The organism is Alphaproteobacteria bacterium LSUCC0719, from assembly GCA_040839025.1.
GTDB lineage: Bacteria > Pseudomonadota > Alphaproteobacteria > Puniceispirillales > Puniceispirillaceae > UBA8309.
In genome coordinates this window covers 633,139-863,824 of sequence record JBFPJN010000001.1, presented here as the reverse complement: position 1 = coordinate 863,824, position 230,686 = coordinate 633,139, and the positions used below count along the sequence as shown (strand labels likewise).

Annotated in this window: 215 protein-coding genes, 9 tRNA genes and 1 pseudogene (2 of these 225 running past the window's edge); 149 read left to right on the top strand and 76 right to left on the bottom strand. The window is 59.0% G+C overall.

Annotated elements, in window-relative coordinates:
• From AB3X55_04125 to AB3X55_04095, 7 genes are all read right to left on the bottom strand, one after another.
• Positions 1–1,326 carry the 5' portion of an aldehyde dehydrogenase family protein gene (locus tag AB3X55_04125; GenBank protein MEX0502760.1) on the bottom strand. It extends 78 nt beyond the left edge of the window, so only the first 1,326 of its 1,404 coding nucleotides appear in the window; its start codon is at positions 1,324–1,326; its stop codon lies beyond the left edge, outside the window.
• A gap of 28 nt (positions 1,327–1,354) precedes the next feature.
• Positions 1,355–2,845: a tripartite tricarboxylate transporter permease gene (locus tag AB3X55_04120; protein ID MEX0502759.1), complete on the bottom strand. Its 1,491-nt coding sequence runs from the start codon at positions 2,843–2,845 to the stop codon at positions 1,355–1,357.
• 5 nt (positions 2,846–2,850) lie between these two features.
• Entirely contained in the window at positions 2,851–3,387 is a 537-nt protein-coding gene (locus tag AB3X55_04115) for a tripartite tricarboxylate transporter TctB family protein (protein MEX0502758.1), read from the bottom strand.
• Positions 3,388–3,538: 151 nt separating this feature from the next.
• Positions 3,539–4,555, bottom strand: a complete 1,017-nt coding sequence (locus tag AB3X55_04110; GenBank protein ID MEX0502757.1) for a tripartite tricarboxylate transporter substrate binding protein — start codon at positions 4,553–4,555, stop codon at positions 3,539–3,541.
• Positions 4,556–4,719: 164 nt separating this feature from the next.
• A complete protein-coding gene (locus AB3X55_04105) occupies positions 4,720–5,142 on the bottom strand; it encodes an Lrp/AsnC family transcriptional regulator (GenBank protein ID MEX0502756.1) in 423 nt (140 codons plus the stop codon).
• A 196-nt stretch (positions 5,143–5,338) separates the two neighbouring features.
• Positions 5,339–6,979 (bottom strand): cisplatin damage response ATP-dependent DNA ligase, encoded by a 1,641-nt coding sequence (locus tag AB3X55_04100; GenBank protein MEX0502755.1) that lies wholly within the window; start codon positions 6,977–6,979, stop codon positions 5,339–5,341.
• The gene (locus tag AB3X55_04095) at positions 6,976–7,965 is read right to left on the bottom strand and encodes a ligase-associated DNA damage response exonuclease (protein MEX0502754.1); all 990 of its coding nucleotides are present in this window, start codon (positions 7,963–7,965) and stop codon (positions 6,976–6,978) included. The genes AB3X55_04100 and AB3X55_04095 overlap by 4 nt, the downstream gene beginning before the upstream one ends.
• On the opposite strand from AB3X55_04095, the gene AB3X55_04090 reads away from it, so the two are divergent.
• Positions 7,948–10,398 carry a ligase-associated DNA damage response DEXH box helicase gene (locus AB3X55_04090; protein MEX0502753.1) on the top strand — a complete coding sequence of 817 codons (2,451 nt, stop codon included), beginning with the start codon at positions 7,948–7,950 and terminating at the stop codon, positions 10,396–10,398. The two genes, AB3X55_04095 and AB3X55_04090, sit on opposite strands and share 18 nt — an antisense overlap.
• Positions 10,379–11,086: a ligase-associated DNA damage response endonuclease PdeM gene (gene pdeM / locus AB3X55_04085; protein MEX0502752.1), complete on the top strand. Its 708-nt coding sequence runs from the start codon at positions 10,379–10,381 to the stop codon at positions 11,084–11,086. Before AB3X55_04090 ends, pdeM begins: the two co-directional genes overlap by 20 nt.
• Before the next feature lie 2 nt (positions 11,087–11,088).
• Here pdeM and AB3X55_04080 read toward each other — a convergent pair whose 3' ends face one another.
• From AB3X55_04080 to AB3X55_04070, 3 genes are read right to left on the bottom strand one after another with little or no spacing between them, the layout of a single operon-like run.
• Entirely contained in the window at positions 11,089–12,651 is a 1,563-nt protein-coding gene (locus tag AB3X55_04080; protein MEX0502751.1) for a cytochrome c-type biogenesis protein CcmH, read from the bottom strand.
• A gap of 50 nt (positions 12,652–12,701) precedes the next feature.
• Positions 12,702–13,283, bottom strand: coding sequence for a DsbE family thiol:disulfide interchange protein (locus AB3X55_04075; GenBank protein MEX0502750.1), 582 nt, complete (start codon positions 13,281–13,283; stop codon positions 12,702–12,704).
• Positions 13,280–15,199: a heme lyase CcmF/NrfE family subunit gene (locus AB3X55_04070; GenBank protein MEX0502749.1), complete on the bottom strand. Its 1,920-nt coding sequence runs from the start codon at positions 15,197–15,199 to the stop codon at positions 13,280–13,282. The genes AB3X55_04075 and AB3X55_04070 overlap by 4 nt, the downstream gene beginning before the upstream one ends.
• A gap of 34 nt (positions 15,200–15,233) precedes the next feature.
• Here AB3X55_04070 and AB3X55_04065 point away from each other — a divergent pair, with 34 nt between their 5' ends.
• The 3 genes from AB3X55_04065 (at position 15,234) to AB3X55_04055 (ending at position 19,466) form a co-directional block, all read left to right on the top strand.
• Positions 15,234–15,515 carry a hypothetical protein gene (locus AB3X55_04065; GenBank protein MEX0502748.1) on the top strand — a complete coding sequence of 94 codons (282 nt, stop codon included), beginning with the start codon at positions 15,234–15,236 and terminating at the stop codon, positions 15,513–15,515.
• Between the two features lie 39 nt (positions 15,516–15,554).
• Positions 15,555–17,108, top strand: coding sequence for a choline-sulfatase (gene betC / locus AB3X55_04060; protein ID MEX0502747.1), 1,554 nt, complete (start codon positions 15,555–15,557; stop codon positions 17,106–17,108).
• 66 nt (positions 17,109–17,174) lie between these two features.
• On the top strand, positions 17,175–19,466 hold the full coding sequence (locus AB3X55_04055; protein MEX0502746.1) for a molybdopterin-dependent oxidoreductase: 2,292 nt from the start codon (positions 17,175–17,177) through the stop codon (positions 19,464–19,466).
• Positions 19,467–19,487: 21 nt separating this feature from the next.
• Here AB3X55_04055 and AB3X55_04050 read toward each other — a convergent pair whose 3' ends face one another.
• Positions 19,488–20,057, bottom strand: coding sequence for a nitroreductase (locus AB3X55_04050; GenBank protein ID MEX0502745.1), 570 nt, complete (start codon positions 20,055–20,057; stop codon positions 19,488–19,490).
• 140 nt (positions 20,058–20,197) lie between these two features.
• The gene (locus tag AB3X55_04045) at positions 20,198–20,923 is read right to left on the bottom strand and encodes a hypothetical protein (protein MEX0502744.1); all 726 of its coding nucleotides are present in this window, start codon (positions 20,921–20,923) and stop codon (positions 20,198–20,200) included.
• A 188-nt stretch (positions 20,924–21,111) separates the two neighbouring features.
• Here AB3X55_04045 and AB3X55_04040 point away from each other — a divergent pair, with 188 nt between their 5' ends.
• Together AB3X55_04040 and AB3X55_04035 are read left to right on the top strand one after the other, a co-directional pair.
• Entirely contained in the window at positions 21,112–22,299 is a 1,188-nt protein-coding gene (locus AB3X55_04040) for a mandelate racemase/muconate lactonizing enzyme family protein (GenBank protein MEX0502743.1), read from the top strand.
• 55 nt (positions 22,300–22,354) lie between these two features.
• Complete coding sequence (locus AB3X55_04035) at positions 22,355–23,224, top strand: NAD-dependent deacetylase (protein ID MEX0502742.1); 870 nt, start codon at positions 22,355–22,357, stop codon at positions 23,222–23,224.
• Positions 23,225–23,227: 3 nt separating this feature from the next.
• On the opposite strand, the gene AB3X55_04030 is transcribed toward AB3X55_04035, so the two are convergent.
• The 4 genes from AB3X55_04030 to AB3X55_04015 all read right to left on the bottom strand — a co-directional run bounded on the left by AB3X55_04030 (position 23,228) and on the right by AB3X55_04015 (position 25,384).
• Complete coding sequence (locus AB3X55_04030) at positions 23,228–23,497, bottom strand: hypothetical protein (GenBank protein ID MEX0502741.1); 270 nt, start codon at positions 23,495–23,497, stop codon at positions 23,228–23,230.
• A 4-nt stretch (positions 23,498–23,501) separates the two neighbouring features.
• Positions 23,502–23,648, bottom strand: coding sequence for a hypothetical protein (locus AB3X55_04025; protein ID MEX0502740.1), 147 nt, complete (start codon positions 23,646–23,648; stop codon positions 23,502–23,504).
• 424 nt (positions 23,649–24,072) lie between these two features.
• Positions 24,073–24,780, bottom strand: coding sequence for an SDR family NAD(P)-dependent oxidoreductase (locus tag AB3X55_04020; GenBank protein MEX0502739.1), 708 nt, complete (start codon positions 24,778–24,780; stop codon positions 24,073–24,075).
• A gap of 7 nt (positions 24,781–24,787) precedes the next feature.
• Positions 24,788–25,384 (bottom strand): HD domain-containing protein, encoded by a 597-nt coding sequence (locus AB3X55_04015; GenBank protein ID MEX0502738.1) that lies wholly within the window; start codon positions 25,382–25,384, stop codon positions 24,788–24,790.
• A gap of 455 nt (positions 25,385–25,839) precedes the next feature.
• On the opposite strand from AB3X55_04015, the gene AB3X55_04010 reads away from it, so the two are divergent.
• Positions 25,840–26,418 carry a hypothetical protein gene (locus AB3X55_04010; GenBank protein ID MEX0502737.1) on the top strand — a complete coding sequence of 193 codons (579 nt, stop codon included), beginning with the start codon at positions 25,840–25,842 and terminating at the stop codon, positions 26,416–26,418.
• A 401-nt stretch (positions 26,419–26,819) separates the two neighbouring features.
• A complete protein-coding gene (locus AB3X55_04005) occupies positions 26,820–27,524 on the top strand; it encodes a ParA family protein (protein MEX0502736.1) in 705 nt (234 codons plus the stop codon).
• 64 nt (positions 27,525–27,588) lie between these two features.
• Here AB3X55_04005 and AB3X55_04000 read toward each other — a convergent pair whose 3' ends face one another.
• Positions 27,589–28,722: an aromatic ring-hydroxylating dioxygenase subunit alpha gene (locus tag AB3X55_04000; GenBank protein ID MEX0502735.1), complete on the bottom strand. Its 1,134-nt coding sequence runs from the start codon at positions 28,720–28,722 to the stop codon at positions 27,589–27,591.
• A 114-nt stretch (positions 28,723–28,836) separates the two neighbouring features.
• On the opposite strand from AB3X55_04000, the gene AB3X55_03995 reads away from it, so the two are divergent.
• Positions 28,837–30,252: a protein adenylyltransferase SelO family protein gene (locus tag AB3X55_03995; GenBank protein ID MEX0502734.1), complete on the top strand. Its 1,416-nt coding sequence runs from the start codon at positions 28,837–28,839 to the stop codon at positions 30,250–30,252.
• Here AB3X55_03995 and AB3X55_03990 read toward each other — a convergent pair.
• A complete protein-coding gene (locus tag AB3X55_03990) occupies positions 30,221–30,679 on the bottom strand; it encodes an Lrp/AsnC family transcriptional regulator (protein MEX0502733.1) in 459 nt (152 codons plus the stop codon). The two genes, AB3X55_03995 and AB3X55_03990, sit on opposite strands and share 32 nt — an antisense overlap.
• A 340-nt stretch (positions 30,680–31,019) precedes the next feature.
• On the opposite strand from AB3X55_03990, the gene ald reads away from it, so the two are divergent.
• From ald to AB3X55_03965, 5 genes are all read left to right on the top strand, one after another.
• Positions 31,020–32,111: an alanine dehydrogenase gene (gene ald, locus AB3X55_03985; GenBank protein ID MEX0502732.1), complete on the top strand. Its 1,092-nt coding sequence runs from the start codon at positions 31,020–31,022 to the stop codon at positions 32,109–32,111.
• A gap of 205 nt (positions 32,112–32,316) precedes the next feature.
• A tRNA-Ala gene (locus AB3X55_03980) sits at positions 32,317–32,392 on the top strand.
• 96 nt (positions 32,393–32,488) lie between these two features.
• Positions 32,489–33,730: an alginate lyase family protein gene (locus AB3X55_03975; protein ID MEX0502731.1), complete on the top strand. Its 1,242-nt coding sequence runs from the start codon at positions 32,489–32,491 to the stop codon at positions 33,728–33,730.
• A 533-nt stretch (positions 33,731–34,263) separates the two neighbouring features.
• A complete protein-coding gene (locus AB3X55_03970; GenBank protein MEX0502730.1) occupies positions 34,264–36,231 on the top strand; it encodes a DEAD/DEAH box helicase in 1,968 nt (655 codons plus the stop codon).
• Positions 36,232–36,381: 150 nt separating this feature from the next.
• On the top strand, positions 36,382–37,410 hold the full coding sequence (locus tag AB3X55_03965) for a hypothetical protein (protein MEX0502729.1): 1,029 nt from the start codon (positions 36,382–36,384) through the stop codon (positions 37,408–37,410).
• Positions 37,411–37,442: 32 nt separating this feature from the next.
• Here AB3X55_03965 and AB3X55_03960 read toward each other — a convergent pair whose 3' ends face one another.
• Positions 37,443–38,312 carry a DUF3445 domain-containing protein gene (locus AB3X55_03960; GenBank protein MEX0502728.1) on the bottom strand — a complete coding sequence of 290 codons (870 nt, stop codon included), beginning with the start codon at positions 38,310–38,312 and terminating at the stop codon, positions 37,443–37,445.
• A 139-nt stretch (positions 38,313–38,451) separates the two neighbouring features.
• Positions 38,452–39,189 carry a tetratricopeptide repeat protein gene (locus AB3X55_03955; GenBank protein MEX0502727.1) on the bottom strand — a complete coding sequence of 246 codons (738 nt, stop codon included), beginning with the start codon at positions 39,187–39,189 and terminating at the stop codon, positions 38,452–38,454.
• A gap of 341 nt (positions 39,190–39,530) precedes the next feature.
• On the opposite strand from AB3X55_03955, the gene rpmF reads away from it, so the two are divergent.
• From rpmF to AB3X55_03895, 12 genes are all read left to right on the top strand, one after another.
• Positions 39,531–39,716 carry a 50S ribosomal protein L32 gene (rpmF, locus tag AB3X55_03950; GenBank protein MEX0502726.1) on the top strand — a complete coding sequence of 62 codons (186 nt, stop codon included), beginning with the start codon at positions 39,531–39,533 and terminating at the stop codon, positions 39,714–39,716.
• 54 nt (positions 39,717–39,770) lie between these two features.
• Positions 39,771–40,100 (top strand): heat shock protein HspQ, encoded by a 330-nt coding sequence (gene hspQ / locus AB3X55_03945; GenBank protein ID MEX0502725.1) that lies wholly within the window; start codon positions 39,771–39,773, stop codon positions 40,098–40,100.
• A gap of 290 nt (positions 40,101–40,390) precedes the next feature.
• Positions 40,391–40,882 (top strand): SUF system Fe-S cluster assembly regulator, encoded by a 492-nt coding sequence (locus AB3X55_03940; GenBank protein ID MEX0502724.1) that lies wholly within the window; start codon positions 40,391–40,393, stop codon positions 40,880–40,882.
• A 14-nt stretch (positions 40,883–40,896) separates the two neighbouring features.
• Positions 40,897–42,348 (top strand): Fe-S cluster assembly protein SufB, encoded by a 1,452-nt coding sequence (gene sufB / locus AB3X55_03935; protein ID MEX0502723.1) that lies wholly within the window; start codon positions 40,897–40,899, stop codon positions 42,346–42,348.
• 46 nt (positions 42,349–42,394) lie between these two features.
• Positions 42,395–43,150, top strand: a complete 756-nt coding sequence (gene sufC / locus AB3X55_03930; GenBank protein ID MEX0502722.1) for a Fe-S cluster assembly ATPase SufC — start codon at positions 42,395–42,397, stop codon at positions 43,148–43,150.
• Positions 43,125–44,363 carry a Fe-S cluster assembly protein SufD gene (gene sufD, locus AB3X55_03925; protein MEX0502721.1) on the top strand — a complete coding sequence of 413 codons (1,239 nt, stop codon included), beginning with the start codon at positions 43,125–43,127 and terminating at the stop codon, positions 44,361–44,363. The genes sufC and sufD overlap by 26 nt, the downstream gene beginning before the upstream one ends.
• Positions 44,363–45,598, top strand: coding sequence for a cysteine desulfurase (locus AB3X55_03920; GenBank protein MEX0502720.1), 1,236 nt, complete (start codon positions 44,363–44,365; stop codon positions 45,596–45,598). The genes sufD and AB3X55_03920 overlap by 1 nt, the downstream gene beginning before the upstream one ends.
• A 117-nt stretch (positions 45,599–45,715) precedes the next feature.
• Positions 45,716–46,054, top strand: a complete 339-nt coding sequence (locus AB3X55_03915; protein ID MEX0502719.1) for an iron-sulfur cluster assembly protein — start codon at positions 45,716–45,718, stop codon at positions 46,052–46,054.
• A 57-nt stretch (positions 46,055–46,111) separates the two neighbouring features.
• Positions 46,112–46,468, top strand: coding sequence for a HesB/IscA family protein (locus tag AB3X55_03910; protein ID MEX0502718.1), 357 nt, complete (start codon positions 46,112–46,114; stop codon positions 46,466–46,468).
• A 90-nt stretch (positions 46,469–46,558) separates the two neighbouring features.
• Positions 46,559–48,394: an ABC transporter ATP-binding protein/permease gene (locus AB3X55_03905; GenBank protein MEX0502717.1), complete on the top strand. Its 1,836-nt coding sequence runs from the start codon at positions 46,559–46,561 to the stop codon at positions 48,392–48,394.
• A gap of 11 nt (positions 48,395–48,405) precedes the next feature.
• Positions 48,406–49,371, top strand: coding sequence for an alpha/beta fold hydrolase (locus AB3X55_03900; GenBank protein MEX0502716.1), 966 nt, complete (start codon positions 48,406–48,408; stop codon positions 49,369–49,371).
• Between the two features lie 97 nt (positions 49,372–49,468).
• A complete protein-coding gene (locus tag AB3X55_03895; GenBank protein ID MEX0502715.1) occupies positions 49,469–50,365 on the top strand; it encodes a dihydrodipicolinate synthase family protein in 897 nt (298 codons plus the stop codon).
• 80 nt (positions 50,366–50,445) lie between these two features.
• Here the strand turns inward: AB3X55_03895 and AB3X55_03890 are convergent, their stop codons facing one another.
• Positions 50,446–51,453 (bottom strand): NAD kinase, encoded by a 1,008-nt coding sequence (locus AB3X55_03890; GenBank protein ID MEX0502714.1) that lies wholly within the window; start codon positions 51,451–51,453, stop codon positions 50,446–50,448.
• Between AB3X55_03890 and AB3X55_03885 the strand changes: the two genes are divergently transcribed.
• The 6 genes from AB3X55_03885 (at position 51,452) to queG (ending at position 57,500) form a co-directional block, all read left to right on the top strand.
• The gene (locus AB3X55_03885) at positions 51,452–52,330 is read left to right on the top strand and encodes a formate dehydrogenase accessory sulfurtransferase FdhD (GenBank protein MEX0502713.1); all 879 of its coding nucleotides are present in this window, start codon (positions 51,452–51,454) and stop codon (positions 52,328–52,330) included. The genes AB3X55_03890 and AB3X55_03885 overlap by 2 nt on opposite strands.
• Position 52,331: 1 nt before the next feature.
• Positions 52,332–52,961 carry a molybdenum cofactor guanylyltransferase MobA gene (mobA, locus tag AB3X55_03880; GenBank protein MEX0502712.1) on the top strand — a complete coding sequence of 210 codons (630 nt, stop codon included), beginning with the start codon at positions 52,332–52,334 and terminating at the stop codon, positions 52,959–52,961.
• 133 nt (positions 52,962–53,094) lie between these two features.
• The gene (locus AB3X55_03875) at positions 53,095–54,102 is read left to right on the top strand and encodes an SIS domain-containing protein (protein MEX0502711.1); all 1,008 of its coding nucleotides are present in this window, start codon (positions 53,095–53,097) and stop codon (positions 54,100–54,102) included.
• A gap of 61 nt (positions 54,103–54,163) precedes the next feature.
• On the top strand, positions 54,164–55,222 hold the full coding sequence (queA, locus tag AB3X55_03870; GenBank protein MEX0502710.1) for a tRNA preQ1(34) S-adenosylmethionine ribosyltransferase-isomerase QueA: 1,059 nt from the start codon (positions 54,164–54,166) through the stop codon (positions 55,220–55,222).
• A gap of 14 nt (positions 55,223–55,236) precedes the next feature.
• Positions 55,237–56,373 (top strand): tRNA guanosine(34) transglycosylase Tgt, encoded by a 1,137-nt coding sequence (gene tgt / locus AB3X55_03865; protein MEX0502709.1) that lies wholly within the window; start codon positions 55,237–55,239, stop codon positions 56,371–56,373.
• Positions 56,374–56,375: 2 nt separating this feature from the next.
• Positions 56,376–57,500 carry a tRNA epoxyqueuosine(34) reductase QueG gene (gene queG, locus AB3X55_03860; protein MEX0502708.1) on the top strand — a complete coding sequence of 375 codons (1,125 nt, stop codon included), beginning with the start codon at positions 56,376–56,378 and terminating at the stop codon, positions 57,498–57,500.
• Positions 57,501–57,562: 62 nt separating this feature from the next.
• Here queG and AB3X55_03855 read toward each other — a convergent pair whose 3' ends face one another.
• A complete protein-coding gene (locus tag AB3X55_03855) occupies positions 57,563–58,405 on the bottom strand; it encodes a hypothetical protein (protein ID MEX0502707.1) in 843 nt (280 codons plus the stop codon).
• A 295-nt stretch (positions 58,406–58,700) separates the two neighbouring features.
• Between AB3X55_03855 and AB3X55_03850 the strand changes: the two genes are divergently transcribed.
• Positions 58,701–59,582 (top strand): MBL fold metallo-hydrolase, encoded by an 882-nt coding sequence (locus AB3X55_03850; GenBank protein ID MEX0502706.1) that lies wholly within the window; start codon positions 58,701–58,703, stop codon positions 59,580–59,582.
• A 61-nt stretch (positions 59,583–59,643) separates the two neighbouring features.
• Here AB3X55_03850 and AB3X55_03845 read toward each other — a convergent pair whose 3' ends face one another.
• Together AB3X55_03845 and AB3X55_03840 are read right to left on the bottom strand one after the other, a co-directional pair.
• Positions 59,644–60,939 carry an ammonium transporter gene (locus tag AB3X55_03845; protein MEX0502705.1) on the bottom strand — a complete coding sequence of 432 codons (1,296 nt, stop codon included), beginning with the start codon at positions 60,937–60,939 and terminating at the stop codon, positions 59,644–59,646.
• A gap of 343 nt (positions 60,940–61,282) precedes the next feature.
• Positions 61,283–61,356, bottom strand: a tRNA-Gly gene (locus tag AB3X55_03840).
• Positions 61,357–61,936: 580 nt separating this feature from the next.
• Here AB3X55_03840 and AB3X55_03835 point away from each other — a divergent pair.
• The 3 genes from AB3X55_03835 (at position 61,937) to AB3X55_03825 (ending at position 65,334) form a co-directional block, all read left to right on the top strand.
• Complete coding sequence (locus AB3X55_03835) at positions 61,937–62,371, top strand: universal stress protein (GenBank protein MEX0502704.1); 435 nt, start codon at positions 61,937–61,939, stop codon at positions 62,369–62,371.
• 13 nt (positions 62,372–62,384) lie between these two features.
• The gene (locus AB3X55_03830) at positions 62,385–63,959 is read left to right on the top strand and encodes an alanine/glycine:cation symporter family protein (protein MEX0502703.1); all 1,575 of its coding nucleotides are present in this window, start codon (positions 62,385–62,387) and stop codon (positions 63,957–63,959) included.
• 484 nt (positions 63,960–64,443) lie between these two features.
• Complete coding sequence (locus AB3X55_03825; protein ID MEX0502702.1) at positions 64,444–65,334, top strand: DMT family transporter; 891 nt, start codon at positions 64,444–64,446, stop codon at positions 65,332–65,334.
• On the opposite strand, the gene AB3X55_03820 is transcribed toward AB3X55_03825, so the two are convergent.
• From AB3X55_03820 to AB3X55_03790, 7 genes are all read right to left on the bottom strand, one after another.
• The gene (locus tag AB3X55_03820; protein MEX0502701.1) at positions 65,335–66,495 is read right to left on the bottom strand and encodes an MFS transporter; all 1,161 of its coding nucleotides are present in this window, start codon (positions 66,493–66,495) and stop codon (positions 65,335–65,337) included. It lies immediately after the preceding gene.
• Positions 66,496–66,728: 233 nt separating this feature from the next.
• On the bottom strand, positions 66,729–67,823 hold the full coding sequence (gene hemH / locus AB3X55_03815) for a ferrochelatase (GenBank protein ID MEX0502700.1): 1,095 nt from the start codon (positions 67,821–67,823) through the stop codon (positions 66,729–66,731).
• 170 nt (positions 67,824–67,993) lie between these two features.
• On the bottom strand, positions 67,994–69,232 hold the full coding sequence (gene hemA, locus AB3X55_03810) for a 5-aminolevulinate synthase (protein ID MEX0502699.1): 1,239 nt from the start codon (positions 69,230–69,232) through the stop codon (positions 67,994–67,996).
• 179 nt (positions 69,233–69,411) lie between these two features.
• Positions 69,412–72,204 carry a formate dehydrogenase subunit alpha gene (gene fdhF, locus AB3X55_03805; GenBank protein ID MEX0502698.1) on the bottom strand — a complete coding sequence of 931 codons (2,793 nt, stop codon included), beginning with the start codon at positions 72,202–72,204 and terminating at the stop codon, positions 69,412–69,414.
• Positions 72,197–73,912 carry an NADH-ubiquinone oxidoreductase-F iron-sulfur binding region domain-containing protein gene (locus AB3X55_03800; GenBank protein ID MEX0502697.1) on the bottom strand — a complete coding sequence of 572 codons (1,716 nt, stop codon included), beginning with the start codon at positions 73,910–73,912 and terminating at the stop codon, positions 72,197–72,199. The genes fdhF and AB3X55_03800 overlap by 8 nt, the downstream gene beginning before the upstream one ends.
• A gap of 145 nt (positions 73,913–74,057) precedes the next feature.
• Entirely contained in the window at positions 74,058–74,246 is a 189-nt protein-coding gene (locus AB3X55_03795; protein MEX0502696.1) for a DUF3553 domain-containing protein, read from the bottom strand.
• A gap of 141 nt (positions 74,247–74,387) precedes the next feature.
• Positions 74,388–75,188, bottom strand: coding sequence for a response regulator transcription factor (locus AB3X55_03790; protein ID MEX0502695.1), 801 nt, complete (start codon positions 75,186–75,188; stop codon positions 74,388–74,390).
• A 492-nt stretch (positions 75,189–75,680) separates the two neighbouring features.
• Here AB3X55_03790 and dksA point away from each other — a divergent pair, with 492 nt between their 5' ends.
• The 3 genes from dksA (at position 75,681) to alaS (ending at position 80,628) form a co-directional block, all read left to right on the top strand.
• Entirely contained in the window at positions 75,681–76,046 is a 366-nt protein-coding gene (gene dksA, locus AB3X55_03785) for an RNA polymerase-binding protein DksA (GenBank protein ID MEX0502694.1), read from the top strand.
• 583 nt (positions 76,047–76,629) lie between these two features.
• Entirely contained in the window at positions 76,630–77,760 is a 1,131-nt protein-coding gene (gene recA / locus AB3X55_03780) for a recombinase RecA (protein ID MEX0502693.1), read from the top strand.
• Positions 77,761–77,997: 237 nt separating this feature from the next.
• Complete coding sequence (gene alaS, locus AB3X55_03775; protein ID MEX0502692.1) at positions 77,998–80,628, top strand: alanine--tRNA ligase; 2,631 nt, start codon at positions 77,998–78,000, stop codon at positions 80,626–80,628.
• 105 nt (positions 80,629–80,733) lie between these two features.
• Here the strand turns inward: alaS and AB3X55_03770 are convergent, their stop codons facing one another.
• Both AB3X55_03770 and AB3X55_03765 read right to left on the bottom strand, forming a co-directional pair.
• Positions 80,734–81,951: an NADP-dependent isocitrate dehydrogenase gene (locus tag AB3X55_03770; GenBank protein MEX0502691.1), complete on the bottom strand. Its 1,218-nt coding sequence runs from the start codon at positions 81,949–81,951 to the stop codon at positions 80,734–80,736.
• A gap of 230 nt (positions 81,952–82,181) precedes the next feature.
• Complete coding sequence (locus tag AB3X55_03765) at positions 82,182–82,730, bottom strand: TIGR00730 family Rossman fold protein (protein MEX0502690.1); 549 nt, start codon at positions 82,728–82,730, stop codon at positions 82,182–82,184.
• A gap of 93 nt (positions 82,731–82,823) precedes the next feature.
• Between AB3X55_03765 and AB3X55_03760 the strand changes: the two genes are divergently transcribed.
• Genes AB3X55_03760 through msrB form a run of 5 tightly spaced genes read left to right on the top strand, consistent with a single transcriptional unit; the run spans position 82,824 to position 88,094 of the window.
• Positions 82,824–84,017, top strand: a complete 1,194-nt coding sequence (locus AB3X55_03760) for a LysM peptidoglycan-binding domain-containing protein (GenBank protein MEX0502689.1) — start codon at positions 82,824–82,826, stop codon at positions 84,015–84,017.
• Between the two features lie 23 nt (positions 84,018–84,040).
• A complete protein-coding gene (locus tag AB3X55_03755) occupies positions 84,041–84,733 on the top strand; it encodes a phosphatidylserine decarboxylase (protein MEX0502688.1) in 693 nt (230 codons plus the stop codon).
• Between the two features lie 12 nt (positions 84,734–84,745).
• The gene (locus AB3X55_03750; protein MEX0502687.1) at positions 84,746–85,375 is read left to right on the top strand and encodes a CDP-alcohol phosphatidyltransferase family protein; all 630 of its coding nucleotides are present in this window, start codon (positions 84,746–84,748) and stop codon (positions 85,373–85,375) included.
• 2 nt (positions 85,376–85,377) lie between these two features.
• Complete coding sequence (locus AB3X55_03745) at positions 85,378–87,696, top strand: xanthine dehydrogenase family protein molybdopterin-binding subunit (GenBank protein ID MEX0502686.1); 2,319 nt, start codon at positions 85,378–85,380, stop codon at positions 87,694–87,696.
• Positions 87,693–88,094, top strand: a complete 402-nt coding sequence (gene msrB, locus AB3X55_03740) for a peptide-methionine (R)-S-oxide reductase MsrB (protein MEX0502685.1) — start codon at positions 87,693–87,695, stop codon at positions 88,092–88,094. Before AB3X55_03745 ends, msrB begins: the two co-directional genes overlap by 4 nt.
• Before the next feature lie 51 nt (positions 88,095–88,145).
• Here msrB and AB3X55_03735 read toward each other — a convergent pair whose 3' ends face one another.
• Positions 88,146–88,535, bottom strand: a complete 390-nt coding sequence (locus AB3X55_03735; GenBank protein MEX0502684.1) for an EF-hand domain-containing protein — start codon at positions 88,533–88,535, stop codon at positions 88,146–88,148.
• Between the two features lie 203 nt (positions 88,536–88,738).
• On the opposite strand from AB3X55_03735, the gene AB3X55_03730 reads away from it, so the two are divergent.
• The 3 genes from AB3X55_03730 (at position 88,739) to pepN (ending at position 92,735) form a co-directional block, all read left to right on the top strand.
• Positions 88,739–89,548 carry a shikimate dehydrogenase gene (locus AB3X55_03730; protein ID MEX0502683.1) on the top strand — a complete coding sequence of 270 codons (810 nt, stop codon included), beginning with the start codon at positions 88,739–88,741 and terminating at the stop codon, positions 89,546–89,548.
• Between the two features lie 148 nt (positions 89,549–89,696).
• The gene (locus AB3X55_03725) at positions 89,697–90,098 is read left to right on the top strand and encodes a GcrA family cell cycle regulator (protein MEX0502682.1); all 402 of its coding nucleotides are present in this window, start codon (positions 89,697–89,699) and stop codon (positions 90,096–90,098) included.
• A gap of 54 nt (positions 90,099–90,152) precedes the next feature.
• Entirely contained in the window at positions 90,153–92,735 is a 2,583-nt protein-coding gene (gene pepN / locus AB3X55_03720) for an aminopeptidase N (GenBank protein MEX0502681.1), read from the top strand.
• Positions 92,736–92,772: 37 nt separating this feature from the next.
• On the opposite strand, the gene AB3X55_03715 is transcribed toward pepN, so the two are convergent.
• Positions 92,773–94,146: a DEAD/DEAH box helicase gene (locus tag AB3X55_03715; protein ID MEX0502680.1), complete on the bottom strand. Its 1,374-nt coding sequence runs from the start codon at positions 94,144–94,146 to the stop codon at positions 92,773–92,775.
• Between the two features lie 194 nt (positions 94,147–94,340).
• Between AB3X55_03715 and AB3X55_03710 the strand changes: the two genes are divergently transcribed.
• Complete coding sequence (locus AB3X55_03710) at positions 94,341–95,051, top strand: alpha/beta fold hydrolase (GenBank protein MEX0502679.1); 711 nt, start codon at positions 94,341–94,343, stop codon at positions 95,049–95,051.
• 11 nt (positions 95,052–95,062) lie between these two features.
• Here the strand turns inward: AB3X55_03710 and parE are convergent, their stop codons facing one another.
• The gene (gene parE / locus AB3X55_03705; protein ID MEX0502678.1) at positions 95,063–97,045 is read right to left on the bottom strand and encodes a DNA topoisomerase IV subunit B; all 1,983 of its coding nucleotides are present in this window, start codon (positions 97,043–97,045) and stop codon (positions 95,063–95,065) included.
• A gap of 286 nt (positions 97,046–97,331) precedes the next feature.
• Here parE and AB3X55_03700 point away from each other — a divergent pair, with 286 nt between their 5' ends.
• Positions 97,332–100,097 carry a class I SAM-dependent DNA methyltransferase gene (locus AB3X55_03700; protein ID MEX0502677.1) on the top strand — a complete coding sequence of 922 codons (2,766 nt, stop codon included), beginning with the start codon at positions 97,332–97,334 and terminating at the stop codon, positions 100,095–100,097.
• A 562-nt stretch (positions 100,098–100,659) separates the two neighbouring features.
• On the opposite strand, the gene glnA is transcribed toward AB3X55_03700, so the two are convergent.
• The 3 genes from glnA to AB3X55_03685 all read right to left on the bottom strand — a co-directional run bounded on the left by glnA (position 100,660) and on the right by AB3X55_03685 (position 103,559).
• Entirely contained in the window at positions 100,660–102,069 is a 1,410-nt protein-coding gene (gene glnA / locus AB3X55_03695; GenBank protein MEX0502676.1) for a type I glutamate--ammonia ligase, read from the bottom strand.
• 89 nt (positions 102,070–102,158) lie between these two features.
• A complete protein-coding gene (locus AB3X55_03690; protein ID MEX0502675.1) occupies positions 102,159–102,497 on the bottom strand; it encodes a P-II family nitrogen regulator in 339 nt (112 codons plus the stop codon).
• Between the two features lie 177 nt (positions 102,498–102,674).
• Positions 102,675–103,559, bottom strand: coding sequence for a substrate-binding domain-containing protein (locus AB3X55_03685; protein MEX0502674.1), 885 nt, complete (start codon positions 103,557–103,559; stop codon positions 102,675–102,677).
• Positions 103,560–104,010: 451 nt separating this feature from the next.
• On the opposite strand from AB3X55_03685, the gene AB3X55_03680 reads away from it, so the two are divergent.
• From AB3X55_03680 to AB3X55_03630, 11 genes are all read left to right on the top strand, one after another.
• Positions 104,011–104,087, top strand: a tRNA-His gene (locus AB3X55_03680).
• A 56-nt stretch (positions 104,088–104,143) separates the two neighbouring features.
• Positions 104,144–104,228: transfer RNA gene (locus tag AB3X55_03675), tRNA-Leu, on the top strand.
• Between the two features lie 118 nt (positions 104,229–104,346).
• Complete coding sequence (tig, locus tag AB3X55_03670; protein MEX0502673.1) at positions 104,347–105,852, top strand: trigger factor; 1,506 nt, start codon at positions 104,347–104,349, stop codon at positions 105,850–105,852.
• A gap of 38 nt (positions 105,853–105,890) precedes the next feature.
• Positions 105,891–106,517 carry an ATP-dependent Clp endopeptidase proteolytic subunit ClpP gene (clpP, locus tag AB3X55_03665; protein ID MEX0502672.1) on the top strand — a complete coding sequence of 209 codons (627 nt, stop codon included), beginning with the start codon at positions 105,891–105,893 and terminating at the stop codon, positions 106,515–106,517.
• A gap of 154 nt (positions 106,518–106,671) precedes the next feature.
• Complete coding sequence (gene clpX / locus AB3X55_03660) at positions 106,672–107,934, top strand: ATP-dependent Clp protease ATP-binding subunit ClpX (GenBank protein MEX0502671.1); 1,263 nt, start codon at positions 106,672–106,674, stop codon at positions 107,932–107,934.
• Between the two features lie 300 nt (positions 107,935–108,234).
• Positions 108,235–110,652 carry an endopeptidase La gene (gene lon, locus AB3X55_03655; GenBank protein MEX0502670.1) on the top strand — a complete coding sequence of 806 codons (2,418 nt, stop codon included), beginning with the start codon at positions 108,235–108,237 and terminating at the stop codon, positions 110,650–110,652.
• Between the two features lie 122 nt (positions 110,653–110,774).
• Positions 110,775–111,050, top strand: coding sequence for an HU family DNA-binding protein (locus AB3X55_03650; protein ID MEX0502669.1), 276 nt, complete (start codon positions 110,775–110,777; stop codon positions 111,048–111,050).
• 75 nt (positions 111,051–111,125) lie between these two features.
• A tRNA-Val gene (locus AB3X55_03645) sits at positions 111,126–111,201 on the top strand.
• Positions 111,202–111,447: 246 nt separating this feature from the next.
• Positions 111,448–111,524, top strand: a tRNA-Asp gene (locus AB3X55_03640).
• 657 nt (positions 111,525–112,181) lie between these two features.
• Complete coding sequence (locus tag AB3X55_03635) at positions 112,182–113,690, top strand: hypothetical protein (GenBank protein MEX0502668.1); 1,509 nt, start codon at positions 112,182–112,184, stop codon at positions 113,688–113,690.
• A gap of 68 nt (positions 113,691–113,758) precedes the next feature.
• A complete protein-coding gene (locus AB3X55_03630) occupies positions 113,759–114,055 on the top strand; it encodes a hypothetical protein (GenBank protein ID MEX0502667.1) in 297 nt (98 codons plus the stop codon).
• Between the two features lie 94 nt (positions 114,056–114,149).
• On the opposite strand, the gene AB3X55_03625 is transcribed toward AB3X55_03630, so the two are convergent.
• The 3 genes from AB3X55_03625 to AB3X55_03615 form a co-directional block, all read right to left on the bottom strand.
• Positions 114,150–115,607 carry a mannitol dehydrogenase family protein gene (locus tag AB3X55_03625; protein ID MEX0502666.1) on the bottom strand — a complete coding sequence of 486 codons (1,458 nt, stop codon included), beginning with the start codon at positions 115,605–115,607 and terminating at the stop codon, positions 114,150–114,152.
• 12 nt (positions 115,608–115,619) lie between these two features.
• A complete protein-coding gene (uxaC, locus tag AB3X55_03620) occupies positions 115,620–117,026 on the bottom strand; it encodes a glucuronate isomerase (protein MEX0502665.1) in 1,407 nt (468 codons plus the stop codon).
• A 66-nt stretch (positions 117,027–117,092) separates the two neighbouring features.
• Entirely contained in the window at positions 117,093–118,202 is a 1,110-nt protein-coding gene (locus AB3X55_03615; protein MEX0502664.1) for a LacI family DNA-binding transcriptional regulator, read from the bottom strand.
• Between the two features lie 167 nt (positions 118,203–118,369).
• On the opposite strand from AB3X55_03615, the gene AB3X55_03610 reads away from it, so the two are divergent.
• The 4 genes from AB3X55_03610 (at position 118,370) to AB3X55_03595 (ending at position 122,393) form a co-directional block, all read left to right on the top strand.
• The gene (locus tag AB3X55_03610) at positions 118,370–118,837 is read left to right on the top strand and encodes a TRAP transporter small permease (protein MEX0502663.1); all 468 of its coding nucleotides are present in this window, start codon (positions 118,370–118,372) and stop codon (positions 118,835–118,837) included.
• A 3-nt stretch (positions 118,838–118,840) separates the two neighbouring features.
• Positions 118,841–120,124: a TRAP transporter large permease gene (locus tag AB3X55_03605; GenBank protein MEX0502662.1), complete on the top strand. Its 1,284-nt coding sequence runs from the start codon at positions 118,841–118,843 to the stop codon at positions 120,122–120,124.
• Between the two features lie 27 nt (positions 120,125–120,151).
• Positions 120,152–121,309: a M24 family metallopeptidase gene (locus AB3X55_03600; GenBank protein MEX0502661.1), complete on the top strand. Its 1,158-nt coding sequence runs from the start codon at positions 120,152–120,154 to the stop codon at positions 121,307–121,309.
• A gap of 100 nt (positions 121,310–121,409) precedes the next feature.
• Complete coding sequence (locus tag AB3X55_03595) at positions 121,410–122,393, top strand: TRAP transporter substrate-binding protein (protein MEX0502660.1); 984 nt, start codon at positions 121,410–121,412, stop codon at positions 122,391–122,393.
• A gap of 569 nt (positions 122,394–122,962) precedes the next feature.
• On the opposite strand, the gene AB3X55_03590 is transcribed toward AB3X55_03595, so the two are convergent.
• Positions 122,963–123,364 carry a hypothetical protein gene (locus tag AB3X55_03590; GenBank protein ID MEX0502659.1) on the bottom strand — a complete coding sequence of 134 codons (402 nt, stop codon included), beginning with the start codon at positions 123,362–123,364 and terminating at the stop codon, positions 122,963–122,965.
• Here AB3X55_03590 and AB3X55_03585 point away from each other — a divergent pair.
• Positions 123,356–123,454: pseudogene (locus AB3X55_03585) on the top strand (hypothetical protein). The gene AB3X55_03590 and the pseudogene AB3X55_03585 overlap by 9 nt on opposite strands.
• A 63-nt stretch (positions 123,455–123,517) precedes the next feature.
• On the top strand, positions 123,518–123,709 hold the full coding sequence (locus tag AB3X55_03580; GenBank protein MEX0502658.1) for a hypothetical protein: 192 nt from the start codon (positions 123,518–123,520) through the stop codon (positions 123,707–123,709).
• Between the two features lie 16 nt (positions 123,710–123,725).
• Here the strand turns inward: AB3X55_03580 and AB3X55_03575 are convergent, their stop codons facing one another.
• From AB3X55_03575 to AB3X55_03565, 3 genes are all read right to left on the bottom strand, one after another.
• Complete coding sequence (locus AB3X55_03575; protein MEX0502657.1) at positions 123,726–124,418, bottom strand: calcium-binding protein; 693 nt, start codon at positions 124,416–124,418, stop codon at positions 123,726–123,728.
• A 209-nt stretch (positions 124,419–124,627) separates the two neighbouring features.
• On the bottom strand, positions 124,628–124,861 hold the full coding sequence (locus AB3X55_03570; GenBank protein MEX0502656.1) for a BrnA antitoxin family protein: 234 nt from the start codon (positions 124,859–124,861) through the stop codon (positions 124,628–124,630).
• Positions 124,827–125,030, bottom strand: a complete 204-nt coding sequence (locus AB3X55_03565; GenBank protein MEX0502655.1) for a BrnT family toxin — start codon at positions 125,028–125,030, stop codon at positions 124,827–124,829. The genes AB3X55_03570 and AB3X55_03565 overlap by 35 nt, the downstream gene beginning before the upstream one ends.
• 173 nt (positions 125,031–125,203) lie before the next feature.
• On the opposite strand from AB3X55_03565, the gene AB3X55_03560 reads away from it, so the two are divergent.
• Positions 125,204–125,437, top strand: coding sequence for a hypothetical protein (locus tag AB3X55_03560; GenBank protein ID MEX0502654.1), 234 nt, complete (start codon positions 125,204–125,206; stop codon positions 125,435–125,437).
• A gap of 70 nt (positions 125,438–125,507) precedes the next feature.
• Here the strand turns inward: AB3X55_03560 and AB3X55_03555 are convergent, their stop codons facing one another.
• Positions 125,508–126,503 carry a threonine/serine dehydratase gene (locus AB3X55_03555; GenBank protein MEX0502653.1) on the bottom strand — a complete coding sequence of 332 codons (996 nt, stop codon included), beginning with the start codon at positions 126,501–126,503 and terminating at the stop codon, positions 125,508–125,510.
• 224 nt (positions 126,504–126,727) lie between these two features.
• Here AB3X55_03555 and dapA point away from each other — a divergent pair, with 224 nt between their 5' ends.
• Positions 126,728–127,630: a 4-hydroxy-tetrahydrodipicolinate synthase gene (gene dapA / locus AB3X55_03550; GenBank protein MEX0502652.1), complete on the top strand. Its 903-nt coding sequence runs from the start codon at positions 126,728–126,730 to the stop codon at positions 127,628–127,630.
• Between the two features lie 56 nt (positions 127,631–127,686).
• Entirely contained in the window at positions 127,687–128,154 is a 468-nt protein-coding gene (gene smpB, locus AB3X55_03545) for an SsrA-binding protein SmpB (protein ID MEX0502651.1), read from the top strand.
• Here the strand turns inward: smpB and AB3X55_03540 are convergent.
• Together AB3X55_03540 and AB3X55_03535 are read right to left on the bottom strand one after the other, a co-directional pair.
• The gene (locus AB3X55_03540) at positions 128,151–128,753 is read right to left on the bottom strand and encodes a uracil-DNA glycosylase (protein ID MEX0502650.1); all 603 of its coding nucleotides are present in this window, start codon (positions 128,751–128,753) and stop codon (positions 128,151–128,153) included. The genes smpB and AB3X55_03540 overlap by 4 nt on opposite strands.
• Before the next feature lie 83 nt (positions 128,754–128,836).
• Positions 128,837–129,421 carry an NYN domain-containing protein gene (locus tag AB3X55_03535; protein ID MEX0502649.1) on the bottom strand — a complete coding sequence of 195 codons (585 nt, stop codon included), beginning with the start codon at positions 129,419–129,421 and terminating at the stop codon, positions 128,837–128,839.
• A gap of 239 nt (positions 129,422–129,660) precedes the next feature.
• Between AB3X55_03535 and folK the strand changes: the two genes are divergently transcribed.
• The 11 genes from folK (at position 129,661) to parC (ending at position 140,288) form a co-directional block, all read left to right on the top strand.
• Entirely contained in the window at positions 129,661–130,185 is a 525-nt protein-coding gene (folK, locus tag AB3X55_03530; GenBank protein MEX0502648.1) for a 2-amino-4-hydroxy-6-hydroxymethyldihydropteridine diphosphokinase, read from the top strand.
• Between the two features lie 174 nt (positions 130,186–130,359).
• A complete protein-coding gene (rpoZ, locus tag AB3X55_03525; GenBank protein ID MEX0502647.1) occupies positions 130,360–130,767 on the top strand; it encodes a DNA-directed RNA polymerase subunit omega in 408 nt (135 codons plus the stop codon).
• Between the two features lie 26 nt (positions 130,768–130,793).
• A complete protein-coding gene (locus AB3X55_03520; GenBank protein ID MEX0502646.1) occupies positions 130,794–132,962 on the top strand; it encodes a bifunctional (p)ppGpp synthetase/guanosine-3',5'-bis(diphosphate) 3'-pyrophosphohydrolase in 2,169 nt (722 codons plus the stop codon).
• 74 nt (positions 132,963–133,036) lie between these two features.
• On the top strand, positions 133,037–133,729 hold the full coding sequence (locus tag AB3X55_03515) for a DUF2062 domain-containing protein (protein ID MEX0502645.1): 693 nt from the start codon (positions 133,037–133,039) through the stop codon (positions 133,727–133,729).
• 11 nt (positions 133,730–133,740) lie between these two features.
• A complete protein-coding gene (locus AB3X55_03510) occupies positions 133,741–134,475 on the top strand; it encodes a pyridoxine 5'-phosphate synthase (GenBank protein ID MEX0502644.1) in 735 nt (244 codons plus the stop codon).
• Entirely contained in the window at positions 134,472–134,876 is a 405-nt protein-coding gene (gene acpS, locus AB3X55_03505; GenBank protein ID MEX0502643.1) for a holo-ACP synthase, read from the top strand. Before AB3X55_03510 ends, acpS begins: the two co-directional genes overlap by 4 nt.
• Positions 134,877–134,901: 25 nt before the next feature.
• Complete coding sequence (lepB, locus tag AB3X55_03500) at positions 134,902–135,636, top strand: signal peptidase I (protein MEX0502642.1); 735 nt, start codon at positions 134,902–134,904, stop codon at positions 135,634–135,636.
• Positions 135,637–135,662: 26 nt separating this feature from the next.
• Positions 135,663–136,328 (top strand): ribonuclease III, encoded by a 666-nt coding sequence (gene rnc / locus AB3X55_03495; GenBank protein ID MEX0502641.1) that lies wholly within the window; start codon positions 135,663–135,665, stop codon positions 136,326–136,328.
• Between the two features lie 10 nt (positions 136,329–136,338).
• A complete protein-coding gene (era, locus tag AB3X55_03490; protein MEX0502640.1) occupies positions 136,339–137,235 on the top strand; it encodes a GTPase Era in 897 nt (298 codons plus the stop codon).
• A complete protein-coding gene (gene recO / locus AB3X55_03485) occupies positions 137,228–137,974 on the top strand; it encodes a DNA repair protein RecO (GenBank protein ID MEX0502639.1) in 747 nt (248 codons plus the stop codon). The genes era and recO overlap by 8 nt, the downstream gene beginning before the upstream one ends.
• A gap of 91 nt (positions 137,975–138,065) precedes the next feature.
• Entirely contained in the window at positions 138,066–140,288 is a 2,223-nt protein-coding gene (gene parC / locus AB3X55_03480; GenBank protein ID MEX0502638.1) for a DNA topoisomerase IV subunit A, read from the top strand.
• Between the two features lie 19 nt (positions 140,289–140,307).
• Here the strand turns inward: parC and AB3X55_03475 are convergent, their stop codons facing one another.
• From AB3X55_03475 to hemB, 3 genes are read right to left on the bottom strand one after another with little or no spacing between them, the layout of a single operon-like run.
• Complete coding sequence (locus AB3X55_03475; protein ID MEX0502637.1) at positions 140,308–141,039, bottom strand: arginyltransferase; 732 nt, start codon at positions 141,037–141,039, stop codon at positions 140,308–140,310.
• Positions 141,040–141,099: 60 nt separating this feature from the next.
• The gene (locus AB3X55_03470; GenBank protein ID MEX0502636.1) at positions 141,100–142,320 is read right to left on the bottom strand and encodes a threonine ammonia-lyase; all 1,221 of its coding nucleotides are present in this window, start codon (positions 142,318–142,320) and stop codon (positions 141,100–141,102) included.
• Positions 142,321–142,353: 33 nt separating this feature from the next.
• Positions 142,354–143,358, bottom strand: a complete 1,005-nt coding sequence (gene hemB, locus AB3X55_03465) for a porphobilinogen synthase (protein ID MEX0502635.1) — start codon at positions 143,356–143,358, stop codon at positions 142,354–142,356.
• Positions 143,359–143,489: 131 nt separating this feature from the next.
• Here hemB and AB3X55_03460 point away from each other — a divergent pair, with 131 nt between their 5' ends.
• From AB3X55_03460 to lpxB, 20 genes are all read left to right on the top strand, one after another.
• Positions 143,490–144,545 carry an enoyl-CoA hydratase/isomerase family protein gene (locus AB3X55_03460; protein ID MEX0502634.1) on the top strand — a complete coding sequence of 352 codons (1,056 nt, stop codon included), beginning with the start codon at positions 143,490–143,492 and terminating at the stop codon, positions 144,543–144,545.
• Positions 144,546–144,646: 101 nt separating this feature from the next.
• Positions 144,647–145,975, top strand: coding sequence for a proline--tRNA ligase (gene proS / locus AB3X55_03455; GenBank protein MEX0502633.1), 1,329 nt, complete (start codon positions 144,647–144,649; stop codon positions 145,973–145,975).
• Positions 145,976–146,057: 82 nt separating this feature from the next.
• Positions 146,058–147,311: a lipoprotein-releasing ABC transporter permease subunit gene (locus AB3X55_03450; GenBank protein MEX0502632.1), complete on the top strand. Its 1,254-nt coding sequence runs from the start codon at positions 146,058–146,060 to the stop codon at positions 147,309–147,311.
• Positions 147,304–148,002: an ABC transporter ATP-binding protein gene (locus AB3X55_03445; GenBank protein ID MEX0502631.1), complete on the top strand. Its 699-nt coding sequence runs from the start codon at positions 147,304–147,306 to the stop codon at positions 148,000–148,002. The genes AB3X55_03450 and AB3X55_03445 overlap by 8 nt, the downstream gene beginning before the upstream one ends.
• Before the next feature lie 90 nt (positions 148,003–148,092).
• Entirely contained in the window at positions 148,093–151,536 is a 3,444-nt protein-coding gene (dnaE, locus tag AB3X55_03440) for a DNA polymerase III subunit alpha (GenBank protein ID MEX0502630.1), read from the top strand.
• Positions 151,537–151,728: 192 nt separating this feature from the next.
• Positions 151,729–152,601 (top strand): 30S ribosomal protein S2, encoded by an 873-nt coding sequence (gene rpsB, locus AB3X55_03435; GenBank protein ID MEX0502629.1) that lies wholly within the window; start codon positions 151,729–151,731, stop codon positions 152,599–152,601.
• Between the two features lie 106 nt (positions 152,602–152,707).
• The gene (tsf, locus tag AB3X55_03430; protein MEX0502628.1) at positions 152,708–153,628 is read left to right on the top strand and encodes a translation elongation factor Ts; all 921 of its coding nucleotides are present in this window, start codon (positions 152,708–152,710) and stop codon (positions 153,626–153,628) included.
• Positions 153,629–153,663: 35 nt separating this feature from the next.
• Positions 153,664–154,404: a UMP kinase gene (gene pyrH, locus AB3X55_03425; GenBank protein ID MEX0502627.1), complete on the top strand. Its 741-nt coding sequence runs from the start codon at positions 153,664–153,666 to the stop codon at positions 154,402–154,404.
• 86 nt (positions 154,405–154,490) lie between these two features.
• The gene (gene frr / locus AB3X55_03420) at positions 154,491–155,048 is read left to right on the top strand and encodes a ribosome recycling factor (GenBank protein ID MEX0502626.1); all 558 of its coding nucleotides are present in this window, start codon (positions 154,491–154,493) and stop codon (positions 155,046–155,048) included.
• A gap of 43 nt (positions 155,049–155,091) precedes the next feature.
• Positions 155,092–155,868, top strand: a complete 777-nt coding sequence (uppS, locus tag AB3X55_03415; GenBank protein ID MEX0502625.1) for a polyprenyl diphosphate synthase — start codon at positions 155,092–155,094, stop codon at positions 155,866–155,868.
• Between the two features lie 7 nt (positions 155,869–155,875).
• Complete coding sequence (locus AB3X55_03410) at positions 155,876–156,661, top strand: phosphatidate cytidylyltransferase (GenBank protein ID MEX0502624.1); 786 nt, start codon at positions 155,876–155,878, stop codon at positions 156,659–156,661.
• A 9-nt stretch (positions 156,662–156,670) separates the two neighbouring features.
• The gene (gene dxr / locus AB3X55_03405; protein ID MEX0502623.1) at positions 156,671–157,924 is read left to right on the top strand and encodes a 1-deoxy-D-xylulose-5-phosphate reductoisomerase; all 1,254 of its coding nucleotides are present in this window, start codon (positions 156,671–156,673) and stop codon (positions 157,922–157,924) included.
• A 28-nt stretch (positions 157,925–157,952) separates the two neighbouring features.
• On the top strand, positions 157,953–159,038 hold the full coding sequence (gene rseP / locus AB3X55_03400; GenBank protein ID MEX0502622.1) for an RIP metalloprotease RseP: 1,086 nt from the start codon (positions 157,953–157,955) through the stop codon (positions 159,036–159,038).
• 90 nt (positions 159,039–159,128) lie between these two features.
• A complete protein-coding gene (bamA, locus tag AB3X55_03395) occupies positions 159,129–161,405 on the top strand; it encodes an outer membrane protein assembly factor BamA (protein ID MEX0502621.1) in 2,277 nt (758 codons plus the stop codon).
• A 7-nt stretch (positions 161,406–161,412) separates the two neighbouring features.
• Complete coding sequence (locus tag AB3X55_03390; protein MEX0502620.1) at positions 161,413–162,072, top strand: OmpH family outer membrane protein; 660 nt, start codon at positions 161,413–161,415, stop codon at positions 162,070–162,072.
• A gap of 8 nt (positions 162,073–162,080) precedes the next feature.
• The gene (gene lpxD, locus AB3X55_03385; protein MEX0502619.1) at positions 162,081–163,085 is read left to right on the top strand and encodes a UDP-3-O-(3-hydroxymyristoyl)glucosamine N-acyltransferase; all 1,005 of its coding nucleotides are present in this window, start codon (positions 162,081–162,083) and stop codon (positions 163,083–163,085) included.
• Positions 163,086–163,088: 3 nt separating this feature from the next.
• Entirely contained in the window at positions 163,089–163,547 is a 459-nt protein-coding gene (gene fabZ, locus AB3X55_03380) for a 3-hydroxyacyl-ACP dehydratase FabZ (GenBank protein MEX0502618.1), read from the top strand.
• 27 nt (positions 163,548–163,574) lie between these two features.
• Positions 163,575–164,378, top strand: coding sequence for an acyl-ACP--UDP-N-acetylglucosamine O-acyltransferase (lpxA, locus tag AB3X55_03375; protein MEX0502617.1), 804 nt, complete (start codon positions 163,575–163,577; stop codon positions 164,376–164,378).
• Positions 164,378–165,190 carry an LpxI family protein gene (locus AB3X55_03370; GenBank protein MEX0502616.1) on the top strand — a complete coding sequence of 271 codons (813 nt, stop codon included), beginning with the start codon at positions 164,378–164,380 and terminating at the stop codon, positions 165,188–165,190. Before lpxA ends, AB3X55_03370 begins: the two co-directional genes overlap by 1 nt.
• Complete coding sequence (lpxB, locus tag AB3X55_03365; protein ID MEX0502615.1) at positions 165,187–166,356, top strand: lipid-A-disaccharide synthase; 1,170 nt, start codon at positions 165,187–165,189, stop codon at positions 166,354–166,356. The genes AB3X55_03370 and lpxB overlap by 4 nt, the downstream gene beginning before the upstream one ends.
• 30 nt (positions 166,357–166,386) lie before the next feature.
• Here the strand turns inward: lpxB and AB3X55_03360 are convergent, their stop codons facing one another.
• Both AB3X55_03360 and gltX read right to left on the bottom strand, forming a co-directional pair.
• Positions 166,387–167,694 (bottom strand): citrate synthase, encoded by a 1,308-nt coding sequence (locus tag AB3X55_03360; GenBank protein ID MEX0502614.1) that lies wholly within the window; start codon positions 167,692–167,694, stop codon positions 166,387–166,389.
• A 99-nt stretch (positions 167,695–167,793) separates the two neighbouring features.
• A complete protein-coding gene (gene gltX, locus AB3X55_03355; protein MEX0502613.1) occupies positions 167,794–169,164 on the bottom strand; it encodes a glutamate--tRNA ligase in 1,371 nt (456 codons plus the stop codon).
• A 118-nt stretch (positions 169,165–169,282) separates the two neighbouring features.
• Here gltX and AB3X55_03350 point away from each other — a divergent pair, with 118 nt between their 5' ends.
• A complete protein-coding gene (locus AB3X55_03350; GenBank protein MEX0502612.1) occupies positions 169,283–171,343 on the top strand; it encodes a ComEC/Rec2 family competence protein in 2,061 nt (686 codons plus the stop codon).
• Here AB3X55_03350 and lexA read toward each other — a convergent pair.
• The 5 genes from lexA to trpD form a co-directional block, all read right to left on the bottom strand.
• Positions 171,307–171,945: a transcriptional repressor LexA gene (lexA, locus tag AB3X55_03345; GenBank protein ID MEX0502611.1), complete on the bottom strand. Its 639-nt coding sequence runs from the start codon at positions 171,943–171,945 to the stop codon at positions 171,307–171,309. The two genes, AB3X55_03350 and lexA, sit on opposite strands and share 37 nt — an antisense overlap.
• Positions 171,946–172,031: 86 nt before the next feature.
• Positions 172,032–173,306: a gephyrin-like molybdotransferase Glp gene (glp, locus tag AB3X55_03340; protein MEX0502610.1), complete on the bottom strand. Its 1,275-nt coding sequence runs from the start codon at positions 173,304–173,306 to the stop codon at positions 172,032–172,034.
• Entirely contained in the window at positions 173,293–173,772 is a 480-nt protein-coding gene (gene moaC, locus AB3X55_03335; GenBank protein ID MEX0502609.1) for a cyclic pyranopterin monophosphate synthase MoaC, read from the bottom strand. The genes glp and moaC overlap by 14 nt, the downstream gene beginning before the upstream one ends.
• A 5-nt stretch (positions 173,773–173,777) precedes the next feature.
• Positions 173,778–174,584 carry an indole-3-glycerol phosphate synthase TrpC gene (trpC, locus tag AB3X55_03330; protein MEX0502608.1) on the bottom strand — a complete coding sequence of 269 codons (807 nt, stop codon included), beginning with the start codon at positions 174,582–174,584 and terminating at the stop codon, positions 173,778–173,780.
• Positions 174,585–174,588: 4 nt separating this feature from the next.
• On the bottom strand, positions 174,589–175,623 hold the full coding sequence (trpD, locus tag AB3X55_03325) for an anthranilate phosphoribosyltransferase (GenBank protein ID MEX0502607.1): 1,035 nt from the start codon (positions 175,621–175,623) through the stop codon (positions 174,589–174,591).
• 605 nt (positions 175,624–176,228) lie between these two features.
• On the opposite strand from trpD, the gene AB3X55_03320 reads away from it, so the two are divergent.
• The gene (locus tag AB3X55_03320) at positions 176,229–177,551 is read left to right on the top strand and encodes an O-acetylhomoserine aminocarboxypropyltransferase/cysteine synthase family protein (protein ID MEX0502606.1); all 1,323 of its coding nucleotides are present in this window, start codon (positions 176,229–176,231) and stop codon (positions 177,549–177,551) included.
• A gap of 145 nt (positions 177,552–177,696) precedes the next feature.
• Positions 177,697–178,083, top strand: coding sequence for a VOC family protein (locus AB3X55_03315; protein ID MEX0502605.1), 387 nt, complete (start codon positions 177,697–177,699; stop codon positions 178,081–178,083).
• On the opposite strand, the gene AB3X55_03310 is transcribed toward AB3X55_03315, so the two are convergent.
• Positions 178,080–178,751: an aminodeoxychorismate/anthranilate synthase component II gene (locus AB3X55_03310; GenBank protein ID MEX0502604.1), complete on the bottom strand. Its 672-nt coding sequence runs from the start codon at positions 178,749–178,751 to the stop codon at positions 178,080–178,082. The two genes, AB3X55_03315 and AB3X55_03310, sit on opposite strands and share 4 nt — an antisense overlap.
• 263 nt (positions 178,752–179,014) lie before the next feature.
• Here AB3X55_03310 and rplM point away from each other — a divergent pair, with 263 nt between their 5' ends.
• Together rplM and rpsI are read left to right on the top strand one after the other, a co-directional pair.
• Positions 179,015–179,482 carry a 50S ribosomal protein L13 gene (rplM, locus tag AB3X55_03305; protein ID MEX0502603.1) on the top strand — a complete coding sequence of 156 codons (468 nt, stop codon included), beginning with the start codon at positions 179,015–179,017 and terminating at the stop codon, positions 179,480–179,482.
• A 47-nt stretch (positions 179,483–179,529) separates the two neighbouring features.
• Positions 179,530–179,994 (top strand): 30S ribosomal protein S9, encoded by a 465-nt coding sequence (gene rpsI, locus AB3X55_03300; protein MEX0502602.1) that lies wholly within the window; start codon positions 179,530–179,532, stop codon positions 179,992–179,994.
• Positions 179,995–180,262: 268 nt separating this feature from the next.
• Here rpsI and AB3X55_03295 read toward each other — a convergent pair whose 3' ends face one another.
• Entirely contained in the window at positions 180,263–180,613 is a 351-nt protein-coding gene (locus AB3X55_03295) for a cupin domain-containing protein (protein MEX0502601.1), read from the bottom strand.
• 136 nt (positions 180,614–180,749) lie between these two features.
• On the opposite strand from AB3X55_03295, the gene AB3X55_03290 reads away from it, so the two are divergent.
• The 11 genes from AB3X55_03290 (at position 180,750) to AB3X55_03240 (ending at position 192,175) form a co-directional block, all read left to right on the top strand.
• On the top strand, positions 180,750–184,376 hold the full coding sequence (locus AB3X55_03290) for a hydantoinase B/oxoprolinase family protein (protein MEX0502600.1): 3,627 nt from the start codon (positions 180,750–180,752) through the stop codon (positions 184,374–184,376).
• A gap of 17 nt (positions 184,377–184,393) precedes the next feature.
• Positions 184,394–184,924 carry a winged helix DNA-binding protein gene (locus AB3X55_03285; protein ID MEX0502599.1) on the top strand — a complete coding sequence of 177 codons (531 nt, stop codon included), beginning with the start codon at positions 184,394–184,396 and terminating at the stop codon, positions 184,922–184,924.
• Positions 184,925–184,967: 43 nt separating this feature from the next.
• Complete coding sequence (locus AB3X55_03280; GenBank protein ID MEX0502598.1) at positions 184,968–185,960, top strand: NADPH:quinone reductase; 993 nt, start codon at positions 184,968–184,970, stop codon at positions 185,958–185,960.
• Between the two features lie 80 nt (positions 185,961–186,040).
• Entirely contained in the window at positions 186,041–187,357 is a 1,317-nt protein-coding gene (locus AB3X55_03275; GenBank protein ID MEX0502597.1) for a homoserine dehydrogenase, read from the top strand.
• Positions 187,358–189,187 carry a single-stranded-DNA-specific exonuclease RecJ gene (gene recJ, locus AB3X55_03270; protein ID MEX0502596.1) on the top strand — a complete coding sequence of 610 codons (1,830 nt, stop codon included), beginning with the start codon at positions 187,358–187,360 and terminating at the stop codon, positions 189,185–189,187.
• A gap of 93 nt (positions 189,188–189,280) precedes the next feature.
• Positions 189,281–189,356 (top strand) — tRNA-Glu (locus AB3X55_03265).
• A 154-nt stretch (positions 189,357–189,510) separates the two neighbouring features.
• Positions 189,511–189,894, top strand: a complete 384-nt coding sequence (locus tag AB3X55_03260) for a hypothetical protein (protein ID MEX0502595.1) — start codon at positions 189,511–189,513, stop codon at positions 189,892–189,894.
• 56 nt (positions 189,895–189,950) lie between these two features.
• The gene (locus AB3X55_03255; protein ID MEX0502594.1) at positions 189,951–190,073 is read left to right on the top strand and encodes a hypothetical protein; all 123 of its coding nucleotides are present in this window, start codon (positions 189,951–189,953) and stop codon (positions 190,071–190,073) included.
• The gene (locus AB3X55_03250; GenBank protein MEX0502593.1) at positions 190,070–190,432 is read left to right on the top strand and encodes a hypothetical protein; all 363 of its coding nucleotides are present in this window, start codon (positions 190,070–190,072) and stop codon (positions 190,430–190,432) included. The genes AB3X55_03255 and AB3X55_03250 overlap by 4 nt, the downstream gene beginning before the upstream one ends.
• Positions 190,433–190,916: 484 nt before the next feature.
• Positions 190,917–191,957 carry a sterol desaturase family protein gene (locus AB3X55_03245; protein MEX0502592.1) on the top strand — a complete coding sequence of 347 codons (1,041 nt, stop codon included), beginning with the start codon at positions 190,917–190,919 and terminating at the stop codon, positions 191,955–191,957.
• Positions 191,954–192,175, top strand: coding sequence for a hypothetical protein (locus tag AB3X55_03240; GenBank protein ID MEX0502591.1), 222 nt, complete (start codon positions 191,954–191,956; stop codon positions 192,173–192,175). The genes AB3X55_03245 and AB3X55_03240 overlap by 4 nt, the downstream gene beginning before the upstream one ends.
• Positions 192,176–192,462: 287 nt before the next feature.
• On the opposite strand, the gene AB3X55_03235 is transcribed toward AB3X55_03240, so the two are convergent.
• Positions 192,463–192,879, bottom strand: coding sequence for an iron-sulfur cluster assembly scaffold protein (locus AB3X55_03235; protein ID MEX0502590.1), 417 nt, complete (start codon positions 192,877–192,879; stop codon positions 192,463–192,465).
• A gap of 82 nt (positions 192,880–192,961) precedes the next feature.
• A complete protein-coding gene (locus AB3X55_03230) occupies positions 192,962–193,093 on the bottom strand; it encodes a hypothetical protein (protein ID MEX0502589.1) in 132 nt (43 codons plus the stop codon).
• Between the two features lie 167 nt (positions 193,094–193,260).
• Here AB3X55_03230 and AB3X55_03225 point away from each other — a divergent pair, with 167 nt between their 5' ends.
• The 13 genes from AB3X55_03225 (at position 193,261) to AB3X55_03165 (ending at position 201,848) form a co-directional block, all read left to right on the top strand.
• A complete protein-coding gene (locus tag AB3X55_03225; GenBank protein ID MEX0502588.1) occupies positions 193,261–193,761 on the top strand; it encodes a Na+/H+ antiporter subunit E in 501 nt (166 codons plus the stop codon).
• Complete coding sequence (locus tag AB3X55_03220) at positions 193,758–194,069, top strand: monovalent cation/H+ antiporter complex subunit F (GenBank protein MEX0502587.1); 312 nt, start codon at positions 193,758–193,760, stop codon at positions 194,067–194,069. The genes AB3X55_03225 and AB3X55_03220 overlap by 4 nt, the downstream gene beginning before the upstream one ends.
• Positions 194,066–194,389, top strand: a complete 324-nt coding sequence (gene mnhG / locus AB3X55_03215; protein MEX0502586.1) for a monovalent cation/H(+) antiporter subunit G — start codon at positions 194,066–194,068, stop codon at positions 194,387–194,389. Before AB3X55_03220 ends, mnhG begins: the two co-directional genes overlap by 4 nt.
• Positions 194,389–194,991: a DUF4040 domain-containing protein gene (locus AB3X55_03210; protein ID MEX0502585.1), complete on the top strand. Its 603-nt coding sequence runs from the start codon at positions 194,389–194,391 to the stop codon at positions 194,989–194,991. Before mnhG ends, AB3X55_03210 begins: the two co-directional genes overlap by 1 nt.
• Complete coding sequence (locus AB3X55_03205; protein MEX0502584.1) at positions 194,984–195,427, top strand: Na(+)/H(+) antiporter subunit B; 444 nt, start codon at positions 194,984–194,986, stop codon at positions 195,425–195,427. The genes AB3X55_03210 and AB3X55_03205 overlap by 8 nt, the downstream gene beginning before the upstream one ends.
• Positions 195,424–195,846, top strand: a complete 423-nt coding sequence (locus AB3X55_03200; GenBank protein MEX0502583.1) for a cation:proton antiporter subunit C — start codon at positions 195,424–195,426, stop codon at positions 195,844–195,846. The genes AB3X55_03205 and AB3X55_03200 overlap by 4 nt, the downstream gene beginning before the upstream one ends.
• Complete coding sequence (locus AB3X55_03195; GenBank protein MEX0502582.1) at positions 195,843–197,333, top strand: monovalent cation/H+ antiporter subunit D family protein; 1,491 nt, start codon at positions 195,843–195,845, stop codon at positions 197,331–197,333. The genes AB3X55_03200 and AB3X55_03195 overlap by 4 nt, the downstream gene beginning before the upstream one ends.
• Positions 197,334–197,341: 8 nt before the next feature.
• A complete protein-coding gene (locus tag AB3X55_03190; GenBank protein ID MEX0502581.1) occupies positions 197,342–198,793 on the top strand; it encodes a proton-conducting transporter membrane subunit in 1,452 nt (483 codons plus the stop codon).
• Positions 198,790–199,041, top strand: a complete 252-nt coding sequence (locus tag AB3X55_03185) for a hypothetical protein (GenBank protein MEX0502580.1) — start codon at positions 198,790–198,792, stop codon at positions 199,039–199,041. The genes AB3X55_03190 and AB3X55_03185 overlap by 4 nt, the downstream gene beginning before the upstream one ends.
• Positions 199,034–200,734, top strand: a complete 1,701-nt coding sequence (locus AB3X55_03180; GenBank protein MEX0502579.1) for a Na(+)/H(+) antiporter subunit D — start codon at positions 199,034–199,036, stop codon at positions 200,732–200,734. The genes AB3X55_03185 and AB3X55_03180 overlap by 8 nt, the downstream gene beginning before the upstream one ends.
• A complete protein-coding gene (locus tag AB3X55_03175) occupies positions 200,724–201,218 on the top strand; it encodes a DUF192 domain-containing protein (GenBank protein MEX0502578.1) in 495 nt (164 codons plus the stop codon). The genes AB3X55_03180 and AB3X55_03175 overlap by 11 nt, the downstream gene beginning before the upstream one ends.
• Positions 201,219–201,280: 62 nt before the next feature.
• Positions 201,281–201,357: transfer RNA gene (locus tag AB3X55_03170), tRNA-Pro, on the top strand.
• A 170-nt stretch (positions 201,358–201,527) separates the two neighbouring features.
• A complete protein-coding gene (locus AB3X55_03165) occupies positions 201,528–201,848 on the top strand; it encodes an ETC complex I subunit (protein MEX0502577.1) in 321 nt (106 codons plus the stop codon).
• Between the two features lie 34 nt (positions 201,849–201,882).
• Here the strand turns inward: AB3X55_03165 and AB3X55_03160 are convergent, their stop codons facing one another.
• Positions 201,883–202,410 carry an N-acetyltransferase family protein gene (locus AB3X55_03160; GenBank protein MEX0502576.1) on the bottom strand — a complete coding sequence of 176 codons (528 nt, stop codon included), beginning with the start codon at positions 202,408–202,410 and terminating at the stop codon, positions 201,883–201,885.
• Between the two features lie 120 nt (positions 202,411–202,530).
• Between AB3X55_03160 and AB3X55_03155 the strand changes: the two genes are divergently transcribed.
• A tRNA-Arg gene (locus AB3X55_03155) sits at positions 202,531–202,607 on the top strand.
• A 5-nt stretch (positions 202,608–202,612) separates the two neighbouring features.
• Here the strand turns inward: AB3X55_03155 and AB3X55_03150 are convergent.
• A complete protein-coding gene (locus AB3X55_03150) occupies positions 202,613–203,080 on the bottom strand; it encodes a hypothetical protein (GenBank protein ID MEX0502575.1) in 468 nt (155 codons plus the stop codon).
• A gap of 235 nt (positions 203,081–203,315) precedes the next feature.
• Between AB3X55_03150 and AB3X55_03145 the strand changes: the two genes are divergently transcribed.
• From AB3X55_03145 to AB3X55_03130, 4 genes are all read left to right on the top strand, one after another.
• A complete protein-coding gene (locus tag AB3X55_03145) occupies positions 203,316–204,473 on the top strand; it encodes a fumarylacetoacetate hydrolase family protein (GenBank protein ID MEX0502574.1) in 1,158 nt (385 codons plus the stop codon).
• A 108-nt stretch (positions 204,474–204,581) separates the two neighbouring features.
• Positions 204,582–204,773, top strand: a complete 192-nt coding sequence (locus AB3X55_03140) for a hypothetical protein (GenBank protein MEX0502573.1) — start codon at positions 204,582–204,584, stop codon at positions 204,771–204,773.
• A 54-nt stretch (positions 204,774–204,827) separates the two neighbouring features.
• Positions 204,828–205,817, top strand: coding sequence for a hypothetical protein (locus AB3X55_03135; GenBank protein MEX0502572.1), 990 nt, complete (start codon positions 204,828–204,830; stop codon positions 205,815–205,817).
• A 111-nt stretch (positions 205,818–205,928) separates the two neighbouring features.
• Positions 205,929–206,837 carry a histone deacetylase gene (locus AB3X55_03130; GenBank protein MEX0502571.1) on the top strand — a complete coding sequence of 303 codons (909 nt, stop codon included), beginning with the start codon at positions 205,929–205,931 and terminating at the stop codon, positions 206,835–206,837.
• An 8-nt stretch (positions 206,838–206,845) separates the two neighbouring features.
• On the opposite strand, the gene AB3X55_03125 is transcribed toward AB3X55_03130, so the two are convergent.
• From AB3X55_03125 to AB3X55_03110, 4 genes are all read right to left on the bottom strand, one after another.
• Positions 206,846–207,202: a group 1 truncated hemoglobin gene (locus AB3X55_03125; protein MEX0502570.1), complete on the bottom strand. Its 357-nt coding sequence runs from the start codon at positions 207,200–207,202 to the stop codon at positions 206,846–206,848.
• Positions 207,203–207,420: 218 nt separating this feature from the next.
• Positions 207,421–208,842: a Glu/Leu/Phe/Val dehydrogenase gene (locus AB3X55_03120; protein MEX0502569.1), complete on the bottom strand. Its 1,422-nt coding sequence runs from the start codon at positions 208,840–208,842 to the stop codon at positions 207,421–207,423.
• A 144-nt stretch (positions 208,843–208,986) separates the two neighbouring features.
• Positions 208,987–209,841, bottom strand: a complete 855-nt coding sequence (sseA, locus tag AB3X55_03115) for a 3-mercaptopyruvate sulfurtransferase (protein ID MEX0502568.1) — start codon at positions 209,839–209,841, stop codon at positions 208,987–208,989.
• Positions 209,841–210,857, bottom strand: a complete 1,017-nt coding sequence (locus tag AB3X55_03110) for a cysteine synthase A (GenBank protein ID MEX0502567.1) — start codon at positions 210,855–210,857, stop codon at positions 209,841–209,843. The genes sseA and AB3X55_03110 overlap by 1 nt, the downstream gene beginning before the upstream one ends.
• Before the next feature lie 135 nt (positions 210,858–210,992).
• Here AB3X55_03110 and AB3X55_03105 point away from each other — a divergent pair, with 135 nt between their 5' ends.
• The 8 genes from AB3X55_03105 to hisIE all read left to right on the top strand — a co-directional run bounded on the left by AB3X55_03105 (position 210,993) and on the right by hisIE (position 217,369).
• Entirely contained in the window at positions 210,993–211,505 is a 513-nt protein-coding gene (locus AB3X55_03105) for a histidine phosphatase family protein (GenBank protein ID MEX0502566.1), read from the top strand.
• Positions 211,506–211,663: 158 nt separating this feature from the next.
• Complete coding sequence (locus tag AB3X55_03100; GenBank protein ID MEX0502565.1) at positions 211,664–211,963, top strand: YerC/YecD family TrpR-related protein; 300 nt, start codon at positions 211,664–211,666, stop codon at positions 211,961–211,963.
• Between the two features lie 24 nt (positions 211,964–211,987).
• Entirely contained in the window at positions 211,988–212,893 is a 906-nt protein-coding gene (hisG, locus tag AB3X55_03095; protein ID MEX0502564.1) for an ATP phosphoribosyltransferase, read from the top strand.
• A gap of 9 nt (positions 212,894–212,902) precedes the next feature.
• Positions 212,903–214,594 carry a histidinol-phosphate transaminase gene (hisC, locus tag AB3X55_03090; protein MEX0502563.1) on the top strand — a complete coding sequence of 564 codons (1,692 nt, stop codon included), beginning with the start codon at positions 212,903–212,905 and terminating at the stop codon, positions 214,592–214,594.
• A 9-nt stretch (positions 214,595–214,603) separates the two neighbouring features.
• Positions 214,604–215,218 (top strand): imidazole glycerol phosphate synthase subunit HisH, encoded by a 615-nt coding sequence (gene hisH / locus AB3X55_03085; protein ID MEX0502562.1) that lies wholly within the window; start codon positions 214,604–214,606, stop codon positions 215,216–215,218.
• A 9-nt stretch (positions 215,219–215,227) separates the two neighbouring features.
• Positions 215,228–215,956 (top strand): 1-(5-phosphoribosyl)-5-[(5-phosphoribosylamino)methylideneamino]imidazole-4-carboxamide isomerase, encoded by a 729-nt coding sequence (gene hisA, locus AB3X55_03080; GenBank protein MEX0502561.1) that lies wholly within the window; start codon positions 215,228–215,230, stop codon positions 215,954–215,956.
• Positions 215,950–216,732: an imidazole glycerol phosphate synthase subunit HisF gene (gene hisF, locus AB3X55_03075; protein MEX0502560.1), complete on the top strand. Its 783-nt coding sequence runs from the start codon at positions 215,950–215,952 to the stop codon at positions 216,730–216,732. Before hisA ends, hisF begins: the two co-directional genes overlap by 7 nt.
• Before the next feature lies 1 nt (position 216,733).
• Positions 216,734–217,369: a bifunctional phosphoribosyl-AMP cyclohydrolase/phosphoribosyl-ATP diphosphatase HisIE gene (gene hisIE, locus AB3X55_03070; GenBank protein MEX0502559.1), complete on the top strand. Its 636-nt coding sequence runs from the start codon at positions 216,734–216,736 to the stop codon at positions 217,367–217,369.
• A 192-nt stretch (positions 217,370–217,561) separates the two neighbouring features.
• Here the strand turns inward: hisIE and AB3X55_03065 are convergent, their stop codons facing one another.
• The 4 genes from AB3X55_03065 to AB3X55_03050 form a co-directional block, all read right to left on the bottom strand.
• Complete coding sequence (locus AB3X55_03065; GenBank protein MEX0502558.1) at positions 217,562–217,789, bottom strand: hypothetical protein; 228 nt, start codon at positions 217,787–217,789, stop codon at positions 217,562–217,564.
• Positions 217,790–217,934: 145 nt separating this feature from the next.
• The gene (locus AB3X55_03060) at positions 217,935–218,555 is read right to left on the bottom strand and encodes a hypothetical protein (protein MEX0502557.1); all 621 of its coding nucleotides are present in this window, start codon (positions 218,553–218,555) and stop codon (positions 217,935–217,937) included.
• A 141-nt stretch (positions 218,556–218,696) separates the two neighbouring features.
• A complete protein-coding gene (locus AB3X55_03055) occupies positions 218,697–220,628 on the bottom strand; it encodes an FAD-binding monooxygenase (protein MEX0502556.1) in 1,932 nt (643 codons plus the stop codon).
• Between the two features lie 177 nt (positions 220,629–220,805).
• Positions 220,806–221,267: a DUF3237 domain-containing protein gene (locus AB3X55_03050; protein ID MEX0502555.1), complete on the bottom strand. Its 462-nt coding sequence runs from the start codon at positions 221,265–221,267 to the stop codon at positions 220,806–220,808.
• A gap of 197 nt (positions 221,268–221,464) precedes the next feature.
• On the opposite strand from AB3X55_03050, the gene AB3X55_03045 reads away from it, so the two are divergent.
• The 3 genes from AB3X55_03045 (at position 221,465) to AB3X55_03035 (ending at position 225,166) form a co-directional block, all read left to right on the top strand.
• Positions 221,465–222,538, top strand: a complete 1,074-nt coding sequence (locus tag AB3X55_03045; protein MEX0502554.1) for a tartrate dehydrogenase — start codon at positions 221,465–221,467, stop codon at positions 222,536–222,538.
• 15 nt (positions 222,539–222,553) lie between these two features.
• Positions 222,554–223,864: a flavin-dependent oxidoreductase gene (locus AB3X55_03040; protein MEX0502553.1), complete on the top strand. Its 1,311-nt coding sequence runs from the start codon at positions 222,554–222,556 to the stop codon at positions 223,862–223,864.
• Between the two features lie 132 nt (positions 223,865–223,996).
• On the top strand, positions 223,997–225,166 hold the full coding sequence (locus AB3X55_03035) for a glycine cleavage T C-terminal barrel domain-containing protein (protein MEX0502552.1): 1,170 nt from the start codon (positions 223,997–223,999) through the stop codon (positions 225,164–225,166).
• Between the two features lie 31 nt (positions 225,167–225,197).
• Here the strand turns inward: AB3X55_03035 and AB3X55_03030 are convergent, their stop codons facing one another.
• From AB3X55_03030 to AB3X55_03020, 3 genes are all read right to left on the bottom strand, one after another.
• On the bottom strand, positions 225,198–225,809 hold the full coding sequence (locus AB3X55_03030; protein MEX0502551.1) for a LysE family translocator: 612 nt from the start codon (positions 225,807–225,809) through the stop codon (positions 225,198–225,200).
• Positions 225,810–225,838: 29 nt separating this feature from the next.
• Positions 225,839–226,114 (bottom strand): hypothetical protein, encoded by a 276-nt coding sequence (locus AB3X55_03025; GenBank protein ID MEX0502550.1) that lies wholly within the window; start codon positions 226,112–226,114, stop codon positions 225,839–225,841.
• A 192-nt stretch (positions 226,115–226,306) separates the two neighbouring features.
• Positions 226,307–227,926: a BCCT family transporter gene (locus tag AB3X55_03020; protein ID MEX0502549.1), complete on the bottom strand. Its 1,620-nt coding sequence runs from the start codon at positions 227,924–227,926 to the stop codon at positions 226,307–226,309.
• A 325-nt stretch (positions 227,927–228,251) separates the two neighbouring features.
• Here AB3X55_03020 and yaaA point away from each other — a divergent pair, with 325 nt between their 5' ends.
• From yaaA to AB3X55_03005, 3 genes are all read left to right on the top strand, one after another.
• A complete protein-coding gene (yaaA, locus tag AB3X55_03015; protein MEX0502548.1) occupies positions 228,252–229,016 on the top strand; it encodes a peroxide stress protein YaaA in 765 nt (254 codons plus the stop codon).
• Between the two features lie 226 nt (positions 229,017–229,242).
• Positions 229,243–229,671: a nuclear transport factor 2 family protein gene (locus AB3X55_03010; GenBank protein ID MEX0502547.1), complete on the top strand. Its 429-nt coding sequence runs from the start codon at positions 229,243–229,245 to the stop codon at positions 229,669–229,671.
• 31 nt (positions 229,672–229,702) lie between these two features.
• A protein-coding gene (locus tag AB3X55_03005; protein ID MEX0502546.1) for a cobalamin-independent methionine synthase II family protein crosses the window boundary here: on the top strand, positions 229,703–230,686 show its 5' portion. The gene runs 147 nt beyond the window's last position; 984 of the gene's 1,131 nt are visible here — the first part of the coding sequence; it begins with the start codon at positions 229,703–229,705; its stop codon lies off the right edge, out of view.

Genomic DNA, 230,686 nt, shown 5'->3' with positions numbered 1-230,686 from the left:
CCGGACCTGATTCACGAAATGACGCCAGTTCAGGTTCTCGTCAATGGAATTGCCGCCCCAGCTGCCACACCCCATCGACAGCGAGAACGGCATGCCGTTGTTGAAGAACCCGCCATTGGCAAAGCAATGCGCCTGATTCAGGATCACCCGGCATGTGCGTGCCTCCATTGCCAGTCGGCGGGCGCGCGAATCATCCTGCGAATGCAGGCCCAGCGAATGGCCAGCCCCCATCACATTCTGGATGGAAATGGCCTTTTGCATCGCGTCATCGAAATCGCTGGCCCGGTGAAGCGCAAGGAACAGCGCCATCTTCTCGCCGGTCATCGGGTGATCGGCACCGATTTCCCGTTGCGGTGCGACAAGGAACCTGGTTCCGGCCGGCGCGGTGTCGGCAAGACCGGTTTCAGCCAGCACGATGTCGATATCCTTGGCCAGCAGGCGCGGTGCCAGCTTGCCATGATGCCAGTGCATGGCCTCAAGGGCCGCCGTCTGCGTCTCGTCGAGCAGATATCCGCCTTCGGCGGCAAGCGCCGCCACGAGGTCGTCATAAACCGAATCAACGGCAATCACCGCATTTTCCGACGAACATGACGTGGCATTGTCAAAGGTCTTCGAGGCGGTGATTTTCGCCGCCGCCGCGGCAATGTCGGCGGTTTCGTCAACAATTGTCACAACATTGCCGGCGCCAACACCGATGGCCGGTGTCCCGGATGAATAGCCGGCACGCACATTTGCCTGTGACCCGGTGACAAGCACCATGTCCGCCAGTTGCATCAGCCGCTCGGTCTTCGGCTTTGACGGCGGCACCGGCACCATCTGCACCAGCCCGTCAGGCAGGCCGAGCGCAGCCAGCGCCGGATGGATATGCTCCAGCAGGGCCAGCAGCGGCTTCACACCCTTGGGCGAGGGCGCGAGGATGATCGCATTGCCGGTCTTCAGGGCGTTGATCATATTGTTGACGGGCGTCGCCAGCGGGTTTGTCGACGGCACGATGGCGGCCACCACACCTTTGGGTCGCAGGAATGTCGACAGGCCGGTTTCGTCATTGTCCTCGATATGGCCAAAGGAGGTGACGCCCTTGATGTCACGCATCAGGCCAAGCGTCTTGTTGTGGTTCTTGCGAACCTTGTCATCGGCATTGCCAAGACCGGTCTCGGCAACGGCGAATTCGGCAAGCCGCCTGTTACGCTCAGGTTCCATCAGGCACCAGGCCACAGCCTGGCATGCACGATCGAAAAGGGCCTGTGATCCCATTGCCTCATAGGCTTGCTGGGCGTCGCGGGCACGGGCGACAAGTTGGTCTATCTGGGTTATGTCATCTGACACGGCGCGTCCTTTCCGGGGCCGGGCCTGTTTAGGCTTTATTCGTGGGCGATGCGAAGGCTCTATACACGCCGGTGGCGAGTGTCAATGCACCGGCAGCAATCAGGATCGTGCAGATTGGCCGCGAGAAATATGTGCCAAGATCATAATGAACCATCTGCATGCCCTGGGCGAAATTCTGCTCGCCAATCTTGCCAAGGATCAATCCAAGGACAATGCCGGGAATGGAATATCCCGTCCGGCGCAGCAGGAAGCCGATGATGCCGGCTCCGAACATGACCATGACATCCAGTACCAGTCCGCGGCTGATATAGGCACCGATGGTTGCAAGAAGCAGAATCAATGGCGCCAGGAACTGGAACGGTATTTTCAGCAGATAAAGGATGGTCTTGGTCTCGATAAGACCGATGAACAGGATCGACAGGTTCGCATAGAACATGGCCGCGAAGACAATCCAGATCAATTCGGGCGAATTGTAAAAGACAAGGGGGCCGGGTTCGAGATCATGCATCTGGAACACGGCAACCATCATTGCCGTCAGCGCGCCACCGGGAAGACCCAGCGCGAGCAGGGGGATCATCGCGGCACCGGTGGCGGCATTGTTGGCCGTTTCCGACGAAATGACGCCTTCCAGCTTGCCGGTGCCGAACTCTTCCTTGTTCTTTGACCAGCGTACCGCCTCGCCATAGCCCATGAAAGCCGCCAGCGTGGCGCCGATACCGGGAAGGATGCCGCAGAAGAAACCTACGAGAATCGAGCGCAGAACGGCGAATTTATGCATCCACAGTTCCATCGCACTGGGAAAGGACATGCCGACTTTCGGCGCGTCGAACTTGCCCGTCGCCTTCTTTTCCGCCTGGATGAAAATTTCCGACACGGCGAAGAAGCCGAGGATTGCGGGAACAAAGGCGATGCCGGCAGCCAGATCGGTAAAGCCGAAATTATAGCGGTTGATGCCGCCGACAGGATCCTGGCCGATCGTCGCGATGAGAAGGCCGAGAAGAACCGACATCCAGCCTTTCCAGATGGTGCGCCCGCCAACCGACGAGGCGACAGCAAGCCCGAAGAAGACAAGCGCGAAGATTTCCGGTGGGCCGATATTGCGGATTGCCCAATTGGCCAGCGGTTCGGTGGCCGCCATCATTACCAGCGCGGATGCCACGCCGCCAATGGCCGAACACAGCACCGCCGCGCCAACCGCCTTGCCGGACTGGCCCTTGCGGGTCATCGGATAGCCGTCAAACGCTGTTGGTGCGTTCTCAGGCGCGCCCGGAATGTTGAACAGGATTGCCGTGATGGCACCCCCATAGGTGCCCGTACAATAGATTACGGCAAACAGCATCACCCCCTGCGCCGGTTCCAGATCGGCGGTGAAAGGAAGCAGGATCGCCGCCAGTGTCAGCATGCTTACCCCGGGAATGGCACCGAAAAGCATGCCGCCGATAACCCCGAAGACAAAGATCGCGACGGTGAAGGGGTCGCCAAAGAGTGCGGCTGTTCCGGCAAGAAAATTTTCTACCATGTTCGTTACCAGGCCTTCTGTAGCAGCGTGTTCATTTTCAGAATGAACCCGCTGAAATCATAAAAGGGTGAGACATTGCCCTGTGGCAGGGGGGCGTTCAGTGCGACAACGAAAAGACCGAGAAGAATGGCGTAGATCAGGATGGTAATGCTGACAATCCACTTCCAGCGGCGCTCGCCGAACAGCCAGATGACGGCGGCAATAAAGACCGGTGCGCCCGAATACATGCCGACCGGCTTCAAAAGCCAGGCAAACAGGAATGGCGTGAACAGGATTGCGATGATTTTGGCCAATGTTGCCGGGTTGCTGTAATCGGTTGGCGATTCATCGGTTTCAGCAATGCCGACGCGCCCTTTCTGAATGGCCGAGCCATGCTTGAAATGGTGGTACAGATTGCCGGCCGTCACCAGCAGAAGAAGCACCAGGACAACCCGGGGCCACCCTGTGGCACCGAATTTGTAGATTTCGATCGGCTGGTTGAATTCGAAACTGTACGCAAAAAATATGAGGGCGATCAGCGCCCAGACGCCGGTCTCAATCAAATGTGATTTGCCGAGCTGACCCAAAGATCCCTCCCTTGCTGCAAGGCGTGTTCAAAAGCGTGCTGTTAAAGTCTATGAAAATATTCTAAATGCGACATGACTGCCCCCGATATCCGGGAACACCGGGGGCAGGAAGTTTACAGGGGCAGACCTATTTCACATCCATGCCCATTGCCTTGTACACATCACGGTACTGGGCAACAGACCGGGTGATCAGGTCGCGCGCACCGGCGGTGTCACGATAGCTGTCGATGACATTCATGAACTTTGATTCATTGAACGCCTGATAGCTGTCCTGGCAATAACCGCGCTGGAATGCCCATTGCAGCCATTTTACACGGTCGGCAGGTGCGTCCTTGTGGACATAGAAGCCGCGGAAACGAAGCAGCGGATCAAAGTCCATGCCCATTTCACGGTGGGTCGGCACATCGGCAAAGACCGACGGGCGCTCGTCAAAGATTGTCAGGATAGGCTTGAAATTGCCGGCATCCAGAAACTTGCGGACGTCGCCGGGCTGTTCGAACAGCGCATCGACCTGTCCACCAAGAAGCGCACCATAGCGCGGTGCCCCCTTGTCAAACGAGATCTGCTGGATTTCCATGCCGGTTGCGTCGGTGATGAACTTCATCGTGACGCGCTCCATCGAGCCTTCCTTGGACACGTTGGCGATCGTCGCCTTGCCACCCTGCGCCTTTACCCAGGCAACAAAGGATTCCCAGTCATTATAGCGGGTCTCGTTGGTCCGAATGTAGATCTGCGAGAAGGTAACCTGTGAAATAACAAGCGGAATCAGATCTGTGGCCGGGTTCGGCTTGCTGGAATCCAGCGCATGCGCCGAAGAGGCATCATCAATATGTTCAAGAACATTATAGCCGTCTGCAGGTGACGCCATGTAGGCGGTCATGCCCACGGTGCCTGATCCGCCCGGCTTGTGATCACGGTTGATCGCAACGCCGGTCAGGCCGGTAACACCCTCGGCCATCGCTGCTGCGACCTGTCCGGATCCACCTGCCGGGCCGTAAGGTACGATCATTGTCAGGGCGCGTTCCGGAAAGCCGCCAGGCTTATCCATCGATGCTTCCTTGACCTTGCATTCAAATGCGTTGGCGGCGCCGCTTGCCACCATCATCATGGTGGCTGCCACGCCAATACCGAAAAGTCTGTTCATTGTCTTCCTCCGATTTTGCTGCCGTCATAGTGTTTTCCTGACGACACCGTTAGATTTGACCATCATTTTCCATATAGGAAAACCCCAAAAAGGCCTATCTGCTGACCTGATTGGGGCGGCGATGCGTCGAAATGTCTGGTCTGGGTCTGGTTATGACGCCTGTATCAAAGACGCGAACTCAACAGATGGCTTGATTCGGTCTCTCTGACACCTGGGATCTGGCGGAGCTGGGCAATTGTGAGGCTCATTTCCTGAAGTGTTTCTGTCTGGATTTCCACGGCAAGACTCCAGCGCCCGCTGGTGGTGAACAGACGTGTGACCTCGGGCATGCCGTTCAATCTGCAGATGGTCGATTCTTCCGACTTTGCCACAAGGTCGATCATGACCCAGCTTGTTACATTCTGCCCGAAATCCTCGCAGCCGAGTGTCACCGTATAGCCGGTTATATCGCCTCTGTTCTCCATCTTCTTGATGCGGGAATCGATGGTGACGCGCGATACGCCCAGCTCTTTGGACATCTGTGTGACGGAGGTTCTGGCGTTCTCCTTCAACGACTTGATGATATGAGTGTCAAGGTCTTGCGTCATTGTAATCCACGTCCCGATGAGGATGAATGCCGACTGGTTTCATATGTTCTATATGCGACATGATAGAGAAATCTGGCTAGTCGCGCAAGATGCGGCTTTGGTTCAATAACTCAGATTAAGCGCATTGATACGGCAGGTATTTGGGAGGGTGTGGATCCTGCGGATCCAGGGGTGGCGGACAGCCCCTTTCACATGATCACTCGACAAATGCGCGCACCGTTTCGATGGTATCAGCCTCGTCTGTCGGCTTGTCCCATCGGATCCGGTTGATTCGTGGAAAACGCAGCGCAATGCCCGATTTGTGGCGGGGGCTGTCATGCGCGCTGTCAAAGGCAAGTTCGACGACAAGTCGTTTCTCCACCTCGCGCACTGGCCCGAACCGGCCTGTCGTGTTGGCGCGCACCCATTTGTCGAGATCGCGAAGTTCGTCATCGGTAAAGCCGGAATAGGCCTTGCCGACCGGCACAATTTCGGTGCCGTGCCAGATGCCAAAGGTGAAATCTGAGTAAAAGGAGCTTCGTCGGCCATGCCCGCGCTGCGCATACATCATGATCGTGTCGATCATCCGGGGCTCGCGTTTCCATTTGAACCACGGGCCTCGCGGTCGGCCGGCAGTATAGGCGCTCTGCCTGTGCTTGATCATCAGGCCTTCATAGCCATGGACCTCGGCTCCTTCCCGGCGCAGTCTGGCCAGATCCTGCCAGTCGGCAAAAGGCAGGATTTCGGACAAATCCAGCCTGTCGCCGGCATGGTGCCGCATCCATGCTTCCAGCCGGTGACGCCGTGACGCCAGCGGCAGGTCACGAAGATCATCGTTCCCGTCAAACAGCATGTCATAGACCCGAACAAAGGCAGGCAGATCACGAAGATGGGCCTTGGTCGGGCTCTTGCGGTTCAGCCGTTGCTGCAGCTTGTTGAAGGCAAGCGGTCTGAAGTCATGACCGACCAGCAATTCTCCATCGAGAACGGCGTGTCCCTGCAGCGCCGTGGCCAGATCAGGAAAGGTGCCGGATACATCGTCACCGGTTCGCGAGAAAACGCGACGGCTTTCATGATCAAATACCAGCTGCACGCGGATGCCGTCCCATTTCCATTCCGCCTGATAGTCGCTGGCCACCAGCCTGTCGAAGTCCCTGGTCTCGTCGATGGGGTTCGAGAGCATCATCGGATGGAAGACCCGGCCCGGCTGGATCACCGGCTGCGCGGCGCGACCGTCAAGCCAGGCGAAAAGGCCGGTATAGGGAATCTCCAGCCCATGCCAGATTTTCTCGATCTCTCCGAGATCCTGTCCGCCATAGGCCGCCAGCGCGGTTTTGGCCAGCCGCGCGGATACGCCAACCCGCAGCCCGCCGGTGGCAAGCTTGATCATCGCCCACCGTTCAGAGGCTGTGGCGTTGTCAAGAAGGTCGCAGATATGGGTGGCGATGTCCGCCTTTGGCATGGATTCGATCCCGCCAATGAATTCCGCGACGCCGGGAACCCGGCCCGGATCATTCCTGTCGGCATCGCGGCCATAATCCCTGTCATCATCCCTTTCACTTGGGGTTGTTCCATCTGTCGCAAGGGGCTGGGGCCAGATCAGCGCAATCGTTTCGGCAAGGTCGCCGACATAATCATAGGACATCAGGAACAGCTCGGGGTCGACACGTTCCATCACCAGCTGGCGCAGCATGCCCGGCTTGAGATTGGACAACGCAAGATCGCGCGTGATGGCGGCCAGGGCATAACCCCTGTCAGGGTCCGGGGTTGTCTTGAAATAGCGTACCAATGCCTCGATCTTCGCGTTGCGTGACGAGGTGATGACAAGCGTTTCCAGAAGTGCGGCAAAACCCTTCATTCGCCGGCATCCTCTTCACGGCCCTGCATATACAGAGGCTCCGCCTTCAGGCCCTGCGACCGGCACCAGTGAACAAGGGCATCCTCGCGGCCATGCGTGACCCAGACAGTGTCGGCGCCGGTCGCGGTAATGGTGGCGGTCAGTTCGTTCCAGTCGGCGTGGTCGGAGATCACCAGCGGCAATTCGACACCGCTCTGTTTGGCGCGTTGTCTGATTGTCATCCATCCCGAGGCCTGACAGACCACCGGGTCGGGAAGGCGACGCGACCAGCGGTCACGAAGCGCCGAAGGCGGGGCGATGACGATATGTCCGGGGAATGATCCCCTGTCACGATCGAGGGCCTTTTGCAGATTGCCAAGTTCCACCCCCTGGCCGGCGTAATAGGCGCACAGCTTTTCCTGCGCGCCATGCAGGAAAATCGGGGCGTCGTACCCGGCCTCACGGATCAGTTTGATGACCCGCTGTGCCTTGCCAAGCGCATAGGCACCAATGACATGGCATCTGTCCGGCTGGGCCTCGACCGAGGCCAGAAGACGGGCGATTTCCCGCGTCGGGTCCGGATGCTGGAACACCGGCAGGCCAAAGGTGGCTTCGGTTACGAAAAGATCGCAGGGCACCAGTTCAAAGGGCTGTGCCGTGCTGTCGGCATGCGTCTTGTAGTCACCTGTCACAACCGCGACACGGCCCTGATAGGCCAGTCTGACCTGGGCGCTGCCAAGGATATGCCCGGCTGGAAACAAAGTGATTGTCACCGGCCCGTCGACAAGCGTTTCGCCAAAGTCGAGTTCCTGGAAAGATCCAGCGCAGTTGGCACCATATCGCTGTTTCATGATGGCGATTGTCTGCGGCGTCGCCAGCACATGTTCATGTCCGGGACGGGCATGGTCGGCATGCCCATGAGTGATGATCGCGCGCCTGACCGGACGTGCCGGGTCGATATAGGCGTCGATTGGTTCTATATAGAGTTCATGGTTCAGCCAGTTCATGACACTCAATATAGGGATCTGCAGACGCGCCTCCAGTCCCATCCGCTGACGGCATGGCTCGAGGGCCGCGGATGGCGCTGGTTCGATCATCAGGTCGAGGCGGCTGAACATGCGCTGGCCGGCCGTGATGTGGTGGTCTTTGCGCCGACCGGTGCCGGCAAGACGCTTGCCGGTTTCCTGCCATCCTTTCTGGATATTGACGGGCGTGGGTCGAGTGGCCAGCTCCATACCATCTATATCTCGCCGCTCAAGGCGCTGGCGGTCGATGTTCATCGCAACATCGCCGCGCCGATCGAGGCGCTTGACCTGCCGGTGACCTTTGAAACGCGAACCGGCGATACCCCGCAATCCCGCCGCCAGCGCCAGAAACGCAAACCGCCCGATTTTCTGATGACAACAGCGGAGTCGCTTGCGCTGCTGTTGTCCTACGAGGATGCGGGAACCTATTTCGGTGGCCTTCGCTACATCATCATTGATGAACTTCACGCCTTTTTCGACAACAAGCGCGGCGATCTGCTCAGCCTCAACCTTGCCAGATTGGCCACGCTGGCACCGCGGGCGCGGCGGATCGGGCTCTCGGCAACCATCGACAAACCGAAGCTGGCACGTGACTGGCTATGCCGACGCGGCGGCAGGATTGTCACGGTGCCGCAGGCGGTGGCCCCGGTCATCGACATCCTGCAGACCGAGAACCGCATTCCCTGGTCGGGTCATATGGCCAGGCACGCGCTTGATGAGGTCTATGCGCAGATTGCCAGCGCCAGAATGAGCGTGGTGTTCGTGAATACGCGGGCGCAGGCGGAGTTTGTGTTTCAGCGGCTGTGGCAGTTGAATGACCGCAATCTAAGGATTGCCGTTCATCACGGTTCGCTTGAGCGCGAACTTCGGCGCAAGGTGGAAGCGCGGATGGCGGCCGGCGGTCTGGATTGTGTGGTGGCGACAAGCTCGCTCGATCTTGGTCTCGACTGGGCGGATGTCGATCTTGTCATCCAGGTTGGCGCGCCAAAGGGTGTCAGCCGCCTGCTGCAGCGTGTGGGGCGGGCCAATCACCGGCTGAATGAACCAAGCCGTGCCATTCTGGTGCCGACAAACAGGTTCGAATATCTGGAATGTGTGGCTGCCCAGACCGAGATTGCCGACAACAGGCTGGATGGCGCGGCCTTTCGGCGGGGCGGGTTTGATGTGCTGGCGCAGCATGTCTTCGGCGTGGCCTGCAGCGGGGCCTTCGACCCGGAGGCACTGTATGACGAGGTCATCCGCGCCGCGCCCTATGCCGATATGGGGCGCCGGGAATTTGACGAGGTGGTGGCATTTGTCAGCAACGGTGGATACGCGCTTGCGGCCTATCCACAATATAACAGGCTGGCGGTCCTGAAGGACGGATCGATTGCGCTTCGCGAGCCACGCATGGCGCGGCAATATCGGATGAATATCGGCACCATCGTTGAATCGCCGATGATGAAGGTCAAGCTTCGCAACCGGACGCTTGGCAGCATCGAAGAGAATTTCGTCGTCAATCTGTCACCGGGCGACAGTTTCCTGTTTGGTGGTCAGGTGCTGACCTATGAAGGCATCAGCAACGCCGCCGTCATGGTGTCCAAATCGCGTGGTGGCGAGGCCCAGATTCCAAGCTATGGTGGAGGCAGACTGCCACTGACGACGAACCTGTCGCTTGCCGTGCGCCAGTTGATCGGCAATCGGCGCGCCTGGGCCGGGCTTCCCGACCAGATTCGCGACTGGCTGGTGCTTCACGGCAGCCGCTCGGCGCTTCCCGATGCGAAGACGCTTCTTGTCGAGATTTTCCCGCATCGCAAGCGTTATCATACTGTTGTCTACAGCTTTGCCGGCCGCAACGCGAACCAGACACTGGGCTTTCTGATGCTGCGGCGCATGAAACGTGCCGGTCTGCGCCCGCTCGGATTCTCGATGACCGACTATGCGCTCGCGGTCTGGTCGCTGACCCCGCCCGAGGATGTTGAAAGCCTCCTCGACCCGGACATCATGACCGAGGAATTCGAGGAATGGCTTCAGGACACCCCGTTGCTGAAGCGCCTGTTCCGCGATAGCGCGATCATCTCGGGACTGGTTGAACGGCGTCATCCCGGTCAGGTGAAGACAGGCCGCCAGATTCTGTTCAGCTCCGACCTGATCTATGACGTGCTGCGCCGCCATGAGCCGGATCACATTCTGCTGAAAGCGGTGCGGCGCGATGCCATGCAGGGGCTGATCGATGCCGGAAGGCTTGCCGATACATTGCGGGAAATCGCCGGAAAGATTGTCTGTCGGCGGCTGGATATGATATCGCCCATGGCGGTGCCGGTGATCATGCAGATCGCCCGCGAGAACACGGTCCACAGTGATGACGGGGACGAATTGCTGCTGGACATGGAACAGGACATCATCCGGGCCGCCAATGTCGAATCGATCAATTGATTTTGCCGGACACGGCTTTGATCTGCACCCGTCAGGCGCATTGCTGTGGCGTGATGCGTCTCTGCTGATTGTCGGTGACCTGCATCTTGAAAAGGGAAGTTCCTACCATCGGTCCGGGCAATTCCTGCCGCCCTATGACACCGCCCAGACACTGGCAAGACTTGCCGCCGTCATTTCGGAGCTGACGCCACAGCGTGTGCTGTTCCTGGGCGATGTGTTCCATGATGGTGCGGCCTGGGGGCGCATGGCACCTCCGGACAGGCAAACGCTGTCGCAGATCATCGGGGCCCATGACACGATCTGGGTTGAAGGCAATCATGACCAGAGCTTTGTGCCGCCTGGCCATCATGCCTGCCACAGTCATGAAGAGGCGGGGATCATCTTTCGACATATCATGGATGAATCGGAAACCCGGCCTGAAATCAGCGCCCACTATCATCCTGCCGGTGTGGTCACCCATCGTGGTGCGCGTCTCAGACGCCCGTGTTTCGTGCAGACCCCCTCGCGATTGGTGGTGCCGGCCTTTGGTGTGCTGACGGGTGGACTGGATTGCCGCGATCCGGCACTTGCGGTGCTGCATGGCAAGGCCACGAGACTGTTTCTGCTGGGCACCGACAATGTGGTTGCCGCGCCGCCGGGACTGGCCCCCGATCCGCGGCGACGACAAAGGGGTCGCGCCGCTGGCTAGGCTCAGAGCGCGTCGATGGCCTGCCGGAGCTGTGGTGCGATGGGGGCGTCGGCGGGAAGGCGGGAATATAAAGCTTCCCACAGCGCGCGTGCCTGCTCGGTGTCGCCGTCCTGTCTGGCGAAATGCCCCCTGATATAAAGCCCCTGCGGCAGCTGCGGGTCGAGTGTCTCGACCCGTGCCAGCAGTCGCCGAGATTCCGCGATGAAATCGGCTTCAAGCCGGGCCATGACCATATGTTCGAGAGCCGACAGCTGGGCCTCGACATCCTCCGGCATGGCGTCGGCAAGCCCGATCATGGCCGTCTGCGTGTCATCCACCCGTTCCAGTACCTGATAGGCGCGGATCAGACGTCGCCAGCCTTCGATGTCCGCCGGCTCCTCGGCAAGCCTGGCGGCAAGCCCTTCGACCATGCCCTCGATCATGGCGGCGCGTTCCTCTTCGGACATGCCGGCGGCGTTGGCGACGGCCTCGGCGTCCGGGCCAGCCGGTGCAGCGGCAAAGCTGTCCGGGTCAATGCCGCCGGATCGGGCCGCATCGTCGATGTTCTCGGCCAACAGCGTCATCCAGGGCGCGTCCGGGGGTGACAGGCTTTGAAGTCTGCGCCAGATACCGACAGCGGCGGCGTAGTCCTCATCCTGATAGGCGGCAAGGCCGGACAGATACAGCGCCCGTGGTTCGACCGGATCAACCGCCAGAATGTCGGCAATCAGCCGGCGTGCCGGGATCGTCACCTGACCATCGGCGGCACGCGCCATCGCTTCGGCGCGCAGCGCGCGAATGGCCGGATCACCATCGGTCAGCCTGTCGGCCTGTTCAAGCGCCGCAATCTCGGCCGGGCCATCGCCAGCCGCCGCTGCCGCCATCGCAAGCTGTAGCCAGGCCCCCACATCGTCGGGTGTCCTGGCGGTCCTGTCGCGGGCTTGCTGTAACCTGTCATTACGGTCCCGTGCGGTTTCGCTGGCCTGTTCCAGTGCGGCGGCGATTTCGGTGCCTCGATCCGCCAGCGGACGTGAAGGCAGGTCAGCGCGGCCAAGCACCAGATACAGGCCGAGGCTGGCCGCGATCACAAGACTGCCGAGTGCCACTGCGACGCGCCTGTCAACAGGTCTGGTCTTGCCGATGGTTGTGGCGTCGGGGGTATCGACCTGATCCGGAGTAGGGGGTGTGTCACCATCGCGTCGCCGACGTCCGGCCAGCATGATGGCCAGACCCGCCAGCAGGATGGCGACAGGCGCCCCCCACAGGATATAGGTTCCCGGCGAGACAGGCGGGTTCAACAGGACATAGTCGCCATAGGTTGCCCGCAGCGCTGCGATGATCTCGTCATCGCTGGCACCTGTTGTCAGCTGTTTGCGTACCTCGATCCGCAAGTCGCGGGCCAGTTCGGCGTCGGAATCATCGATTGACTGGTTCTGGCAGACAAGACAGCGAAGCTGCCTGGACAGCGCGCGTGCGCGCGATTCAAGCGCCGGGTCGGCCAGCATTTCTTCCGGGGTGAGCGCGGCGACGGGCAGCGGGCCGGTGAACAAGGCCATCATCGCCAGCATCAGGCCGACTTTTACCATCCGGGACAAACATGACATGGCGTTGCGGCAGGACATGGCGTTGCGACAGGTCATGGCAATCTGGCGATTGCTGGCAACAGCACATCATCAAGGACGCGTCGGTCAATCGGGCCGGCATGACGCAGCAGAATGGTGCCGTCGGCATCGACCAGAAACGTCTCCGGCACGCCATAGACACCCCATTTCATGCCGGCATCCCCGTCACGGTCGATGCCGATGGCGCTAAAGGGGTTTCCGTATTCGGTCAGGAAGTCACGTGTATCCTCGGGCCGGTCCTTGTAGGCGATGCCAAAGATCGGGATGCTGTCCGAAAGCAGGGCCAGGGCAGGCGCTTCGGCGCGGCAGGGCGCGCACCAGCTGGCAAACACATTGACCAGAAACGCCGAGCCGGCAAAATCGACTGCCGACACCGATGCAGATGCGGACCGGCCGTCATTCACCAGGCTTGGCAGCATCATCGTCGGTGCCGGTTTGCCAACCATCGCCGAGGGAAGCTGCGATATGTCGCGATCCCCGCGCAGCGTCGCCAGCAGCGCTATGGTCGCAAACCCGGCCAGAACCAGGAAACCGGCAAACGGGATGATGAATGACAGGCGGGGCCCAGCCCCCTTGCTGTTTCCGGATCGGCTCATGTCGCGGTCCGGACCGAACCGGTCAGCATCGCCGTGCGCCGCTGTCTGCGACCGATGGCAGCCAGGCCGCCACCAACAGCCATCAGCCCCGCGCCGGCCCAGATCCAGCTGACAAACGGCTTTCGGTACAGCCGCAGCGTGTACCCGCTGGTCGCGTCACCATCGCCAAGGACAGCGTAATCATCGCCGCTCAGACGTGGCCTGATGGCAGCTTCTGTCGTGGTCTGGCGTTCCGCGTTGTAAAAGCGCTTTTCCGGCGTCATCACGGCCAGAATGTCGGTGCCGTCACGCAATTCGATAATCGCGGTCTCGGTGACATAATTTGGTCCCTGCCGGGCCTCGACCGCGCGAAGCGTCATCGTCTTGCCAGCGACATTGACCGTGTCGCCCGGAAAGGCGCGGACAATCACTTCGGTCTGGAACAGGCCATTGCCAAGCGCACCAACCAGAAACACCACCATGCCGGCATGTGCGGTCCACATGCCCCATACCGGCATCGGCAGCGCCGCGGCGCGCGTGCCGGCCCCTCGTTGCCACGGCTTCAGCCGATGCAGGATGTCGCCGCCAATGGCCAACGCCAGCCAGCCAAGAAGGCCAAGCCCGGCAAGCCCGGCGGCGCTGATCGCCTCGGCAAACATGGCCCCGGCACCGATGGCGAGGACGGCCCCGGCCGCCGCCAGCCTGAGGCTGGTGCCAAGAGAGGGCAGGGTGCCGCGCCGCCATGCCAACAGGGGGCCAAGCGCCATCGCCACCACGAGGCCGGCCATGATCGGGTTGAATGTGGCGTCAAAATAGGGCGGGCCGACAGTGATGCGTGCGCCTGTCACCATTTCCAGCGCCAGCGGATAGAAAGTGCCGACAAGCACCACCACGGTCGCCGCCGTCAGCAGGAAGTTGTTCAGGATCAGTCCGCTTTCCCGGCTGATCGCAATATGGTCATTCCGACTGGCAAGCTGTGGGCCACGAACCGCAAACAGCAGCAGTGGCACGCCAATGGCGGCAAGCAGAATGCCGAGAATAAAGACGCCGCGCGCCGGGTCGCTGGCAAAGCTGTGAACCGATGTCAGCAGGCCCGAACGCACAATGAAGGTGCCGACCAGCGACAGCGAGAAGGCCAGAATGGCAAGCAGTACCGTCCAGCTTTTCAGGCGGTCGCGCTGTTCGACGACAATCGTCGAATGAAGAAGCGCCGTTGCCGCAAGCCACGGCATCAGCGAGGCATTTTCAACCGGGTCCCAGAACCACCAGCCACCCCAGCCGAGTTCGTAATAGGCCCACCAGCTGCCAAGCGCGATTCCGGCAGTCAGGGCGCACCAGGCAGCCGAGATCCAGGGGCGCACATGACGCGCCCAGGCCCTGTCGATGCGGCCTTCGATCAGGCCGGCCACCGCAAAGGCAAAGGCAAGTGACAGGCCGACATAGCCGACATAGAGGGTCGGCGGGTGAAGGGCCAGCCCCGGATCCTGAAGGATCGGATTCAGCCCGTTCCCGTCAAGGGGCGGTGGATCGAGGCGCGCAAACGGGTTCGACGTGAACAGGCAGAAGGCCAGAAACCCGGCTGTCACCATCGCCTGGACGGCAAGCGTGCGGGTTTTCAGTCCGAAATCCATCTCGCGTCCGCGCATCGCCAGCATCCCGCCAAACAACACCAGAATCAGGATCCAAAGAAGAAGCGAGCCTTCATGGTTTCCCCAGGTGCCGGAGATCTTGTAGATCATCGGCTTGGTCGAGTGGGAATGCGCGGCAACAAGCGCCACCGAGAAATCGGACGAAACGAAGGCTGTCACCAGCGCGGCAAAGGCAAAGCTGACGGCAGCCGCCATAAGCAACGTCGCCGGGGCCGCCAGCGCCGTCAGCGAGGCAAGCCCGAAACGCAGGCCCACCAGTGGCAGAACGGCAACGCAGATTGATGTCATGAAGGCCAAAATCAGGGCAAAATGACCAAGTTCGGTGATCACCGGCGCGGCTCATCTTTGGGTGAAGAACAATGGACAAACAAATATCACGGGTGGCTGCTTTGAACAAACCACCCGTGACATTTCGTTAACTTCGGTGGATGGCACCCACTTCAGTAACGTCAGCATGCGCGTTGCCCGGTATGGTTCACATGTGACAATTCGTCACCGCGTTGCTATTGATGACGCGCCGCCGCGGCTCGTGGCCAGCCGGATGGTTGCCGATTGCCAGAAGCCGCGTTTGGCGTATGGTTGGAATGTGTCCGGTCGCCAATAATCAGGCCGATCCGGCATTCTCGATCCCTGTGAGGTCATCATGACATCAGCCCCCTCGACCCGGTCTCCGGCACCATCTCCATCGCACCCCAATATCGTTCTGATTATGGCTGATCAGCTGGCGCCGCAATTTACCGGTGCCTATGGGAACCCCGTGGTCCAGACCCCGAATCTGGACGCGCTGGCGGCGCGTGGCGCACGCTTTGATTCGGCCTATTGCAATTCGCCCCTGTGCGCCCCGTCGCGGGCCAGTTTCATGACCGGCCAGCTTGTCAGTCGCCTTGGCACCTATGACAATGCCAGTGACTTTGCCGCTTCCGTGCCGACCTTTGCCCATTATCTGCGTCAGGCCGGATACCGGACCTGCCTTGCCGGGCGGATGCATTTTGTCGGTCCGGATCAGCTCCATGGCTTTGAAGAGCGTGTCACAACGGATGTCTATCCGGCGGATTTTGCCTGGGTGCCTGACTGGTTGAATGCCGATGAAAGGATCGACCGCTGGTACCACAATATGGATTCGGTGTTCGAGGCCGGAAGTGCGGTGACAGCCTTTCAGATCGAATATGACGAAGAGGTTGCGTTCGCGGCCAGACGCAGATTGATGCAATATGCCTGTGACGCGGGCGCGCCCTTTGCGCTGGTTGCCAGCTTCATGAATCCGCATGACCCCTATGTGGCGCTGCCGCAGTTCTGGAACCTGTATGAAGATGGCGGGATCGACCTGCCGGTCACGGACATGGCGGCGGTGCCGCAGGATCCGTTTTCGGTTCGTGTTCGTGACGGCATTGGGGCCAGTGCGGTCACCACCTCGGCTGCCGATATCAGACGGGCGCGGCGTGGCTATTACGCGAATGTGTCATATGTCGACAGCAAGATCGGTGAAATCGTGCGTGTGATCGAGGACATGGGACAGCTCGACAATACGATTTTCATCGTCACGTCGGATCATGGCGACATGCTTGGCGAGCGTGGTCTTTGGTACAAGATGAACTTCTTCGAGCATTCCGCGCGGGTGCCGCTGGTGATGGCGGGTCCGGGTATCAAGGCAGGCCGCATTGACAGCCCCTGTTCACTTGTCGACCTGTTGCCAACAATGCTGGATTTTGCCGGCGCATCCGCTCTGCCGATGGGCCAGCCGGTGGATGGCAGGTCACTGGCGCCGATGGCGCGTGGCGGGGCCGAGGATGAGGGGACGGTGATTGGTGAATATTGCGCCGAGATGACGGCAACCCCGGTGTTCATGATCCGCCGCGGACAGTGGAAATACATTCATTGTGATGACGATCCGGCACAGCTTTACAATTTGCGCGACGATCCGCATGAACATGTCAATCTGGCGGCGGATCCGGCCAGCGCCGAAATTGCATCGGCGTTCGCGGCCGAGGTGGCGGCAAGATGGGACAGTGCCGCGCTTCGCGATGATGTCATTGCCAGCCAGGCGGCGCGACGTGTTGTTTTTGATGCCATGCAGACGGGTCGGCGCACCGATTGGGATTATACACCGCCGCGCAACGCCGCCGAGGAATATGTCCGCAACCATATCGACTGGACGGTCGCAGCGGCGCAGACGCGCTTTCCTCCACTGGCGGATTGATCATGGCGGCGTGGGTCTATTGCCTTGCAAGGCCGATCATGGCCTGATGACGACCGGGAGGCTGGTATGTCGTTGACGAGTACGCATTGGGGAACCTACGAGGTTGCCGTCAGGGACGGACGTGTGACCGGTCTGACACCCTTTGCCGAGGATCGTGATCCGTCGCCAATCGGCACATCGCTTGCCGAGCTTCTTGACCATCCAACACGGATCAGACGCCCGGCGGTGCGCCGGGGGTGGCTCGATCACGGGCCGGGTCCGGCACAGGGCTTGCGCGGCACTGACCCGTTTGTCGAGGTCGGCTGGGACGAGGCGGAGCGGCTTGTTGCAGCAGAACTTGACCGGGTGCGGGCGACATATGGCAACAGCGCCATCTATGCAGGGTCCTATGGCTGGGCCAGTGCCGGCAGATTTCACCATGCCCAGAGCCAGATCCATCGGTTCCTGAACCTCATCGGCGGTTATACACGGTCGGTGAACACCTACAGCTATGCCGCTGCCGAGGTAATCGTACCGCATGTTCTGGGCAGTTTCGGCAGGTTGCTGATCCAGCATACAAGCTGGACCAATATCGCCGCGCATTGCGAATTGTTCGTGGCTTTTGGCGGACTGGCACTTGGCAATGGGCAGATGGGCAATGGCGGCACGGGTTGTCATGTCCAGCGCGAGGGATTTGCCGCGGCGGTGGCGGCAGGTGTCGAATTCATCAATGTCTCGCCGCGTGGGCTTGATCTCGAGGCACCGGCCTCGCCACGCACCATCCATATCCGTCCGAACAGCGATACCGCGCTGATCCTGGCACTGTGCCATACATTGCGTGCCGAAGGGCTGGCGGATGACGGGTTTCTCGCACGCTACACGGTCGGCTATGACAAATTTGCGGCCTATCTCGATGGTGCATCCGACGGGATCCGCAAGGATGCACAATGGGCAAGTGGGCTGACAGCCCTTCCGGCGTCCGAAATTGTCGCTTTGGCACGAAACATGGCGTCGAAACGCACCATGGTGTCGATCAGCTGGTCGCTGACCAGGCAGCAATATGGCGAGCAGCCCTACTGGGCCGCTATGTCGCTTGCGGCCATGCTTGGTCATATCGGCACGCCAGGCGGCGGTATCGGGTTCGGCTATGCCATCGCCAACTATGTCGGACACAATGTTGATCCCGTCCCCGTTGCCGCCTTGCCGCAGGGCACCAATGGCGTCAGCGATTTCATTCCTGTGGCGCGGATCAGCGACATGCTGCTGAATCCCGGTGCCGAGTTCGACTATAATGGCGGGCGCTATCGCTATCCGGATACACGTCTGGTCTATTGGGCTGGCGGGAATCCGTTCCACCATCATCAGGATCTGAACAGGCTGCAGCAGGCATGGCAGAAGCCCGATACCGTAATCATCCATGACTGGTGCTGGAACGCCACCGCCAAGCGGGCTGACATTGTGCTGCCCTGCACAACCATGCTGGAGCGCACCGATATAGGGATGACGCCGCGCGACCCCTACATCATCGCCATGGAAAAGGCCCAGGAGCCTGTTGGCGAGGCGCGCGATGATTTCGACATCCTGTCCGGAATCGCGCGGGCGATGGGGTGTGGGGAACAATTCCGTGAAGGCCGTTCGGCCGAGGAATGGGTGCGCTATCTGTGGGACCAGTCACGGCGGCGGGCGGCCGACCGCGATGTGGACCTGCCATCCTATGAGGATCTTGTTGCCGCGACATATCACCGGCGTGCCGCCCCGCCGGTCGAGCCGGTGCTGTTCGGGGCGTTTCGGGCCGATCCCGAAGCGCACCCTCTGGCCACGCCAAGCGGCAGGATCGAACTGTTCTCTGAAAGAGTGGCATCGTTCGGCTATGCCGACTGCCTTGGTCACGCCACCTGGAACGAACCGGATGAATGGCTTGGCAACGCGACGCCGACATATCCGCTGCATCTTCTTGGCAAGCAGCCACGCAACAAGCTTCATTCACAGCTTGATCCGGGCACGCACGCCGCGCGTGCCAAGGTCGCCGGTCATGAAGCTGTCGAGATGAACCCGGATGACGCCGCACAGCGGGGTATCAGGGACGGTGATATTGTCAGGGTCCATAACGGGCGGGGTGCCTGTCTTGGCGGCGCGGTCATCACGCCCGATATCATGCCCGGCGTGGTCATGATGAGTACGGGCGCCTGGTTCGACCCCTGTCCCGATACCGGATTGTGCCGACATGGTAATCCGAACATCCTGACGCCAGATCAGGGAACCTCGCCATTGTCACAGGGCCCCGCCGCGCATAGCTGTCTTGTCGAGGTGGCGCGCCATGACGGGGACAATCCGGCCGAAGCAGCCTTCCAGCCGCCTCGGTTCGTGCCGCGTGATTGACCACAAACGGCCTGTTGCCACCTATAACCTGGTGATGATGGTGGCCGGATCGGGCCGGGTGCGTTCCATCGGCGGCTTCACTTTTTCGCCGATATAGATGAAGCCTGCGATACGGTCATGCCCGGGCGTTCCACCAAGTTCAACCAGCATGCGGTCATTATAGGCATACCATTCGGTCAGCCATTGCGCGGCATAGCCGAAAGACTGTGCCGCATATAGCAGGGTCGTGCAGACAGCGCCGGCTGACAGCTGCATCTCCCACGGGTCGATCTTGGGATGCTCGACAGGCGATGAAATGACGGCGATCACCACATCGGCACGCTGCAGACGGCATGTTTCCACCGACTCGACCTCCGGCTTTGCATCCGGATTGGCGGCGATGAATTCGGCATGGATCACCTCCCGGTCAAGCCGTTCACGCGCCGCACCGGTGATGACGGCAAGCTTCCACGGTTTCAGCGCGCCATGGTCCGGGACGCGGAGTCCGGCGGTCAGGATCTGGTCAAGATGGCCCGGATCGACATTGCCGGGCTGCATGGTCTTGGCGGTCACCGACCGCCGCGTTGACAGAAATTCGATCACACTGTTCATCCTGCATCTCCCTGACCCGGCGGTCGCCATCATCGCGGCGGCCAGCATCATGAATTTCATCCCCGGATGCAAGAGGCGGATGAAAAAGGGGCCGCGCGGGCCCCTTTACTGGATTTTACCTTACGGCTTCATATGCCGAGCTAGATATCATGTTCGTTCATGGCTTCTTCAATGGCATCGCATGTGCTGCCGCCGCCGCCAGCAACACAGCTTTCATAGCTGTCAAAGTTGGTGATGGCATCCATGGCACCTTCGATGTTCCGCAAATCGTCAAGGAACGCATCAACCTGTTCGGCCATGCCGCTGTCAACCAGATCACCGAGATCCTCGATGAACTGATTGACCTGATCCTCCGGCATCGCTTCCAGCACGCTGTTCACCGCTATCAGGTTGTCCATCGAGATACCGGTTTCAGCCGACATCGCCTCGACCTGTTCCAGAATCTTGGGGTCCATGCTGGCAAGATCCCCGTCATTCAGCAGTTCCTCGACGCTGACCCCGGTTTCTTCGGAAAGTTCGGTGACGGCGCTGATCTGCTCATAGGTCACATCGTCGCTTCCTGTCAGGTCCTGGACAACGGCATTGCCGATCACCGAGATCTGCGAATCCTTTGGCAGGCCGCGCAAGTCACTGACCGGGACGAAGGTCACCTCCTCGCCGACAACGACAAAGACATTGTTGCCGGTGACGCCGCCGGCTTCACCACTTTCCTTTGCCTTGTCGATCAGCCTGTCAATCTGGTCCGGCGAGGCACCCTGATAGATCTGGCCATCCGCCCCGAGAACCTCGCCCTTCTTGAATGTCAGCGCCTGTGCCTGGGTAACGACAGCAAGGCTGAGGAGGGCACCCGCAATATAGAATTTCATAAAAAAGCTCCTTAAAAAAATATGAAGGCAAGTAAAACGGTGAAGGTTAATCTTTATATTAGTTTTAGTTAATATTAATGATGCTCGGACTGAGCCGTTGCCGGCGGTAGCCGGTGCGTTATTTCGCCTTGTGCGCGGCACGATCCGTTGCCACTCTCATCGGGACTTGATCAGCTGGGGTAACGGGTATGAGAATTGCGAAGCTGGAAACCTTTGCCACGCCGGATGTGGGGTTTGTCCGGGTAACAACGGATGGCGGCGAGACCGGGTGGGGGCAGGTATCGACCTACCATGCCGACATCACCGCGCAGGTGCTGCACCGGCAGGTGGCGCCCTGGGTTCTGGGCCGCGTCATCGACGGTGACAACCCGGTGGACGATTTTCTGGACCTTGCCGCCTTTGTTCATGAGCGCGAGCATAAATTCCCCGGATCCTATGTCCGGCGGGCGCTTTCAGGTGTCGATACCGCGCTGTGGGATCTTCTGGGGCAGATGGCCGGACAGCCTGTTGCCAGCCTGATCGGCGGCGCGCCGGGGCGGGTGCGGGCCTATGCATCCTCGATGAAGCGCGACATCACGCCCGCCGACGAGGCCGACAGAATGTGCCGGCTTCGCGATACGCACGGCTTTGACGCCTTCAAATTCCGGGTCGGTGCCGAATGCGGGCGCGGCAGCGATGAATGGCCCGGCCGCACCGAGGCGATTGTCGAGACCGTGCCGCGCGCGCTTGGCCCCGGCATTGTCACGATGGTTGACGCCAACAGCGCCTTTGACGTGCCGCGCGCCATCGAGGTTGGCTGGATGCTGGAGGCCAACGGCATCAGCCATTACGAGGAGCCGTGCCCCTATTGGCGGCCCGATCTGACCCGGCAGGTCACCCAGGCGCTGGATATCGATGTCACCGGCGGCGAGCAGGATTGCGACATGCGGCACTGGGTCGATATGGCGGCCAATCATGTTGTCGATGTGATGCAGCCGGATGTGATGTATATGGGCGGGCTGACACCGACGCTGGCGCTGGCGCGGATGCTGGCCACCGCCGGCCCGGACGGGCGCGGCTATCCCTGTACCCCGCACGCGGCGAACCTGTCGCTTGTCACCATCTGCACGATGCATCTGCTGACCGCGATCCCGAATGCCGGCCCGTATCTGGAACTGGCGATCGAGGGGGCGGACTATTATCCCTGGACCGAGGGTCTGTTCCGCGGCGATCCGTTCGCTGTCGATGGCGGGCATGTCACCGTCACCGATACCCCCGGATGGGGGGTCGAAATCGCGCCCGACTGGCTGGCGGCGGCGCAGCATGACGCCAGCGAATGGGACGGTACGAAACCTGCCTGCGAGTCGTTCCCGCGCCGCGCCATCGGTGCTGCGTGATGATGTCTGGCGAGCTTTCCGGGGGCGAACTGGCCGGGGGACGGCCGGCCGGGCCATGACCACGCTTTACGTCACCGGTGCCGGCGTCAGCGCCGACAGCGGCATCCCTACCTTTCGCGGCCAGGATGGGTACTGGACCATCGGATCGGTCAACTACACGCCCCAGGAAATGGCCACCCGCCGCATGTATGAAGACGATCCGGGGCAGTTCCTGTTGTGGTATTACCGGCGCTTTGCCGCCTATCGCAACGTGCCGCCGAACGATGTGCATCGCTGGCTTGCCGACCGGTGCAACAGCGGCGCGGCGCGGCTGATCACCCAGAATATCGACGGTCTGGACGGGCGTGCCGGCAACCGCGACTATGTCTGCATCCACGGGCGGCTGGACCGGATGACGCTCTATGACGACCAGGACCGGTTGCACATCGCCGCCGCGGCGCAGGGCAATCTGCTGGACAGCGACATTCTGGTGCCGGCGCCGTGGGATGATGTGCCGGCGGCGCTGCGCGCAACCGGGGCCGCCGGCGACGATCCGGACAACGCCACGGATGCCGAGATGATGGCGGCGCTGTGTCACCTGTGCCGTATCAGCGGGGTTGGGTCAAATTCCGGAGCCGGGCTTGGCGGGGCGTCATTCCAGCCGCAGATGGGGGTGTCGCTGAAACCGTGGGTGCTGCTGTTCGATGAATATTACACCGACCTGTACCGCATGGGCACCGTCGAGGCGTGGCTGGACGAGGCCAGCCGGATGGTGTTCATCGGCACCAGCTTTTCGGTCAATATCACCGCGATCGCGCTTCGCGTCGCGATCCAGCGCGGGGTGCCGGTGGAGATTGTCGACCCGCAGCCGATCGATCCGGGCATCCCCGACGGCATGGCGGATATCACCTACCACCGCATGACGGCACAGGAATGGGTGGGTTAGGGGCTAGCTGTCTGAGTCTTTTGGCTGTTGCTCAGGGTATTCGGTCCGGCCACTGGCCGATTGATCAGGCAAGTCCAACTCATAATCGGTTTGCCGTTCAATCAACTTTCGGATTTCCTGAACTTCTTCTGCCGAATAGTGCTTGCCGAATGGGGGCGGGATATTGATGTTCTGGTCACGCCATTCAAAGCGTATCTTTCCGGTTTCTGGACTGGTTTCACATTGACGGCACCCCTGTCGTATCAGGGCCGTGATGACAAAGTCCTGATCCATGAAGTCACGCAGATATCTGCGATAGCTTCTTCACCGTTGGGCCGTTATTCAGCAGCTTTGCCATGTCCATATCGGCAATGTCTTCGTCGCTGTGGCTGTCATCGCCGTGAATCCAGGCCCCGCCGTAAATTTCATGTTCCTGTGCCTGCAACTTGCACGCCTCCCAGCTTTTGGAGAAGGACAGAAAAAAGGTGTCCTTGCCCTGCGCATCGGCCGGCGGGGTGGCAGAAGGGTCGGACAGGTTGGACTCAGACAGGTTGTGCGTGAACAGGAAATGGGTTTCACCTAATAGTTAATATCCGAGTTCCACGGTTTTCATTGCGCGCCCCCTGTTTTCGCCCGTCCAGACATCACCAACACCACCACCACAAACGCCGAGCCGGGATTGGGCCATTCATATGTGACCAGTCCTAGCATGCGATACCAGTCTGCGAGGCATCACGATCGGTGCGTGAGCGCTTTCTGCCTCCGTCACTCTTGCCTCCACGTATGGCGGTAATCTTAAAGGCTCAGATTTAAGAAAATGCAAACAAAAACAGATTTTTAGTCATAAATTAACTACCCCCACCCTTGTTTTAGAACGGCAGTGCCTCGCCTTCATAGGTCTCGAACACGCCGCTTGTCGCCATTGTTAGCGCATCGAAGCGTTGCAACAGGCCGGCGGCGCTGACCTGCGCGGTGATGGCGGCGTTGGCCCCGCCCATATCGGTCTGCACCCATCCCGGATGATAGGCCCCGACGGCGATGCCGTCATCCGCCAGTTCCAGCGCCATTGACCGCGCCAGATTGGTGGCTGCTGCCTTGGTCGCGCGATAGATCGGAGCGCTGGTCCCGGCGCGTGCTGATGATCCCATCTGCGATGAAATGATGGCGATCCGGGGGTTGGTCCCAGCCTTCAGGTGGCCTAGGAAATGCCGCACCGTAAAGAACACCCCGGCAATATTGGTCATCAGCGATTCCGCGATATTGTCCTGGGTGTGGCCGGGATCGGTCAGCCCGCCGCGCGCGTTCATCGTGCCCGCATTCACCACAAGCAGGTCGATCGGCCCGGCAATGGCGGCGGCGGCGGCGGCGGCCGATTCATCCTCGCGGGCTTCCAGCCCGATGATGGTCAGCGACCCGGCCCCGGTACCATCATGCGCCTTGGCAAGATCGTCCAGATGGGCGGCGCTGCCCGGGGTGCGGCAGGCGGCAATCACGCCGTCGCCACGGGCCAGCGCTTGTCGAGTCATTTCCAGTCCGATGCCGCGATTGGCACCAGTGATCAGAATGCGTTGGGTCATCACGTATCTATGCCTCTGCCGTTGGTGTGATAGTGGCCGGGGTGATGATGGCCGGGTCGAACGGTGTGCGGGTGAAGATTTCGCGCAGCATAGGTTCGAAATGCTCCAGCGGCCTTGTTGGGTAATCTGGGTCGAACGCCATCTGGTCCCAGTCGCGGCAGAACCGCTCGCAGTTGTCGAACCAATCATGGCCGCGATAGCGCTCGCGCTCGTCCTTGTTAACGCCGGCGGCGTCGCCGTAATAATACATCTGGAAGATGCCGTGATGTTCAATGATCCAGGTGACCTCGGCCCGGACATAGGGGCGGATGATGGCGGCGGCCATCTGGCTGTGGTTTTCCGGAGCCAGATCATCGCCAAGGTCGTGGATCAGCGCGGCCACGACCAGCTCGATATCGGCGCCGTCATCCTTGGCCCGGCTCGCCGATTGCAGCGAATGCTGCAGCCGGTCGATGCGATAGCCGGCCAGTGAATGGCTTAACCCCCGCAGCGCCGCCAGCAGGCGGTCGGGAAGGGCAGCGATATAGTCATGTTCCAGCCTACCAAGAAAGGCGTATTCCGCGGGCGTGCCTTCATCCATGCGGGTAAAGCTAACAGTGTCCATGACGGTGGTCCCGATCTGTGGTTGCGATCTATGGTTGCGTTCCAGTTATCCTAGCCGCCTACGCGGCCCAGCGTAAAGCGCAGTCCGTCGATCCTGCCCCGTTAATAGGCAGCCAGTGATAGCGGGTAGTCCGGCATGGCGGCAAGCCGGTCCTGCATCGCGGATCATGTCCTGCTGGCGGCTGGAATTGCCCGGTTGAAGCTTGCCCGGAAAAACAGCGCTTGCAAGCTGGTCGATTTTTATCACATTGGTTTTAGGTCGAACTTCGGCTACCGTTAGAGCGTTACGTTGCAGGTAAACCGCAAGCAGATCTTCGGCACCACCGCCGATCAGTTTTAGCATGCTGGCTAATCTGGTAAGGGTGTGGGCCATTGGGAACGAAGCTGCTGGCGCTTAATTAATAAAAACAATACATAAATTTTCACTTAATTAACCTCTTGGACGTAGTGAAATCCATGGATAAGGTCATAAACGATATTACAAATCTGGCGCGGAGCATCGTCGAAGCGGTCATTCTGGCGACACCTGCGCCGGGATCCCCGCCTTACTGGGCGTTGATTGGTGCCTTGCTGGCACTGGTTGCTCTGCTTTTCATCTGGCTTCTTCTGAGGCTGGTTGGTGCGGGACGTATTAAATCGGCACCAGTCAATGACGAGCCGAATATCACCTTCATGGATGTAAGTGCCGAAGCCGCTGCCGAAGCCAAAGCCGCAGCACTGGCACACGGGGACAAAGACGATGTTGTGCCGCTGCAGGATATCGCTGCCGCGCCAACCGGTGAGGCCTCCACTGATGCCCCGGTAGCCAGCAATGATGCGCAGCTTGCATCCGGCTTTACGTTTTTCAAGAAGCGCAGCGCAGCCGAGGCAAGCCGGACCGAGACGGCAAATCTCGAGGATGATGTCTTCCTGCTTGGCCTTGAACAGGAAATGCTTGCCACGCGGCAGCTCTATCTCGACGGCTTGATCTCGAAAGAGGTGTATGTCACCGAAACGCGCGCATTGTATGACAAGGCCCAAACACGAATGACCTAGCCCGGCATGCCGAATGTGGCTGTTTGTCGGCGCGTCGGGCTGTCCGCGTGATTGTCCGACATGGCGGTGATGCGCGGTTGTCGCGTCGTCTGCACACCCTGTTGCGCGCCACGGCGCTGACAGGTGATGGCGATCGTTCCGTGATCCTAAAATACGACCAGCTGTCAGCCACAGGACAGGAAAGCGGAGGTTTCGGCGGAGATTATCCCCGTTCATGTCGGCATGACGGTCCGGCGTACACCACATCAATCTGGCTGAGGTTAGCGTCCAAAGTTGATATTTTGCATGAAGAACCTTTGCTTCTTTCCTTTTTTTTGTCATAAAAAGTAAATATCGGTAATGATAACCTGTTGTGTAGATCATGCGCGGTAGATGCGCGTGAGGCATGAGGTGGTCGGAACATGAATGTTGGCAAGGCGATTTTCGTAGGCAACATCAAGGGCGGTGTGGGGAAAAGCACCCTTGCCGTCTATCTGACGGACTATCTCCGGCGACGCTATCAGCGGCGGCCGGTGATGCTTCTCGACACCGATCCGCAGGGGACGGCGTTCGAGATGATGCAGCCGCACAGCCGTGCCGATGATATCAAGTTCCTGCCAATCGGTGATCGCTATGACGGGGTCAGCATGACCACGCTGGACAGTGTTCTGCGTCGGATGTTGAGCTGTGAGGACGCTGTGACCATTGTTGATACTGGGGCAGGCAGGCTTGGCAATGTCTGGCAGATGGCCATGCTGTGCAGCACCGTGCTGGTGCCAACCTCGATGTCCTGGACGGACCTGCGGCCAACCATCGACTTCATCAAGGAACTTGATGATCGCAAGGAGGATTACGGCGTTGTGAACCCGCATGTCGTGGTCGTCCCGAACCGGACCTCGCCGTCACAGAAAAATTTCAGCCAGCTTGCGGGCGCGTTGGAAGAGGTTAACGCCATCATGGCGCCACCCATTTCGGATCTGTCGGCGGCGCGCTGCCATTCACCGGAATTCCAGGGGATCAATGCGGTCGCGGGAACCCGTTTCTGCGAAGAGATCGAGCGTCTTGGCGAATTCATCATTGATTATGTGATCAGCGGTGAGCTTGACCGGATCTATCAGACCGCCTGATCGGTCGGCTTCAGCCAATCAACCCTAATCCAGACTCCACAATCACGCAGACATGATTGCAATCTCAGCGTGTCAGCGCCCCTGCGACCCATGAATGGAAATGGTGTGTCGGTGCGTCCATGACGGCTGAAAACTTGCCACCATCATAGCCGGCGGCGTGTCGACCACGCTGCATGCCTTCGACAACGCCGACATCTTCGGCAAAGACGGTGCGCCACATTTGCGTATTGGTGGCGCGCATTTCGGCAAATTCATCACCCCGCGCCGCCTCGTCGGCATAGTAGATTTCAACCTGTTCGACGGTTCGTCCCGGACCATCCGGCAGCAGCAGGATGGCAAAGGCGTGGTCATTATGGACGCCAAGGAGAACATTCGGGAACAGCGCGACATATTCCGCCCCGGCATCCCATTGTGACGACAGATCGTCAAAATGCGGGAACCGGTGCCCGTCCTGGCTGATCTGGGGTTGATAGACCGTTGTTCCCTGGCCGGCAAACCCGCCACCCTCGAGAATATTGTAATGGTCCTCGAGCCGTGAATAGGTGTTCAGCGCTGGATGCACAAAGGGCAGGTGGTAGGATTCGCAGTAATTTTCTACCGCCAGCTTCCAGTTGCAGTCCAGCGTGAAGCTGATCGAGGAATCTGCCCCCGTATGAACCAGGGGCTGGTCGAATTCTTTCCAGCGGGCGATCAGCGGTGCCGCCGCGTCCTCAAAATCGGGAGCCTCACCCCCGACATTCACGAAAATCACATCGCGCCAGACATATGATCGCACGCGGATGAGTGGCAGATCACACATCTTCACACTGTCATGGCTGTTGATATCGGGGCCCCCGACATGCGGTGTGCGCCGCAGGTTGCCATCCAGATCATAGGCCCAGGCATGATAGGGGCAGGTGATCGGACCACGAAGCTTGACCGGTTCCTCGATCAGGATCATCCCCCGGTGGCGACAGACATTCTGGAACACATTCACCTCGCCCTCGGCATTGCGCACCATCAGCAGGGGCATGCCAAGAAAGGTCACGGGACGCGCCATGCCGGCATCTGCGATATCCTTGCCAAATCCGATGGCTGCCCAGCTGTCGCGGAACAGGGTGTCCTGCTCATGCCGATACATCGCCTCGTCGACATAGCATTCATTCGGCAGGCCGGTTGCGGTCTCAATCGGCGACATCACATTGCGCAGGTTGGTCATCGCGGGTATTCCTTGCTGACTGGTCTTTCAGATGGTTGTGTCTGGCGGATCGTTACACTCATAAACCCACAACGCAACATCGATTTGAACCGGACTTCAGGAAAGCATGGCGGCATGACAGGTTACGAGGCAGCTCCCATTCATCTCGACCTCGATGACCGCTTCTACCGGCAGGTGACGGCGGCAGAATTTCCCCGGCACAAAATCCGCTGGCGCAATGATCGCGCCGCTGCGGCGGTCGGTCTTGACGGGCTGGAGGATGATGCCTGGCTTGAACATTTCGCGCACTTCCGTCCCTTGCCCGACAACATCCAGACACCGCTGGCGCTGTGCTACCACGGTCACCAGTTCGGGCATTACAATGCCGATCTTGGAGATGGCCGCGGGTTTCTGTTTGCCCAGCTGCGGGCGGCGGATGGGCGCATCCTCGACCTTGGCACCAAGGGATCGGGAACAACGCCCTTTTCACGAAGCGCCGACGGACGGCTGACCCTGAAGGGGGCGGTTCGCGAAATCCTCGCCACCGAGATGCTTGAGGCACTTGGCGTCAACACGTCAAAGACATTTTCAGTGATCGAGACGGGAGAGGCGCTGCAGCGGCATGACGAACCGTCGCCAACCCGGTCTGCGGTGATGGTCAGGCTTTCGCACGGCCATATCAGGATCGGCAGTTTCCAGCGGCTGCGCTATCTTGACGATGCTGACGGGATCGAAACGCTGGTGCGTCACACAGCCCGGCACCATTTCGCCGACAGTCTGGATTCGCAAACGCCGATGAACGAGCTTGCGCCGCGCTTTCTTGCCGAGGTGGCATCCCGTATCGCGGATACAGCCGGGGGGTGGATGGCGGCCGGCTTTGTCCACGGGGTGCTGAACACGGACAATTTCAACGTTACCGGCGAAAGTTTCGACTATGGTCCCTGGCGCTTTCTGCCGCGCTTTGACAGCCATTTCACGGCTGCCTATTTCGATCATGCCGGACGATATGCCTATGGACGCCAGCCCGAGGCAAGCCTCTGGGCGGTGTGTCGGCTGGCTGACTGTCTGGTGCCCTTTGGCGGTGCCGACCCGCTGGAAGCGGCGCTGCAGGATTTCTATCCATCTCTGGAAGCCAGCCTGCAACGCCGTCTGTGCTGGCGGCTGGGGATTGAGGTTCCGGTTGAACAGGCGCAGGCCATAGCCAAAACGCTATTTGCCGCCGCGCGCGGGGACCAGACGCCGTTCCCGCAGATCCTGCATGACTGGTATGGCGGTGCCAGACGGCGCGGGGAATATGATGGTGATGCCTGGCGGGCCTTTGCCGACAGCCTGGACGGCGCGGCGCGGCTGCCGCAAGCCGATGATCCGCTGTTTGACAGGCCAAGCGTGCCGGCACTGCCGATCGAACGTGTGGAGGCGTTGTGGGCACCGATCGCCGAGACCGATGACTGGGCACCGCTCTATGCTGCGCTGGACGAGATCCGGCAATGGGGCGTGGCGTGGCGCGGCGCTGATCATCTCACGGGGCGGGCGGCGCCAGCGAGCGTGTGAACACCTCGCGCATCACAAAACTGCTTTCCATCCGCAGAACATGGGGCAGGGCGGACAGATATTCGGCGTGCAGCCGCCCGAAATCCGCCACGTCGCGTGCCGCCACGCGCAGAATATAGTCACTGTCGCCGGCGATCAGGAAACAGGCAAGCACCTGTGGTGTCCTGGCCACGGCCTCCTCGAATTCGGCCAGCATTTCCGCTGATTGACCGATCAGGGTAATCTGCATCAGGACAAGCACCTCATGGCCAAGCTTGGTGGCGTTCAGCTGCGCATGATAGCCGTCAATGACGCCGGATTTTTCAAGCAGGCCAACCCGGCGCAGGCAGGCTGAAGGCGACAGGCCAACCGCATTCGCCAGCTCGACATTCGAAATCCGGGCATTGTCCTGAAGCTGTGAAAGGATGGCGCGGTCTATGCGGTCCATTGTCCATTTCCCAATGACATGTCAATTTTTCGAATAAAATTCTAATCTATTTCATTATTTTCATCAAATAATCAAATTATACAGAAAATCATCCAATAAAAAGACCAGAAATAGCATCGAATTCAACATAATATACCAAGAGTCGAACGGGGGTTGCCAGCACCTGACCGGGTATCGGTAATCGGGGTCGAATTCATGTCCTGAATTCATGTCATGTCATGTCAAGTCATGTACTGAATTCGTGTGCTGAATTCCGTGGCCGACTGTCGACTTTGGATTCTGATCATCGGCGAATTCGCGAGAATTCACCACCATCTCCAGATGCAAGAGGGGAGACATCATGCTTATAGGTGTTCCAAAGGAAATCAAGGTGCGCGAGTCGCGCGTCGGGCTTGTGCCGAATTCGGTCATTGAACTGACATCGCGTGGTCATGAAGTACTCGTCGAGACAGGCGCCGGGGCCGGTATCGGCGCGTCGGACGATGTCTATCGTGCTGCCGGTGCAAAAATTGCCGACAGCGCGGCCGCCGTATTCGAGGCCGCCGAGATGATCGTCAAGGTGAAGGAGCCGCAGCCGAACGAGTGGGTTCAGCTATCGGCCAACCAGATCCTGTTTACCTACCTTCACCTTGCTGCCGATATGGCGCAGACGCATGGCCTGATGGAATCGGGCTGTACCGCCATCGCCTATGAAACCATCACCGACGATGCCGGCGGGTTGCCCTTGCTGGCACCGATGAGCGAGGTTGCCGGCCGTCTGGCGGTGATCGAAGGCGCGTCCAATCTGAAGGCAAGTGCCGGTGGCCGGGGATTGCTGATTTCCGGCGTTCCGGGAACAAGCCCGGCAGATGTTGTTGTCATCGGTGGCGGTGTCGTCGGCACCAATGCCGCGAAGATGGCCGTCGGCCTCGGTGCCAGGGTCACAATTCTTGACCGGTCGGTGCCCCGCCTCCGGCAGCTTGATGACCTGTTTGGCAGCGCTGTGACAACACGCTATTCCAGCAACGCCATCATCGAAGAGGTCTGCCGCAACGCCGATATGGTGATTGGTGCCGTGTTGATCCCCGGGGCCAGCGCACCAAAGCTGATCTCGAAATCCTTCCTGTCCGAGATGAAGCCGGGCTCGGTGCTTGTCGATGTCGCCATCGACCAGGGCGGGTGTTTCGAGACATCGCGCCCGACAACGCATGACGACCCGACCTATGTCGTCGATGGTGTGGTGCATTACTGTGTTGCCAACATGCCGGGTTCGGTCCCGCTGACCTCGTCCGAGGCGTTGAACAACGCGACATTGCCGCATGTCCTGGCGCTTGCCGAACATGGCGTGGCGGCGTTGGATCGCAATCCGCATCTTGCCAACGGGCTGAATGTCCGTGACGGCAAGGTAACCTATGACGCGGTTCTCGAGGCCATGCAGAGCGCTGCTGCCTGAACTCTCGATCTGAACTCGCAATAAGGTTCCTCCAAGGGCGGCCGACGTGTCATCACGTCGGCCGTTATTCGTTAAAGTGATCCGGGACTGCGGTTGATCCGAAAAAAGGGGTTGACCGCCAGCGGCCATTCGCAGATAACTCGCGACGGTCAACGGCCATGCCGATAGACCATGCGCGGTTGCCAGGTGGTGTGGCCGCTTTTATGGGGCCATAGCTCAGCTGGGAGAGCGCCTGCTTTGCAAGCAGGAGGTCGTCGGTTCGATCCCGTCTGGCTCCACCATATTCTCTCTATAGTTGTGAACGGTTTACGGCTATATCCGCTGCTCGCGTAAAGCCCTGTTCATTCGCATTTGTCACTGTTTAGGGCTTTAATTTTATGAGCTTTCGTCTCCTTTTGACTGTTTTGGCACTATCGCTTTGCTTTGACGGAGCTTATGCCAAAGATTGGAGTAAAAAGAGCGAAACAGTTGATTTTACGCGCGATCCAAAGGGTTTTTGGAAGGCTACTGCCAAAGCCTCCGAATGCTACAGCGATCCATTCTTCATTCCTGGAATACAAAAGGGGCTTACATCGCCTCGTAAATTCACGGCCAATACCTCAAATAATCTCAATTACATCCGTCGTTTGTCGCCAACAGGTCAGTGCCGGACATTGATACAGAGGCCAAGGATACCCAAACCACTTGTTGATGCGGAAATCGACTCCGACTACCACGGCAACACAAAAGATAGATTTCAGGTCTATTACGAGTTCCTGGCCCTAAATATCGCGGCAAATCGGGATGGGACACAAATAGCTCCCCAAGAGCGACTGATCGAATTTTTGGCAAACTGGTCAGAGCAAAACGCGCTTAGTAAGAACATCAGATTTAGCGGGATAAAAGCTTACAGGTTGGATTATCACGTTCAGGCGCTTTTACCTCTCATGATCGTTGCATATTCAGACACTGCAAAGCAAATGACGGCTGACCAAAGGCTTTCAGTAGGGTCGTGGCTAAATCGTCTGGTTGGTCAAAGCCAAAAGTCGAGTTTCACCACGCAGGATAACAAAAATTACCTTAGACATTACACAGCAATGTTGTGGGGCATTTTGGTTGGCGATGACCGTCTGATTGATCAAGCGAGAAAGGCCTACCGCTCCGCATTGTACTACATGAGGCCAGATGGCACTTTCCCAACAGACGTGGCGCGGGGAGGAATGGGGCTCCACTACCAGAATTTGTCAGTCAATGTACTTGTCACTATGGCAGCTGCGAGCCAGGCTATTGGTGAGGACTGGATAAATATGGAGGTAAATGGACGCTCGTTGCACGATGCTGTTGGATGGTTGGTGAAGGCCAATCAGGATAAAAGTTTGAACAGGCAATACGCACGGAGTTGCCCAAGTGGTTCATTCGGTACAATCGAAGAGCCAAACCTGCATTACCGTGAAAAGCCAGGTTTTTCTGGCGAGAGTGACTCTTCTTGGGTTGAGCTATATTTAAAGTTGACGACTGGTAGCAACAAGAACCGAGAAATAGCCTCCAGTCTGAATTGGTCTTACGACACACCACTTTCTTTACCTCAATATGCAATTTGGTCAAAAGCACTCGGACCGCAGAACTGCATATGGTTTTAAAACTCAAAAGTGTTACGCAGAAAACTTGGCATCGTTTTGGTGTGTCTTTTTTTGGGTGGGCTGCAGGTTACCACTATTAATGCTGCGCAAAGCGCTACGGCCTGTATCGGGCTTTGTTGTACCGTTCATAGTCAACCTTTGACACATTCGGAGAGGGATGGCCCAGAATTAACGAAGAGATGCGCTGGAGCGCGATCGAACTAGGTTGAGGATGAAACCTCGGCCTTTTTTGGTGATTGCCAAAGGTGCAAAAGGGGCCTACAAGGCACCAACCTTGGCACCATTTAGGGCAAAAATCTTTGCAAAATAGTGACAACTGGTTATTCTAAGAACTGTAGATAGTCCATTGAATACAGGGCGTTACATTAAATCTAGAGAGTCACGGGCTGCTTTGCAAGCAGGAGGTCGTCGGTTCGATCCCGTCTGGCTCCACCATTTTCTGTCAGCATCGCTATGATAATCTCATGTCCCGCGGTTGATGGATGCCGCGGTGCCTGTCCTGTATGTTCCGGGATGGCCCGGGAAGGAGAGTCATGAGCATCGACGAGACGCCCTCAGCGCCCGCACCCGAGTCACGTGAACCAGCCGGCCAGGGTATCCCCACGACCACAGATGGGGCCATAGCTGACGATGAGGCAGGCACACCGTTTCCATCCGATCCGTTTTTCGAACTTGGTCTGGCGCCGACAATCGTCGATGACATTGGCGCGCAGGGTCTGACCACCCCGACGCCGATCCAGCGGGACGCCATTCCCGCGATCCTAGAGGGACGCGACCTGATCGGTCTTGCCCAGACCGGCACAGGCAAGACGGCCGCCTATCTTCTGCCACTGCTTCACATTCTTCTTGAAAAGCGCAAGGCCAAGCTGCCGCGCCATACAAGTATCCTTGTGCTGGTTCCGACGCGTGAACTCGCCTATCAGGTTTCGGACAGCATCAAGGCTTTCTCGACCAGCCTGAAGGTGCGGTATCTCACCATTTGCGGCGGCGAGCGCTATGATTTCCAGATCCGCGCCCTGAACAAGGGTGTGGACATCATCGTCGCCACGCCAGGCCGGTTCGAGGATCTGCAGGCCAAGGGAAAGATTGATCTGGGCCAGATTGAGCATTTCGTTCTCGATGAGGGCGACCAGATGATTGATCTGGGGTTCCTGCCGCCTATCAAGCGTATATTCGAAGCATTGCCGTCATCGTCGCAGACCGTGTTTTTCTCGGCAACCATGCCGGAAGAGATGAAGACGCTGGCCGAAACCTTTCTGACCAATCCGGTAACCATACGGGCGGCACATGCCGGCAAGACGGTCGATGCCATCAGCCAGCGCGCCATACTGGTGACCAATGCCGATAAACGGGACATCCTGTTCGATCAGCTTGGGCTGATGGGCGGTGAACAGGCGCTGGTGTTTGTCCGCACGCGTCTGCGGGCAGATGATCTCGCGCAATGGCTGACCGACAAGGGCATCGATGCTGATGCGCTGCATGGCGACATGCGGCAGTTCATCCGCCAGAAAGTGCTGCGCCGGTTCAAGAAGGGGGAATTGCGCGTGCTTGTCGCCACCGATGTCGCGGCACGTGGCATCGATGTGTCGGGCCTTGGCATGGTGGTCAATTTCGACCTTCCCGAAATGGCCGAATCCTATGTCCACAGGATTGGCCGGACAGGCCGCGCGGGACAGACAGGCACGGCGCTGTCGATCTGCAGTGTCGCGGACCAGGAAAAGCTGGCGGCTGTCCTTGCCCATGTCGGGCAGCGGCTGGAAATTTATGATTCGAACGGAAACGCGGTTACCGAATTCACGCCCGAACGCGCCCCGAAAAAGGGACGGGGGCGTGGCCGCCCGCCACGTCACTCGCGTGATAGTGGCCGACGCCAGGGTGGGTTTCAGGGCAAACCGTCCGGCACCTATAAAGGCAAGCCAGATGCCAAACAGGGTGGCAAGCCGACCGGTAAACCGACCGGAAAGCCTACCGGAAAGCCTACCGGAAAACCGGCGGGCAAGCCCATTGCCAAGTCCGGTGACAGGGGTAAGTCCGGTGACAGGGGTGGTGCAAAACCGGGTGGAAAGCCCGCAGGCAAGCCGTTTGGCAAATCCAATGGCAAATGGCCCGCCAGCAAGCCGGCTTCGGGAAAACCAAAATCGAAACCATTCGGCAAGCCATCCGGCAAATCCGGCGATGGTCAGTCGTCTAAGCATCACCAGTCCAGGCCAGACGCGCCCGCCCATTCCAAGGGCAAGCCTGACACAAGACAGGGTGGCAAGCCCGCATCCGGCAAGCCCGCATCCGGCAAGCCCACATCCGGCAAGCCCACATCCGGCAAGCCCACATCCGGCAAGACAGCACCCACCAAGGATCGGGGAACAGGTGTCCTGACGCTGCCCGGTGGTGGCAAGGCGGTAAAGCCGCATGGTGGCAAAGCAAAGCCCCGTGGCGCGCGGCCCGGTCAACGCCGTGGTGACGGTGGCATGCGTCCGCTCAGTCGCCGCCGCCGCCAATCTTGACCCCAAATCCAATCTTGACCCCGAATATTGACCCCAAATATTGCCGATGCGATTCTGTGACATGTGACGGCAGTGCCTGCCCGCCGACATATGGGTTTCGATTGTTGGGATAACAGGGTCATTCACATCCACTGTCACATGCTGTGTCACATGCTTGCGCGATCCGGGGTGGCGCGATCCGGGCGCACAGGGTCATTCAGCCTGATCCTTCGTCAGGGACTGGTGGTGCTGTTGCCGCTGATCGGCCTCTGGATCATCGCCGGTGCCGCCCATGCCGGTGAAGCCGGGCCGCAGCCTGCCGCCGAGACAGCTCTGTCCGCCGGGAATGGGGCCTCCACCGCCACCATCACAAAACATTTATGGCCGCGTCCGGACAATGCCATCACCACCTATGGGGGCTGGCGGTGCCAGGATGGATTTGCGCTTGGGTTGTCCGGGCGCTGCGAAGCCGTCCGTGCGCCCTCCAACGCCATTGTCGTTGGCAATGTGTGGCGATGCATGCCCGGTTTTGTCAGACAGGCTGGTGCATGCAAGCGCCTTGTGGCGCCGGCCCACGGCTATGTTCAATCCAACATTATCAAATGCCGCGCTGGATACAGGCTCAGCGAAAAGACCACATGCGAGGTCGTGGTGGCACCGCAAAACGCCATCATCGTCGGCAATGGCTGGCGATGTCTGGCAGGCTATGTGCGCAAGGGCGATCAATGCAGCATCATCACGGCACCGGCAAACAGCTATATTCGCGGCAACAGGTGGGTATGCCACACAGGCTATCAGATCACCGAGACCGGCTGCGTAGCTGTAAGGGCACCCGCCCATGCAATCGTGCGTGGTGGCAGCTGGGCCTGCATGCCGGGTTTTGCCGAGGATGGTGAGATATGCCGACAGATCAAGGCACCTGCCAATGCACGCATCGACGGCAACAGCTGGGTCTGCAATCCGGGCTATCTTCGCGCCGATGACCGTTGCACCAAGCTGCTGGTGCCTGCCAACGCCACCATCCGCGGCAACAGCTGGAGCTGCAATGCCGGATTCCAGTCGGACGGCAAGGGGGGATGCCGACGGATCGTCGCGCCGCTGAACAGGACGGTGCGCGGCCATGGGTGGGTCTGCAATCCGGGGTTTGTCCGGTCTGACGACGGGCGTGCCTGCCTGTCTGTCACCCCGCCAGCCAGCTGATCTGCCGGCTGGCAGACACTCCAGGCTTGTGGTCAGGCATGCTTGCCAAGATGGGCCTTCAGCGCGTCTTCAAACAGGCCAACGCCCTTGTAGTCCCGCATCTGGGGTGACATCAGATCCAGCATCTCGGCAAGCGATGCCAACGCGCCCGGCACCCCGGCCCAGCGTGCAACCGGTTCGACATAGGTGCGGATGGTGAACAGGATCTGGCCGCTGTTGGCCAGTTTTCGCAATGTCTGGCTTTCCATACGCACGAAGATCTCGTTGATTCCGGCACCGGACGACAATGGTCTGCGATGTGCCCGGCGTGGTGTGAACAGCTGTTCGCTGGTCACGATGGACCAGTTCCAGCGATGGCTGATCGGCCCGACCTGCATGTGCGTGAAAAAACGGTCCATCGGGGTCTCTAGCTGTTCGGCATAATGCGGTACAGGTTCGTGGATTCCGGCAAGTGGTCGCCCCATCTTGTCAGCCAGAACCCAATGTGCAGGAAAGGCCAGCGCCGCTGCGACAAGGCGCCAGTCCAGCATGCCGGTGCCATCGGCACGCACAGATGGCGCCAGCAGCAGCAGATCCTCGGGAACAAGCCGCGCTGCAGCTTCCAGTGGATGTGTGTCCACGGCGGGATCGCAGGGTGTCACCCCATGATAGGTCACAAGGTGGTTTGTGATCATCGCCAACACCTCATGACCCGCGGCCAGCGAGTCAGGGGTGGCGGCAAACACCTCGTCATGATGCTGGGCGAACAGTCTTGCCCTCTCGGCCATCTGTCGTGATCGTCTGTCCGGATCGCCAAAGGCGTCTTCAGCTGGCAGCCATTCGGCCTCGCTTCGAGACCGCAGACCAAGCGTGAATCGATGGCCCAAGCGTTGCCAAGGTGCCTGCCTGCCGTGGTTGTCCATATTGGTCACCATCTGCTCATTGATCCGTATCGCGCCCTGGCCCGGGTCGAATGTGATCCGGAATGCCTATTCTGAACGCCGAGAGGGGATCATGGCAAGCCGACGGTGTGGGGCAGCCAAGGTGCCCCGCGCCCGGTGGTCAGACAGGTTGACCGGTCAGTCTGGCGGCAGCGGCTGACGCCTGGGTGGCAAGTTGATGCGGAATCCGCGACCGGATGGACTTTGCGATCTCGATGATACGCGAGCCCGGCAGCGCGTCACTATGCCTGCGGACAGCGTTGTTCCGGGCCATGATCGCCCAGAAATAGGCCTGACGCAGGTCAGCCTGCTTTGCCTTGTCATGCGACAGCAGGACGGCCAGATTGAACTGTGCGGTCGTATGATTGGCTCTGGCGGCAAATCTGTACAGCTGGATGGCCTTGGTGACGTCTCTGGTGGTGCCAATCCCCCTTTCGAACTGCGATGCCGCCTCGAAGATGGATGCCACATGACCTGCCGCAGCGGCACGGGCGAAATGCCTGTGCGACAGGGTGGGGCGAGATGCAAGGGCACCCCGGTCCTGACGATAGATCAGCCCAAGAACGTAATTGGCCGTTGGATTGCCCCGGTCGGCATGTGGGTTCAGGATTGTGATGGCATCGCGCAGCCGTCCCGCCCTGGCCGCGATGATTCCGGTTTCAAGGGATGCGGTGGCGATATTCCGAGGTTCCCCGGCAGGTTCGGCATCGGCGAACGTCCTTGTGGTGCCGGCACCAAGCAGGGACGCAGCGACAAAAAGCACTGCCATCCACCCGCGCATGTCGAGGAACGCGGAGAGGGGGGGATGGAAAGATCTGGCACCGTTGGTGACGGTCGTGGTCGCAATGAAACGGGTCATGGGTAATCTCCTGATAAACGTGTCCGTGCGGCGTTGGGCCATGTCGTCAGGCTAGAAAGGCGAGGTAAAAAAAACGTTAATCTCTTTATTAATTCATGCTGCCTCACGGAATCGTGAAAGCAGGAGGCCCAAAGAGCGGTGCTGTGGCCGGTCTGTCATCCCTGTTGTGCGCCTTGGAGACAGTGCATGGTGCCAGCGCCGGGTGACACCGCCGGGTGACACTGCTGGTTGACAGTGGCCGGGCTTTCGCCTAGATAACCCGTTCTGGTCTGCAGCCTGCCCGTCGGGTGGCCGCAGCCTGCTGGTTCCGGAAATTCCAGTCTAGATGAGAGAACAGAACGATGGCCGTTCCAAAGTCCAAAATTACGCGCTCGAAGCGCAACATGCGCCGCGCTCATGACGCCCTGAAGGGTGACGCCTATGTCGAAGACAAGACAACAGGCGAACTTCATCGTCCGCACCATATCGATCTGAAGACCGGCATGTATCGTGGCCGTCAGGTCATGAAGGTCAAGGAACGCTTCTAGCCTCAGGCTGGAGGTCGGCGCGACTGTTTGAACGGTTTGTGCCACCTGATCCGTATGGAGCATAGAAACGCCAAATTCAGCATCGGCGCGATCGTTCGTCACCGGCACTATCCGTTCCGGGGCGTGATCATTGATGTCGACCCTGAATTCGACAATACCGAAGAATGGTATGAGTCGATCCCGCCCGAGGTGCGCCCGCACAAGGATCAGCCCTTCTATCATCTGCTGGCGGAAAATGCCGACAGCTATTACACCGCTTATGTCAGCCAGCAGAATCTGGTGGGTGACAGCGAGAACGGCCCGGTCGGCCATCCGGATATCGACGAGATGTTCGACGGCCTTGACGAGGGGCGCTACACCCTGCGCCGCGAGGCCTGTAACTGAGGCCTCCAAACGGGCCTTCAAACGGGGGCCTTTGATGCGGCTGACCCGGCGGTGCGACAAAGCCGCCCAACGCCCTGTTTCATGCTTTCCTTCCTTGCATTCATTCTAAGTAAGGCCTACATCCTTCTAATCAGGACCAAATTGGTCTTGATTATGATAATCATTCGCAACGCTGGCCCCGCCCCGCAGCAAACAAGCGGTGGCAGGGGGGTAACGGCGGCGCGTTTGAAGATGACACAGGCTTAAGAAGACTCAGGTCAAAAAAGACACGGGCTTAAGGAGATAGTGGCTTGCTTCGGCTGAACCGCATGACCGACTATGCGATCGTTGTGCTTGGTGCGCTGGCGCACCGGCGCGGCGAAGTGCTGGCGACGGCGCAGCTTGCCGCGCTGACGGGACTGGCGCAGCCGACGGTCGCCAAGGTTGCCAAGCATCTTCAGGCCGGAAACCTTTTGACAACCCGTCGCGGTGCCAGCGGTGGCTATGTCCTCCAGGGCCGGCCGGAGGATATTTCTCTGGTCACCATCGTCGAGGTCGTTGAGGGGCCGATTGCCGTCAATGGATGTGTTGACGGCGCGCATGATCCCTGTTCGGTCGCCAATTGCTGTTTCATGAGCAATCAGTGGAACAAGGTCAACAGCGCCATTCGCTCGACGCTTGAAGGCATCAGCCTTGCCGATCTGATCGACCCGTCACAGCTGTTCACAGCGTCGCCTGAGATAGCAGATACAACCCCATCCCCCCACAGGCCCGACGCCGCTGGCGACGGTCCCAGACCATAACGAGGAAACTGGATATGGCCGCAACTACGGAAACCATTGCACAGGTCGAACAGGCGACCGGGAAATACAAATATGGTTTCGTCACCGACATCGAAACGGACAAGGCACCAAAAGGCCTGAATGAAGATATCATCCGTTTCATCTCGGCGAAGAAGGACGAGCCTGAATGGATGCTGGACTGGCGTCTGAAGGCTTATCGGCGTTGGTTGACCATGGACAGTCCCGACTGGGCGAAGCTCGATATTCCGCCAATCGACTATCAGGATATCCATTATTACGCCGCGCCGAAGGCCGCCGAGAAGCTGAAATCGCTTGATGAGGTGGATCCGGAACTGCTGGCCACCTATGAAAAGCTCGGCATTCCGCTGAATGAACAGAAAATGCTGGCCAATGTGGCGGTTGATGCGGTGTTCGACTCGGTATCCGTCGCCACGACATTCCGCGAGGAACTGTCAAAGGCCGGGGTCATCTTCTGCCCCATTTCCGAGGCGATCCGCGATTATCCCGAACTGGTGCAACGCTATCTTGGTTCGGTGGTGCCGGTTGGTGACAATTATTTCGCCGCGCTGAATTCGGCTGTCTTTACCGACGGGTCTTTCGTCTACATTCCAAAGGGCGTCCGCTGCCCGATGGAACTGTCGACCTATTTCCGGATCAATGAGCAGAATACCGGCCAGTTCGAACGCACCCTGATCATCGCCGAGGATGAGTCCTATGTCAGCTATCTCGAGGGCTGTACCGCGCCGCAGCGTGATGAAAACCAGCTGCACGCGGCTGTTGTCGAACTGGTTGCGCTGACCGATGCGGAAATCAAATATTCGACTGTCCAGAACTGGTATCCGGGCGATGAAAACGGCAAGGGCGGGATCTATAATTTCGTCACCAAGCGTGGCATCTGCCGCGGTGACAGGTCGAAGATTTCCTGGACACAGGTTGAAACCGGGTCCGCGATCACCTGGAAATATCCTTCCTGCGTGCTGCGCGGCAAGGACAGTGTCGGTGAATTCTATTCGGTTGCGCTGACCAACAACATGCAGCAGGCCGATACCGGCACGAAAATGATCCATATTGGCGAGGGAAGCCGGTCAACGATCATCTCCAAGGGTATTTCGGCCGGCAGATCGCAGAACTGCTATCGCGGATTGGTTCACATGCAGCCGACCGCCGAGAACGCCCGCAATTTCACACAATGTGACTCGCTGCTGATCGGCGACAAATGCGGTGCCCACACAGTGCCGTACATTGTCTCGCGCAATCCCAGCGCGAAGATCGAGCATGAGGCAACAACATCGCGGATCTCGGAAGATCAGCTTTTCTATTGCCTGCAGCGCGGCATCGGCGAAGAGGACGCGGTGTCGCTGATCGTGAACGGCTTCTGCAAGGAAGTGATGAAGGAATTGCCGATGGAGTTCGCCGTCGAAGCGCAGAAACTCATCGGTATCAGCCTTGAAGGGTCGGTCGGCTGACCGCCGCCCCGCCTCGAGGTTTGGTTTTTGAAAGAACGGAAAGACAATGACAGCTTTGCTAGAAATTCGTGATCTCCATGCCAGTATCGGCGACAAGCCGATTCTGAAAGGGATCAATCTGACCATCAATGCCGGTGAGGTTCATGCCATCATGGGGCCGAACGGTTCCGGCAAGAGTACCATGTCCTACGTCCTTGCCGGGCGTGACGGGTATGAGGTCACAGGTGGCGACATCCTGATGAATGGGGTGTCGATGCTGGAGATGGAACCCGACGAGCGCGCCCGCGCCGGCATTTTCCTGGCGTTTCAGTATCCTGTCGAATTGCCCGGTGTCGGCGGTATGAGTTTCCTGCGGGCGGCAGTCAATGCGCGCCGCGTCGAGGCCGGCGAGGACGAGATCGACCAGCTTGGCTTCGTGAAGATCGTCCGCGAAAAGGCACGCATTCTCGGGGTCAGCGACGACATGCTGAAACGTGCCGTGAATGTCGGGTTCTCCGGCGGCGAGAAGAAACGCTACGAGATCCTGCAGATGGCGCTTCTCGAGCCGACAATGGCGGTTCTTGATGAAACTGATTCCGGCCTTGATGTCGATGCGCTGCGGATTGTGTCCGAAGGTGTCAATCTGCTTCGTGATCCGGGCCGTGCGATGCTGGTCATCACCCATTACCAGCGGCTGTTGAACCATATTGTGCCTGATCATGTGCATATTCTTGCCGATGGCAGGATCCGCAGATCGGGTGGCAAGGAACTGGCTCTAGAGGTGGAGGAATCCGGATATGCCGGGATCGATGATGCAGCCTGAAACAGGGTCTGATTCCCTATTGCAGGGGGTTCGCGCCGATGCGCTTGCCCGCTGGCAGCAGGATGGCTGGCCGGGTCCGCGGGTCGAGGCCTGGCGCTATACCCGCATTGATTCGCTTGCCGAACGCGGGTTTGTGCCGGCGTCCGCCCTTGCCGGTGCCGCCAGCGGTCCGGGTGCCGTCGCCGCCGCTGGTATTTCGGCGCATGTCATCAGGTTCGAGAACGGGGTTCTTGACCCGTCGGGTCTTGCCGGGCTGCCGGATGGTCTGACGGTCAGCGACCTTGCGGGTGATGAACAGGCGCTTGCCCGCCTGCAGCAACTGGCACCGAAAGGCCATCCGGTCAGCACACTGTCCCTTGCGACGATGACCGGTGGCATCGTGATTGATGTTGACGGGGTGGTCACACCGCCGCTGATGCTGTTGTTCGAGGGCCGGGACGAGGCGTCATCGACACATCCCGCCATTCTGCTCAGGCTTGCGCCGGAGGCGCATCTTCAGCTTGCCGAATGGCACCAGTCCGATGTCGGGCTGGCCGCGCCGCTGATTGGCGTCGATATCGCTGCCGGTGCGCGGCTTGAACAGGTCAAGGTTCAGGCCGAGGGTGCATCGACAACGCATCTTGCGGCCACCGGTGTTGCGCTTGGCGAAGGCGCGTCCATTGCCGGCTTCAGCCTCAGCACCGGTGGGGTGCTGGCGCGGCTTGAAACGCATGTCGTATTTGCCGGTTCAGGTGCCGATTGCCAATTGTCGGCGATCTATATGGGCCGTGGCAAACAGCATCAGGACATCACCACATACATGGATCATGCTGTTGCCGAATGTACCTCGAACCAGATCATTCGCGGGGTGCTGGATGACAGCTCGCGCGGGGTCTATCAGGGGCGTGTTCATGTGGCTCCGGACGCGCAGAAGACCGATGGTCAGCAGATGGCGCGGGCGCTGCTGCTGTCGCGCAAGGCCGAGGTCGATGCCAAGCCAGAGCTGGAAATCTATGCCGATGACGTTATCTGTGCGCATGGCGCGACGGTTGGCGAACTTGATGCAACACAGCTGTTCTATCTCACAAGCCGCGGTATTCCTTATGAAACGGCTCGGGCAATGTTGATCGAGGCCTTCCTCATCGACACCATCGAGACGATTGAAAACGATGTTCTGGCCAGCCTTCTGCGGCCGGTCGCCGAAGCGTGGCTTGCCGGGGGGGAGACTGCGTGATGGATGGGGCGCGCCGGGAATTCGATCTTGAGGCGATCCGGTCGGATTTTCCGATTCTGGCGCGGACCGTTCATGGCAAGCCGTTAGTCTATCTCGACAGCGCGGCGTCGGCGCAAAAGCCGCAGCAGGTGCTTGACGCGCTGCTGTCGGCCTATCAGGACACCTATTCCAATGTTCATCGTGGACTGCATTTCCTGTCCGAAGCCTCGACCGATCTGTATGAGTCGGTTCGCGGCAAGGTGGCCGGCTTCATCGGCGCTGCGTCCGGTGACGAGATCGTGCTGACAGCCGGGGCGACTATGTCGCTGAACCTGATCGCGCGGTGCTGGGCCGAGCCACGGTTGCAGCCCGGAGATGAAATCCTGATCAGCATCGCCGAGCATCACGCCAATATCGTGCCCTGGCAGATGGTGGCCGAAAAGACTGGCGCAAAGGTGCGTGCCTTCACGCTTGAGGATGATGGTGCCTTTTCGATGGACCGTCTTCGTGCCGAGATCAGCGACAAAACGCGGATCATTGCCGTGCCGCATGTCTCGAACGTTCTTGGCACAGTGTTTCCGATCGCCGACATATCCGGCGTGGCCCGTGATATCGGGGCGCTGATGGTTGTTGATGGCTGTCAGGGCGTTGTTCACATGCCGGTTGATGTCATGGCGCTTGGGGCTGATTTCTATGTGTTTTCAGCGCATAAGCTTTATGGTCCAAACGGTGTCGGTGTGCTGTGGGGGCGGGCCGAGATCCTGGCCGAAATGCCGCCCTTTCTTGGTGGTGGTGACATGATCGACCGCGTGACCATCGACAAGACGACCTATGCGCCGCCACCGGTTCGTTTCGAGGCAGGCACACCAGCTATCGCCGAAACCATCGCCCTTGGGGCTGCTGTGGATTATGTCCAGTCCATCGGCATGGAGGCGATCAGGGCGCATGAACAGCAGATTCTGAGTTACGCGCACCAGCGTCTTTCAGCTGTCGAGGGGCTGAACCTCATCGGCACCGCAGCCGGCAAGTCGGGGGTTGTGTCATTCACTATGGACTGCGCTCACCCGCATGATATCTCGACCATCATCGATCATGATGGCGTGGCGATCCGGGCTGGACATCATTGTGCCCAGCCATTGATGGATCATCTCGACCTGCCATCGACGGCGCGGGCCTCGGTCGGTGTCTATTCCCGGACCGAGGATTTTGACACGCTTGCCGAGTCGCTCGAGAAGGTCCGGCGGATTTTCGGGTAGGGTGCAATGAAGGATCAGGATTACAACCCCTATCTTCCTGAAGGGCCGGGAAGCCGTCTTGCCGATGGTCCGGGGCTTGCCGATTTCCTTCCCGACACCTCTTCGGGGTTCAGGGCGATGGCGGGGAGTCCCCTGGCGGGCGCGACAGGTCCGGCTGATCAGGACGCGGTCGAGGCAGCGCTGAAAACTGTCCATGATCCAGAAATTCCGGTGAATATCTTCGATCTCGGTCTGATCTATGATGTTGATCGGCGACAGGATGGCGACGTCTATATCACCATGTCGCTGACCGCACCCGGTTGCCCCGTTGCCGGCGAGATGCCGGGCCAGGTGGCCGAGGCCGTTGCGGCGGCGGAGGGTGTTGGGGCCGTGACTGTAGAGCTTGTCTGGGAACCGGCATGGAGCCCCGAAAGGATGAGCGAGGATGCAAAGCTGGCGTTGGATCTTGGTTTTTGATATCTATGAACAATCATGGTTCGTGCCCTGTGGCCGCCAGTCCATGGAATGGAAATGATGTTTGACCCGTCGAAACCGATAATCACCCTGTCAGACGCCGCTGCCGCCCAGGTGCGTCAGTTGATTGAAACGGCTGACACGGACATTCTTGGCCTTCGTATCGGCATCAAGACGGCCGGTTGTTCCGGGTTGCAATATGATGTTCAGTACGCCACCGAGGCAAAGCCGTTCGAGGACCGGATCGAGGAAAAGGGTGTCACCCTGTTTATCGACCCGACAGCGGTGATGTTCCTTGTTGGCGCGGAAATGGACTGGGAAGAAACCAAATTCGCCTCCCGCTTTGTATTCAACAATCCGAACGAGGCCGCGCGCTGTGGCTGCGGTGAAAGCTTTACCGTCGCCGCGCAGGACTGAACAACAGCCGGATGGTTTCAGCGCTGGTAGTTTCAGGGCTGGTGGTTTCAGGGCTGGCGGTTCTGTGGCTGTGACGGGTAGGCGTTTCTGATGGCGACATCCACAATGAAGAAGACGTTTGCGCTGTTTGGTGAGCTGTGGCGCTATACAGCGCCGCGCGGCGACTGGCGTGTGCGTGGCCGTATTTCCGCGGCGTTTGGCGCGCTGGTCATGTCGCGCGGGTCGAACATCATCACGCCGCTGATGTATGGCGCTGCCGTGGATATCGTGAACCGGGAAGCCGGGTTCTCGATGAAGATGCTGCTGCTGGTCATCGCCGGTTACGCATTGTCGCGTCTTGGCCAGCAGGTATTTTCCGAGGCAAAGCAGTATCTGTTCGCGGCGGTGGCACAGCGGGCCGTGCGCGGCGCGGCGATCCGCTGTTTCGAATATCTTCACCAGCTGTCACTGCAGTTTCACCTCGATCGCCAGACAGGGGGGCTGACCCGGGCGATTGACCGCGGGGCCAAGGGAATCGAGTTCCTGCTGACGATTGTTTTCTTCGAAGTACTGCCGCTGTTTGTCGAGGTGGTGCTTGTCAGCATTATCATGTGGGTGATGTTTGGCGGTTTCTATGCCGCTGTGACCTTCACCACCGTGATGGCCTACTGCTATTTTACCGTCAGGGTGACCGAATGGCGGATCAAGTTCCGGCGCGAGATGAACAACGCCGATGAAAAAGCCGCCACACGGGCGGTTGATTCCCTGCTGAATTACGAGACGGTGAAATATTTCAACGCCGAGGCGGTGGAAACCGACCGCTATGACGAGGCGATGAAGCGCTATGAGATCATGGCCGTTCGGTCCCGCACGTCACTTTCGGTGGTCAATATCGGGCAGGGCAGCATTATCGCCATCGGGCTGGTTCTGATGATGGGTATGGCGGGTCTCGATATCCAGAACGGGAACCTGACGGTTGGTGATTTCGTGGCGGTGAACACCTATCTGCTACAGCTTTACATGCCGCTCAATTTCCTTGGCTGGGTGTATCGCGAGCTTCGCCAGGCGCTTGTCGATATGGAAAGGATGTTCGGCCTTCTGGATGAGGATGTCGATGTCCGGGACCGTCCCGGCGCGCCCGACATTGCGATTGATGGCGGGGCCGTCACCTTTGAGGATGTGCATTTTGCCTATGGTGACAGGCCGATCTTGCAGGGTGTCAGCTTTACCGTGCCAAAGGGCAAACGGGTTGCCATTGTCGGGCCAAGCGGGTCCGGCAAGACCACCATTTCTCGGCTTCTGTTCCGTTTCTATGATCCACAGAAGGGGACGGTGCGAATTGATGGCCAGAACCTGACCGAGGTGAAGCAGGGCAGTGTCCGCGCAGCAATCGGCATGGTGCCCCAGGACACGGTGATGTTCAACGCCACCATCGGCTACAATATCGGTTATGGCCGTCACGGGGCCAGCCAGGAAGAGATTGAGGCCGCATCGAAAATGGCGGCGATTGACGGCTTTATCGCCAATCTGCCAGACCATTATGACACCATGGTCGGCGAGCGTGGCCTGAAGCTGTCAGGTGGTGAAAAACAGCGTGTGGCCATCGCCAGGGCGATCCTGAAGCGGCCTTCGATCTTTCTGTTTGACGAGGCGACATCGGCACTCGACAGCCGCACTGAAAAGGAAATTCAGGCCTCATTGAATGAGGTGTCAAAGGCCCGGACAACGCTTGTCATCGCACACCGGCTGTCAACCATCATTGATGCCGACGAAATTATCGTGCTGTCCGAGGGGCGTGTCGTTGAACGTGGCACGCATGGTGAATTGCTGGTGCTGAACGGTCTCTACAAGCAGATGTGGGACCGCCAGTCAAAGGGGTTTGCCGAAGGTGATCCGCACAGCGGAGCAGATGTCGTGCCGCTTCCCGCGACGCGGCCGGCAGAGTAGACATTCCGATCATGGCGGCGCTTTCACAGGATTTTCCAATCGCCGCAAAAGCCGGGCTTGCCATGCTCGGCGGCACCGATGTTTTCATAGAGACCTCCCTTGGCCGTGTTCGAGGTCATCATTGGCCGGCGCCGAATCCCGGATCGCCGGGCCGGCCACCGATTGTCATCTGTCCCGGCTTTACAGAATTCTGTGAAAAATACGCCGATGCCGCAAAACGGCTGACAGCTTCCGGGCATGACCTGCTGATCATCGACTGGCCAGGGCAGGGGCGCTCAGGCCATCTTGGCGTGATGAAGCTGTCCGTCCATATCGATGATTTCGAGGATCATCTTGACGCGGCAGACAGGCTGATGACGGCGGTTGGGTTTGCCGCGCAGCCGGTTGTTTTTCTTGGCCATTCAATGGGTGGGCATCTGGCGCTGCGGCTTGCGGCGCGGCACCGGGGGCATGCCAAAGGTGCTGTGATCCTGTCGCCGATGATCGCGCCGCCGGTTATGCCTGTCTGGGCGGTCAGGCTTCTGGCGGCGGTTATCGTCGGGGCCGGATTTAGCCGCAAACCGGCGCTTGGGCGTGCGCCGCGTCATCTTGCCGAAGAGCGGGTGTTTCGGATGAATAACGGCCTGACGCGCGTGCAGCCTCATTATGAGGATCAGTTTCTGTGGTTTGACGATGCGCCGGAGCTGCGCCGCAGTGGTCCAACAGCTGGATGGGTGCGCGCGGCCTATGCCAGCTGTGTCGCGACAACGCTGAACAAAGGCTGGATGAAGCGGCTCGAGCTGCCGGTGCTGGCGCTGACAGCCGGAGATGAATGGATCGTTCACAAACCCTCGACCGACCGGATGCTGTCCTGTCTTCCATATTGCCAGCATGTCGACTTTGCAGGCGCCCGGCATGAATTGCTGTTTGAAACGGACGAAGTGCAGGCGGCGCTGTGGCGGCAGGTCCAGTCCTTTCTTGCCGAGCTGTCTGGCTGAGCGGTGGTGAGACGAATTGCTTCTGGCCCTTCCCACCGATCGGTGATATTTCGATTTTACCTATATGTGCCAAGGATTTTCCGGAAAGGGACACCTCATGATCAAGGGCCTGATTGCGCCGATTCTGTCGCCATTCAACGATGATCTGTCATTCAACCAGGAGCTGTATAACGCGCTTGCCGCCGAGTTGTTGTCGACCGGATGTTCGGGGCTTGCCCCCTTTGGCACCACGGGCGAGGCACTGTCTGTCAGCAGTGCCGAAAGAATGGCCGCTCTTGAAGGGCTGATTGCATCGGGCGTTGACCCGAAATGCGTCATTCCGGGAACCGGCTTGTGCAATCTGCCGGAAAGCATTGCCCTGTCGCGTCATGCCGTCGAGCTTGGCTGCGCGGGTGTGATGACTCTGCCCCCTTTCTATTTCAAGGGCATGGGTGATGATGGCTATTTCGACTATTTCGAAAAGCTGATCGACGGCGTCGACCATCCTGATCTGAAGATCTATCTCTACCATATCCCCCAGGTATCCGGTGTCGGGCTGTCGATCGATCTGGTGACGCGGCTTCGTGCTGCCTATCCCGATGTGATCGTCGGCATCAAGGACAGTTCGGGCGATTGGGACAATACGCGCCGGCTGCTGGCCATTGACGGGCTGATTGTCTATCCGGGTGCCGAATTGCCGGTGATCGACGCGATCCGCCTTGGTGGGCCGGGCTGCATTTCGGCAACCGCCAATCTGAATGGCGGTGATATCGCGCATGTGATCGATCTGTGCCATGCCGGCAAATGGGACGAGGCCGAGGCGGCGCACAAGGCGGTCAAGGAAGTGCGGTTGCTGTTCCAGGATTATGCCCCGATTCCAGCCCAGAAGGCGCTGCTGGCACGTCGGACCGGCGACGCGCGGTGGAACAATCTGCGTCCTCCCTTCCGGGCGATGAATGATGATCGGCGCGACGCGCTGGCGGCCAACCTTGAAGCCTACGGCATGCGTTTCTAAGTGACGGGACAGCGATGAAGGTGCCAGCAAGGGCACGGCTGGACATCACATTTGCGCCAGCCACCAGATGCCGTGCGATTTCAGGTGCGAAATTGTTCGGCTATGGCGCGCTCGCTCAGTGAATAGCCGGGGTCATAGAGAAGGTGCAGCGCAATGTCGTGTGCCTGCGCGATCTCGACCTCGGCCACCTGGCGGTATTCGGTGCTGTCGGCGCTGGCGCTGACCGGTCGGAAACCATTTTCGAGGACCGTCAGCCGGACAGTCGACTCCGCGCCAAGCAGGGCACCGCGCCATCGGCGGGGCCGGAAGGGCGATATGGGCGTCAGCGCCAGAAGCCCGGCACCAAGCGGGATGACCGGACCATGCGCCGACAGATTATAGGCAGTCGATCCGACAGGCGTTGCCAGCAGAATGCCGTCACAGACAAGTTCCTCCACCTGATGCTTGCCATCAACCTCGACGCGGATATGCGCCGCGTTATGCGTCTGACGAAGCAACGATACCTCATTGATCGCCAGCGCGGTATGCGTGGCACCGTCGCTTTCGGTGACAGTCATCCGCAAGGGGTGGACCGGTGCGGTCTCGGCGGCCTCGATCCGCTCGACCAGCTCGTCCGAGGCGTAATGGTTCATCAGAAAACCAAGCCGCCCGCAATTCAGCCCGAAAACCGGCCTTTCATGTGCCAGTGTTTCGTGCAGGACATGAAGCATGTGTCCGTCACCGCCAAGCGCGACTATGCAGTCGGCGGATTCGAGGTCTGTCTGGCCATAACGCTCGACAAGCCTGGCAAGCCGTTGTTGCGCCACATCATGTGTTGAAGCTGAGAAATGGATCTTCATACCCTGTTCCTGCCCCCGTTTCCGCCCCCGTTCCCACCCCCTGTCCGGCGGGGCGGCGGCGTCGGCGCCGGAAAGGCCCGGCGTGCGCAGAATAACGGCTTCGCCGATGAAAAGCAAAATACCCTGATGACGGGGGCTGTCACCGGGGCGCGGCAATTCTCGCCTTGTTGCCATCCGACATTTCAGCCATTTTAGCGTCATGACCGATTCCGACAGAAACCCGCCGGCAGATAGCATGGTGCCGGCCATGATCATCGCCCCGGACCCCGACGCGCCAGGCCTGTCCCAGCCCGTGACCGGGGTCGATGAAACCGGCGCGCCGGTAACGCTTCCCGTCGTTACCGAAAAGCCGCTGACGCTGTTTCTGAACAGACAGGAGATTGTCACGTCGATGACAATCGGTGACTGGCCCGCCGAACTTGCGGTCGGCTATTTCCTGAACCAGAACATGCTGCGTCATGATGATGTCATCACCGGCATCGACCATGATGATGATCTGGGGGTGGTGATCGTGCGGACCGAGCGCGAAACCGATTTCGAAGCCAAGATGAAGCGCAAGATTCGCACCAGCGGCTGTGCCGAGGGCACGGCCTATGGCGACATGATGGAACGGTTTGACTCGATCAGGCTCAATCCGGACATGCGTCTGCATGCGTCGATGCTGGTGCCGCTGAGCAAGGCCATCAACACCACGCCAAGCCTGTATCTGAGTGCCGGGGCCATTCATGGCTGTGTGCTTTGCAGCGCCGATCATCCGCTGGTCTATATGGAGGATATCGGCCGGCACAATGCTGTCGACAAGATTGCCGGCTGGATGTTCCTGAATGATGTCACGCCGGACGACAAGATTTTCTATACCACCGGCAGACTGACCACCGAAATGGTGATCAAGACGGTGCAGATGCGGATACCTGTACTGGTCTCGCGCTCGGGCTTCACCAACGAGGCGGTGGCACTGGCAAGACAGGCCGGACTGACGCTGATCGGGCGCGCCAAGGGCAAGCGCTTCATCGCGCTGAGCGGCGAGGACCGGATCGTGTTTGACCAGGCCGACGCCGAGACAGAGGACGTCGCCGATATCCCGTCGCCGCAGCGCGCGCAGGGCGGTCAGCATGGCGCACGATGACATGTCCAGATCCAATATGACCGATATCGTTCCGCTGTATCTCCTTCTTGCCGGGGGGAAATCCCGTCGTATGGGGGGCGGTGACAAGAATCTGATCATGCTTGGTGACCAGCCCCTGCTTTCGCACGTCATCGACCGCGCGGTGCCCGACGGCATGAGGACGGCCATCAATGCCAATGGCGACCCGGATCGGTTCGCCGGCTTCGGTCTGCCGGTGATTGCCGATGTTGTCGACGGGTTTGCGGGGCCGCTGGCCGGCGTTCTGACCGGGTTGGAGCATGCCATCACCGGGCATGCCGAGGTTACGCATGTGATCAGCCTGGCGACCGACGCGCCGTTTCTGCCGCGGGATCTCGGTGCGCGCCTGACACAGGCCGTGCTGGATGGTGCCGACATGGCGCAGGCGCGCTCGAACGGGCGCCGGCATCCCGTCTTTGCGATCTGGCCGGTTGGCATCGCGGCGGCGCTGCGTACGGCGCTGGTTGATGAGGGGCTTCGCAAGATTGATGATTTTACGGCGCGCATGGATTGCGCGATTGTGGATTTCGATGATGATGATGCCGGACTCGACCCCTTTACCAATCTGAATACTCCCGAAGACATCGAGATGGCGCGCCAGCGGCTCGGCTGAGGGCATTGTGGGAGTGGCATTCGCGCCCAAAAGGCGCTAGAAAACCGGAATATCGGTCCGGCATGGCGATGCGGCTGTATCCGCGGCGCTGAGCGATCCCCTGAAGGAAGGCTGGAAATGATGCCTGTGAACAATGTCTGACAAGGCTATGGAACCCGACAACCGGTCGGCGGCGGACGAGGCTGCCGGTGTGGTGGCGCAAGGGCTGGCCCCGGTTCCGGCGGCGCGGCGGCTGTTTGCCGCCTATGGCGATGCCATCTCGCGCCTTGACGAGGCGCTTGGTGGTCCCTTTGAGGCTGCTGTCGAGATGATCCTTGGTACGTCCGGGCATGTTGTTGTCTGCGGCATGGGCAAATCCGGGCTGATTGGCCGTAAGATTGCCGCGACTCTGGCGTCCACGGGCACACCTTCGCTGTTTCTGCATCCTGCCGAGGCAATCCATGGGGACCTTGGCATGGTTCGTCCCGGTGATGTGATGATCCTGATTTCCAATTCCGGCGAGACCGAGGAAATCGTCCGGCTGTTGCCGGCGCTGCAACGGCTTGATGCGCGGATCATCGCGCTGACTGCCGGACAGACAAGCAGCATGGCGCGCGCCGCACAGATCGTCCTTGATATTTCGGTTGATCGTGAGGCCTGTCCACTGAATCTGGCACCGACAACCTCGGCCCTGAACACGCTTGTTCTTGGTGATGCCATTGCTGTTGCGCTGATGGAAGCGCGCGGGTTCGAAGCCGCCGATTTCGCGATGACGCATCCCGGCGGGGCGCTCGGGCGTCGTCTGCTGACGCGGGTGCGCGACCAGATGCGGCAGGACGCGCTGCCCTTTGTCGACCCTCAGGCACCGGTGCAGGATGCCATTCTGGTGATGACGGAAGGCCGCCTCGGCATGGCGCTTGTCGGCAGCAGGGACAATCTTCAAGGCGTGCTGACGGATGGCGATCTGCGTCGTCTTCTGGTTTGTGGGGTGGATCTGGCAAACACGCCGGTCGGCGAGGTGGCAAGCGCCAGCCCGCTGACCATCGCCGCCGATCAGCTGATGGCTGATGCCGAGGCGCGGATGCAGGAATCGCGCGTCCAATGTCTTGTCGTGACCGAAGAGTCCGGCAGCGTTGTCGGGGTTGTGCAGATTTTTGAGTGATCCCGGAACCCTGTCATCCATGACCCGTCATCCATGAACCAACATCCATGAACCAACATTCATGAAACTGTCCGATTTCGATTACGAGCTGCCGCCGGAGGCAATTGCGAGCGAGCCGGCGCGCCCGCGTGACGCGGCCCGCCTTCTGGACCTGACAGGTACCGCGATGGTCGACCGTGTCATCAGCGACCTGCCGGAGCTGCTGACGTCAGGAGACCTTCTGGTGGTGAATGACACCAGGGTGATTCCGGCGCGCCTGTCGGGAAAGCGGGGGGATGCCGGTATCGGCATCACGCTTCACAAGCATGAACAGGGCGCGCGCTGGTGTGTGTTCGCAAAACCGGCGCGCAAATGCCGGCCCAATGATGTGATTCATTTCGGACCCGATTTCGCCGCCAGGGTTGTGGGCCGCGGTGATGGCGGCGAGGTGGTGATCGACTTCATCGCCCCGACTACCGGAAGTCTGCTGGATGATGCCGCCATACAGGCGGGGCTTGCCGCGCATGGCAGCATGCCGCTGCCGCCCTATATCCGCCGTCCCGATGGCAGCACCGACGCCGACGCCGAGGATTACCAGACAATGTTCGCCGCCGAGGCGGGGGCCGTCGCCGCGCCGACAGCCGGTCTGCATTTCACACCGCGTCTGATGGCCGCCCTTGAACGCGCAGGTGTCGGGCTTGCCAAGGTTACACTTCATGTCGGTGCCGGCACCTTCCTGCCGGTAACGGTGGAAAATATCGCCGACCACCGGATGCATGCCGAATGGGGGCAGATCACGGCGGATACGGCGGCGCAGATCAACAATGTGCGACAGCAGGGCGGCCGCATCGTGGCCGTCGGCACGACAAGTCTTCGCATCCTCGAGGCCTGTCATGCCGCAACGGGACGGGTTCAGGCCTTTGCCGATGAAACCGATATCTTCATCACTCCGGGGTACAGGTTTGGCGCGGTCGACATGTTGCTGACCAATTTCCATCTCCCGAAATCGACCCTGATGATGCTTGTCAGCGCCTTTGCCGGAATGGATCCGATCCGCCACGCCTATGCACATGCGCTTGAGAACGGTTATCGTTTCTTTTCCTATGGCGATGCCTGCCTGCTTCGCAACACCACGGGGTGACCCGGGAGACACCGATGCCAGCTTTTCAATTCACCTTGAAGACGACCGACGGGATGGCCCGCCGGGGCAGACTTCAGACAGCCTGGGGCGATGTCGAGACGCCGGTCTTCATGCCGGTTGGAACGGCGGCAACGGTCAAGGGCATGATGACCGACTCCGTCCGCGCCACCGGGGCCAGCATCATTCTTGCCAACACCTATCATCTGATGCTGCGGCCGGGAGCCGAGCGCGTGGCCCGTCTTGGCGGCGTCAGGCACATGATGGGATGGGACGGGCCGTTGCTGACGGATTCCGGCGGGTTTCAGGTGATGTCGCTTGGCCCGCTTCGCAAACTGGACGAGGATGGCGTGACCTTCAAATCGCATCTGGACGGCTCGCAGCATCGCCTGACCCCCGAACGGTCGACCGAGATCCAGCATCTTCTGGACGCCACCATCACCATGGCGTTTGACGAATGCACCCCGTTTCCTGCAACCGAGGCGCAGGCCGCGGATTCCATGCGCCTGTCGATGCGCTGGGCGCGGCGTTCGCGTGATGCCTTTGTGGCGCGTGAAGGTTACGGCCAGTTCGGCATCGTCCAGGGGTCGGTCTTTCCCGACTTGCGTGCCGAATCCGTTGCCGCGCTCGAGCAGATCGATTTCGAAGGCTACGCCATCGGCGGGCTGGCCGTTGGCGAGGGGCAGCAGGCGATGTTCGACACGCTGGATGTCACCACACCGCTGATGCGTGCCGACCGGCCGCGCTATCTGATGGGGGTTGGCAAGCCCGCCGATCTGGTGGGCGGGGTGGCGCGGGGCGTCGACATGTTCGACTGCGTGCTGCCGACCCGTTCGGGGCGCACCGGGCAGGGGTTCACCCGCCGTGGCCCGGTGAACATCAAGAACGCCCGCCACGCCGAGGATCAGCGCCCGCTTGACGCGGAATGTGGCTGTCCTGCCTGTTTACGCTATTCACGGGCCTATCTGCACCATCTGTTCAAGGCTGACGAGGTGCTGGGGCTGATGCTGCTCAGCTGGCACAACATCCAGTATTATCAGGATCTTATGGCTGGCATGCGTGCCGCCATCGAAGATGGCGGCTTTGCTGCGTTCGAGGCTGATTTCCACGCCGGACAGGCGCGTGGCGATATCGACCCCGTGGCGGGTGGCTGACGGTGTCGGCGGTACGGCATGACAGGCTGCGCGCCTGGCTTGACCGGGCCGCCATCAAGGCCGGGTTCGCCTCGGTTCATGTCACCACCGCCAGCCTTCCTGCCGAGGTCGGTGCCAGACTGTCGGACTTCGTCGCCAGGGGGCGTGCCGGCGATATGGGCTGGCTTGCCGAGACGGCACCGCGCCGCGCCTCGCCAGATGCCATGTGGCCACAGGCCCGCAGTGCCATCATTCTGACGATGAATTACGGGCCCGATCATGACCCGATGGACAATCTTGCCGCCACCGGACATGGCAATATTTCGGTCTATGCACGCGGGCGTGACTATCATGATGTGATCAAGGGGCGGCTGAAACAGCTTGCCGGACAGTTTGCGGCGCGCAGCGGGGCCGAGGTAAAGGTGTTTGTCGACACCGCGCCACTGATGGAAAAGCCGCTGGCGGCACAGGCCGGGGCCGGCTGGCAGGGCAAGCACACCAATCTTGTCTCGCGCGCCAGCGGGTCGTGGCTGTTTCTGGGTAGCATCCTGACCGATGCCGAGCTGCCGCCCGACGAGGCCGAGACCGACCATTGCGGCAGCTGCACCAAGTGCCTTGATATCTGTCCGACTGACGCCTTTCCCGCGCCCTGGCAGCTGGATGCGCGGCGCTGTATCTCCTATCTGACGATAGAGCATAAGGGCCAGATTCCGCCTGAATTCCGCGCCGCTATCGGCAACCGGATCTTTGGCTGTGACGATTGTCTTGCCGTCTGCCCCTGGAACAAATATGCCGCCCGCGCCGCCGAGGTGAAATTTCACGGACCGGACCAGATGCCGCGTCTGGCCGAGCTGCTGGCGCTGGATGATGCGGCGTTCCGCAAGATGTTCGCCGGTGGGCCGGTGCGCCGGGCCGGGCATGCGCGGTTCCTGCGCAATGTGCTGGTCGCGGCGGGGAACAGCGGCGATCAAGGACTGGCGGCGGCGGTCGAGGCGCATCTTCGGCATGACAGCCCGCTGGTGCGCGGCATGGCCGTCTGGGCGCTGTCACGGCTGCTGGACGAAACGGGGTTTGCGGCCATGCGGGCGACGCACGCAGCCTCCGAGACTGACGTGGAGGTGAGCGCTGAATGGAGGGCTGGCGGCTGAACAGGGTTGTTTTCTCAGTGTCGGTGCGTTGACACAAACTCGTTCCAGGTAGAATTATCAGGTCAAAACCAAATCACCATTTCTCTATCAATCTGTTCCATACACTCCATTAGCGCTTTGATCTCCTTAAAACATTCGATCAAATTTTGCGTGTTATGATGATCGTCATCGTTCTTGCGCTTCTTGTGTTCCACATCGTTTCTCAGGCTGTTCAATTCGAAGAGGGTTCCACTTTTTTTGGTGAAAGCTGAAATACCACGGCCCGGAAAATTCGTTTCCAACTGACGGAGTAGGTGAACATATTTCGCTTCTCCTTCAAGCTTCTCCACATCTTGCCAGTCAGGCTCTTTTAGCTCACGCCATCTGTCGCTAATATCTTTCAGTCCTTCGTTCAAAACCCGCCTGAGGCTGACAAAGGATCGCATCATGATTTCCTGTTCTCTGCCGTCGACTGCGGACTCTGCGAGCCCCATAATTTCATGATGCGCAATGCCCATTTCTCCATCGCTATCAGGGTCAAAGTCCTCGTATGACTCAGCTTCTTCACGAGCTTTGCTTTCGATTTCATCCATTAATCTGTCAAAGGCGGGGTCCACCTGATCGGGTTGGGATTCATCCGCATGCATCATTCCATATCCCTGAAGCCGGGCGTCATACAGGCCGTCCTCCTTTCTGCGAAGCTCATCCTTTAGCGTGTTGATGCTGTCGAGATCATTGGCCGTAAACCAATGCTGAATAATCAATTTGATTGCAAATTCCTCGAATACACTGCTTAGGCCTGAATGTCGCAGTCCTATGCCTGCGTTTTGGGGTAAATAAAGATGCGGGAATTCGTCACGAAATTGATCTACGAAATCTGGATTCAGTAAACCTAAAAACCGGTTCAGGTTAAGGGTCTTCAACATGCTCATCCGCCTCCCGTCTGTCAGCTAAGTAGTCAGTATAGCAAGGCAGGGGTTAGCTTTTGGTTAACACAAAAAAACGGCACCCGGAGGCACCGTTGAAAAGCAAGCTAGCCAGGACCGTTCCCGGCATCGGTTAACGCGTGATATCCTACTCATGCTCGGCATGAGACCCGCGAGGCCGTGGACCGGACGCGTTTTCATGATCTTTCCTGCGGCGGATCTCGGCAGATGATGCCGGGTGTAACATGCGCAAACAGCGAAACCATCGCGCCGCGCATCATGCAGGGAGATCGAAATGACCATTTCGGGAATCATGGCGCGGGCCTTTGCGCTCGCGGCCTTTCTGGTCCTGTCACCGCTGGCGGTGGCGCAGGACGCAGCGCAGGTAACAAAGCTCGGCAATCATGTCTATTCTGTCTATTGGGGTTACTATAACGGCCTGGTGGTGATCGGGCGCGACGGCGTGCTTGTCACCGACCCGTCGAATGACAGCCGCGCCGCCGTGCTGAAGGCTGAAATCGAAAAGCTGACCGACCTTCCGGTCACGCACATCGTGCTGACGCATGAGCATTTCGACCATGTCGGCGGCACCGGTGCCTTTCCCGGTGCCATGCTTGTCGCGCAGGACAATATTCGGGCGGTGCTGGCGCTGGACCCGCTCGACCTTGCGCCGGACGACATCGATGTCACCTTTGATGAACGCCATGTCATCGACATGGGAACGACACGGGTCGAGCTTCGATATTTCGGCGCGGCTGACGGGGTCGCCGCCACCGTTGTGTATCTGCCGGGGGATGGCGTTGCCTTCACCGCCGATCTCTATGAAGAGGCGCAGCTCACGTCAGCGTCATCGCTTGATGACACCAACATGCTCGGGGTCAGACGGATCCTCAATGAAATGGGGGGATGGCCGCTGACGCATGCGGTGACGGCGCATTCGACAGGTGCCGATCCTGCCATCCTGAGAGCAAATATACGTTATTTCAACGATCTGTACGATGCCGTTATCCCGTCGATTGAGGCGGCGAGGAACTCGGACAACCCTTTTGCCATGTTTGATCTTGTGGAGAGCCTTCCAAAGACGGTGACCCTTGATGCCTATTCGGACTGGAACGGGTATGAGCATCTGCCGGGACATGTGCGGCGGATGACACTTGCCATTATCCACGGGGGGTAAGGCTGTAAAAAAACGGCGCCCCGAGGCGCCGTTTGGATGCGTGGTGACGGTGTGACCCGGATCAGCTTCCCGGGTAACCGCGTTCGCCATGTTCGGCCAGATCGAGGCCTTCGACCTCAACCTCTTCGTCGACACGAAGGCCGACCAGGGTGCGGACCAGCATCAGGATGACGGTGCTGACCACGGCCGTCCACAGCACGGTGATCGCCACCGACTTGACCTGCACCATGAACTGGGCACCCGCCGTGACGCCGTCGGCAAGGCCGAGGCCGCCAAAGCCGGGCAGGGCAAGGAAGGCCACCAGCAGGCTGCCGATGATGCCGCCGACACCATGCACGGCAAAAACGTCGAGCGAGTCATCTATCTGCAGCTTGCCGCGGATCAGATCAACCGCGCCATAACAGACAAAGCCGCCGGCAAGACCCAGGATCAGGCCGCCGGGCACACCGATAAAGCCTGAGGCCGGGGTTACTGTCGCCAGGCCCGCCACCATGCCGGTCACGATGCCGACAAGCGATGGCCGCCCGAAGCGGACCCATTCAATGCCCATCCAGACAAGCGAGGCGGTCGCGGCCGCGATATGGGTCACCAGCAGCGCCATGCCGGCACCGCCATTGGCACCAAGTGCCGAGCCGCCATTGAAGCCGAACCAGCCAACCCACAGCATCGCCGCGCCGATCATGGTCAGGCCGGGGCTGTGCGGTGGGTTTACGCTCTGCGGAAAGGTGCGCCGCCGACCGACCATCACCGCGCAGACAAGCGCCGCTGTACCGGCCGTTGCGTGGACAACGATGCCGCCGGCGAAATCCATGACACCCCATCCGGCCATGATGCCGCCACCCCACACCCAGTGCGTGACAGGGGCATAGACGACCAGAAGCCACAGCGCCGAGAAGATCAGCACGGCGGAAAATTTCATCCGTTCAACATAGGCACCGATGACCAGCGCCGGGGTAATGATGGCAAAGGTCATCTGGAACGCGGCAAACAGGGATTCCGGAATGGGTCCCGACATGCTGTCGATGCCGATGCCGCCAAGGAACAGATTGTCCAGATTGCCAAACCAGGCGCCGTCGCCGGAAAAGGCAAGCGAATAGCCGGCAATGACCCACAGCACCGACATCAGACAGGCGATGGCGAAGTGATGCATCAGCACCGAGACGACATTCTTTGCCTGTACAAGGCCGGCATAGAACAGCGCCAGACCGGGCAGGGTCATGAACAGAACCAGCGCGGTGGCGGTCAGGATCCAGGCCGTGTCGCCGGTATCCAGACCATCCGCCGCCAGCGCGGGATACGCGCCCGACACAACAAGAGCTGCCGCGGCAAGAAGGCGCGACGCACTGCGGATAACCATGTTTGTACTCCTCCGTAACCGACGGGCGTAACCGGCGGGGCAGGGCTGTCCCCACAGATACCGCCACCGGACCCGACTGATATTCGGGCGTGAGTGCCACTGGCGCGATGTGCTGGCAAGCCATATGCCTCAATTAAAGGCATCTAATCCATTGAATGCCTTAAATCAGTGCGTAATGCCTAAAAAATAGGCGAAATAGGGGTCGGTCAGCTTACGGGATGGCAGATATTCTGGCGCCTATGCCGCACAGGACGGGCAGGCGCACAGGATGGCCAGACGCAGGTCAGGCGGGCGCAGGACGGGCAGGCGCAGGATGCCGGTATGTCGGGAAATGTCGGGGAATTGGAGCGGCTGACCAGACTCGAACTGGCCCTAAGAGCTTGGAAGGCTCTTGTGCTACCACTACACCACAGCCGCGTTGATGGCCTATCTTTTGCCACTGTCCGCCTGATCGGTCCAGCAATTTCTGGTGTGAGATGTCTGACCCATGATCAATCTTGGCAGATGATGCCCCGCTACTGCCTGCATCCTCGCGTCCTCGCAGGTTTGTGAATTGCTGTTCTGCGTCTGACCTCGTTAGATGCTTGGTAATGGCGGGTTCTGTCCTGGCGCGGTTCGGGACGGCTGTGACGCCATGATGGCGGGTATGTCCCGGTGGCCGAATTCGTGATCTGGCCGAATTCGTGATCTGGCCTGATTTCTGATCTGGCTTGATTTCTGATCTGGCCGGTAACCTGTTTGGTGATCTTTCCGGTGACTGTTCCGCGTTGCCAGACGGCGCTGGCCGGCAGCCCGGTTGATGTCGTCGCGGTGGCCTCCTGCCGCGGTCTGTTTGCGTTTCTCTTTCACAGCTTGTCCTGGTGCGCCACCGAACGTCCGTCGCCGGTCCCCAAGGCCGTGATGCGGTGTGGGGCCGTGTGGCTGGAAACCTGTGTGGCTTCGGGACTGTGTCCTGGATCAGGACTTTGTCTTGGATAAGATTTAGGGAGATAAATGAATGAAGAAATCCATCCTTCTGGCGGTTGATGGCAGTTCGGGCGGCGGCAAGGCTTTGCGGCACGTTCTGGACACCATCGATGCCGAAACGGTCAAGATCGTTCTTGCCTATGTCATTGAATGGTCGCCTTACACCTTCAACACGCCCGAGGAGAACGCCGAGCGGCACAAGCGCCGTGAAAGCGAGATCTCGCGTGCCAAGGCCGGCGTTGTGGCGCCTGCCAAGGCCGAACTCGAGGCCAGGGGGTTCACCGTCAGCGCGGAAGTGCGGCATGGTCCGCCTGCCGAAACGCTGATCAACCTGGCGCATGAACACAAGGTTGCCGAGATCACCATTGGCCGTCGTGGCCAGTCGGGGATCAAGTCGCTTTTGTTCGGCAGCGTCGCCGGATCGCTGATGCAGACATCCGATATCCCGGTCACCGTGGTGCCCTGAGAGGAGGACCCTGATGAAACCAACAAATCATGTGGTAAAAAATCATGTGGTACTGCGCCGCGCGATCCGCGCCCGTCATGCCATCACCGCCGCGCTGGCCGCGGCATTTTCTGCCCTTCTGGTGCTGCCGGTCCAGGCGGCCGGGATCGATGCGACCATCAACAGTAAAACGGCCCCGGTGGCAGAGTGGTTTGGCAAGGTGGTGTTCTTCAAGATCCCGATCTTTGGTGCCAACCTGCCGCTTGTCGTGTTGTGGCTGATCGCCGGTGCGGTGTATTTCACCTGGTATATGAAGTTCGTCAATCTGCGTGGCTTCCGGCATGCCATTGAACTGGCGCGGGGTGATTATGCCGACCCGAAAAGCGCCGGCGAGGTGTCGCACTTCCAGGCGCTGGCAACCGCCGTGTCGGGAACCGTTGGCATCGGCAATATCGGCGGCGTCGCCGTCGCCGTGACGATTGGTGGCCCCGGTGCCACCTTCTGGCTGATTCTGGCCGGATTTCTGGGCATGTCGACAAAGTTTGTCGAATGTACGCTCGGCGTGAAATACCGCAACGAGAACCCGGACGGGTCGGTGTCGGGCGGGCCGATGTATTACCTTCGCAAGGGGTTTGATGATCGCGGCATGACGCAGTTCGGCAAATATATCGGCGGCTTCTACGCCATCGGTATCTTTATCGGCGCGCTGGGGATCGGCAACATGTTCCAGTCGAACCAGGCCTATGTGCAGCTGAACCATGTTGCCGGCGGCGCGCTTGACGGGCTTGGCTGGCTGGTCGGGCTGATCCTTGCCGGGGTTGTGTTCTCGGTGATTGTCGGCGGCATCAAGTCGATTGCCAAGGTCACCGAAAAGGTGGTGCCCTTCATGGCGGTGTTCTACTGCGTCTTCGCCATTATCGTGATCCTGCTGAACTACGCTTCGATCCCGGCTGCGGTCGGCAATATCTTCACCGGTGCCTTCACCGGCGAGGGTGTGGCGGGCGGCGCGCTCGGCGCGATGATCATCGGCTTCCAGCGTGCGGTCTTCTCGAACGAGGCCGGCATTGGTTCGGCCTCGATCGCGCATTCGGCCGTACGGACGGATGAGCCCGTCACCGAGGGCTATGTCTCGCTGCTGGAGCCGTTCATCGACACCATCGTGATCTGTACCATCACCGCGCTGGTGATCGGCACCTCGCAGGTCGCGCAGCCGGGCTTTGCCGGCGATGCGACGGGCGTTGCCATGACCTCGATGGCGTTCGAGCGGCAATTCTCATGGTTCCCGTATCCGTTGGCGCTGGCGGCGGTGCTGTTCGCCTTCTCGACGATGATCGCCTGGTCCTATTACGGGCTGAAGGGGTGGAGCTATCTGTTCGGCGAAAGCCCACGGATGCAGACCACCTACAAGGTGATTTTCTGCGCCTTTGTCGCGCTGGGATGTATGGTCCAGCTTGGACCGCTTCTCGACATCTCGGATGCGTTTGTCTTCCTGATCTGCGTGCCCAACATTCTGGGGCTGTATTTCCTCGCCCCGATCGTCAAGGCCGAGATGGAGGATTATATGCGGCGGCTCGAGAGCGGCGAGATCAGGAAGTTCAAGAACGTCTGAGCCTGATACCCGTAGCGTAAACACGGGCCGTCCGGTAAGCCGGGCGGCCCCTTTGTTTTGCCGGGCCCGACCCCATTCCTGTCCCACCCCGGAAAGGGTGGGTGGAGTTCGCTTGCCGGGACCATTGCGGTTCTGTTGCCTGGCTCTGACGGACAACAGATTTTTCCACCTTATATCACGCAATCTTCACAATCCCGTGAGGCGGGCTTGTCACTAAGATTAGAAAAAATTAATTGAGATAAAAGTTATGAACATGAGCAATCAGCCTGAGCAGCCAATTTGAGAAACCGGCCTCAGCAACCAGAAGGAGCCAGTCCAATGCATGATGTGAAATATGTGTTACCTGTGATGTTACTTGCCCTCTTTGTCTGGATTCCCGTTTAGAGCCAGACTCTGCAGCGCCATCATGCCAGGGCCGTCCGGCACGCCGGGCGGCCCTTTGTCATGGCAGGACGGATTTGGTTAACCGTCCTACTGTCCCGCCATGAATTTCCTTCGTCGAGATGAGGCGCTGTTCCTGCTGCTGTGGAGCTCCGGCTATATCGGGGCGAAGCTTGGCGTGCCGTTTGCCGGTACGTTCACGCTGCTGTTCTGGCGCTATGTGCTGGTGCTGGCCGTTGTCGCACTGATCGTCACCTGGCGCGGCGAATGGCGCCGCCCGGATGCCGGCACCTTCCTGACCGGCTTCTGGGCGCATTTCGTCTGGCTTGTTGTGATTTTCAAGGCTTTCGAATATGGCATCGGTGCCGGCGCGGCGGCGCTGATCGCGGCGTTGCAACCGGCGCTGACGGCGCTTCTGGCACCGATCGTCCTTGGCGAGCGGAACAGCGCCCTGCAATGGGCCGGGATCGGCGTCGGCTTTGTCGGGGTGATGATCTTCATCGGCGCCGACAGCGGCCTTACCGGTACGGCGCCATGGGTCTATGCGCTGCCGATGCTGGCGACGGCAAGCCTGACCTTCATCACCCTGTGGGAACGCTGGCGTACCGCCGGGGCGGGGCGGGGGCCGAAACCGGCACAGGAGATGCCGATTTTCACAGCGCTGTTCTGGCAGGGGGCGTTGACGGCGGTTCTGCTGCTGCCCTTCGCGCAGGGGTTCGAGGGATTTGCCGCCGACTGGCGGGCCGAGCTTGTGTTTGCCGTCATCTGGCTGGCGGTGGTGGTGTCGACCGGTGCCTATGGGCTGATGTTCCGGCTGATCCGCATATGCTTGGCGACGCGGGTCTCGGCGCTGCAATATTTCGTGCCGCCGGTGACGATGGTGATTGCCTGGCTTGTCTTTGGCGAGAGGCTGACGATGAACGGGGTTGCCGGGCTTGTTGTCACCTCGGCCGGATTCTGGTTGATGGCGCGGGGCACGACGCGACGGGGCTGATCACCGTCTGGCCGCCAGCAGGGCAACACCGAGACCGCCCACCACAAGGGTGAAGGCAAGATGCGCCTCGGTGATGTCGCCAACTGTCAATGCCAGTGCGAAAAGCACCGCCGTCAGAAAAGTGAAGCCGTTGAAGATGGTGTTGCCAAGCGCCACCACGCGGGGGCGTTCCGTATCATCGGCAAGCCCGGCGATCCAGAAGGTCAGCAACGGCGGCACGACGCCAAAGCTGGCTCCAAACACCAGGCCGGCGAGGAGGGTGCCGGGCAGACCCTCGGCCAGATTCAGTCCCATTAGTGCCAGCATGATACCGACAAGACAGGCCATCAGGTTGCGGCGCGGCGCGCCTGTGTCGATCCGGCCTGCGATGACGATGCGGCTGGTGATCACCGCCACAGTCATGGCCTGATAGAAGGCTGGCAGGCTGAGGCCGCGCGCCTGCAACGTCATGGTCAGAAAGGACAGCACATAGCCCCAAAACAGGGCCGGCGCGATGTTCGCCAGTAATGCCGGCCGGAATATCTGTCGGCGCAGGATCGCCATATACCCGCCGCCCGCGCGCGCGGGAAGGGGCACACGGCCTTCACTGGCGACAAAGGCAAGCATCAACAGCAGTGCCAGCGCGCCAAGCGACGAGGTGGCAAGGAAGTAGCCTGTTCGACCGAATGTCTGCAGCCAGAAATCGCCGAGTGGCGGGCCGATCATCTGCGCCCCGGGGATGGTGCTGGTGAAGATCGCAAAGCTGGTAAAGCCGCGCAGCCGTGACGCCATATGGTGGCCCAGGATCAGGGCCGCCGGTGTGATCAGGCCAAGCGCGACCCCGTGGATTATCCGCACGCCGAACAGCGTTGCGGGGCCGGGAGGCAGCAGGTCAAGCGACAGATTTGCCGCCAGCGCCAGCGCGTATCCGCAGGACAGCACCAATGCCGCGCCGACGCGCGCGATGATCCGCCCGCACAGCAATCCCACCAGAACAACCGGCACCACCGCGGCTGACAGCGCCGCGCCGGTTGTTGTTTCCGGAATGCCGTCCAGTGCCATGATGATGGGCAACAGCGCCTGACTTGCCGTCATCGAAAAGGCGGCAAGGTTGGCGCAACATAGAATGGCGAAGGCAAGCCACAGCCGCAGGACGGCCCGGCCGCTCGGCAGGTCCCGCATGAAACTGTTTCCCTGTGGATGCGCTCAGCGGGACCGTATGGACCACCAGACACCCCACAAAAAACCTGTTGTCGCCATAAGGGGCGAGGCAGGCAAATGCGGGTGCGGGATGGTTGATGTCACGGATTCAGGCCTGACGGTGATTGATGGCAGCACCGTGACATGGGGTAATAAAGAGAGTCAACCCATTGAAAAAATTTGTATTAATGAAGTCTTACCAAGGCAAGACCCCGTCACCCCGTCTTTTTCAGCTTCACCGCCTTCGGTTTCGGGGCGGCGGCGCGCGGGCGCGGGCCGACATCGACCCACCCTGCCAGATTGGCGGCTGCCAGTTCCTCGATCACCTTCATGCCGCCGGCGCTGTCATTCAGGCACGGGATATAGGTCAGCGTTTCGCCGCCGGCCTCATGGAACTCCTCCTCCAGCTCGTTGCCAAGCTCGTCCAGTGTTTCCAGACAGTCGGCAACAAATCCCGGTGCCATCACCATCACATGGCGGTGGCCCTGTTCGGCCATTTCGACAACGGATTCATCGGTATAGGGCATCAGCCACGGCTCGGACCCGAAACGCGACTGGAAGGTGGCGTGAAAGCTGGCCTTGTCCCAGTCCAGCGCCTCGCGAAGCAGCCGCGCCGTTTTCATGCAGTGACAGTGATAGGGATCGCCCGACATGTGATAGCGCTTTGGAATGCCGTGAAAGGACACCACCAGCGCATCCGGGCGGCCATGTTCGGCCACCGCGTCGCGCACCGTTGTGGCCAGCGCGTCGATATAGGTGGGGTTGTCATGCCAGGGCGGCACGGTACGAATGGCCGGCTGCCAGCGCCGTTCCAGCATCCAGCTGAACAGCTCGTCATTCACCGTTGCCGTCGTCGAGGCGGCATATTGCGGGTATAGCGGCATCAGCACGATCTGCGTGCAGCCGGCATCGGTCAGTTTCTGCAGCTGGTTCGGGATCGACGGCTCGCCATAGCGCATCGCGTAATCGACCACCAGATTGTCATGCCTGAAGGTCTGCGCCAGATGTTCGGCCTGAAGGCGGGTGATTTTCCGCAATGGCGATCCGTCCGGGTCGTCATGAAGCCAGATCCGGTCATACAGCGCGCCGGACCGCTTTGGCCGCACATTCAGGATGATGCCGTTCAGAATCACCCACCACAGGGGGCGCGATACCTCGATTACCCGCGGGTCGGACAGGAATTGTTTCAGATATTTGCGCATCGACTTCTTGTCGGTGCCCTCGGGCGTGCCGAGATTGACCAGCAACAGGCCGGTACGGCCGTGCGGCGGAAAATTCGGATGGTCGGACGGCTTGGCGTTGAGCGGCATGGCAAATCCCGTAGGCGGCTGGCGTATCTGACTATGGGGATATAGGTGGCCCGCCCCGCCACGTCCAGCGGCGGCATGTCGCGGGGCAGGGGGGGGCGGTGGTGCTTCTGGTGACGATGATGGTGCGGCAGTCATCGGCGCAGACGCCGGGCTGACCAGCGGCGGCAAGCCTACTGCGCGGCCTGGGTGCCCGTATTTTCGGCCAATACCCGGTCGATCACCGTCCGCAAGGCGGCGACAAGCCTGTCGATCATCTCGTCGGTGTGATAGGGCCCCGGTGTCAGGCGCAGCCGTTCAGTGCCGCGTGGCACCGTCGGATAGTTGATCGGCTGTACATAGATCCCGTGATCATCCAAGAGCAGCTGGCAGATCCGCGTTGTCGCGGCGGCATCGCCAACCATGACCGGTACGATATGCGTATCACCTTCAAGGATCGGAATTCCGGCGGCGCGGGCGGCCTCTTTCAGCCTGGTGGCCTGGCGCTGCTGCGCGGCGCGTTCGGTTGCGCTGGTGCGAAGATGGCGAATGGCGGCATGCGCCGCGGCGGCGGTGGCCGGCGGCATGGCGGTGGTAAAGATAAAGCCCGACCCGTGGCTGCGAACCGTGTCGCAGATCACATCGCTGGCCGCGATATAGCCGCCGGCCGCGCCATAGGCTTTGCCGAGCGTTCCCTGAATGACGTCGATTTCATCCTGCAGGCCCCGCATCTGGGCAATGCCGCCGCCCTCATTGCCATACATGCCGACAGCATGGACCTCGTCAAGATAGGTCAGCGCGTTGTAATGGCGGGCCAGCGCCGCGATCTCGGCGATCGGGCTGGTGTCTCCATCCATCGAATAGACGGATTCGAACACAATGATCTTCGGCCGCTCGCGCGGCTGTTCGGCTAGAAGCGATTCCAGATGCGCAACGTCGTTATGCCGGAATATGGCCTTTTCAACCCGCGCCATGCGGATGCCGGAAATGATCGAGGCATGGTTCATCGCATCGGACAGGATCAGAACGTCCGGCAGCTGCGCCGCCAGCGCCGCCAGGCTGGCCTCGTTGGCGACATAGCCGCTGGTAAAGGTCAGCGCGCGTTCCTTGCCATGCAGCGCGGCAAGTTCGTCTTCCAGCGAGACAAGAGCATGGCTGGTGCCGGAAATATTGCGGGTGCCGCCGGCACCGGCACCCCAGGTGCCGGCCGCCTCCTGCATCGCCGCAATCACGTCGGCGTGCTGACCCATGCCAAGATAATCGTTGGAACACCAGACGGTAACTTCCTCGGTGTGCCCGTCATGATGACGGCGCGCAACAGGGTGGCGCCCGGCAATGCGCTCCAGCTCGACAAAATGCCGATACCGGTTTTCGCTTTTGAGGCGGTTCAGCTGCGCGGTGAACCGCGCTGTGTAATCCCCGTCAAAGGTCATGTCATCTCTGTGTGTTCGGCACCAGTTCGATTTCGTGAACCTAGGCCAGATGAACGATAAAGAAAACAGCCCGCCGGTCCTGTGTGACGAAATGCGTCATGATCGGGCGGCCTGTCTGCATTCCTGACCATCTGTCCCATCAACGGCTGTCCATTTTTAGGGCCATTTATTCGGCCCTTCTATTCGGCGGCGGTTGGCACCTCGATCCGCGCGGCGGCGAATTTCAGTTCCGGAATCTTGCCATAGGGGTCGAGTGCCGGATTGGTCAGATAGTTTGCCGGTGCTTCATAGAAGCAGAAGGGCACAAAAATCAACCCGCTTGGCAATTTCGGATCCATGCGTGCCGCCAGTTCAATTTCGCCGCGCCGGGTTACAACGCGCACCATCGCACCGGCCTCGATCTTCAGGCTCTGCAGTGTTTCCGGCGCCATATGCACTTCCGGTTCCGGTTCAATGGCGTCGAGAACCGATGATCGGCGTGTCATCGAGCCTGTGTGCCAATGCTCCAGCAGGCGGCCCGTTGTCAGCACAATCGGAAATTCTTCATCCGGTGTTTCGTCGGGTGGCAGCACATCGGCCGGCGTCATGCGCCCGCGGCCGGTCGGCGTCGGGAACCCGTCACCGAAAATCACCTCGCGGCCGGGGCTGGCCTCGTCGGCGCAGGGATAGGTGACCGCACCTTCATCCAGCAGCCGTTGCCAGGTGATTCCCGTCAGCGACGGCATCACAAGGCGCATTTCGCCAAAGATGTCGCGCGGGTGGGTATAGGTCCAGTCCAGCCCCATCCGGTTTGCCAGTTCCTGAATGATCCACCAATCCTGGCGGGCCTCGCCCGGCGGCGCGACAGCGGCGCGTCCCATCTGCACCCGGCGGTCGGTATTGGTCACCGTGCCATCCTTTTCCGGAAAGGCCGAGGCGGGAAGAATGACATCGGCAAAAGCGGCGGTTTCGGTCATGAAAATGTCCTGCACCACCAGGATGTCGAGATTCGCCAGCGCGGCGCGGGCATGGGTCTGGTCGGGGTCGGACATGGCCGGGTTCTCGCCCATGATGTACATCGCCTTGATGTCGCCATCATGGGCGGCATCGGTGATTTCGACCACGGTCAGGCCAGGCGTGGGATCAAGCGTGGCACCCCATAATTCGGCATAGCGCTGGCGGGTTTCGGCATCGGCGACGGATTTATAGTCGGGAAAGAACATCGGGATCAGCCCGGCATCGGACGCCCCCTGAACATTGTTCTGGCCGCGCAGAGGATGCAACCCTGTGCCAGCCCGTCCGACATTGCCTGTCAGCAGTGCCAGCGAGATCAGGCAGCGGGAATTGTCTGTGCCATGCGTGTGCTGCGAGATTCCCATGCCCCAGAAGATCATCGCACTGTTCGCACCGGCATAACCGCGTGCCACGTCGCGAAGCGTCGCCGCGTCAATCCCGCAGATCGGGGCCATTGCCTCGGGCGTGGTATGGGCGGTGCGCGCCTTCAGATCTTCGAACCCTTCGGTATGCGCCTCGACATAGGCGGCATCATAAAGTTCCTCGGTGATGATCACATTGATCATCGCGTTCAGCATCGCCACGTCACTTCCCGGAGAGAAGCGAAGCGAGGCCGTGGCATAGCGGTCGAGATGCTGGCCACGCGGGTCCAGAACATACAGTTTGGCACCGCGCTGCGCCGCGTTCTTGATAAAGGTTGCGGCAACGGGGTGGTTCACTGTCGGATTGGCGCCGATGACGATGATCGCCTCGGCGTTGCGGCATTCGGCAAAGGACGCTGTAACGGCACCGGAACCGATATTTTCAAGCAGGGCGGCAACCGAAGAGGCATGGCACAGCCGTGTGCAGTGATCGACATTGTTGGTCCGGAACCCGGTACGCACCAGCTTCTGGACCAGATACGCCTCTTCGTTGGTGCCTTTTGCCGACCCGAAACCGGCCATCGCCGCCGGGCCGTGCCGGTCGCGAACCGCGGCAAGCCGTGTGGCGGCAAGATCCAGCGCTTCGTCCCAGCTTGCCTCGCGGAAATGCGTCAGCGGATTGGCCGGATCGAACGGCATGGAGGCGGATTTCGGCATATCATCGCGGCGGATCAGTGGCCGGGTCAGCCTTTCGGGGTTGTGGATGTAATCAAAGCCGTAACGCCCCTTGACGCACAGCCGCCCCTGATTGGCCGGTCCCGGACGGCCCGAGACAGCGACAATCCTCTCATCCTTCACCGAAAAGGTCAGCTGACAGCCGACACCGCAATAGGGGCAGACGGAATCGACATGCCGGTCGGGCGTCACCGCCAGCATCTGGTCTGCATCAAGCAATGTCTTCGGCATCAGCGCCCCGGTCGGGCAGGCCTGCACACATTCCCCGCATCCGACACAGGTCGAGGCACCCATGTCGTCGTCAAAATCGAATATGATCCTGGCTTCGGCACCGCGACCGGCAAGGCCGATCACGTCATTGACCTGAACCTCGCGGCAGGCGCGAACGCACAGATTGCACTGGATACAGGCATCCATATTGACAGCGATGGCCGGATGGCTGTCATCGGGGGTGGCGGCGGGTTTCGCCGGAAAACGCGCGGCGTCGACCTGCTGCGACCCGGCATAGCGCCAGAGTTCGGATTCAGGGTCATGTGCCACCTCGCGCGGCGGCTGGTCGGCAACCAGAAGTTCCATTACTATTTTGCGGGCCGTCCTGGCGCGGTGATTGTCGCTATGCACAACCATACCGTCGCTCGGCGTCCGGATGCAGCTTGCCGCGAGGACACGCTCGCCCTCGATCTCGACCATGCAGGCGCGGCAGTTGCCATCGGCGCGATACCCGTCCGTGTCGCGATAGCACAGATGCGGAATGTCGGTGCCGTGGCGGGCCGCCGCCTGCCAGATTGTTTCACCGTGGCGGGCGGTTACCGGCTGCCCGTCCAGGGTGAAGGTCACAGTGGCAGTCTTGTCACCACCATTCCCTTTGTCATGGTCACTCATGATCGCCTGCCTTGATATCGTCCGGGAAATGCGTCATTGCGCTGATCAGTGGGTTCGAGGCTGCCTGGCCAAGGCCGCAGATGCTGGCATCCGCCATCGTCGTGGCAAGCTCGCCAAGCAGTGCCGTGTCAGGCATTGCGGCCCCCATCAGGGCGACGGCCTTTTCGGTGCCGTTGCGACAGGGCGTGCATTGACCACAGCTTTCATGCGCGAAGAATTTCATCAGATTGAGCGCCGCATCCCACATATTGTCATGATCGGACAAGACCACGACGGCATGCGAGCCCACAAAACAGCCTTCCTCGGCAAGTGCGCCGCCAAAATCCAGCGGAATATCGGCCTTGCTTGCCGGCAGAATCCCGCCCGAGGCGCCGCCAGGCAGATATCCCTTGAACGCATGCCCCTTGGCCATGCCGCCGCACAATTCGATCAGTTCATTGACCGTCGATCCAGCCGGCGCAACGACAACACCGGGTCGCGCCACACGCCCTGACACTGAATAGCTTCGCGGGCCGGGATGCCCGTCCTTGCCCATGTCGTTGAACCAGTCGGCGCCATTCTGGACGATATCGCGGACCCAGTGCAGCGTTTCGATATTGTTGACCAGAGTTGGCAAGCCGAAAACACCAACCTCGGCAACATAGGGCGGCCGATGTCTCGGCAGGCCGCGCTTGCCTTCGATGGATTCGATCATCGCCGATTCCTCACCGCAGATATAGGCGCCGGCTCCGCGCCGCAGTTCGATGTCGACATGATCTGCCAGACCGGCAGCCCGCACCAGATCGAGTTCGGCCCGAAGAAGAGCGATGATTTCGGGATATTCATCCCGCATATAGATGAAACAGCGGTCAATGCCGACAACATGCGCAGCGATCAGGATTCCCTCGATCATCCGGTGCGGGTCGGTTGACAGATAATGGCGGTCCTTGAAGGTTCCCGGCTCGCCTTCATCGCCATTGACGGCCATCATCCGCGGGCCCGGCTGCCCGCTGACGATTCGCCATTTCCGTCCGGTCGGAAATCCCGCGCCGCCGAGGCCGCGCAGCGCCGCCTGATCCATGACCGACAACACATCCTCGCGCGATCTGGTGCCGGCAAGGAGATCGCGCACCAGGCCGTAGCCACCGGCAGCCACATATTCATCGAACAGAATGGCATCATGTGGGGCGGCGGGGTGTGGCACGCTGTCGACCGCCGACAGATCGTCAAAAGCCGCCGGGGCGACCAGCTGGTGGCCAATGGCGGCGGCCGGCGCCCTGTCACAGGCACCGATACAGGGGGCGGCGACAAATCTTACCCTGTCACTGGCATAGGGCTGGAGCTTTTCAAGCAGGGTCTCGCCGCCGGCCATCATGCAGGACAGCGAGGTGCAGACACGCACGGTGCAGGAAGGCGGCGCGTCCTCGCCCTCGCGGACAAGGTCGAAATGGTCGTAAAAACTGGCGACTTCCCACACTTCGGCCATTGGCAGGCCCATCCAGGCCGCCAGCGCCGCGAGATGGCGCGCAGACAGATGGCTGAACCGGTCCTGCAGCCGGTGGAGATATTCAATCAACAGGTCGCGGCGCGGTGCCTCATTGCCAAGCAATGCCTCGACGTCGGCGAGGGCGGCGGGGTCGACAAGCCGTCCCTTGGGCTTGTAACTGCCGCGGCCCCGGCTGGATTTGCTTCCCTGCTGTCGGTCTGATGGAACGCCTGCTTCGTCCATTTTATCTGTCCCCCACTGTCAGGCACGCGATCACCTGCGCCATCCGGCCCACTATCTCTGCTTGCCTTGCCGTTCATCTCACCAATTGCGCCATGCGGTGACGCATACAGGATGAAATGCCGGTGGGCGATTGTAGGGCAGGGGGCTATGTGGCGTCCTCTGGGCCCGGCAGATCGACTTTGACAAGTTCGATTATGGCACAGTTGATCATCTGTTTGCCAGCATGGGTGAAATTGACCGTGACGTTATGGCCGGTGATCGACTGCACCTGACCAAGGCCCCAGTCGGGTCGGTCGGGATGTGTCACGAAATCACCAAGGCTGAAATAAAGCATGCGGAAGGATCCTGTTGTCTGGCCCTGAAGCAGTCTGGCCCTTAAGCATTTTGGCCATGGAAAAAGGGGGTGATCCACCCCCTTTTGTCACTATATCGTTAACACGGACAACCGAACCGTTAATAGAGTCATCCGCCGGTGTCAGTTTGCCGCCATCTGTCGGTCGGGTTCCTTGCGGCGGCGTGGCTGCACCTGCGGCCCCGCCGTTTCGGGGTCGATATCGCCGATGCTGTCGGGAAGGTCGGAGGATGACGCAGGGTTCATCGCCTCGGTTTCCCGCAGGATATAGCCCTGGCCCCATACCGTATCGATGCTGACACCGCGGGCGCCGGCAAGTTCCAGCTTGCGCCGGAGCTTGCAGATGAACACATCGATGATCTTTGGCTCCGGCTCGTCCATGCCCCCATAGAGATGGGCCAGAAAAGCGGTCTTGCTGAGAACGGATCCCTTGCGAAGCGCAAGAAATTCGACGATCCGGAATTCCTTGCCAGTCAGCGACAGAGGCTCGCCGTCGATCAGCGCCAGATGGCGGTTCAGGTCAACCTCGAGATTGCCGACGGCAACGGTGGCCGAGCTGTGCCCGTGTGTGCGCCGGATGATGGCGTCAAGGTTCGCCAGCAATTCAAACCTGTCGAACGGCTTGGTCAGATAGCCGTCTGCGCCGGCACCAAGGGCGGCAATCTTGTCATCGGGTGTGGCATTGCCGGAAACGACGAGAATCGGCACCGGAATGTGGTTCTTGCGGATCAGGCGCGCCAATCTGGTGCCGTCACCGTCAGGAAGGTTGATGTCGAGAAGCACAGCATCGATGTTATTGTGCTTGAGTTCCGCCAGCGCGGTTTCGATGTTGTGTGCTGTCGACTGAAAATGGCCTGCTTCTTCCAGTGTCATGCCCAGAACGTCGGCTACAACTGGATCGTCTTCTACAATTAAAATATGCATGGCTTTTTTTCCTAAAAAAATGTGGACGATATTCGTTTTGGTTCTCCTGACCGCGGATCCGGCGGTAATGCCGTCGAAACCCCCGATTTGATCGTTAAGTTAAGCGTAATTAAAGTGGCACAGGGCCTCAATTCACATATGCGTGATTCACTTTTTAGTAACAATAATGATGAGTTAAAAGTCTTTTTTTAAGTTTTTGTATCGTAAAACAGCGCTTGAAGGGCTGTGGTTTTTTGTGTAATCCCATGCCCACGGATCGCTGGCGATGCGTGAAACTGGTGCCCAGTCTCATTTCTAAAGTTTCTTCGCCGGCAGTCGACAACACACAGTAATTGTGGGCCTTCAGTCTTTGAAACGGATGATCAAATGACCGAAAAAACCAAGAATAAGGCGACAAAACCGGCCAAATCGACAGCCAAGACGGCAAGTGGCGTGACCGCAACGCCGATTCTGTTACCGGAAGGATATCGTCCAAGCGAGGACGAGGAATTCATGAATCCGATGCAGCTTGCCTATTTCAGGCAGAAGCTGGAAAGCTGGCGGGCCGAGTTGCTTGCCGAAGCCTCGGAAACGATCACCGGCCTGTCTCAGGAAAACCTGCATCGGCCAGACCAGATGGACCGGGCGCAGATCGAAAGCAACGCAACCATCGACCTTCGAACCCGTGACCGGGAACGCAAATTGCTGCAGAAGATCGAGGCGGCGCTGCGCCGCATCGACGAGGGAAGCTACGGCTATTGTGTCGAGACTGACGAGCCGATCAATTTGCGCCGGCTGGAGGCCCGCCCGATTGCCTCGCTCAGCCTGCACGCGCAGGAACGCCACGAACGGATGGAGCGGATTCACCGCGACGATTGATCTGCACGGGATATGCTTCCAGTCGGTGATGACTGGTCATGGGAATCCCTAACCGGCATGATTCCAGATGCAGACTTGTTTGACGGCCCGACAGGCAAATTGTCGGGCCGTTTGCGATTGAACTGCCAACACACGCTCAATGCCAATATGCGCGCGGTGCCAAAACCAGGTTCCGAAAACCGCTGCCCAGTCTGGGCAGACGGCTTGTGTTGGGCGCATCACCGCCCCCCGACATCCTGAAACAAGAACAAAGCATGAAAATCTTCTTGAAAAAGGAACAAAACAGGTACACACTACAGATAGGTTGGTGGCATGGTGGTGTCAGACATCACGCATTTGTCAGATATGACGGATTTGTCAGACATCACATTGCCACCGAGTGTCGGTGCCACCGGGTGTCGGTGGTTTGTATTAGGGCCAGCGTTGGATCGCGGAGAGGCCGTTTAGTGACCGGCACGCTTATGAAACATCTGGGGCCGTTATGGACGGTGCCCGCTAGGCTGGAGCCTTTCATCAGGGACTATCCGCAGGGACAGTTTCCGCATGGACAGGGTTCGGCGGCTGTGCAAGAAGGAGGACTGACATGGCTGGAGTCGTGGTGGACCTGCAAATGAAGAATGATGACAAAGCCAAGGCGCTTGAAGCTGCCATTGGCCAGATTGAAAAGGCGTTCGGCAAGGGCTCGGTAATGAAGCTCGGCCAGCGCGAGGCGGCGGCTGACGTTCAGGCGATCTCGACCGGGTCGCTCGGTCTCGATATCGGACTTGGCATCGGCGGCTTTCCAAAGGGGCGGATCGTCGAGATCTATGGTCCCGAATCCTCGGGCAAGACAACGCTGGCGCTGCATGCGGTGGCCGAGGCCCAGAAAGAGGGTGGCAATTGCGCCTTTGTCGACGCTGAACATGCGCTTGACCCTGTCTATGCCCGCAAGCTCGGTGTGAATATTGACGATCTGCTGATTTCCCAGCCTGACGCAGGTGAACAGGCGCTCGAGATTGCCGATACGCTGGTGCGCTCGGGTGCGATCGACGTTCTGGTCATCGATTCGGTGGCGGCGCTGGTGCCGCGGGCCGAGCTTGAGGGTGAAATGGGGGATACCCATGTCGGACTCCATGCCCGCCTGATGAGCCAGGCGCTGCGCAAGCTGACCTCATCGATTGCGCGGAGCAACTGTCTGGTGATCTTCATCAACCAGATCCGACTGAAGATCGGCGTGATGTTCGGCAATCCCGAAACCACCACAGGTGGTAACGCGCTGAAATTCTATGCTTCGGTTCGTCTTGATATTCGCCGGATCGGGGCGATCAAGGATCGTGACGAGGTGATCGGCAACCAGACCCGTGTCAAGGTGGTCAAGAACAAGGTCGCCGCGCCATTCCGTACCATCGAATTCGACATCATGTATGGCGAGGGCATCTCCAAGATGGGAGAGCTTCTCGATCTTGGCGTCGCCGCCGGCATTGTGGAAAAATCGGGGGCCTGGATTTCCTATAATGGTCAGCGGATCGGGCAGGGGCGGGAAAATGCCAAGAATTTCCTGCGCGAGAATACCGCTCTTGCCGAAGAGATCGAGGCGGCGATCCGGCAGAATGCAGGCCTTGTCGGCGACCAGATGCTCGACCAGTCGATTGCGGAAACGCCCGAAGCTGTGGTGCCGTCCTCACCGGATGAGCCTCTGGCCCCCGGCGAAGGTTCAGGCGCCGTGCCTGAGTAAGGCCCGGCCGGTCCCGGACCATGGCCGTGCCCCCCGGGGTGGCGGCATCATACCCAAACCCCGCCCGGTCATTGACAGGCGGGGTTTTTCTGTTTCCTGCGGGTGCCATGTTTGGCTGGACATTGGCGCGGGCGGGCGCGTAAAACAGGCACGCCGCGCCGGCGGTGCGACCGATTCGTCTGTCGCGTCGCCACCGGCAGCCACAGCCATGATCCGTCCGCAACGCAGGAACCAGTGATGAGCAGCGTTAATGATATCAGGAAGGCCTTCCTCGATTATTTCGCCGGCAACGGCCACGAGATTGTCGATTCGAGCCCGCTGGTGCCACAGAATGATCCAACCCTGATGTTCACCAATGCCGGTATGGTTCAGTTCAAGAACCTGTTCACCGGTGTCGAGACACGCGGCTACAACCGGGCGGCCACGTCGCAGAAATGTGTGCGGGCCGGCGGCAAGCACAATGATCTGGAAAATGTCGGCTATACGGCACGCCATCACACCTTTTTCGAGATGCTTGGCAATTTTTCCTTTGGCGACTATTTCAAGGATCAGGCGATCGAGCTTGCCTGGAACCTTGTCACCCGGGAATTTGGGCTTGATAGCAGCAAGCTGCTTGTCACCGTCTATCATGAGGATGACGAGGCGGCGGCTCTCTGGAAGAAAATTGCCGGCCTTGGCGATGATCGTATCATTCGTATTGCCACTTCGGACAATTTCTGGGCGATGGGGGATACCGGTCCCTGCGGTCCCTGTTCCGAAATCTTCTATGATCATGGGGACCACATCCCCGGTGGTCCACCAGGTTCGCCGGATGAGGATGGCGACAGATTCATCGAAATCTGGAACCTTGTCTTCATGCAGTTTGAGCAGCTTGCCGACGAGCGTATTTCGCTTCCCAAGCCGTCAATTGATACCGGCATGGGACTGGAACGCATCGCCGCCGTCCTGCAGGGCAAGCACGACAATTACGACATCGATATGATGCGGGCGCTGATCGAGGCGTCTGCCGATGCCTCGAACACCGATCCTGATGGCGAAAAGAATGTGTCGCACCGTGTTGTCGCCGACCATCTGCGGGCCAGTTCGTTCCTGATTGCCGATGGCGTGCTGCCATCGAACGAAGGCCGCGGCTATGTTCTGCGTCGAATCATGCGCCGCGCCATGCGCCATCTGCATCAGCTTGGCTGCGCCGAGCCTGTCATGTACAGGCTGGTGCCGGCGCTTGTCGCCGAAATGGGGGGACAATATCCTGAACTTGGGCGTGCCCAGTCTCTGATCGGCGAGACCTTGAAGCTTGAGGAAACGCGGTTCAAAGAGACGCTGGGGCGCGGTTTGCGGCTGTTGAACGAGGAAATCGAGGGCAAGGCCTCGGGAGGTGTTCTAGATGGCCAGACAGCTTTCAAGCTCTATGACACTTTCGGTTTTCCCCTCGACCTGACGCAGGATTTCATGCGCGGCTATGGCTGGAGTGTGGATACCGACGGTTTTGATGCCGCGATGGCCGAGCAGAAAGCCGCAGCACGGCGCGCCTGGACCGGTTCCGGCGATGCCGCCACCGAGACCATCTGGCTTGACCTTGGCGAGCGTCTGGGGGCCACCGAATTCCTTGGCTATACCTCCGAGAGTGCCGAGGGGCAGGTTGCCGCGCTTGTGGTTGACGGCGCTGAGGCCGACACGGCGACAGGAAGCGTGTCCGTGATCACCAACCAGACCCCGTTCTATGCCGAGTCAGGCGGCCAGCAGGGCGACAGGGGGATGATTTCCTGGGAAGGGGGGCATGGCAGCGTCACCGACACCTTCAAGACACCTGCCGGCATGTTTGTGCATCGGGTGGATATCGGTAAAGGGACGCTTGGCGTCGGTGAGGCGCTGCGGATGGAGATTGACGGTGATCGCCGTCGTCGTCTTCGCGCCAACCATTCGGCAACACATCTTCTTCACGAGGCGCTTCGTCATGTGCTTGGTGACCATGTTGCCCAGAAGGGATCGCTTGTCGCGCCCGACCGGCTGCGTTTCGATTTCTCGCATCCGCAAGCGGTGTCGGCCGAGGAGTTGGCCCGCGTGCAGGCCATCGTGAATGAACGCATCCGGATGAACAGCGAGGTTTCGACCCGCATCATGACGCCGGACGCGGCAATTGAGCTTGGGGCGCTGGCGCTGTTTGGCGAAAAATATGGTGAGGAAGTCCGGGTTGTCCAAATGGGCGGCGAGACGGATATCGAGGGACGAGGTGCCTGGTCTGTCGAACTGTGCGGCGGCACGCATGTCGGGCGCACCGGTGATATCAGCCTGCTTCGCATTGTCTCGGAATCGGCTGTTGCCGGCGGTGTACGCCGGATCGAGGCGGTGACCGAGTCAGGCGCGATGGAATGGCTGGACAGCCGGGAACAGGCCCTGCTGCAGGCCGCCGAGATGCTGAAGGTGGCACCGGAACAGCTTGCCGAGCGGGTGGCTCGCCTTGTCGAGGACAACCGCAAGGCGGAGCGCGACATTGTCACGCTGCGTCGCAAGCTGGCGGCTGGCGGCGGCACCGGCGAGGCGCCCACCGTCGTGAATGGTGTCAATTTTGTCGGACGGCTTCTTGAAGACACGCCGGCACGCGAGCTGAAATCCATGGCGGACGAGATCAAGACCAACCTGTCGAATGCCGTGATCTGTCTTGTCGCAACGGATGGCGGCAAGGCGTCGATTGTCGTTGCGGTGACGGATGACCTGACCGCAAGCCGCAACGCGGTCGATCTTGTGAAGATCGGGTCCGGCGCGCTTGGCGGCGGTGGTGGCGGCGGCAGGCCGGATATGGCACAGGCCGGTGGTCCGAATGCCGACGCGGCGGCGGCCGCCATCAAAGCCGTTTCAGCCGCCCTCTGACGCAACTTTCTGACCGCAAAAAAAAGGCACATCGCATGGCGCGATGTGCCTGTTCATAGAATCTGTCTGATCAGGTTCTGACCAGACATTTCATCGGCTGGCCGACTAGACGTTCATCGCCGCTTTCAGATTGTCGTCCAGCGCGTCGAGGAAGGCGTCGGTTGTCAGGAACGGCTGCTCATTCGAGATCAGCAGCGCCAGATCCTTGGTCATCTGCCCGCGTTCAACAGTCTGGATGCAGACCTTTTCCACTGTCTCGGCGAAATTGGCCACATCCGGGGTATTGTCGAATTTGGCGCGATAGCTGAGACCACGGGTCCAGGCGAAAATCGACGCAATCGGATTGGTCGAGGTGGGTTTGCCCTGCTGATGCTGGCGGAAGTGACGTGTGACCGTGCCGTGTGCGGCTTCGGCCTCGACTGTCTTGCCATCGGGTGTCATCAGGACCGAGGTCATCAGGCCAAGCGATCCGAAACCCTGGGCAACGGTGTCGGACTGTACATCGCCGTCATAGTTTTTACAGGCCCAGACAAACCCGCCATCCCATTTCATCGCGCAAGCCACCATGTCATCGATCAGACGATGTTCATAGGTGATCCCGGCGGCGCGGAACTTGTCAGCGAATTCATCTTCAAACACCTCTTCGAACAGATCCTTGAAGCGCCCGTCATAGGCCTTCATGATCGTGTTCTTGGTCGACAGATAGACTGGCCATCCGAGGTCCAGACCGTAATTCATGCAGGCCCGTGCAAAGCCGCGGATCGACTCGTCGAGATTGTACATCGACATTGCCACACCGCCATCCGGGAAGTCGAAGACTTCGCGCGTCACCGGCGCACTGCCGTCGGCGGGGGTGAAGGTCATGGTCAGCTTGCCGGCGCCCTGGACGACGAAATCGGTAGCCCGGTACTGGTCGCCGAAAGCGTGACGACCGATCACAATCGGGCGGGTCCAACCGGGTACCAGACGGGGTACATTCTGGCAGATGATGGGCTGACGGAACACGGTGCCGCCAAGGATGTTCCTGATGGTGCCGTTTGGCGAACGATACATTTTCTTCAGGCCGAATTCCTCGACGCGCGCCTCATCGGGGGTGATGGTCGCGCATTTTACACCAACGCCGTATTCCTTGATGGCATTGGCGCTGTCGATCGTGATCTGGTCGTTTGTCTCATCCCGCTTCTCGATCCCGAGGTCGTAATATTTGAGGTCGATATCAAGATAGGGGAAGATCAGCTTGTCTTTGATTTTCTGCCAGATGATGCGGGTCATCTCGTCGCCGTCGATTTCAACGACTGGGGTTTTTACTTTGATCTTGGACATGGCTTTCCTTCACCTCTTACATCGTGTCTGTCGGCCCTGGCATGGCCGATCAAACAGCATCAAACACTGGCACAGGTGCGGGTGAACTGACACCGCGCACGGCACCTGCCATTTCCGGCTCGTATGGGAACATCAACTGACTGGCACCGACGCCCCCCAAAGGTCGGTTGCGTGGTTTGTACTGTCCAAGCGGCGTGAGCGCAAGGCCAATGCAACGTTGTTTGGCCGGTTCAGCTGTTTATGAGTTCCTGCAGATGGGGCTTCAGCCCGTCAACCGAAGCCACGGTGTCAAAATGCTGCAGGTGGCCGTTATGCATGAAACCCTCGGCAACCACAGAGTCGAGCATCGCCAGGAGGGAATCCCAATAGCCGTCGATGTTGAGGATGATGACCGGCTTTTTGTGCAGATCGAGCTGCCGCCAGGTGGTGATTTCCATTGTCTCGTCGAGGGTGCCGAGACCGCCGGGAAGAATGATGAAGGCGTCACTTTCCGCATACATCATTTCCTTGCGCTGATGCATCGTATCGATGACATGAAGCTTGGTGACACCGGCATGGCCGATCTCCACGCGATCAAGGAATTTCGGGATGATGCCGATGACCGTGCCGCCACTTTCAATCGCGCCGTCGGCCACCCGTCCCATCAATCCTCTGCGTCCTCCGCCATAGACAAGTCCCAGACCATGGCTTGCGATCAGGGCTCCCAGATCGTAGGCGGCCTCGGCATAGGATGGCTTGTTGCCAGCCGACGCGCCGGCAAAAACGCAGATTTTTTTCATGGCAATGACGTATCCTGTGATTGAAAGAACATCTTGATAGCATTACGCTGATAAACGTTTTCCGCCAGCGAAAAGGTGTTCCGTGTGAGGGTCTTGACCTATATCTTTGTCGGTGTTGGTGCGGCCATCGCCGTCATCGCGCTTGCCGTCACGCTTCTGGATACCGGCGAGCAGGCAAAGATTGAACCGCAATCAGACGCATCGCAAACCGTGACAGCCAAGGCGCAGACGACGGGCAATGGCACGTTGCAGACACAACAGTCTGCCGACGGCGCTGGCGGCGGCGGACAGGCCAGCAATGGTGCTGGAAGCGACGGTGCCGGAAACGACGGTGCCGGGTCGGGCGCGGCAACATCCACGACGTCATCATCACAGCCGGCGACTGATGAACCGGTGCCGCCCACAGTGTCGATCGATCTTGCCCAGGTCAGACCGGATGGCAATGCGGTGTTCGCCGGCAAGGCGACACCGAATGCTGAAGTCACCGTTTTCGAGGGCGATGTGATCCTTGGCCGTACCAGGGCGGACGAGAATGGCGAATGGGTGATCATTCCGGACGCGGCGCTTGGTGCCGGCGAGCATCTTGTATCGGTTGGGGTGGTGTCCGAGGATGGCAGATCGTCGGTCGCCGACATCACGATGGCCATTCAGGTCGGCGAAACAACCGAGGATCGTCCCCTGGTCGCGCTGCTGCCACAGACCGAAACCGACATGCCGAAATTGCTGCAATCACCGGATGACATTGCCGCCCCGGCTGTTGAACGCCCGGCGCCGGTTGCCGGTGCGGCGACATCCACCGCGTCGGCAACGGCAAGCGACACGGCAATGCCCGTGGTGCCGGCCATTGCCCCGCGGTCGCTGTCATGGAAAGCGGATGGTGAACTTGTCGTCGCCGGCGTCTCGCGAGGCGGCGTCCGTGTCGATGCGGTGGCCGACGGCATCTCGTTCGGTGACACCGGTACGGCCAGTGATGGCAGCTGGCAGCTTGCCGGCAAGGTTGATATGGCAAAGTCGCGTCGGACGATGATCTTCACCCTTCGCAATGCCGACAATGCGGTGATAGCAACCTATGAACTGCCGGTTGCGACACGCGATCTGTCTCAGGGTCTTGACGGTAGTCGTATGGTCATTGTCCAGCGCGGTGACGCGCTGTGGCGTATTGCCTACAGCTCCTATGGCGAGGGGATCAGATATGTTGATATCGTGCGGCGCAACGCAGCCGCCATCAATGATCCTGACCTGATTTTCCCGAACCAGATTTTCGCGCTCCCGAAGTCTCCCGAGTGACGCCTGGGCGGGGCCGACACACCATGAATACAGATCAGACCAACACCGATTTTGAAACTGGCTGGATCGCTGCGGACGGGTGGGCGGTTCTCGGCATGGCCGGCATCGTTACCATTGTTCTGAGTTTGATTTCCCTGCCGCTCGGTACATTCGCCCTGGGGTTGATGGTGTGGCTCCGCTACAGTCTGCGCGTGCCGCGCCGGGTATCGCCCGCCGATCCGGCTCTGGTGCTGGCACCGGCTGACGGGGTGGTGGTTGAAGTTGCCGCCCTTGCCGGCGATCCTGCCGTGCCGGACGGCGCTTCTGCCGATGAAGCGGCAGCGCCTGCGGCCTGCCGGGTCACCATCAAGACCAGCCTGGCCGATGCGCAGCTGCAGCGCAGCCCGGTGGCTGGCCGTGTGATCGACAATTTCCTGATTCCAGGCCTGTTCCGTGGTGGTGAAGAGCTGTCGCTGATGCGGCGCGACAATGAACGCCGCGAGATCAGCATTGAAACCGAAGACGGCGTGCGCTTTCTGCTGGTGCAGATCGGCACGGCGACGGCACGCCAGCTTGTCTGCCGCTATGGTCCAGGCAAGTTTCTGGCCGCCGGGGCACCGCTTGGCATGGCACGGGTAGGGGGGCTGGCCGAGCTTGTGATACCGGCTGGTTACAGATGCGAGATCGAAGTCGGCAAGACGGTCGTCGCCGGAGAGACGATCCTTGCCAGACGCTGATCGTCGCGGCTGATGTTCGACGCTGCCCTCAGACCTTTCATGGACCGGATCCTCAATCCCGCCGGGCGTGTCCTTGCCGGTCTGGGTGTCAGCGCCAACCATGTCACCATTTTCGGGTTCGGCTTTGGCCTGGCCGCCGCGATGGCAGTGGCATCCGGTGCCACGGCACTGGCAGCGTTGCTGTTTTTAGCCAACAGGGTCTGTGACGGGCTTGACGGGGCGATTGCCCGTGTACACGGCCCGACCGATCTGGGTGGTTTCCTCGACATCACGCTGGATTTCATCATCTACAGCGCGCTTGTTCTTGGATTTGCCTTTGCCGATCCGGCCAATGCCACGGCGGCGGCCTTTCTGATCTTCAGTTTTGTCGGCACCGGTACAAGTTTTCTGTCCTTTGCCATTATCGCCCAGAAGCGCGATATTTCGACCGATATCAGGGGGAAAAAAAGCTTCTTCTACATGGGCGGCTTGACCGAAGGGCTGGAGACCATCATTTTCCTACTGGCAGTGATCATCATGCCTTCCCTGTTCGATCCTCTGGCATGGATCTTCGGGGGTCTTTGCTGGATCACCACAGCAACACGCATCGGCTATGCGGTGCGCCGGCTTTCCGGGCCGGCGGACACGTCAACAGGAGACTGAAGATGAAATTCGGCGTTGGTCAGGCTATCCCCCGTATCGAGGATTCGCGGCTAATCACCGGCCAGGGGCGTTATACCGATGATATCGACCCGGGTACCGGCCTCGCGGTGGCGTTTCTTCGCGCGCCGCTGGCGCATGCGCGGTTGCTGTCTGTCGATACCAGTGCGGCGGCGGCGCTTGACGGGGTGCATCTCGTGGCAACCCAGGCCGATCTCGACGCTGACAAGGTTGGTGATATCCAGTGCCAGCACCGGCTGACCAATGAGGATGGACAGAAAATGACGATGGTCTCGCATCCACCGATGGTGCGGGATGTGAACCGCACCGCCGGGGATATTGTCGCCGTTGTTGTGGCCGAGGATGCAACCACGGCCCATGATGCGCTGGAATTGATTGAGGCACGCTATGACAGTCTGCTGGCGGTGACCGATGTCTATGCCGCGATGCAGGACACGGCCCCCCAGCTTTATGCCGAATATCCCAAAAATATCGCCTTTAACTGGGTGGCTGGCGACCATGACGGTACCGATGCCGTTCTGGCTTCAGCACAGGCCGATGGGCGCGAGATATTCGAGATCGACGTGATCAACAACAGGGTCATCATCAATTCGATGGAGACCAGACCGATGATCGCGGCACCGGGGCCCGACGAGGGCACGCTGGATGTCTGGTGTGGCACGCAGGGCCCGGTCGGCATTGCAGAACAGCTTGCCGAGGCGCTCGGCATGGAAACGCAGCAGGTGCGTGTCCGCACCGGTGATGTCGGCGGCAGTTTCGGTTTCAAGATTTTTCTTCATCCCGAACAGCTGATCATCGCCTGGGCGGCGCGCCGGCTCGGTCGCAGGCTGCGCTGGCAGCAGGCCCGGTCCGATTCCTTCCTGTCCGACCTTCATGGACGCGACAACCGTACCAAGGCCCGCGCGGTGATCGATCGTGATGGCAAGGTTCACGCACTTGCGGTCACGATCCACGCCAATATGGGATCGTGGCTGTCGAACTTCAGCACCTATATCCCGACATTGTCGGGTTGTCGTGCGCTGACAACCACCTATGCCATCCCCACGGCAAGTCTGCGTGTGCTAGGCATCATGACCAATACGCCGGCCGTTGATGCCTATCGCGGCGCTGGCCGGCCAGAGGCCAACTATGTGATGGAACGGCTGATGGACCATATCGCGGCGCATCTTGGCATCGACCGGCTGGAAATCCGCCGTCGCAACCTGATCCGTGCCGACCAGATGCCGTTTGAAATGGTGCTTGGTGGCAGTATCGATGGCGGCGAGATGCCGGAATTGATGGAAGAGGCGCTTCGTCGTGCCGACCATGCCGGGTTCGCGGCGCGGCGTGCCGATTCCGAAGCGCGCGGGAAACTTCGCGGGTTCGGGCTCGGCATGTATCTGGAACAATGCGGCGGCGGCACCGATGGTGGTGTCGATGTCCGGTTCCGTGATGATGGCACCATTCTGGTGCTGGCGTCGCAGCAGGAAAACGGCCAGGGCCATCGCACGACCCTGACCCAGATCCTGTCCGACCGGCTGGGTTTTGACGCCGACAAGATCGAGGTCATGCAGGGGGATTCGGCCATCAACCCGCCGGGTACCACGGGTGGCGCGCGGATGACCGCCATTCTGGGCTCCGCTGTTGCCGAGGTGGCGGCCCGCACACTGGATACGGCCCGCCCGCATGCTGCCGAAATGCTGGAATGCGATCCTGAGGACCTGATCCTGGCCGATGGCGTGTTTTCAGCCCCACACACCAATCATTCGATCACCATCGAGGACCTGGTGTTGCGGCTGGTGCCTGACGAGGGGCCGCACCCGTTTGATATCAAGCACCAATATACAACCGATGGTGCCACCTATCCCTATGGATGCCATATCGTCGAGCTGGAGCTTGATCCCGGCACCTGCAAGGTCGATATCCTGCGCTACACAGTCGTTGACGATTTCGGCACTGTGATCAATCCACTGATGCTCGAAGGCCAGGTTCACGGCGGTATCGCCCAGGGCATTGGTCAGGCGCTTCATGAACATGCCGCTTTTGACGAACAGGGCCAGCTCGTGGCGGGATCCCTGATGGATTATGCGTTGCCGCGCGCCGACGACCTGCCGCGTTTTGATATCAGCTTCCGCAATATCCCGTGCAAGAACAATGTCCTGGGGGTCAAAGGTTCGGGCGAGGCCGGTGCCATCGGCGCACCGCAGGCGGTGATTTCGGCGCTGACGGATGCGCTGGGCGTTGTCCATATCGACATGCCGGCGACCCCGGCGGCAATCTGGGAGGTGCTTCACGGCACGGCCACATCGGAGGCAGCGGAATGAGTGACAAAATCGTCAAGAGCGAAGCCGAGTGGCGCGATCAGCTGACCGCTGAGCAATATTATGTAACCAGGGAACATGGCACCGAGCGCGCATTCACCGGTGCCCTTGACAAGCATTATGATGACGGCACCTATCACTGCATCTGCTGTGATGCGGCTTTGTTTTCATCCAAAACAAAGTTCAATTCCGGCAGTGGCTGGCCAAGCTTCTATGACAAGCTTGACGGTGACACGGTCGGCGAGAGTGAGGATACCAGCCTGTTCATGCGACGGACCGAGGTCCATTGCGCGCGCTGCGATGCGCATCTTGGCCATGTGTTTCCCGACGGGCCGGCACCAACCGGCCTTCGCTATTGCATCAATTCCGCATCACTCAGCTTCAGGGACGCACAGGACTAGTCCCCGGGCGCGCCCGGGGCCAAGCGGCCTTTAGTGATCAGCTGGCGGTGATCAGCTGGCGTCCCGCAATTTGTGTGCGTCCCTGCTGTCATGACCATGACCATGACGACCCATCCGGCGTGGCAGTTCATCGCCCGCCAGCATGCCATCACCATTGGCGTCCATCCGCGAGAACATGGCGACAAGCCTGGCACCATATTCATCGGGTGAAATGGCACCGTCGCCATTGCTGTCGAGCCTGTCGAACCGGACCCTGTTATGGGTCATGAGTTCGTCCCGGGTCAGCGCGCCGTCGCCATCGGCGTCGAGCGGGGCAGCGCTGAACATCTGTCCACGCTTGTGATAGTGGCCGAAATTTCCCGCGACGGCGAGGCTGGCGACAATCATGCCAGACAGCACAAGGCCGCCGGTGATCACCATTGTTCTGCTGAGAGTTTTCATCTTGATCTTCCTGTTGGTGGAGGTTGCAACGGTTGTGGTGACGCCGGTACACTGGCTGCGGTGGGTGGTCGTTCCCAGCGCACCGGCGCCACGGTCTGTTTTCTGTGCCGAAAAAGGCGTAAAGCTGGCAGGGTGATGATGATTTTGGGATTTCTTGTGGCGGTGTCTGCCACATTTTCAACAGGGCTTGCAGGGAGGATGGAATGACCGGTCAGATGCCGTGGGTGACGGGCACGACCCGTGTCTTTGCCACCATTGCCCATCCAGCCGACCATGTTCGTGCGCCGATGGTGTTCAATCCGTTGTTTGCCGCAAATGGACTTGATCATGTGATGGTTCCCATCAGCGTGCCACCTGAATCGCTGGCGGCAACGATCGCCGCGCTGCGGGGCATCAGCAATTTTGGCGGTATGGCTGTCACCATCCCGCACAAGATGGAAATTGCGAAGCTGTGCGATACGCTTGGCCCGGCAGCGCAACTGACCGGAGCCGTCAATGCCGTGCGCTTTGATGATGACGGAACCATGCATGGTGACAATTTCGATGGGGCGGGCTTTGTCGAGGGGTTGCGCCGGAATGGCCATGATCCTGCCGGCATCACCGTGCTGATGGTTGGGGCGGGCGGGGCTGCGCGCGCCATTGCGCTGGCCTTGTGCGAGGCTGGTGTGGATCGTCTGCTGATCCATAACAGAACAGCCGACAAGGCCATTGCCATCGGGCATGATCTGGAGCGCCTTGGCGGTTACGATCAGGTGCGGGGCGCCCCCGGTCATGACGGCAGCGGCGTCGATATGATTGTCAATACCACCAGCCTGGGGCTGCATGATGGCGAGGCATTGCCGCTTGCCTTTGATGCTGTCGGGCCGAATACGCTGATTGCCGAGATCATCATGGTCCCCGAGCGCACGGCCTGGCTTGCCGCGGCCGAGGCACGGGGGCTGCAAACCCATTACGGGCGTCACATGCTGGATTGTCAGATCGATTTGATTGGCGGTTTCATCGGCGCGCTCTGAGCCCGGCCGAAAGGCGGGGGCGACCAATTGCGGATTGAGTTTATGCGCCCCCGGCACTATATGTTGAGCAATCCAGCAAGTGGCGGTGGCGCGGCGTGATGACAGGGCCGACGAGGCGCTTTGCGGCGTGGTAGCGAATGAGGGTGGCATGACAGAGAACGCGTGGACCGACGAACGGCTGGCACAGCTTCGCAAGCTGTGGGATGACGGGCTGTCCATTTCGCAGATTGGTGACGCGCTTGGCGTGTCGCGCAACGCAATCGCTGGCAAGGCGCACCGGATGGGATTGCCAAAGCGGCCATCACCGATTTCCAAGACCGCAACAGAAGTGAAAAAACCGGCAAAGCCAAAGGCCCCCGTCGAGCCTGTCAACCTGCCGCTGCGTCTTGAATTGCGCAAACTGCAATGGTCGCGAAGCAAATGCTGCTGGCCGACCGGTGATCCAAAGCTGAGCGGCTTTACCTTCTGTGGTGCCAGAGTTGTCCCCGGCAAGCCCTATTGTCTGGAACATTGCGAGGAAGCCTACACCACCTCGCGCGACAGTCGTTAATCCAGAGCGCCCGGTTCACGCAGCTGTCCATGCGCCGGGCCGGAGTTCTCCGTGATGCTGAAATATCGTGCTGACTACCAGCCGGCCGCCTGCAAGGTGATCACGGCCGGTCTCGACATCTCCATTTTCGATGATCGCACCTTCGTGACCACGACGCTGGAACTTGAACGCGTCAGCGAGGCCCCGTTTCTGCTGAATGGGCGTGATCTGACGCTGCATGAACTCAGCATTGACGGGCGCATTCTCGACGAGGCCGACTGGCCTGTCACCGAGGCCGGTCTGAGCCTTGAAGGTCTGCCAGCCAGATGCGTTGTTCGCACCCGTGCAGAGTGCCATCCCGAAAGCAACACCGCGCTTGAGGGGTTCTATCTGTCCGGTGGCATGTATTGCACACAATGCGAGCCGGAGGGATTTCGCCGGATCGGCTTTTTCCCGGACCGGCCAGATGTGATGACGGTTTTTACCGTTCGCATCGAGGCCGACCGGCGGTTCCCGCAGCTATTGTCGAACGGCAATCTTGTCGAGACAGGCGATAGTGATGGAGGCCGCCATTACGCGCTGTGGCATGACCCGCATCCGAAACCAAGCTATCTGTTTGCCTGCGTTGTCGGCGACCTTGATCTTGCCGCCGACAGCTTTACCACAGCGTCGGGACGCGCTGTCGATCTTCATATCTATGTCGAGAAGGGCAATACCCATCTGACCGGTCATGCGATGGAGTCACTGAAACGGTCGATGACATGGGATGAACAGACCTACGGTCTGGAATATGACCTTGATCTGTTCCAGATCGTTGCCGTCAGCCATTTCAATATGGGGGCAATGGAAAACAAGGGTCTGAACATTTTCAACAGCAAGTTCATTCTGGCCGACCCGTCAACCGCAACCGATGAAGACCTCGACAGGGTGGAATCGATTGTTGCGCATGAATATTTCCATAATTGGACAGGCAATCGCGTGACCTGCCGCGACTGGTTCCAACTGACGCTCAAGGAAGGTCTGACCGTCTATCGCGACCAGTGTTTCTCGGCGGATATGCATGATGAGGGCGTGCAGCGGGCCGGTGATGTCAGCCTGTTGCGGGCAGCGCAGTTCCCCGAGGATGCCAGCCCGACCGCGCATCCGATCCGTCCTGAATCCTATCGCGAGATCAATAATTTCTACACGCCGACCGTGTATGAAAAAGGGGCTGAGGTCATTCGCATGATGGCGGGCTATCTGGGACGCGACGGGTTCCGGCGCGGCATGGATCTGTATTTTGAGCGGCATGACGGCGCTGCTGTGACATGTGACGATTTTGTTGCGGCGCTGGCTGATGCCAATGACCGCGACATGTCTGCCTTTCATGGATGGTACAGCCAGGCGGGAACGCCGACTTTGACCGTGACCCGTCAACGCGACAATGAAGGGGTGAGCCTGCAGCTGACACAGGTGACTCCGGAAACCGCGGCCAAGACCCCGCGCGATCCATTGCCGATACCGGTCCGGCTCGGCTTTGTCGGCGCAGACGGGCAACAGGTCAAGATGCGCCGCGAGGGCGAGAGCGAAGCCCGCGATGAACATGTGCTGTTATTTGAAGGTGCCGAGGAAAGGGTTCGCTTCCTTGCCCCGGAACAGGATCAGGCCGGTGTATCGGCGGCATCCGTCACACCAAGCCTGCTTCGCGGCTTTTCGGCACCGGTACGTCTTGTCGATGATCTGAGTGATGCCGAACGTCTGACCCTGATGGCCCATGATCGGGATCTGTTCAACCGCTGGGATGCCGCGCAGAAGCTGACGACTGGCGCCGTGCTGTCCCTTGCCGCCGGCGAGGTGGTGACGATTGATGCGCTTGCCGAGGGCTATCGGCGGATTCTGGCTGATGACGTGCTGCTCGACGATTTCAAGGCCAGCACTCTTCGTCTTCCCGGCATCGCGGTCCTCGAGGCGGCACGGCCCAATGCCGACCCGGTGGCGCTGTTTGCAGCGCGGCGTGGGTTGCTGGCATCATTGGGCCATGCGCTGGCAGGCGAAATTACAGCCGCGATCAATTCACAGGCAAAAATGGCGGACAGTGCCGGCGGGCGGGCGTTGCTTGGCCAGCTTGTCGAACTTGGTGTGGCAGCAGACAGCCAGCATGCCGTGAGCATGGCCGAAACTATGGCAAAGCATCAAAACATGTCGATGTCACAGGCAGGGTTGAAGGCGCTGATCCATACCGATGATCCGGCTCGTGAACGGGCGCTGCAGGTCTTTCATGATCGGTGGGCCGCGGAATCTCTGGTGATGGAGAAATGGTTCCAGATGGAATCCATGTCATCGGTCGGGGGCACGCTGGAACGGCTTGACGCGCTGATGCAGCATCCGGGCTTTGATCCGAAGAACCCGAACAAGATTCGTGCCGTTCTGGGGGCCTTTATGGCTGGCAACACGCCGAATTTCCACGCTGCTGACGGGTCCGGATATATCTATATGGCGAACAGACTTGTCGAGATCGATGCGCGCAATCCTCAGATCGCGGCACGGATGGCGCTACCAATGACGCGGATGGCAAATTATGACGGCCCGCGCCAGGCACAGATGCGTGCCGCCCTCGACATCATCCGCAAGGGCGCGCAATCAAATGATCTGAAAGAGGTCGTCGAGAAGGCGCTGTGATGCGCCCTTTCCGGGCCGACGGTTCGTGCCCGATTGCCTAGCGCAGAAGGAAGGCGGGAACATGCCCCGTGTCGTGGAGCGTGTCACCCTTGCAGTCGGGCGGTGCCGGCAGTTCGCCAGCATGCGTGTCCCTGTCGCGGCGTGACTTGCCACGGCCCTTGCCGGAAATTTCAGCCCTAATTTCAGCCTTGTTGTCGGCCTTTGGCGGCGCAGCCTTGGCGGCTTTCTTCGGCTTGTCAGCCTTGCCTGATGCCTTGCTGGACGCCTTGGCCTCTTTCTTGGCAGGGGCAGCGTCGCCGCCATCTGTCAGCGGAATGGCCTTGCCAATCAGTTTTTCGATCGCGCTGACATATTTGCGGTCATCCTCGCCGGCGGCAATGGTGAAGGCCCGTCCCGATTTTCCGGCGCGACCGGTACGGCCGATCCGGTGGACATAATCCTCGGCATTGCCCGGAACATCGAAATTGAACACATGGCTGAGGCCGGCGATATCGAGGCCACGCGCCGCAACATCAGAGGCGATCATCAACGGCACCTTGCCATCCTTGAATTTCTGCAGCGCGTCGAGACGTGCCGACTGGGTCATGTCACCATGCAGCGCGACAGCGTCGAATTCGTGGCGTTTCAGCGAGGTGACAAGTGTGCTGATATCGCGCTTGCGGTTGCAGAAAATCACTGCATTCTTGACGTCTTCGCTGCGCAGAAGGTCGCGCAGCGCCTCGCGTTTGCCACGCGGGTTGGTCCAGGTCAGATGCTGGGCAACGGTATCGGCGGTCGATGCAGGCGGGGCCACTTCGATCACTTTCGGGTTGGAAACGAATTTGTCGCTCAGCTTCTTGATGTCATCCGACAGGGTGGCTGAGAAAAACAGGGTCTGGCGAAGCGGCGGCAGCAGCCCGACAATGCGTTCGACATCGGGGATAAAGCCCATATCAAGCATGCGGTCGGCTTCGTCAATCACCAGGATCTTGACGTCTGTGAGAAGCACCTTGCCGCGTTCGAAATGATCAAGCAGACGGCCCGGTGTGGCGATCAGGACATCCACCCCCTTGTCGAGGGCCGCATTCTGATCGGCAAAGCTGACGCCGCCGATAAGCAGTGCCATCGACAATTTGTGATAGGTGCTGAATTTTTCGAAGGATTCGGCAACCTGTGCGGCAAGTTCGCGTGTCGGTGCCAGAATCAGCGAGCGTGGCAGCCGCGCCTTGGCGCGTCCGGCGGCCAGAATCTCGATCATCGGCAGAGTAAAGGATGCCGTCTTTCCGGTGCCTGTCTGCGCCGAGCCAAGTATGTCTCGTCCCATCAACACATAGGGAATGGATTTTTCCTGGATCGGAGTGGGGGCCGTATAGCCGAGATCGGCGACAGCCTGGCTGAGTTCTGGGCATAGGCCTAGATCGGAAAAATTCAACGGATGCGTCCTTTGGCAACGTGTTTCTTGTTTTGCACGGGGGAGAAGCCCTTAACGATTTACAGTGAACGGTCTCGTTCTGTTGATCGGCGGTCTTGCGCTGGGCTATTCTTGCCGGAGGTCATACAGACTTTGCGTGTAAAGGTCAATCATATTGCGGTTGTGGCCCGACAGGGTGCGCCGGGGGTTTCCTGATGTCATCATTTCCAACACCTGTTTTCATCCCCGGCCTTGTCTGCACGGCTGATCTGTTTGCCGCGCAATGTGCTGACCTCGCGCATCCCGTGACGCCGCTGATTGCCGACACGCTGGGCCGCGACAGCCTTGCCGAGATGGCATCTGCCGCGCTGGCTCTGACCGAGGGCCCGCTGGTGCCGATTGGATTGTCGATGGGCGGATATGTGGCGCTGGAGATGGCACGCCAGGCTCCGGATCGTCTTGCCGGGCTGGCTTTGCTGAACACCGCCTATGGCACCGACAGCCCCGATCGTCGGGCGCAGCGGCTGACCACCATCGAGATGGCGAAAAGTGACAGGTTCCGCGGGGTAACACGGCATCTTCTGAAAAGCTTTCTGTCACCGGCGGCGATGGCTGACGATGCGCTGGTGGCGCGGGTGATCACCATGGCGGAAACTGTCGGGCGCGAGAATTTCATCCTCCAGCAACAGGCCATCCTGAACCGGCGGGATCAGTCGGATACGCTTCGCCGGCTGGCGGTGCCGACACTGGTGCTGTGCGGCAGCCTCGATACGCTGACGCCGCCGGACATTTCACGCGACATGGCGGCACTGGCCCCGCAGGCAGAGCTTGTGATCCTCGATGATGTCGGGCACCTGTCAACGATGGAGGCGCCGGATGACGTCACCGCGCATCTGAACGGCTTTCTGGCCGGTATCAGCGCATAGTTGGTGCGTGCCTAGACGTCGAGATCGGCAAGTACCTCTTCGGCATGGTCGCGAATATAGCCGAAGCGCAATTCGGGTTTCTTGCCCATCAATGTTGACACAAGCTGATCGACGCCGCGGCGGGTATCGGCCCCCGAACTGTCGCGGCGCGGCAGGTCGACCCGCAACAGCCGCCGGCTGGCCGGGTTCATCGTTGTTTCCTTCAGCTGTCCCGGCGGCATCTCGCCAAGCCCCTTGAAGCGGCTGATCTCGATCTTGCCACGCCCCTCGAAACCGGATTTGGCCAGTTCTTCGCGCTGGGCATCGTCAAGCGCATAGAGGGTGGTGCCGCCCTGCGTCATCCGATAGAGCGGCGGCTGTGCCAGAAACAGGCGCCCGGCCTCGATCAGCGCCGGCATCTCGCGATAGAAATAGGTCATCAGCAGGGCTGCGATATGTGCCCCGTCGACATCGGCATCTGTCATGATGATGACCCGGCCATAGCGCAGATCGTCAATCCGGAAATCCTTGCCGGGCCGCACCCCGAGTGCCAGCGCAAGGTCTGACAGTTCCTGGTTGGCGCCAAGCTTTTCGGTGCTGGCGCTGGCGACGTTCAGGATCTTGCCGCGAAGCGGCAGCACCGCCTGGGTCTTGCGGTTGCGGGCCTGTTTTGCCGACCCGCCAGCCGAATCCCCCTCGACAAGGAACAATTCGGTCACCTCGGTGTCATTGGCCGTGCAGTCGGCAAGCTTGCCGGGAAGACGAAGCCGGCGCGTCGCCGATTTGCGCGCCACCTCGCGTTCCTTCTTGCGTCGCTTGCGATCCTCGGCGCGTTCGATGGCGGCGTCGAGAAGGAACTGTGCCCGTGCCGCGTCCGCCGACAGCCATTGCTCGAACCTGTCGCGCGCCGCCTGTTCGGTCAGTTTGGTGGCATCCGCAGACACCAGCCTGTCCTTGGTCTGGCCCTGGAATTGCGGGTCGCGAAGAAAGACCGACAGCATCACCGCGGTGCCGGCGAACACATCATCGGCGGTGATGTCGGCGGCCTTGCGGTTGCCGGCCAGATCGCCAAAGCTTCGCAGCGCCCGGGTGATGGCCTGACGGAAACCGGCTTCATGGGTGCCGCCCGATGGTGTCGGCACGGTGTTGCAATAGGAATGGAAAAACCCGTCCTCGCCGCCGCCAAGCCAGGTGATCGCCCATTCGAATTTCTGGCCGTCAAGCTCGACCTGTGCCGCAAAGGGGGTGGAGATCAGCAGCGCTGTATCGGTGGTGGCATCGGTCAGGAAATCGGCAAGCCCGCCCGGATAGTGAAGCACCGCCTCGGCCGGCACCGGATCGTCATTCGCCAGCAATGCCGGATCGCAGCGCCAGCGAATCTCGACCCCGGCGAACAGATAGGCCTTGGACCGGGCCATCCGGTACAGGGTGGAGGGTCGGAACCAGGGCCTGTCCCCGAAAATTTCCGGATCTGGCGTAAAGCTGACAGCGGTGCCGCGCCGGTTTGGCGCCGCACCCACCTCGGCCAGCGGCCCGCGTGGCACGCCCCGCGAAAAGCTCTGTTGATACAATGTCTTCTCGCGCGCGATCTCGACATGCAGGTCGGATGACAGCGCATTCACCACCGACGCGCCAACCCCGTGCAGCCCGCCCGAGGTGGCATAGGCCTTGCCCGAGAACTTGCCACCGGCGTGAAGCGTCGTCAGGATCACCTCGACCGCGGATTTGCCGGGAAATTTCGGATGTTCGCCAACCGGCATGCCGCGGCCATTGTCGCGGATCGTCAGCCGGTCGCGGGATTCCAGATGCACATCGATCCAGCTGGCATGGCCGGCCACCGCCTCGTCCATCGAATTGTCCAGGATTTCTGCGGCCAGATGATGCAGCGCCCGATCATCGGTGCCGCCGATATACATGCCGGGGCGGTGGCGGACGGGCTCCAGCCCTTCCAGCACTTCGATATTCGATGCGTCATAACCGTCGGCGGATGCCGCGGCCCCAAAAAGATCGGCCATCTGTCAGATATCTTCCGTCACAGTCTTTTACGATTGCACATAATCACGATTGCGCCCGCGGCGCGGCTGCGGCGCTGGCGGCCCCACCGGTTGATCAGGGCGGTGATCAGGGCGGGATTGGGTATATCTACCGTATCTTGCGGCGGCATCCAAGCCAAACCGCGAGATATAGCCATCATAGAGGTGTCAGGGGGTGGAGGGTGACCCAAATGCCCCGTTAACCGGAAATTTACCCTGGGTGTGCAAGCCTTCACGTCAATAACGCTGGAGGGAGGCTTGGTTAGCCATGCGTTTGACGTGGAACGAGATCAGGCAGCGTGCGGCTGCATTTGCCGATAGCTGGGAGGGGCATGGTTACGAGAAAGGCCAAACGCAGCTTTTCTATCAGGAATTCTTTCAAATTTTCGATATGTCGGTGCGTCGTGTTGCCAGTTTTGAAGAGCCGGTTCGCAGACTGGGTGACAGGCGAGGCTATATCGACCTGTTCTGGAAAGGTGTGTTGCTGGTTGAACAGAAAAGCGCCGGTCGGAATCTGGACCGCGCAAGGGAACAGGCCTTTGACTATTTTCCCGGCATCAGGGAGTCCGATCTTCCCCGATTTCTGTTGCTGAGTGACTTCCAGAGTTTTGTGCTGATTGATCTGGACACCAAGGAAGAAGTTGAAATTCCACTCTGTAATCTGCCGGAGAATATCGACAAGTTCGGTTTTATTCTCGGCATCCAGAAAAAAGTCTTCAAGGACCAAGATCCGGTCAATATTCAGGCCTCGGAATTGGTCGGACAGTTCCATGATCAGCTGGAGACATCGGGCTACACCGGGCATGATCTGGAATTGTTTCTGGTCAGGCTGGTATTTTGCCTGTTTGCAGACGATACGGGAATTTTCGAGCCTCGCGATACCTTCCTGTCCTACCTTGAGGGTAGAACGCAGGAAGACGGCAGTGATCTGGGTGCCAAGCTTTCTGAATTGTTTCAGGTGCTGAACACGCCGGAGGACCGACGTCTCGTCAATCTTGACGAAGACCTGGCACAATTCCCCTACATCAATGGCGACCTTTTCGCGGACCAGTTGACAATTCCCGCCTTCAACGCCGAAATGCGGCGAAAACTCATTGATTGCTGTTCCTTTGACTGGTCCGAAATCTCGCCAGCCATTTTCGGTGCGCTCTTCCAATCGGTGATGGATGAAGACAAGCGCCGCCATCACGGCGCGCATTACACGACCGAACAGAACATCATGAAGGTGATCGAACCGCTGTTTCTCGATGATCTCACCGCAGAGGCGGATCGGCTCCTCAGCCGAAATGACACCCACCGAAGAACAGAGCTTCAGCGCTTTCATCGTAAACTTTCAACGCTGAAATTCTTTGATCCGGCCTGTGGGTGTGGAAACTTCCTGATCATCACCTACCGCGAAGTCCGGCGACTGGAAATGCGTATCATCGAGGCGTCGCGGCGATACAGAACCGTTGATGCACAAAGGGAATTGGATGCCGCCGATCTGTCGCTGGTCAATGTCGGCCAGTTCTTTGGAATCGAGGTTGAGGAGTTCCCGTCACGGGTGGCGGAAGTCGCGATGTGGATGATGGACCACATCATGAACAATATCCTGAGCCTGAGGTTCGGGCAGGGTTACGCGCGCATACCATTGCGGACCTCGCCGACGATTGTTCATGCCGACGCTCTGGAAATCGACTGGGAGCGCGTGCTTGACCCGTCTGCATGCAGTTTCGTGTTTGGAAACCCACCTTTCAGCGGGGCGAAGGAGCAGACGCCGGAACAACGGCTTCAGGTGCGCCGGATCGCGGCGCTTGGTGGGTCGGGGGGAACACTCGATTATGTGGCCGCATGGTTCCTGAAGGCGGCGGCCTATATCCGCAAGGGCAGGGCACCCATCGGGTTTGTCGCCACCAATTCCATCACGCAGGGTGAGCAGGTGGCGCAGCTATGGCCGCAGATGTTCAACCGTTTCAACATTCGCCTCGATTTTGCGCACCAGACCTTTGCCTGGGGGTCCGATGCGCGGGGCAAGGCGCATGTCCATGTCGTGATTATCGGGTTTGACCGGGCCGACAGGCCAGCGCGAGGCACCCGGCTTTATCTATATAACGACATCAAGGGAGAACCGCATCAGGTCAATGCCACCGCCATTTCGCCCTACCTGTTCGACACAGGCGGCGTGGTTGACCCGCATCTTGTTGTGCGCGAGGAGGCGCGCCCCATCAACGGGATGGGGCGGTTGATTTCGGGATCACAACCGATCGACGATGGGAATTATATTCTGACCGAATCTGAATTCGACGCCCTCCAGATACAAAACCCTGAACAGGCGGCGCATTTTAAGCCGTTTGTTGGTGCGCAAGAATTCCTTGGAAGGGTCCGGCGCTACATCGTTTGCCCGGAAGACATACCGCCGGAGGAATTGGCCGGATTCAGCGACATAAGGCAGCGTATGGCAAAGGTCAGGGAATACCGCCACAAGAGTCGAAGACAATCTACACTGGCGATTGCTGAAATGCCGGGCGCATTCAACGTAAAGGTGATACCCGAACATCCCTTTCTGGTAGTGCCGGAGGTGAGTTCCGAGCGGCGGGAATATCTACCCATCGGCTGGATGGCACCGCCGGTCGTTCTCAGCAATCTTGTAAGGGTGCTGACCGACGCCACGCTAACCGACTTCGCGTTGTTGACATCAGCCATGCACATGGCGTGGCTTCGCGCCGTCGGGGGACGGTTGAAAAGTGACTATCGATATTCCATTGGCCTTGTTTACAACACCTTTCCGGTGCCGGATACAACCCCGACGAAAGCACGGAAAATCGAAACGCTGGCGCAGGCTGTTCTGGACGCGCGGGCGGAATTTCCCGGCGCGACGCTGGCGGATTTGTATGACCCGGTGACGATGCCGCCGCCACTGAAACGCGCCCACCGGGCGCTGGACCAGGCGGTCGACAGGCTTTACCGCCGTAAACCCTTCACGTCCGAGTATAACCGCCTGCAGCATCTTTTCGAAAGGTATCAGGCGATGAAGGCGCCCCTTCTGGAAGAATGAGATTTTTCGGAAGAACTGTAAATTTCACGAGGATGTGAACAAGGCTACCGGCGTACCGTGCTAAGTTACCGCCAATTCGGGAGTCCAGCACCCGGATGAGCGAAAGGTAGTTGAGGGCTCGCTGGGGCCCGTGGTCCAAACCGGGCCTCACTTCCGCTACCTTTCGCGCTTCTTCCCACTATTCCTCAATTTATTAAATTATGAAACTAAATTCCTGAGTGTGTAGTCGGTTTGGGACGTCATGAAAGCAATCTGCATTCAATTCGAAAAGGTGAACATCAAAAAAGTGATAGTCAAAGCAGATCTCAAAGATCCATCTACCGACCATTCAACGTGGCATTGAGCCCTTCACACCCTGTGATTTTCTAACACCCGCGAAGACAGATATATAATCACATTGATGTGAATATGGGTAATTGCGTTGCATCAGTCTTTCGGCGCGCCATAAAAATTTCCCCACGCATTTAATCAAGAAACAAAAAAACCCCCGACCGTTGCGGGCCGGGGGTTTTGTGTGTTCGGGGCACGGGCCGGTGAGGGGCCGGTGCGGATGTCGTCGGCCCTAGGCCGAGTAGTACATCTGGAATTCGACCGGGTGCGGGGTATGCTCCAGCGCGATCACTTCTTCCATCTTCAGCGCGATATAGGCATCGATCTGGTCGTCGCTGAACACGCCGCCCTGGGTCAGGAAGCCGCGATCGGCGCTGAGGCTTTCCAGTGCCTCGCGAAGCGAGCCGCAGACGGTCGGGATCTGGGACAGTTCTTCGGGCGGCAGATCGTACAGATCCTTGTCCATGGCATCGCCCGGATGGATCTTGTTCTGGATGCCGTCAAGGCCGGCCATCAGCATTGCCGAGAAGGCCAGATACGGATTCGCTGTCGCATCCGGGAACCGGACCTCGACACGCTTGCCGTTCGGGGATTCCACATGCGGGATCCGGCAGGAGGCCGAGCGGTTGCGCGATGAATAGGCCAGAAGCACAGGTGCCTCATAGCCCGGGATCAGGCGCTTGTAGCTGTTGGTCGAGGCGTTGGTGAAGGCGTTCAGCGCCTTGGCGTGCTTGATGATGCCGCCAATGTAGAACAGCGCCATTTCCGACAGGTCGGCATAACCATTGCCGGCGAACAGCGGTGAACCGTCTTTCCAGATCGACTGGTGGACATGCATGCCCGACCCGTTGTCGCCGGAAATCGGCTTTGGCAGGAAGGTTGCCGACAGGCCATAGGCATTCGCCACCTGATGCACGGTGTATTTATACAGCTGCATGTTGTCGGCGGTCTCGATCAGGGTGCCGAACTTCATGCCAAGCTCGTGCTGCGAGGGGGCCACCTCATGGTGGTGCTTTTCGACCGGCACGCCCATATCGGCCATGACCGACAGCATTTCCGAACGGATGTCCTGGCCACCATCAATCGGCGGGACCGGGAAATAGCCGCCCTTGACACCGGGGCGGTGGCCAAGGTTGCCTTCTTCGTAATCGCGGGCGCTGTTGTACGGGCCTTCGGTCGAATCGACCTCATACATGACGCGGTTCATCGACACGTCGATCTTTACATCCTCGAAGATGAAGAATTCGGCTTCCGGGCCAAAGAATGCGGTGTCGCCGACGCCGGCGGATTCCATATAGGCAAGCGCCGCCTTGGCGGTGCCGCGCGGGTCACGGTCATAGGACTCGCCTGTGCTTGGCTCCAGAACGTCACAGAAGATCGCCAGAGTCGGCTGGGCGAAGAACGGGTCGATATAGGCGCGGTACAGGTCCGGCATCAGAGTCATGTCGGACTCGTTGATGGCTTTCCAGCCGGCGATCGACGAGCCGTCGAACATAAAGCCCTCGGCAAGGGTTTCCTCGTCGATGGTGTCGATATGCTGGGTGACGTGCTGCATCTTGCCGCGCGGGTCGGTGAAACGAAGATCGACATAGGTGATGTCGTTCTCCTTGATCATATCCATGATGGCTTTTGCGTCAGACATGGGGGATTCCTTCCATAGGTCTTGGTGGTCTTGAGGTCTTGTTGGGGGTGGCCGGCATGCCGACCATATATGGGAACGGACCGGGCGGATCAGACCGCGTCGGCACCTCGTTCCCCGGTACGGATCCGGATGGCTTCGTCGATTGTCGAGATGAAGATCTTGCCGTCGCCGATACGGCCTGTCTGGGCCGCCTGCTGGATGGCGTCGACAACGCGCTCGGCGAGCGACTCCTCGACAACCACTTCAATCTTCACCTTCGGCAGGAAATCAACCACATATTCGGCGCCGCGATAAAGCTCGGTATGGCCTTTCTGGCGACCAAAGCCCTTCGCCTCCAGCACGGTGATGCCCTGGATGCCGACTTCGTGAAGCGCTTCCTTCACCTCATCCAGCTTGAACGGCTTGATGATGGCTTCGATTTTCTTCATTGCTTCGTTCCTGTGTCGTCGGGACCGGCCCGACCGTCGGGTGGTCCGTCTTTCGCGCGCACACTCGCCCACCTTTACAATCCGGTGCAAGGCCACGACCGGCAGGGGCCGGTGTCGGATGTTGTTTTTCGCAATCCTGCCGTAAAAAAAGGCACAGCGCCTAAATTTTAGGCAGATTCACTGGCCGGCATTCGGGATGAACAGCTTTTCCCCCTTGCGGGTCAGGCTGGCGATATGTTGCTGGCCGGTCGGTGACAGCAGCCATGTGGCAAAGCGTTCGGCGGCGTCATGGCGTGCCGTCGGGCAATGCGCCCGGTCAAGAAGCACAATGCCGTATTGATTGAACAGGCGGGGGTCGCCTTCAAACAGGATCCGGTGCCGGTATTTGTTGGCAAAGGCAAGCCAGGTGGCGCGGTCAGTCAGCGAATAGCTGTTTGACTGGACCGCGAAATTCAGGGTCGCGCCCATGCCGCTGCCGGTTTCCAGATACCAGCTGCCGGGCAGCGCCTCTGGGATTCTGTCGATGCTGGCCCACAATACCCGTTCCTTTTTGTGGGTGCCGCTTTCATCACCGCGGGAGGCGAAGCGCGACTGCGATCGTTCAATCCGCCGCATCGCCTCGCGCACATCACCGGCATAGCGCAGCCCGGCCGGGTCGTCCTGCGGTCCGACGATGATGAAATCATTATACATCAGGTCATAGCGCGCCGCGCCATAGCCGGCAGCGACAAACGCCTCCTCGGCCTCGCGGGCGTGGACGATCAGCATGTCGCCGTCACAATTCTGCGCGTTTTTCAGCGCCTGTCCCGTGCCGACGGCGACAACGCGAACATCAACAGCTGTTTCGGCGGTAAAATGCGGCACCACATGATTGTAGAAACCGGCATTCTGGGTCGAGGTCGTCGATTGCACGACAATCGACTCGGTCGCCACGGCCTGCAATGACAGGACAGCCAGCGGTATCGCGGCGACAATGGCGGCAAGTGACCTGCCGGCAAGTGACCTGCCGGCCCCGGTCCACAGGCTGTGCAGGGGCCGTGGCCGAAAAAACAAAGAATTCATATGTGATCCGGTTGGTGCTGTGGTCCGGTTGCTGCGCAGGTGGCTGATGTCGCCCGGAAGGTCGATATTCACTCACAACCGAAATAGCAGCCAGGACGTTCGCATTCAAGCCATTCACCGCATGCCGGTGTGTGTCGGTGGGCCGGAAAGGCTGCCGGCTTCAAATCGAGACCAGGAAAGCCCTGCTGTTCAGCAAGTCGCTTCTGAGGCTGAATCAGCAAATTGCCAGTAAATCTGAATGGAACGAAACCAGTATCGAGGCACGGGCATCAGGGCTGTTCGAGATCGCCATAAAGCTGTGGCCATCCGTTCACAGTCACGATGGTGTGCATAGTTAGGTCGAAAATCGCAAATCCTGCTTGCATGCAGGTTTGTGTGCGAATATGTTCCGCAACGGTTTGCGATGGCTGATCCGTGCTGAAGGCATATGTGACGTCATTTGCATTTTATGGCGGGTGTAGCTCAGTTGGTTAGAGCGCCAGTTTGTGGCACTGGAGGTCGCCGGTTCGAAACCGGTCACTCGCCCCATTTTCTCCCGGCATGGCAGCCTTTATGGTCTGCCCGTGCCGCGCGGGCTTCACGCTGCGGGCGTGGCGGAATTGGTAGACGCGCTGGATTTAGGTTCCAGTGGTGAAAACCGTGGGGGTTCAAGTCCCTCCGCCCGCACCATGGCTTCGCCGTCACCGGCGGACTTTCACCGCCGGTAGTCATGCCCGGCACCCGGTTTGCGCCGCAAGCTGGTCTACCGGGCATGGGGCACCGTTCTTGCAGAGGATACAAGGGTTTAATGAAGATTGCTGAAACCAAGGCCGAAGGGCTGATCCGGGAATATTCCATCACCATCACCGCTGCCGAGATTGAAGAACAGGTCTCTGCGAAGCTGGCCGAACTGGCGACGACGGTGAATATGCCGGGTTTCCGCCCGGGCAAGGTGCCGATGTCGGTTGTGAAGTCGCGCTTTGGCGGGCAGGTCCAGGGCGAGGCCCTGAAGAACGCGCTTGACGAGGGCGCGCGCCAGGCCATCGAGAACAACGAATTGCGGCTTGCCAGCCAGCCGAGCGTTGAGATCACCAGCTATGAGGACGGCAAGGATATGGAAGCCTCGCTGTCATGCGAGGTGATGCCGGAAATCACCATTCCGGACCTGGCGGCGCTGAAGATCGAAAAGCCGACCCTTGAAGCTGGCGACGCCGAAATTGACGAGGCGCTGTCGAATATCGCCGAAGGCAACCGTCCCACCGTCGAGGTCAAGGGCAAGCGTGCCGCCGCCAATGGCGACGTGGTTGTGATCGATTTCGTTGGCCGTATAGACGGCGAGGCCTTTGAAGGCGGTGCCGCCGAAGGGCATTCGCTTGAGCTTGGTTCGAACAGCTTCATCCCCGGTTTTGAAGAGGGGCTGGTCGGCGTCAAGGCCGGCGAGACCCGCAATGTCGAGGTGACGTTCCCGGAAGACTATCAGGCCGCACATCTTGCCGGTAAGGCTGCTGTGTTCGAGGTGACCGTGAATGAACTTCGCGAAAAGGGCGAGGCCGCCGTCAATGACGAGTTGGCGACACGTCTTGGCTTTGAGGACCTTGCCGGTCTTCGCGAAGCCGTTGCCGGCCAGATCAATGGTCAGCACGCAGCGGCGCTTCGGCAGGCGGTGAAAAAGAATGTTCTCGATTCGCTGGCGGATGGAGACAAGTTCGATGTCCCGCCGTCACTCTATGCGTCGGAATATGAAAATGTGGCGCGGGCGATGAATCCGAACCCGCCGGAACCGCATGATCACGACCACGATCATGATCACGACCACGATCATGACCACCACCATCCGGCAGCGGATGAGGGGATGGATGACGACGCCAAGGCAGAGGCCAAGGCCATCGCCGAGCGGCGTGTGCGTCTTGGGCTGATGCTGACTGAAATCGGCCGCGTCAACAACATCGAGGTCAGCGAAGAGGATACGCGTCAGGCGGTCTTTGAAGAGGCCCGTCGCTATCCCGGTCAGGAACAGCAGGTTCTCGAATATTTCCAGAAAAACCAGCAGGCGATGCAACAGCTTGCCGGGCCGATCTTTGAAGACAAGACGGTTGATTTCATCCTCGAGATGGCAAAAGTAACCGAGGTGCCAACCGACGTCGAAACGCTCTATGCGGCACCCGACGAGTCCGCTGCCGAGGCAAAGCCGAAGGCGGCAAAGAAGAAAGCTGCGAAAAAGGCGGAGGCCAAGAAAGCCACTGCCAAAAAGGCCGCTGCCAAGAAAGCGGCACCAAAAAAGGCGGCCGCCAAGAAGGCGGCGAAAAAATCCTAGTCCTGTCGAGACCAGGACCCAATCGAGGAGATTTACAGATGAGCGAGTTTGACCAGCCTGTAGCCAATCTGGTGCCAATGGTCGTCGAACAGACGAGCCGCGGTGAACGCGCCTATGACATCTTCTCGCGCCTTCTCAAGGAGCGGATCATCTTCCTGAACGGGCCGATTGATGACGGCACCGCCTCGCTGGTCTGCTCGCAGCTGCTGTTTCTCGAGTCGGAAAATCCAAAAAAGGACATTGCGATGTACATCAATTCGCCGGGCGGGATCGTGACATCCGGCCTGGCGATTTATGACACCATGGAATATATCCGGCCCGACGTATCGACGGTATGTATGGGGCAGGCGGCCTCGATGGGCTCGCTGCTGTTAACCGCTGGCGCGGCCGGAAAACGCTTCAGCCTGCCGAATGCGCGCATAATGACGCACCAGCCAAGCGGTGGATTCCAGGGCCAGGCAAGCGATATCGAAATCCATGCCAAGGAAATTCTCGATCTGCGTCGTAGACTTAATGGAATTTATGAAAAACATACTGGCAAATCATTGAAACAAATTGAAAAGATTATGGAGCGTGACACCTTCATGACCGCTGGCGATGCCCAGGAATTCGGGCTGATTGACTCGGTGGTCGAGAAGCGTCCGATGCCGGAAGGCGAGTCCTAATTTACCAGCACAGACCTAAACGGTATGTGAATTGCAGGTATCCTTTCGGGGATCGCCGAAGAATATCGTTGAATCCGAAGCGAAAGCCCACCTAGACTGTCCACGCATGTTCCATGCGGACGGCGTTACGCGAAGCGACTCAGGGAGTCAGACCATGGCAAAGACTGAAGACGGCGATAAGGGCACCTTGTTCTGTTCCTTCTGCGGAAAGAGCCAGCACGAGGTGCGAAAGCTGATCGCCGGGCCGACCGTGTTCATCTGTGATGAATGTGTCGAGCTTTGCATGGACATCATTCGCGAGGAACACAAGACCTCGCTTTCCAAGGGACATGACGGTGTTCCGACGCCTGCCGATATCAATAATGTTCTCGACGAATATGTGATTGGTCAGGCCCGCGCCAAGCGCGTTCTGTCGGTTGCTGTTCACAATCATTACAAGCGGCTGGCGAATGCCGGCAAAACCGGTGATGTCGAGATTTCCAAATCGAACATCCTGCTTGTCGGCCCGACGGGCTGCGGCAAGACCCTGTTGGCGCAGACGCTGGCACGGATGCTGGATGTGCCCTTCACCATGGCCGACGCCACAACCCTGACCGAGGCCGGTTATGTTGGTGAGGATGTCGAAAACATCATCCTGAAGCTTCTCCAGGCCGCGGATTACAATGTCGAACGCGCACAGCGCGGCATCGTCTATATCGACGAGGTCGACAAGATTTCGCGCAAGGCCGACAATCCTTCGATCACCCGTGACGTGTCGGGAGAGGGCGTGCAGCAGGCGCTTCTCAAGATCATGGAAGGCACGGTTGCTTCGGTCCCGCCGCAGGGTGGGCGCAAGCATCCGCAGCAGGAATTCCTGCAGGTCGACACGACCAACATCCTGTTTATCTGTGGCGGCGCCTTTGCCGGCCTCGACAAGATCATTGCTGGCCGCGAAACCGGCGCAGGCATCGGCTTTGGGGCGGATGTACGCGCACCTGACGACCGCAAGGTCGGTGAGCTGCTGTCGACGCTGGAGCCGGAAGATCTGATCAAATTCGGGCTGATCCCGGAATTTGTCGGGCGTTTGCCGGTTGTCGCGACACTTGAGGATCTCGAGGAAGATGCGCTGGTACGGATCCTGACCGAGCCGAAGAACGCGCTGGTCAGACAGTATCAGAAGCTGTTCGAGATGGATGACGTGTCACTGGAATTCCGTGACGATGCGCTGCGCGCGATTGCGCAGAAGGCCATCGCCCGCAAGACCGGCGCGCGGGGGCTGCGCTCGATCATGGAAAATATCCTGATGGAGCCGATGTTCGACATTCCCACGACCGGGGATATCGAAGAGGTGGTGATCAATTCGGAAGTCGTCACCGATGGCGCGCCGCCACTGGTTGTCCACGCCAAGAAACCATCCAGCGCCGGCAAGAGCGCCTGACGCTCCACCTGACGCCCTACCTGGCGACATTACCCCAATTCTGTTGATCACCTGTGGTGACGGCACGCTGCTGTGCCGTGGCGGGGTGCCTCTTCCCGATACGGCAACCCCGATACGGCAACTATGTGTCACCGAAAGATGCGGCGAATTGGCCTGTCTGTGTCGAATCTGCGCGGTCCGGAACGTTTATTAGGATACACTGAAAATGTCTGGCGGTGTTTTGGTTGAAAGCACAGTCGGCACCTACCATATCTTGATCAAAGAGTGCCCCCGCCAAACCGGCGATAACAGGAGTCCCAGATGTCTGACGGAGCTATGATCACACTCCCGGTTCTGCCCCTTCGCGATATTGTTGTGTTTCCGCACATGATCGTACCGCTTTTTGTTGGCCGCGAAAAATCCATTCGCGCGCTTGAGGCCGTGATGGCCGAGGACAAGCAGATCATTCTGGTGACGCAGAAAGAGGCGGATACCGAGGATCCCGACGCGGATGGCCTGTACAGCATCGGTACCGTCGGGTCGATCCTGCAGCTCCTGAAGTTGCCTGACGGCGCGGTGAAGGTGCTGGTCGAGGGCGGCGAGCGTGTCCGTATCGACGCCAAGACCCTGCATTCAGATCAGGGGTTCCTGGCTGTTGATGCTGTGGTCATGGAACAGGCCGGTCATAAGGGTGCCGATACCGAAGGCCTTGCCCGCGCGACGGTTCAGCAGTTCGACCAGTACATCAAATTCAACAAGAAGGTTGCCTCGGAGGTGTTGAACGCCATCGAGCAGGTGAACGAGGCGGACAAGATCGCTGACATGATCGCCTCGCATCTGGCAATCAAGATCGAAGAAAAACAGGAACTTCTTGAAGTTCTGGATATCCATCAGCGTCTTGAGCGGATCTTCCAGCTGATGGAAGAGGAAATCGGCGCACTGCAGGTGGAAAAACGTGTCCGCAACCGCGTCAAGCGGCAGATGGAAAAGACCCAGCGCGAATATTACCTGAACGAGCAGATGAAGGCGATCCAGAAGGAACTTGGCGACGGCGATGATGGCCGCGGCGAGCTGGAAGAGCTTGAAACCGCGCTTGCCGATATGAAGATGCCCAAGGCCGCGCGTGAAAAGGCCGATGCCGAACTGCGCAAGTTGAAAAATATGGGTCCGATGAGTGCCGAGGCCACGGTCGTTCGCAATTATCTCGACTGGATTCTGGCCGTGCCGTGGCAAAAATCCAGCCGGCTGAAGAAGGACATCGTCAAGGCACGGGAAATCCTCGATGCCGATCACTATGGTCTGGAAAAGGTCAAGGACCGGATTATCGAATTTCTGGCCGTGCAGCAGCGCACCAAGTCGCTGAAGGGGCCGATTCTGTGTCTGGTCGGCCCGCCCGGTGTCGGCAAGACGTCGCTTGGCAAGTCGATCGCACGGGCCACCGGCCGCAAATATGTGCGCATGGCGCTTGGCGGTGTGCGTGACGAGGCCGAAATCAGGGGCCACCGCCGCACCTATATCGGATCGATGCCAGGCAAGATCGTGCAGAGCCTGAAGAAGGCCGAGACCAACAATCCACTGTTCCTTCTCGACGAGGTCGACAAACTCGGTGCCGACTGGCGCGGCGATCCCAGCTCGGCGCTTCTGGAGGTTCTGGATCCGGCGCAAAACAGCACCTTCCAGGACCATTACATGGAACTGGACCTCGATCTTTCGAATGTTCTGTTCATCACCACGGCAAATACGCTGAACATGCCGCAGCCGCTTCTGGACCGGATGGAGATCATCCGGCTGTCTGGCTACACCGAAGATGAAAAGCTGGAGATTGCCAAGCGGCATCTGCTGGCGCGTCAGATCAAGGACCACGGGATCCGTGCCGGGGAACTGAGCATCTCGGATGACGCCATCCGTGCCATTATTCGCCAATATACCCGCGAGGCAGGGGTGCGTAACCTTGAACGTGAACTTGCCAAGATCGCCCGCAAGACAGTGAAGATGATCGTCACCGGCGAAACCACGAAAGTGGCTGTCGATCCTGAAAGTCTGGAAGAGTTTCTCGGCGTTGCCAAATTCCGCTTTGGCGAGATCGAGGATGAAGACCGGGTTGGCGTTACAACCGGCCTTGCCTGGACTGAAGTCGGGGGTGAGTTGCTGCAGATCGAAGCCGTGCGCGTGCCCGGCAAGGGCAAGGTCAGTGCCACGGGCAAGCTTGGCGACGTGATGAAGGAATCCATCCAGGCGGCTGAATTTTTCATCAAATCGCGGGCCTCAACCTATGGCATCGATCTTGAGGAACTGGCGAAGATGGATGTTCATGTCCATGTTCCCGAAGGCGCAACGCCAAAGGATGGGCCTTCCGCCGGCGTTGGTATGGTCACATCGATTGTGTCTGCAATCACCGGCATCGAAGTCCGGCGGGACATCGCCATGACCGGAGAGATCACGCTTCGTGGCCGCGTGCTGCCGATCGGCGGCTTGAAGGAAAAGCTTCTGGCGGCGCTTCGCGGCGGTTTGAAGACGGTGCTGATCCCGAAGGACAATGAAAAGGATCTTGCCGAGATACCGGACAATGTGAAGGAGGGGCTGACGATCGTTCCCGTCGCGATGGTGGATGAGGTGTTGTCTGCGGCGCTGGTGCGTGAACCACTGCCAAACGCGATATCTAGTGGATCCTCGGATGAGGGGCCATCAGTGCCAATCGCTGAAAATACGACTGCCGCCGACGACATTACCGCACATTGAACACCTTGGAACTCAAGGTTACTGTAGATTTTAGCCGATGAGTTCTTGTTTTTTTGTGTGGCCTTTTCGAAATAAAGGCGGTACACATTACTACACTAACCAACTAGATATTGGGGGTACCCATGAACAAAAACGATCTTATTTCATCAGTTGCCGAGTCTTCCGGACTTACCAAGGCTGACGCCGGCCGTGCCGTTGACGCCGTCTTTGCGGGTATCGAAGGCGCCCTGAAGGGGGGAGACGAGGTTCGGATTGTTGGATTTGGTACTTTCTCCGTCGCTCATCGCGCGGCAACTACCGGACGCAACCCACGTACTGGCGAAGCCATTCAAATTGCTGCGTCAAAGCAACCGAAATTCAAGGCAGGCGCGCCTCTCAAGGAAGCCGTCAACAGCTAAATTTTGGCTATCTTTTTCGACGCCGGCCCTATATAAGGGTCGGCGTTGTATTTTGGCGTTTGCGCCAAACGGTTCGGGTGGTTAGCTCAGCTGGGAGAGCAACTCGTTTACACCGAGTAGGTCGGGGGTTCGAACCCCTCACCACCCACCATTCCCCTTCATGATCCAGCATTACCTGTTGTGCCGCGAGCGGCATCATCGGCGTTTGTCCGGTTGGTGCCGGCAGCTGGCCGGCAATCGGGCGTGGGCTGTTCCTGTCTGCGATCCTGGTGGAATAAAAAGTAACAAAAAACAGCCGATGATGGTCTGCTGCCGCTTGACAGCTGAGGGGGCTTGTTCTACTTGTTTGCCACCGTGGTGGTGGCCGGCTTTGACATGCCGGTGACCGTGCCGCCTCGGGGGTGTAGCTCAGTTGGTTAGAGCGCCGGCCTGTCACGCCGGAGGCCGCGGGTTCGAGTCCCGTCACTCCCGCCATCCCTTGCATTTCATCGCAGTGAAAGACCGCTTTTCAGCGTATGTTCATTTCAGCGAGGGGTCAAGGAAGGGGCGGAACCCGGAGAACCCAGCATAAAAAAGGCCCAAAAGTGTAGCAGACAGCGAATTGGCCGCAAACTGTAGTACGCTGGCGACACAAGATTCGGCCTATGAGAGTTTCCCGAAATGCCCCTGATACGAAGGAAGAAACGTACTCCATCCGCTTTATCGACGTGGAATGGGATCGAATCTCGGCGAGGGCGAAGGCGGCCTAACCTTCAATCTCGGCCTAACTCGTTGTGGCAAGTGACGTTGCCAACGGCACTGTTGCTGAAGGTAGGGAGGATGCCAGCTAACAGCTTCGCATCGACGCGCTGGGCGCCGAGGCTAGGCGGAAAGTAACGAATTGAAGCTGTGGCTTCGTCCTTCAGGCATGTTGTAGCCAATTTAGACTCGCTAATGCTTGCTTCCGGCATCTTTGCCTCAGCCGATGATCTCGCTGAGAATCATTCCCGCTTGATCCCAAAATTTAACTCCCCTTTGATGGTGTGAAGTAAAACTTTACCCGGTAACCGGGTGCCGTTCGAAACGGTGGAAGTGCCTGTACTGACGATCATTGTGGCGCTGTGTTCGAGCCTTTGAGGGGAGGAACCAGCCATGCCATTCATCAACACCGACAGCGCGACTTTTGACGCCGCCACCAACCGCTACAGTCTCAGCATCGACGAGAACAGCCCTGCCGGCAGTGTCATTGGCCGCATTGCCTTTGATGGCGGCGGTGCTGGCGAGACCCTTTACACCCTGTCTGGGCCGGATGCGGGCAAAGTCCTGCTGGCGCCCGATGGCACGCTGACGCTGGCGCCCGGCGTGGTGCCGGATTTCGAGGCGGCGGGCGATCCGCCGCGGATCAATGTCACTGTGGACGCGCTGTTCCTTGGCGAGGATCCCGCGGATGATGAGGATATGATCGTTGACGTGGCCATCAGCATAGGTGACGTCGATGAGGCGCCTGTCTTCACCGATGCCGCGGGCAACATCATCGACCGGATCACGGTCGGGCTCCATGGCGGCAGCGCCGCCGCCGGGGCCACCATCACCACAGTGCGGGCGTTCGACCCGGACGGCGATGTGCCGGTGCGGTATTTCGTGCGCACGCACAGGGACAAGTTCATGCTTGACGGCACAACGCTGAAACTGCGCCCTGATGTGAGCCTGAGCCCTGCGGAGATCGATGCCGGCATTGCCGTGCAGCTGATCGCGCTCACCCGCCAGGATGGCCGCCCGCAACGCACCGAGATCAGCCTCCATCTTGTCGAGGTGGAGGAGGCGCATGACCTGACAGCCGCGCATGCCCAGACCTCGCAGCAGGATCTTGCCGGCATCCTCGGTCTGGCAACGCGGGTGGACGGTTTTGATGAAGCCAATGACAGTCTTCGCTTCGCCGACGGTGTGACCGAGGTGTGGTACCGCCAGGTCAATGACCCCACTGCGACGGGTGGCAAAAGCACGCTTGTGACGGCCTTCAACGGCACGACCAACACCGAAGTGCATTACGCGGTGCTGACCGGCTGGACAGGGAGGCTGAAATCGGCGCATCTCGTGAATGATGACATCCTGATCAGGGTCTCACAGGTCGGCCGGGACGGTAATGGCGATGTAGAGGAATATCTCCGCTCTGCTGAAGCCGGTGCCAATCACCTCGACGGCGGGGACGGGAATAACAACCTCACTGGCAGGTTCGGTGATGACCGGTTGCACGGAGGTGATGACAGTGACGAGCTGATAGGCGGCGGCGGCCGTGACCACCTGATCGGCGGGGACGGGGCTGACGATCTCGACGGTGGCCACGACCGTGACGTTCTGACCGGCGGCGAGGGACTCGACCGGTTCTGGATCAATCACAAGTCGGCCGACCTTGCCGGCGCCGACCGCATCACCGACTTCTCCCGTGAGGAGGGCGATTATCTCGCAATGGATGCACATCTTTGGCCGAAAACAATCTGTTACCGGCGGATTGACACTGATAATAACGGCGTCAGGGATGCGGTGCTGTATGACAACGCCGAGGGGAACGGCGGCATCTACGCTGTCCTGTTGGATTTCACCGATGATCTGGCAACGAGGGACTTCAGGTACCATGTCAGCATTGTCTCCGAGATCGTGTGAGGCCGTCATCGCCGACGGCCGTGCCGAGGGGAGAAGGTGTCCGGAGGACCGGCGCCGACCAGTTCGATGTGAGCGACGTCGCGGGATCAGCTTGTGGGGCCGACATCATTCGTGACTTCAGCAGATCGGACGGGGATAAGTTGCGGGTTGCGGATCGCTGGCACGTTCTCTATCGGCATGAGGACGTGGATCGGAATGGCCTTACCGACACAGTGCTGTACAGGTATGTTGAAGGCTACAACCGGAGCAATCCTGCCGAGCATGGTGTCCACGCGGTCCTGATGGATTATGCGGGTGATTTGACGTATGAGGATTTTGAACCGGGTTTCATTTCCGGTCTCGGCATGGCAGCTATAGAAATCTAGCCTGTGGGGATTGCGGCCTGAGAGACATGATTGGGATCCATTCGCTTTTGGAGAAGTGGGCGCACCATCCATTGCAGCTCATCATCGGATATTCTCACGTGTGCCCCTCGATATAGGCCATGACCGCTTTGGTTGCGCCTCTGTCTGTCAGTTGCCGATGTGCGGACTGGATCGCAGCCACCACATCCGCGTTGTCGGCAAGGTCTGATCCGAAAACGGCTTCGATCGAAAGCAGGGCTGATACCGGGTCGGCCGAAGTGGCGGCCAGTTTGAGGTGATCTGCCATCGGGTCGCGGACATCGATCGGTTGACAGGCCTCGTCTTTGCCAGCGACATAGCGCATCCAGCCGGCAATCACCAGACACAGGCCAGCCGGAGTCTGGCCTCTTTTCAGATTATCACGAACTGTGCCGAGAATGCGTTGCGGCAGCTTCTGGCTGCCATCCATGGCGATCTGCCAGGTTCGGTGACGGATCGCCGGGTTGCGGTAGCGTGCCAGAAGCGCCGTGCAATAGGCTGCCAAATTCTCGCCCTCCGGCTGCGGTACGGTTGGCAGAATCTCATCATGCCAGAGCCGTTCGCAGAGTGCCGCGAAGGCCGGGGCCGCAACGGCGTCGGCAATGGTCTCATGGCCGGCAAGATAGCCTAGATAGGCGAGTGCCGAATGGGTGCCGTTCAGGCAACGAAGTTTCATCAACTCATGCCGCTCGACATCCCCGACCATCTGCACGCCGGCAAGATGCCAGTCTGGACGGCCCTGCGGAAAGTCATCTTCAATCACCCATTGACGGAACGGCTCGTGGATCACAAGCGCTGCATCATGATGCCCGCTGATGGTCGCAAACTCCTCAAGATCCGCAGCCGTTGTTGCCGGCGTGATCCTGTCAACCATGGAGGCGGGGAAGGCGACATGATCGGCAATCCAACTGGCAAGCCCGTGACTGGCGCCGGCGGCATCACGCTGGCCCGCAAGCTCGATCACAAGCTGGCGCAGCATCGCCCCGTTTGACGGCAGGTTGTCACAGCACAGCACGGTGAAGGGTGGCATGCCGACATCACGGCGGTGGGACAGCGCCAGCACGAGAAACCCCAGGGCGGTTCGTGGTGCCTCCGTGGTGGCAATGTCATGCACGATATCGGGATGGTCGGTCCGAAGACTGCCACTGCGCGGATTATGGCAATATCCCTTTTCGGTCACGGTAAGGCTGACGATCCGTATCTCCGGCCTTGCCATGGCGTCAAGAACGGCCCCAGGGTCTTCTGGTGCGACAAGAACATTGGTGATCGCCCCGACCTGCCGCGGGATATCACCGTCCGGGCCGCGCTCCAGGGCGGTATAGAGGCCGCGCTGCGGCATCAGCGCGTCACGTGCAGTCGGGCTCTGCAGACTGACGGCGATGATGCCCCAGTCTTGATCGCTGGCACCGCCAGCCGCCATCGCCTCTTCGGTATAGGGGCCGATGAAGGCGCGGAAGAAGGCACCGGGGCCGAAATGGACAATGCCGTCAGCGGGTGGTGCCGTGCTGCGTGTCAAACGAGGCAGGGTGGTCATATGCTTCAGATCCTAGAGATTGTAGGCCGCCTTGGCGAGGCTGTAGGACAGGTCGTGTGCCACCTCGAACGCTTCGGCCTCGCGCAACCGGCCGGTGCCGACAAGTTCTGCCAGATAGGCGCAGTCGGATCGCCGCGCTACATCATGCCGCGCTGGTATGGAGCAGAAGGCGCGGGTATCGTCATTGAAGCCGGCGGTGTTGTAGAAGCCGCAGGTCTCGGTCACGGCGCGCCGGAAATTGCCGATGCCCTCGAAGGAATCGAAGAACCACCAGGGCGGCCCAAGCCGCAGCGACGGATAGGCCCCGGCAAGCGGCGCCAGCTCGCGCCCATAGACCGTCTCGTCCAGCGTGAACAGGATGATGGTCAGGCCGGGTTCCAGACCGACGGCGTTCAAAAGCGGTTTCAGATCCTCCACATAATCGGTGCGGCCCGGAATATCGAACCCCATGTCGCGGCCATGGCGCGCAAAGATATCGGCATTATGGTTGCGTCGCGATCCTGCATGGATCTGCATCACCAGCCCGTCATCAAGGCTCATGCGGGCCATCTCGGTCAGCATCTGTCCCCGGAACAGGTCTGCCTCTTCAGGCGTGCATCTGCCAGCCACCACCTTGGTGAACAGCGCCTCTGCCTCGGCCAGCGGCAGGTCTGCCGTGCGCGCGCTGGCATGGCCGTGATCGGTGGCGGTCGCCCCAAATGTCTTGAAATAGGCGCGGCGGGCGCGGTGCGCCGCCAGATAGCCTGCCCAGCTTGATGTGTCCTCACCGGTGATCTCGCCAAGTCTGGCCAGGGTGTCGGCAAAGCCGGGAAATTCCGGATCGACAGCGGCATCCGGTCTGTAGGTGGTGACGATCCGTCCGTTCCATCCGCTGTCACGAAGCTGCTGGTGCCACGGCAGATCATCGGTGGCGGCATCGGTTGTGGCCAGCACCTCGACATTGAATCGCTCGAACAGGGCCCGTGGCCGGAAGGTGTCTCGTCCAAGACAGTCGTCGATATGGTCGTAATAGGCATCGGCGGTGTCGGCGGACAGCACTTCATCGATGCCGAACAGATGTTCGAAGGAATGATCAAGCCACATTGCAGACGGCGTGCCGCGGAACAGATGGTAATGCGCGGCAAAGCGCTGCCAGATCAGGCGCGGATCCTGTTCGGTGGCGCCGCCATCGGCGCGCGGGATGCCAAGATCGGTGAGCGGCACCCCCTGGCTTGCCAGCATCCGGAACAGGTAATGATCCGGCACCACCAGAAGCTCTGCCGGGTTCGGAAAACGTTTGTTCTCGGCAAACCAGCGCGGCTCGCAATGGCCGTGCGGGCTGATGATGGGAAGGTCCTTGACGCTGTCGTAAAAGGCACGCGCCATGCCGCGAAGGCGCGGCTCGACAGGAAACAGACGGTCCGGATCAGTCAGGGGCATGAAATATCTCCAGTAATGCGGTTCGGTTCCGAAACATTCTTGAGGCAACAGCCAGGACGTTCAGCCTCATGCGGAATCATTGGTCGGCAGATGGTCACCGGGTAACTGTACAAGGGTTCTGGCACCCTTGGGAGGTGGTGGTGCCGACGAATCCCTGAGTATCAGTTGCACATCGACCGATCTGTGTGACGGTACGTCATCCCCTTCCAGTCTGCTTAACAGATAGTCTGCCGCGGCACCTCCCATTTCCTCCGCAGGCACATCAATGGTGGTCAGGGGTGGATTGGAATGTTTGGAAAGTTCGTAATTGTCGAAACCGACCACGGAAATGTCCCGTGGAACATGCAGACCATTGGCGGTGCACTCGACGATCGCACCCATCGCCAGAATGTCATTGCCGCAGATGATCGCCGTGGGTTTGGGGTCAAGCTTTGCCAGCAACGCTGCGCACGCTTCGCGCCCATTTGCTATTGAGTAGCGTCGCTCAACAATCTGTGACGGCCCTAGAGAAATGCCGTGATCCAGCAGTTCCCTTTTTATCCCATCAAGTCTTTGCGTTGTGCGGTCATTATCCTTGGTTATACCGGAAATAATGCAAAAATCCCTGTGGCCGAGATGGATCAGATGTCTGGTAATGCTTGCTGCGGCGGCGGCATTGTCAAACCCGATGCAGGGACGTGTACCATTCGGGGCAAAGACATAGGTGTTGACGAATGGGAGGTCATACTGGTCGAGCAGGCTGTACAGGCCGGGGTCATGGTCCTGGCCGATCATAATCAGCGCTTCCGCTCCTCTCTCAACCAGCATTTTCGCTTCGGCAAGTTCAACCTTGAGGTCGTAGTCGAACGTGGCAATCAGCGTCGTGATGCCTGCCTCGGAAAGTTGGCGGCTGGCGGCGCCCACAAGATTTGCATACAGAGCATAGGCGAGAGTGGGTATCAAAATCCCGATCATATGGGATCGCTGAGATCGCAGGGCGCGGGCCGCGTGATTGCGCAGATAGCCAAGATCCCGCATCGCAGCTTCAATCCTGAGGCGCTTTTCAGGTGATACTTTTTCGGGATTGTTGATGGTGCGGGACACGGTGGCCGGAGCACATTCCGCAAGCTTCGCAACGTCGGTTACACGCACGCGTGGCGCGTGATCTTGAAATCGAATTCTCGATTCTCTTGTCATTTCTCAGCCCTCTTTGAATTAATTATTATCAATAATCAGTTTGTTGGAAAAAAAAAAATAAAATATTTGACAGCATTGTTTGATTATTATGAAATCGATTTCATAATTCGTATCAGGAATGCTGCCGATATATGGAGCCTAGCTTGACACAGCCTGAGAACAGCATTGTGACGCCGTTTCTGGGATTGACGAAACTGGCGATCATCGTGATCTCCATCGTGATGGTGCTGGTCACGCTGGCGCAGGTAATCTTTAGATATCTCCTTGAAGCACCGCTGCCATGGTCTGAAGAACTGGCGCGGTATTGCTTCGTATGGATTGTCTTCCTCGGCGGTGCGATCGGTTTCTTTCGGGGTGTACATCTGGGTGTTGATCTTCTTGTCAACGCATTGCCCCAGCGACTTAGAAGCATCCTTGACTTGCTGATCAACGCCCTGATTGCCGGGTTTGCCGGCACGGTCATTTACGCCAGCATTCCGGTGATCAAGATGAACATGTTTCAGATATCACCGGCGCTGGGCTTGCAGATGTCTTGGATCTACATGGCTATTCCGGTGTCGATGGGCCTGATTGCCCTCATTGCTTTCATGCGCATTGCCAGACGGATCAGCACTGCTGCAAGGCGAGTGGAGTAGGTCATGTCGATGCTTGCCATTCTCTTCATGACTTTCTTTGCGTTGCTTCTCATCAACATGCCAATCGCATTCGCCCTTGGCATCGCGACTGCCGTGACCCTTCTTTTTGACGCAACGTTGCCGATGAACAGCATAGTGACCCGCGCCTTCGTCGGTGTTGATTCGTTCACGCTCCTCGCCATCCCGTTCTTCATTATAGCGGGTGAACTGATGAATGCCTGTGGCATCACGGAACGGATTGTCAGGTTCTCCAACTCGCTTGTCGGCCATATCCGTGGTGGGCTGGCGCATGTCACCATTGTGTCGAACATGTTCTTTTCCGGCATTTCCGGATCGGCCACCGCAGATGCCTCGGCCCTTGGTTCGATGATGATTCCGGCCATGCGCAAGAACGGGTTCGATGCTGATTATGCGGTGGCGGTAAATGCGTCGGCGAGTGCGATGGGGCCAATCATCCCGCCGAGCATCATGATGGTAATTTATGGGTCCATCGCCAATGTCTCTATCGCGCAGCTGTTCCTTGGCGGTTTCGTGCCGGGTCTCATGGTTGCCGCTGGTCTGATGGCAATGGCCTATGTCATTGCCAAGAAACGTGGTTACCCGGCACCGGCGCGAAGCGAGCTGCCGCTGGTCCTTCCGGCCTTCCGTGATGCCCTGTGGGCGCTGGCGATGCCAGTGATCATTCTTGGCGGCATTTTTTCCGGGGTGTTCACTGCAACTGAGGCAGGTGTTGTCGCCGTCGCATACGCCACGCTTGTGGGCACATTCGTCTATCGCACACTTACCTTCAGGCTTCTCTGTGATTTACTGGTTGATGCGGCGGTGACGACAGCTGCAGCGATGTTCCTGATCGCAATGGCGACATCATTTGCGTGGTTGCTTGCCTGGGGTGGTTTTGGCAAGGCGGTTCTCGATGTGCTTGGCGGTATCACAACTGAGCCGACACTGGCGGTTCTCCTGATCGTCGGTTTCATCCTGCTGCTGGGGTTGTTCATCGAGGGTATCCCGATCCTGATCATCTTCACCCCTGTTCTGTTGCCGGTCATTTCGGGTATCGGCATTGATCCGGTGTACTTTGGGGTGATCCTCGTGATGGCTGTAGTGATTGGCTCAGTCACGCCACCCGTCGGCATCCTCACCTACATCTGTTGTTCCATTGCTGGGCTGACCATTTCGCAGGCATTCCGTGGACTGGTGCCGTTCTGTGCCGTGCTGGTCTGTGTTCTGTTGGCTGTCGTGCTCTTTCCCGGCCTTATCACAACGGTCCCGAATCTTCTGGGTAATTAGCTTTAAAAAAAAAGAGAGGACATCGCTTTGAGTATTTCGGTTGAGGAACTTAGACAACGGGTCGAATCCCTTCGGTATCGAATGTCGGAAGAGGGTTTCGACGCCCTGATCATCTATTCCGACGAATATCGTTCGGGGCATTCGTCCTATATTACGAATTATAAACCGATCAATGTGATCGAGGAATCGCCGCAACTTGTTTTGCTGGTGGGTGACAATGATCCGGTTGTGTTTCTTGGGCGCCTGAATGCCTATGCGGCCAAAGACATCTGCTGGATCGAGGATGTGCGTGGCATTCATCGCCCCTATTCTGATTTTCCCCAGGTCTTTCGTCCGATTGTCGGACGCGCCAGCAGAATCGGCCTTATTGGCAAGAACATCCTGCCAGTAGAGATTTACGAGCAGCTGCGCGACGCCGTTCCGGAGGCGGAAATTGTCTCGCGCGACGACATCATGTTGGATCTGCGGAAAATCAAGTCCGAAGCGGAAATCGCGCTGATGGAGCGCGCCGCCGAAATCAATGATGCCGTCCTCAGGCAGGCAGCGAAGGAGGTCAAGGTTGGCATGACCGAGATTCAGGTCGCCGGCCTTGCCGAGGGTATCGCGCGTCAAATGAATGCCGACATCGGATCGGCAACCGTGGTGATGTCAGGGCCGAACACCGATTATCCAGCCTGGCGTGCCATTGACCGGAAAATCCGGCCTGGCGAATTCGTCATGCTCGATTTCAACCCGGCTGTCGAACACTACTGCAATGATGGCGGCATCACTATCCTGATGCCGGGTGCCGAGCCCGAGCAGAAACGCGCCCTCATTGAAGGTCACAAGGCGCTTAAAAAGGTTATCCCCACCATTCGCGCCGGTATTACGGCACGCTCGATTTTTGACAGTCTTCTTGCGGAACTGGAGCCGCACGGCTTTGCCAAGAATTTCACACCCTATGCGCAGGGTCTGCGAGGCGTTGGACATGCTGTTGGACTAGATGTTGTCGAGCCGCCAAACCTCAGCTCGGACAGCGACTTCATGCTTGAGGCAGGAATGACCCTGGCAGTCAAGCTGGATTTGCATGGCCTTCCTGGAGGTGGTTACCGGATCGAGGTTGTCGTTGCGGTTACCGAAGATGGCGTGCGCCCGTTGAACAAGCTGGTGCTGGAAGAGCCTGACGATTTTGCAGTGCAGGGATGAACTCCTTTGCCAAAGATTTCCTTCTCAAAGGGAGGAAACCCTCGGCCTCAGGGCCCCAATAATAAACGGAATAGAACCATGCTAATGGAGGAAGCAAAAAATGCGTAAGAGAACTTTTCTGAAGAGTGTCGGCCTGGCAGCCGCCGTGTCCGTCGCGGCACTGGCCTATCCTGCCTATGCGGCAGACACCACCATCCGGGTGGCTTCTGTCACCGGGCCATCCCATCACCACAATGTGTCACTGCGCTGGTTTGCCGATCGTGTGGCTGCGCGTAATGTCGGCCTTGCAATCGAGGTTCTGGATGGCGGACAGCTTGGTGGCGAAAGGGATTACATCGAGGGTATGATGCTTGGAAGCATTCAGATGGCCCAGGTCTCGACAGCGCCGGTTAGTGGGTTTATCCCCAAGTTCGACCTTTTCAGCCTGCCATATCTCATCCGTGACACCGAACATTTCAAGGCTGTTGTTACGGGGCCGGTTGGGGCCAAATACAGCGAGATGGCAAACGCTCGCGGTCTCAAGATCATTGCCTGGTTCGACAATGGATACCGGAATGTGTTCAACAAGGTACGGCCCGTCGTGACACCTGAGGACATGAATGGTCTCAAGATTCGCGTGATGGAAAGTCCATTGATGGTGAACACTCTGAACGCCATGGGCGGATCTGCTACACCGATGTCATATAGCGAATTGTACACCGCGCTTGAGCAGGGTGTGCTGGATGGCGGTGAAAACGCTGCCGGCAATGTCCTGAACGACAAATTCTACGAGGTGAGCGGTTACTTCTCGATGACCCAGCATTTCCGGCCTCCAGGGATTGTCGCCATCAGCAACGCCACATGGAGTAGTCTGACATCCGAACAGCAGGCCGTACTTGTGGAAGAAGGGGCAGCACTTCAGGAGTATGAGATCAACCTCACCGGCAAGGTAGGTGCTGCTGCTGTTGAAGAACTCAAGGCAAAGGGCATGAAGGTCAATGAGGCCAATGTTGCTGCGTTCCGCGACCGCATGGAGCCTGTATACCAAGACTTCATTTCCAAGCACGGAGCTGATTTGCTGCAAATGGTGCAGGCCACCAAGTAATCCTCCAGGCTGGCACGAGCACCTGTCTAGAGTCGCTCGTGCCAGCTAATTTCGATTAAAAGCCATTCTTATGTTGTGCCTCGATGCGCACAAAAGCTTGCTGTTTGACCTCATGTCTCGAGAACAAAGTTGTCCCGAAATGCCTTCAAAGCTCTTCTACTGCTTTGGGATGGATGACTGCCATCTGGTCGGCGGAGCGCACTGCGAAAGTCATGCTGCCCTCGTTCAATGGTCATAGTTCGATTTTATATTTTCGTAACTTATTTGCATGCATCGAATCCGCATCTGCGATCTGACGGATGTGTTGAAAGTTCGCGGCTTGGACAATGGATATCGCCCGAGTGATTTCTTCCCACCTTCTTCGCAGACTGATCTAGCGCGGAACATCTACCCGTCCAGATCAAAAGAAATCTGGCCATCAAGATGTGTTGACGACACTTCGGCGGTGCTGGCATCACGCGCCGGAAAGGTCTGTGTGGTAATGGAAGGCTATCTCAGCATCGTCGCGGTGTATTCGTCATGCGTTTAGGTGTTATAGCAGAGTTGGTTTGCTCGTGTTTAGTTGCCCCTCACATCTCCATTTCGGCGTCGCGCGTTTTTTCCGTCCCATGTCGCGGGTTGGCATCCGTTTGATGCGCGGACGAGTCTGCTGCGATCCCATATTCCCTTTCCTCCTCCGCTGGTGGCATTTCGGCCCATTCGGCCTCGCGTTCTTCGAGGGTCATGGCGCTGTCATCGCGGGCGCTTTGGATCGCGTCGGCCATCTGCGCTTCGGTTGCCATGCCGCGTGTGGTCGTGGGTTCTGCCCCGATCCCCTGAAGCGCGGATACAGCCTCGCCGCTGTTCGCCGCCAGTGTCTCGGCAAGCTGCATCCGGTCGTCCGTCACGATAATCGCACGGTCGCGGGCGCGGCTGATCTCGACATAGAAGGTCTTCTCGTTCGTCAGCTCCTGATGGGTTGAATCCAGCACCGCGATCACCCAGTCGGCACGGCCGTCGGCAATGACGAACTTGAGGGCGGTGCCGGAAAGGACGAGCTGTACGGTGGTGCCGGTGCCGACCAGTTCGATGTGAGCGACGTCGCGGGATCAGCTTGTGGGGCCGACATCATTCGTGACTTCAGCATGTCGGACGGGGATAAGTTGCGGGTTGCGGATCGCTGGCACGTTCTCTATCGGCATGAGGACGTGGATCGGAATGGCCTTGCCGACACAGTGCTGTACAGATATGTCGAGGGATATGACCGGAGCAACCCTGCCAAGCATGGTGTCTACGCGGTCCTGATGGGGCAAAGCGACACCCGCCAGCGGTGCTAGAGGATTTCGTTGACAGTTATGGCGGTCGGGTTGCCGAGATGATCCACGAAATGGCCGGTCTCCAGCATTCCCGTGTAATCCTCAAGAACCGCGTGAACGCCGCGTCGGCATAGATCACCATGTCGGTGTCGCCATCGCCGTCGGCGTCTTCGCGCCTGTACCAGACACTGCCGGTGGTTTTGTTGACGAACAGCGTGTCGCGCTCGGCGCCCGCGCCGGAGAAATCGGTAATGCGGTCGGCGCTTTCCAGATCGGTGGTGATGCCACCAACAAGAAACCTGTCGCTGTCAGCCCCGCCGGTCAGCCTGTCGCGGCCTTCGCCGCCGCCCAGCACGTCGTCGCCGGCACCGCCGATCAGCACATCGTTCCCCCCGTGGCCGGCGAGGATGTCGCCGCCGTCGCCGCCGTCAAGGACATTCGCGCCCCCGTCGCCGCCAAGCCTGTCGTCATGGTCCGATCCGGTCAGGTTTTCGATGCCTGACAGAACATCCCCCTGCGCATCACCCAGAAGGCCGTTCGGGACGGGGATCGGCGCGGGCGCGGGCTCGTCAGGGCCAAACAGATCGTCGAAGCTGAAGGTGCCGGTGGCCGGATCGGGACGCGGGTTCACCGGCGCGGCGGGCTGCGGCGGCGATTGCAGAATGACCGACACCCCCGTGGACGAGCCGGCCCAGGACGCCGTATCCGTTCCCGCGCCGCCGATCATGATGTCGGCACCGGCCCCGCCGATCAGCCCGAGTTACCGGTACGGACGCCTGCTGGTCCGTATCAGGGCGACCTCACCGGCGCATCCGGGCCTCTCCGGTCCCGATCTCGGGACGGTGATGGTCAGAAGCGGTCATGCCCGCCACTGGTGGCCCTTCACGGGCAAACCGAACTGGTGCAGGGGCGCGTCATGATCGCGAGACCGACAGCAGGTTACAGACCCGCAACCTTCCTGAGGGCGGCATTGATCCGCGTCTGCCATCCGCGACCGTCCTTCTTGAAATGGGCGATCACGTCGGGGTCGAGGAGGATCGATATCTGCTTCTTGCGCTTTTCGCTCGGCAGCCTTGGCCGACCACGGACCGCCTTGGCAAACCAGGCATCGTCAAGCTCCAGAGCCTCGCCATCATCATCAACGTATGATTTTTCGGTACCGTTCCCGTTCATCCGCATTTGCCTTTCTCAGAGAGATGACCCGGATCGCATCCCCGCGCCAGCACCAGATACAGACGTGGAGGCGTTCTTTGATAAAGCCAATCGAAGAAGACCTCGTCTCGCCATAGTCACGGCGAACATCCGTTCGTGTGAGGGCCGCCTCCCAGTCAAAAAATGCCATGTCGGCAAAATCGACACCGCGGTCCTGCAGCGTCCTCCGACGTTTGTCCTCATCCCATTCATAGAGGTATTCGCCGATCCGATCCACAGATTAAACATAAATATAAAAAATAGGCTCTCAATTCACGTTCCCGTGCGTTGTGCGGATTTTCACCTCTGTCAGGGAGGCGCGTCATGATCCGTCCTGTCCTGAAGCCGTTTGTGATCATCCTCGCTGGCTGGCTGGTGGTGCTGGCCCTGACCACGCAGGCCCGCGCGCAGGTCTGCACCGGCCGCTTCGTCAACCCGGTCACCGACATCTGCTGGGACTGCGTCTTCCCGATCACCGTCAGGCGCGGCGCCACCGGCGCGGTCGACGACGATCTGCGTCTGGCCCGCATCGGCTCCCACGCCAAACTCTTCCGGTAAAAAAACTTCACCAAAAGACATCGCGGCTTCGCCCCAAGGGACGGAGCCTGGGTCGGGAAGAGACCAGGCTCTAGATCAGGGGGCCGGCGTCCAGAGCGCGCCTGAACATCTCGGCATCGACATTCCCGCCAGACGCGACCACTACGGCGCAGGCTGTATCGGCGGGCAGGCGGCGGTCGAGCGCGGCAGCCAGCGCCACCGCGCCTCCCGGTTCGATCACCAGCTTCAGATGTTTGAAAGCCGTGGCCATGACCTGAAGCACCAGATCGTCGCTGACCCCAAATCCACCCGCCAGCGTTGTGCGGTTGATGGCGAACGTCATATCGCCGGGCGCCGGGGTAACCACCGCATCGCAGATCGAGCGCGCCTCGGGGTGGACATGTTCAATCCTGCCGCTGGCAAGCGAACGGATGGTATCGTCAAAATCGGCCGGCTCGGCGGCCCAGATTCTGGCTGTCGGTATCTCTGAACGGATGGCAAGGCTGACCCCGGCGATCAGTCCGCCACCACCACAACAGCTGACGACATGGTCGGGTTTCACACCCATTTCGGTACATTGCTGCGCGATTTCCAGACCGATTGTTCCCTGACCCGCCATGACCCTGACATCCTCGAAAGGCGGGATCAGTTCCGCCCCACGTTCGGCCGCAATGGCACCGCCAATGGCCTCGCGATTTTCGGTGTAGCGGTCATAGGTCACCACCTCGGCACCATAGGCTCTGGTGCCTTCAATCTTCATCGCCGGCGCATCGGCAGGCATCACGATCACGGCGCGCATCCCACGAAGGCTGGCCGCACGGGCAACCGCCTGGGCGTGGTTGCCGCTGGAATAGGCGACAACATCGGTGACGCTGTCCGGCAGGCTCATCACCGTGTTGGTGGCACCGCGAAGCTTGAACGAGCCGGTATACTGGAGGCATTCCGCCTTGACCAGCAACCGGAACCCAAGCCAGTCATTCAGCCGTGGTGATTCAACAAGAGGCGTGCGCACGGTAAAGGGGGCAATGCGTGCGGCGGCAGTGCGGATGTCGTCAATGCCGATGGCGGGGCGGATCTGATTTGTCATGCCTTTGTCCTGATCATGTAATGTGCTGTGATCGTATAATGTAATCTGGCCGGCCCGGTCTGCTGACGGGTGGTAATGCAAAGCCTAGCTGTGGCGGCAGGACGGAGCAACCGGGAAGCTGACGGCGGTGGGGCTGTCTTGGCGATCAGCGCCGAATGCGGACTTGTCATCCCAACGGGGCGGGCCTATTTTGGGCCCTCAATAGGGAACACAGGAACCATCCGATGTCACAAGATACTGCCATGCCGGCCTTTGCCGGATCCTATACCGCGCTGATCACGCCGTTCAGCAATGGCCGGGTTGATGAGGATGCGTTCCGAAAACTTGTCGAATTCCAGATCCAGAATGGAACGCATGGGCTTGTACCTGTCGGCACAACCGGGGAATCGCCGACGCTGTCGCATGATGAACATGATCGCGTTGTCGAATTGTGCATCGACCAGGCGGCGGGCCGCGTGCCGGTGATTGCCGGTGCCGGGTCGAACAGCACTGCCGAAGCGGTACGGCTGGCAAAACATGCCGCGGCAGCCGGTGCCGATGGCGTGCTGATCGTCAGCCCCTATTACAACAAACCGACCCAGGAAGGCCTGTATCGCCATTTCACCGCCGTTGCTGAAGCTGTTGATGTGGCGGTGATTGTCTATGATATTCCGGGTCGGTCGATTGTCCGCGTTGATGATGATAATCTGGCCCGGATGGCCGGCGCATTCCCCAACATCGTCGGGATCAAGGATGCCACTTCGGATGTCGGGCGTCCGCCGCGGATCCTGAACACGCTTGGCAACGGCTTTGCCCAGCTGTCGGGTGAGGACGCGACAACACTTCCCTATCTTGCCGGTGGGGGACATGGCGCGATTTCGGTTACGTCGAACATCGCGCCGCGCCAGATGGCCGATATGCATAACGCCTGGCAGGCTGGCGATGTGAAAACCGCGCAGCAAATCAACAACCGGATGATTGCGGTGCATGACGCCATGTTCTGTGAAGCCAGTCCGGGGCCTGTCAAATATGCAGCCGAGCTGCTGGGTCTGTGTGGTTCCGAAACACGGCTTCCCTTGTGCGAGATTGCCGAGTCAAGCAAGGCTCGTGTAACTTCGGCGCTTCGTGGCGCCGGACTGATCAACTAGATGCTGGATCCCGGCATGGCCGGGACGGTGCCGGTGCGACTGGCGGGAATGGATCCATGGCCAAGGGGCACATAACGACCGGCCGCGTCGCCGAGAACCGACGCGCCAGACATGAATATGAGATTCAGGAACAGATCGAGGCCGGTCTGGTGCTGACGGGCAGTGAGGTCAAATCGCTTCGCACAGGCCGTGCCAGCATCGCCGAGAGCTATGCCGGCGAGGACAAGGGCAGGTTGATGCTATTCAACGCCAACATTCCGATCTATGAACCGGCGCGTGAAAACCACGAACCCCGCCGACCTCGCGAATTGCTGGTCAAGACGCGGGAACGGAACAAGCTTCTGGGGCTGATCCGGCGCGAGGGAATGACGCTTGTTCCGCTGGTGCTGTATTTCAACGACCGGGGGCGTGCGAAGATACAGATCGGGCTTGCCAAGGGACGGCGCAAGCAGGACAAGCGGCAGGCGGCAAAGGATCGCGACTGGGGCCGCGACAAGGCACGGCTTCTTCGCAGCAAGGGCTAGTGTCCGGTATTGCCGGGCTGTCCGGTGATCATCCGGAAAATATCGGCAAACATCGCATCCGTCAGACGTCGTGTCTGGGTGTTGTAACGCGAGCAGTGATAGGAACTTACCACGGTGAGATGCCCGCGGTCTGTGACAGCCGTCTGGCTGGCGCCATGTGCGAATGGCAGGGTGGTGGGCCGGATCCCGAGCCCGCGCAGGGTGGCGTCATGCGCAAGTCGCCCCATGGTCAGGATTGTGTCAAGACGCGGCATCGCATTGATCTCTGCCGCCAGAAAGGGTCGGCAGGCATTGATTTCGGCGGCGACAGGCTTGTTTGCGGGCGGAAGACAGCGCACAGCGTTGGTGATCCGAACATCGATCAGCTGGATGTCGTCATTGCCATCATCACGATAATCACCTTTTGCCAGGCCGAAACGACGCAGCATGGCAAACAGATACCCACCGGCTGAATCGCCGGTAAAGGGGCGGCCAGTGCGGTTGGCACCGCGCAGACCGGGTGCCAGCCCGACGATCAGAATGCGCGCCGAAATGGCACCCAGCGATTCGACAGGCGCGTTATGCCATGAAGGTTCCTGCTGTCGGCAACGATGTCTCAACTCGACGAGGCGCTTGCAATGACTGCAATCTGCCGAGGGGGGAATAAAGCACGTCACATTCGTCCCCCTCTACACATCGCTTGTCAGCTGTCGTCGTCGTCTTCGCTTTCAACCTTGGGGCGCGGCGGCCTGGTGATGAATTCACGAAGGTCTTCCATTTCGATGAACTCGTCAGCCATCCGGCGAAGCGAGTCGGCGGCCATCGGCGGCGAAGTCTTTGTCGTCGAGACAACAGTCACCCGCACGGCCATGCCCTGAACATCCTCGAGAAGACGACAGAAATCACCATCACCGGAAAACAGGATGGCATGCTCGATCTTCGGTGCCAAGCGCAGCATATCCAGTGCGATTTCCATATCCATATTTCCCTTCACACGACGTTTGCCGGTATCGGGGTCGGTGAATTCGCGGGTCAGCTTGCTGACGACCGAATAGCCGTTATAGTCAAGCCAGTCGATCAATGGCCGCAATGGTGAATATTCCTGATCCTCGGGAAGGGCGGTATAGTAGCAGGCCCGGATCAGATTGGCGTTTGCGGCGAAGTGGGAGCGCATCCGCGCATAGTCGATATCCATGCCAAGGGCGCGCGCGGCTGCATAGAAGTTCGATCCGTCGATAAACAGTACGGTTCGTTCGGGTAAGGGGGTGTTTGAAGGGGTGTTTGTCACGGCAATTTCCTTTTAATTTAATCAGAAAATGTCTTTGCCTGCGGCGGAAATTCGGTTCGGTCTATTGGATGCTTTTACGCAACGACATTATCGATTCGATTAATAAGCTGGTTTGGTAATGTCAGAACATTACTCCATGCCATTTCAAATTGTAAAGAATTCATAAATAAATTGATCAAACTGTATGATTACGGCACGAACCGCTAACAATTCTGCCAAAAACCAGCCAGAGAGCTTTTATGTCATCATCTGAAAACACCACCTCTACCGCGATCCTGATTGGCATTGGTGCCAATCTTGTTCCTGACGGGTTTGAAACGTCGCGCGAAGGGTGCGAGGCCGCGATCGCGATGTTTGCCGATGCCGGTATTGTGTCCATCAGCGTATCTGCCTGGTTTGAGACAGCGCCTGTGCCGTTGACGGACCAGCCCTGGTTTACCAACGCCGTTATCGCGGCCTGGACCGAGCTGTCAATGCATGATACCCTGCAGGCTCTGCATCGCATTGAGGCCCGTTTCGGGCGGGTGAGAATGGTCAGGAACGAAGCACGGGTTCTTGATCTGGACCTTCTGGATTTCGGCGGCATTCGACATCAGGACGATCAGATCACGCTGCCGCATCCCCGCATGCATCAACGGGCCTTTGTGCTGTTGCCGCTTCAGGATGTGGCACCGGATTATGTGCATCCGTCGACGGGAAGGGGGATTGCAGATCTGGTCTCGTCACTTCCCGGAGATCAGGTGATCCGGCGCATGCCGTCATAGGCTGTCCTCAATAAGTCTTCTCATAAGTCCTCCAAATGTACGCTTCGACTTGCGCGGGCCGCGGATTTGCGTTACATCACCGGTTCGTTTCACATACCGGGTGACGCCGACCTGTCCTGCAAAGCGTGTTTGCTTTGGTGGCGCGGGGGTCTGGCGCGAAGACGGGAGATCATAATGGCACGTGTTACCGTAGAAGACTGTATCGAGAAAATTCCCAACAGGTTTGATCTCGTGATGACGGCCGCCCAGCGGGCACGCGGCATCATGAAAGGCGATCTGCCAACGCTTGAGCGCGACAACGACAAGAATCCGGTTATCGCCCTTCGCGAAATCGCGGCTGAGTCGGTTGATTTCAACGGGTTGAACGATGGCATTGTGAAGAAGCTGCAGCGCCTGTCTGCACAGGAAGAGCCCGAACTGCTTGTCGAAGCCCAGTCCGCTGTCGATGTTGACCTGTCCGAAATGATTGGTGATTACAGCGAGGCCGAGGGCGCAGAGGTCGGCATGCATATCAGTTCACCCGCCGACAGTGAGCCTGGCTTCGAGGATGTTGACCTTACTCAGGTGACAGGCGAAGATTAAGCCTCTTCGCCGGGCATGCGCGGGTTGTGCGTTCTGCCGGCTTTTCACTTGTCGACAGGGCAATGATCGGAACGGCTGATCCCATTATCGAAAAGATGCGTGCCTATCACGCGGCGGTTGATGCTGACCGCCTTGCGCGCGCGTTCGAATTCGGCAGAAACGCTCATGATGGCCAGGTCCGGGCCTCTGGCGAGCCATATTACACGCATCCGATTGCTGTCGCGCATATTCTGCTGGATATGCATCTCGATGAAGACAGCATTATCACAGCATTGCTTCATGACACCGTCGAGGATTGCGACGTAACGCTGGAGACCCTCGACAGGGAATTCGGCGGTGATGTCGCGCAGCTTGTCGATGGTGTGACAAAGCTGACGCGGCTGGCGATCAAGTCGCTGCCAAGCAGCGCCCAGGCCGAGAATTTTCGCAAATTGCTGCTGGCGATGAGCGAGGATGTGCGCGTCCTGATGGTCAAGCTTGCCGACCGGACGCACAACATGCGTACACTGTCCTTCATTCCAAAGCCGGAAAAGCAGACCCGGATCGCCCGCGAGACGATGGATATCTATGCGCCGCTGGCCGAACGGATCGGGCTGACCAAAATCCAGAACGAGCTGGAAGACAGCGCGTTCGAGGTGTTGAACGGGGAAATGCGGCAGAGCATTCTGACCCGTCTGGAATTCCTGACGACCGAAGCCGAGATCACCATTCCCACGATTTCTGTCGAGCTGCAGGCAACGCTTGAACAGATTGGCATCGAATGCAGTGTGACAGGCCGCCTGAAATCCCCTTATTCGATCTGGCGGAAGATGCAGACAAAGGCGGTAACAATGGACCAGCTTGCGGACATTGTGGCCTTTCGGGTTCTGGTGCCGACGGTCGAGGATTGCTACCGGGGACTTGGCCAACTGCATCAGAATTACCCAACCGTGATGGGCCGGTTCAAGGACTATATCTCGACCCCTAAACGGAACGGGTACAGATCGCTTCATACCGGCCTGCTTGGTCCGCAGAACCATCGTATCGAGGTTCAAATCCGCACACCCGAGATGCATCAGGTTGCCGAGCATGGGGTTGCCGCGCACTGGCACTACAAGGATGGCAGTCAGGATCATGGCGCACGGAAATATGGATGGGTTCAGGAACTTGTCGGGTTACTCGACGAGGAGGCTGGTGCTGATGAATTCCTCGAACACACCAAGATGGACCTCTATCGTGATCAGGTTTTCTGCTTCACACCACGGGGGGATTTGATCGCGCTGCCGCGCGGGGCGACAGCGGTGGATTTTGCCTATGCCGTGCATACGCAGATTGGCGAGACCTGTGTTGGTGTAAGGATCAATGGCAAGACCCGGCAGCTGGCGACCGAGCTGCAGAATGGCGATCAGATCGATATCCTGACATCAAGCCAGGCCAAGCCCCGCGCCGAATGGGAAAGCTTCGTGAAGACCGGGCGTGCGAAATCGGCCATTCGCCGTTTCCATCGCGCGCAGCGGGTGACCGAATTCAGCCGCATTGGCCGGGCGCTGATTGAAAAGACGTTTCGTGAATATGACCGACCGTTCCGCAGTCGCGCTCTGGAACAGTCGCTGTCCGCCTTCGGTGTGACCAGGGTCGAGGAGGTTTTCGCGCTGGTTGGCGAGGACAGGTTGCAGCCGATCCGCGTTCTGGAGCGCCTTCATCCCGACATTGTCGCTGACAATGATCGTGGCAGGAAGGACCGGAAACGCGATGGCAATCGTCATCCGAAACTGAAGATCAACGGTGATGATGCCGGCACGGCTGTCACCATTGCCAGATGTTGCCATCCACTGCCCGGTGAGGCCATTGTGGGCATCTTCACCACCGGCAAGGGCATCACTGTCCACAAGGTCGGCTGTTCAACGCTGAGCAAGTTTTCCGACGCGCCGGAACTGTGGCTTGATGTCTCGTGGGAGAAGGACAGCCTGCGCCGGGTGAACGGGCGTCTGAATACCGTGCTGACAAACGAACCGGGATCACTGGCGTCGCTTGCCACGGTGATCAGCCAGCAGGGTGGCAACATTTCAAATCTTCACCTGACCGACCGAAATCCGGATTTTTTCCGTTTTGAACTGGACCTGGAAGTCAAAGACGTCGAACATATGCGGGCAATCATTGCGGTTCTTCAGGCGAATAAATATGTCGAGAGTGTCGAGCGTGCCGACAGCGTATGACGCTGAAAACATGCTTTCCGAGATGCCCTGGATATACGCCGGAATTTGTCACCTCAAAGTGAACGGGATGCCCTATGTTCAAACGCCGTCGCGCCCAATCAAGGATTGACCAGGTCCGCAGTGTCGTCTGGCCGGCCAGGGGCTTTCGGCGTCTGTTTTCCTACCTGATCCAGCGGATCAAGAGGATGCCCGGATCGACCCTGTCGATCGCGACTGGTGCGGCCTGGGGCGCGGCCGTTTCCTTTACGCCATTTCTGGGACTGCATCTGCTGGTCGGGATGATGCTGGCCTATCTGACCCGTGGCAATCTGCTGGCATGTCTGTTTGCCACTTTCATTGGCAATCCCTGGACGTTTCCCCTGTTCTTCTATCTGGATTACAGGCTGGGTGCCTTTATCATTACCGAATTCGGCGGCACGGTTAATTCCATCGGTGGCACGCTTCCCGCTTTCATGAACGCGTTCATTGCCGATCCGGCGGCATTGATTGGTGCGCTTTTCATGCCGATCATTGTCGGCTGTCTTGTTCTGGGAACGATTGCCTGGTTTGCCAGTTTCGGATTTACCTACTGGGCGGTGGACGGGTGGCGCCGTCACCGGGCAAAACGTCTGGCGGCAGCGCGATTGCGGCGTGCCGGCCTGCAATCGGAAAACGACAACAGGCAGGCTGGCACACCTGATATAGACCCTCCCGGCAGATCACCCGGATATGACAAAAACGCAGAGCGGGCGCACAAGGGAATACAGAAAGGCAAGATAGGCCCATGAAAGACAGGCCCATGACCAAAAATGCACTTCGGCTTGGTGTCAACATCGATCACGTTGCAACGCTTCGCAATGCCCGGGGCGGCGGCAATCCTGATCCGGTTCGCGCCGCGCTGGCAGCGCAGGCGGCTGGCGCCGATGGCATTACTGCCCATCTCCGCGAGGACAGGCGTCATATTCGTGATGCGGATATCCACGACGTGAAAGCGGCAATTTCGCTGCCGTTGAATTTTGAAATGGCGGCAACCCGGGAAATGGCCGACATCGCATGTCAGGTCAAACCGAATGCGGCATGTATTGTGCCGGAACGCCGCGAGGAAGTGACAACCGAGGGCGGGTTGGCTGTTGCCGGGCGCGAGGCTGAATTGGAGCCGATTTTCAGCCGCATTCGCGATGCCGGCATCAGACTGTCACTGTTCATTGAGGCAAGTGAGGTGGAAATTCGCGCTGCGGCGGCGGTTGGGGCGGATATTGTCGAACTTCATACAGGTCGTTATTGCCATGATGTCGAGACGCGTGATGCCGAACTGGCGCGCATCAGGGCGGGCGCCTTGCTGGCCGAGTCACTGGGTCTTGAATGTCATGCCGGGCATGGGCTTGATTTTGACACGGTCGGACAAATTGCGGCCATTCCGCAGATGCATGAGTTGAATATCGGGCATTTCCTGATGGGTGAAAGCCTGTTTGTCGGATTGGACGCCGCCATCGCAAGAATGCGTCGTCTGATGAATGAGGCGCGCGCTTCGTGATCCTTGGCATTGGCACAGATATTGTGGATGAACGTCGTATCCAGCGCTCGATCGACCGGTTTGGCGACCGGTTCCTGAACAGAATCTTCACCGATGCCGAACGTGCCGAGGCCAGCAAGCGTGGCCAGCCGGGACTGTATTATGCGAAACGGTTTGCTGCCAAGGAAGCTGTCTACAAGGCGTTGACCGGGGCAGGGGTCGAGGGGATGGGATGGCGTGATGCTGAAATCATCAATCGTGCCGACGGCGCGCCCGAACTGCTGTTGACCGGCCAGTGTAAAACGGCGCTTGAGAGGCTGACACCTGAAGGGTATAACGCGGCAGCCAGCCTGTCGCTCAGCGACGAACCGCCCTATGCGGTTGCTTTCGTGGTGGTTTCGGCGCAAAGACAGGTTACATGACAGCAACAGGATCCGGTCGAAACGTATGAGTACGAAGAAAAGGGAAAAGAGCTTCGAGCCATTCCGTACAATTATCATTGCCGGTGCGCTGGCGCTTTGTTTTCGATCGTTTCTTTTCGAACCCTTCAACATTCCTTCCGGGTCGATGATCCCAACCCTGAAGATTGGTGATTACCTGTTTGTGTCGAAATTTTCCTATGGGTATTCACGCTATTCATTTCCGCTTGGCATTGTCCCGTTCGACGGGCGCATTCTTGGTGATGAACCCGAACGGGGCGATGTCGTTGTTTTCCGCCAGCCAAAAAATGAATCCGTTGCCTTCATCAAGCGCGTTGTCGGCCTTCCGGGTGATGAAGTCGCCGTTCGGGATGGTGTGCTTCACATCAACAACACGCCTGTGCAGCGCCAGCATGCCGATGTTGGCACCGCAACCAATGGCGTCAGGGTGATGAAATATGATGATTATCTGGAATCCCTTCCCGAAGGCAGCACGCATCGCATCCGCGAGATGACGGATCGCGGTATCCTCGACAACACGCCAACCTATGTCGTGCCGGACGGGCATTTCTTCATGATGGGCGACAATCGCGACAATTCGAATGACAGCCGTACCACGTCTGTTGGCATGGTTCCGTTTGAAAATCTGATTGGCAAAGCGCAGTTCCTGTTCTTCAGCCATAACGGCACCGCCCGCTGGTGGCAGGTCTGGAAATGGCCGTTCGCAATTCGCTATGGCCGTATCGGGGATGGCATTACTTGACCTGTTCGCGCCCACAGGATGAAGATTTGACAGCGCTCGAAGAGATCATCGGGCACAAATTCGCGGACCGCCGCCTGCTTGTCGAGGCGCTCACACATTCCAGTGCGAAGTTGCGTGACGTTACCTATGAACGGCTGGAATTCCTTGGCGACCGCGTTCTTGGACTTGTTCTGGCGACGCATTTCCACGCCACCCATCCGGATGATGATGAAGGTGCCTTGTCGCTGCGGTTTCACGCCGCTGCCAGACAGTCGACATTGGCCGATGTGGCGCGCCACCTTGGTCTGGCCAGTCATATCAGGGTGCAAAGCGGTATGGATGTCGATGCCAATGAATCGATCCTGTCCGACGTTGTCGAAAGCCTGATGGCGGCGATCTATCTCGATGGTGGTATGGGGCCGGTCCAGGCTCTGGTGATGGCGCATTGGCCATTCGACGCCGCAGCGCCGGCAAAGGATGACAAGGATGCGAAATCGCGACTTCAGGAATTCGCCATGAGCAAGGGCATCGCGCTTCCCGAATATCGCCTTGTGGCGCGTCATGGACCCGATCATGCGCCGGAAATGACCTATGCCGTATCAATCGAGGGGTTTGCTGAAACCGAGGCAAGCGCCGGGTCGCGCAAACAGGCCGAACAGCGTGCTGCTGCCCGCCTTCTGGCGATCATAGCAGATGGAGATGGTGATGACTGACACGGCATCGATGACAACGCGCGCTGGATTTGTGGCCCTGATCGGTGCCCCGAATGCCGGAAAATCGACGCTGATGAACGCCATGGTCGGTACCAAGGTGTCGATCGTGACGCCAAAGGTTCAGACAACCCGGTCGCGCGTTCGCGGCATTGCGATGGAAGGGGAGTCACAGATTATCTTCATCGACACCCCCGGGATTTTCCAGCCGAAGCGACGTCTGGACCGGGCAATGGTCAGCGCCGCATGGAAAGGGGCCGAGGATGGCGATGTGTTGCTGCTGCTTCACGACTGCGCGCGGCGGGAGATTGACGAGGATACGATGCGCATTGTCGAGGAACTGGCGCAATCCGGTCGCCGGGCATCGCTGGTGCTGAACAAGATTGATCTGGCGCCCCAGGAACGGCTGCTGGAGCGCGCGAACGAGCTGTCGCAGAAATATGACTTCGAACGTGTCTTCATGGTGTCCGCCACGACGGGCAATGGCATCGACGATCTGCGAGACTGGCTGGCGGGCAGCATGCCACAGGGTCCGTATCTGTTTGACCCGGATGATCTGTCGGATATGCCGATGCGGCTTCTTGCGGCCGAAATCATGCGCGAGAAACTGTTTCTCAACCTTCATCAGGAACTTCCCTATCAACTCACCGTCGAGACCGAGAAATGGGAGGAACTGGATGATGGCAGTGCCACGGTAAGGCTGTCGATCTATGTGGCGCGCGAGGGTCATCGCGGGATTATCCTTGGCAAGCGCGGCGCAACAATCAGGCGTATTGGCATGTCGGCGCGGATCGAGCTTGAAGAGGCGCTTGGACGTCGCATCCATCTGATGAGCCATGTCAAGGTTCGCAAGGACTGGATGGACGATGCAGCGCGCTATTCGGTCTGGGATCTGGATTATAATGCCTGAATGGGCGGATGAGGCGCTGATATTATCGGTCCGCCCCTATGGCGAAAACAGCGCGCTTGTCAGCGTTCTGACAGCAACCCAGGGCCGGCATGCCGGCCTTGTCCGCGGCGCCAGCTCGGCAAAGATGCGCGGCGTTCTGCAACCCGGCAATCTGGTGCGCGCCAGCTGGCGTGCCCGGCTGGTGGAACAGCTTGGCCAGTTCACGATCGAACTCGATGATCCGGTAACGGCGCTGCTCCTTGATGATGCGTTGCGACTGTCTGCGGTGGCATCGGCCTGTGCGCTGCTGGATGGCAGCCTGCCCGAACGCGAGGCACAGCCGGTGTTGTTCGAGGCGACAGGCGCGCTGTTGCAATTGCTGCGTCTGGAAGACCCGGACAATCGCTGGCTCGAAGGTTATATTCGCTGGGAGCTTGGTCTGCTTCAATCTGTCGGGTTTCGGCTCGATCTGGAACATTGCGCAGTAACCGGCCAGACAGGAAGGCTGGCGCATGTCAGTCCGAAATCGGGCCGGGCCGTGTCCGAGGGGGAGGCCGGTGAATTCACCGGTCGCATGCTCGCCCTGCCACGGTTTCTTGGCGGGGTGGCCTGCAACCGGCATGATTTTGACGCCGGCCTTGCCCTGACCGGACATTTTCTGGAACGCCGCGTCTTTGCCTCCTATCATGTCGATCTGCCGCCACAACGTCGCCGATTGGCCGATATGGTGGCTGGCATATATGGGGGTTCCACGGTATAAAACCGACCATATATTGGCGTTCGCGGCTTGGACCTGTCTTAATCGGGCAGGCCAGTGTCGAGCGCCGCGATGACCGAGGAGTTAACCGCGCATGACAGATGATGTGACAGTCGAGGGTGATGGCCAGATTGTCGATACGGCATTCTCCGAGGCGCTGAGCGAGCGTTATCTTGCCTATGCGCTGTCGACCATTACCTCGCGTTCGCTTCCCGATGTCCGCGATGGTCTGAAACCGGTCCACCGCCGTTTGCTTTACGCGATGCGGCAGCTTCGACTCGATCCCGATCAGGGGTTCAAGAAATCGGCCAGGGTTGTTGGCGACGTCATGGGTAAATTCCACCCGCATGGAGACGCCGCCATCTATGACGCCATGGTGCGTCTGGCGCAGGAATTCGCGATGCGCTACCGGCTTGTCGACGGGCAGGGCAATTTCGGCAATATCGACGGCGATAACGCTGCCGCCATGCGCTATACCGAGGCACGGATGACCGAGGTTGCACAGCGGCTTCTTGACGGGATCGACGAGGACACGGTTGATTTCCGGCCAACCTATGATGGCGAATCCGAGGAGCCGAGTCTGCTGCCGGCCGGGATTCCAAATCTGCTTGCCAATGGTGCGCAGGGCATTGCCGTTGGCATGGCAACATCAATTCCGCCCCATAACATCATCGAGCTTGCCGACGCTGCGTTGCATCTGATCAAACATCCCAATGCCTCGGTCGATACGCTCATGCAGTTTGTCCGTGGTCCCGACTTTCCCACAGGCGGCATTCTGGTCGAACCGGAGGCGACGATCCGCGAGGCCTATGCCACTGGTCGCGGTGGCTTCAGGGTGCGGGCCCGCTGGTCGGTGGAAAGGGAAAAGGGTGGCGGCTGGCAGATTGCCGTGACCGAGATTCCCTATCAGGTCCAGAAGTCGCGTCTGATTGAACGCATGGCGGACATGCTACAGGCCAAGAAAGTACCGTTTCTGGCTGACATCCGTGACGAATCGGCTGAAGACATTCGCATTGTTCTTGAACCCAAATCACGACGCCTTGAACCCGAGGTGGTGATGGAAAGCCTGTTCAAGCTGACCGATCTTGAAACTCGTGTGCCGTTGAACCTCAACGTTCTCGATGCTGACGGGCGGCCCGGTGTGATGACGCTCCGCGAGGCGCTGAATGCCTGGCTGGTACATCGCCGCGTTGTTCTTGTCCGGCGCTCGGAATTCCGGCTTGGCAAGATCGCGGCACGGCTTGAGGTTCTGGAAGGCTATCTTGTCGTCTTTCTCAACCTTGACGAAGTCATCGCCATTATTCGCGAGGCGGACAATCCGCGCGTCAGGCTGGTAGAACGGTTCTCGCTGACGGATGCACAGGCAACTGCCATTCTCGACATGCGCCTGCGCTCATTGCGCCGGCTTGAGGAAATGGCGTTGAAGGCAGAAAGAGACAGTCTGATTGCCGAACGCGAGGAACTTGCCGCTCTTGTTGGTGACAAGTCACTTCAATGGCAGCGAATTACCGCCGAAATCCGTGAAATGAAGGCCAGCTTTGTCGGGTCCGACAGCCGCCGGACCGACTGCGCCGAAGCACCTGAAATCGACCTTGATGCTGCGGAAATTCTGGTTGAGCGCGAACCGATAACGGTGATCTGTTCGGAAAAGGGATGGATTCGCGCCATGAAGGGCCATCAGGATCTCGAGGCCGAATTCAAATACAAGGAAGGCGACGGTCCCGGCTTTATCCTTCATGCCGAGACAACCGACAAAATCCTGCTGTTTGCCGAGAATGGCAGATTTTACACGCTGGCAGGTGACAAGCTGCCGCGGGGGCGTGGCTTTGGTGAACCTGTCAGCCTGATGGTCGATCTGCCGGCGGATGTCGATATCGTTCGCCTGCTGAAGGCCGAAGGACAGCAACTGCTTGTTGCCGCCAGCACTGGCCACGGTCTGGTGGTGCCAACAGAAGCGGCGCTGGCGCAGACAAGGTCCGGCAAGCAGGTTCTGAACATTTCCGGCACGGCGCGCGCTGTTGCCTGCTGTGTTGTCGATGGCGACATGGTCGCCACGGTCGGGGTCAATCGCAAGCTGTTGGTGTTCCCGCTTTCCGAAGTGCCGGAAATGAGCCGCGGCAAGGGTGTGATCCTGCAACGGTTCAAGGATGGCGGTCTGGCCGACGTCACCGTCTACAGCGCGGAAAAGGGCCTGTCATGGAAGGCGGGAGGCGGGCGCACCCGCACCGAAACGGATCTGACAAACTGGCTTGGCAAGCGGGCTGGTGCCGGCAAGATGCCGCCGACAGGGTTTCCGCGCCCGGCGCGCTTCACCTGACGGTCAGGTGGTGGTGCGGTCAGTTGGTTTCGTCATAGGCGCGCCAGCGCCCGTCGATATAGACTTCGGCTGGCTGGAAGCGTGATTTATACATCATCTTCTGGCTTCCTGGCACATAATAGCCGAGATACAGCCACGGCATGCCGCGTTCCTGCGCGTAATCTATCAGATCAAGAATCATGAAGGTGCCAAGCGAGCGGTTGGCCTGCGCCGGGTCGAAAAAGGAGTAGACAGCGCTCAGCCCGTCTTCCTGAACATCGGCAAGAACGCAGCCGACAAGCTGTCCGTCATCATTGCGGTAATTGACAACGAAGGTTTCAATCGGGCTGTTCTCGATCATTGCGATGAAATCATCACGCCCCATATTCGCCATCTGACCGTCATGATGACGCCCGCGAATATAGTCAAGGAACAGCCGGTATTGCTCGTTCGTCGGGCGGATCGACCCGATTGACCGCGTCAGATCACGGTTGGTTTTCCGGATCCGGGACAGATTGCGACCGGGCTTGAACCGCGCGGTGTCGACCCGCCAGGGAAGACAGGCCTGACATTGCGGGCAGACCGGCTTGTAGACCCAGTTTTCAACCCGGCGGAAACCGGCGCGCGCCAGCTCATCATGCAATAGCGGATTTTCCGATATATCGACCGCAACACGCTGTTCGGTCCGCCCACTGATATAAGGGCAGTCCGATCGCATGCTGAGCCGCATCTGTAATGGTGGCAGCTGATGAAGTCGTTTGTCCTGATCCATCCTGCAAGGCTGTCCTGTTTTCGATGCAAGGGCAAGGCAACAGATGCCGCACCCACGACGCTAGCCGCCGGAACTGTCATCCATCTGATGAACAATGAAGTTGGCCGCCTTCAGATCGGCGATGATCTCGTCGACATGATCTGGCCCCCGTGTTTCGACAACGGCGTCGATCTTGGCAAGCTTGGCAGGCACGTCATAGAACAGACGCTGATGATAGATTTCGACGATATTGCCGCCGCATCGTCCGATCGATGCTGTGATGGCGGCCAGCATTCCCGGCTCGTCCGAGATGTCGATCCGCAGTCTTGCCAGCCTGCCGTCGCTTGCCATGTTGCGATTCAGGATCGATGCCAGCAGACGCGGGTCTATATTGCCGCCGCAGATTACAACCCCAACCTTCTTGCCGGCGAATGACGAGCGATGCTGGTAGAGAGCGGCAATGCCGGCAGCGCCGGCACCTTCGGCGACAACGCGCTGCTGTTCAATCAGGCTGCCGACGGCCCATTCAAGGGATTGTTCGTTCACCAGCAGAATGTCATCGACCAGATTGGCGACAACCGGTCTGGTGACGCCTCCGGGTTTCTTGACAGCGATGCCTTCGGCAAGTGTCTCGCCGCCACAGACGATGTCCTGATTGGCAACGGCAAGCTTCATCGCCGGATAGAGTTCGGTCTGAACACCATAGATCCTGATATTCGGGCGGAGTTCCCGCACGATGGTGGCAATGCCCCCAATCAGTCCGCCGCCGCCAATCGGAACGACGATGGCATCAAGATTGTCATCCTCGGTCAGCATCTCCAGACCGACCGAACCCTGGCCGGTCATCACCAGCTCGTCATCATAGGGATGGATCAGAGACAGCCCGCGTTCCTCGATCAGGCGATTGACGAGACCCTCGCATTCATTCAGGTTGCGGCCCTCCAGAACCACTTCGGCGCCATGGGCACGGGTCCGTGACACCTTGGCGAACGGGGTCTGGGCCGGCATTACAATGACCGCCGGGATCCCCATCTGGCGTGCATGATAGGCAACCGCCTGGGCGTGGTTGCCAGCCGACATGGTTATCACACCACGTTTGCGGGATTCGTCGGGCAGGGCGCGCATGGCGATAAAGGCGCCGCGGGCCTTGAATGACGAGGTATGTTGCAAATTTTCAAGCTTCAGCCTGATATCGCATCCAAGCATGCCCGACAGCGCCGGTGCCGCAACAAAGGGTGTCCGAATGATATGGCCTTCAAGGTGTTCGGAAGCTGTCTGAATATCGGTTGCGGAGACTGTCATGGTCTGTCCTGCGAGTGGGTCTGAAGCCGGGTGTCATTCCGACTGGGCGCGAAGCAACCGCGCGATACGCGGCGCAAAATAGGTCAGAACCGCGTCGGCACCGGCACGTTTGAAGGCTATCAGGCTTTCCATCATGACGCGGTCTTCATCCAGCCAGCCCCGCTGGCCGGCGGCCGTGATCATCGCATATTCCCCCGATACCTGATAGGCGACACAGGGGACGCCGAATTCGGCCTTGGCACGGGCAAGGATATCAAGATAGGGCATGCCGGGTTTGACGATGACCATGTCGGCACCCTCATCAAGGTCCAGTGCGATCTCGTGCATGGCCTCGTCACTGTTTGCCGGGTCCATCTGGTAGGTGGATTTGCCGTCGGTGCCGGCAAGCGCCCCGGCGCGAACGGCACTGCGGAACGGGCCGTAAAATCCTGATGCATATTTGGCGGCATAGGACATGATCTGGACATTCTGGTGCCCGGCATCGTCAAGCGCTGCGCGGATGGCGGCCACACGACCATCCATCATGTCGGATGGCGCAATGATGTCACAGCCGGCATTGGCCTGTTGAATGGCCTGCTGGCACAGGATCGCAACGGTTTCGTCATTCGCAATCTCGCCGTTGCGAAACACCCCGTCATGCCCGTGATCGGTATAGGGGTCCAATGCCACATCACAAATAACGCCAAGATCGGGACAGGCAGCCTTTACGGCGCGAACGGCCCGGCAGACAAGATTGTCACCGTCACAGGCCAGTGCCCCGTCCGCATCCTTCAGCGCCGCATCAATCGACGGGAAGATGGCGATCGCGGGAATGTCAAGATGCACAGCCTCGCCAGCCTGTGCAACTAGCCTGTCTATGCTGAGACGGGTTACGCCCGGCATCGAATCCACCGGTTCCGAAAGATCGTCGCCTTCAATCACGAACATAGGCCAGATCAGATCATCCACACCAAGACGGTTTTCAGCCATCAGGCGGCGAGAAAATGCCTTCATTCTGTTCCGACGCATCCTGGTGGCCGGGTATTGACCTCTGCTCATCTCGACTCCATTTGCCGGCGTGACAGGCCGACGTTGGCGGTCCTGACCGCCAAGCGTTATAGTGGCCCCCGCACTTGCCAGCGACCACAAAACAGGTATCCGAGATATAGCCACCAACAGGACAGGACGCAATGCAGCAGGATCATATCCGTTTTTCCATCCATGACAGGGCAGGGCTGGTTCTTCTTGACCGGCCGCGCGCGCTGAACGCACTCAGCGCCGAAATGGCGGCGGCGCTTCGTCGGCAATTGGATATCTGGGCGGCTGACAGCGCGATCGGTCATGTCGTGATGGCGGGGTCGGAGCTACGCGCATTTTGCGCTGGCGGGGATGTCCGCGATCTCCATGCCATTGCCGGCGCAGGTGACTATGATCGGTTGACAGACCATTTTCAGGCTGAATATGGCGCACATCTCGCGGTTTATGAATTTCCAAAGCCTGTTGTCTGCCTCGCTGACGGGATCACGATGGGTGGCGGTGCCGGACTGATGCAGTGCAGCACGCACGCCGTCGTCAGTGACACCACCCGCTTTGCGATGCCGGAAGCCGCCATCGGGTTGTTTCCCGACGCCGGGGCGAGTGTGTTTCTGGGGCGGTGTCCACGCCCCGTGGCGCTGTGTCTCGGTCTGACCGGTCACATCATTGGTGCTGCCGACTGCCTGATGCTGGGGCTTGCCGGCGCAATGGTGCCATCCGACAGCATGCTGGCACTGCGCCAGGCATTGCTTGGCTGTGACAGCGCCGATATCGACGATGTCATCGCCGGTTTCAGGGTCGATCCGGGTGTGCCGCCACTGCACGCGCAGCGCGCCACCATCGATCATGTTTTCGACGGGCAGGATCTTGCAGCAATGCGTGATCGTGCCGGTGATCTGGCGCGCCTCAGGGACGACAGGTTCGCGGCGACGCTGCACACCGCGCTGTCGACCAGATGCCCGATGAGCATGCATGTATTTGCCAGGCTTCTTGAATTGGGGCCAGATATTGCGGATATCCCGGCGGCGCTGGCGCTTGATTATCATCTTGCCATCAGGATGACGCAGCGTCCCGATTTTCAGGACGGTGTCCGCGCGGTTTTGATCGACAAGACCAATGATGCTGTCTGGCATCCGTCACGGCTTGAAGATGTCACAGCGTCGCTTGTCGAGGGCGTTTTCGACCCCACTGGTCTGCCAGCTTTCAGGTAATCCCGGTGGCAGGTGGCAATGCGGGCGCGGGTGTCTTGCATCGGGCCCGGCATCGCCTTAGATTGGCGCGGCCGGTATCACCCGATTGAAAGGCCAGCTTCATGCGTCTCAGTCACTATTTTCTGCCCCTGCTCAAGGAAACGCCGAAAGAGGCCCAGATCGCCTCGCACCGGCTGATGCTTCGTGCCGGCATGATCCAGCAGTCCAGTGCGGGCATCTATTCCTGGCTTCCGCTTGGCAAGAAGGTTCTCGACAAGATTGCGCAAATCGTCCGTGAAGAGCAGAACCGCGCTGGCGCCCTGGAAATCATGATGCCGACAATTCAACCTGCCGAACTGTGGCAGGAATCAGGGCGGTATGATGATTACGGCGCGGAAATGCTGCGGATCCGTGACCGCCACGACCGTGACATGCTGTATGGTCCGACGAACGAAGAACAGGTCACCGATATTTTCCGTGCCCATGTTCGCAGCTACAAGGCTCTGCCGCTCAACCTGTATCACATTCAATGGAAGTTCCGCGACGAGGTGAGGCCGCGTTTCGGAATCATGCGCGGGCGGGAATTTCTGATGAAGGATGCCTATTCATTCGACCTTGATGCCGACCGGGCGCGCGAGGCCTATAACCGGATGTTCGTGTCCTATCTGAAGACCTTTGCCAGGATGGGGCTGACAGCCATCCCGATGGAGGCCGAAACAGGCCCGATCGGCGGTGACATGAGTCACGAATTCATCATCCTCGCCGAAACCGGTGAAAGCGGCGTCTATTTTCACCAGGACTGGCTGAATGCCGATCTTGTGGCGAGTGTTGATTATACCGAGGATCTGCAGCCCGTTGTCGACCGTTTCACCGCGCTCTATGCCCGCGCCGATGAAAAGCACGATCCGGCCAACTGCCCCGTCCCCGCAGACAAGCTGATGAGCCTGCGCGGTATCGAGGTGGGGCATATCTTCTATTTTGGCGAGAAATACTCTGCCGCGATGGGTGCAACCGTTGCCGGGCCGGATGGTGCCAATATTGCCGTCCATATGGGATCCTATGGAATTGGGGTGTCTCGCCTTGTCGGTGGCATCATCGAGGCCAGCCACGATGACAAGGGCATTATCTGGCCACGCGCTGTGGCACCGTTTGATGTGGCTGTTGTGAACCTGAAGCCGGATGATGCGGCCTGTTCGGCCTGTGCCGAAGATCTGTATGGCAAGCTGATCGCCGGTGGCTGCGATCCGCTTCTGGATGATCGCGACGAGAGGCCGGGCGCAAAGCTGGCGAGTATTGATCTGATTGGTATCCCGTGGCAGATCGTTGTCGGCCCGCGTGGCATGGCGAATGGTGTCGTCGAGGTCAAGAACAGGGCAACGGGCGAAAGCGTCGAAGTTTCGCCAGAATCCGCGCTTAGCATGGTGGCCATTGACGACGCTCTGGCGGGTTAGCGCCATACGGCACCCAAACCCGGCGGCGTGTCAGCCCGCGATTTTGGCATGATGACACGTTTCGCATGATGAAAGGAACCTGATGCGCCTGTTTTCCCCTGTCGAGCGGCTGTTGGCGATGCGCTATATGCGGGCACGCCGGGCAGAGGGATTCATTTCCGTCATCGCCTGGTTTTCGCTCGCTGGTATTACGCTTGGCGTTGCGACATTGATTATTGTGATGTCGGTGATGAACGGGTTTCGGGCCGAATTGATTGGCCGGATTCTGGGGTTGAACGGTCATGTCGGTGTCTATGCCACCGAGAACCGTGGAATCGAGAATTTTGATGATCTGTCGATCAGTCTGGCTGAAATACCCGGTGTGATCGCTGTTACCCCGCAGATCGAGGGACAGGTCATGGTGACGCGCGCCGCGGTCAATATCGGGGCGGTGATCCGGGGGGTGAGGTGGTCCGACCTCGCGGCACGCCGCCCCTTGTGGGATGCGCTCGACAAGTCGGCAATCGAGGCGTTTCGAAATGCCGAAGGGGTGCTGATCGGCAAGGGCATGGCGTTCAAGACCGGCGCGGCTGTCGGTGACACGATCACGCTGACGGCGGCCCGCGGCGAGGCAACCGCATTCGGCACATTGCCAAAGCGTCGTACCTTTCGGGTGGCGGGTATTTTCGATGTCGGGATGCATGAATATGACACCAGTTTCGTGTTTATGCCGCTTGTCATGGCGGATGATTTTCTTGGGATGAAGGGGCGTGCGTCGGGACTGGAAATCTACACGGACGACCCGCAGAACATCGGTATATTCCGGATCTTGGTTGCGGACAGGCTGAGCGGCGATCTTCGGGCCTTTGACTGGTTGCAGCGCAACAGAACCTTCATCAATGCCCTGCGGGTCGAACGCAATGTGATGTTCCTGATCCTGACGCTGATCATATTGGTTGCGGCGTTCAACATCATCTCGTCGATGATCATGCTGGTTCGCTCGAAACATGCCGATATCGCGGTGTTGCGGACGATGGGGGCCGGTGCCGGGACGATTATGCGGATCTTCCTGATGACAGGGGCCAGCATCGGCATCATCGGCACGCTTGCCGGTACGGTTCTCGGTCTGCTGTTCTGTTGGAAGATCGGGTCGATCCAGGGTTTTATCGAATCGATTTCCGGGGCCGAGCTGTTTGCCGCCGAGATCTATTTCCTGTCAACCTTGCCGGCGCAGGTAGACCCGACCGAAGTCGGTCTTGTCATCGCGATGGCGCTGGCCCTGTCATTCCTTGCCAGCCTCTATCCTGCATGGCGGGCCGGCAGGATTGCGCCGGCCGAGGTGCTTCGCAATGAATAATCCGAACGGCAACGGCAAGATCAGGCTGGAGATGCAGCAGGTCAGCCGGCAGTACCAGCAGGGTGGCACGGTCATCAATGTCCTTCGTGAGGCTAGCCTGTCCATTCGGGGCGGCGAGATGACCGCGCTGGTTGGGCCGTCCGGGTCTGGAAAGTCGACATTGCTGAATATAGCCGGTCTTCTGGAACGCCCCACCAGCGGTGATGTGATCATCGACGGCACACCGACAGGGGCTCTGAACGGTCGTCGTCGTGGACGTCTTCGCGGCAGCCATGTCGGGTTCGTGTTTCAGTTCCACCGGCTGTTGCCGGAATTTTCGGCGCTTGAGAATGTAATGATTCCCCAGATGCTGGGCGGGCTGTCACGTCTGGAAGCCGAAACACGCGCGGAACAGCTTCTTGGCATGGTTGGCCTCGCCGACCGGCGCGAGCATCGACCCGGCACCCTGTCAGGCGGCGAGCAGCAGCGTGTTGCCATCGCCCGCGCCGTGGCCAATGCGCCGCGTGTGCTGCTGGCAGATGAGCCAACGGGCAATCTCGATCCCGACACCGCCGACGATGTGTTCCAGCACCTGAAGAAGATTGTGCGCGGTACCGGCGCAGCGGCCCTGATCGTGACCCATAATGAGCGTCTGGCGGCGACAATGGACAGGCGTTTGACGATCCGGAACGGTCAGATCGTCGAACTCTGAGCATCCTGACCGGGCTGGCGCGGTAAAAGCAGTTTGCCCGGTCTGCGCGCTGCGATATCCTGCGGGTATCAATTCCATCGGACGGACCCCATGCCCACGTCATTTGTGCATTTGCGCGTGCATTCAGCCTATTCCCTGGCGGAATCAACGCTTCGTCTGAAGCAGCTTGCGGCGCTTGCCACGGGTGATTCGCAGCCAGCCGTTGCCATCACCGACAGCAACAACATGTTTGGGGCGCTGGAATTCTCGCAGATGATGATGGCGGCGGGCGTACAGCCGATCATTGGTCTGGAATGTCTGCTTGGTGATGAACGGGGTATCGGCGAGGTGGTTCTGCTGGCGCAGACCGAAGCTGGATATACAACGTTGTGCCGGTTGAATTCACAGGCACTGCTGTCTGTCGAAGGGGGGGATGAACCGGTCATCCCGGTCACATCCCTGATGGAGGCTGGCGAGGGGGTGATTCTGCTGACCGGTGGCAGTGAAAACGGCTTTGTCGGCCGGGCGGCGGCGGATGGTCAGGCAAGCCTGGTTGCCGCGCGCCTCGGCGCGCTGTCGAAGGCGCTTCCGGGCAATGTCTATATCGAGCTTCAGCGTCATGGTCTGGCTTCGGAACAGCGGGCCGAGCCAATCCTTCTGGATGCGGCGCTGAGTACGGGGCTGCCGCTTGTGGCCACCAATGATTGCCGCTTCGAAAGCCGTGACATGGAGGTTCCGCATGACGTCCTCGTGTGCATCGGCACCGGACGTAAACTGGCCGAAGATGACCGCCGTCGCTTTTCGGCCGAACATTATTTCAAGACGGCTGACGAAATGGCGGCGCTGTTCGCAGATGTACCGGAGGCAATACGCAACACTCTGGTCATTGCGCAGCGTTGCAGCGTCATGGCCGAGAAGCGAGACCCGATCCTGCCTCCATTCCAGGCCGAAAGCGGGCTGAATGAAGAAGCCGAACTGCGCCGGCAGTCCGAATTGGGGCTGGAGGACCGGTTGCAACGCCATGTATTCGAGGCCGCGATGGATCAGGCGGCGCGTGACGAGGCTGCCACCCCCTATCGGGAGAGGCTTGCCTACGAACTTGGTGTGATTGGTCAGATGGGATTCCCCGGCTATTTCCTGATCGTCGCCGATTTCATTCAATGGGCCAAGCGCCAGGGCATCCCGGTGGGGCCGGGACGGGGATCCGGTGCCGGGTCGGTCGTTGCCTGGGCGCTGTCGATCACGGACCTTGACCCGTTGCGGTGGGGCTTGCTGTTCGAACGGTTTCTCAATCCGGAACGTGTGTCGATGCCTGATTTCGATATCGATTTCTGTCAGGACCGGCGTGACGAGGTCATCGCCTATGTTCAGGAAAAATATGGCTATGATCGTGTTGCACAGATCATCACCTTTGGATCCCTGCAGGCCCGCGCCGCGCTTCGCGATGTTGGGCGGGTTCTGGAAATGCCCTATTCGCAGGTCGACCGGATTGCCAAGCTGATACCCAACAACCCGGCCAATCCGACCACCATTGCGCAGGCGCTTGAAGGCGAAGAGGATTTGCGTCGGCAGCGCCGTGAGGACGAGCAGGTTGCCGAGTTGATCGACACCTCGATGAAAATCGAAGGCCTGTTCCGCCATGCCTCGACCCACGCAGCAGGGCTGGTGATCGGTGATCGCCCGCTTGAACAGCTTGTGCCGCTCTACCGCGACCCCCGCTCGCCGATGCCGGTAACGCAGTTCAACATGAAATGGGTTGAAAATGCCGGGCTGGTGAAATTCGACTTTCTCGGACTGAAGACGCTGACGGTTCTGGACCGCGCCGTGGCGTTTCTCGCGGCGCGCGGAACCGAGATCGATCTTGCCTCGATCCCGCTTGATGATGCGAAGACGTTCGAGATGCTGTCCGCCGGCGAAACAGTCGGGGTGTTCCAGCTTGAATCGGCCGGCATGAGGGATGTTCTGAAAGGACTGAAACCGGACAGGTTCGAAGACATTATCGCTGTTGTCGCGCTCTATCGGCCCGGGCCAATCGAGAACATCAAACATTATGTGGCGCGCAAGCATGACCCGTCACTTGTCACCTACATGCATCCGGCACTGGAACCTGTTCTGGCTGAAACCTACGGGATCATGATCTATCAGGAGCAGGTGCAGCAGGCGGCGCGCGTGCTTGCCGGCTATACGCTTGGCGGCGCTGATCTGCTGCGGCGCGCCATGGGCAAGAAGATCAAGGCCGAGATGGACAAACAGCGCCAGACCTTCATCGCCGGGTCGGTGGCGAATGATCTGACGGAGCAGCTGGCGTCCGATGTGTTTGACCAGATTGCCGCTTTTGCCGGCTATGGCTTCAACAAGTCGCATGCGGCCGCCTATGCGCTGGTGTCATATCAAACCGCCTATCTTAAGGCGAATTATCCCGAGGAGTTCATCGCCGCCTCGATGGCGCTTGATGCCGGCAGCACCGACAAGCTGGCTGCCTTCAGACAGGAATGCCAGCGGGCCGGCATTCCGGTTCTGCCGCCGGACGTCAACCATTCAGGTGCCAGCTTTACGGTCGAACCGCCGCAGAATGGCGGTGGGGCGGCGATCAGATATGCGCTTGGCGCCATTCGCAATGTTGGCGCCGAGGCGATGTCGCGTCTTGTCGAGGAACGGGAGGCCAATGGCGTCTTTGCCGATCTGTCGGATTTCCTGTGCCGTCTGCCGCGTGAAGCCGCAAACAGGCGTCAGATCGAACATCTGATTCGCGCTGGTGCGCTTGACGGTCTGCACGCCAACAGGCGTGAACTTGTTGAAAATATAGACGGTATTCTTGGCCATGCCGAGGCCATGTGGCGCGACTCGCAATCAAGCCAGGACAATCTGTTCGGGGGTGATGACGCGCTGGACAGCACAGTGCGGCTTCGGAGTTGCGATGACTGGGGCGGCATGGACAGGTTGCGCGAGGAGTTTGATGCGCTCGGCCTGTATCTGTCCGCCCATCCACTTGACGGCTATGTGGGGCGGCTTGACCGGTTGCAGGTGACATCGGCAGCCGCACTTGCCGAAATGATCGAATCGCGTGTGGTCAAGCCACGGGTTCATCTTGCCGGATCGGTCACATCGAAACAGGTTCGTATCTCGCAGCGTGGCAACAAATTTGCCTTTGTCCAGTTCACCGACCAGACGGGCATGTTCGAGGTTACGTTTTTTGCCGACATTCTGGCCGAAAGCCAGGAATTGCTGGACAGCGACATGCCGGTGCTGGTCGCGGCCAATCTGCGCCTTGAGGAAAACGGTCCCCGTTTGACGGCGGCGCGCGTGCAGGCGCTTGATGATGCGATCGCGGCATGGAATGGCGGTGTGGGCGTCGTGGTTCAGGACGACCGGCCTCTGTCAGCCCTGAAATCGCTTCTTGCAGATGACGGCCCCGGGCAGGCCGAGGTGAAGCTGCAGATGGAGTGGGACGGCAAGGCGGTGAGCATTGCACTGCCCGGGCGTTACAAGCTGAGCGGTGAGATCAGACAATCTCTTCGCCAGCTTCCCGGGGTGATGGAAGTCAGGGATCTGTAGGCTGTTTTGCCGGGGTGATGACGGGGCCGGATTTCGGCTTGCATTTCCACGCTGCTTTGGGTAGACCACACGCAATTCACACATGCGGGCTCGCGCCCGTCGGCAGCAGTCGACAGGGGGCATTCCGGTGAGGGCCAGGTGGCCTTTCATTTCCTGCATGGAGGCTCAACCGGAGAACAGGAGTTTTTCAGAATGTCTCTGCCAACCTTTTCCATGCGCCAGATGCTTGAAGCTGGCGTTCATTTCGGTCACAGCACCCGTCGCTGGAACCCGCGCATGAAGCCGTTCATTTTCGGCGAGCGTAACAAGATCCACATCCTTGACCTGCAACAGACCGTGCCGATGCTGCATGCCGCGCTGAAGGCGCTGAGCGATGTTACGTCGCGCGGTGGCCGCGTGCTGTTCGTCGGAACAAAACGCGCCGCAGCTGACAAGATTGCCGAGACAGCACGCAATTGTGGTCAGTATTACGTCAACCACCGCTGGCTTGGCGGCATGATGACAAACTGGGCGACCGTGTCACGCTCGATCCGCCGGCTTCGCGATCTCGAAGCGCGGATGGAAAGCGACGAGATCAACCAGCTGACCAAGAAGGAAGTTCTGCAGCTGACACGCGAACGCGACAAGCTGGAGCTGACCCTTGGCGGGATCAAGGAAATGGGCGGCCTGCCAGATATGCTGTTCATCATCGACACCAACAAGGAAGCCATTGCCGTTGAGGAAGCCAATCGTCTCGGCATTCCGGTGATTGCCATTGTCGACTCCAATGCCAAGCCGGAAGGTGTGGACTATATCGTTCCGGGAAATGACGATGCGATGCGTGCCATTTCCTTCTATTGCGAGCTTGCGCAGGCAGCCGTTCTTGATGGTCTGCAGACCGAGCTGATGAAGAGCGGCGGTGACGTCGGCGAGGCAAGCGAGGCACCGGCCGAGGCGGCCGTGAGCGAGGCAGCGTCCGAAGAGGCTGCTCCTGCAGCGGAAGAGGCCCCGGCAGCTGAGGAGGCGCCAGCCGCAGAAGACGCAGCACCTGCAGTCGAGGCCGCTGGCGAGGAAGCCGCAAGCTAGGCGCGGTTCTGCCGTGTGACATTGAAATCAACGACCGCCCCGGGAACGGGGCGGTTTGGTATGTGAAGACCATATCGAAATCAACACCATTCAACACAGGAACATGATGATGAGCGTGACAGCTGCACTTGTTAAGGAACTTCGCGAAAAATCCGGCGCCGGCATGATGGATTGCAAAAAGGCACTTGCCGAGACCAATGGCGATATGGAGGCGGCGATTGACTGGCTTCGCACCAAGGGTCTGGCAACAGCCGCCAAGAAATCCGGGCGTGTGGCCTCGGAAGGACTTGTCGCCTTCTGCGTGGACGGCACCAGGGGCGCGGTTATCGAACTCAATGCCGAGACCGACTTTGTTGCCCGCAATACCGAATTCCAGGAATTCGCCGCAACATTGGCAAAGCTGTCGCTTGATGTTGATGATCTGGATGCGCTGGCAGCGGTCGACTACCCCGAGACAGGCCGCAATGTTGCAGAAGAACTGACAAACAAGATCGCCACCATTGGCGAGAACATGTCGCTTCGTCGGATGGCCAAGCTTTCGGTCGGTTCGGGCACAGTTGTTCCCTACATGCACAATTCAACGGCGCCGGGCCTTGGACGTATTGGCGTTCTGGTCGCGCTTGAGTCGAGTGCCGGTGCGGATGCGCTTGAAGGTCTTGGCAAGCAAGTCGCCATGCATATTGCAGCGACATCGCCAGCCAGCCTTTCGGTTGAGGATCTTGATGCCGACGCGGTTCAGCGTGAGCGCGATGTTCTGATCGAACAGGCAAAAGCATCCGGCAAGCCGCAGGAGATCGCCGAGAAGATGGTCGAGGGCCGGATGAAGAAGTATTATCAGGAAGTGGTTCTTCTTGAGCAGACCTCGGTGATCGACGGCGAAACACGGATTGCCGATGTTGTTGCCAATGCAGGAAAGGAAACCGGCGCAGAGATTGCGTTGACAGGTTTCGTCCGCTTTAATCTTGGCGAGGGCATCGAGAAGGAAGAAACGGACTTTGCGGCCGAGGTGGCAGCGCAGCTGTCCTGATCCGGTAGTGTCCTGGCGTTCACCCGGAGATTGACATGACAGACGGTGATGACAACAGCGGCGGATCACAATATCTGTATCCGCGAGTTCTACTGAAAATTTCGGGTGAATCCCTGATGGGCAGCCAGTCCTATGGGATTGACCCGGAGATGGTTGCCACCGTTGCCCGCGAGGTAAGGGACGTCATCGAGTCAGGCGTGGAAACCTGTCTTGTCATCGGTGGTGGCAATATCTTTCGGGGCATGTCCGCCGCCGCTGCGGGGATGGAGCGGGCCACCGGGGACTATATGGGAATGCTGGCCACCGTGATGAATGCGCTGGCCATGCAGAATGCGCTGGAAACACTCGGCGTGCCGACGCGGGTCATGTCGGCCCTGCCGATCAGCGCCGTTTGCGAGCCCTATATTCGGCGGCGGGCGATGCGCCACCTCGAAAAGGGGCGTGTGGTCATCTTTGCGGCCGGAACAGGTAATCCCTTCTTTACCACGGATACAGCGGCGGCGCTGCGGGCCTCGGAGATGGGGTGTGCGGCGCTGCTGAAAGGCACGCGGGTTGATGGCGTATATTCTGCCGATCCTGAAAAGGAGCCTGATGCTGTCCGTTATGACAGCCTGTCCTATCTGCAGGTGCTTTCCGAAGACCTGCGGGTAATGGATGCGTCGGCCGTATCTCTGGCGCGTGAGAATAACATCCCCATACTTGTGTTCTCGATTGAAGACAGCGGCGGTTTTGAACGCGTCCTGCAACACAAGGGAAAATTCACCATTGTGAGTTAGACTTGTTTAGTCTTGGCGCTTCACAATCATGCTCGTTATGCACATGATGTGCGGTGCCGATGAAGATAGCGAACGGAGAATGGCAGATGGCCGAGGTCGATCTTGATGATATTAAGCGCCGTATGGACGGCAGCCTGAGCAGTCTGAAAACCGAATTCATGGGATTGCGGGCTGGCCGGGCATCGACCGGCATGCTCGAGCCGATCATGGTTGATGCGTATGGATCAAAGATGCCGATTACCCAGGTTGGCAATATCTCCGCCCCGGAACCACGTCTGCTGACAGTAACAGTGTGGGATGCGTCGTTGACGGCATCGGTGGAAAAGGCCATTCGGGAATCGGATCTCGGTCTCAACCCGATGGCTGAAGGTACATTGATCCGCGTGCCGATCCCCGATCTGTCCGAAGAACGCCGCCGTGACATGGTAAAGGTTGCCGGTCGTTATGCCGAAGCCGCCCGTGTATCGGTTCGCAATGTCAGAAGAGATGGCATTGAGGCAGCGCGGAAAATGGAAAAGGACAGTCTGATTTCCGAAGATGAACGCCACGATCTCGAGACCGACATCCAGAAGCTGACAGACGATCATGTGAAGCTGATTGACGAGGCCTTGGCCAATAAAGAAAAGGAAATCACCCAGGTCTGACGACCAATCCACCTGCCCAATGAAACCGGAGTGTTCATTACCCATGCCGACACCACCTCATCATCTGGCCATAATCATGGATGGCAACCGGCGCTGGTCACGTCAGCGCGGTGTGGCGGTGTTGCGTGGTCATCAGCAGGGGTCAAACACACTCAAAACCATTGCCAGACATGCGCATGACCGGGGGGTCCGGTGGCTGTCTGCCTTTGCCTTTTCAAGCGAGAACTGGACACGTCCAAGACCCGAAGTTGACGGGCTGATGGGGTTGCTTCGTGGCTTCCTCGAAAATGATATAAGTGAACTGAATGCTGAAAATGTGAAATTGCGGGTGATCGGCAACAGGTCGCGTCTCGCATCACACCTTGGCAAGCTGATCGAGTGGGCCGAACAGGAAACCGCATCCAACACTGGGCTGAATCTGTCTCTGGCGCTTGATTTCGGTGGTCGGCAGGACATTGTGTCGGCGGCGCGCAGCCTTGCGACAGAGGCAGCCAATGGTCTTATTGATCCTGGCAATATTACCGAGGATATTCTGAAATCCCGGATGGAGGTGTCACCGCTTCCTGAAATCGATTTGCTGATCCGTACAGGAGGTGAACAGCGTCTGTCCAATTTCATGTTGTGGGATCTGTCCTACGCGGAACTGCTTTTCTCGCCAAAATTATGGCCGGACTTCACAGCCGACGATCTGGACGCCGCGATCCAGGAGTTTTCAGGGCGAGAGCGGCGTTTTGGGGGAGATGCTGTGGCTTCGGCTGAAGCGGGTCGTGAAAAGTCTGATAACGTGACACCGATGTCCGACAAACGACGCACAGTCTGACATCGGCATGGTGGCACCTTCACCATCCGGAACGCATCGCCGTATTTTTGGCGCTCTTTTATTCCTTCCGCTTATCGCACTATTCATCCTGTCACAGTCCATTGCCCAGTGGTTGCTGGTTCCGCTGGCGCTTGTCATGGCCTGGGAGTTTGCGGTGATGATGGCGTTGCCATGGCCCGTACGCCTGGTGTTGATGTTGGATTTTGTTTTCTTCTCCCTGCCGACACCACTGATCCGCCCTATGGAAATGGCGACGAATATGTCGCTTCTGCCTGTATTTCTGGCGTTTGGCGGTCTGATTGTCACATTCGTATGGATGTCGTCACGAAATCGACTGGCGGCGGTGTTCATAGCGATATTGGTCATCTGTATCCTTGCGGCACGTGAACTGCTTGGTCTGACAGACGGACATATCGCCCTGTTGGCTCTTGCCGCTGTGGTGGCGGCCTGTGACATTGCGGCCTATTTTGTCGGGCGCCGTGTCGGCGGTGCCAAACTTGCGCCGCTGATATCTCCGAACAAGACCCGATCAGGGGCGGCTGGCGGCGTGCTGGGCGCGATATTGGCCTCGTTGCTGGTCATGCCGTTTTTGCCGTTCTCAGGGGTCGAACTGGTAGTTGGGGCGGTAATCATATCTGGTCTTGCGCAGGGTGGTGACTTGCTCGAATCAGCGCTGAAGCGCAATCTCGGGGTAAAGGACAGCGGCACCCTCATTCCCGGGCATGGCGGGTTTCTGGATCGATTTGACGGCTATCTTCTTACATTGCCTGTGATGTGCCTTTATATGGTGTGACAAGGTGGTATGCAGCGCTGCCATCCGCAGGGTTCGGTTAGGGTTTCAGGCGTGGTGAAAAAAATTTCAATCTTCGGATCCACGGGGTCCATCGGCACCAGCACCCTGGCTCTTGTCGAAAGCTGTCCGGACAAGTTTGATGTGCATGTGCTTGTTGCTGGCTCCGGTGCCGAGCTGCTGGCGGAACAGGCCCTTCGTCATCGGCCCGCATATGTCGGGCTGGCATCCGATGAAAATATCGAAATCCTGCGAACAGCCCTGAAAGGGTCCGGCATCGAGATTGTCGTTGGCGAGGCGGCCTGTACAGCGCTGGCGCGTGAAAAGGTTGATGTGGTTGTTGCGGGCATTGTGGGTCTGGCTGGATTGCCATCGGTAATGGCGGCCCTTGAATCCGGGCAGACGGTGGCGCTTGCGAACAAGGAATCGCTTGTTTCGGCAGGGGCGCTTGTAACCGGTACCGCAGCGCGGCATGGCGCCAGATTGCTGCCTGTGGACAGCGAGCATAGTGCCATTTTTCAGTGCTGGCTTGGCTGGGCGGGGCACGCTGTTTCGACACACGGCGCTCCGACAGACGGCGCGGGGCCTGCAGATATGGACATTATCCGTCATATCTGTCTGACGGCATCAGGTGGCCCGTTTCGCGAATGGCCACTGGACAGGTTTTCCGAGATCACGCCGGCGCAGGCGGTTCGGCACCCCAACTGGTCGATGGGACGAAAAATTTCTGTTGATAGCGCCACAATGATGAACAAGGGGCTGGAGGTCATCGAGGCAGCCTGGCTTTTCGGTATCGACAGTGAACGGATCGATGTGTTGATCCATCCTCAGGTGGCAATTCATGGGATGATCTATTTCAATGATGGCTCGGTTGTCGGCCAGCTTGGCACGGCCGATATGAAAACCCCGATATCCTATGCTCTTGGTTGGCCTGACAGGTTGAACTGGTATCCCGAACCATTGGATCTGGCAGCGATGGGACGGCTGGATTTCTCGGCCGTGGACGACAGGCGATATCCCTGTTTTCGTCTTGCCAGACAGGCACTGCGCGCTGGTGGTGTGATGCCGACCGTTCTGAACGCGGCAAACGAGATTGCAGTTGAGGCGTTTCTTGACGGTCAGATAGGATTTACCGATATTGCTGCTATTGTTGACCGGGTTCTTGAACAAGCGCCGACGGGGGATCTTGAAAGCCTTGCCGCGGTCTTGGATATTGATGCGCGCGCGCGCGATCTTGCCCGCACTTGTGTGGAGCGTAACAGCTGAATAGACGGAACAGGAGACATTTACCACCATGCCAGAACTGAGTGCGCTACAGCTGATCATCGGGTTTCTGCTGCTGTTGACCCCGGTGGTGTTCTTCCACGAGCTTGGTCACTACTGGATGGCGCGCCGCGCCGGGGTAATTGTCGAGGTGTTCTCGATTGGGTTCGGTCCCGAAATCTATGGCTGGACATCATCAAAAACAGGCACGCGCTGGCGGATCGCGGCGATTCCTCTTGGCGGCTATGTTCGCATGCGCGGTGATGAAAGCGAGGCCGGAGGCGCCAACAGTGACGCCGCTACCGTTCCTGGCAGCTTTGCCGGAGCAGGTCTGTGGTGGCGCATAGGCATCGTCGCCGCCGGGCCTGTCGCCAATTTCATTCTTGGCATTGTGCTGTTTGCGATGGTGTATATGACGGCGGGCAAGATCTTCCTGCCGGCACAGATCGGCGAGGTTTTGCCGGATGGCGCTGCTGCCGAGGCTGGATTGCAGGCCGGTGATCTCGTTACTGACATTGATGGCATCAATGTTCGCGATTTCAACGATCTACGTGGTCTTGTCGTGGAAAGTCCCGGCCGTCCCTTGGCATTCACTGTTTTGCGCGATGACAGGGAAATGAACTTCACCGTCACACCGACACCCCAATACAATGAATCCATGCAGCTCTATATGGGGGTGCTGGGTGTCAAATCAGCCGGGGGCGGTAGCAGAGAACGTCTCCTTCCAGGCAGCGCCCTGGCCGCGGCGACGTCGGATGCGTTCAGAATGTCCGTGATGATCCTGCGGGGGCTGGCCCGGCTTGGAACCGGGAAGATGCAGGCAGGTGAAGTGCAGGGGCCGGTTGGCATTGCCAAGATTTCGGGGTCTGCGCTGCAGCAGGGGATCATTCCCTTTATCCTGCTGACTGCGGTCATTTCGATCAATCTGGGACTGATCAATCTGATGCCGATCCCGGCGCTGGATGGTGGGCATCTGGTATTCTTCTTCTACGAGGCACTTTTTGGCAAACCGCTCCCGCTTGAACTCCAGAATGTTCTGCTTCGCGGGGGGATTGCGATTCTACTTGGATTGACGGTGGTTCTTGTTGTGTTCGATGTCACCCGGCTGATTGGCTAGGAACGCGATGAAGGCTGTGTCTGAAATGCACGCTTTGATAACTTCGGCGGCATGGGTATAGTCTGGCTGACAGACCGGGAGAAGACTGCCATGCCGAAACCACTGCTCATCCTTGTGTTATTGCTGGCTTTGGCAATGGGGTCGACATCGCCGGTAACCGCACAATCCGCAGACCAGCAGGTCCGCGTCGAGGAAATTGCAGTGTCGGGAAACCGGCGGGTTGCCATCGGTACGGTGCTGTCCTATCTGCCGGTCCGTGTCGGTGACAGTGTCAGTCGCAGTTCGCTGAGCATTGCGTTGGAACGTCTTTACGAGACCGATCTGTTCGCGGACATCAATATTGATATCGATGGTTCGGTTCTGCGCATCGATGTTGTCGAAAATCCTATCATCAACAGGGTGAATATCGAGGGCAATGATGCTCTTGATGACGAAAAACTTCTTGAAATCATTGATATTCAGCCGCGGCGTGTGTTCACCCGCCGGCTTGCCGTCGAGGCAAGCCAGAAACTGCTGAAGGTGTATCAGGCGGCTGGCCGTTACGCCGCTGTTGTCGATCCGCAGATCATCGAGCTTGATGACAACCGCGTTGATCTGGCCTTTGTCGTCAAGGAAGGCCCGCTGATCAAGATCAGTTCCATTACCTTCAACGGAAATGAGCGCTTTTCCGATTCAGCCTTGCGGCGTGCGATTTCAAGTCGTGTCAGCAACTGGTGGGCTTTTTTCGCGACCTCGGATAAATATGACGAGGCGCGGCTTGACTATGATGTCCGACTGTTGCGCCAGTTCTACCTGTCCAGGGGCTATGCCGACATTGACGTATCGCGTGCGCAGGGTGGTCTTTTGCCGGATCGTCGCGGATTTGCAGTATCCTTCGTCCTGAAGGAAGGGGCCAGATACAAGGTCGGCGACATCTCGATTGAAAGTCAGATAGAAAATGTGGATCTGGATGCCTTGCGCCAGAATTTTGATTTTGGAGGGGACGGTTGGTACGACGTGCGGGCACTGGAACAGGGGTTGCTCGATATCACCAACGAACTTGGCGCGCTTGGTTACGCCTTTGTGAATATTGAACCTGAAGTAATTACAGATCCAGAGACGCAGACACTGGATATTCAGGTGCGGATTGGCAAGGCGCAGAAGAATTTCATCGAGCGAATTGAAATTGTGAACAATGTCCGCACGCTTGATTCCGTTATTCGTCGTGAGTTCGAGCTAGTAGAAGGTGATGCGTTCAACCAGCTGAAGCTTGAGCGCTCCATTCGTAACATCCGAAATCTCGGCTTCTTCTCTGATGTATCTGTCCGCAACTTTGTTGGTAGTTCCGAGGAGCAGACAGTCACCGAGGTCACAGTGGAAGAGCAATCAACTGGTGAATTCTCGATAGGGCTTGGCTATTCCTCCCTCGATCAGACCAGTTTCGCCCTTGGTCTTGATGAACGAAACTTCCTCGGATCCGGACGCGGCATCAATTTCAGCCTTGATGTGTCGGCAAGCCGGTCCAATGTGCGCGTTGGCCTGTCCGAACCCTATCTTTTCGGGCGCAACCTGACCGGGCGCGCGGCTGTGTTCAACGAAGAGATCAAGGAAGATACATTTTCCATCACGCGGCGGGGTTTTGATTTTGGAATCGGATTTGCTGCCGCGAATGATTACTTCCACCGGGTTGGATATGAAATCTCGCAGTCGGAAACCAATGAAAAATCAACTACTTCGCAATCCATTACCGGCGAGAACGGCAAGAACATTCTGAAATCCGCGGCAAGCTACACCTTCGGTCAGGACAGGCTGGACAACAGATTCGATCCTTCGGAAGGCTCGCTATTTGAAGTTGCCCAGGAACTCGCCGGTATCGGTGGTGATGCACGATATCATCGTCTTGTCCTGTCCGGGGCGTATTACAGGCCGATCATGTTCAATACCTTTTTCCTTGGTACCAAGGGACGGATTGGTCAGGTTACGGGGCTTGGCGAAGACGTCACACAGTCGCAGCGTTTCTTCCTTGGCGGACGCCGCGTTCGGGGTTTCGATGGCAGCGGCATCGGACCACGTGACAACGGATCCAATGCTGCTGTTGGTGGCAACAAGGTATTCAACGGCACGTTCGAGGTGGTGTCACGGGCCGGCATCAGCCAGGATCTCAGTATGCGATGGACCGTCTTTTCCGACTTCGGATCAGTGTGGGGAACCGACTATCCCACAGGTGTGAAAGGTGCCAATGACGCATCTGTCAGAACATCGGTTGGAGCGGGCATTTTGTGGGATACGTTCATTGGGCCGATGTCTTTCTACTGGGCGAAACCCACAACAAAGAAGAGCTATGACCAGACAAGGACCTTCCAGTTCACGATCGGCACAAGGCTCTGACAGCGCTTTGTCTTCCGGTGGTTTCCTTGCTTTCCTGACGGGTATTGTCCTCGTCCTGAGCCTGACGTTTGGCGATGTTATCGCGGCGTCTGCTCAGCAACCGGGGCAGTCTGGCGCGGATCTGCCCAACGCGGCGGCGGTTGATCGCGCAGTTGCCGATAATACGGCCAGAAATGCGATCGCACGGATTGGGCTGATTGATCTTGACGGGGTGTTGAGAGCGTCTGCCGGTGCAGCGCGCGTGCGTGAACTCCTTGATGAACAGAGGCTCGAATTTCAGCGTGAATTTGCCGCGCGTGAGACGGCTCTGCAGGAGGCTGAGCGCAAGCTCGTGGCCAAGCGAGCAGAGCTTGACGAAGCGGAATTTGCGCGTCGGCTTGCCGACTTCGAGGCCTCGGTGACGCAGATCCAGAAAGAGATCCAATATCGGCGTGAGGCCATTGACGTCGCCTTTCAGGAGGCGCAGTCAAAGCTTCGCGGCCTGGCAATCCAGATTGTCACCGACCTGGCACAGGAACGCCAGCTTGACCTTGTTCTGTTTCGTGAATCGGCGTTGATCTTCCTGCCGGATCTCAACCTTTCCGATGAGGTTCTGCGTCGGTTGGACGAGCGGACAAAGAATGCCCGGATCGAAGTGACCGTCAGTCCTGCTGTCACGAAGGAATGAGGCGCTCCATGGCCATTGATCCACATTTCTTTTCTGTGACCGCGCAACAGGCCTCCAAGCTGGCGCAGCTTGTCGGTTGCGAGGTGCGAGGTGATGGTGACCTCATGGTCACCAATGCCGCGCCTGTCGAGCTGGCAGGTGCGGGTGATCTGACATTTCTCGGCGATGACATGGGGCCGGATGTGATGTCACGGCTTGGCGCTGCCATTGTGGTCACAACAGCTGATCTGTCTTCGGCACTGCCGGAAAGCTGTGTCTGCCTGCTGTCGGACAAACCTCGGCGTGATTTTGCCAAGGCACTTGCCGCGCTTGTCACCGACAGACCGGATGATTGGCTTGATCAGCCATCCGGTGCGATGCCCGGCGTCCAGATCGGACCCGGCGCGACCATTGGCGTTGATGTCGAAATTGGTGATGGCTCGATCATCGCGCCGGGAGCGGTGATCCATTCCGGTGTCAGGATTGGGCGACAATGCCGCGTTGACGCCCATGCCGTGCTGTCGCATTGCGTGCTTGGGGATAACGTAGTTGTCGGGGCGGCAACCGTGATTGGTGGTCCCGGCTTTGGGTTTGAAGTTACCCCCGACGGTCCGGTTCATCTGCCTCATGTCGGCACTGTGACGATTGGCGAGGCAAGCCGCATCGGCGCTGGATGTGCGATTGACCGTGGCACGCTTGGCGTGACGGCAATCGGATGTCAGGTGATGATCGACAATCATGTCCACATTGCGCATAACTGCCAGCTTGGCGACCGCGCGGTTCTGGCCGCACAGGTAGGACTTGCCGGTGGTGTGAGGATTGGCGAGGGCGCGATGCTGGCCGGACAGGCGGGGGTCAGCTCGCAGGTTGCCATAGGAAAGGGGGCGATTGTCATGGGGCAGTCCGGCGTCACCAAGGATGTCGGCGATGACATGACAGTTGTCGGGTTCCCGGCCACAGAGGCACGTGAAGCCTGGCGTGAACGTGCCGCGCTTCGTCGCCTGATTGCCAAATCAAGTCAGAGGAAAGAATAGTCTATGACCGAGCAGATCACCGAGCTTGATATTGATCAGATCCAGAAACGGATTCCCCACCGGCCACCAATGCTGTTGATTGAGCGTGTCGAAGATATTGTCCATGACACCAGCGCTGTCGGCATAAAGATGGTCAGTATCGGGGAGCCGTTCTTTGCCGGGCATTTTCCGGATTATCCAATCATGCCGGGTGTGCTGATTGTCGAGGCGATGGCACAGACCGCCGCCTGCCTGGCAAGTGTAACGCTTGGGAATGAAACCGATGACAAGCTTGTGTTCTTTGCCACCATCGACAAGGTGAAGTTTCGCAAACCAGTTCGCCCAGGCGCGCTTTTGAAACTGCATGTCGAGAAGGTCAGTGCGCGCGGCCCCCTATGGAAATTCACCGGTCATGCTACGGTTGACGGGGTGAAAACATCGGAAGCGGAGTTTGCCGCCATGATTGTTGACCCGCAGCGCTGATTACCTGTTTCTGTCGAAAGTGAAGCCATGACCGTTTCCATCCACCCGACTGCGATTGTCGACCCCGGTGCCACACTCGGCGAACAGGTCAGCATTGGTCCCTATTGTGTGGTTGGACAGCATGCGGTGCTTGGCGACAGAGTGACGTTGCACGCCCATGTTGTCATCGAGGGGCGGACAATGCTTGGCGCGGACAGCGAGGTGTATCCCTTTGCCGTTCTGGGCGCACCGCCGCAACACACGCGCTTTGCCGGCGAGGATTCAACGCTCGAGATCGGGCATCACTGTGTGATCAGGGAACATGTCACCATGCATCCCGGCACCGCTATCGATTCCATGCGCACGCGCGTTGGCAATCATGGCTTGTTTCTGGTGGCCTCGCATGTGGCGCATGATTGTGTGGTCGGGGATCATGTCATCTTTGCCAATAACGCGTCGCTTGGCGGGCATGCCAAGATCGGCAACCACGTGATGATGGGAGGGTTCGCCACGGTCCAGCAATGGTGCCGGGTCGGTGACCATGCCATGATTGCCTCGCAGACAGCGGTCGACAGCGATGTGATTCCGTTTGGCATCGCGGTTGGCAATCGCGCCTGTCTGACCGGGATCAATGTGATCGGGATGAGCCGCCGCGGCTTTGCCGACGAGAGCGTCTCGCGGCTTCGCAGCCTGTATCGCGAGCTGTTTCGTGGCGATGGCCTGTTCAAAGACCGTCTTGATACGGCGCGCCTGTCCTATGATGGCAGTGCCGAAGCCGCACAGATTTTCGCTTTCCTGGAAGATGCAGGTAAGAATGGTGTCTGCCAGGCTGCCTCAAGACAGGGGTCTTGATGGATCGCAGGGTCGGCAAACTGGCAGTCATTGCGGGTCAGGGCAGCCTGCCGCAGGCGCTTGCGGACAGTGCCCGACATCAGGGCCATGATGTGGTGATCTTTGCGGTGGACGGGCAGGCGGATGCGGTGTTTTCCGGCTATCAGACCGTGGTCGTTCCGCTCGGCGCGATTGGCCGGACACGTGATCTGCTTGTCGAGAATGGATGCACCAGTGTGGTTATGGCAGGCAAGATTCGTCGGCCGTCACTGGCCCAGCTGAAGCCGGATGCCGCGGCGGTGAAAATACTTGCAAAGGTGGTGGGGCGCGGCGACGACGCTCTGCTTCGGGCCATTGCCGGTTATTTTGCTGAAGCCGGGATCGAAACCATCGCCCCGGACAGGCTGATGACGCGGGCCAGCATGCCACCGGGCGTTCTTGCCGGTGCCCTTGACCCCGACATGCAGCCGGATATCGATCTTGGCGTTGCCGTGTTGTCCGCGCTTGGGGATCATGATGTCGGGCAATCGGCCATCATTCAGGATCAGCGGGTGATTGCCATCGAGGCTGCTGAAGGAACCGACGCGATGCTGGCGCGCGCTGCCGCACTTCTGGATGCAACAGCGCCAGCCGCGGTTTTTGTCAAATGCAGGAAGATCGGGCAGGATGACAGGCTGGATGTGCCGGTTGTCGGTGTAGAAACATTGCGCCAGGCCGCAGCGGCGGGTGTTGGCGTGCTGGCGTTGCAGGCACAGGCGGTAATGCTGGCGGCTGCGCCAGAGGAACTTGCTGACATTGCTGAAGAGCTGAAGCTGACGGTGGTTGGAATTTGACGGCACCTGTCTTTATCCTGGCTGGCGAGCCATCCGGCGACAGGCTGGCAGCCAGCCTGATGCGCGCGGTTGAAGCCGGCTATGGGCCACAAAGCTGGATTGGGGTTGGCGGGCCCTCCATGCGCGCCGAAGGGTTGAAATCCAGCCACAATATGGACCAGTTGACTGTCATGGGATTCGGGTCGGCTCTGGCCGCTTACCCAAGACTGTCAAAATTTGCCGACAGGCTTGTCGAGGACATTGTCGCCGCCAGGCCACGTCTTGTCATCACCGTGGATGTAAAGGGATTCTCGTTGCGTCTGGCGGCGCGGCTACGCCGCCGCATGGCAACAGCAGGCTGGTCAGCGCCGATTATTCACGTTGTGGCGCCAACGGTATGGGCCTGGGGTGCATGGCGGCGTCATCGCGTTGCAAGGGCCGTGGACGGGTTGCTGTGTCTGTTCCCGTTCGAGCCGGACTATTTCCTGCCGCTTGGCGTCGAGGCGCATTTCATTGGTCATCCCGAGGCCTTCAATCCGGCCTATGACAGCCCGCGCAGACCGCCTGCAGATGACGGGGACAGGCCGCATCTTGTGATTCTGCCGGGAAGCCGGCGCTCGGAAATCCAGCATTTGCTGCGGCCCATGCTGCAGACCCTGCACCATCTGCGTGACACCCATCCGCAGATCACGGCGACAATTCCCACCCTGCCACTCATGCGTGCTGATATAGAGGCTGTCCTCGGCGAGGTTCCGGGCCTTTCACCTGTGGTCACGCTCGACGCGGAGGAGGGCGCGCTGTTCCGCGCCCTTGGGCACGGCGATGCCGTCCTCGCGGCTTCAGGCACAGTGACCCTTCAGACAGCGCTCTATGGTGTTCCGGGTGTCAGCTGTTACATCACATCCGGCCTGTCGGCCGCCATTGGACGGCGTCTTGTCAGGATGGACAGGGTGATCCTTCCCAACGCCATTCTGGACCGGCAGGTATATCCCTTCCTGTTCCAGCAAGCGGCGACACCAGGCGAGATGACGCGGGCAATGCTGAAGGTGCTGAATGACAATGAGGCTACGCCGCGCGCAAGACAGCACGCGGATGAATTGCGGCGGATCCTTCGCGGCACTTCCGACAGCTTTGAGGACAATGTGACACGCGCCCTTGCAGGGTGGCTGTCACCACCCAAGGTTTAAGCCTGGCGCAAGGGTCGGCAGGGTGGCTGATCAGCGCTTGTCGACGCTTACGAAGGAGCGTTGTGCCGGACCGGTGTAAAGCTGGCGCGGTCTGCCGATACGCTGCATCGGGTCGGTGATCATCTCGTTCCATTGTGCAATCCACCCGACGGTGCGGGCAACAGCGAACAGAACGGTGAACATCGAGGTTGGGAACCCCATAGCCTTGAGGATGATTCCCGAATAGAAATCAACATTAGGATACAGCTTTTTATCGATGAAATACTGATCCTTAAGGGCAATATCCTCAAGTGCCATAGCAAGTTCAAGAAGCGGATCCTCAACACCAAGATCATCAAGAACCTGGTGGCATGTCTCGCGAAGTACCTTGGCCCGTGGATCAAAATTCTTGTAGACGCGATGTCCGAAGCCGAACAGGCGGAACGGGTCATCGCGGTCGCGCGCGCGGGCGACGAATTCGGGAATATTATCCTTGTGGCCGATCTCGTTCAGCATGTTCAGCACAGCTTCATTCGCGCCGCCATGTGCCGGTCCCCACAGCGAGGCGATGCCGGCAGCAATACAGGCGAACGGGTTTGCACCCGACGACCCTGCTAGCCGAACGGTCGATGTCGAGGCATTCTGTTCATGATCCGCATGAAGAATGAAGATCTTGTCCATCGCGCTGGCCAGGATCGGGTTCACCTCATAATCCTCTGCCGGCACGGCAAAGCACATATGAAGGAAGTTTTCGGCATAGGACAGGTTGTTGCGCGGGTAATTGAACGGCTGGCCGAGCGAATATTTGAACGCCATCGCGGCCAGTGTCGGGATCTTTGCAATCAAGCGACGAGATGCGATTGTCCGCTGAACAGGATCATGGATGTCTGTCGAGTCATGATAGAAGGCCGACAGGGCACCAACCACGCCGCACATAATGGCCATCGGGTGCGCATCACGGCGGAAGCCGCGGAAGAAAATCGACAGTTGCTCATGGACCATGGTGTGGCGCGTGATCGCGTCGTCAAAGTCCGCTTTCTGGGTTTTATTCGGAAGTTCGCCTTCCAGCAGAAGGTAGGCAACCTCAAGGAAATCAGACTGGTTGGCAAGTTCCTCGATCGGATATCCGCGATGCAGCAGAACGCCTTCGTCACCATCGATATAGGTCAAGCCTGACAGGCAGGACCCGGTGGCTCCATAGCCCGGATCGAAAGTAAACATCCCTGTTTCGCCATACAGCTTGCGGATGTCGAGAACATCCGGGCCAATGGTGCCGCCGATCACCGGCAGCGTGACGCTGTTTCCGGACTCATTGTCCGTCAGGGTGACTGTTTTCTTTGGGTCGTTATTCATGGCCATGCCTGTCCTCGATTCAACGTGGCAATATTCTGTGGAAACGCCAGCGATACGTGACCCGGTGGCGCGCTGCATGGGGGAGCCCTTGATTAGCCCGAAAAGCTAGATTTTGCAAGTTTCTCGGACGCGTTTTTCACTTTCCTGCGGGCCAAGCGCAGCCATCACGTCGGTGATTGACGGTGACTGCCGGGTTCCCGTCAGCGCGGCCCGCAATGGCAGGCCGATATCCTTCATTTTCAGATCATTGGCACCAAGCCATTCCTTGAGGAAGGCGGCGAGTGATTCGGCGCTCCACGGCGCGTCGGGAAGGTCTTCGACAAGTGCCAGAAGCCGTGCCTTGGCGGTGTCATCAAGAAGACCTGCCGCATCTTCCTGTATCGGTGGCGCACCGTCATGGAGCAGGTAGCCGACGCTTTCGGCGATTTCCAGATGGGTTTTTGCACGCTCGGCGAGAAGCGGCATCAACCGGGTGATCCTGTCACGGGCAGCTGGACTTGTGGCTTCAAGATTCGGCGAGATGAGATCCCAGACGGTATCGGCCTCCAGATCGCGCAGATAATGGCTGTTTACATCCGCAAGCTTGTCAAAGTCGAAGCGCGCCGGTGATTTGCCAACCTGTTTCAGGTCAAACCAGGCGATGGCATTGTCGCGGGAAATGATCTCGTCATCACCATGACTCCAGCCCAGCCGGAGCAGATAGTTGGCGACAGCCTGCGGCAGGAATCCCATGTCGCGATAGGCATCAACCCCGAGTGCGCCATGCCGCTTTGAAAGTTTGGCGCCATCGGCACCATGAATCAGCGGGATATGGGCGAAGACCGGAACATCCCAGTCCATGCCACGATAGACCATGGTCTGGCGAAAGGCGTTGTTCAGGTGGTCATCGCCCCGGATCACATGCGTGATCCCCATATCGTGATCATCCACTACGACGGCAAGCATGTAGGTTGGCGTCCCGTCAGCACGCAGGATCACCATGTCGTCGAGTGTCTGGTTCTGGATCGTGACCTGGCCCTGAACAGCATCATCGATTGTCATCTCACCTGCGTCCGGCATGCGCATGCGAACCACAAACGGGGCATTCGGAGCGTCGCTTCGATCCCGCCAGGGCGAGCGGACAGGCACGCCGGTGGCGCGGGCCTCGTCGCGAAGCGAGGCAAGCTCATCCTCCGACAGATAGCATCTGTAGGCCGCGCCCCGGGCAACAAGTTCGGCCGCGATTTCGGCATGGCGCGAAGCACGGGCTGACTGGCTGATGGCGGGCTCGTCACCTTCAAGCCCAAGCCATGACAGGCCATCATGGATGGCGTCTATGGCTTCGCTTGTTGAGCGCTGGTGATCGGTATCTTCAATCCGCAGCAGGTACTTGCCGCCATGATGACGTGCGAACAGCCAGTTGAACAGGGCCGTTCGCGCGCCGCCGATGTGAAGAAAGCCGGTCGGTGAGGGAGCAAAACGGGTGACAACATTCATGGTCTGTTAAGGCCTCGCTGATAGGCTTTTGCCGAGGGTGCGGAACGCACCTTGTCGCGGTCTGGAAAACTGGCGGCATCCTAAGCAATGGTTGCCGGAAAGGCGAGGGGAAACCGTCATGCGGCTGATACCGGAACGACGAATCCTTGTCTATGTCGGGGTCATGATGGCCGGGGTGGCATTCGCCACCATCCATCACGACATGCTGGCATCAATCCCAATTGCCATTGCCGTGGGCTGTGGCTTTGTCATCGCCGCCGTGATGGGGCTTCGCCCGGTCGGCGGGCTGATACGCTGGCAGCCGATGATGGTGGCGCTTGGCTGGTGTCTGGCGGGCGTGCTGTCAGCGATGCTGCATATCGCTCAGCTGCCATCGGGCCTTGGAGACAGGGCGGGGCGGATTGATGTGGTCGGCACGATCGAACATGTCGATGGCCGGTTTGACAGACGGTTGCGAATGTGGCTTCGCGTTGGCGACATCATCGATGGTCCGGCTGATATTGCCCCTTATCTCGAGGGCAGGATTGTCAGGCTGTCAGTGCGACCTGTCGAGATGATACCGCGGGCAGGCGATATGGTGCGCGTGGTGGCGCGCATATATCCGCCACCTGGGCGGGTTCTGCATGGTGCGCCCGACTATTCGCTGCGCGCCCGCGCCCGCGATGTGGTGGCAAGCGGCTATGTTGTCGGCATCAGGGACCGGCCCCGTGAGGGCGGCTTCGGACAAAGCCTTGCGGCAGGTCTGTCATCCTATCGCCAGGCGCGGGCAGACCGGATCGCAAGCAGCATGACGGCACCCGCCGGAGGCATAGCGGCAGCACTGCTGATTGGCGACCGGCGCTACATCAGCGAGGCCACCTATGATCTGTTCCGCGGGTCGGGTCTTGCGCATTTGCTGGCCATTTCGGGGCTCCATATGGGGTTGCTGTGTTTCGGCCTGATCGCATGTCTGCGGGGGTTTGCCGCGCTCATGCCATCGGTTGCCTGCCGGTTTCCTGTTCACAAGTTCGCCGCCATTGCCGGCGTGATGGCTGGCTTTGGCTATGTTCTGCTCTCGGGGCTTTCGATCAGCGCCATACGCGCCTTTCTGATGGCACTGCTGATCCTCGCGGCGTGGCTGATGGACAGGCTTGGTCTGACCGTTCGCAATGTTGGTCTGGCGGCCGGTGCCATTCTTGTGTTTTCGCCATTGGCTCTGTTTTCTGCCGGGTTCCAGCTGTCCTTTGCGGCAACGGCGGCGCTTGTGATCTGGTTTGAAGGCTGGCGGCACAGGCAGTCCGGTACCGCCTCCGGCGGCAGGTTCATCAGGTGGGGGCTTGACCTTGTCACCGCGTCGATGATCGCCAGTATCGCCACCCTGCCGTTGACAGCCTATCATTTCGGTGTTGTCACCCCCTGGGGGGTGATGGCCAATCTGCTTGGTATTCCGCTGACCGGTCTGTGGATCATGCCGGCGGGTCTGGCCGTGCTGATCACTGACATGTTGCCGCTGCCTGAATTCATCTCGATCCTGCCGGTGCTGGTGATGCAGGGTGGCATCAACGCATTGGTTATGGTTGCCGGCTGGTTTTCATCGCTTCCTGTTTCACCCTTGCCTGTAACGCCGCCGCCTCCGGCGCTGCTGAATGTGGGCTATGCCGGGTTCGGTCTGTTGACATGCCTCACAGGACAGGGCGTGAAGAGAGCCGTCTGTGGAGGCTGTCTTGCCATCGTCACAGCGGTCTGTCTTGTGGTCCGCCCGCCAATGGATGGCGTATTGTTCGCCAGGGGCAAGAATGTCCATATCGTAATGCCAGGTGGTGATGGCGTGCTGACGGGGTTCACGTCACTGGGTGGCAGGCGGCTGTCCGATTTTCTGGCTGACAACGCAATGCGAAGCCTTGCCGGCAAGACCGTCACCACAGGCGGCGCCGGCGCGATCGCGATGTTTGACCACAGGGGCAAGGGGGACATTGCCATTGTCACGGCGCGACGCGCATTGAGTGCCGGTTGCCGCAGTGGGGCAAAGCTTGTCATCGCCACTGTTCAGGCGGATTATCCATGCCGTGATGGGACGCCGCTGATCAGTCTTGCCGGTCTACCGCCGGAAAACTATCTGCTGCGTTTTGCCGAAGAGGGCGTGCAGGCACGCGCAAGCGACGGTCAGTACTTCCTGATCAGGCCGGTAAGTCGTCCCTGAACCTCGACATCATCCGTCTGAAAATATCGTGTTTCATAGCGCGGGTTTTCGGCCTGAAGGCCGATGCGGCCGGGTTCTTTCAGGAGTGTTTTCAGCGTGGCTTCCTGTTTATGGATCAGGGCCACGACAATCTCGCCATGATTGGCGGTGTTTGACCGTTCTATGACCACGGTATCGCCTTCCAGAATGCCAGCCTCGATCATCGAATCTCCAATGATTTCAAGCGCAAAATGCTCTCCCCGGCCTAGCATGCTTGCCGGAACTTCAAGCTGGTTGGACGGATCGCTCAGGGCCTCGATTGGCGTGCCGGCCGCAATCCGGCCAAGCAGCGGCAGACTGACAGCATCCACGGCACTTGCCACGGTGCGAGCGATATCCCCCATCGCATTCGATGCCGGTTTCAGAATCTCGATGGCGCGCGCCCTGTTCGCCAGTCGGCGGATATAGCCACGTTCCTCAAGGCCCGAAACAAGGCGGTGAATGCCCGATTTCGACGCCAGACCCAGCGCATCGCGCATCTCGTCGAATGACGGCGGCACATCATGCGTCTCGGCATGGGTGGTGAGGTAGTCCAGAAGTTCCTTCTGCTTGCGTGTGAGCATCCGTGCCTCCACATATTCCGGTATCGTTCCCATAATGTTCTATCAATGTTCCGGGACATATGCAAGCACATAAGAACAAAGAGAGATCAAAGGAGCGGGTCGAGAGGCATCACCATAACCGGATCCCCTGTTTTGCGCGGCGCGTCATGGGGAGGGCGGACAATCAGTGCGTTTGCGCCGGCATAGATGCTGATCATTGAACTGTCCTGCTTTCGAGCCGGGGTGACAGCAGGCTGGCCCTGCTGATCATAGGCAAGCGTGGCCCGAAGATAATCCTGTCGCTGGTCATTTGCCGGCAGGTCAACAGCCAGTCTGGCGCTGATCATCGTGGGGGTGTGATCGCCGCCGCATAGCCTCGCGATGGCGGGCCGCAGAAAGATGTTGGCGCATACCGCGCTGGAAACCGGATTGCCGGGAAGACCAAGCAGCGGGATGTTGTCGATCCGGCCATGGATAAGCGGCTTGCCGGGTCGCATGGCGATCTTCCAGAAGCCGAGTTCGGTACCGCTTGCCGACAGATCATTGACGATATGGTCATGCACGCCGACCGAGGCCCCGCCGGTTGTCACAACAAGGTCCAGCGGCGCGCTCGCGCGCCGAACGCAGGCCAGCATTTCGCCGGGCCTGTCACGCGCAATGCCAAGATCCACGGGCACTGCCCCACATGCCGCAACGAATGACGACAGATAGATCGCGTTTGACGAGATGATCTGACCCGGTCCGGGTGTGGTGCCAGGGGTAACAAGCTCGTCACCAGTCGACAGAATTCCCACATGCGGTTTACGCCACAGGCTGACATCGGTGTGGCCAGCCGATATCGCCAGCGCGATCAGCCGGGCCGACATCACCGTGCCGGCAGCGAGTATCATGTCGCCGGTGGTGACATCCAGCCCGGCCGGGCGGATGAACTGGCCATCGCGTGGCACTTCATTGACGGTGATGGTCGCGCCGTCGGTCTCGCCGGTGGCGGTTGCGTCCTCTTGCAGCAGAATTGTGTCCGCGCCATCCGGTATGACGGCACCGGTGAAGATTCGCACCGCTTCGCCGACACCCACATTGCCGTCCCACGGCCGGCCAGCGGCGGATTCACCAACCCGTGTCAGCGTTGCACCTGCAATCTTGCAATCCGCTGCCCTCACCGCATAGCCATCCATCGCCGAAACGGCGGCCGGTGGCAGGCTCAACCTGGCGGCGATGTCACTGGCAAGAACCCGTCCCCTGACGTCATGCCCACCCATGTCATGCAAGGTGCAGATTTCGGTCTGTGAAGGTGCCAGACCTTCAAGTATGTGGCTCAGCGCCTCGGCAACCGACAGAAGAGGGCGTGGACCTTTACCTGATGACGTATCACTCGTCGGCATCAAAAACCCCGGACTTGCCCCCTGATTTATAGGTCAGCCTGATGGCCCCGATCACCATCGCCCGATCGACGGCCTTGCACATGTCATAGATGGTCAGCGCCGCGACCGACACCGCCGTCATGGCTTCCATTTCAATGCCGGTGCGTCCTGTGACCCGGCAGGTGGCTGTGATCCTTACGCCTGGGAGGGTGTCGTCCCCCTCGAGATCGACGGCCACATGATCAAGGCCAAGCGGATGACAGAGCGGGATCAGGCTGGCCGTCTGTTTGGCGCCCATGATACCGGCAAGACGCGCCACCCCCAGAACATCGCCCTTGCCGAAACCGCCCTCGCGAATTTTCGCCAATGTGCCGGGTGCCATGGTGATTTCGCCCTTTGCAACGGCAACCCGATCGGTGACCGGCTTGTCACCGACATTGACCATATGGGCCTTGCCGTCAGAATCGAAATGGGTCAGATCGGACATGATGGTTACCCCCGTGCTGGAACAGGATCGGCAAGAATGGTACGGGTTGCTGTAGCGACGTCATCCGCCCGCATCAGTGATTCACCGATCAGGAAGCAGCGCGCACCGCTTGCCGCCATACGCGCCAGATCTGCCGGCACGAACAACCCGCTTTCGGCAACCGCAATGCGGTCATCGGGCAGTTCGGGCAGCATCGCCGCGCCGACATCAAGCGAGATTTCCATGGTTTTCAGATTGCGGTTGTTGATTCCCATCAGGGGGGATTTCAACTTGCAGGCACGTGCCAGTTCGGACGGGTCGTGAACCTCGATCAGAACATCCATGCCAAGCTCCATGGCGCAGGCTTCGAGTTCGGCAGCCTCGCCATCCTCAAGCGCCGCCATGATCAGCAGGATGCAGTCGGCTCCGAGTGCCCGCGATTCGATGATCTGCATCGGATCTATCATGAAATCCTTGCGAAGGACGGGAAGGCTGACAGCGCTTCGCGCCGCCACAAGATATTCCGGTGCGCCCTGGAACCAGGGCGCATCGGTCAGCACGGACAGACAGGTGGCGCCGCCCTGTTCATAGGCGCGGGCAAGGGACTCGGGGTCGAAATCAGGCCTGATCAGCCCTTTTGACGGTGACGCCTTTTTCAGCTCGGCAATCAACCCATATCCCTGCATCGACGCCTGCCGCAGGGCGGCGGCAAAACCACGCACCGGCGAGGCGGCCGCGGCGGCAGCTTCGAGATCGGATCGGGACGTGTCGGCCTTGAGTGTGGCGACCTCGTCACGTTTGCCTTCGATAATTCGTGCCAGAACATCCTGCATCGGTCTAGGCGCTCCTGCCATCATCGCTGTTGGTGATGTCGACAAGGCTGGTAAGTGCGGCCATCGCCCTGCCGGTGCTGATCGAGTCGATGGCGCGGTCTGCCCCGTCCTGCAAAGTCGTCGCATGGCCGCCGGCAACCAACGCGGCGGCGGCGTTGAAAATGACGATATCGCGGTAGGGGCCTTTAGCGCCCTCGAGAACCGCGCGCAGGCTGGCGGCGTTTTCTTCCGGTGTGCCGCCGCGAAGATCGTCGATCGACGCTGTGGACAATCCCAGATCGTCCGGTGAAATGGTGAATTCCTCAACCGTGCCATTGGCAAGTGCGGCGACATGTGTCGGGCCTGTTGTCGATACCTCGTCAAGGCCGCCGGCACCGTGAACAACCCAGGCATGCGTTGTTCCCAGATTGGCGAGCGCTCTGGCAAAGGGAACGCACAGACCGGGATCAAAGACGCCTACCATGATCCGGCGCACAAGGGCCGGATTGGCAAGCGGTCCCAGCATGTTGAAGATCGTCCGCAGTCCAAGATCCGCGCGGACAGGCGCCACGTGACGCATTGCCGAGTGATGGCGCGGTGCCATCAGAAAACAGATTCCCGCATCATCAAGCGCGCGGCGAACGGTGGTCATGTCGCACTGCAGATTGATGCCGAGGCAGGTCAGAACGTCCGCAGCGCCACTTTTCGATGATACGGCCTTGTTTCCGTGCTTTGCCACCGGCACGCCGCAACCGGCCACAACAAAGGCCGCCGCAGTGGAGATGTTATAGGTACCGATCCCGTCACCGCCCGTGCCGACAATATCCATTGCGCCTTCCGGCGCGTCGATCACGGTGGCTTTCTCGCGCATCACGCTGGCGGCGGCGGCGATGTCTTCAACCCGTTCGCCACGCATCTTCAGAGCGGTCAGGAACGCCGCCATCTGGATCTGGCTGACCTCGCCGTCCATGATGGCGTTAAAGCATTCACGGATCTCCTCGGGCGACGGCATATCACCTTCGGTGAGCTTTTTCAGGGGAACGCGCATGACGCTTGTCATTGTGGCCTCGCGGCTGGCTGGCCGAACATGGTGTCATGGTCCGGCAAGGTGAACGGGGCGGTCAGGCGATATAGCCGTGACCTGCCGGCAGACTATATGAAGCTGACCCTGCAATGGCAAGCAAGCCCGGCCCTGTGGCGGCGATCTGAAGCAATGGTATCGTCTGTGCAGGAAAATGAATTTCACGGAAACCGGTCATTCGCGGCAATGATTTGTTCCAAAGGGGCAAGCCCTGAAGATGCATTTTGCTTTTTTCAGCCTGTGATCACTTTGTGCTTGAGCGCCGCTGCCACGGCGTTACTGTAGCGCCATCGCCGTTTTAATAGTCAACTTGCGGGCGATTCAGAAATGCTGCTAAAGCGCGATGACCAAAAACGGTCTTTCAGGGTTTCGTCAACCGTCACGGGACCAGCGCCAGAAGCAGACAGGCGCTGAGGCCGGACGGCTTTTTTTATGGCCGTTTTTCCATGGCCACAGGGTTTTCAGCGCACACATTCACCGGCCCGGTGGGCCAGGGGTTGACCGTCCCCGAATGCGGTTGGGCGATTTGATTTCAGCTTGTGCGCCCCGGCATGTCGCCGAAAGCACTAAAGAGGAGACTGACAATGTCTAATCTTGATTCCGTTCATCCCGCAACCCTTGCGCTTCATGCCGGCTATCGCGCCGACCCGACGACAAATGCCGTCGCGGTGCCGATCTACCAGACAACCTCCTATCAGTTTGAATCGACCGAGCATGCGGCGAACCTGTTCAGCCTGTCCGAGCTTGGCAATATCTATACGCGGATCATGAACCCGACGACGGATGTCCTTGAACAGCGGATTGCCGCCCTTGAAGGCGGTGTGGCAGCGCTTGCCGTGTCCTCGGGACAGACGGCATCAGCCTATGCCATCCAGAATCTGGCCGTCGCCGGTGACAATATCGTCAGCTCGACCGATCTGTATGGCGGTACCTGGAACCTGTTCCAGAATACGCTTCGCCAGCAGGGAATAGAGGTGCGGTTCGTCGACCCGGCACGGCCGGAGAATTTTGCCGAAGCCAGCGATGAGCGTACCCGTGCCTATTATGCCGAGACATTGCCAAATCCGAAGCTGGAGGTGTTTCCAATTGGCGAGGTTGCCGAAATCGGCCGTGCGCGCGGCATTCCGCTGATTGTCGACAACACGGCAGCACCATTGCTGACCCGTCCGTTTGATCATGGGGCGGCGATCATCGTGCATTCGCTGACGAAGTATATCGGAGGCCACGGCACCTCGATTGGCGGTGTGATTATTGATGGCGGCAATTTCGACTGGGCGGCGCATGCCACGCAGCAGCCGGCATTGAACACCCCGGATGCGTCCTATCACGGTGCCGTCTGGACCGAGGCAGCGGCCCCGCTGGGACCGGTTGCCTATGCGCTGAAGGCGCGTGTGACTCTGTTGCGGGATCTTGGTGGCGCGCTCAGCCCCGCCAATGCCTTCCAGCTGATCCAGGGCCTTGAAACCCTGCCTCTGCGGATCAGGGAACATGTTGCCAACGCCTCGAAAGTTGCTGATTTTCTGGACAGCCATCCGGCAGTGTCGCGGGTCAATTATCCGCGCCTGCAGACCGGTGCCGCGGCGCGGCGTGCCCATACCTATCTGAAAGGTGGCTATGGCGGTCTGGTCGGGTTCGAGTTGAAGGACGGCTTTGCCGCCGGGCGGGCCTTCATCGACGCGCTGAAACTTTTTTACCACGTGGCGAATATCGGTGATGCGCGCTCGCTTGCCATCCATCCGGCCTCGACAACGCATTCACAGCTGAGTGAGGCGGATCAGCGGGATGCCGGTGTCACGCCAGGCTATGTACGGCTGTCGGTAGGAATCGAGCATATTGACGATATCCTTGCCGATCTGACCCAGGCCCTTGATGTGGTTGCATCCGGGGTAACACAGGCAGCCGAATAGCCGCCTGTGCCAAGCCGTAGAATATGCCGGCACCGGGTTTTCTGTCATTGGATCCCGGTGGCGGTGTGGGCCGCGAAGACAGCCTCCCCTTCGCGGCCCCTTTTTCCGATCCCGGGGCACAGGAACATTATGGCCGGGAGAGGGGATGAAGTTCTTTTTTGAAATATTCGCCCGGGATCTGGCGCTGTCACGTGCCTTCTATGCCGATGCAATCGGTTTGACTGTCAGGCAGGAAAGTCCGGCCTTCATTGTCATGGAGAGGGGACAGGCAAAGATTCATCTGGTGTCACGCGATCATCTGCCGGTGGCACAGCGCCGCCGTGGGTGTAATGGCATGCCGACTGCCTGTGCCGTGGAGTTGTGTTTCGAGGTGCCGGATATCATCAAAGCGCACGAGCTTGCCAGACGCAGCGGGCATCCGGTTGTCGAGCCATTGCGGGATCAGCCCTGGGGCAGGTCCGATTTCCGGATGTTTGATCCTGATGGTGTCTATGTTCGTGTGACCGGGCACCGACCGGTTGCGGCCAGCTAGGGATGCATCTGGCCGGGAAAACGTTCGTCGAGGCGAAGGACCTGGGATTCAAGGTCTGTCAGATCGTCGCCGGACGGCACCTGTTGACCACAGAGTTTCAGGAAATTCGCCAGAATACGATAGCCAGCCACCGAGGCGATGGATTCGGGATGGAACTGCACACCATGAAGTTGATGTTCGGCATGGCTGATGCCCATGACCGCGCCGGCTTCGGTGCGCGCCGTAACCGTCAGTTCCGGCGGCAGCCTGTCTTCATCGACAACCAGGGAATGATAGCGTGTGACCGGGAAATCCTGCGGGCAATCGGCAAAGATATCGGTCGCGACTGCATTGGCGTAGCTTCTTTTGATCCGTGACAGCTTGCCATGAACGGGCGGGTCAACGCGCTTCAGCGCGCCGCCAAAGGCTACCGCCAGCGCCTGATGACCAAGGCAGACCCCAAGCACCGGCACCGATCCCGCCGCAGCACGGATCAGCTCGATCGACATGCCGGCATCTTCCGGGATTCCCGGACCGGGCGACAGGATCAGGCCTTCCGGTTTGCGCGCCAGTACCTCTGCCGGTGTCGCGGCGTCATTGCGTATGATATCGACTTCGGCACCCAGATCAGACATGAAATGCCACAGGTTCCAGGTGAAGCTGTCATAATTGTCGATGAGTATGAACATGATCCGGCGGATGGCGAGTTGCGACGTTGTATGGTGACTTAGCACGCGTTAGCGATGTTCGCAAAGGCGGTGCGGCCCCATTCCGGGCTGTAAAAGATACGGTAAAATAATACCTCATTTATAACATTCTGTTTTTATTTACTTATTTATATTTTAACTTTGATAAAGCGTTTGACCATGAGGCAATTAGCGCCTATAACCCGGCTCAGATTCCGGCAGCCTGATGGCAGGCCGAGACCGATCTGTGAATTTTGGAGACAATCATGCCTTTGCCAAGAACATTTGTGGCAACGCCGAAAGACATCGAAAAGAAATGGTTCGTTGTCGATGCGGCGGATGTCGTTCTGGGTCGGCTTGCGTCGCTGATCGCCATGCGCGTCCGCGGCAAGCACAAGCCGAGCTACACGCCAAATATGGATTGCGGTGATCATATCATCGTGATCAACGCCGAAAAGGTGAAACTGACCGGCAACAAGCGCAATCAGAAGACCTATTACTGGCACACCGGTTATCCGGGCGGTATCAAGTCGCGCACAGCCGACAAGATCCTTGATGGCCGCTTTCCGGCACGGGTTGTCGAAAAGGCTGTTGAACGGATGATCCCGCGTGGCCCGCTTGGCCGCAATGCGATGCGGAACCTGCATGTCTATGCCGGGCCCGAGCATCCGCATCAGGCGCAACAGCCGGCGCCGCTGGACCTTGCCGGTATGAACGCGAAGAACAAGAGGTAGACATGTCTGACGAAACAAAGGTTGAAACCACCGAAGCACCGGCAGGCATGGCCGCTCTGGAAACGCTGACCGAAAGCCCGGCAGCCGCAGCCGCAGCCGCACCGGTCGAGCCGAAAATCGACAATCTTGGCCGGTCCTATGCCACCGGTCGCCGCAAGGACGCCGCCGCCCGTGTGTGGGTCAAGCGTGGTACAGGCCAGATGAAGATCAATGGCAAGGACGTGACCGAATATTTCGCCCGTCCGGTTCTGCAGATGATTTTGGCCCAGCCATTCGAAGCCGCCGAGCGTATTGGTGAATTCGACGTTGTCGCCACCGTCAAGGGTGGTGGGCTGTCGGGACAGGCCGGCGCGGTCCGTCATGGCATCAGCCGTGCGCTGACAATGTTCGAGCCTGGTCTGCGCCCGGCGCTGAAGGCCGGCGGGTTCCTGACCCGTGACCCGCGTGTTGTCGAACGGAAAAAATACGGCAAGGCGAAAGCCCGCCGGAGCTTCCAGTTCTCAAAGCGCTAGTCAAAGCGCACATTATCGAATTTTCGAAAGCAGGGCCTCGGCCCTGCTTTTTTGTTTCAGAGTCCGCGCAGGAGCCTGTGGCACCTTCGCCGTCATCCTGCACGCCGCAGCCTGTTGAATTTCGGCGTTGCACCGATCGTCATGGCGACCCGGGCAACGACCTCCTCAACGTCCAGCAAACACATGCCTTGGCATGGGTGAGCCTTGCCCCTTGCGCGGTGGCCAGACTGTAAACCTCACCGCCACCGCACCGTTGTCGTCATCACCGTCAGATGGTTTCCTTTATGGTTGCGGTTCTCTTGTCGCCCGTATTGGGCGTTCCTGATGGCTCGATGAGAAGCAGATGTGTTTCTTCCCGAGCCACCGGACAGTGCGACACGCCACAGGGAACAACAAACAGCTCTCCCGGTCCAAGAGCCACATCCCCATGCTCGGTTTTGATTGTCAGATGTCCACTCAGCACCAGAAAGAAATCATCAGTGTCATCATGGCTGTGCCAGACGAATTCTCCCTGAACCTTGACCACCATGATGTCATTGTCATTGTAGCGGGTGACGATTTTTGGGGTCCAATGGTCGGTCACGATGGCGAGCTTTTCAGCAATGTTCACTGATTGCATTGTGTTCCTCCACCTTGTGGGTTCCTGTACCCGGCCCGCGATGCAGCCGGACCAAGGAGCGAATTAACGTTGACAAAATATCGATAATTTATCAGCGTTAACGGTGGGAGCAAAGACATCATCGGGTAGGAATATCATGGACGGCGCACCGACAATAGCTGCAGAGGTCAAACAGGCGGGTTGGCAATTCTGGATCGACCGTGGCGGCACATTCACAGATGTGGTTGGGCGGGCACCTGACGGCACGCTTCATACGCACAAGCTATTGTCGGAAAACCCCGAAGCCTATGAGGATGCCGCGCTGCAGGGCATTCACGATCTGCTGGCGCTTTCCGATGATGCGCCGATTCCGGAATCCGACATCGATGCCGTGAAAATGGGCACGACGGTGGCGACCAATGCGCTGCTTGAGCGCAAGGGGGATCGCACTCTGCTGGTCGTGACAAAGGGGTTTCGCGATCAGCTGCGGATTGCCTATCAGGCACGCCCGCGCCTGTTCGATATGCAGATCGTGCTGCCGGAGATGCTTTATGAGCGGGTCGAGGAGGTGGTAGAGCGCGTCGATGCGAAGGACATCGTTCTAACGCCGCTTGACCTTGATGATCTGCGTCCACGCCTGCAGGCGGCTTTTGATGACGGGATCCGGTCGGTCGCCATTGTGCTGATGCACGCCTACCGGGTGCCGGATCATGAGCTGCGGATTGCCGCGCTGGCGCGTGAGATCGGCTTTACCCAGATATCGACCAGCCATGAAACCAGTCCGATGATCAAATTCGTGGGGCGTGGGGACACCACCGTCGCGGACGCCTATCTGTCACCGATTCTGCGCCGCTATATCGACCGGATCGCCGACGCGCTTGGCGGTGTGAACCTGCAATTCATGCAGTCGAATGGCGGCCTGAAGGGGGCCAGCCTGTTCCAGGGCAAGGACGCCATCCTGTCCGGGCCGGCCGGTGGCATTGTCGGTGCCGTCAGGACCGCCGAGCAGGCCGGGTTTGACAAGGTCATCACCTTTGACATGGGTGGCACCTCGACCGATGTCGCGCATTACGAAAACGCCTATGAACGTGTCTTTGAAACGGTTGTGGCCGGCGTGCGGATGCAGGCGCCGATGCTGTTGATCCATACTGTCGCCGCCGGTGGCGGGTCGCTGTGCCAGTTCGACGGGGCGCGGTTCCGTGTCGGCCCGGAAAGCGCCGGCGCCAATCCGGGGCCAGCCTGCTATCGTCGTGGCGGGCCGCTGGCGGTCACCGACTGCAACGTCATGCTTGGCAAGCTTCAGCCGGATTTCTTTCCACATGTCTTCGGCCCCGGCCAGGACGCGCCGCTGGATGCCGAGGCGGTGCGTGAGAAATTCACCGCTATGGCGGATGAGGTTGAGGCGGCGACGGGCATTCGCCGCACGCCCGAGGAGCTTGCCGACGGATTCCTGCGGATCGCGGTCGAGAACATGGCCAATGCCATCAAGAAAATCTCCGTGCAACGCGGGTATGATGTCACCGACTACGCGCTGCAATGTTTTGGTGGAGCCGGTGGCCAGCATGCCTGCCTGATTGCCGATGTGCTTGGCATGAACACGGTTCTGGTTCACCCCTTTGCCGGCGTCCTGTCGGCCTATGGCATGGGGCTTGCCGATGTGCGCGCGCTTCGTGAACGGACCATCGAGGCGCCGTTGATCGACGCTCTGGTGCCGCGCCTCGAACAGGAACTGGATGAACTTGCCGCTGTTTCAGAGGCTGAAGTGGCCGGACAGGGGATTTCCGGCGATCGCACCGAGACGCGCCGCTATGTTCATCTTCGCTATGATGGCTCGGACACCTCGCTCGAGGTTCCCTATGGGCCGGTTGATGGGATGGCGGCGGCCTATGAACGTGCCTATCGGGCGCGGTTCGGCTTTGTCATGCCGGGCAAGAAGGTGATTGCCGCCACCATTTCGGTCGAGACCATCGGTCTGACATTCGACCTTGAATCAACACCGCATGCCGCGGTCGGCGACGCTGCCGGCCCACAGGCAATGGTCGAGGCCTATATGGGTGGGCAACCCGTCACGGCGCCGGTCCATCAGCGCGACGCCATTCCCGCCGGGGGCAGGATCGACGGACCCGCCCTGATCATCGAGGCAACAGCAACAACCATTGTCGAGCCGGGATGGCAGGCCGAGATGACAGATATTGGCAATCTGGTGCTGCGGCGGGTTGTGGCACGGCCGGAACGTGTCGCCATCGGCACCGACTGTGACCCGGTGATGCTGGAGGTGTTCAACAATCTGTTCATGTCGATTGCCGAACAGATGGGCTACACGCTCCAGAACACGGCGTTGTCGGTGAATGTGAAGGAGCGGCTGGATTTTTCATGTGCCATTTTCGATTCAACGGGATCGCTGATTGCCAACGCGCCGCACATGCCGGTGCATCTCGGCTCGATGGGCGAATCGGTGCGCGCGGTGCTTCGCGACAATGAGGGCCGCATCAGGCCTGGCGATGCCTATGTTCTGAACAACCCCTATAATGGCGGCACGCATCTTCCCGATATCACCATAATCACGCCGGTCTTTGAGCGGGACGAAATCCTGTTCTTCGTGGCTTGTCGTGGGCACCACCCCGATGTTGGCGGCAAGACACCCGGGTCGGCCCCACCTGATTCAGCGCATATCGACGAGGAAGGTGTGCTGATCGACAATTTCAAACTTGTCGATCAGGGCGTCTACCGCGAGGCCGAGATGATCGAGGTTCTCGAAGGTGCGCTCTATCCGGCGCGCAATTCTGAACAGAACATCGCCGATCTGCGGGCACAGCTTGCCGCCAATGAAAAGGGTGTTCAGGAACTGCAGAAAATGGTCGGTCAGTTCGGTCTGGATACCGTTCTTGCCTATATGACGCATGTCCAGAACAATGCCGAGGAATCGGTGCGCCGGGTGATCGATGTGCTGAGTGATGGTGAATTCGTCTATCCGATGGACAATGGCCAGCAGGTCAGCGTGAAAATCAGCATCGACCACAGGAACCGTGCTGCCACGGTTGACTTCACCGGCACCAGTCCGCAGGGCGCGAATAATTTCAACGCGCCGGCGGCGGTCTGCCGGGCGGCTGTCCTCTATGTGTTCCGAACGCTTGTCGATGATGACATCCCGATGAATGAGGGCTGTTTGAAACCGATCACCATTATCCTTCCCGATGATTGCATGCTGCAGGCGCAATATCCGGCGGCGGTGATTGCCGGCAATGTCGAGACATCGCAGATTGTCACCGACACGCTCTATGGGGCGCTTGGGGTCATGGCGGCGGCGCAGGGAACGATGAACAACTTCATCTATGGCAATGATGCCTACCAGTATTATGAAACGCTGTGTGGCGGGTCGGGTGCCGGGCCTGATTTTGACGGCTGTGATGCTGTCCATACCCATATGACCAACAGCCGGCTGACAGATCCCGAAGTGCTGGAATGGCGCTATCCGGTTCTGTTGGAAAGCTTCGAGATCCGGGACGGTTCCGGCGGTGTTGGACGGCATCATGGCGGTAACGGGGTGCGCAGGCGCACGAGGTTCCTTGAAGCGATGGAGGCGGTCATTCTGGCCAATCACCGCATTGTCCCGCCCTATGGTATGGCAGGTGGCGGTGACGGGGCGGTCGGACGCAACTGGGTTGAACGAAGCGACGGCAGTGTCGAAGAGCTGACAGCAACCGACCTGCGGGCGATGCAGCCGGGCGATGTCTTTGTGATCGAAACACCCGGCGGTGGCGGCTTTGGCCGCGCTGACGACTGACAGTCGGGGGCTGTGGCATGAATACCACCGGTCAACGGATTGTCTCATCAGCGCATCTGGTGTCCGACAAGGCCGCCGAGCTGAGCGAGGTGGAATATGGCCTGATTGTCGCCAGCAACGCATTCAATCTGTGGATGATGCGTGGCACCGCGGCGGCACAGGCCGATTTTCCCGAAATGGCCGATCTTGGCGTGATCGACATTCTGAGCCTGCATTCGGTCAATCACCGGGGCCGTGCCAAGAAACTGGCCGACATATGCTTCAAGTTGAATGTCGCGGATACGCATGTTGTCAATTATGCCCTGAAGAAGCTGTTTCGAGCGGGGCTGATTGATCGTGAAAAGCAGGGCAAGGAGGTTCTCTACAGCACCACCGAGCGCGGCCAGCAATTGATCAAACGCTATCGCAAGATCCGCGAGACCTGCCTTGTTGATGCTTTTTCCGCGCTTGGCGAGGTGGACGCCTCCAGCCTGTCAGAGCTGGCGCGCCAGTTGCGCGTCTTGTCAGGACTGTATGATCAGGCGGCGCGAAGCGCGACCAATCTGTGACGCCGGATCCCACATTGCCACCCCAACGGATGGACAAAGCTGAATGACCGAAATGATGCAGGCAGTCTGGTACGAGACACAGGGCGCGGCGCAGGATGTTCTCGTCAGTGGCGAGCTTCCCATTCCCACGCCGGAACCCGGCGAGGTGCTGGTTCGCCTTCACGCCTCGGGGGTCAATCCGTCTGATGTCAAGGTGCGGGCCGGATCGCGGCCGATGGCATTTTCCCGGATCATCCCGCATAGCGACGGTGCCGGAGTTGTTGAGGCTGTTGGCGCAGGCGGTGACCCGGCTTTGGTCGGGGCGCGTGTGTTTGTTCGTAATGGACAGTGGCAGCGCGCGCACGGCACCGCGGCACAATTCATCACCCTTGATGCCGGCTGTGTCCACCAGCTTCCCGACAGTGTAGGGTTCGAGGTTGGCGCAGCGTTGGGCATTCCGGCACTGACCGCGGCCTATGCAGTGCTGAAGGACGGTCCGGTCGATGGTGAGACATTGTTGATTCATGGTGGCGGTGGCACCGTGGCGCGGCTTGCGGTGCAGATTGCCGTTGACAGTGGGGCCACTGTGATCGCGACCACAGGCAATATGGCGCGCGCCGACAGAATTGGTGATGCCGGTGCGGTGGCTGTTCTTGATTATCAGTCGCCTGATCTCGTCGGCGCGGTCAGGGCCGCCGCCGGCGGGGCGGAGATCAGCCGGATCATCGATCCGGAATGTGGTGTGAATATCGAGGCCAATATCGATCTTCTGGCTGCAAAGGGAACGATTGTCGGGTTCGGCTCGGTAAAACAGCCCTCGGTTGACCTGCCGTTCCTGAAGATGATGTTCAAGAACATCACCCTGTCATCGATCCTTGTCTATCTGCTGGCAGCAGAGGAGGCTGCGGCCTATGCCGCCATTGTCGGCGATATGCTGGAACGTGGGGTTCTGGATGTGCCGGTTCAGGACACCCTGCCGCTGGCGCAGGCGGCACGGGCGCATCAGCTGGTCGAGGCTGGCAATCGGTCCGGCGCTGTCCTGCTGGCAACAGGCTAGTTTGTCTCGCTTCGGCTTGTATATTGCAGCGGCAGCGGCTACATCTGACGGGCCTTTTTGATCCGTGGAAGTGAACCACCATGCCATCTGACAAACACCTCAATCAGCAGCTTCGTGTCGGCATCGCCGGTCTTGGCGTCGTTGGCGGCGAAGTGGCGCGCCAGCTCAGCCATCGTGGTGCGGAGATCGCTGCTGTTGCCGGCAGACCCTTTGTGATTACCGCCATCAGCGCCCGCAGCCGAAATACCGATCGCGGTTTCGACATGGCCGGCATGACCTGGGAGGACAATGCCGCCGATATCGCGACCCGCGAGGATGTCGATATCGTTGTCGAGATGATTGGGGGTGAGCAGGGGGTGGCGCTTGATCTTGTGCGCGATGCGCTTGCGTCGGGAAAGCATGTTGTCACTGCCAACAAGGCGCTTCTGGCCCATCATGGTGCCGAACTGGCCGCGCTGGCTGAGGCAAACAATGTCGGGCTGATGTTTGAAGCTGCCGTTGCCGGTGGCATTCCGGCGGTCAAGGCACTGCGCGAGGGGCTTGCCGCCAACAGCATCAGCCGTGTCTCTGGAATCCTGAATGGTACCTGCAACTATATTCTGACCCGCATGGAGCGAACCGGCGAGGCATTTGCAGATGTTCTTGCCGATGCACAGAAGCTTGGCTATGCCGAGGCCGAACCGTCGCTTGACGTCGACGGGATCGATGCCGCGCACAAGCTGACGATTCTGGCGGCGATCGCTTTTGGCCAGACGCCGCAATTTGATCATGTGGCGATCTCCGGCATTCGTGACGTGTCGGCAGTGGATTTTGCCTATGCCGCGCAGCTTGGCTTCCGGATCAAGCTTGTTGGTGTCGCCGAGCCGGGACAGATGCCGCGGATGCAGACATGCCTGCTGCCGACAACAACACAGCTTGCCAAGGTTGACGGTGTTCTCAATGCTGTTGCCTTTGAAGGCGAGCCTGTCGGCGCCACCGTCCTGACCGGCCCCGGTGCCGGGGCCGGCCCGACGTCCTCTGCCGTATTGTCGGATCTGGTCGACATCGCTGCCGGACGGATTCCCCATACATTCGGGCGGCCTGTGGCGGCGCTTCGAGATGGCACCAAGGTTGTCAATGGAGGTGGGCCGGACACACCGTTCTATGTGCGGCTGATGGTTGTCGACAAGCCCGGCGTTCTTGCCGATGTGACATCGGTGCTGCAGGCGCATGACATTTCCGTTGAATCGCTGCTCCAGCAGGGGCGTGCCCCGCAGGATGTTGTGGCGCTGGTGATGACAACCCATGATGTGTCGGTTGATCGTTTGATGAAGGCGCTGAACGAGATCGAAGCCCTGTCCTGTGTTCAGGCACCTCCAGTCTCGATGCCTATCATGAGTGCCGATCAGGAGGGATGATTGAACGGCGCAGCGGCCTTTCTCGGAGTTGAATCGTCGCTGACCAATGCGCGATGGGAAGCTGCGCTGTCAATCCGTCAGGGCGACGAACTCGACCGCCATGCCGCCGCCATTTCCCAGCAATTCAGCGATATGCCGCTTTCTGTCAGCAGACTTCTGGCCGGGCGTGATCTTGGTGACCTGACAATCGATCAGTTTCTTGATCCAAAGCTTCGTGACCTGCTTCCCAATCCGTCGCGCTTTCGCGATATGGACCGGGCGGCGGCGCGGCTTGCCGATGCTGTCGAGGCGGGAACGCCGGTTGGGGTCTTCGGGGATTACGATGTCGATGGCGCGGCGGCGGCGGCGCTTCTTGTGAATGTCCTGGGGATGCTTGGCCTGGCTGTCGATGTCCATATTCCAGACCGCATGCGCGAGGGATATGGCCCCAATGCGGCCGCGCTTCAGGCCCTGCAGCAGCGTGGTGCGGGTCTGATCATCACAGTGGATTGCGGGATCAACGCACATGCGCCGCTTGCCGCTGTTGCCAGCACCGGGATCGATGTGATTGTCGTTGACCATCATCTTGCCGGACCTGATCTGCCGCCGGCCCACAGCGTCATCAACCCGAACCGGCTCGACGAGGATGGCCTTTATGGACATCTTTGTGCGGCGGGAGTGACCTTCATCGTGCTTGTGGCGCTGCTTCGTGAATTGCGGGGCAGGAATTTTTTCACTGATGGCCGACCGGCACCCGACCTGATCCGTCAGCTGGATATTGTCGGGCTGGCCACTGTCTGTGATGTCGTGCCGCTGACCGGTGTTAACCGGGCCTTTGTCGCGCAGGGGCTGAAGGTGCTGGCGCAGCGCAGCAATCTTGGTCTTGCCTGCCTTGCCGATCAGGCTGGTCTGAACACACCGCCGACCGGCCATACCTTTGGATTCCTGCTTGGCCCCCGGATCAATGCCGGTGGCAGGATCGGTGCCTCTGATCTTGGCGTGCGGCTGCTGTCGGCGACAGCCGGTGACGAGGCTGGCGCCATTGCCGCATCGCTTGACGAACTGAATAACCGTCGACGTGAAATCGAACAGGAAATCCGTGCCCATGCCATGGATCTGGCGGTCCGGCAGGATGACCGGCCCGTGGTCCTTGTTGGCCATCAGAGCTGGCATGAAGGCGTGATCGGTATCGTTGCCGGGCGTCTTCGCGAGGCGCTTGGCAAACCGGCTTGCGTTGTCGCTTTTGGTGATGGCCCGGATGCCGGTGGAACGGTGCCGGCTGGCAAGGGTTCGGGGCGATCCATCCCCGGCTTCAGACTTGGCAGTGCTGTTATCGCGGCGCAGCAGGCCGGTATTCTGGCCGGGGGAGGCGGGCATGACATGGCGGCCGGCTTTTCCGTTGATGCGGATCGGATGGATGAATTTCATGAATTCCTCTGCCGCCGCTTTGCGTCCGAGATCGGCGCAGAGGTGCCGCGCCCGGTCCGGCAGGTGGCAGGCCTGTTGAGTACGGCAGGTGTATTGCCGGAACTTGCCGACTGGCTGGACAGGCTGGGACCGTTTGGCAGCGGCAATCCGGAGCCGCGATTTGCGCTTCCCGACTGCCGGATCGGATTTGCCAAGGCCATCGGGCGTGATGGCGCGCATATTTCCTGCCGGCTCGATGATGGCAGTGGCACGACCTTGTCGGCGATTGCGTTTCAGGCTGGCGGGACACCATTCGGCGAGGCGTTGTTGTCGGCGCGCGACGGCGCACCGCTGCATGTTCTGGGGCGGGTGCGCCGCGATCATTTCCGCGGTGGACGCGCCATGCAGTTCGAGATTGAGGACGCCGCGCCGCGCCTGTCGTGACCTGTCGGGCGGGAAAGCCGGACAGCATGTCAAAAGCAAAAAAACCGGGTTGATTTGCCGTGCCGTTTTGACTACATAACGTGCAACCACAGTGTCCCGTTCGTCTAGGGGTCTAGGACACCGCCCTTTCACGGCGGCAACACGAGTTCGAATCTCGTACGGGATGCCATCACCTCTGAAACCATTCGGTTTCGGAGGTTTTTTGTTTCTGGTATCCTTTTGACGGTCCATTTTCCTCCGTGAACTTGACGATTTTTTAACCTCTTTCATCTAACCTTTCGGGTTTGCCGGGCAACCGGCTGCAGTCGATGAGGGAGGGGCGGATGACCCATGCCGGTCAGGAGAATTATGAGGACTTTGAACTCACCACTGATCAGTGGTCGCAGGTCATTGAGAAGGCAAGGGCCGCGCCACAGTCAGACCTGCACCTGTATATCCTGCGATCACTCGCCAACCAGCAGGTTGTCACCAGTGCCAGCATCAACGCCTTCAAGGGACGGGTGGTAGAGACGGCGGAAGATCGAAAGATTGCCAGTACCGCGATTGGCAACATTTCTGCCTGGGTCAGGGAGGTTACAAAGCCCAAGGCGACCTTTTACCAGTGGAACGAAATCCGGGGTGAATGGACAATCGGGCATTTCCAGCGCGAATCGCTGCGTCAGGCGTTGGGCGGAAACCCATGCCCAGATGGTGGAAGGCCGGTCTAATGACCGACCGGTCAAAATCGCGGAAGGGCAACCGGCCCATCAACCGGCCATACCACATGAAGGGCGAAGACTGGGAATGGCTGGATAAAGCCGAGGCTGAAGGCCTAATTGACAACCCCATGAAGCCACCCCATGTGCGCGACCAAACATGCGAACAAAACGCCGAGTTCGAACAATGAAACGACCCAACCCCGCCACAATTCTTGCGGTGTTGATTACGGCTCTGCCAATGCGGTCGCTGCATGCCGCTACGGTTGACGAAGTTGATGCCTGCGCTGCCTTTGGCAGACTGGCCGCAATCATCATGGAAAGACGTCTCGACGGTGCTTCACCTTCGGAAGCGATCAACGGTGCCGCTCCAGAATACAGTCTTTTCACACCTGCCAGGCGGCGACTGATGGTTCTTGATATCTATGATTGGCACATCCCTCTTGGTCTTGAAATAAAGCACGATCAAGGAGACGCAGGGGCCAAATCCAAAATCGTGACGATGGTTCGCAACGGTGCCGAAATCATATGCTTTGAAAGTCTGGAATGATCGTCTGGAGAGAACCAGAACAAGCTGCATTATGAAAGAAAACAAGTGAATGAACGCAAAGCGCAATTTCTGGCCCGGCGGCAAGCGAAAGGGAGTTCGGCTGGAGGCCTCATTCCGGCGGGTCATCGGCGAAGTCGACAAGACGAAGAATATGACGCGGGGCAATACGCGCACCGCCCACTAGTTTTCTCTAGCACCCGAAGTGCCTTCGCGCGGGATATCTTTCGTGATGACATAATTGTTAGTCATGCCCAAGTTGATTTCCTGAAAAAGAGTGTAACACTGGTAACTTTCTTTTATCTGTCAGTGAGAATTATAAAGGTTGATAGAGGGGCTCCACCTGATCGCCTTAAAGGCAGGCAACAAGGCCGACATAGCATTCGATCCTTGTTCAACCGTAGAATGGATAAGGCGAGATACTTGATTGTTTCCTCGGATCAGTTCTGGCACCGTTCGGGAGAGTGAACCTGACTGGTTGGATGCCATGACGACACCCGCGAATGACACCGTTTCCGAGACGATTGCCGATACGGTTTCCGGAACAGGTGCGGAATCCCAGCACGCCCACGCCAGCGAATGGCATTTCGCGCCAGACGTGCCCATCGAAAACAATCCTGTCTTTGCCTGGCCCTGGAACTGGCGCCGGATTATTGCCTATCACCGAGATTACTGGCTGACCCTGTCGGAGGTCAGCCTGTTCCTCGTCATCGCCGTCGCCGGATGGTGGGCGCTTCGCCCGCTGCTCGGTGACATGTCGGTGCTGGCACCGGGATGGATTGGCACCTTGCTGGCGCTGAATTTCGGGCTGGTGCTGCTTGTTGCCGGCGGCTTTCACCTGTTTTTCTATGTTCGTCGCGGGCAGGGGGATGACCGAAAATATGTCGCCCGGTTCGGGCATCGCGGCGGGTCGCGATTCACCTTCGGCAGTCAGGTTTATGACAACATGTTCTGGTCACTGGCCAGCGGTGTACCGATCTGGACAGGCTATGAGGTGCTGGTGCTGTGGGTCCACGCCACTGGCGGCAGTCCGGCTGTGTCCTTTGCTGCCAGTCCGGTTCTGTTCCTGATTCTGGTTTTCTTTACCGGCCCTTGGGTGGCCTTCCATTTCTACTGGGGGCATCGTCTGCTGCATACCAGCGTTCTGTACCGCCATGTTCATTCGCTTCACCACCGCAATGTAAATATCGGGCCGTGGTCTGGAATTTCCATGCACCCTGTTGAACATCTGATATATTTCAGCTCTTTTTTGATTCATCTTCTAGTGCCATCTCATCCTGTGCTTGTGATGTTTCATGGCTATATGCTGGCGCTGTCGGCGATTTTTGGACATACCGGGTTCCATGAACTGCTGCTTGGCAAAAGCCGCCGGATGCTGGTTGGGCATTTCCATCATCAGCTTCACCATCGGTATTTCGAATGCAATTATGGCAGTGTGGATTTTCCACTTGATGCCTGGTTTGGTACTTTTCACGATGGCACGGAGGCGGCACGGCAAAGATTGCGCGAGAGACTTGGCCCCAGATGAACAGGGAGATCGCTGTGAACAAGACAGGCAGGATGACCGAGGGCGGGCAAGAGGCGCACCAGTCGGTGCGTTCGGTTGAGGCATCGCATGTCATGCCACGTTGTCCTGCCTGCGGACAGCCTGAACAGCTTGTCTGGGTGCATGGTCACGGCCAATGTGCCCATTGCCACATGAATGTCATGCCATGTTGTGATGGCGCTGTCTGCGAGACGGATTGAAGTTTGGCGATTTGATCGACACACCTGCTTGCGGCATCGTTCCGCAGGTCTGTTCCCAGATTTGACCTTGCATGGTGCTGTAGCCGGGGTATAACCCGTTATCTGTCAACTGGGGGGCTTCACCATGAACGCAAATATCGGACTTATGCTTGTGATCGGGTTTCCGCTGGCACTGTGTTTTGTGCTGTGGCTGTTCGGAAAGGTATCCGTGCGTCCCGACTGATCCCGCGATAGGGCGGGCAGACCGCCTGCCGGCGGATCACCGTCTGGCGGCCCCGCGCATCTGTTTATTCAGCTGTGTCGTCGCCAAGCGCCGCCCTGCCGGCCTCGAATGCCAGGGTCACGCATTTATGCCTGTTGCGAATGGTGCGAACCGGCGCAAAGGCAGTCATGTCATCCGGGATATCGGTGTCTTCTCCCGCCAGCCAGACCGCGAGATCATCGCCAAGAGCCGCAAGCGCCTGGGCGCTGAGGCCAGGTGCCATTTCCAGAAGAAGTCCTGCACCGGCCTCGCACAAAGCGCAGCCCCGCACCGATGTCGAAACGGCGTCGATCCTGCCTTCTGTCACATGTAGCTTTATGTCCACCCGGTCGCCACAGGTTGGATTGGAGACAGACGCATGATGCGTGATGGCGTCAAGCTGCGGCGCCTGCCGAACGGCCTTTGCAAAGGCCAGAATGCGGTCCTGATAAAGCTGATCCATTCCTGACGCCTAACAAGTCGCGGCGGGCCGGGTCAATGCGCTGTAATGTCCGCACATTGTTGCCTGCGATATAGATCAGCTGTCAGCCAGCATTGACCAGAAGCATGGCGACACCGCTGATGGCGGCGATGTAGGTCACGAGAACCAGCCAGTGAATACCGTTATAGACGTTTTCTTCCGGAACATGATCCGGGCGCGGCTTGGTTCCAGCCATGATGATACCCCCTGATTGACACCCGCAGCCGAAATGCTGCGTCTGGACAATGTAATAACTCTATTGGCTGCGATATTCAACCGCGGCAAATGAAGGATTTTAGCCCTGTTTTCGGATTGAAGTGCTGCGGTCCGCACACTACTATCAACCCAGCTGGGGAGACATTTGTGGGCCGTTCCATTCGCAATATGATTCTGTTCGGGGTGTTGATGGCCGCCTGGCTGTTGATGTCTGGGCACTACACACCGCTTCTGGTTGGTCTTGGTATCGCCAGCTGCGCGCTTGTCACCTGGCTGGCCGATCGGATTGGTGGCACCGACGACGAAGGGCTGCCGCTTCATATGATGGCCCGCCTGCCGGCCTATCTTGCCTGGCTGATCAAGGAAATCATTGTGTCGAACATCGCTACCGGCCGGTTGATTTTGGCGGGCCGGGCGCGACCGGTGATTTTCACGACACCGGCCACGCAGGTGTCAGCTGGCGCACTGGTGACATATGCCAATTCGATCACCCTGACGCCGGGGACAGTCACCATCGAGGTCGAGGGGGCTGATGGTGCCACGCCGCACTTTCTTGTCCATGCCCTTGATCCGTCATTTGCCGCTGATGTCGAGAGTGGCGAGATGGACCGCCGGGTTACCGCTCTTGAAGGTGGGGGTGGTCAATGATGTTTGTGGTTGGGCTGGTCGCCTGTGCGGTGGCCCTTGTGATGGCGCTTGTCCGGGCAATGAAGGGGCCGACCGCCTTTGACAGGCTGTTGGCTGTCAACGCAACCGGGACGACGGTCATTCTTGGAATCGCACTTCACGGCTACGTCATGGGCCGGCCTGAATTCGTCGATATCGCCATTCTCTATGCGATCATCAATTTCATTGGCACCTTCGCCGTGCTGAAGCTGTTTGATACCGGGGGGCTTGGTGACCAGGGTGGACGTGCGCGCCCCGACCTGCCGGCTGGCAAGGATGGTGACGCATGACCATGATCGTCGACATTCTGTCAGGGCTTTGTATCGGTGCCGGCGTGATTGCACTTCTTGTCGGCAGTCTCGGATTGATACGCCTGCCTGATCTGTACAGCCGCACGCATGCAGTTGGCATGATGGACACGGCCGGTGTGGGTTTCATCATTCTTGGCCTGATCATTCACGAGGGTTTCACGCTCGTCAGCGTAAAGCTGGCCCTTATCGGTATTTTCCTGTTCTTCACCAGCCCGATCGCCACACATGCGGTGGCCCAGGTGGCGCATCGCAGCGGGTTGAAGCCGCTGACCGAAGATGGCGGAGAGGATCAGACCTGATGGCCGGGTATCTTACCAACCTGCTGTTGCTGGCACTGCTTGTGTTCATTCTGGTTCTGGTTATCCGGACCCGTCGCCTGTTTCCGGTTGTCGTCCTTGCCGGGGCCTATTCACTGGTGTCGGCGGCGATGTTTGTAAATCTCGATGCTGTCGATGTCGCCTTTACCGAGGCGGCGGTTGGGGCCGGCATTTCGACTGTTCTGTTCCTTGCCACGATGGCCTATCTCCCAGCGGTCGAGAAAACCCCGCCCGAGGCAAAGGGCATTGGCCATATCCTGCCAGCCCTGATCATCTGCCTGCTTGCCGGGGCGCTGCTGGTCGCGGCGGCTGTTGAATTGCCACCGGTCGGTGATCCAACGGCACCGCCACAAACCCATGTCGCCCCACGATATCTCGAGGAAAGCGGATCATTTCTGAAAATCCCGAATGTCGTCACCACAGTGCTGGCAAGCTATCGCGGCTTTGACACATTTGGTGAGACCGTTGTGGTGTTCACTGCCGGGCTGGGGGTGCTTGTGCTTCTGGCCGGCTTTACAAGAACCGCACGTGCCGTGAAACCCGGCACCGCGAAGACGGATCAGGGGGAGGGTGACAATGCGTGACAACCCGATCCTGCGCGTTACGGCAAAAATCCTGTTCGCGCCCATCATCATATTCGGGCTGTATGTCCAGTTTCATGGTGATTATGGGCCTGGTGGCGGGTTTCAGGCCGGCGTGATTATCGCGGCTGCCTTTATTCTGCACGCGCTGGTTTTTGGTCTCGAGGCCGGGCGGCGACTCGTTCCCGGCTGGGTCAACCTGGCAATGCTTGCGCTTGGTGTGCTGATCTATGGCGGGGTTGGTGTCGCCGGGATGATGCTTGACGGGCTGTTTCTTGACTACAACGTGCTGTCCGGTGATGCCTCGAAAGGCCAGCATTACGGTATCCTGCTGGTGGAATTCGGCGTTGGGCTGACCGTGACCGGCGTGATGCTGGCGTTGTTTCATGCGTTTGCCGGCTTTGCCGAAACTGACTATGCCGCCACGGAGGACGAATGATGACCGGCCCCGTCGCACAGATCCTGGAAAGCTGGAACTATCTGGTTGTCATTGCGCTGATGATGGGCGGATTGTTCATTGTCATTTCGCAGAACAATCTGGTGAAAAAGCTGGTGGGGCTGGCCATTTTCCAGACATCGGTGTTTATTTTCTACATCAGCGTGGGCAAGGTTGCCGGCGGCACCGCCCCGATTCTGATGGACGCGGCCGATACCCTCTATTCAAATCCGCTGCCACATGTGTTGATCCTGACGGCGATTGTCGTCGGGGTGGCAACGACGGCGCTTGGTCTGGCACTGATCCTGCGGATCCATGCTGCCTTTGGCAGCATCGAAGATGATGAGGTGCTGGCGCTGAAGGCCGAGGCGGCAGAACCTCGCGCAAGGCGCGGTGATGATGGTATGGGGGGCGCGGTATGACGCTGGCGCAGATCATTGCCAACCTGCCGGCGCTGGTTGTTGTCATTCCGTTGCTGCTGTCACCTGTCTCGGCGATGCTGCCGATTGCCGGCCTTGCCTGGCTTCTTGCGGTGATTGGCACGGGCGCGGCCTTCTTGTGTGCGCTGCTGCTGCAGGGAGCTGTCACGGGCGGCGAGAGTTTCAGCTATTTCCTTGGCAACTGGCCACCCCCCTGGGGTATCGAGTTTGTCGTTGACGCACCGTCGACCTTCACCATCCTGGTCATGTCGGGGCTTGCCTTTGTCGTGACATTGTTTGCCCGCACCGCGCTGCTGGCGGATATCGCCGAGGCGGATGCCGGCAAGGCCTATGCCGCCTGGCTGCTTGCCTGTGGGGGATTGTCCGGCCTGGTGATGACGGGGGATGCGTTCAACCTGTTCGTCTTCCTTGAAATTTCGGCACTATCCTCGGTCATTCTGATCGCGCTTGGTGCCGGACGTGACAGGCGGGCGCTGATTGCCGGCTATAATTATCTGGTGATTGGCGCGGTTGGCGCGACCTTTTATGTGATCGGGGTGGGCTTTATCTATGCCGTGACCGGATCGCTGAACATGGCCGACCTTGCGGTGCGGATTCCCGAGGTGCCGCAGACAACCGTGGTGATGGTCGGGTTCGGGTTCATGATGGCCGGTATACTGGTCAAGGCGGCAATCTTTCCGGTGCATATATGGCTTCCGGCGGCCTATGCCTTTGCGCCGTCTGCGGTGTCTTCACTGCTTGCCGCCATTGCGACAAAGGCAGCGCTTTATGTCATGGCGCGAATTGTCTTCGATGTTTTTGCCGGCATGCCGGATATGACCGGGTTCGCGCTGCAATTCGTTCTGGTACCCCTTGCGCTTGGCGGAATTTTCATCGGCACCATTCTGGCCATCTATGAAAATGACATCAAAAAGCTGCTGGCCTTCAGCTCGGTAGCGCAGATCGGCTATATCGCGCTTGCTTTTGGCGTGTCGACCACCGCCGGTATCGCTGCTGGTTTCATCCATATCGGCAACCATGCACTGATCAAGGGGGGGCTGTTCGTGGCTGTTGGTGGCTACGCGGTGATATTGGGACGACGGATAAATCTGGCGCAGATGACGGGCCTTGGCAGACGCATGCCGATCACGACGACGGCGTTTCTGATCTGCGGGCTGAGCCTGATCGGTCTGCCGCTGACGGCTGGCTTTATCTCGAAGCTCTATCTTGTTCGCGCGCTTCTCGAGGCCGAGATGATCATTGTCGTGGGGCTGGTTCTGGCCAGCAGCGCGATGTCTGTTGCCTATCTGTGGAAGATTGTCGAGGTTTTGTGGAAGCCGGCTGAGGACAGCGCATCGCTTCGCGAATCGCCGGCACTTTATCTTCCCCTGTGGATATTGGCGCTTGGCAATCTGTGGTTCGGCATTGCGCCGGCCCCGCTCGTTGACGCCGCGATGCAGGCGGCTATGCAGATGACCGGGGGGATGTGATTGTGCTGATGTCTCCCCAGACGGCCATTCTTGTTGGCATTTTTGCGCCGCTTGTCACGGCGCTTGCAGTCCCGTTCCTGGCGGTACGGTCAAACTGGCGTGATGTTGCCGGGCCTGTCGGCGCGGTTGTGACTTTTGCCGCCGCGCTTGAGGTGACAGTCGATGTTCTGGCAGGTGGCATGCCGACCTGGGTGGCGGCCGAGATTGCCCCCGGGCTTGAACTTGCGTTCCGGGTGACACCGCTTGGGGCAATCTTCGGGCTCGTTGCCTCGGGACTGTGGATTCTGGCTGCTGTCTATTCGGTTGGCTATATGCGCGGCAATCACGAAAAACATCAGACGCGGTTCGCCGCGTTCTATGCCGTGGCCGTTCATGCCGCAATGGCTATTGCATGGTCGGGCAATCTTCTGGTGCTGTTCATCTTCTATGAAATCCTGACCTTTTCGACCTTTCCGCTTGTTGCCCACAAGGATAGCCGGGCGGCCCGGGATGCCGGTCGTCTCTATATGAGCATTCTGGTCGGAACCTCTGTGGTGCTGCTGTTGCCAGCGGTGATCTATGTCTGGCTGATGACAGGGCGTCTGGATTTCGTGTCTGGCGGCATTCTGAAGGATGCCATTCCAAGTGCCGTTGTGCCCTGGTTGCTGGCGGCCTTTGTGTTCGGTGTCGGCAAGGCGGCGGTGATGCCGCTTCACCGCTGGCTTCCGGCGGCCATGGTGGCTCCAACGCCTGTCTCCGCGCTCCTCCATGCCGTGGCTGTTGTGAAGGCCGGTGTTTTCACGCTGCTGACGGTTGTTGTCTATATTTTCGGCATTGATTTTCTGGCCGACACGGGGGGCGCGACGTGGCTCGTCTGGTTGACCTGTTTCACCATTCTGGCGTCAAGCTGTGTTGCCATTACCAAGGATGACCTGAAGGCACGTCTTGCCTATTCCACCATCAGTCAGCTGTCCTATGTGGTGCTTGGCGCGGCCATTGCCACCCAGATGGCGGCCACCGGCGCGGCGCTCCATATCGTCATGCATGCTGCTGGCAAGATCACTCTGTTCTTTGTTGCGGGGGCGATCTATGTGCAGGCGCATATCACCAAGATTTCCGACCTTGACGGGCAGGGGCGCGAGATGCCGTGGCTTTTCGGGGCGTTTTTCCTTGGCGCTCTGTCCATCATCGGCATTCCACCACTTGGCGGCAGCTGGTCGAAATTCTATCTGATGGTGGGCGCTGCGGATGCCGGCTTGGTTATGGTTCTTGCCGTACTCAGCCTGTCATCGCTCCTCAACATCTACTATCTGCTTGATCCGGTGGCGCGCGGTATCTTCAAGCCGAAGATGAAGGTCGTTAAGATAGACCGCCACCCCCTGGTGATCTTGCCACCTGTGCTGACCGCGGCATTGAGTGTGGTTCTGTTCTTTTTTGCTGACACATTTCTGGCGCTGGCAGAGGCGATGGTGACGCGATGAGCGGACATAGCGAAGAATCGGTGCGGCTGGCATTGATGGGGAAATGGGCAACGCGGGTACTTCTGGCCGCCGGAGCGGTTCTTGTGGTGCTGGAATTCGTCATTCACCGGCATGGGGAAATCGCCGCCGAGGACATTCCGCTGTTCCCGGCTGTCTATGCCTTTGTGATCTGCGTGGCCATCGTTGTCGGCGGGATCTATCTGCGGAAGATCGCGATGCGGGACGAGGATTATTACGATGATGAGTGATATCCTGACCAGCCTGCCACCCGGTTTCGTGATGATGCTTGCGGCCCTGCCTGTGATGTTTGTGCCGCACCATCTTCGCCAGATCTTCATGCTTGCGGTGATCGGCATGTCGGCCTGGAGCCTGACCGCCGGTGCCGGAGATCATTGGGTTGTCAGCCTGATGGGGCTGGAGCTGATCCTGTATCGCGCCGATCACCTCAGCCTGCCTTTCGCCATCGTCTTTCACATCGCCGCGGCGCTGAACGTCTTCTATGGCTGGCATGAACGGCGAATGACCGACCATGCCGCCGGCATCGCCTATGCCGGCGCAGCCATTGCCGCGCTCCATGCCGGTGATCTGCTGACGCTGTTCATCTGGTGGGAGGCGACGGCCGTGACGTCGGTGTTCCTGATTCTGGCATCCGGAACCCAACGCGCGCGCCACGCCGCGATGCGCTATCTGATTGTCCAGGTGCTGTCGGGCGTGCTGCTGCTGTCAGGTGCGGCGCTGATGTTCAGCGAAACCGGGTCCATGGGGTTTGCGGCGATGGAGCTTGGGTCGCTCGCCACCTGGTTGATCTTCATCGCCTTTGGCTTCAAGGCGGCCTTTCCGCTTCTCAATGGCTGGCTTCAGGATGCCTATCCCGAGGCCACCGTTGTCGGCACCGTGGTGCTGTCGGCCTTTACGACAAAGCTGGCCATCTATGCGCTGGCGCGCGGCTTTGCCGGCACCGATCTGCTGATTGTCATCGGCTGTCTGATGACAGCCTTTCCAGTATTCTTTGCCGTCATCGAGAATGACATGCGGCGGGTTCTTGCCTACAGCCTCAACAACCAGCTTGGTTTCATGGTGGTGGCTATCGGTATTGGCACCGAGTTGGCGATCAATGGCGCGGTCGCGCACGCCTTTGCGCATATCATCTATAAAGGTCTGCTGTTCATGAGCATGGGCGCGGTCCTGTATCGTGTCGGCACCATCAAGGCGTCAGAGCTTGGCGGCCTTTACAAAAGTATGCCCTGGACCACCGTTTTCTGTATCGTCGGGGCGATGTCGATTTCGGCCTTTCCCCTGTTCAGCGGTTTTGCTGCAAAATCGCTGATCATGTCGGCGCTTGGTTACAAGGGGCTGGTGGCGGCCTATCTGGTGCTTCTGGCCGCGTCGGCAGGTGTGCTTCACCATTCCGGGATCAAGATCCCGTATTTCGCCTTTTTCGGACATGATGGCGGGCACAGGGTCAAGGAAGCGCCCTTTGGCATGCTGGTGGCGATGGGGCTTGCCAGTGTGCTGTGTATCGGTATCGGGTCGTTCCCGGGGCTGTTCTACCAGCTTCTGCCCTACAGCCTTGACTACAACCCCTATGACGCCAGCCATGTCGTTGGCCAGCTGCAGCTTCTGATTTTCTCGATCCTTGCCTTTACATTCCTGATGACCTTCAAATTCTATCCACCGGAGCTGCGCTCGACGGTGTTGAATACGGACTGGCTCTCTCGTCGTGTGGCTCCAGCCATCGGGCGTCCTGTTCTGGGTGGCATCATGGCGGTCTGGCACAGCGTCACCTGTGCCATCGCCGGCTATCGCGACGCCATCGTCGAGGCGGTGGAAAGGTTGATGCACGCCCCCATTACCGGGCCAACGGTGCCGGGGCGCGCGGTGATGGTGCAGATGCTGGTTCTGATTGTTATTCTTGCGGTCGGGTATCTTGTTGCGGGTTGAGCGTCATTACCGCCATCTGTTGGCCTTTCTGGTTCTGGCGGTGTCGATTGTTGTTCCAGCCCTGATGGCATCCGGGGCGGAATTGGAACGCCCCCCTTTTGAGACAGCATTGGTGAGCCTTGACCGCGGCGACGGCACCATTGTGACGTTCGACGTTGAGATTGCGCAAACACCCCGTCAATGGTCATTCGGGCTGATGCATGTGCCGTCAATGCCGGCCGGGCAGGGGATGCTGTTCATCTTCCCGGATATGGCGCCGCGCAGTTTCTGGATGAAAAACACCCTGATCCCGCTTGATATGCTGTTTTTTGATGATGCGGGAGCGCTTGTCTCGGCTGTCAGGAACGTTCCGCCGCACTCGCTTGAGTCGCGCAGATCAAAGGGACATGCCCGGTTTGTACTGGAACTGAATGGCGGCACGATGGATGCGCGCGGCATTACCGATGCGGCAAGATTGCGCCTTGGGAAGAATGATGGCTGGTAACGGCAAAAACAGGTACGAAATGGCTTGATTAAAGCGTGGCAACCTCATACAACCAGCCGCGTCGGAGTGTAGCGCAGCCTGGTAGCGCATCTGGTTTGGGACCAGAGGGCCGGGGGTTCGAATCCCTCCACTCCGACCATTTCCCATATAATCTGTCACATATAGTCTTTTACGCATAATCCGATACGCATCGGGTCGTGTTTGTCCGTCACCCTGTTCATAACGTGATTCCGGCAATCTCGGGGCTTGACGCGGCGGCGGCGGCATAAGATAGATGAGGGGTCGAACGCGAAGTGGTGGGGAGCTGACATGGTACGCGCACGAATCTACAAGCCTTGCAAGACAGCCACACAATCCGGGCGCAAAGCTGCGGTAACGCGCGGCAACAGCTGGGTGCTGGAATATCCGCGCAGCGCCGTCGTCAAGCCGGATCCGCTGATGGGTTGGCAGTCATCTGCCGATACCGCCCGCCAGGTAAAGGTGCGCTTCCCGGATCGCGACAGCGCGGTTGCCTATGCCGAGGCACATGGCATCGACTATCAGATCATCGAGCCAAAGTCGCGGCGGGTCAGACCACGTGCCTATGCTGACAATTTTGCCTTTACGCGCAATGGTGCCTGGACCCACTGAGGCCGCAGCAAACCGCTTTCCACCCGACTGGATATCAGATCGTGTCCGGCTCGTCCTCGTTCAGCGGGCATTGCATAAAGACAACGTCCAGAAATCTGCCGAATTTGAAGCCGATCCGACGTGCCGTCCCGATATGCTTGAACCCATGAGCATGATGCAGCGCGACTGACGCTGCGTTTGCCGAATCACCAATCACCGCCATCATCTGATGATACCCGTCGGCCTGTGCGGCGGTGATCAACGCCGCAAGCAACCGGTGCCCAATGCCCCGGCCCATGACTTTGTGATGAACATAGATGCTGTCTTCGACGGTCAGCCTGTACCCGTGCCGTGGATTGTGGGGGCCGGCATAGGCATAGCCGATGACCACGTTATCCTGTTCGGCCACCAGAACCGGATATGAGCCATCGAGGAGGGTGGTGATCCGTCGCGTCATTTCGGTGCGTGACGGCGGATCAGTCTCGAAACTGGCCGTGCCATGCTGGACGTGATGGCCATAGATCTCGGTGATCGCCTGAATGTCGCCGGATCGCGCCGGGTCATAGCTGCGGATGGTTGTCATGGCCTCATCCTATGAGGGGTTAACGACGGGGCGCAATACCGCCCCAGCGTTTTCTGGACTTTATGCGGATAATCAGGCAGACAATAGCCACAGGCAATCTGCCGCCCGACGCATGGCCGTGGTTCCGTAGCTCAACTGGATAGAGCAGCTGACTTCTAATCAGCAGGTTGGGGGTTCGAGTCCTCCCGGAATCGCCATGCTGTCACGGGCTCTCGAAGACATAGGAGGCTACCTTCAGCCACGGTGTCGCGGCCTGTCCGTTGAATTGGGTGACGTAGATCGTGGCTTCACCGGCAAAATAGCTGTCGATGAAGACGCCTTTCATTTCCCACCTCAGATTCATGATGCCGCCGACGCCCTGTCGACCTCTTTCAGAAAAATACCCATTGAGCCGACCCGTTTCCGGATCAATCTTCAGCTTGTATTTGATCTTGCCCTTGACCCAGTTTTCATCCTCATACTGTACGTCGACAATGTTGTTGTCTTCGATGAGAAACACAAATTCGCCGGTGTTGCCAACCTGTTCTCCAGTGTCTGGGTTTGCAAAGGTGACTTTGTAAAAGCCGGCATACGCACCGTCTTCAATGGCCGAGGCCTGGGTGGGGCCAAGAATGATCACGGCCAGAACCATCAGGAATTTGAGAGTGGTCAACCGGATCGGTTTAGGCATTTTGCATCTCCATAATGTGACCCTGAAAAGATAAGTCCACTATTGGATATTTGGGTGCTGGTTGAACGGTTTCAACCATGCCAAGTGAATGATCAAAGTCTATGGAATGATCAAAGCTGGGTTTCCCATTCCCCCTGCAAAGTCGTATGGTTATGGTTCGGGTCGGGCTGTCGATATCCTCTGGCAGTGGAACCCTTCATGAAACCGAGATGATCGTGCGCTGAAAGGATTTGATGTGGATATTCTGCCCGCCGACCATGCCGCCGCCACCCTTGTCGGCCGCGTCTGGAACCCGGCCGTTTCCGGCCCCAGCCTTGTGCAGATCACTGACGGGATGGTTTTCGACATCACCGGTGCCGCCGCACCGACCATGCGCGATCTGCTGGAAATGGATGATCCTGTCGGCTTTGTTCGCGCCAATCCCGGCATGGAACTCGGCCATATTGATGAATTTGCCAAACATAGCTGGCAGCATCGCGGCGACATGACCAGGCCGCATCTTCTGGCACCGTTCGACCTGCAGGCTGTCAAGGCATGCGGTGTGACCTTCGCGCAGTCCATTATCGAACGCGTGATCGAGGAAAAGGCCAAGGGAGATGCCTCGCAGGCGGATGCCATCCGCCAGCGCTGTCTCGAGCTGATCGGCGCCAGCCTGACCGACGTGAAAGCCGGGTCCGAGGAAGCGCAGCGGGTCAAGCAGGCGCTGATCGAAGTGGATATGTGGTCGCCCTATCTGGAGGTCGGGATTGGTCCCGATGCCGAAGTGTTCACCAAGGCCCAGCCCCTGTCGTCGGTTGGCTGGGGTGCCGAGGTGGGGCTGCATCCGGTGTCGGAATGGAACAATCCGGAGCCGGAGATTGTTCTGGCAGTTAACAGTCAAGGTAAGATAAAGGGCGCAACACTCGGAAATGACGTCAATCTTCGCGATGTCGAGGGGCGTTCGGCATTGCTTCTTGGCAAGGCGAAGGACAACAACGCCTCGTCATCTCTTGGTCCTTTCATCCGTCTGTTCGACGAGGGATACGGGCTTGACGATGTGCGGGTGGCCGAGCTGACCCTGGAGGTAACAGGCACGGACGGGTTCCAGCTGAAGGGTTCCAGTTCAATGGCACAGATCAGCCGCGACCCCCTCGATCTCGTCAGTCAGACCTGTGGTGCGCATCATCAATATCCGGACGGGTTCTGTCTGTTTCTGGGAACCCTGTTCGCCCCGGTTCAGGACCGCCGGGCACCGGGGGCGGGCTTCACGCACGAGCTAGGCGATATTGTCAGCATAAAGGAGCCACGCCTTGGCACGCTTCGCAATCAGGTCAATCTGTCCCCGTCCTGTCCGCCCTGGACATTCGGTGCGGCGGCGTTGATGCGCAATCTGGCGACGCGGCAACTGCTGTAGCCTGGCGAGGGCCGCGCCCGACCTTTGCTTGATCCGGATTTTGACATTCCTGAAAATATACCATATCTTGTGGCATACGAGTATTCGTGGTCCAGAGTTTGTGGGGCAATGCCGGAGTTCGCCACCAGCCTCCGTGAAAAAAAAGGCAGAGGAATGAAGCATAGAGATTTCAAGGACGCTGTCCGTCTTGGCGCGTTTTCATATTATGAGCGCAAGAACCGCAGCGCCACCATGTTGCGTGAAATGTGGTGGCTGCTGCCACTGGTTATTGCCGTCGCCATCGCAACCTACATGATCTGACAGCCCGGTCGGCGCAGTGCCGTTGATTGGCACGATACTTGCTGAACCTGCGGTATGTTCAGCAGGCGCACTCTTATCAGACCGGACCATCTGTCGGCAGGCTTCGGCCTGCTGGCCCAGATCGCGTTGCTGCTAATGCCTGCACATCTTGCCGCGCAGACCGGCAAGAGCATTACCGGCCTTGACAATATCTGCCTTGCCGAGGCGCAGCGCGCCGAAGTCAGGCATGGGATTCCAGCCGGTTTGATGCAGAGCATCACCCGCGTTGAATCTGGCCGCAAGATGGTCACGGGTGAATATATGCCCTGGGCCTGGACGCTGAATGATCAGGGCGAGGGGCTGTTCTTTGACACTCGGGAAACGGCTTTGGCCTATCTTGTAAAAGCTGTCGCAACGCCCGACCACAGTGTCGATGTCGGCTGCATGCAGGTAAATACGAAATGGCATGCTGACGGGTTTCTGGACATTGCCGACATGCTGGACCCTGTTCACAACGCAAGCTATGCGGCCGGGTTCCTGCTCGACCTGCATGCCGCGCATCAAAGCTGGGACGAGGCCGTAAAGCATTACCATTCCGCAGAGCCGCGCAAGAATGTTGTCTATCATCGCCGGGTGCTTGCTGAACTTGAACGCTATATCGACCGGGGCGCAGCGCCAGCCCCGACGCCCGGCGCCGATGATTCCGTAATGCTTGCCGCCGCGCCCGCGGATCTGCCGGCCGATGATGTGGTATCGCCAATACCGGACGAGGGCAGTGCCGACAGCGCCGCCATAGCGCCGCTTCCAGACCTGTCCCCGCTTGTGTCTGAACCGGTTGCTGCGCCCGCCGCGGTTTCAGCGCCGCAGGTGGCGGTGCCGGCCGGTGTCACGCCGGTAACTGCGCCGTCTGCCGGTGCGTTGCTGCCAGACCTGCTGTCCCCCGACCAGCCGTCCCCCGATCAAACCATTGCCGGCGATCCGGTCTGGGAAAAGCAGCCGAACCTGGCCCCGCATCGCAGCCGGGTCGAACAATTCCGCCGGATTCTGGCACAGCAGGCCGGCTAGCCGGGTAACACCGCCGCACCCCGATTGCCGAACCGCGCGCCGATTGCTAGGTCTGTCGGTGACTGGTCCTGTTTGCTGTCGAATGTGCTGTTGTCCGAATGTGCTGTATTCATGCTGTCGCTGATCACCCATCCCGCCTATGACATTCCGCTGCCCGACGGGCACCGGTTTCCGGCCACGAAATTTTCCCGCCTGATGGCGCGGCTTGACAGTGACGGCATCACCGCGGCCTTCACCAGCTTTCATCCGGCCCCGGCGGGGCGTGTCGATCTGTGGCCGACGCAATGCGCCGCCTATGTCGATGCGGTGGCGGGAGGCACCCTGGACCGGGATGCGCTTCGCGTAATGGGTCTGGTCTGGAGCCAGGTCCTCGCCAACCGGTCCTTTCTTGCTGTCAATGGAACCCTGCTGGCCGCGCGCCAGGCGCTGCGGTACGGCCTTGCCTGTCATGCGGCGGGGGGGACGCATCACGCGCATCACGGGCATGGCGCCGGCTATTGCGTGTTCAATGATCTTGCCTACACCGCCACGAGGCTGGCCGATGAAGGCGCGGTCAGGCGCGTTCTGATCCTCGATTGTGATGTCCATCAGGGCGATGGCACGGCGCGGATCCTGGCCGACCGGCCGGATCTGTTCACCTGTTCGCTCCACTGCAAGGCCAATTACCCGGCGCGCAAGGCGACAAGCGATCTGGATGTCGAGATCGACCGGCACGCCGATGATGCCGCCTATCTGTCGATACTGGACGACACGCTGCGGCGATTGCAGGCGATGATTACGCCTGATCTGGTGATCTATGATGCCGGGGTCGATATCCATGAGGGCGACAGGCTGGGCCTGCTGGCGGTCAGCTATGATGGCATCCGCCGGCGTGACGCGATGGTGCTGCGGCATTTCCGGTCGCGCGGCATTCCGGTGGCAACGGTGATTGGCGGCGGGTATGGCACCGACCTTGACGAGGTGGCCTATCGCCACGCGCTGGTCTTTCACGCCGCGGCGGCGGAATATGCCAGCGGGTGAGCCCCATTTTACCCGCTGACGACATCGCGTTCATAGCCGCGGATGGTGTTGGCGATGGTCTCGATATCCTGTGCCTCGATCGCCAGTTCGGCGGCGGCGGCCCTGATATGGCTCATCACCCGTTCGAACTGGTCCTTCGAGATGCGATAGCCGGCATGCGCCTCGCGCAGGTCGCGGCCCCGATATATATCCGGCCCCCCGGTCAGGACGGTCAGGAAATCGGCCACATGTTCGCGCAGCCGATCGATATCGACGCCGACAAAGAACGGCGCCAGTTCCGGGTCGACCAGCATCCTGTCATACAGGCATTCGGCCATGCCGGAGGTCACCCGGCTGCCATATTTCATGTAGAGTGACTTTTCCATCCTGGCTCCGCGGGTTCCAGCATTGCGTGTCCGCCCCGTCGGCGTCGGGGCGGTTCATGACATGATTCCCCATTGTTGTCGCAATTGACGAATTCAGACCATGCCTGATTGATACGCCGCCGCCACCGGCCGGCACGCGGTCACCCCGGATGGCCGCCGGAATCAGATTTTGGGATCAGATTTGGGGACCAGATTTTCGGGGACCAGATTTTCGGGGGTCAGATTCCCAGGGTCTGGTAACTCTGGGCAATGCGCCGCACGGCAACCATCATCGCCGCCGTGCGAAGGTCGGTTGCCATCGCCTCGTCATTCCAGACCCTGCTGATGACCTCGTAGCTGTTGCGCATGGTGTCCTCGAGGCCGGAGCGGACAAGGTCGATCTCGGTGCCACCCTCGACCGCGCGGGCGGCGATGTCACGCGGGAATTCCTTGCCAATCATCGATTCAATGCCGTCGATCAGCGCGTTGAATCTGGCTTCCTCGGCGCGGCGCTGCAGCCGCCCGAACCGGATCCGGCTGAGATTCTTGATCCATTCGAAATAGCTGACCGTCACACCGCCGGCATTGGCATAGAGATCGGGAATGATCACCACGCCCCGGTCGCGGAGAATCACATCCGCCGCCGCCGAGACAGGGCCGTTCGCGGCCTCGATGATCAGCGGGGTTTTGATATTGGGCGCATTGTCCTCGGTGATCACCAGCTCCATCGCCGCCGGGATCAGGATATCGGCATCCGCCTCCAGCATTTCCATGCCGGACTCCACATGGCCGGGAAAGCCGGTTACGCCGCCATGGGCGCTGATATGGGCGCGAAGCGCGGCGATGTCGATTCCCGTTTCATCGACCACGGCACCGTCGCGTTCCAGCACATGCGTGATCAGCGCGCCATCCTCGGTCGACAGGAACAGCGCCGCGTGATAGCCGACATTGCCCAGCCCCTGAACGATCACACGCTTGCCTTTCAGGCCCGGTGCAAGGCCGGTTCTGGCGACATCGTCGGGATGGTCGAAAAAAGCACGCAGGGCGTATTCGACGCCGCGGCCCGTCGCCTCGGTACGGCCGGCTATGCCGCCCTTGCTGACAGGCTTGCCGGTGACACAGGCCCAGGCGTTCAGTTCCGCCGGGTTCAGGCGTTTATATTCATCCGCCATCCATGCCATCTCGCGCTCGCCGGTGCCGACATCGGGTGCCGGGACATTCTGCGACGGATGGATCAGGTCGCGTTTTGCCAGTTCCTGGGTGAACCGGCGGGTAATGCGTTCAAGCTCAGCTTCGGTCCATTCGCGCGGATCGATGATCAGCCCGCCCTTGGACCCGCCGAACGGCACTTCGACAAGTGCGCATTTATAGCTCATCAGCGCGGCCAGCGCCTCGACCTCTGCCTGATTGACATCGGGCGCAAAGCGGATACCACCCTTCACAGGTTCAAAATGTTCGGAATGGACGGATCGATAGCCGGTGAAGGTGAACAGCCTGCCGCGCAACCTGACACCGAACCGCACCACATAGGTCGAGTTGGCCACCATGATCTTTGTGGCCAGGTCTTCACCAAGCTGGTCATCGGCATGGGTGGCGTTGAGGCAAGCCACAGCGTTCTGGAAATTCGTCTCAATCGATTGCAGGAATTCATCACCGGCCATCTGGTTTCTCCCCCCGTCACGTCATGCTGACGTTATCCCTTTGCAAGCAAACAGCATAACAATGACTGAAAGCAAGAGGCGAGGGGCGCATTTGTCCGGTGTGGCGTGGTCCGGTCAGGTGTGTCCCGGTCAGGTATATTCCCGTCAGGTGCGGGATGCCGGCCCGGTTTCGATCGGCGCGTCGCTGGCACCCCATTCGGTCCATGAACCGTCATAGACCGTCACCGCCTCATTGCCCAGCAGGTGCAGGCCGACAGCCAGCACACAGGCTGTCACACCCGACCCACAGCTGGTCGCAACCGGCGCATCAGGGGCGATTCCGGCGGCAACAAACAGATCACGCAGATCGTCGACATGGCGATAGGTGCCGTCTTCGTTCAGCAGGTCTGAAAAGGGAAGGTTGCGCGACCCCGGTATATGGCCGGCGCGAAGCCCCTTGCGCGGCTCCGGCGCATCGCCGGCAAAGCGCGCCGCTGCTCTGGCATCGAGAATTTGACCGGCGGAACCGGAATCCAGCCCGGCCCGAAGCGTGGCCATATCGACGACGCCGACACCGGCAGGCTGGCGCGCGAGGAAATCACCGGCAGGGCGTTCATCCGCCGGACCGGATTCAAGGTCGCCGCCAATGGCCCGCCAGGCGGCAAGCCCGCCATTCAGAAGGGATATGTTCGTATGGCCATACAGGCGCATCATCCACCATCCGCGCGCCGCGCTGCGGACGTCGGAATCATCATACATCACCACATGATCATCATTCGACAGGCCAAGCGCGCGCATATGGGCGGCAAAATCATCCGCCGAGGGAACCATATGCGGAAGCTGATTGTCGGGATCGGCAATCCTGTCGATATCAAACCGCTGCGCGCCGGGGATATGCGCGGCAATGAATTCGTCATGCGGGTTCCTGTTGGCGGTCGGCAGATGGCTGCTGGCATCAAGGACAACAACCTGATCCAGATTCGCCTTCAGCCATGTCGCGGATACCAGTGTGGGTGCCATCAGCTGATCTCGAGCCATGCCGGGACAGGAAGTGATTTCGATTTCAGGAATTCAGGATTCCACACTTTCGACTGGTAGCGTTGACCACTGTCGCACAGGATTGTCACGATCGTGTGGCCGGGGCCGAGATCGCGCGCCATGGCAACGGCACCGGCAACATTGATGGCCGTTGAGCCACCCAGATACAGACCTTCGACCTGCATCAGGTCATAGATGTAGGGAAGCGCTTCCATGTCCGACAGGCGATAGGCGGTGTCGATCACGGCTTCGGCAAGATTGGCGGTGATCCGGCCCTGACCGATGCCCTCGGAAATCGAATTGCCCTCGGCCTTGAGTTCACCATGCATGTAGTGATTATACAGCGCCGAGCCTTCCGGGTCCGACAGGGCGATGCGGATTTGCGGGTTCTGTTCCTTCAGATACCGCCCGACACCGGCAATTGTGCCGCCTGATCCGACAGCACAGGTGAACCCGTCGATATGGCCGTCTGTCTGCTGCCAGATTTCCGGGCCGGTTGTGCGGTAATGGCCTTGCATGTTGGCGGTGTTGTCAAACTGGTTGGCCCAGATCACCCCGCCCGGATGCGTTTCGGCAAGTTCCTTGGCCAGCCGTTCGGAATAGCGGATATAGTTGTCCGGATCCTTGTAGGGTTTGGCAGGCACCAGCCGCAGATCGGCCCCGAAGACACGCAGAACGTCCTTCTTTTCCTGGCTTTGTGTTTCCGGCATCACGATAACCGAGGTGTATCCCTTGGCGTTGCCAACCATCGTCAGGCCGATACCGGTATTGCCGGCGGTGCCCTCGACAATCATCCCGCCAGGCCGCAGGGCGCCACTGTCTTCGGCTGCCTCGATAATGGCAAGAGCGGCGCGGTCCTTGACCGACCCGCCGGGGTTCATGAACTCGGCCTTGCCATAGATGTCACATCCCGTAGCCTCGGATACGCCGCGAAGCCTGATCAGGGGCGTGTTGCCGATCGCGTTCAAAAGCTCTTGGGTGCCGGTATTGTGCTGCATGATCTCTGTTCCTGTTTGGCCCCAATCTAGACAGTCAGGCCGGGGCTGTCATCACCCAGTTTTCTGCACCCCGGTGTGTCTTGTGGCTTGGCAGGCGGCAAGCGACATGCAAATCTGACCGCGGAGAGTTCGTAGATGGCGCGTATCACACTATTTCGGCATGCCAAGGCCGAGAACCCCGATCTGCACACAGCGGATATCGATCGTGTTCTGGCATGGCGCGGGCGTCGCAACGCTGCACGGATGGGACGGTTCATCGGTGACAGGGGGATGCTGCCCAACCTGATCATCGTATCGACGGCGGCGCGCACGCGGGAGACCTACCAGCTGGCATCCGCCGACTGGCCCGATATTCCCGTGATGTTTCTCGACAGTATCTATGAGGCCAGCGCCACGACATTGATGACCGCGATTGAAGCGCATGGCGCGGCGTGCGAACGGGTGATGGTAATTGGCCACAATCCCGGACTTGTCGTGCTTCTTCACAACCTTGTCGAAGCGCCGCCAGCAGGCGTCAACATGTACTACTTTCCAACAAGCTGTGTTGCCGATATTGGCTTCGACGTGCCGCATATCCGCGATATCGAACCGGAGTCGGGACGGCTGCTGTCCCTGATCCGGGTGCGTGAACTGACCACAGACGGCTGATTTCCCTTTTTGCTTGGCGACCGTAATGGTCGGCGACCTTTATGGTGGACGACCGGCTGGCAGGTGAGTGTTTGCCGATTGTCTTTTGACGGTTGGCTGTTGACAAAGGTGTTTTAGCGTATTAAATCGCTATCACATCACGATCATCAGGACCAGCCATGAAGCGCGCGCAGATTGACAAGGCGCATGAACAGGATCTTTACGAAGCCATCCTGCAGCTCGAATCCTTTGAAGAGGTGCAGAGTTTCTTCTATGACCTCTGCACACCTGCCGAACTGGAAGGTCTGGTTGATCGCTGGCGTGTTGCGCAGATGCTGGTGCAGAACATTCCCTATCGCCGGATCGCGGCGGAAACGAATGTCAGCACGGCTACGATTGTCCGTGTGGCGCGGTTTCTGAACAATGGCAATGACGGCTATCGCACGATCATGCGGCGGCAAGGAAAAATTGAGGGCTGACGCCCACCAGGCAAGGTTTGACCGATGACAGCAAAATCACATCGCAACGACGGTCGTTTGAAGATCGCCATCCAGAAATCGGGCCGGCTGTCGGAAAAGAGCTTCGCGCTCCTCGAAAAGGCCGGTATCTCGCTGCAGAAAAGCAAGGACCAGCTTCTCTGCCGGGCGCATAATTTCCCGCTGGACATCTTTCTTGTCCGCGATGACGACATCCCGGCATTTCTGACCAATCATGTCTGTCAGCTTGGCATCATCGGACAGAACACGCTTCTGGAAACGCAGCAGCTTGACCCCGAAATCTATGGGGGGCTGTCACAGGTGATCGAACTTGGCTTTGGGCGATGCCGGCTGTCGATCGCAGTTCCGAACGACATGGAATATACCGGCCTGGAAAGCCTTGCCGGGCGCACCATCGCCACTTCCTATCGCGGGTTGCTTCAGGCCTTCCTTGCCGACCGCGGTGTCGAGGCAAACATCGTGACCATGGAGGGGGCTGTCGAAGTCGCGCCACGAACGCATCTTGCCGATGTCATCTGTGATCTTGTCTCGACTGGCAATACGCTGATCTCAAATGGTCTTGCCGAAAAGGATATCATTCTTCAGAGTCAGGCAGTTATAATTAAAAACAATGATATGCAGAATGATCTTAAGAGCCTTTGCGAAACCTTGCTGGCGCGAATAAACGCTGTTCTGCGGGCTGACCGCAGCCGTTACATCATGTTGAACAGCCCCGTTGCCATGCTGGACGAGATCAAGGCTGTATTGCCGGGATCACAATCGCCGACGGTCATGCCGTTGCAGGGCAATGACGACATGGTCGCCGTCCATGCTGTCTGCGACGAGGAGGTCTTCTGGTCGACAATGGAGGCGCTGAAGGATCGTGGTGCCTCGTCCATTCTCGTTGTTCCGATTGAAAAGATGCTGGATTGAGGGGCTGTGATGACGTCGCAAACACCATCTGAGCCATCCGCCGGTGCAGAAACCGGCATGGCGGCACGCGCCCGGCCGGAAATACTGGCCATGAAGGGCTATTCATCGGCCCGTTCGCTTGTTGCCAGCAGTGCCAGCACCGTGTTTCTGGATGCGAATGAGTGTCCCTACGAGCCGTTTGTCGGGGCGTCGGACCTGGCGCGCTATCCGATGCAGCAACCGCCCGAACTGATGCGTGTCATCTGTGACTGGCTTGATCTGTCATCGCGGAATGTCACAATCATGCGCGGGGCGGACGAGGCGATTGACTGTCTGATGCGGGCTTTCTGTGTGCCGGCTGTCGATAATGTCATTATATGCCCGCCAACCTTTGCCATGTACCGGCAATCGGCAATCCTTCAGGGGGTGGAGGTGCGCGAGGCACCGCTTGCCGCGGGCTTTGCACTGGACAGCAAGGCGGTGCTGGCACAATGTGATGCCAATACAAAGCTTGTGTTTGTCTGTTCCCCCAATAATCCAACCGCCAATCTGATGGATCGCGACGCGGTTCTGGGTCTGTGCGCCTCGCTTGCCGGGCGGGCGCTGGTGGTCGTTGATGAGACCTATATTGAATATGCCGGGGTCGACAGTGTGGCGGCCATGCTGGAAAGCCATGCCAATCTTGTCGTTCTGCGGACCCTGTCGAAATCGCATGCTGCAGCCGGAGTGCGGTGCGGTGTGGCGGTGGCGCGGGCAGATGTGAGCGCGCTGTTGGCCAAGGTGCTGGCACCCTATCCCGTCCCGCAGCCTGTGGTACAGGCGGTGATGGCCATCATGGCACCGTCCAACCAGGCCAAGCTGGCTGACAAGCGGCAGGAGATTGTCGCAAGGCGTGACGCCTTTGCCGCCGCGGCCGCCGACATCGCGATGGTGCGCGAGGTGCTGCCGACCGATGCCAATTACCTGCTGATGATCGTCGATGATGCTGACGCGCTGTGTGCGCTGGCTGGCGAGGCCGGGTTTATTCTTCGTAACCAGTCCCATCAACCCGGTCTTGCAAACGCCGTGCGGGTGTCGATCGGCACGCAGGACGAGATGGATGGGCTGCTGGCCATTCTCCGGGGCGAGGGGGTTCCGGCTGCCGCCGCCGAGCGTGTCGCGCGCCATGTCCGCCGGACCAGCGAGACCGCGATTTCCGTTGCGGTAAATCTCGATCGCAAGACCCCGGTCAATATCTCTACCGGGGTAGGGTTCTATGACCACATGCTTGACCAGATCGCCAAACATGCCGGATTTTCGCTGCAGCTGGAATGTGACGGCGATCTTCATATCGATCCGCACCATACGGTTGAGGATTGCGCCATAGCCCTTGGCGTTGCGATCAGGTCCGCCCTTGGCGACAAGCGGGGCATCGGGAGATACGGGTTCTGTCTGCCGATGGATGAATCGCTTGTCACCGTGGCGCTTGATCTGAGTGGCCGATACTATCTCGATTTCAAGGGTGATTTTCCGGCTGATCATGTCGGTGATCTGCCAACGGATATGATTGAACATGTGTTTCGTTCACTGGCTGAAAATCTGCAGGCCAACCTGCATATCGCTGTCGAGGGCGAGAATGCACACCACATGGTCGAGGCCTGTTTCAAGGGGTTTGCGCGCGCGCTGCGGCAGGCCATCCGTCTGGATGGAGCCGAGCTGCCAAGCACCAAGGGCATGCTGTAGGGTGACGACATGATCGCAATCATTGACAGTGGTGGCGCCAACATCGCCTCGGTGCGATTCGCGCTTGAACGGCTTGGCGTGGATGCTGAACTCACTGCCGACCCGCAGGTGATCTCTGCGGCTGAGCGGGTCATTCTGCCTGGTGTCGGTGCGGCGCCGGTGGCGATGGCCAAACTCGAAGCCGCCGGACTTGTGGAGTGTATCCGCGCGTTGACCCAGCCTGTTCTGGGCATTTGTCTTGGCATGCAGCTGTTGTTTGAACGCTCGCAGGAAGGTAACACGCCGCTGCTTGGTGTTGTTGACGGAGTCTGCGAGGCCCTTGATGCGTCATCAGGGCTGACGGTTCCGCATATGGGCTGGAACCGGCTGATCCCCCATAAGGGGGCCGAGGCGCATCCGCTACTGGCCGGCGTTGCGCCCGGCGCACATGTCTATTTCGTCCACGGCTTTGCGGCCCCGGTTTCCGATCACACCGTTGCAGCATGCGAGTATGGAAGTGCCTTCACCGCATTGGTGGCGCGTGGCAATTTCATGGGGGCGCAATTCCATCCCGAGAGGTCGGGACCGGTAGGCGCTGCAATCCTCAGGAACTTCATCACTCTGCCGACTGGCAGAAAGGCGTGACCCGACATGATCATCTATCCGGCCATTGACCTGATTGCTGGCGAAGTAGTCCGCCTCCATAAAGGTGATTTTGAACAGAAGACGACCTATGGGAGCGATCCAGTCGCTGTCGCCAGATCCTATGCCGAGGCGGGCGCAAGCTGGCTTCATCTTGTCGACCTCGATGGCGCCAAGGATCCGGCGCAGCGTCAGATCGACCTGATTGCCGGCATCATCGCCGGATCAGGGCTGAAAGTGCAGACAGGCGGCGGCATTCGCAGCCGCGAAGATGTCGAGGCGTTGGTGGCTGCCGGGGCAAGCCGTGTGGTAATCGGGTCGCTGGCGGTTGGCAATCCCGAGCTTGTGGCCGGGATGATCCGCGATTTCGGACCCGAGGCCATCTGTCTTGCGGCTGATGTTGTGCGGCCGGAAGACGAATTTCTGATCGCTGTTTCAGGTTGGCAGGAGGCAAGCGATTTGACGCTTGCAGCATTTCTGTCACAGTTCGAGGAGGCCGGCCTGCGGCATGTACTGTGTACCGATATCGATCGAGACGGCACCATGCAGGGGCCGAATACCGACCTCTATCAATCTGTAAAGGCGTCATTTCCGCATATTCAGCTTCAGGCGTCAGGCGGCGTGAAGGGGATTGAGGACCTGAACGGGTTGTCAACAGACGGCGTAATCATTGGACGGGCGATCTATGAAGGGGCGATCGATCTTCGTGCCGCGTTGCGACTTGGAGGTCAGGCATGCTGACCAAACGTATCATCGCCTGTCTTGATGTCCGCGATGGACGTGTGGTCAAGGGGGTGCAGTTCCGCAACCACCGCGACATGGGCGACATTCTGGAACTGGCGCAACGATATGCTGATGAAGGTGTGGATGAACTTGTCTTTTACGACATCACTGCCAGCAGTGACGGGCGGGTTGTCGACAAGAGCTGGGTCAACAATGTTGCCCGGCGGATCGACATCCCGTTCTGTGTTGCCGGCGGGATCAGGTCGATTGCCGATGCGCGCGCCATCCTCAATGATGGAGCGGACAAGATTTCGGTCAACTCGCCAGCCCTGGAAAGGCCCGAATTCATCACTGAACTTGCCGAATCCTTTGGCACACAATGTGTTGTGGTCGGCATTGACAGTCGCGTTGAGCAGGATGAAGAGGGTCACGACAAGTTCGTTGTTTATCAATATACTGGCGATGAAACCAAAACCATTTCCTCAACCCGCGATACGATGACATGGGCGTGTGAGGCACAGCGTCTCGGGGCTGGTGAAATTGTCCTGAACTGCATGAACAATGACGGCGTGAAGCGTGGCTACGACCTGAAACAGCTTGCGTTGATCCGCGAGGCTGTTTCCATTCCGGTGATTGCATCCGGCGGTGCCGGTGATTATGCGCATTTTGCCGATCTGTTCGAGCAGACGGGCATTGATGGCGGACTTGCGGCCTCGGTATTTCATAGTGGACAGATTCCGATACCGTCGCTGAAGCAGTTTCTGCAGGCACGCGGTATCGAGGTAAGGGTGTGACATGACCAGCACTGACAAAGACAACACGTCTGCCCCTGATTGGCGGCGTGCAGATTGGGAAAAAGGTGGCGGTTTGCTGCCGGCGATCATTCAGCATGCGCGCACCGGCCAGGTTCTGATGCTTGGATATATGAACGAGGATGCCGCGGCGCGGACTGTCGAAACCGGCAGGGTTACCTTCTACAGCCGCTCGAAACAGCGCCTGTGGACCAAGGGGGAGACATCGGGAAACCATCTTGTCTTTTGCGAGGCTGCGATAGATTGCGACCGTGACACCATACTTGTTCAGGCACTGCCAGCGGGGCCGGCCTGTCATACCGGTTCGCGGACCTGTTTCACCGACACGCTGCCGGCAAATGTCGGCTTCCTTGCCTATCTTGATGACCTCGTCAACCAGCGTCGTGCCGACATGCCAGAGGCAAGTTATACAACCTCACTCTTTGCCGAAGGGCCGTCACGGATTGCCCAGAAAGTCGGCGAGGAGGGGGTGGAGCTTGCCCTGGCCAGGATGAAGGATGACCGCGCTGAAATCGCCAATGAGGCGGCTGATCTGCTGTATCATATGCTGGTGCTGCTGGCGGATGCCGACATGTCGCTGGATGATGCGCTCGACGTTCTGCGCCATCGGCACAGCTGAAAAAATACCGGACTAAACAATCCGCGCTTTTCGACGTTACCGGTCTACAGGGCTGGAGGAACCCTCCGGTTAGATCCAGTTTCGTCACTGCGCGTTTCGTTAGCGTGACGAAGGCCCCCGCCGGCATTGTGCCGGTGGGGGTTTCTTTTGCCCGGACCTGAAGGCTTATTTGACCGCGCTGCTTGACGGGGCCTATTTGATCCAGGTTGAGCTTCGCTTGGGACCAAGGTCATCCGACATCATGGCGCTGAAGGCACCGGCAAGATTGCTGCGGCGCGAACGGGCCTTCTTCAGATCGGGATCAAGCGAGATTTGGATGTCGCCGTCGCCGCGCACACGCGCCGCGCTGTAATTGTCGAAATCCTTCAATACTTCCTGAAGGATCGCCACCAGCCTGTCCTGTTGGTCATCAACCTTCATCGCATCGCCTCCTATCATCGCGTCCTGTAATCGCGTCCTGTAATCGCGTTCTGTGCCTGCTGATGTGGCATTGTACCATGCTACATCGCCAATTTTGAACATCATCTTCGTCAACCACCAGCAAAAGCAATGCCAGAACCGGATCTCAATCGCTTCGGAAAGGAGGATTGTAGAAGTTATGTGTCACGGAAAACCCGGTGGCGATATCGCCCCGGATGTCCACAGGGATCTCCTCGCTGTCCTTGGAACAGATTATCGCCGCGAAATGATAGGCCTGTCTGTTGCCAGCGTCCGGAGGCCCGCCTGTACTTGCAAAGGCAAAACAGCCAGCGCCGAAATCCCTTGTTGTCAGATTCCAGCTCTTGGCCCGATTTACCCATAATTTGATCGGCACAGTCTTTTCGGGCGCGCGCGTCATTTCAGCGTCCTGTTTCTCAAGCCACCAGCTTGCCGCCTTGAAAATAGTCTCAGGATCGCTTTTTCGCCATACCGTGAAAGGGCCGGCAAGCCGCACGATGGCAAGGGCCCAGTAACGATCCGACTCGAAGATTCGGTCTTCGGCATAGATGCTGGTAGAACCCTTTTCTGTCAGGGACCAGCATACGCGCCGGTCACGATGAAAACCCGGCATATCATTGCTGATTGCGCATTCCGTTGTCTTCTTCCAGTCCGAAGCCACTGTCACCGTCGAAGACCCCGCTGTCAGAAGCAACAGGCAAATGATCGTGACCGCAATCTCTCGCGACCGAAAAAAATATCGAGGCATTCTTATCTCCCGTTTGCATTCGGGATCGGCCAAACCGGAGGCCGACCCGGTGTCGAGTTATGACACCGCAAAACAACAGGAGATTTCATACAAGGTCGGTGTCACAACGGTTTCAACGCTATGGCAGGTTAACCGATCGGATCAATTTGAAACCGCAAGGCCCATCTGACCAACGGGCAGCAGAATGCCGTTGAAAAAGGCGGCCAGCTCGCCATGCGCGTCAAGTGGCAGGATATGCGCCACATACTGGTCGGGCCTTACGATCACGACACATCCAGCTGACCGATCGACGCCGCGCATGTCGAAAATATCCGGTCCGGTCTTCATGTCCGGGCAGAAGGCCTTTTCATAGTCAATCAGACCCAGATCGCCCTTCGCAGGACGAAGCAGGTCCGGAAGGTCGGTGATGCTCACATCACGAAAGCCCTGTTGCAGTACCGCCCGGACATCGATCACCGCGTCCATATCGGCGCCCGCCGGGGTGTGTTTGCGAAGTGGTGAGGCAGGATCGTCGGACAGGAAGTTGCAGAGTCCGGCCAGCAAATTGTCACCCGGCCCCGGTGCCGCGGCGTCGGCAAAGGCAAAAAGACGCCATCGCGCATCGGCTTTGATGACATGACCAAGCGACATCGGCTTCCCGTCGGCAAGGCGGATGACCGGTGCGGAATGAAAGCGCATGCCAATTTCAAAGCCGGGCGCGCGCGCCTGCCATGTTGCTTCACCTGTCAGGAACGAAGGTTTGTAACGGACCGACACACCGGCGGTGTAGCGCCCATGTTCAATGAAATATTTCTGGAAGGTTGGTGCGTCGCTGTCATCACCATCCTGATCGCGCTGGCTGATGACACGTGCCCATTCCTGATCGAAATCGATCAGCGCCTGTGCCACATCCTGACGCTCGGCGGAATAGCTACGCAGCAGGCCGGGCTCGCAGCGTCCCTGAAGAACCGATACCAGCTTCCAGCCAAGATTGAAGCTGTCCCCCATCGAGACATTCATGCCCTGGCCAGCTTTCGGGCTGTGGGTATGGCAGGCATCGCCGGCAATGAAGACACGCGGATGGCCATCATCCTGCGCGGCGGCGTCAAGATTGTCGAACCTGTCTGTCAGCCGCTGGCCGATTTCATAGACCGACCACCACACGGTGTCCTTCACTTCGAACGTGTAGGGGTGGAAGATATCGCGGGCGGCGTTGATCAGGTCATCCTTGGAAATGTTCCGGTTGCGCACACGTTCGCCCTCGGCAAGGGTTTCCATCTCGACATAGATCCGCGCTAGATAACCGCCTTCACGCGGGATAATCAGCAGAGTGCCGCCACTTCCCGACTGGATCAGGGTTTTTTGCCTGATATCGGGGAAACTTGTGACGGCCAGCACATCCATGACACCCCATGCCTTGTTCGCCGAATCGCCCTTCAGTTGCAGGCCGATGGCATTTCTGACACCGCTCCGTGCCCCGTCACAGCCGACGACGTAGCGGGCCCGCATCGATGTCTGCACCGGTTCGCCGCCATCGCGTGTCTGTTCAATGTCGATCTTGACCGGATGTGTGGGATCATCGTCAATCACAAGGCCGGCCACACGACATCCGTAATCCGGTTCGAGCCGTGTCGGGGCGCGGCGCATGCTGTCGAGATACATGTCATGCACGCGCGCCTGATTGAGAATAACATGGGGCATTTCCGACAGACCATCCTCGACGTCCTGGATACGTCCGGTACGAATGATGTTCTGGGGGTTCTCCGGATCAGGCTTCCAGAAGGTCGTCTCATTGACCCAATAGGCCTCGTTGCATACCCGGTGGGCGAATCCGAAAGCCTGGAACATCTCCATTGACCGGCAGGAAACGCCGTCAGCCTGGCCCTTTTCCATCGGGCCGGATTTCTGTTCGATCAGCACCGTGCTGATATCGGCAAATCTGGCAAGCTGTGCGGCGAGGGTAAGTCCGGCCGGTCCGCTGCCAACGATCAGTACGTCTGTTCTGTCAGGCAGAGGTGATCCGGGGCGTCTTGTTGATTGATCCGGATGGATTTCGGGATTGCCGGCCCGAAACCCGTTTATGTGAAATTGCATGGTAAAGATCCGCCGCACGGGAATGAACAGGGCAAATGATAGGATTGCCGGTCTGTCCGGTCAATCTGGGTTGGGTCGGCGTTACGGTCTATCATGAAGGTCTGTCAGCGCGCTGTCCCGAAGGGTCGCGCTGGCCAACTCGATGGTATAGCAGTGAATTATGATTTTTTTATTATATTAATCAATTGCATAAAGGGATATCATGACATTTGACTTTAGTCTTGCGCCTACGCCAACAAACAATGTGCTGTTGACCCATTGATAGTCGGGATGTCCGGTTTCGAGTCGTGCATGCGTGCGCATGTAATAGGATGACGGATCGACGGTTTCGCCGGCGGCAACCTTTTGCATGACCTCGGCGGGGCCGTGCCGAAACCCGAAATTGCATATTTCGATAACCGCACCATCATCGGTTCTGAAGGCATAGCGCGTGTCCAGTTCGGCAAGCCCACTGTCGAAAACTGTCTGCCAGTCAGCCCCGACATTCAGAATCTCACCATTGAAACCGGGGCCGCTGACCCGTCCACCGATAATGGGAATGATACGACGTTTGCCGCCTCGGCCCTGACCCAACTCGGTGATCGGGCTGAGATTGACTTCGAAATCGGCTACATGGCGAAGATTCGGTGTTGGCAGCATGGGATATCCTGTGTGGTCAATCGGTACCGGTTGAATATACCGGCAAAGGTGGTATAGCGAGGCCGTGTGGCAAAGGGCTATCTGGACATCGGACTTGTCCTGCGGCACCGTGCGCACCGTCACGCCTCGTCAAGAGTTGTATTCCGGCAACCGCCAGTCAACACATATTAGCAATTTCATAGAGACAGGATCTGATTGTGGAAACGTTCAACATTGCAACCATTCCGGCAGATGGCATTGGTCCTGAGGTCATCGAGGCCGGGGTAGCCGTCCTTGATGCGCTGGCAGCCAAGGATGGGGAGTTCGCCTTCAATTTTGTCACCTATGATTGGGGCTCGGACTATTACAAGGCGCATGGCCGGATGATGCCGGAAGACGGGCTGGACCAGCTGAAAGGTCATGATGCCATCTTCTTTGGTGCCGTTGGTGCGCCGGATGTACCCGATCACATCACCCTGTGGGGACTGCGACTGCCAATCTGTCAGGGATTCGACCAGTATGCGAATGTGCGGCCTACGCGGATCCTGCCAGGCATTTCGGCACCTCTTCGCGATCGCGGGCCGGGTGATCTCGACTGGGTCATCGTACGGGAGAATTCGGAAGGTGAATATGCTGGGCATGGTGGTCGGGCCCATCGCGGTCTTCCCGAAGAGGTGGCAACCGAAACCGCCATTTTCACCCGGGTCGGCGTCAGCCGGATCATGCGCTATGCGTTTTCCCTTGCACAATCGCGTCAACGCAAGCTGCTGACCGTTGTCACAAAGTCCAATGCCCAGCGTCACGGCATGGTAATGTGGGATGAAATCGCTGCTGAGGTGGCCGCTGAATTTCCGGATGTGATCTGGGACAAGATGCTGGTTGATGCGATGACAGTGCGAATGACCCTCGACCCGGCCAGCCTTGACACCATTGTCGCCACCAACCTTCATGCCGATATCCTGTCGGACCTTGCCGGCGCTCTTGCCGGTAGTCTGGGAGTGGCGCCAACTGCCAATATCGACCCTGAGCGGCGCTTTCCTTCAATGTTTGAACCCATTCATGGATCCGCCTTCGACATTACCGGCAAGGGTATTGCGAATCCTGTTGCCACCTTCTGGACAGCCTGTCAGATGCTGGAACATCTGGGCCGCGCCGCGCCGGCGCAGCGGCTGATGAAGGCTGTCGAGACTGTCTGTGCGGCCGGCATTATGACACCGGATGTTGGAGGCAGTGCCACGACACGCGAGGTGACCGACGCTGTCATTGAGGCCATCCGTGGCTCAAACCTCTAGATCGGGGTGGGTGATATGGAAATCCGCAAGTCCCAGGATGTGCCGGTAGTCATTGCCGGAGGCGGTATTGGCGGGCTGGCGCTGGCGCTGACGCTGCATCAGATTGGCGTTCGCTGCCTTGTCATTGAACAGGTCCGCGAGATGAAGCCTCTTGGCGTTGGCATCAACCTGCAGCCCAATGCCGTTCGCGAGTTGATGGAGCTTGGCTTTACCGAGGCCGATCTTGACGAATTTGGTGTGCCGGCCCGTGAATGGGCGCTTGTCGGCATGAATGGTCAGGAAATCTATGCTGAAAGCCGGGGCCGTCTTGCCGGGTATAACTGGCCCCAATATGCGGCGCATCGCGGTGCTTTTCACATGGCGTTGTATGAACGGTTCCGCCGGCTTGCTGGTGATGATGCCATCAGACTTGGGTGTCGGGTCACAGGCTACAACACCGCAGATGACGGGATTGTAACGGCCCATCTGGAGACGCCGAACGGTGCCGCACAGATTGGCTGTAAAGTCTTGATTGGCGCTGACGGTATTCATTCGGCCATTCGCGCGCAGATGCATCCGGACCAGCCCCCCATCCACTGGGGCGGGGCTGTGATGTGGCGGGGCACATCGCTTGCCAAGCCGATCCGCACCGGGTCGTCATTTATCGGTCTTGGAACGCATCGCCAGCGCATGGTGATCTATCCAATTTCGCACCCTGATCCGGAAACAGGGCTCGCGCTGATCAACTGGATTGCCGAGGTCACATATGATGATCCATCGGCACGGGAAACAACAGGCTGGTTCAGCCGTGTCGAACTTGATGATTTCATTCATCATTTTGAGGGTTGGACCTATGACTGGATAGATGTGCCGGCATTGATTCGTGGGGCTGATGCGGCATATGAGAATCCGATGATCGATCGTGATCCGGTGGCAACATGGGTTGACGGTCCCGTCGCCCTGATGGGTGATGCTGCGCATCCGATGTATCCGACAGGATCCAACGGGGCCAGTCAGGCGATCATCGATGCGCGGGTGCTTGGTGCCAGGTTCCTGGAACATGGTGTTGGTGCCGCGGCACTTGCCGCGTTTGATGCAGAGCTGTGTCAGCCTGTTTCTGAAATTGTCCTCAGGAACAGGGGGGCAGGGCCCTTTGGCTTGCTGAACATGGTGAATGACCGGTGTGGCGGCGCGTTCGACCATATTGATGATGTCATCCCGGCTGCCGAGAGACAGGATTTCATGGCCAAATACAAGGCTGCGGCCGGCTTTGCGCGTGACAGTCTGAACGCCGCACCGCCAACAATCGCTGCTGGCGCGCGGCTGTCTGGCGATATGGCGGGATGATGGGGCTGGCAGTGCCGGTACTGGAGGGCATCGCCGCCCTGGCATGACCGATCCAGATTTGCCCGTTAAATGGTTGTGGACGGCGTCAATTCTGGTCTACAAGGCGGGCTTTCCCCCTACCGGACAAATATCATGACATCTTCCCAGCCAGGCAGCGATCGCACATTCCAGAAATTCAGCTTTGGCACGCAGGTGCGCAAATCACCCTATTCCGATGCAGCATTGCGGTGGGGCGCGCAGGGGTTTTCGGTCTATAATCACATGTATATCCCGCGCGACTTCGGGGATCCGGTGCAGAATTTCTGGAACCTGGTCAATGACGCCATTCTTTGTGATGTGGCGGTGGAACGTCAGGTCGAAATCACCGGACCGGATGCGGCAAGATTCACCCAGTTCCTGTGCTGCCGCGATCTTTCAACCTGCGAGGTCGGGCAATGTAAATATGTGCTGATCACGGATCAGGATGGCGGCATCATCAATGACCCGATCCTGCTGAAACTTGGCGAGAACCATTTTTGGCTGTCAATTGGTGACAGTGATGTGCTGCTCTGGGCAAAAGGCGTTGCCGCGACAGCCGGCATGGATGTTCAGGTGTGCGAGCCCGACGTGTCACCACTGCAACTTCAGGGGCCCAAATCACGCGATATCCTGCAGGCGGCATTTGGCGACGCGCCGGCCGAACTGAAATATTACCGGTTCATGGAATATGACTGGGATGGCGTGCCGTTGATCATTTCACGCACAGGATGGTCGAGTGAGCTTGGATATGAAATCTTCCTTCGCGACGGCGCGCATGGCGACAGGCTGTGGGACTATCTGATGGAAACAGGCGGCCCGATGGGGCTGCATCCCGGCCATACGTCCAGTATCCGCCGGATTGAAGCAGCGATGCTGTCCTATCATGCTGATATGACCCTGCGGAACAATCCCTTCGAACTTGGCATGGACAGGCTTGTCGATCTTGACATGGAGGCCGATTTTGTCAGCAAGGCCGCGTTGACCAGGCTCAGGGCGGAGGGTGTCAGCCAGTATCAGGTCGGGCTTGAATTCGACGGGCCGCCAATCGCCGGTTCGAATGACGAGTTCTGGCCTGTAAATCTCGATGGCACCAATATCGGCTATGTCACATCGGCGGTCTATTCGCCGCGTCTTGAAAAGAACATTGCGCTCGGCCTTGTGGCGGCCGGGCACGCACAGGTCGGGACAGAGGCTGTCATCGACATGGGCGGTCAATCCCGCGGATGCCGGATTGTTCCCAAGCCGTTCTATGATCCGAAAAAGACGCTGGCGGCAAAGGGCTGATCATTTTCTGCCTTCGACACTGGCAAGATGGTCAGGGCGTCGTTGCAACCGGCAGTTGCAGGACCGACCATACCGACAATATCACCACGCCGATCAGGCATAGCGCCATACCAAGATTGATCAGCCTTTGTGTTCCCGGTTGCAGATTGAGACTGTTGAGCCTGACTCCCGCATAAAGCCATAGCAGGTGCAGCGGCAGCCAGATGACATTCACGATCAGCAGTTTCAGCCCGGTTTCAATGGCAAAACTCTGCGGATAGAAGGCAAAGCCACTGAACAGGGTTGTGTTCACCGCATAGGCTTTCGGATTGATGAATTGCAGTGTCAATCCGGCAAGAAAGCCAGGGGCCGTTGTCTGGATAAAGGTTATTCTGGCACCTGCCAGTGCAATCCGCAGTGCCAGATAGCCAAGATAGCCTGCAGAGGCAAACATCAGCACCGTGCGTACGACAGGTTCTGCCAATATTATCGCGGCAAGCCCGGAAATCACCGCAAAACTGACAAGGTTGGTGCCGGCACACAGGCCGCCAACATAGAACAATCCCTGGCGCCATCCATGTGCCGCGCCAACACCGGCTGTCGACAGAACGCCCGGACCAGGTGTGATGATCAGCAGAAAGACCGCGGCGGCGAAGGTGAGCATGTGGCTTGGACCTGTTGGTGGGGCGGGGGTTACAGGCCTGCCAGAATATCGAGCAGATGTCGTTTGACAGCTGCCAGTCTTGCCCTCAATGACTCGTTTTCTGCTTCCAGTCGCAACAGCGCGGCTGCCTGGTCATTATCGTCGCTGCCGTCATTCCGGTGACCGGCCACCCCGGTCGCAAGGTCAGCCTTACAGCTGTTGTAGATCTGTATGTCTGTGGCGGTGCTGCCACCAAGGATGCATTTATGCGCCGACGCAGGTGCGGCAAGCATGGAGAGAGCCAGGATCAGGAATATCAGGCGCATAATACAGCTCCGCAGGGTGTCATTACCGGCTTTGCATCATCCGGTGGGCGGGCACTCACGACCCGGACGTGGATAATGACGCACAGACCGTTCCGGGAAAACAGTAAAGTTGAGATGGAGTCCGTCCAGCGCCGCAACGACCGGGCACTGGACAGGTGTTTGGAAAACAAAAGTGGCGCGGGGGAAGGGACGCTACAGTTTCGAGCGTTCTCGTTTCAGGGCCAGCCAGAGGCAATAGCACATCACAAGAATCACTATGGTAAAGGGAATGCCGGTTGACACCGCTGCCCCCTGCAGCGCGTTCAGGCCGCCGCCAAGAAGCAGGGCAATGGCGACCAGCCCTTCAAGGGTGCACCAGAAAACACGCTGAACGACCGGCGCGTCCATCTTACCGCCGGCAGTAATGGTGTCGATGACAAGCGACCCGGAATCAGACGACGTCACGAAGAAGATCACAATCAGCACCAGCGCGATCGGCGCGACAACACCGTATAACGGTAGTTCTTTCAACAATCCAAACAGTGCGCCTTCGGGCTTGTAGGCATCAATGACCGTCGCCTTGACCCCTTCCGCGCCACCGGCATTCAGCATGTCGATGGCGGCACCACCGAATGTTGACATCCACAGCGCGCAGACAAGTGTCGGTGCAATCAGCGCACACAGCACAAACTCGCGCACAGTCCTGCCCTTGGAAATACGCGCAATGAACATGCCGACAAAGGGCGACCATGCAATCCACCAGGCCCAGTAGAATGTTGTCCAGCCATGGAAATAGCTGGTGTCCTCGCGTCCGAACGGGTTGGAGAGGGCTGGCAGCAACGCGACGTAATCCACCATTACGGTGACATATCTGCCAATCGCGGCAACAAAGCCGGTGGCCAGAATGACAAAGATGAACAGGCATACAGCCATGATCATATTGATCTCGGACAGGCGTTTGACCCCGGCATCCATGCCAAGCATCACCGATCCAAGCGCAATCGCCGTAATACCGATGATCAGCAGTACAGTCACAGTCGGGCTTGGCGCGATGCCGAAGATCTCGTTGAGGCCGGCAGCAACCTGGCCGGCACCAAGGCCGAGTGATGTGGTCAGGCCAAACAGGGTGGCAAAGACAGCGGCTGTATCAATGGCGTGTCCCCAGGCGCCCCAGACGCGTTCGCCAAGCAGTGGCACAAAGGCGGACCGCAGCGTCAACGGATAGCCAAGGTTATAGCTGAAGATTCCCAGTGACAGGCCAACGGCGGCATAGACAGCCCATCCTTCCAGTCCCCAGTGATGTATTGTGCCCACCACGCCGATATATTCATTCTCGGTAATGTCGATGTCAAGGGGGCGTGCCGCGCCGCCTTCCGAGAAATTGTAATAAACAGGTTCCAGAACACCGAAGAACAGCAGACCGATGCCAATGCCGGCGGCAAACATAATCGCGATCCAACCGGTGTAGGAATAATCGGGCTTGGCATCCTTGCCGCCGATCCTGACCTTGCCAACAGGGTGAAAGATCAGGACAAGGCAGAACAGGGTTATGGCGTCGACAGACAGGACAAGGAACCAGTCAAAGGTACTGGTCAGCCACGGGCGCAGCCAGCCGAAAAAGGCCGCTGTCGCATCCTGATTGGCAAGCGCAATCAGCACAAAAGCGGCAATGACCACGCTGGAGATCAGAAAGACCGGATTGTGAATATCGAGGCCGAGGGGCCGAATATTGCTGTCGCCAAGCGTATGCTTGGTTTTGCCCCATGCCCGCGGGTCCGGATCCTGCCTCGGCTCCGGCTTGCTGTTTCCCGTGCTGTCTGTCTGTTTGTTCATCTGTTTGTCCGCCATCTCGTCCGTCCCCCGAACCCCACATCCGGTGGGATTTCTGTTCATTTTGTTCAGATTTTCGGATGACAGCGTAACACGCACGAACCGCCCGCCATTTCACAGCTGCGAGAGTAAATTTAAGTCAGGGTTAAGGCCTGGCCGAATGGGGTGCGCGTTCCCTGCCGTTCTGATTCCTGTCCACCGTGTGGTATTCCTGCCCCCGTTACATTGAAAATCCGGCCAAACCACCGTCCCTTTGCCAGCTCCCCTCTGGATGTTGTGGCGTGACTGTATTACCTATGGGGTAGACTGCGGACGTGGGGAGATGTTTATGCTGGTTGTTATTTCACCCGCCAAAAAGCTGGATATGAACCCGGATGACCGATCTCCGGTCACGGCACCTGCCTTTGCCGCTGATGCCGAAACGCTGGCAGGTGTGGCCCGTGACCTTACCCATGATGATTTGCGGTCATTGATGTCGATCAGCCCGGCGCTTGCGGCGCTCAATGCGGAGAGGTTTGCTGCTTTTGGAACACAGCCGGTGAAGGCTGCGGCGCTGGCCTTCGCAGGTGACACCTATCAGGGCCTGGAGGCACCTACGCTGGATGACGATGAAATGGCGTGGGCACAGAATCATTTGCGGATTCTTTCCGGTCTTTACGGCGTGTTGCGGCCGATGGATGCCATCGAGCCCTACCGGCTCGAAATGGGCAGCAGGCTGAAGACCGAGAAGGGGGCATCGCTCTATGAATATTGGGGAGGGCGGCTTGCCGAGGCGCTGAACGCCCAGGCAGCAGCTGTCGGATCACAGGCGCTGGTAAATTGCGCAAGCCAGGAATATTTCGCGGCGGTTGACCGTGATGTTCTGGAAATCCCGGTCATTACGCCTGTCTTCAAGGAAATCAAGGATGGTAAATCCAGGATTGTCAGCTTCTTTGCGAAGAAGGCGCGCGGTGCCATGGCTAGGCACATTGTTCAGAACCGGCTGACAGATCCGGCCGACCTGAAGTCGTTTTCGGTCGGGGGCTATCAATATGTCGCAGAGGCGTCTGACAGCGCGACGATGGTATTCGAACGAGACCATCCCGACAGCTGATCAAAGCTGACCCCACCCACAGCCAAGGGCCCGCATGTCACGACGTGCCATGCTTGCCGGCGTCGCAGCCGGTCAGGCCGCGGTGGCACCGGAAGATGGATCTGCCAAAGGCTGCTCTCTGGTTCGTGGGAGCCGTTCGCCCCGGTCTTCCTGTTGTGTTTCCGGACATCGCGTTGTACTTGCTAATCAGAACGTGAATGACGCTCTGACAATATGGTGGAAAGCAATGGAACGCGTTGAAACGGCATTGATCCAGCATGAATGCATGCAGCTGATCCTTCGTTATTCGTACCTCAATGATCTTGGCGACTGGCATGGCCTTGCCGCGACATTCACCGAAGACGCCACCTTCACCCGTCCGTCGGCGCCTGATGATATCATCCACGGCCGCAGTGACATTCTGCAGAGCTTTCTTGCCCGAAAGTCAGGCAAGACGGTCCATATTGTGACCAACATCATGGTCACAGCCCTGTCGTTGATTGAGGCGACGTCGCGTTGTACGATTCAATTGTTTCCGGCAACACCCAACGCGGAGGATGAGATCGCGTCCCATAGCCGCGAGACGCCTTTGATTGGCGGGTCTTCTGACCGGTTCCGCCTTGAAAGCGGCCAGTGGCTGTTTTCAGAACGGCGTGGATATCTGACAATCAAATGACCTGTTAAGTCCCTTTTTGTGAGAAGACATCATGACAATTGAAACCACCCATGTTGGCAGCCTTCCCCGCGGGGATGATCTTTCGGCCCTCCTGTTGGCGAAGGACAAGGGTGAAGCCTATGACAGCGCCCAGTTCGAGACCACGGTTCAGGTCGCCATCAATGAAGCGGTGCGTCTGCAGCGTCAGGCAGGTGTCACCATCGTCTCTGACGGCGAGTTGGGCAAGGTCGGATATTCAACCTATATGCAGGAACGGCTAAGCGGCTTTGGTGGTCACATTGAACGCAGGCCGGCAAAGGATCTGGCAGCGCATCCCGATCTTGCCAGAAAACTCAGCGCTGTTATGGGAAGTCAGGAATTCACACGCGCATCATGTATTGACGAGGTCACACTTGTTAATCTTCAGCCGGCGCTTGATGATATTCGCCGGTACAAGGCAGCACTCGAGGAAGAGGGCGCTGGCACCAGGGCTTTCATGAATGCCGCATCGCCCGGATTGATCACGGCCTTTCAAGTCAATCGCTATTATCCAGATCATGAGGCGTATCTGAGCGCACTTGTCGCGGCCATGCGGCCGGAATATGAAGCGATCCTTGATGCCGGTTTTGACATCCAGTTTGATTGTCCCGACCTCGCAATGTCGTCGCATACCGGGTATCAGGATGCATCCGAAACTGAATTCCTGAAGATTGCTGCCGCAAATGTCGAGGCGCTGAATGCGGCCACAGAGGGACTTCCCCGGGATCGGATGCGCATGCATCTGTGCTGGGGCAATTATGAAGGGCCGCACGACCACGATATTCCGTTGGAGAAGGTTATCGATATTGTTCTGGCAGCGCGGCCAAGTACCATTCTGTTCGAAAGCGCCAACCCTTGTCATGAGCATGAATGGACCGTGTGGCGAGACGCCCGGATCCCCGATGACAAAATTCTTGCTCCCGGTGTGATCGACACCTGTTCAAACTATGTCGAACATCCTGAATTGATTGCCCAGCGGCTTGCCCGGTTCATCGAC

Excerpts from the sequence above, each read along its gene's own strand:
- AB3X55_04120 (MEX0502759.1), bottom strand. The coding sequence starts at position 2,845 with ATGGTAGAAAATTTTCTTGCCGGAACAGCCGCACTCTTTGGCGACCCC.
- AB3X55_04110 (MEX0502757.1), bottom strand. The coding sequence starts at position 4,555 with ATGAACAGACTTTTCGGTATTGGCGTGGCAGCCACCATGATGATGGTG.
- AB3X55_04105 (MEX0502756.1), bottom strand. The coding sequence starts at position 5,142 with ATGACGCAAGACCTTGACACTCATATCATCAAGTCGTTGAAGGAGAAC.
- AB3X55_04100 (MEX0502755.1), bottom strand. The coding sequence starts at position 6,979 with ATGAAGGGTTTTGCCGCACTTCTGGAAACGCTTGTCATCACCTCGTCA.
- AB3X55_04090 (MEX0502753.1), top strand. The coding sequence starts at position 7,948 with ATGGTTCAGCCAGTTCATGACACTCAATATAGGGATCTGCAGACGCGC.
- AB3X55_04095 (MEX0502754.1), bottom strand. The coding sequence starts at position 7,965 with ATGAACTGGCTGAACCATGAACTCTATATAGAACCAATCGACGCCTAT.
- pdeM (MEX0502752.1), top strand. The coding sequence starts at position 10,379 with ATGTCGAATCGATCAATTGATTTTGCCGGACACGGCTTTGATCTGCAC.
- AB3X55_04080 (MEX0502751.1), bottom strand. The coding sequence starts at position 12,651 with ATGGTAAAAGTCGGCCTGATGCTGGCGATGATGGCCTTGTTCACCGGC.
- AB3X55_04075 (MEX0502750.1), bottom strand. The coding sequence starts at position 13,283 with ATGAGCCGATCCGGAAACAGCAAGGGGGCTGGGCCCCGCCTGTCATTC.
- AB3X55_04070 (MEX0502749.1), bottom strand. The coding sequence starts at position 15,199 with ATGACATCAATCTGCGTTGCCGTTCTGCCACTGGTGGGCCTGCGTTTC.
- betC (MEX0502747.1), top strand. The coding sequence starts at position 15,555 with ATGACATCAGCCCCCTCGACCCGGTCTCCGGCACCATCTCCATCGCAC.
- AB3X55_04055 (MEX0502746.1), top strand. The coding sequence starts at position 17,175 with ATGTCGTTGACGAGTACGCATTGGGGAACCTACGAGGTTGCCGTCAGG.
- AB3X55_04050 (MEX0502745.1), bottom strand. The coding sequence starts at position 20,057 with ATGAACAGTGTGATCGAATTTCTGTCAACGCGGCGGTCGGTGACCGCC.
- AB3X55_04045 (MEX0502744.1), bottom strand. The coding sequence starts at position 20,923 with ATGAAATTCTATATTGCGGGTGCCCTCCTCAGCCTTGCTGTCGTTACC.
- AB3X55_04040 (MEX0502743.1), top strand. The coding sequence starts at position 21,112 with ATGAGAATTGCGAAGCTGGAAACCTTTGCCACGCCGGATGTGGGGTTT.
- AB3X55_04035 (MEX0502742.1), top strand. The coding sequence starts at position 22,355 with ATGACCACGCTTTACGTCACCGGTGCCGGCGTCAGCGCCGACAGCGGC.
- AB3X55_04030 (MEX0502741.1), bottom strand. The coding sequence starts at position 23,497 with ATGGATCAGGACTTTGTCATCACGGCCCTGATACGACAGGGGTGCCGT.
- AB3X55_04020 (MEX0502739.1), bottom strand. The coding sequence starts at position 24,780 with ATGACCCAACGCATTCTGATCACTGGTGCCAATCGCGGCATCGGACTG.
- AB3X55_04015 (MEX0502738.1), bottom strand. The coding sequence starts at position 25,384 with ATGGACACTGTTAGCTTTACCCGCATGGATGAAGGCACGCCCGCGGAA.
- AB3X55_04010 (MEX0502737.1), top strand. The coding sequence starts at position 25,840 with ATGGATAAGGTCATAAACGATATTACAAATCTGGCGCGGAGCATCGTC.
- AB3X55_04005 (MEX0502736.1), top strand. The coding sequence starts at position 26,820 with ATGAATGTTGGCAAGGCGATTTTCGTAGGCAACATCAAGGGCGGTGTG.
- AB3X55_04000 (MEX0502735.1), bottom strand. The coding sequence starts at position 28,722 with ATGACCAACCTGCGCAATGTGATGTCGCCGATTGAGACCGCAACCGGC.
- AB3X55_03995 (MEX0502734.1), top strand. The coding sequence starts at position 28,837 with ATGACAGGTTACGAGGCAGCTCCCATTCATCTCGACCTCGATGACCGC.
- AB3X55_03990 (MEX0502733.1), bottom strand. The coding sequence starts at position 30,679 with ATGGACCGCATAGACCGCGCCATCCTTTCACAGCTTCAGGACAATGCC.
- ald (MEX0502732.1), top strand. The coding sequence starts at position 31,020 with ATGCTTATAGGTGTTCCAAAGGAAATCAAGGTGCGCGAGTCGCGCGTC.
- AB3X55_03975 (MEX0502731.1), top strand. The coding sequence starts at position 32,489 with ATGAGCTTTCGTCTCCTTTTGACTGTTTTGGCACTATCGCTTTGCTTT.
- AB3X55_03970 (MEX0502730.1), top strand. The coding sequence starts at position 34,264 with ATGAGCATCGACGAGACGCCCTCAGCGCCCGCACCCGAGTCACGTGAA.
- AB3X55_03965 (MEX0502729.1), top strand. The coding sequence starts at position 36,382 with ATGCTTGCGCGATCCGGGGTGGCGCGATCCGGGCGCACAGGGTCATTC.
- AB3X55_03960 (MEX0502728.1), bottom strand. The coding sequence starts at position 38,312 with ATGGACAACCACGGCAGGCAGGCACCTTGGCAACGCTTGGGCCATCGA.
- AB3X55_03955 (MEX0502727.1), bottom strand. The coding sequence starts at position 39,189 with ATGACCCGTTTCATTGCGACCACGACCGTCACCAACGGTGCCAGATCT.
- rpmF (MEX0502726.1), top strand. The coding sequence starts at position 39,531 with ATGGCCGTTCCAAAGTCCAAAATTACGCGCTCGAAGCGCAACATGCGC.
- hspQ (MEX0502725.1), top strand. The coding sequence starts at position 39,771 with ATGGAGCATAGAAACGCCAAATTCAGCATCGGCGCGATCGTTCGTCAC.
- sufB (MEX0502723.1), top strand. The coding sequence starts at position 40,897 with ATGGCCGCAACTACGGAAACCATTGCACAGGTCGAACAGGCGACCGGG.
- sufC (MEX0502722.1), top strand. The coding sequence starts at position 42,395 with ATGACAGCTTTGCTAGAAATTCGTGATCTCCATGCCAGTATCGGCGAC.
- sufD (MEX0502721.1), top strand. The coding sequence starts at position 43,125 with ATGCCGGGATCGATGATGCAGCCTGAAACAGGGTCTGATTCCCTATTG.
- AB3X55_03920 (MEX0502720.1), top strand. The coding sequence starts at position 44,363 with ATGGATGGGGCGCGCCGGGAATTCGATCTTGAGGCGATCCGGTCGGAT.
- AB3X55_03915 (MEX0502719.1), top strand. The coding sequence starts at position 45,716 with ATGGCGGGGAGTCCCCTGGCGGGCGCGACAGGTCCGGCTGATCAGGAC.
- AB3X55_03910 (MEX0502718.1), top strand. The coding sequence starts at position 46,112 with ATGTTTGACCCGTCGAAACCGATAATCACCCTGTCAGACGCCGCTGCC.
- AB3X55_03905 (MEX0502717.1), top strand. The coding sequence starts at position 46,559 with ATGGCGACATCCACAATGAAGAAGACGTTTGCGCTGTTTGGTGAGCTG.
- AB3X55_03900 (MEX0502716.1), top strand. The coding sequence starts at position 48,406 with ATGGCGGCGCTTTCACAGGATTTTCCAATCGCCGCAAAAGCCGGGCTT.
- AB3X55_03895 (MEX0502715.1), top strand. The coding sequence starts at position 49,469 with ATGATCAAGGGCCTGATTGCGCCGATTCTGTCGCCATTCAACGATGAT.
- AB3X55_03885 (MEX0502713.1), top strand. The coding sequence starts at position 51,452 with ATGATCATCGCCCCGGACCCCGACGCGCCAGGCCTGTCCCAGCCCGTG.
- AB3X55_03890 (MEX0502714.1), bottom strand. The coding sequence starts at position 51,453 with ATGGCCGGCACCATGCTATCTGCCGGCGGGTTTCTGTCGGAATCGGTC.
- mobA (MEX0502712.1), top strand. The coding sequence starts at position 52,332 with ATGTCCAGATCCAATATGACCGATATCGTTCCGCTGTATCTCCTTCTT.
- AB3X55_03875 (MEX0502711.1), top strand. The coding sequence starts at position 53,095 with ATGTCTGACAAGGCTATGGAACCCGACAACCGGTCGGCGGCGGACGAG.
- queA (MEX0502710.1), top strand. The coding sequence starts at position 54,164 with ATGAAACTGTCCGATTTCGATTACGAGCTGCCGCCGGAGGCAATTGCG.
- tgt (MEX0502709.1), top strand. The coding sequence starts at position 55,237 with ATGCCAGCTTTTCAATTCACCTTGAAGACGACCGACGGGATGGCCCGC.
- AB3X55_03855 (MEX0502707.1), bottom strand. The coding sequence starts at position 58,405 with ATGTTGAAGACCCTTAACCTGAACCGGTTTTTAGGTTTACTGAATCCA.
- AB3X55_03850 (MEX0502706.1), top strand. The coding sequence starts at position 58,701 with ATGACCATTTCGGGAATCATGGCGCGGGCCTTTGCGCTCGCGGCCTTT.
- AB3X55_03845 (MEX0502705.1), bottom strand. The coding sequence starts at position 60,939 with ATGGTTATCCGCAGTGCGTCGCGCCTTCTTGCCGCGGCAGCTCTTGTT.
- AB3X55_03835 (MEX0502704.1), top strand. The coding sequence starts at position 61,937 with ATGAAGAAATCCATCCTTCTGGCGGTTGATGGCAGTTCGGGCGGCGGC.
- AB3X55_03830 (MEX0502703.1), top strand. The coding sequence starts at position 62,385 with ATGAAACCAACAAATCATGTGGTAAAAAATCATGTGGTACTGCGCCGC.
- AB3X55_03825 (MEX0502702.1), top strand. The coding sequence starts at position 64,444 with ATGAATTTCCTTCGTCGAGATGAGGCGCTGTTCCTGCTGCTGTGGAGC.
- AB3X55_03820 (MEX0502701.1), bottom strand. The coding sequence starts at position 66,495 with ATGCGGGACCTGCCGAGCGGCCGGGCCGTCCTGCGGCTGTGGCTTGCC.
- hemH (MEX0502700.1), bottom strand. The coding sequence starts at position 67,823 with ATGCCGCTCAACGCCAAGCCGTCCGACCATCCGAATTTTCCGCCGCAC.
- hemA (MEX0502699.1), bottom strand. The coding sequence starts at position 69,232 with ATGACCTTTGACGGGGATTACACAGCGCGGTTCACCGCGCAGCTGAAC.
- fdhF (MEX0502698.1), bottom strand. The coding sequence starts at position 72,204 with ATGAGTGACCATGACAAAGGGAATGGTGGTGACAAGACTGCCACTGTG.
- AB3X55_03800 (MEX0502697.1), bottom strand. The coding sequence starts at position 73,912 with ATGGACGAAGCAGGCGTTCCATCAGACCGACAGCAGGGAAGCAAATCC.
- AB3X55_03795 (MEX0502696.1), bottom strand. The coding sequence starts at position 74,246 with ATGCTTTATTTCAGCCTTGGTGATTTCGTGACACATCCCGACCGACCC.
- AB3X55_03790 (MEX0502695.1), bottom strand. The coding sequence starts at position 75,188 with ATGCATATTTTAATTGTAGAAGACGATCCAGTTGTAGCCGACGTTCTG.
- dksA (MEX0502694.1), top strand. The coding sequence starts at position 75,681 with ATGAATCCGATGCAGCTTGCCTATTTCAGGCAGAAGCTGGAAAGCTGG.
- recA (MEX0502693.1), top strand. The coding sequence starts at position 76,630 with ATGGCTGGAGTCGTGGTGGACCTGCAAATGAAGAATGATGACAAAGCC.
- alaS (MEX0502692.1), top strand. The coding sequence starts at position 77,998 with ATGAGCAGCGTTAATGATATCAGGAAGGCCTTCCTCGATTATTTCGCC.
- AB3X55_03770 (MEX0502691.1), bottom strand. The coding sequence starts at position 81,951 with ATGTCCAAGATCAAAGTAAAAACCCCAGTCGTTGAAATCGACGGCGAC.
- AB3X55_03765 (MEX0502690.1), bottom strand. The coding sequence starts at position 82,730 with ATGAAAAAAATCTGCGTTTTTGCCGGCGCGTCGGCTGGCAACAAGCCA.
- AB3X55_03755 (MEX0502688.1), top strand. The coding sequence starts at position 84,041 with ATGAATACAGATCAGACCAACACCGATTTTGAAACTGGCTGGATCGCT.
- AB3X55_03750 (MEX0502687.1), top strand. The coding sequence starts at position 84,746 with ATGTTCGACGCTGCCCTCAGACCTTTCATGGACCGGATCCTCAATCCC.
- AB3X55_03745 (MEX0502686.1), top strand. The coding sequence starts at position 85,378 with ATGAAATTCGGCGTTGGTCAGGCTATCCCCCGTATCGAGGATTCGCGG.
- msrB (MEX0502685.1), top strand. The coding sequence starts at position 87,693 with ATGAGTGACAAAATCGTCAAGAGCGAAGCCGAGTGGCGCGATCAGCTG.
- AB3X55_03735 (MEX0502684.1), bottom strand. The coding sequence starts at position 88,535 with ATGAAAACTCTCAGCAGAACAATGGTGATCACCGGCGGCCTTGTGCTG.
- AB3X55_03730 (MEX0502683.1), top strand. The coding sequence starts at position 88,739 with ATGACCGGTCAGATGCCGTGGGTGACGGGCACGACCCGTGTCTTTGCC.
- AB3X55_03725 (MEX0502682.1), top strand. The coding sequence starts at position 89,697 with ATGACAGAGAACGCGTGGACCGACGAACGGCTGGCACAGCTTCGCAAG.
- pepN (MEX0502681.1), top strand. The coding sequence starts at position 90,153 with ATGCTGAAATATCGTGCTGACTACCAGCCGGCCGCCTGCAAGGTGATC.
- AB3X55_03710 (MEX0502679.1), top strand. The coding sequence starts at position 94,341 with ATGTCATCATTTCCAACACCTGTTTTCATCCCCGGCCTTGTCTGCACG.
- parE (MEX0502678.1), bottom strand. The coding sequence starts at position 97,045 with ATGGCCGATCTTTTTGGGGCCGCGGCATCCGCCGACGGTTATGACGCA.
- AB3X55_03700 (MEX0502677.1), top strand. The coding sequence starts at position 97,332 with ATGCGTTTGACGTGGAACGAGATCAGGCAGCGTGCGGCTGCATTTGCC.
- glnA (MEX0502676.1), bottom strand. The coding sequence starts at position 102,069 with ATGTCTGACGCAAAAGCCATCATGGATATGATCAAGGAGAACGACATC.
- AB3X55_03690 (MEX0502675.1), bottom strand. The coding sequence starts at position 102,497 with ATGAAGAAAATCGAAGCCATCATCAAGCCGTTCAAGCTGGATGAGGTG.
- AB3X55_03685 (MEX0502674.1), bottom strand. The coding sequence starts at position 103,559 with ATGAATTCTTTGTTTTTTCGGCCACGGCCCCTGCACAGCCTGTGGACC.
- tig (MEX0502673.1), top strand. The coding sequence starts at position 104,347 with ATGAAGATTGCTGAAACCAAGGCCGAAGGGCTGATCCGGGAATATTCC.
- clpP (MEX0502672.1), top strand. The coding sequence starts at position 105,891 with ATGAGCGAGTTTGACCAGCCTGTAGCCAATCTGGTGCCAATGGTCGTC.
- clpX (MEX0502671.1), top strand. The coding sequence starts at position 106,672 with ATGGCAAAGACTGAAGACGGCGATAAGGGCACCTTGTTCTGTTCCTTC.
- lon (MEX0502670.1), top strand. The coding sequence starts at position 108,235 with ATGTCTGACGGAGCTATGATCACACTCCCGGTTCTGCCCCTTCGCGAT.
- AB3X55_03650 (MEX0502669.1), top strand. The coding sequence starts at position 110,775 with ATGAACAAAAACGATCTTATTTCATCAGTTGCCGAGTCTTCCGGACTT.
- AB3X55_03635 (MEX0502668.1), top strand. The coding sequence starts at position 112,182 with ATGCCATTCATCAACACCGACAGCGCGACTTTTGACGCCGCCACCAAC.
- AB3X55_03625 (MEX0502666.1), bottom strand. The coding sequence starts at position 115,607 with ATGACCACCCTGCCTCGTTTGACACGCAGCACGGCACCACCCGCTGAC.
- uxaC (MEX0502665.1), bottom strand. The coding sequence starts at position 117,026 with ATGCCCCTGACTGATCCGGACCGTCTGTTTCCTGTCGAGCCGCGCCTT.
- AB3X55_03615 (MEX0502664.1), bottom strand. The coding sequence starts at position 118,202 with ATGACAAGAGAATCGAGAATTCGATTTCAAGATCACGCGCCACGCGTG.
- AB3X55_03605 (MEX0502662.1), top strand. The coding sequence starts at position 118,841 with ATGTCGATGCTTGCCATTCTCTTCATGACTTTCTTTGCGTTGCTTCTC.
- AB3X55_03595 (MEX0502660.1), top strand. The coding sequence starts at position 121,410 with ATGCGTAAGAGAACTTTTCTGAAGAGTGTCGGCCTGGCAGCCGCCGTG.
- AB3X55_03580 (MEX0502658.1), top strand. The coding sequence starts at position 123,518 with ATGTCGGACGGGGATAAGTTGCGGGTTGCGGATCGCTGGCACGTTCTC.
- AB3X55_03570 (MEX0502656.1), bottom strand. The coding sequence starts at position 124,861 with ATGAACGGGAACGGTACCGAAAAATCATACGTTGATGATGATGGCGAG.
- AB3X55_03565 (MEX0502655.1), bottom strand. The coding sequence starts at position 125,030 with ATGGCATTTTTTGACTGGGAGGCGGCCCTCACACGAACGGATGTTCGC.
- AB3X55_03560 (MEX0502654.1), top strand. The coding sequence starts at position 125,204 with ATGATCCGTCCTGTCCTGAAGCCGTTTGTGATCATCCTCGCTGGCTGG.
- AB3X55_03555 (MEX0502653.1), bottom strand. The coding sequence starts at position 126,503 with ATGACAAATCAGATCCGCCCCGCCATCGGCATTGACGACATCCGCACT.
- dapA (MEX0502652.1), top strand. The coding sequence starts at position 126,728 with ATGTCACAAGATACTGCCATGCCGGCCTTTGCCGGATCCTATACCGCG.
- smpB (MEX0502651.1), top strand. The coding sequence starts at position 127,687 with ATGGCCAAGGGGCACATAACGACCGGCCGCGTCGCCGAGAACCGACGC.
- folK (MEX0502648.1), top strand. The coding sequence starts at position 129,661 with ATGTCATCATCTGAAAACACCACCTCTACCGCGATCCTGATTGGCATT.
- rpoZ (MEX0502647.1), top strand. The coding sequence starts at position 130,360 with ATGGCACGTGTTACCGTAGAAGACTGTATCGAGAAAATTCCCAACAGG.
- AB3X55_03515 (MEX0502645.1), top strand. The coding sequence starts at position 133,037 with ATGTTCAAACGCCGTCGCGCCCAATCAAGGATTGACCAGGTCCGCAGT.
- AB3X55_03510 (MEX0502644.1), top strand. The coding sequence starts at position 133,741 with ATGACCAAAAATGCACTTCGGCTTGGTGTCAACATCGATCACGTTGCA.
- lepB (MEX0502642.1), top strand. The coding sequence starts at position 134,902 with ATGAGTACGAAGAAAAGGGAAAAGAGCTTCGAGCCATTCCGTACAATT.
- era (MEX0502640.1), top strand. The coding sequence starts at position 136,339 with ATGACAACGCGCGCTGGATTTGTGGCCCTGATCGGTGCCCCGAATGCC.
- recO (MEX0502639.1), top strand. The coding sequence starts at position 137,228 with ATGCCTGAATGGGCGGATGAGGCGCTGATATTATCGGTCCGCCCCTAT.
- parC (MEX0502638.1), top strand. The coding sequence starts at position 138,066 with ATGACAGATGATGTGACAGTCGAGGGTGATGGCCAGATTGTCGATACG.
- AB3X55_03475 (MEX0502637.1), bottom strand. The coding sequence starts at position 141,039 with ATGGATCAGGACAAACGACTTCATCAGCTGCCACCATTACAGATGCGG.
- AB3X55_03470 (MEX0502636.1), bottom strand. The coding sequence starts at position 142,320 with ATGACAGTCTCCGCAACCGATATTCAGACAGCTTCCGAACACCTTGAA.
- hemB (MEX0502635.1), bottom strand. The coding sequence starts at position 143,358 with ATGAGCAGAGGTCAATACCCGGCCACCAGGATGCGTCGGAACAGAATG.
- AB3X55_03460 (MEX0502634.1), top strand. The coding sequence starts at position 143,490 with ATGCAGCAGGATCATATCCGTTTTTCCATCCATGACAGGGCAGGGCTG.
- proS (MEX0502633.1), top strand. The coding sequence starts at position 144,647 with ATGCGTCTCAGTCACTATTTTCTGCCCCTGCTCAAGGAAACGCCGAAA.
- AB3X55_03450 (MEX0502632.1), top strand. The coding sequence starts at position 146,058 with ATGCGCCTGTTTTCCCCTGTCGAGCGGCTGTTGGCGATGCGCTATATG.
- AB3X55_03445 (MEX0502631.1), top strand. The coding sequence starts at position 147,304 with ATGAATAATCCGAACGGCAACGGCAAGATCAGGCTGGAGATGCAGCAG.
- dnaE (MEX0502630.1), top strand. The coding sequence starts at position 148,093 with ATGCCCACGTCATTTGTGCATTTGCGCGTGCATTCAGCCTATTCCCTG.
- rpsB (MEX0502629.1), top strand. The coding sequence starts at position 151,729 with ATGTCTCTGCCAACCTTTTCCATGCGCCAGATGCTTGAAGCTGGCGTT.
- tsf (MEX0502628.1), top strand. The coding sequence starts at position 152,708 with ATGATGAGCGTGACAGCTGCACTTGTTAAGGAACTTCGCGAAAAATCC.
- pyrH (MEX0502627.1), top strand. The coding sequence starts at position 153,664 with ATGACAGACGGTGATGACAACAGCGGCGGATCACAATATCTGTATCCG.
- frr (MEX0502626.1), top strand. The coding sequence starts at position 154,491 with ATGGCCGAGGTCGATCTTGATGATATTAAGCGCCGTATGGACGGCAGC.
- uppS (MEX0502625.1), top strand. The coding sequence starts at position 155,092 with ATGCCGACACCACCTCATCATCTGGCCATAATCATGGATGGCAACCGG.
- AB3X55_03410 (MEX0502624.1), top strand. The coding sequence starts at position 155,876 with ATGGTGGCACCTTCACCATCCGGAACGCATCGCCGTATTTTTGGCGCT.
- dxr (MEX0502623.1), top strand. The coding sequence starts at position 156,671 with ATGCAGCGCTGCCATCCGCAGGGTTCGGTTAGGGTTTCAGGCGTGGTG.
- rseP (MEX0502622.1), top strand. The coding sequence starts at position 157,953 with ATGCCAGAACTGAGTGCGCTACAGCTGATCATCGGGTTTCTGCTGCTG.
- bamA (MEX0502621.1), top strand. The coding sequence starts at position 159,129 with ATGCCGAAACCACTGCTCATCCTTGTGTTATTGCTGGCTTTGGCAATG.
- lpxD (MEX0502619.1), top strand. The coding sequence starts at position 162,081 with ATGGCCATTGATCCACATTTCTTTTCTGTGACCGCGCAACAGGCCTCC.
- fabZ (MEX0502618.1), top strand. The coding sequence starts at position 163,089 with ATGACCGAGCAGATCACCGAGCTTGATATTGATCAGATCCAGAAACGG.
- lpxA (MEX0502617.1), top strand. The coding sequence starts at position 163,575 with ATGACCGTTTCCATCCACCCGACTGCGATTGTCGACCCCGGTGCCACA.
- AB3X55_03370 (MEX0502616.1), top strand. The coding sequence starts at position 164,378 with ATGGATCGCAGGGTCGGCAAACTGGCAGTCATTGCGGGTCAGGGCAGC.
- AB3X55_03360 (MEX0502614.1), bottom strand. The coding sequence starts at position 167,694 with ATGGCCATGAATAACGACCCAAAGAAAACAGTCACCCTGACGGACAAT.
- gltX (MEX0502613.1), bottom strand. The coding sequence starts at position 169,164 with ATGAATGTTGTCACCCGTTTTGCTCCCTCACCGACCGGCTTTCTTCAC.
- AB3X55_03350 (MEX0502612.1), top strand. The coding sequence starts at position 169,283 with ATGCGGCTGATACCGGAACGACGAATCCTTGTCTATGTCGGGGTCATG.
- lexA (MEX0502611.1), bottom strand. The coding sequence starts at position 171,945 with ATGCTCACACGCAAGCAGAAGGAACTTCTGGACTACCTCACCACCCAT.
- glp (MEX0502610.1), bottom strand. The coding sequence starts at position 173,306 with ATGCCGACGAGTGATACGTCATCAGGTAAAGGTCCACGCCCTCTTCTG.
- moaC (MEX0502609.1), bottom strand. The coding sequence starts at position 173,772 with ATGTCCGATCTGACCCATTTCGATTCTGACGGCAAGGCCCATATGGTC.
- trpC (MEX0502608.1), bottom strand. The coding sequence starts at position 174,584 with ATGCAGGATGTTCTGGCACGAATTATCGAAGGCAAACGTGACGAGGTC.
- trpD (MEX0502607.1), bottom strand. The coding sequence starts at position 175,623 with ATGACAAGCGTCATGCGCGTTCCCCTGAAAAAGCTCACCGAAGGTGAT.
- AB3X55_03320 (MEX0502606.1), top strand. The coding sequence starts at position 176,229 with ATGTCTAATCTTGATTCCGTTCATCCCGCAACCCTTGCGCTTCATGCC.
- AB3X55_03315 (MEX0502605.1), top strand. The coding sequence starts at position 177,697 with ATGAAGTTCTTTTTTGAAATATTCGCCCGGGATCTGGCGCTGTCACGT.
- AB3X55_03310 (MEX0502604.1), bottom strand. The coding sequence starts at position 178,751 with ATGTTCATACTCATCGACAATTATGACAGCTTCACCTGGAACCTGTGG.
- rplM (MEX0502603.1), top strand. The coding sequence starts at position 179,015 with ATGCCTTTGCCAAGAACATTTGTGGCAACGCCGAAAGACATCGAAAAG.
- rpsI (MEX0502602.1), top strand. The coding sequence starts at position 179,530 with ATGGCCGCTCTGGAAACGCTGACCGAAAGCCCGGCAGCCGCAGCCGCA.
- AB3X55_03295 (MEX0502601.1), bottom strand. The coding sequence starts at position 180,613 with ATGCAATCAGTGAACATTGCTGAAAAGCTCGCCATCGTGACCGACCAT.
- AB3X55_03290 (MEX0502600.1), top strand. The coding sequence starts at position 180,750 with ATGGACGGCGCACCGACAATAGCTGCAGAGGTCAAACAGGCGGGTTGG.
- AB3X55_03285 (MEX0502599.1), top strand. The coding sequence starts at position 184,394 with ATGAATACCACCGGTCAACGGATTGTCTCATCAGCGCATCTGGTGTCC.
- AB3X55_03280 (MEX0502598.1), top strand. The coding sequence starts at position 184,968 with ATGACCGAAATGATGCAGGCAGTCTGGTACGAGACACAGGGCGCGGCG.
- AB3X55_03275 (MEX0502597.1), top strand. The coding sequence starts at position 186,041 with ATGCCATCTGACAAACACCTCAATCAGCAGCTTCGTGTCGGCATCGCC.
- AB3X55_03260 (MEX0502595.1), top strand. The coding sequence starts at position 189,511 with ATGACCCATGCCGGTCAGGAGAATTATGAGGACTTTGAACTCACCACT.
- AB3X55_03255 (MEX0502594.1), top strand. The coding sequence starts at position 189,951 with ATGAAGGGCGAAGACTGGGAATGGCTGGATAAAGCCGAGGCTGAAGGC.
- AB3X55_03250 (MEX0502593.1), top strand. The coding sequence starts at position 190,070 with ATGAAACGACCCAACCCCGCCACAATTCTTGCGGTGTTGATTACGGCT.
- AB3X55_03245 (MEX0502592.1), top strand. The coding sequence starts at position 190,917 with ATGACGACACCCGCGAATGACACCGTTTCCGAGACGATTGCCGATACG.
- AB3X55_03240 (MEX0502591.1), top strand. The coding sequence starts at position 191,954 with ATGAACAGGGAGATCGCTGTGAACAAGACAGGCAGGATGACCGAGGGC.
- AB3X55_03235 (MEX0502590.1), bottom strand. The coding sequence starts at position 192,879 with ATGGATCAGCTTTATCAGGACCGCATTCTGGCCTTTGCAAAGGCCGTT.
- AB3X55_03230 (MEX0502589.1), bottom strand. The coding sequence starts at position 193,093 with ATGGCTGGAACCAAGCCGCGCCCGGATCATGTTCCGGAAGAAAACGTC.
- AB3X55_03220 (MEX0502587.1), top strand. The coding sequence starts at position 193,758 with ATGATGTTTGTGGTTGGGCTGGTCGCCTGTGCGGTGGCCCTTGTGATG.
- mnhG (MEX0502586.1), top strand. The coding sequence starts at position 194,066 with ATGACCATGATCGTCGACATTCTGTCAGGGCTTTGTATCGGTGCCGGC.
- AB3X55_03210 (MEX0502585.1), top strand. The coding sequence starts at position 194,389 with ATGGCCGGGTATCTTACCAACCTGCTGTTGCTGGCACTGCTTGTGTTC.
- AB3X55_03205 (MEX0502584.1), top strand. The coding sequence starts at position 194,984 with ATGCGTGACAACCCGATCCTGCGCGTTACGGCAAAAATCCTGTTCGCG.
- AB3X55_03200 (MEX0502583.1), top strand. The coding sequence starts at position 195,424 with ATGATGACCGGCCCCGTCGCACAGATCCTGGAAAGCTGGAACTATCTG.
- AB3X55_03195 (MEX0502582.1), top strand. The coding sequence starts at position 195,843 with ATGACGCTGGCGCAGATCATTGCCAACCTGCCGGCGCTGGTTGTTGTC.
- AB3X55_03190 (MEX0502581.1), top strand. The coding sequence starts at position 197,342 with ATGTCTCCCCAGACGGCCATTCTTGTTGGCATTTTTGCGCCGCTTGTC.
- AB3X55_03185 (MEX0502580.1), top strand. The coding sequence starts at position 198,790 with ATGAGCGGACATAGCGAAGAATCGGTGCGGCTGGCATTGATGGGGAAA.
- AB3X55_03180 (MEX0502579.1), top strand. The coding sequence starts at position 199,034 with ATGAGTGATATCCTGACCAGCCTGCCACCCGGTTTCGTGATGATGCTT.
- AB3X55_03165 (MEX0502577.1), top strand. The coding sequence starts at position 201,528 with ATGGTACGCGCACGAATCTACAAGCCTTGCAAGACAGCCACACAATCC.
- AB3X55_03160 (MEX0502576.1), bottom strand. The coding sequence starts at position 202,410 with ATGACAACCATCCGCAGCTATGACCCGGCGCGATCCGGCGACATTCAG.
- AB3X55_03150 (MEX0502575.1), bottom strand. The coding sequence starts at position 203,080 with ATGCCTAAACCGATCCGGTTGACCACTCTCAAATTCCTGATGGTTCTG.
- AB3X55_03140 (MEX0502573.1), top strand. The coding sequence starts at position 204,582 with ATGCCGGAGTTCGCCACCAGCCTCCGTGAAAAAAAAGGCAGAGGAATG.
- AB3X55_03135 (MEX0502572.1), top strand. The coding sequence starts at position 204,828 with ATGTTCAGCAGGCGCACTCTTATCAGACCGGACCATCTGTCGGCAGGC.
- AB3X55_03130 (MEX0502571.1), top strand. The coding sequence starts at position 205,929 with ATGCTGTCGCTGATCACCCATCCCGCCTATGACATTCCGCTGCCCGAC.
- AB3X55_03125 (MEX0502570.1), bottom strand. The coding sequence starts at position 207,202 with ATGGAAAAGTCACTCTACATGAAATATGGCAGCCGGGTGACCTCCGGC.
- AB3X55_03120 (MEX0502569.1), bottom strand. The coding sequence starts at position 208,842 with ATGGCCGGTGATGAATTCCTGCAATCGATTGAGACGAATTTCCAGAAC.
- sseA (MEX0502568.1), bottom strand. The coding sequence starts at position 209,841 with ATGGCACCCACACTGGTATCCGCGACATGGCTGAAGGCGAATCTGGAT.
- AB3X55_03110 (MEX0502567.1), bottom strand. The coding sequence starts at position 210,857 with ATGCAGCACAATACCGGCACCCAAGAGCTTTTGAACGCGATCGGCAAC.
- AB3X55_03105 (MEX0502566.1), top strand. The coding sequence starts at position 210,993 with ATGGCGCGTATCACACTATTTCGGCATGCCAAGGCCGAGAACCCCGAT.
- AB3X55_03100 (MEX0502565.1), top strand. The coding sequence starts at position 211,664 with ATGAAGCGCGCGCAGATTGACAAGGCGCATGAACAGGATCTTTACGAA.
- hisG (MEX0502564.1), top strand. The coding sequence starts at position 211,988 with ATGACAGCAAAATCACATCGCAACGACGGTCGTTTGAAGATCGCCATC.
- hisC (MEX0502563.1), top strand. The coding sequence starts at position 212,903 with ATGACGTCGCAAACACCATCTGAGCCATCCGCCGGTGCAGAAACCGGC.
- hisH (MEX0502562.1), top strand. The coding sequence starts at position 214,604 with ATGATCGCAATCATTGACAGTGGTGGCGCCAACATCGCCTCGGTGCGA.
- hisF (MEX0502560.1), top strand. The coding sequence starts at position 215,950 with ATGCTGACCAAACGTATCATCGCCTGTCTTGATGTCCGCGATGGACGT.
- hisIE (MEX0502559.1), top strand. The coding sequence starts at position 216,734 with ATGACCAGCACTGACAAAGACAACACGTCTGCCCCTGATTGGCGGCGT.
- AB3X55_03065 (MEX0502558.1), bottom strand. The coding sequence starts at position 217,789 with ATGAAGGTTGATGACCAACAGGACAGGCTGGTGGCGATCCTTCAGGAA.
- AB3X55_03060 (MEX0502557.1), bottom strand. The coding sequence starts at position 218,555 with ATGCCTCGATATTTTTTTCGGTCGCGAGAGATTGCGGTCACGATCATT.
- AB3X55_03055 (MEX0502556.1), bottom strand. The coding sequence starts at position 220,628 with ATGCAATTTCACATAAACGGGTTTCGGGCCGGCAATCCCGAAATCCAT.
- AB3X55_03050 (MEX0502555.1), bottom strand. The coding sequence starts at position 221,267 with ATGCTGCCAACACCGAATCTTCGCCATGTAGCCGATTTCGAAGTCAAT.
- AB3X55_03040 (MEX0502553.1), top strand. The coding sequence starts at position 222,554 with ATGGAAATCCGCAAGTCCCAGGATGTGCCGGTAGTCATTGCCGGAGGC.
- AB3X55_03035 (MEX0502552.1), top strand. The coding sequence starts at position 223,997 with ATGACATCTTCCCAGCCAGGCAGCGATCGCACATTCCAGAAATTCAGC.
- AB3X55_03030 (MEX0502551.1), bottom strand. The coding sequence starts at position 225,809 with ATGCTCACCTTCGCCGCCGCGGTCTTTCTGCTGATCATCACACCTGGT.
- AB3X55_03025 (MEX0502550.1), bottom strand. The coding sequence starts at position 226,114 with ATGCGCCTGATATTCCTGATCCTGGCTCTCTCCATGCTTGCCGCACCT.
- AB3X55_03020 (MEX0502549.1), bottom strand. The coding sequence starts at position 227,926 with ATGAACAAACAGACAGACAGCACGGGAAACAGCAAGCCGGAGCCGAGG.
- yaaA (MEX0502548.1), top strand. The coding sequence starts at position 228,252 with ATGCTGGTTGTTATTTCACCCGCCAAAAAGCTGGATATGAACCCGGAT.
- AB3X55_03010 (MEX0502547.1), top strand. The coding sequence starts at position 229,243 with ATGGAACGCGTTGAAACGGCATTGATCCAGCATGAATGCATGCAGCTG.